At 64.7% G+C, this 224,773-nt stretch carries 222 protein-coding genes, 1 other RNA gene, 1 pseudogene and 1 riboswitch (1 of these 225 running past the window's edge); of the genes and pseudogenes, 138 read left to right on the plus strand and 86 right to left on the minus strand.

What is annotated here, in order from left to right; genetic code table 11:
* Positions 1-526: 526 nt before the first annotated feature.
* The 3 genes from SD196_RS05005 to SD196_RS05015 all read right to left on the minus strand — a co-directional run bounded on the left by SD196_RS05005 (position 527) and on the right by SD196_RS05015 (position 4,756).
* Entirely contained in the window at positions 527-2,119 is a 1,593-nt protein-coding gene (locus SD196_RS05005; RefSeq protein ID WP_370600776.1) for an ABC transporter substrate-binding protein, read from the minus strand.
* A 49-nt stretch (positions 2,120-2,168) separates the two neighbouring features.
* Positions 2,169-3,773, minus strand: coding sequence for an ABC transporter substrate-binding protein (locus SD196_RS05010; protein ID WP_331318105.1), 1,605 nt, complete (start codon positions 3,771-3,773; stop codon positions 2,169-2,171).
* A gap of 266 nt (positions 3,774-4,039) precedes the next feature.
* Positions 4,040-4,756: an SIMPL domain-containing protein gene (locus SD196_RS05015; RefSeq protein ID WP_275610322.1), complete on the minus strand. Its 717-nt coding sequence runs from the start codon at positions 4,754-4,756 to the stop codon at positions 4,040-4,042.
* Between the two features lie 221 nt (positions 4,757-4,977).
* Between SD196_RS05015 and SD196_RS05020 the strand changes: the two genes are divergently transcribed.
* The 13 genes from SD196_RS05020 (at position 4,978) to SD196_RS05080 (ending at position 22,006) form a co-directional block, all read left to right on the plus strand.
* Positions 4,978-6,234: an ATP-binding protein gene (locus tag SD196_RS05020; RefSeq protein WP_275610323.1), complete on the plus strand. Its 1,257-nt coding sequence runs from the start codon at positions 4,978-4,980 to the stop codon at positions 6,232-6,234.
* A 24-nt stretch (positions 6,235-6,258) separates the two neighbouring features.
* Complete coding sequence (locus SD196_RS05025; RefSeq protein ID WP_152220615.1) at positions 6,259-6,819, plus strand: response regulator transcription factor; 561 nt, start codon at positions 6,259-6,261, stop codon at positions 6,817-6,819.
* A gap of 67 nt (positions 6,820-6,886) precedes the next feature.
* Positions 6,887-8,620 carry an ABC transporter ATP-binding protein/permease gene (locus SD196_RS05030; protein ID WP_275610324.1) on the plus strand — a complete coding sequence of 578 codons (1,734 nt, stop codon included), beginning with the start codon at positions 6,887-6,889 and terminating at the stop codon, positions 8,618-8,620.
* A 191-nt stretch (positions 8,621-8,811) separates the two neighbouring features.
* Complete coding sequence (locus tag SD196_RS05035; RefSeq protein WP_275610325.1) at positions 8,812-9,780, plus strand: M23 family metallopeptidase; 969 nt, start codon at positions 8,812-8,814, stop codon at positions 9,778-9,780.
* A gap of 73 nt (positions 9,781-9,853) precedes the next feature.
* Positions 9,854-10,129: a hypothetical protein gene (locus SD196_RS05040; protein ID WP_343574808.1), complete on the plus strand. Its 276-nt coding sequence runs from the start codon at positions 9,854-9,856 to the stop codon at positions 10,127-10,129.
* A 17-nt stretch (positions 10,130-10,146) separates the two neighbouring features.
* On the plus strand, positions 10,147-10,581 hold the full coding sequence (locus SD196_RS05045) for a polymer-forming cytoskeletal protein (protein ID WP_343574805.1): 435 nt from the start codon (positions 10,147-10,149) through the stop codon (positions 10,579-10,581).
* A 69-nt stretch (positions 10,582-10,650) separates the two neighbouring features.
* Positions 10,651-11,592 (plus strand): AEC family transporter, encoded by a 942-nt coding sequence (locus tag SD196_RS05050; RefSeq protein WP_275610328.1) that lies wholly within the window; start codon positions 10,651-10,653, stop codon positions 11,590-11,592.
* Between the two features lie 167 nt (positions 11,593-11,759).
* Positions 11,760-12,572 (plus strand): YfaP family protein, encoded by an 813-nt coding sequence (locus tag SD196_RS05055; RefSeq protein WP_275610329.1) that lies wholly within the window; start codon positions 11,760-11,762, stop codon positions 12,570-12,572.
* A 38-nt stretch (positions 12,573-12,610) separates the two neighbouring features.
* Complete coding sequence (locus SD196_RS05060) at positions 12,611-14,362, plus strand: DUF2138 domain-containing protein (RefSeq protein WP_275610330.1); 1,752 nt, start codon at positions 12,611-12,613, stop codon at positions 14,360-14,362.
* On the plus strand, positions 14,326-14,991 hold the full coding sequence (locus tag SD196_RS05065) for a DUF1175 domain-containing protein (protein ID WP_275610331.1): 666 nt from the start codon (positions 14,326-14,328) through the stop codon (positions 14,989-14,991). The genes SD196_RS05060 and SD196_RS05065 overlap by 37 nt, the downstream gene beginning before the upstream one ends.
* Positions 14,988-19,541: an alpha-2-macroglobulin family protein gene (locus SD196_RS05070; RefSeq protein ID WP_416311110.1), complete on the plus strand. Its 4,554-nt coding sequence runs from the start codon at positions 14,988-14,990 to the stop codon at positions 19,539-19,541. The genes SD196_RS05065 and SD196_RS05070 overlap by 4 nt, the downstream gene beginning before the upstream one ends.
* Complete coding sequence (locus SD196_RS05075) at positions 19,542-21,185, plus strand: DUF2300 domain-containing protein (RefSeq protein ID WP_416311111.1); 1,644 nt, start codon at positions 19,542-19,544, stop codon at positions 21,183-21,185.
* 5 nt (positions 21,186-21,190) lie between these two features.
* Complete coding sequence (locus SD196_RS05080) at positions 21,191-22,006, plus strand: YfaP family protein (protein ID WP_331318081.1); 816 nt, start codon at positions 21,191-21,193, stop codon at positions 22,004-22,006.
* A gap of 539 nt (positions 22,007-22,545) precedes the next feature.
* Here the strand turns inward: SD196_RS05080 and SD196_RS05085 are convergent.
* From SD196_RS05085 to gatC, 5 genes are all read right to left on the minus strand, one after another.
* Complete coding sequence (locus tag SD196_RS05085) at positions 22,546-22,935, minus strand: carboxymuconolactone decarboxylase family protein (protein ID WP_370600784.1); 390 nt, start codon at positions 22,933-22,935, stop codon at positions 22,546-22,548.
* Between the two features lie 10 nt (positions 22,936-22,945).
* Positions 22,946-23,338 carry a septal ring lytic transglycosylase RlpA family protein gene (locus SD196_RS05090; protein WP_343574793.1) on the minus strand — a complete coding sequence of 131 codons (393 nt, stop codon included), beginning with the start codon at positions 23,336-23,338 and terminating at the stop codon, positions 22,946-22,948.
* Between the two features lie 155 nt (positions 23,339-23,493).
* Complete coding sequence (gene gatB / locus SD196_RS05095) at positions 23,494-24,939, minus strand: Asp-tRNA(Asn)/Glu-tRNA(Gln) amidotransferase subunit GatB (RefSeq protein ID WP_416311112.1); 1,446 nt, start codon at positions 24,937-24,939, stop codon at positions 23,494-23,496.
* A gap of 14 nt (positions 24,940-24,953) precedes the next feature.
* Positions 24,954-26,408: an Asp-tRNA(Asn)/Glu-tRNA(Gln) amidotransferase subunit GatA gene (gene gatA, locus SD196_RS05100; RefSeq protein ID WP_331318077.1), complete on the minus strand. Its 1,455-nt coding sequence runs from the start codon at positions 26,406-26,408 to the stop codon at positions 24,954-24,956.
* Between the two features lie 19 nt (positions 26,409-26,427).
* Positions 26,428-26,715 carry an Asp-tRNA(Asn)/Glu-tRNA(Gln) amidotransferase subunit GatC gene (gene gatC, locus SD196_RS05105; RefSeq protein ID WP_331318075.1) on the minus strand — a complete coding sequence of 96 codons (288 nt, stop codon included), beginning with the start codon at positions 26,713-26,715 and terminating at the stop codon, positions 26,428-26,430.
* A 239-nt stretch (positions 26,716-26,954) separates the two neighbouring features.
* On the opposite strand from gatC, the gene mreB reads away from it, so the two are divergent.
* From mreB to tldD, 8 genes are all read left to right on the plus strand, one after another.
* Positions 26,955-27,992, plus strand: coding sequence for a rod shape-determining protein MreB (mreB, locus tag SD196_RS05110; RefSeq protein WP_017518164.1), 1,038 nt, complete (start codon positions 26,955-26,957; stop codon positions 27,990-27,992).
* 131 nt (positions 27,993-28,123) lie between these two features.
* Positions 28,124-29,137, plus strand: a complete 1,014-nt coding sequence (gene mreC / locus SD196_RS05115) for a rod shape-determining protein MreC (protein WP_370600786.1) — start codon at positions 28,124-28,126, stop codon at positions 29,135-29,137.
* Positions 29,137-29,625: a rod shape-determining protein MreD gene (gene mreD / locus SD196_RS05120; protein ID WP_207883617.1), complete on the plus strand. Its 489-nt coding sequence runs from the start codon at positions 29,137-29,139 to the stop codon at positions 29,623-29,625. The genes mreC and mreD overlap by 1 nt, the downstream gene beginning before the upstream one ends.
* Positions 29,626-29,692: 67 nt before the next feature.
* Complete coding sequence (locus tag SD196_RS05125) at positions 29,693-30,277, plus strand: Maf family protein (RefSeq protein WP_416311113.1); 585 nt, start codon at positions 29,693-29,695, stop codon at positions 30,275-30,277.
* Positions 30,278-30,323: 46 nt separating this feature from the next.
* Positions 30,324-31,781, plus strand: a complete 1,458-nt coding sequence (gene rng / locus SD196_RS05130; RefSeq protein ID WP_275610342.1) for a ribonuclease G — start codon at positions 30,324-30,326, stop codon at positions 31,779-31,781.
* 149 nt (positions 31,782-31,930) lie between these two features.
* Positions 31,931-35,746, plus strand: coding sequence for a YhdP family protein (locus tag SD196_RS05135; RefSeq protein WP_416311716.1), 3,816 nt, complete (start codon positions 31,931-31,933; stop codon positions 35,744-35,746).
* 320 nt (positions 35,747-36,066) lie between these two features.
* Positions 36,067-36,915 carry a carbon-nitrogen hydrolase family protein gene (locus SD196_RS05140; protein WP_343574774.1) on the plus strand — a complete coding sequence of 283 codons (849 nt, stop codon included), beginning with the start codon at positions 36,067-36,069 and terminating at the stop codon, positions 36,913-36,915.
* 2 nt (positions 36,916-36,917) lie between these two features.
* Positions 36,918-38,360, plus strand: coding sequence for a metalloprotease TldD (tldD, locus tag SD196_RS05145; RefSeq protein WP_416311114.1), 1,443 nt, complete (start codon positions 36,918-36,920; stop codon positions 38,358-38,360).
* A gap of 40 nt (positions 38,361-38,400) precedes the next feature.
* On the opposite strand, the gene yjgA is transcribed toward tldD, so the two are convergent.
* Positions 38,401-38,925, minus strand: coding sequence for a ribosome biogenesis factor YjgA (gene yjgA / locus SD196_RS05150; RefSeq protein ID WP_275610346.1), 525 nt, complete (start codon positions 38,923-38,925; stop codon positions 38,401-38,403).
* A 121-nt stretch (positions 38,926-39,046) separates the two neighbouring features.
* On the opposite strand from yjgA, the gene pmbA reads away from it, so the two are divergent.
* Positions 39,047-40,396 (plus strand): metalloprotease PmbA, encoded by a 1,350-nt coding sequence (gene pmbA / locus SD196_RS05155; RefSeq protein WP_331318064.1) that lies wholly within the window; start codon positions 39,047-39,049, stop codon positions 40,394-40,396.
* Positions 40,397-40,464: 68 nt separating this feature from the next.
* On the opposite strand, the gene SD196_RS05160 is transcribed toward pmbA, so the two are convergent.
* The 10 genes from SD196_RS05160 to SD196_RS05205 all read right to left on the minus strand — a co-directional run bounded on the left by SD196_RS05160 (position 40,465) and on the right by SD196_RS05205 (position 47,560).
* Complete coding sequence (locus SD196_RS05160; RefSeq protein WP_275610348.1) at positions 40,465-40,737, minus strand: HPr family phosphocarrier protein; 273 nt, start codon at positions 40,735-40,737, stop codon at positions 40,465-40,467.
* A gap of 32 nt (positions 40,738-40,769) precedes the next feature.
* Positions 40,770-41,627: an RNase adapter RapZ gene (gene rapZ / locus SD196_RS05165; RefSeq protein ID WP_275610349.1), complete on the minus strand. Its 858-nt coding sequence runs from the start codon at positions 41,625-41,627 to the stop codon at positions 40,770-40,772.
* Positions 41,628-41,629: 2 nt separating this feature from the next.
* Positions 41,630-42,094 carry a PTS IIA-like nitrogen regulatory protein PtsN gene (gene ptsN, locus SD196_RS05170; protein WP_275610350.1) on the minus strand — a complete coding sequence of 155 codons (465 nt, stop codon included), beginning with the start codon at positions 42,092-42,094 and terminating at the stop codon, positions 41,630-41,632.
* A 9-nt stretch (positions 42,095-42,103) separates the two neighbouring features.
* Positions 42,104-42,412 (minus strand): ribosome hibernation-promoting factor, HPF/YfiA family, encoded by a 309-nt coding sequence (gene hpf, locus SD196_RS05175; RefSeq protein WP_017518151.1) that lies wholly within the window; start codon positions 42,410-42,412, stop codon positions 42,104-42,106.
* A 78-nt stretch (positions 42,413-42,490) separates the two neighbouring features.
* Positions 42,491-43,990 (minus strand): RNA polymerase factor sigma-54, encoded by a 1,500-nt coding sequence (locus tag SD196_RS05180; RefSeq protein WP_416311115.1) that lies wholly within the window; start codon positions 43,988-43,990, stop codon positions 42,491-42,493.
* A gap of 241 nt (positions 43,991-44,231) precedes the next feature.
* Positions 44,232-44,957 carry an LPS export ABC transporter ATP-binding protein gene (gene lptB / locus SD196_RS05185; RefSeq protein ID WP_275610352.1) on the minus strand — a complete coding sequence of 242 codons (726 nt, stop codon included), beginning with the start codon at positions 44,955-44,957 and terminating at the stop codon, positions 44,232-44,234.
* Entirely contained in the window at positions 44,957-45,493 is a 537-nt protein-coding gene (gene lptA / locus SD196_RS05190) for a lipopolysaccharide transport periplasmic protein LptA (protein WP_275610353.1), read from the minus strand. Before lptA ends, lptB begins: the two co-directional genes overlap by 1 nt.
* A complete protein-coding gene (gene lptC / locus SD196_RS05195; protein ID WP_275610354.1) occupies positions 45,480-46,052 on the minus strand; it encodes an LPS export ABC transporter periplasmic protein LptC in 573 nt (190 codons plus the stop codon). Before lptC ends, lptA begins: the two co-directional genes overlap by 14 nt.
* A gap of 8 nt (positions 46,053-46,060) precedes the next feature.
* Complete coding sequence (locus SD196_RS05200; protein WP_275610355.1) at positions 46,061-46,585, minus strand: KdsC family phosphatase; 525 nt, start codon at positions 46,583-46,585, stop codon at positions 46,061-46,063.
* On the minus strand, positions 46,586-47,560 hold the full coding sequence (locus SD196_RS05205) for a KpsF/GutQ family sugar-phosphate isomerase (RefSeq protein WP_275610356.1): 975 nt from the start codon (positions 47,558-47,560) through the stop codon (positions 46,586-46,588).
* A gap of 240 nt (positions 47,561-47,800) precedes the next feature.
* On the opposite strand from SD196_RS05205, the gene SD196_RS05210 reads away from it, so the two are divergent.
* The 10 genes from SD196_RS05210 to hisC all read left to right on the plus strand — a co-directional run bounded on the left by SD196_RS05210 (position 47,801) and on the right by hisC (position 55,637).
* Positions 47,801-48,610, plus strand: coding sequence for an ATP-binding cassette domain-containing protein (locus SD196_RS05210; RefSeq protein WP_275610357.1), 810 nt, complete (start codon positions 47,801-47,803; stop codon positions 48,608-48,610).
* Complete coding sequence (gene mlaE / locus SD196_RS05215) at positions 48,610-49,407, plus strand: lipid asymmetry maintenance ABC transporter permease subunit MlaE (RefSeq protein ID WP_275610358.1); 798 nt, start codon at positions 48,610-48,612, stop codon at positions 49,405-49,407. Before SD196_RS05210 ends, mlaE begins: the two co-directional genes overlap by 1 nt.
* Positions 49,407-49,880: an outer membrane lipid asymmetry maintenance protein MlaD gene (mlaD, locus tag SD196_RS05220; protein WP_275610359.1), complete on the plus strand. Its 474-nt coding sequence runs from the start codon at positions 49,407-49,409 to the stop codon at positions 49,878-49,880. Before mlaE ends, mlaD begins: the two co-directional genes overlap by 1 nt.
* An 11-nt stretch (positions 49,881-49,891) precedes the next feature.
* Positions 49,892-50,542, plus strand: coding sequence for an ABC transporter substrate-binding protein (locus SD196_RS05225; protein WP_275610360.1), 651 nt, complete (start codon positions 49,892-49,894; stop codon positions 50,540-50,542).
* A complete protein-coding gene (locus SD196_RS05230; RefSeq protein WP_275610361.1) occupies positions 50,539-50,847 on the plus strand; it encodes an STAS domain-containing protein in 309 nt (102 codons plus the stop codon). The genes SD196_RS05225 and SD196_RS05230 overlap by 4 nt, the downstream gene beginning before the upstream one ends.
* 111 nt (positions 50,848-50,958) lie before the next feature.
* Positions 50,959-51,198: a BolA family protein gene (locus tag SD196_RS05235; RefSeq protein WP_275610362.1), complete on the plus strand. Its 240-nt coding sequence runs from the start codon at positions 50,959-50,961 to the stop codon at positions 51,196-51,198.
* 20 nt (positions 51,199-51,218) lie between these two features.
* Positions 51,219-52,484: a UDP-N-acetylglucosamine 1-carboxyvinyltransferase gene (murA, locus tag SD196_RS05240; RefSeq protein ID WP_275610363.1), complete on the plus strand. Its 1,266-nt coding sequence runs from the start codon at positions 51,219-51,221 to the stop codon at positions 52,482-52,484.
* 14 nt (positions 52,485-52,498) lie between these two features.
* Complete coding sequence (gene hisG / locus SD196_RS05245) at positions 52,499-53,134, plus strand: ATP phosphoribosyltransferase (protein ID WP_275610364.1); 636 nt, start codon at positions 52,499-52,501, stop codon at positions 53,132-53,134.
* Between the two features lie 124 nt (positions 53,135-53,258).
* Positions 53,259-54,578 carry a histidinol dehydrogenase gene (gene hisD / locus SD196_RS05250; RefSeq protein WP_343574750.1) on the plus strand — a complete coding sequence of 440 codons (1,320 nt, stop codon included), beginning with the start codon at positions 53,259-53,261 and terminating at the stop codon, positions 54,576-54,578.
* 3 nt (positions 54,579-54,581) lie between these two features.
* Entirely contained in the window at positions 54,582-55,637 is a 1,056-nt protein-coding gene (hisC, locus tag SD196_RS05255) for a histidinol-phosphate transaminase (protein ID WP_343574746.1), read from the plus strand.
* A gap of 62 nt (positions 55,638-55,699) precedes the next feature.
* Here hisC and algW read toward each other — a convergent pair whose 3' ends face one another.
* Positions 55,700-56,848, minus strand: a complete 1,149-nt coding sequence (gene algW / locus SD196_RS05260; protein WP_275610367.1) for a Do family serine endopeptidase AlgW — start codon at positions 56,846-56,848, stop codon at positions 55,700-55,702.
* Between the two features lie 113 nt (positions 56,849-56,961).
* Between algW and SD196_RS05265 the strand changes: the two genes are divergently transcribed.
* A complete protein-coding gene (locus tag SD196_RS05265; RefSeq protein WP_331318048.1) occupies positions 56,962-57,720 on the plus strand; it encodes a Nif3-like dinuclear metal center hexameric protein in 759 nt (252 codons plus the stop codon).
* 31 nt (positions 57,721-57,751) lie between these two features.
* Here SD196_RS05265 and mltB read toward each other — a convergent pair whose 3' ends face one another.
* Positions 57,752-58,858 carry a lytic murein transglycosylase B gene (mltB, locus tag SD196_RS05270; protein WP_275610369.1) on the minus strand — a complete coding sequence of 369 codons (1,107 nt, stop codon included), beginning with the start codon at positions 58,856-58,858 and terminating at the stop codon, positions 57,752-57,754.
* A 393-nt stretch (positions 58,859-59,251) separates the two neighbouring features.
* Here mltB and cysD point away from each other — a divergent pair, with 393 nt between their 5' ends.
* A complete protein-coding gene (gene cysD / locus SD196_RS05275; RefSeq protein ID WP_275610370.1) occupies positions 59,252-60,169 on the plus strand; it encodes a sulfate adenylyltransferase subunit CysD in 918 nt (305 codons plus the stop codon).
* Between the two features lie 12 nt (positions 60,170-60,181).
* Complete coding sequence (cysN, locus tag SD196_RS05280; RefSeq protein ID WP_343574741.1) at positions 60,182-62,083, plus strand: sulfate adenylyltransferase subunit CysN; 1,902 nt, start codon at positions 60,182-60,184, stop codon at positions 62,081-62,083.
* Positions 62,084-62,254: 171 nt separating this feature from the next.
* Here cysN and SD196_RS05285 read toward each other — a convergent pair whose 3' ends face one another.
* Complete coding sequence (locus SD196_RS05285; RefSeq protein WP_207883698.1) at positions 62,255-62,695, minus strand: YhcB family protein; 441 nt, start codon at positions 62,693-62,695, stop codon at positions 62,255-62,257.
* Positions 62,696-62,834: 139 nt separating this feature from the next.
* Between SD196_RS05285 and SD196_RS05290 the strand changes: the two genes are divergently transcribed.
* The 3 genes from SD196_RS05290 to zapE all read left to right on the plus strand — a co-directional run bounded on the left by SD196_RS05290 (position 62,835) and on the right by zapE (position 66,052).
* Complete coding sequence (locus SD196_RS05290; RefSeq protein ID WP_343574738.1) at positions 62,835-63,461, plus strand: alpha/beta hydrolase; 627 nt, start codon at positions 62,835-62,837, stop codon at positions 63,459-63,461.
* A gap of 60 nt (positions 63,462-63,521) precedes the next feature.
* Positions 63,522-64,862 (plus strand): tryptophan--tRNA ligase, encoded by a 1,341-nt coding sequence (locus SD196_RS05295; RefSeq protein WP_275610373.1) that lies wholly within the window; start codon positions 63,522-63,524, stop codon positions 64,860-64,862.
* A 95-nt stretch (positions 64,863-64,957) separates the two neighbouring features.
* Positions 64,958-66,052 carry a cell division protein ZapE gene (zapE, locus tag SD196_RS05300; RefSeq protein ID WP_275610374.1) on the plus strand — a complete coding sequence of 365 codons (1,095 nt, stop codon included), beginning with the start codon at positions 64,958-64,960 and terminating at the stop codon, positions 66,050-66,052.
* 142 nt (positions 66,053-66,194) lie between these two features.
* Here zapE and SD196_RS05305 read toward each other — a convergent pair whose 3' ends face one another.
* Entirely contained in the window at positions 66,195-67,157 is a 963-nt protein-coding gene (locus SD196_RS05305) for a hypothetical protein (RefSeq protein ID WP_343574733.1), read from the minus strand.
* Between the two features lie 91 nt (positions 67,158-67,248).
* Positions 67,249-68,148 carry a GlxA family transcriptional regulator gene (locus SD196_RS05310; protein WP_343575584.1) on the minus strand — a complete coding sequence of 300 codons (900 nt, stop codon included), beginning with the start codon at positions 68,146-68,148 and terminating at the stop codon, positions 67,249-67,251.
* A 252-nt stretch (positions 68,149-68,400) separates the two neighbouring features.
* On the opposite strand from SD196_RS05310, the gene SD196_RS05315 reads away from it, so the two are divergent.
* A complete protein-coding gene (locus SD196_RS05315; protein WP_331318041.1) occupies positions 68,401-69,546 on the plus strand; it encodes an acyl-CoA dehydrogenase family protein in 1,146 nt (381 codons plus the stop codon).
* Positions 69,547-69,599: 53 nt separating this feature from the next.
* Here the strand turns inward: SD196_RS05315 and SD196_RS05320 are convergent, their stop codons facing one another.
* Positions 69,600-70,637, minus strand: coding sequence for an NADP(H)-dependent aldo-keto reductase (locus tag SD196_RS05320; RefSeq protein WP_343574729.1), 1,038 nt, complete (start codon positions 70,635-70,637; stop codon positions 69,600-69,602).
* Positions 70,638-70,882: 245 nt separating this feature from the next.
* On the opposite strand from SD196_RS05320, the gene rplM reads away from it, so the two are divergent.
* The 7 genes from rplM (at position 70,883) to SD196_RS05355 (ending at position 75,663) form a co-directional block, all read left to right on the plus strand.
* Positions 70,883-71,311 (plus strand): 50S ribosomal protein L13, encoded by a 429-nt coding sequence (gene rplM / locus SD196_RS05325; RefSeq protein WP_015475857.1) that lies wholly within the window; start codon positions 70,883-70,885, stop codon positions 71,309-71,311.
* 14 nt (positions 71,312-71,325) lie between these two features.
* Positions 71,326-71,718, plus strand: coding sequence for a 30S ribosomal protein S9 (gene rpsI / locus SD196_RS05330; protein ID WP_259759389.1), 393 nt, complete (start codon positions 71,326-71,328; stop codon positions 71,716-71,718).
* A gap of 249 nt (positions 71,719-71,967) precedes the next feature.
* Positions 71,968-72,558: a ubiquinol-cytochrome c reductase iron-sulfur subunit gene (gene petA / locus SD196_RS05335; RefSeq protein WP_275610378.1), complete on the plus strand. Its 591-nt coding sequence runs from the start codon at positions 71,968-71,970 to the stop codon at positions 72,556-72,558.
* Positions 72,558-73,769, plus strand: coding sequence for a cytochrome b (locus SD196_RS05340; protein WP_275610379.1), 1,212 nt, complete (start codon positions 72,558-72,560; stop codon positions 73,767-73,769). The genes petA and SD196_RS05340 overlap by 1 nt, the downstream gene beginning before the upstream one ends.
* Positions 73,769-74,551 (plus strand): cytochrome c1, encoded by a 783-nt coding sequence (locus SD196_RS05345; RefSeq protein ID WP_275610380.1) that lies wholly within the window; start codon positions 73,769-73,771, stop codon positions 74,549-74,551. Before SD196_RS05340 ends, SD196_RS05345 begins: the two co-directional genes overlap by 1 nt.
* 78 nt (positions 74,552-74,629) lie before the next feature.
* On the plus strand, positions 74,630-75,247 hold the full coding sequence (locus tag SD196_RS05350) for a glutathione S-transferase N-terminal domain-containing protein (protein ID WP_275610381.1): 618 nt from the start codon (positions 74,630-74,632) through the stop codon (positions 75,245-75,247).
* Positions 75,248-75,258: 11 nt separating this feature from the next.
* Positions 75,259-75,663, plus strand: a complete 405-nt coding sequence (locus SD196_RS05355) for a ClpXP protease specificity-enhancing factor (RefSeq protein WP_207883732.1) — start codon at positions 75,259-75,261, stop codon at positions 75,661-75,663.
* 53 nt (positions 75,664-75,716) lie between these two features.
* On the opposite strand, the gene SD196_RS05360 is transcribed toward SD196_RS05355, so the two are convergent.
* Genes SD196_RS05360 through SD196_RS05375 form a run of 4 tightly spaced genes read right to left on the minus strand, consistent with a single transcriptional unit; the run spans position 75,717 to position 79,102 of the window.
* Entirely contained in the window at positions 75,717-76,295 is a 579-nt protein-coding gene (locus SD196_RS05360; RefSeq protein ID WP_275610382.1) for a BON domain-containing protein, read from the minus strand.
* Positions 76,292-76,885, minus strand: coding sequence for a phosphoheptose isomerase (locus SD196_RS05365; protein WP_017518113.1), 594 nt, complete (start codon positions 76,883-76,885; stop codon positions 76,292-76,294). Before SD196_RS05365 ends, SD196_RS05360 begins: the two co-directional genes overlap by 4 nt.
* Before the next feature lie 28 nt (positions 76,886-76,913).
* The gene (locus SD196_RS05370; protein ID WP_275610383.1) at positions 76,914-77,291 is read right to left on the minus strand and encodes a YraN family protein; all 378 of its coding nucleotides are present in this window, start codon (positions 77,289-77,291) and stop codon (positions 76,914-76,916) included.
* Positions 77,288-79,102, minus strand: coding sequence for a penicillin-binding protein activator (locus SD196_RS05375; protein ID WP_275610384.1), 1,815 nt, complete (start codon positions 79,100-79,102; stop codon positions 77,288-77,290). Before SD196_RS05375 ends, SD196_RS05370 begins: the two co-directional genes overlap by 4 nt.
* 126 nt (positions 79,103-79,228) lie before the next feature.
* Between SD196_RS05375 and rsmI the strand changes: the two genes are divergently transcribed.
* The 18 genes from rsmI (at position 79,229) to lpxC (ending at position 98,540) form a co-directional block, all read left to right on the plus strand.
* Positions 79,229-80,077, plus strand: coding sequence for a 16S rRNA (cytidine(1402)-2'-O)-methyltransferase (gene rsmI, locus SD196_RS05380; protein ID WP_343574710.1), 849 nt, complete (start codon positions 79,229-79,231; stop codon positions 80,075-80,077).
* Between the two features lie 40 nt (positions 80,078-80,117).
* An RNA gene (gene rnpB, locus SD196_RS05385) (RNase P RNA component class A) lies at positions 80,118-80,474 on the plus strand.
* Between the two features lie 308 nt (positions 80,475-80,782).
* Positions 80,783-81,238 (plus strand): division/cell wall cluster transcriptional repressor MraZ, encoded by a 456-nt coding sequence (gene mraZ, locus SD196_RS05390; RefSeq protein ID WP_015475869.1) that lies wholly within the window; start codon positions 80,783-80,785, stop codon positions 81,236-81,238.
* An 8-nt stretch (positions 81,239-81,246) separates the two neighbouring features.
* Positions 81,247-82,188: a 16S rRNA (cytosine(1402)-N(4))-methyltransferase RsmH gene (rsmH, locus tag SD196_RS05395; protein ID WP_331318025.1), complete on the plus strand. Its 942-nt coding sequence runs from the start codon at positions 81,247-81,249 to the stop codon at positions 82,186-82,188.
* A complete protein-coding gene (gene ftsL, locus SD196_RS05400; protein ID WP_275610387.1) occupies positions 82,185-82,478 on the plus strand; it encodes a cell division protein FtsL in 294 nt (97 codons plus the stop codon). Before rsmH ends, ftsL begins: the two co-directional genes overlap by 4 nt.
* Positions 82,475-84,226 (plus strand): peptidoglycan D,D-transpeptidase FtsI family protein, encoded by a 1,752-nt coding sequence (locus tag SD196_RS05405; RefSeq protein ID WP_275610388.1) that lies wholly within the window; start codon positions 82,475-82,477, stop codon positions 84,224-84,226. Before ftsL ends, SD196_RS05405 begins: the two co-directional genes overlap by 4 nt.
* Positions 84,226-85,689, plus strand: coding sequence for a UDP-N-acetylmuramoyl-L-alanyl-D-glutamate--2,6-diaminopimelate ligase (locus tag SD196_RS05410; RefSeq protein ID WP_331318022.1), 1,464 nt, complete (start codon positions 84,226-84,228; stop codon positions 85,687-85,689). Before SD196_RS05405 ends, SD196_RS05410 begins: the two co-directional genes overlap by 1 nt.
* On the plus strand, positions 85,682-87,046 hold the full coding sequence (locus tag SD196_RS05415; RefSeq protein WP_343574698.1) for a UDP-N-acetylmuramoyl-tripeptide--D-alanyl-D-alanine ligase: 1,365 nt from the start codon (positions 85,682-85,684) through the stop codon (positions 87,044-87,046). The genes SD196_RS05410 and SD196_RS05415 overlap by 8 nt, the downstream gene beginning before the upstream one ends.
* Complete coding sequence (mraY, locus tag SD196_RS05420) at positions 87,047-88,129, plus strand: phospho-N-acetylmuramoyl-pentapeptide-transferase (RefSeq protein WP_275610391.1); 1,083 nt, start codon at positions 87,047-87,049, stop codon at positions 88,127-88,129.
* A 13-nt stretch (positions 88,130-88,142) separates the two neighbouring features.
* Positions 88,143-89,489, plus strand: a complete 1,347-nt coding sequence (murD, locus tag SD196_RS05425; RefSeq protein WP_275610392.1) for a UDP-N-acetylmuramoyl-L-alanine--D-glutamate ligase — start codon at positions 88,143-88,145, stop codon at positions 89,487-89,489.
* On the plus strand, positions 89,489-90,688 hold the full coding sequence (gene ftsW, locus SD196_RS05430) for a putative lipid II flippase FtsW (protein ID WP_207883773.1): 1,200 nt from the start codon (positions 89,489-89,491) through the stop codon (positions 90,686-90,688). The genes murD and ftsW overlap by 1 nt, the downstream gene beginning before the upstream one ends.
* Positions 90,678-91,751 (plus strand): undecaprenyldiphospho-muramoylpentapeptide beta-N-acetylglucosaminyltransferase, encoded by a 1,074-nt coding sequence (gene murG / locus SD196_RS05435; RefSeq protein WP_343574691.1) that lies wholly within the window; start codon positions 90,678-90,680, stop codon positions 91,749-91,751. Before ftsW ends, murG begins: the two co-directional genes overlap by 11 nt.
* The gene (murC, locus tag SD196_RS05440; protein WP_275610394.1) at positions 91,744-93,198 is read left to right on the plus strand and encodes a UDP-N-acetylmuramate--L-alanine ligase; all 1,455 of its coding nucleotides are present in this window, start codon (positions 91,744-91,746) and stop codon (positions 93,196-93,198) included. Before murG ends, murC begins: the two co-directional genes overlap by 8 nt.
* Entirely contained in the window at positions 93,195-94,142 is a 948-nt protein-coding gene (locus tag SD196_RS05445; RefSeq protein ID WP_331318011.1) for a D-alanine--D-alanine ligase, read from the plus strand. The genes murC and SD196_RS05445 overlap by 4 nt, the downstream gene beginning before the upstream one ends.
* Before the next feature lie 3 nt (positions 94,143-94,145).
* A complete protein-coding gene (locus SD196_RS05450; RefSeq protein ID WP_275610396.1) occupies positions 94,146-95,009 on the plus strand; it encodes a cell division protein FtsQ/DivIB in 864 nt (287 codons plus the stop codon).
* 21 nt (positions 95,010-95,030) lie between these two features.
* Positions 95,031-96,278 carry a cell division protein FtsA gene (ftsA, locus tag SD196_RS05455; protein ID WP_275610397.1) on the plus strand — a complete coding sequence of 416 codons (1,248 nt, stop codon included), beginning with the start codon at positions 95,031-95,033 and terminating at the stop codon, positions 96,276-96,278.
* 53 nt (positions 96,279-96,331) lie between these two features.
* Positions 96,332-97,516: a cell division protein FtsZ gene (gene ftsZ, locus SD196_RS05460; protein WP_275610398.1), complete on the plus strand. Its 1,185-nt coding sequence runs from the start codon at positions 96,332-96,334 to the stop codon at positions 97,514-97,516.
* 112 nt (positions 97,517-97,628) lie between these two features.
* Positions 97,629-98,540 carry a UDP-3-O-acyl-N-acetylglucosamine deacetylase gene (gene lpxC, locus SD196_RS05465; RefSeq protein ID WP_152220772.1) on the plus strand — a complete coding sequence of 304 codons (912 nt, stop codon included), beginning with the start codon at positions 97,629-97,631 and terminating at the stop codon, positions 98,538-98,540.
* Between the two features lie 81 nt (positions 98,541-98,621).
* Here lpxC and SD196_RS05470 read toward each other — a convergent pair whose 3' ends face one another.
* Positions 98,622-99,077 carry a DUF721 domain-containing protein gene (locus tag SD196_RS05470; RefSeq protein ID WP_343574681.1) on the minus strand — a complete coding sequence of 152 codons (456 nt, stop codon included), beginning with the start codon at positions 99,075-99,077 and terminating at the stop codon, positions 98,622-98,624.
* A gap of 302 nt (positions 99,078-99,379) precedes the next feature.
* Between SD196_RS05470 and secA the strand changes: the two genes are divergently transcribed.
* The 4 genes from secA to SD196_RS05490 all read left to right on the plus strand — a co-directional run bounded on the left by secA (position 99,380) and on the right by SD196_RS05490 (position 105,257).
* Positions 99,380-102,133: a preprotein translocase subunit SecA gene (gene secA, locus SD196_RS05475; RefSeq protein ID WP_331318001.1), complete on the plus strand. Its 2,754-nt coding sequence runs from the start codon at positions 99,380-99,382 to the stop codon at positions 102,131-102,133.
* Positions 102,134-102,239: 106 nt separating this feature from the next.
* Positions 102,240-103,457, plus strand: coding sequence for a bifunctional glutamate N-acetyltransferase/amino-acid acetyltransferase ArgJ (gene argJ / locus SD196_RS05480; protein WP_343574679.1), 1,218 nt, complete (start codon positions 102,240-102,242; stop codon positions 103,455-103,457).
* Between the two features lie 148 nt (positions 103,458-103,605).
* Positions 103,606-104,235, plus strand: coding sequence for a glutathione S-transferase family protein (locus SD196_RS05485; protein ID WP_343574676.1), 630 nt, complete (start codon positions 103,606-103,608; stop codon positions 104,233-104,235).
* A gap of 71 nt (positions 104,236-104,306) precedes the next feature.
* Entirely contained in the window at positions 104,307-105,257 is a 951-nt protein-coding gene (locus SD196_RS05490) for a Nudix family hydrolase (protein ID WP_343574674.1), read from the plus strand.
* Positions 105,258-105,365: 108 nt separating this feature from the next.
* On the opposite strand, the gene SD196_RS05495 is transcribed toward SD196_RS05490, so the two are convergent.
* Genes SD196_RS05495 through SD196_RS05510 form a run of 4 tightly spaced genes read right to left on the minus strand, consistent with a single transcriptional unit; the run spans position 105,366 to position 109,968 of the window.
* A complete protein-coding gene (locus SD196_RS05495; protein ID WP_331317996.1) occupies positions 105,366-105,938 on the minus strand; it encodes a cob(I)yrinic acid a,c-diamide adenosyltransferase in 573 nt (190 codons plus the stop codon).
* Positions 105,939-105,941: 3 nt separating this feature from the next.
* The gene (locus SD196_RS05500) at positions 105,942-107,993 is read right to left on the minus strand and encodes an ATP-binding protein (RefSeq protein ID WP_331318507.1); all 2,052 of its coding nucleotides are present in this window, start codon (positions 107,991-107,993) and stop codon (positions 105,942-105,944) included.
* A 58-nt stretch (positions 107,994-108,051) separates the two neighbouring features.
* Complete coding sequence (locus tag SD196_RS05505) at positions 108,052-108,963, minus strand: putative 2-dehydropantoate 2-reductase (protein WP_343574670.1); 912 nt, start codon at positions 108,961-108,963, stop codon at positions 108,052-108,054.
* 39 nt (positions 108,964-109,002) lie between these two features.
* On the minus strand, positions 109,003-109,968 hold the full coding sequence (locus tag SD196_RS05510; RefSeq protein WP_343574668.1) for a response regulator: 966 nt from the start codon (positions 109,966-109,968) through the stop codon (positions 109,003-109,005).
* A gap of 160 nt (positions 109,969-110,128) precedes the next feature.
* Between SD196_RS05510 and SD196_RS05515 the strand changes: the two genes are divergently transcribed.
* Positions 110,129-110,608 (plus strand): YajQ family cyclic di-GMP-binding protein, encoded by a 480-nt coding sequence (locus SD196_RS05515; RefSeq protein WP_207883810.1) that lies wholly within the window; start codon positions 110,129-110,131, stop codon positions 110,606-110,608.
* Positions 110,609-110,758: 150 nt separating this feature from the next.
* Positions 110,759-111,601 (plus strand): mechanosensitive ion channel family protein, encoded by an 843-nt coding sequence (locus tag SD196_RS05520; protein ID WP_275610407.1) that lies wholly within the window; start codon positions 110,759-110,761, stop codon positions 111,599-111,601.
* Between the two features lie 61 nt (positions 111,602-111,662).
* Here SD196_RS05520 and SD196_RS05525 read toward each other — a convergent pair whose 3' ends face one another.
* Positions 111,663-113,468: an AmpG family muropeptide MFS transporter gene (locus tag SD196_RS05525; protein ID WP_275610408.1), complete on the minus strand. Its 1,806-nt coding sequence runs from the start codon at positions 113,466-113,468 to the stop codon at positions 111,663-111,665.
* 41 nt (positions 113,469-113,509) lie between these two features.
* Positions 113,510-113,884 carry an MGMT family protein gene (locus tag SD196_RS05530; protein ID WP_207883823.1) on the minus strand — a complete coding sequence of 125 codons (375 nt, stop codon included), beginning with the start codon at positions 113,882-113,884 and terminating at the stop codon, positions 113,510-113,512.
* A gap of 194 nt (positions 113,885-114,078) precedes the next feature.
* Between SD196_RS05530 and SD196_RS05535 the strand changes: the two genes are divergently transcribed.
* A complete protein-coding gene (locus SD196_RS05535; RefSeq protein WP_331317986.1) occupies positions 114,079-115,080 on the plus strand; it encodes a DUF481 domain-containing protein in 1,002 nt (333 codons plus the stop codon).
* A 328-nt stretch (positions 115,081-115,408) separates the two neighbouring features.
* Here SD196_RS05535 and SD196_RS05540 read toward each other — a convergent pair whose 3' ends face one another.
* Entirely contained in the window at positions 115,409-116,167 is a 759-nt protein-coding gene (locus SD196_RS05540; protein ID WP_275610410.1) for an SDR family oxidoreductase, read from the minus strand.
* Positions 116,168-116,275: 108 nt separating this feature from the next.
* Here SD196_RS05540 and SD196_RS05545 point away from each other — a divergent pair, with 108 nt between their 5' ends.
* The 13 genes from SD196_RS05545 to SD196_RS05605 all read left to right on the plus strand — a co-directional run bounded on the left by SD196_RS05545 (position 116,276) and on the right by SD196_RS05605 (position 127,322).
* Complete coding sequence (locus SD196_RS05545) at positions 116,276-117,013, plus strand: HugZ family protein (RefSeq protein ID WP_275610411.1); 738 nt, start codon at positions 116,276-116,278, stop codon at positions 117,011-117,013.
* Between the two features lie 85 nt (positions 117,014-117,098).
* On the plus strand, positions 117,099-117,566 hold the full coding sequence (locus tag SD196_RS05550; RefSeq protein WP_275610412.1) for an FxsA family protein: 468 nt from the start codon (positions 117,099-117,101) through the stop codon (positions 117,564-117,566).
* Between the two features lie 236 nt (positions 117,567-117,802).
* Positions 117,803-118,096, plus strand: coding sequence for a co-chaperone GroES (locus tag SD196_RS05555; protein ID WP_009617968.1), 294 nt, complete (start codon positions 117,803-117,805; stop codon positions 118,094-118,096).
* A 49-nt stretch (positions 118,097-118,145) separates the two neighbouring features.
* Entirely contained in the window at positions 118,146-119,786 is a 1,641-nt protein-coding gene (gene groL / locus SD196_RS05560; protein WP_275610413.1) for a chaperonin GroEL, read from the plus strand.
* Positions 119,787-119,859: 73 nt separating this feature from the next.
* Positions 119,860-119,922, plus strand: a riboswitch (Fluoride riboswitch).
* A 65-nt stretch (positions 119,923-119,987) separates the two neighbouring features.
* Entirely contained in the window at positions 119,988-120,371 is a 384-nt protein-coding gene (crcB, locus tag SD196_RS05565) for a fluoride efflux transporter CrcB (protein ID WP_275610414.1), read from the plus strand.
* Between the two features lie 16 nt (positions 120,372-120,387).
* Positions 120,388-120,708, plus strand: a complete 321-nt coding sequence (locus tag SD196_RS05570) for a DUF190 domain-containing protein (RefSeq protein ID WP_275610415.1) — start codon at positions 120,388-120,390, stop codon at positions 120,706-120,708.
* A 126-nt stretch (positions 120,709-120,834) separates the two neighbouring features.
* Complete coding sequence (locus tag SD196_RS05575) at positions 120,835-121,518, plus strand: response regulator transcription factor (protein WP_275610416.1); 684 nt, start codon at positions 120,835-120,837, stop codon at positions 121,516-121,518.
* On the plus strand, positions 121,508-122,782 hold the full coding sequence (locus SD196_RS05580; RefSeq protein WP_275610417.1) for a sensor histidine kinase: 1,275 nt from the start codon (positions 121,508-121,510) through the stop codon (positions 122,780-122,782). The genes SD196_RS05575 and SD196_RS05580 overlap by 11 nt, the downstream gene beginning before the upstream one ends.
* Positions 122,783-122,864: 82 nt before the next feature.
* A complete protein-coding gene (locus SD196_RS05585; protein ID WP_275610418.1) occupies positions 122,865-123,536 on the plus strand; it encodes a class I SAM-dependent methyltransferase in 672 nt (223 codons plus the stop codon).
* A 2-nt stretch (positions 123,537-123,538) separates the two neighbouring features.
* Positions 123,539-124,243, plus strand: coding sequence for a lipopolysaccharide kinase InaA family protein (locus tag SD196_RS05590; protein WP_275610419.1), 705 nt, complete (start codon positions 123,539-123,541; stop codon positions 124,241-124,243).
* Positions 124,240-124,464, plus strand: a complete 225-nt coding sequence (locus SD196_RS05595) for a hypothetical protein (RefSeq protein WP_416311116.1) — start codon at positions 124,240-124,242, stop codon at positions 124,462-124,464. The genes SD196_RS05590 and SD196_RS05595 overlap by 4 nt, the downstream gene beginning before the upstream one ends.
* Positions 124,465-124,556: 92 nt before the next feature.
* On the plus strand, positions 124,557-125,756 hold the full coding sequence (gene pncB / locus SD196_RS05600) for a nicotinate phosphoribosyltransferase (RefSeq protein ID WP_416311117.1): 1,200 nt from the start codon (positions 124,557-124,559) through the stop codon (positions 125,754-125,756).
* Positions 125,757-125,834: 78 nt separating this feature from the next.
* On the plus strand, positions 125,835-127,322 hold the full coding sequence (locus tag SD196_RS05605) for a helicase HerA-like domain-containing protein (RefSeq protein WP_416311118.1): 1,488 nt from the start codon (positions 125,835-125,837) through the stop codon (positions 127,320-127,322).
* A 132-nt stretch (positions 127,323-127,454) separates the two neighbouring features.
* Here the strand turns inward: SD196_RS05605 and SD196_RS05610 are convergent, their stop codons facing one another.
* The 4 genes and pseudogenes from SD196_RS05610 to SD196_RS05625 form a co-directional block, all read right to left on the minus strand.
* Positions 127,455-129,344, minus strand: a complete 1,890-nt coding sequence (locus tag SD196_RS05610) for a methyl-accepting chemotaxis protein (RefSeq protein ID WP_416311119.1) — start codon at positions 129,342-129,344, stop codon at positions 127,455-127,457.
* A gap of 525 nt (positions 129,345-129,869) precedes the next feature.
* On the minus strand, positions 129,870-130,634 hold the full coding sequence (locus tag SD196_RS05615; protein ID WP_371234640.1) for a methyl-accepting chemotaxis protein: 765 nt from the start codon (positions 130,632-130,634) through the stop codon (positions 129,870-129,872).
* 138 nt (positions 130,635-130,772) lie between these two features.
* Positions 130,773-131,765, minus strand: a pseudogene (locus SD196_RS05620) (cache domain-containing protein); the annotation flags it as partial.
* A gap of 152 nt (positions 131,766-131,917) precedes the next feature.
* Positions 131,918-132,118 carry a Flp family type IVb pilin gene (locus SD196_RS05625; protein WP_207884166.1) on the minus strand — a complete coding sequence of 67 codons (201 nt, stop codon included), beginning with the start codon at positions 132,116-132,118 and terminating at the stop codon, positions 131,918-131,920.
* 374 nt (positions 132,119-132,492) lie between these two features.
* Here SD196_RS05625 and cpaB point away from each other — a divergent pair, with 374 nt between their 5' ends.
* The 9 genes from cpaB to SD196_RS05670 all read left to right on the plus strand — a co-directional run bounded on the left by cpaB (position 132,493) and on the right by SD196_RS05670 (position 141,844).
* Entirely contained in the window at positions 132,493-133,407 is a 915-nt protein-coding gene (gene cpaB, locus SD196_RS05630; protein WP_331316707.1) for a Flp pilus assembly protein CpaB, read from the plus strand.
* 15 nt (positions 133,408-133,422) lie between these two features.
* Positions 133,423-134,655 carry a type II and III secretion system protein family protein gene (locus tag SD196_RS05635; protein WP_331316706.1) on the plus strand — a complete coding sequence of 411 codons (1,233 nt, stop codon included), beginning with the start codon at positions 133,423-133,425 and terminating at the stop codon, positions 134,653-134,655.
* Between the two features lie 65 nt (positions 134,656-134,720).
* Positions 134,721-135,905: a type 4b pilus Flp biogenesis protein TadZ gene (gene tadZ / locus SD196_RS05640; RefSeq protein WP_275610428.1), complete on the plus strand. Its 1,185-nt coding sequence runs from the start codon at positions 134,721-134,723 to the stop codon at positions 135,903-135,905.
* Positions 135,902-137,149: a type 4b pilus Flp biogenesis ATPase TadA gene (gene tadA / locus SD196_RS05645; protein WP_275610429.1), complete on the plus strand. Its 1,248-nt coding sequence runs from the start codon at positions 135,902-135,904 to the stop codon at positions 137,147-137,149. Before tadZ ends, tadA begins: the two co-directional genes overlap by 4 nt.
* A complete protein-coding gene (locus SD196_RS05650) occupies positions 137,146-138,036 on the plus strand; it encodes a type II secretion system F family protein (protein ID WP_331316702.1) in 891 nt (296 codons plus the stop codon). Before tadA ends, SD196_RS05650 begins: the two co-directional genes overlap by 4 nt.
* 10 nt (positions 138,037-138,046) lie before the next feature.
* Positions 138,047-138,955, plus strand: a complete 909-nt coding sequence (locus SD196_RS05655; RefSeq protein ID WP_331316700.1) for a type II secretion system F family protein — start codon at positions 138,047-138,049, stop codon at positions 138,953-138,955.
* On the plus strand, positions 138,952-139,782 hold the full coding sequence (locus tag SD196_RS05660; protein ID WP_331316698.1) for a hypothetical protein: 831 nt from the start codon (positions 138,952-138,954) through the stop codon (positions 139,780-139,782). The genes SD196_RS05655 and SD196_RS05660 overlap by 4 nt, the downstream gene beginning before the upstream one ends.
* Before the next feature lie 20 nt (positions 139,783-139,802).
* Positions 139,803-140,084: a DUF3613 domain-containing protein gene (locus tag SD196_RS05665; protein WP_275610433.1), complete on the plus strand. Its 282-nt coding sequence runs from the start codon at positions 139,803-139,805 to the stop codon at positions 140,082-140,084.
* A gap of 17 nt (positions 140,085-140,101) precedes the next feature.
* A complete protein-coding gene (locus SD196_RS05670) occupies positions 140,102-141,844 on the plus strand; it encodes a pilus assembly protein TadG-related protein (RefSeq protein ID WP_275610434.1) in 1,743 nt (580 codons plus the stop codon).
* Positions 141,845-141,888: 44 nt separating this feature from the next.
* Here the strand turns inward: SD196_RS05670 and SD196_RS05675 are convergent, their stop codons facing one another.
* Together SD196_RS05675 and SD196_RS05680 are read right to left on the minus strand one after the other, a co-directional pair.
* Positions 141,889-142,713, minus strand: a complete 825-nt coding sequence (locus tag SD196_RS05675; RefSeq protein ID WP_275610435.1) for a response regulator transcription factor — start codon at positions 142,711-142,713, stop codon at positions 141,889-141,891.
* A 148-nt stretch (positions 142,714-142,861) separates the two neighbouring features.
* Positions 142,862-143,350 carry a prepilin peptidase gene (locus SD196_RS05680; RefSeq protein ID WP_275610436.1) on the minus strand — a complete coding sequence of 163 codons (489 nt, stop codon included), beginning with the start codon at positions 143,348-143,350 and terminating at the stop codon, positions 142,862-142,864.
* A 200-nt stretch (positions 143,351-143,550) separates the two neighbouring features.
* Here SD196_RS05680 and SD196_RS05685 point away from each other — a divergent pair, with 200 nt between their 5' ends.
* Positions 143,551-144,021: a TadE family protein gene (locus SD196_RS05685; protein WP_416311120.1), complete on the plus strand. Its 471-nt coding sequence runs from the start codon at positions 143,551-143,553 to the stop codon at positions 144,019-144,021.
* Between the two features lie 8 nt (positions 144,022-144,029).
* Positions 144,030-146,807: a PAS domain-containing sensor histidine kinase gene (locus SD196_RS05690; protein WP_275610438.1), complete on the plus strand. Its 2,778-nt coding sequence runs from the start codon at positions 144,030-144,032 to the stop codon at positions 146,805-146,807.
* A gap of 176 nt (positions 146,808-146,983) precedes the next feature.
* Here SD196_RS05690 and SD196_RS05695 read toward each other — a convergent pair whose 3' ends face one another.
* The 3 genes from SD196_RS05695 to SD196_RS05705 all read right to left on the minus strand — a co-directional run bounded on the left by SD196_RS05695 (position 146,984) and on the right by SD196_RS05705 (position 150,229).
* Positions 146,984-148,453 (minus strand): inorganic phosphate transporter, encoded by a 1,470-nt coding sequence (locus SD196_RS05695; protein ID WP_275610439.1) that lies wholly within the window; start codon positions 148,451-148,453, stop codon positions 146,984-146,986.
* A 279-nt stretch (positions 148,454-148,732) separates the two neighbouring features.
* On the minus strand, positions 148,733-148,954 hold the full coding sequence (locus tag SD196_RS05700; RefSeq protein WP_275610440.1) for a hypothetical protein: 222 nt from the start codon (positions 148,952-148,954) through the stop codon (positions 148,733-148,735).
* Positions 148,955-149,152: 198 nt separating this feature from the next.
* Positions 149,153-150,229, minus strand: coding sequence for a sigma-54 interaction domain-containing protein (locus tag SD196_RS05705; RefSeq protein ID WP_275610441.1), 1,077 nt, complete (start codon positions 150,227-150,229; stop codon positions 149,153-149,155).
* Between the two features lie 234 nt (positions 150,230-150,463).
* Between SD196_RS05705 and SD196_RS05710 the strand changes: the two genes are divergently transcribed.
* Positions 150,464-150,769 carry a PsiF family protein gene (locus tag SD196_RS05710; protein WP_275610442.1) on the plus strand — a complete coding sequence of 102 codons (306 nt, stop codon included), beginning with the start codon at positions 150,464-150,466 and terminating at the stop codon, positions 150,767-150,769.
* A 263-nt stretch (positions 150,770-151,032) separates the two neighbouring features.
* Here the strand turns inward: SD196_RS05710 and SD196_RS05715 are convergent, their stop codons facing one another.
* From SD196_RS05715 to dmeF, 3 genes are all read right to left on the minus strand, one after another.
* Complete coding sequence (locus tag SD196_RS05715) at positions 151,033-151,167, minus strand: hypothetical protein (protein ID WP_275610443.1); 135 nt, start codon at positions 151,165-151,167, stop codon at positions 151,033-151,035.
* A 78-nt stretch (positions 151,168-151,245) separates the two neighbouring features.
* The gene (locus tag SD196_RS05720; protein WP_331316681.1) at positions 151,246-152,175 is read right to left on the minus strand and encodes a pseudouridine synthase; all 930 of its coding nucleotides are present in this window, start codon (positions 152,173-152,175) and stop codon (positions 151,246-151,248) included.
* An 82-nt stretch (positions 152,176-152,257) separates the two neighbouring features.
* Entirely contained in the window at positions 152,258-153,208 is a 951-nt protein-coding gene (dmeF, locus tag SD196_RS05725; RefSeq protein ID WP_275610445.1) for a CDF family Co(II)/Ni(II) efflux transporter DmeF, read from the minus strand.
* A gap of 59 nt (positions 153,209-153,267) precedes the next feature.
* On the opposite strand from dmeF, the gene SD196_RS05730 reads away from it, so the two are divergent.
* A complete protein-coding gene (locus SD196_RS05730) occupies positions 153,268-153,543 on the plus strand; it encodes a metal/formaldehyde-sensitive transcriptional repressor (RefSeq protein ID WP_275610446.1) in 276 nt (91 codons plus the stop codon).
* Between the two features lies 1 nt (position 153,544).
* Here the strand turns inward: SD196_RS05730 and SD196_RS05735 are convergent, their stop codons facing one another.
* The gene (locus SD196_RS05735; RefSeq protein WP_331316676.1) at positions 153,545-153,775 is read right to left on the minus strand and encodes a DUF2789 domain-containing protein; all 231 of its coding nucleotides are present in this window, start codon (positions 153,773-153,775) and stop codon (positions 153,545-153,547) included.
* Between the two features lie 189 nt (positions 153,776-153,964).
* On the opposite strand from SD196_RS05735, the gene SD196_RS05740 reads away from it, so the two are divergent.
* The gene (locus SD196_RS05740; RefSeq protein WP_416311121.1) at positions 153,965-155,167 is read left to right on the plus strand and encodes an MFS transporter; all 1,203 of its coding nucleotides are present in this window, start codon (positions 153,965-153,967) and stop codon (positions 155,165-155,167) included.
* Here SD196_RS05740 and SD196_RS05745 read toward each other — a convergent pair whose 3' ends face one another.
* Together SD196_RS05745 and ppk2 are read right to left on the minus strand one after the other, a co-directional pair.
* Entirely contained in the window at positions 155,168-155,770 is a 603-nt protein-coding gene (locus SD196_RS05745; RefSeq protein WP_331316671.1) for a glutathione S-transferase family protein, read from the minus strand.
* A 174-nt stretch (positions 155,771-155,944) separates the two neighbouring features.
* Positions 155,945-156,763 (minus strand): polyphosphate kinase 2, encoded by an 819-nt coding sequence (ppk2, locus tag SD196_RS05750; RefSeq protein WP_275610450.1) that lies wholly within the window; start codon positions 156,761-156,763, stop codon positions 155,945-155,947.
* Positions 156,764-157,187: 424 nt separating this feature from the next.
* Here ppk2 and recC point away from each other — a divergent pair, with 424 nt between their 5' ends.
* The 9 genes from recC to SD196_RS05795 all read left to right on the plus strand — a co-directional run bounded on the left by recC (position 157,188) and on the right by SD196_RS05795 (position 170,630).
* A complete protein-coding gene (recC, locus tag SD196_RS05755) occupies positions 157,188-160,655 on the plus strand; it encodes an exodeoxyribonuclease V subunit gamma (protein ID WP_416311122.1) in 3,468 nt (1,155 codons plus the stop codon).
* Positions 160,652-164,353, plus strand: a complete 3,702-nt coding sequence (gene recB / locus SD196_RS05760) for an exodeoxyribonuclease V subunit beta (protein WP_416311123.1) — start codon at positions 160,652-160,654, stop codon at positions 164,351-164,353. The genes recC and recB overlap by 4 nt, the downstream gene beginning before the upstream one ends.
* Entirely contained in the window at positions 164,350-166,401 is a 2,052-nt protein-coding gene (gene recD, locus SD196_RS05765; RefSeq protein WP_416311124.1) for an exodeoxyribonuclease V subunit alpha, read from the plus strand. The genes recB and recD overlap by 4 nt, the downstream gene beginning before the upstream one ends.
* A gap of 341 nt (positions 166,402-166,742) precedes the next feature.
* Entirely contained in the window at positions 166,743-167,111 is a 369-nt protein-coding gene (locus SD196_RS05770; RefSeq protein ID WP_331316662.1) for a YciI family protein, read from the plus strand.
* Positions 167,112-167,138: 27 nt separating this feature from the next.
* Positions 167,139-167,669 carry an SRPBCC family protein gene (locus tag SD196_RS05775; RefSeq protein ID WP_275610455.1) on the plus strand — a complete coding sequence of 177 codons (531 nt, stop codon included), beginning with the start codon at positions 167,139-167,141 and terminating at the stop codon, positions 167,667-167,669.
* 35 nt (positions 167,670-167,704) lie between these two features.
* Positions 167,705-167,857, plus strand: coding sequence for a hypothetical protein (locus tag SD196_RS05780; RefSeq protein ID WP_343574568.1), 153 nt, complete (start codon positions 167,705-167,707; stop codon positions 167,855-167,857).
* On the plus strand, positions 167,854-168,636 hold the full coding sequence (locus tag SD196_RS05785; RefSeq protein WP_416311125.1) for a DUF899 domain-containing protein: 783 nt from the start codon (positions 167,854-167,856) through the stop codon (positions 168,634-168,636). The genes SD196_RS05780 and SD196_RS05785 overlap by 4 nt, the downstream gene beginning before the upstream one ends.
* A gap of 26 nt (positions 168,637-168,662) precedes the next feature.
* Positions 168,663-169,103, plus strand: a complete 441-nt coding sequence (locus SD196_RS05790; RefSeq protein ID WP_275610458.1) for a YybH family protein — start codon at positions 168,663-168,665, stop codon at positions 169,101-169,103.
* Positions 169,104-169,376: 273 nt separating this feature from the next.
* Entirely contained in the window at positions 169,377-170,630 is a 1,254-nt protein-coding gene (locus SD196_RS05795; RefSeq protein ID WP_275610459.1) for an RNA polymerase sigma factor, read from the plus strand.
* Positions 170,631-170,664: 34 nt separating this feature from the next.
* On the opposite strand, the gene SD196_RS05800 is transcribed toward SD196_RS05795, so the two are convergent.
* The 5 genes from SD196_RS05800 to SD196_RS05820 all read right to left on the minus strand — a co-directional run bounded on the left by SD196_RS05800 (position 170,665) and on the right by SD196_RS05820 (position 176,767).
* Entirely contained in the window at positions 170,665-171,438 is a 774-nt protein-coding gene (locus tag SD196_RS05800) for an SDR family NAD(P)-dependent oxidoreductase (RefSeq protein WP_416311126.1), read from the minus strand.
* Positions 171,439-171,693: 255 nt separating this feature from the next.
* Positions 171,694-172,497, minus strand: a complete 804-nt coding sequence (locus SD196_RS05805) for a gamma-glutamyl-gamma-aminobutyrate hydrolase family protein (RefSeq protein WP_275610461.1) — start codon at positions 172,495-172,497, stop codon at positions 171,694-171,696.
* Between the two features lie 373 nt (positions 172,498-172,870).
* The gene (locus SD196_RS05810; RefSeq protein ID WP_416311127.1) at positions 172,871-174,523 is read right to left on the minus strand and encodes a diguanylate cyclase; all 1,653 of its coding nucleotides are present in this window, start codon (positions 174,521-174,523) and stop codon (positions 172,871-172,873) included.
* Between the two features lie 195 nt (positions 174,524-174,718).
* Positions 174,719-175,063, minus strand: a complete 345-nt coding sequence (locus SD196_RS05815) for a hypothetical protein (protein WP_275610463.1) — start codon at positions 175,061-175,063, stop codon at positions 174,719-174,721.
* 375 nt (positions 175,064-175,438) lie between these two features.
* On the minus strand, positions 175,439-176,767 hold the full coding sequence (locus SD196_RS05820) for an OprD family porin (protein WP_275610464.1): 1,329 nt from the start codon (positions 176,765-176,767) through the stop codon (positions 175,439-175,441).
* Between the two features lie 443 nt (positions 176,768-177,210).
* Between SD196_RS05820 and SD196_RS05825 the strand changes: the two genes are divergently transcribed.
* The 5 genes from SD196_RS05825 to SD196_RS05845 all read left to right on the plus strand — a co-directional run bounded on the left by SD196_RS05825 (position 177,211) and on the right by SD196_RS05845 (position 180,771).
* Positions 177,211-177,600 carry a RidA family protein gene (locus SD196_RS05825; RefSeq protein ID WP_275610465.1) on the plus strand — a complete coding sequence of 130 codons (390 nt, stop codon included), beginning with the start codon at positions 177,211-177,213 and terminating at the stop codon, positions 177,598-177,600.
* 589 nt (positions 177,601-178,189) lie between these two features.
* Positions 178,190-178,660, plus strand: a complete 471-nt coding sequence (locus tag SD196_RS05830; protein ID WP_275610466.1) for a hypothetical protein — start codon at positions 178,190-178,192, stop codon at positions 178,658-178,660.
* A 64-nt stretch (positions 178,661-178,724) separates the two neighbouring features.
* Positions 178,725-179,570: a DUF692 domain-containing protein gene (locus SD196_RS05835; protein ID WP_331316647.1), complete on the plus strand. Its 846-nt coding sequence runs from the start codon at positions 178,725-178,727 to the stop codon at positions 179,568-179,570.
* Positions 179,563-180,336 carry a DNA-binding domain-containing protein gene (locus SD196_RS05840; protein WP_275610468.1) on the plus strand — a complete coding sequence of 258 codons (774 nt, stop codon included), beginning with the start codon at positions 179,563-179,565 and terminating at the stop codon, positions 180,334-180,336. The genes SD196_RS05835 and SD196_RS05840 overlap by 8 nt, the downstream gene beginning before the upstream one ends.
* Positions 180,337-180,348: 12 nt before the next feature.
* Positions 180,349-180,771, plus strand: a complete 423-nt coding sequence (locus SD196_RS05845) for an organic hydroperoxide resistance protein (RefSeq protein ID WP_331316643.1) — start codon at positions 180,349-180,351, stop codon at positions 180,769-180,771.
* 374 nt (positions 180,772-181,145) lie between these two features.
* Here the strand turns inward: SD196_RS05845 and SD196_RS05850 are convergent, their stop codons facing one another.
* From SD196_RS05850 to SD196_RS05870, 5 genes are all read right to left on the minus strand, one after another.
* Positions 181,146-181,484: a hypothetical protein gene (locus SD196_RS05850; protein WP_416311128.1), complete on the minus strand. Its 339-nt coding sequence runs from the start codon at positions 181,482-181,484 to the stop codon at positions 181,146-181,148.
* A gap of 137 nt (positions 181,485-181,621) precedes the next feature.
* Positions 181,622-182,137, minus strand: a complete 516-nt coding sequence (locus SD196_RS05855; RefSeq protein WP_416311129.1) for a DoxX family protein — start codon at positions 182,135-182,137, stop codon at positions 181,622-181,624.
* A gap of 76 nt (positions 182,138-182,213) precedes the next feature.
* Complete coding sequence (locus SD196_RS05860; RefSeq protein WP_275610472.1) at positions 182,214-182,861, minus strand: hypothetical protein; 648 nt, start codon at positions 182,859-182,861, stop codon at positions 182,214-182,216.
* Between the two features lie 137 nt (positions 182,862-182,998).
* Positions 182,999-184,309 (minus strand): ATP-binding protein, encoded by a 1,311-nt coding sequence (locus SD196_RS05865; RefSeq protein ID WP_275610473.1) that lies wholly within the window; start codon positions 184,307-184,309, stop codon positions 182,999-183,001.
* On the minus strand, positions 184,306-185,046 hold the full coding sequence (locus SD196_RS05870) for a response regulator (RefSeq protein WP_275610474.1): 741 nt from the start codon (positions 185,044-185,046) through the stop codon (positions 184,306-184,308). Before SD196_RS05870 ends, SD196_RS05865 begins: the two co-directional genes overlap by 4 nt.
* 224 nt (positions 185,047-185,270) lie before the next feature.
* Here SD196_RS05870 and SD196_RS05875 point away from each other — a divergent pair, with 224 nt between their 5' ends.
* Entirely contained in the window at positions 185,271-185,543 is a 273-nt protein-coding gene (locus SD196_RS05875; protein WP_416311130.1) for a DUF2790 domain-containing protein, read from the plus strand.
* Positions 185,544-185,631: 88 nt separating this feature from the next.
* Positions 185,632-186,837: a cytochrome c biogenesis protein DipZ gene (locus SD196_RS05880; protein WP_416311131.1), complete on the plus strand. Its 1,206-nt coding sequence runs from the start codon at positions 185,632-185,634 to the stop codon at positions 186,835-186,837.
* A gap of 59 nt (positions 186,838-186,896) precedes the next feature.
* Here SD196_RS05880 and SD196_RS05885 read toward each other — a convergent pair whose 3' ends face one another.
* The 4 genes from SD196_RS05885 to SD196_RS05900 form a co-directional block, all read right to left on the minus strand.
* Positions 186,897-187,298 carry a helix-turn-helix domain-containing protein gene (locus tag SD196_RS05885; RefSeq protein ID WP_275610477.1) on the minus strand — a complete coding sequence of 134 codons (402 nt, stop codon included), beginning with the start codon at positions 187,296-187,298 and terminating at the stop codon, positions 186,897-186,899.
* Between the two features lie 7 nt (positions 187,299-187,305).
* Positions 187,306-187,590: a type II toxin-antitoxin system HigB family toxin gene (locus tag SD196_RS05890; RefSeq protein ID WP_331316632.1), complete on the minus strand. Its 285-nt coding sequence runs from the start codon at positions 187,588-187,590 to the stop codon at positions 187,306-187,308.
* A gap of 157 nt (positions 187,591-187,747) precedes the next feature.
* Positions 187,748-188,389, minus strand: a complete 642-nt coding sequence (locus SD196_RS05895) for a DUF1109 domain-containing protein (RefSeq protein WP_343574539.1) — start codon at positions 188,387-188,389, stop codon at positions 187,748-187,750.
* Positions 188,376-188,963 (minus strand): sigma-70 family RNA polymerase sigma factor, encoded by a 588-nt coding sequence (locus tag SD196_RS05900; RefSeq protein ID WP_275610480.1) that lies wholly within the window; start codon positions 188,961-188,963, stop codon positions 188,376-188,378. The genes SD196_RS05895 and SD196_RS05900 overlap by 14 nt, the downstream gene beginning before the upstream one ends.
* Positions 188,964-189,195: 232 nt before the next feature.
* On the opposite strand from SD196_RS05900, the gene SD196_RS05905 reads away from it, so the two are divergent.
* The 4 genes from SD196_RS05905 to SD196_RS05920 are packed head-to-tail and all read left to right on the plus strand — an operon-like array spanning position 189,196 to position 191,558.
* Positions 189,196-189,483, plus strand: a complete 288-nt coding sequence (locus SD196_RS05905) for a DUF2282 domain-containing protein (RefSeq protein WP_275610481.1) — start codon at positions 189,196-189,198, stop codon at positions 189,481-189,483.
* A gap of 16 nt (positions 189,484-189,499) precedes the next feature.
* Positions 189,500-190,333, plus strand: coding sequence for a DUF692 domain-containing protein (locus SD196_RS05910; RefSeq protein ID WP_275610482.1), 834 nt, complete (start codon positions 189,500-189,502; stop codon positions 190,331-190,333).
* Complete coding sequence (locus SD196_RS05915; protein ID WP_343574532.1) at positions 190,330-191,085, plus strand: DNA-binding domain-containing protein; 756 nt, start codon at positions 190,330-190,332, stop codon at positions 191,083-191,085. Before SD196_RS05910 ends, SD196_RS05915 begins: the two co-directional genes overlap by 4 nt.
* Before the next feature lie 11 nt (positions 191,086-191,096).
* Positions 191,097-191,558, plus strand: coding sequence for a DoxX family protein (locus tag SD196_RS05920; protein ID WP_343574530.1), 462 nt, complete (start codon positions 191,097-191,099; stop codon positions 191,556-191,558).
* 7 nt (positions 191,559-191,565) lie between these two features.
* Here SD196_RS05920 and SD196_RS05925 read toward each other — a convergent pair whose 3' ends face one another.
* Positions 191,566-192,210, minus strand: coding sequence for a PQQ-binding-like beta-propeller repeat protein (locus SD196_RS05925; RefSeq protein WP_275610485.1), 645 nt, complete (start codon positions 192,208-192,210; stop codon positions 191,566-191,568).
* A gap of 36 nt (positions 192,211-192,246) precedes the next feature.
* Positions 192,247-193,464 (minus strand): helix-turn-helix domain-containing protein, encoded by a 1,218-nt coding sequence (locus tag SD196_RS05930; protein ID WP_343574526.1) that lies wholly within the window; start codon positions 193,462-193,464, stop codon positions 192,247-192,249.
* A gap of 123 nt (positions 193,465-193,587) precedes the next feature.
* Here SD196_RS05930 and SD196_RS05935 point away from each other — a divergent pair, with 123 nt between their 5' ends.
* Positions 193,588-194,343 (plus strand): DUF899 domain-containing protein, encoded by a 756-nt coding sequence (locus tag SD196_RS05935; protein ID WP_343574524.1) that lies wholly within the window; start codon positions 193,588-193,590, stop codon positions 194,341-194,343.
* A 119-nt stretch (positions 194,344-194,462) separates the two neighbouring features.
* On the opposite strand, the gene SD196_RS05940 is transcribed toward SD196_RS05935, so the two are convergent.
* A complete protein-coding gene (locus tag SD196_RS05940; RefSeq protein WP_416311132.1) occupies positions 194,463-194,927 on the minus strand; it encodes a nuclear transport factor 2 family protein in 465 nt (154 codons plus the stop codon).
* A 219-nt stretch (positions 194,928-195,146) separates the two neighbouring features.
* Between SD196_RS05940 and SD196_RS05945 the strand changes: the two genes are divergently transcribed.
* Positions 195,147-195,908, plus strand: a complete 762-nt coding sequence (locus SD196_RS05945; protein WP_416311133.1) for a class II aldolase and adducin N-terminal domain-containing protein — start codon at positions 195,147-195,149, stop codon at positions 195,906-195,908.
* A gap of 31 nt (positions 195,909-195,939) precedes the next feature.
* On the opposite strand, the gene SD196_RS05950 is transcribed toward SD196_RS05945, so the two are convergent.
* The 3 genes from SD196_RS05950 to SD196_RS05960 form a co-directional block, all read right to left on the minus strand.
* Positions 195,940-196,989, minus strand: a complete 1,050-nt coding sequence (locus tag SD196_RS05950) for a GlxA family transcriptional regulator (RefSeq protein ID WP_275610490.1) — start codon at positions 196,987-196,989, stop codon at positions 195,940-195,942.
* A gap of 72 nt (positions 196,990-197,061) precedes the next feature.
* The gene (locus SD196_RS05955; protein WP_343574514.1) at positions 197,062-198,723 is read right to left on the minus strand and encodes a choline dehydrogenase; all 1,662 of its coding nucleotides are present in this window, start codon (positions 198,721-198,723) and stop codon (positions 197,062-197,064) included.
* A 30-nt stretch (positions 198,724-198,753) separates the two neighbouring features.
* Positions 198,754-199,914 (minus strand): aromatic ring-hydroxylating oxygenase subunit alpha, encoded by a 1,161-nt coding sequence (locus SD196_RS05960; RefSeq protein WP_331316609.1) that lies wholly within the window; start codon positions 199,912-199,914, stop codon positions 198,754-198,756.
* 253 nt (positions 199,915-200,167) lie between these two features.
* On the opposite strand from SD196_RS05960, the gene SD196_RS05965 reads away from it, so the two are divergent.
* A complete protein-coding gene (locus SD196_RS05965) occupies positions 200,168-200,602 on the plus strand; it encodes a nuclear transport factor 2 family protein (protein WP_416311134.1) in 435 nt (144 codons plus the stop codon).
* Between the two features lie 329 nt (positions 200,603-200,931).
* On the opposite strand, the gene SD196_RS05970 is transcribed toward SD196_RS05965, so the two are convergent.
* From SD196_RS05970 to SD196_RS05980, 3 genes are all read right to left on the minus strand, one after another.
* Complete coding sequence (locus SD196_RS05970) at positions 200,932-201,861, minus strand: malate dehydrogenase (protein ID WP_275610494.1); 930 nt, start codon at positions 201,859-201,861, stop codon at positions 200,932-200,934.
* A gap of 281 nt (positions 201,862-202,142) precedes the next feature.
* Positions 202,143-203,141, minus strand: coding sequence for a nitronate monooxygenase (locus tag SD196_RS05975; RefSeq protein ID WP_343574507.1), 999 nt, complete (start codon positions 203,139-203,141; stop codon positions 202,143-202,145).
* Between the two features lie 111 nt (positions 203,142-203,252).
* Positions 203,253-203,477, minus strand: coding sequence for a hypothetical protein (locus tag SD196_RS05980; protein WP_416311135.1), 225 nt, complete (start codon positions 203,475-203,477; stop codon positions 203,253-203,255).
* A 355-nt stretch (positions 203,478-203,832) separates the two neighbouring features.
* Here SD196_RS05980 and SD196_RS05985 point away from each other — a divergent pair, with 355 nt between their 5' ends.
* Complete coding sequence (locus SD196_RS05985) at positions 203,833-205,035, plus strand: tyrosine-type recombinase/integrase (protein ID WP_416311136.1); 1,203 nt, start codon at positions 203,833-203,835, stop codon at positions 205,033-205,035.
* A 17-nt stretch (positions 205,036-205,052) separates the two neighbouring features.
* Positions 205,053-205,673, plus strand: coding sequence for a hypothetical protein (locus SD196_RS05990; protein ID WP_416311137.1), 621 nt, complete (start codon positions 205,053-205,055; stop codon positions 205,671-205,673).
* Between the two features lie 6 nt (positions 205,674-205,679).
* On the opposite strand, the gene SD196_RS05995 is transcribed toward SD196_RS05990, so the two are convergent.
* The 11 genes from SD196_RS05995 to SD196_RS06045 all read right to left on the minus strand — a co-directional run bounded on the left by SD196_RS05995 (position 205,680) and on the right by SD196_RS06045 (position 212,354).
* Complete coding sequence (locus SD196_RS05995) at positions 205,680-205,886, minus strand: helix-turn-helix transcriptional regulator (protein WP_416311138.1); 207 nt, start codon at positions 205,884-205,886, stop codon at positions 205,680-205,682.
* Positions 205,876-206,424: a hypothetical protein gene (locus tag SD196_RS06000; protein ID WP_416311139.1), complete on the minus strand. Its 549-nt coding sequence runs from the start codon at positions 206,422-206,424 to the stop codon at positions 205,876-205,878. The genes SD196_RS05995 and SD196_RS06000 overlap by 11 nt, the downstream gene beginning before the upstream one ends.
* Positions 206,421-207,695, minus strand: a complete 1,275-nt coding sequence (locus SD196_RS06005; protein ID WP_416311140.1) for a hypothetical protein — start codon at positions 207,693-207,695, stop codon at positions 206,421-206,423. Before SD196_RS06005 ends, SD196_RS06000 begins: the two co-directional genes overlap by 4 nt.
* A gap of 437 nt (positions 207,696-208,132) precedes the next feature.
* A complete protein-coding gene (locus SD196_RS06010; RefSeq protein ID WP_416311141.1) occupies positions 208,133-208,678 on the minus strand; it encodes a phosphohydrolase in 546 nt (181 codons plus the stop codon).
* Positions 208,675-209,349, minus strand: coding sequence for a hypothetical protein (locus tag SD196_RS06015; RefSeq protein WP_416311142.1), 675 nt, complete (start codon positions 209,347-209,349; stop codon positions 208,675-208,677). The genes SD196_RS06010 and SD196_RS06015 overlap by 4 nt, the downstream gene beginning before the upstream one ends.
* A 62-nt stretch (positions 209,350-209,411) precedes the next feature.
* Entirely contained in the window at positions 209,412-209,732 is a 321-nt protein-coding gene (locus SD196_RS06020; RefSeq protein WP_416311143.1) for a pyocin activator PrtN family protein, read from the minus strand.
* Positions 209,729-210,190, minus strand: coding sequence for a hypothetical protein (locus SD196_RS06025; protein WP_416311144.1), 462 nt, complete (start codon positions 210,188-210,190; stop codon positions 209,729-209,731). The genes SD196_RS06020 and SD196_RS06025 overlap by 4 nt, the downstream gene beginning before the upstream one ends.
* Before the next feature lie 3 nt (positions 210,191-210,193).
* On the minus strand, positions 210,194-210,400 hold the full coding sequence (locus SD196_RS06030) for a hypothetical protein (protein ID WP_416311145.1): 207 nt from the start codon (positions 210,398-210,400) through the stop codon (positions 210,194-210,196).
* Positions 210,390-210,683, minus strand: coding sequence for a phage antirepressor KilAC domain-containing protein (locus SD196_RS06035; RefSeq protein WP_416311146.1), 294 nt, complete (start codon positions 210,681-210,683; stop codon positions 210,390-210,392). Before SD196_RS06035 ends, SD196_RS06030 begins: the two co-directional genes overlap by 11 nt.
* Positions 210,684-210,692: 9 nt before the next feature.
* Entirely contained in the window at positions 210,693-211,295 is a 603-nt protein-coding gene (locus SD196_RS06040; RefSeq protein WP_416311147.1) for a hypothetical protein, read from the minus strand.
* A gap of 252 nt (positions 211,296-211,547) precedes the next feature.
* Positions 211,548-212,354, minus strand: a complete 807-nt coding sequence (locus SD196_RS06045) for a LexA family protein (protein WP_416311148.1) — start codon at positions 212,352-212,354, stop codon at positions 211,548-211,550.
* A 14-nt stretch (positions 212,355-212,368) separates the two neighbouring features.
* Between SD196_RS06045 and SD196_RS06050 the strand changes: the two genes are divergently transcribed.
* The 15 genes from SD196_RS06050 to SD196_RS06120 all read left to right on the plus strand — a co-directional run.
* The gene (locus SD196_RS06050) at positions 212,369-212,647 is read left to right on the plus strand and encodes a transcriptional regulator (RefSeq protein WP_416311149.1); all 279 of its coding nucleotides are present in this window, start codon (positions 212,369-212,371) and stop codon (positions 212,645-212,647) included.
* A gap of 296 nt (positions 212,648-212,943) precedes the next feature.
* Complete coding sequence (locus SD196_RS06055) at positions 212,944-213,453, plus strand: phage regulatory CII family protein (RefSeq protein WP_416311150.1); 510 nt, start codon at positions 212,944-212,946, stop codon at positions 213,451-213,453.
* The gene (locus SD196_RS06060) at positions 213,446-213,652 is read left to right on the plus strand and encodes a TraR/DksA C4-type zinc finger protein (RefSeq protein WP_416311151.1); all 207 of its coding nucleotides are present in this window, start codon (positions 213,446-213,448) and stop codon (positions 213,650-213,652) included. The genes SD196_RS06055 and SD196_RS06060 overlap by 8 nt, the downstream gene beginning before the upstream one ends.
* Positions 213,653-213,654: 2 nt before the next feature.
* Positions 213,655-215,895 carry a VapE domain-containing protein gene (locus SD196_RS06065; protein ID WP_416311152.1) on the plus strand — a complete coding sequence of 747 codons (2,241 nt, stop codon included), beginning with the start codon at positions 213,655-213,657 and terminating at the stop codon, positions 215,893-215,895.
* A complete protein-coding gene (locus tag SD196_RS06070) occupies positions 215,892-216,266 on the plus strand; it encodes a hypothetical protein (RefSeq protein WP_416311153.1) in 375 nt (124 codons plus the stop codon). The genes SD196_RS06065 and SD196_RS06070 overlap by 4 nt, the downstream gene beginning before the upstream one ends.
* A 614-nt stretch (positions 216,267-216,880) precedes the next feature.
* Positions 216,881-217,219, plus strand: a complete 339-nt coding sequence (locus SD196_RS06075) for a phage holin family protein (protein ID WP_416311154.1) — start codon at positions 216,881-216,883, stop codon at positions 217,217-217,219.
* The gene (locus SD196_RS06080; RefSeq protein ID WP_416311155.1) at positions 217,194-217,646 is read left to right on the plus strand and encodes an HNH endonuclease; all 453 of its coding nucleotides are present in this window, start codon (positions 217,194-217,196) and stop codon (positions 217,644-217,646) included. The genes SD196_RS06075 and SD196_RS06080 overlap by 26 nt, the downstream gene beginning before the upstream one ends.
* A gap of 127 nt (positions 217,647-217,773) precedes the next feature.
* Complete coding sequence (locus SD196_RS06085; protein WP_416311156.1) at positions 217,774-218,298, plus strand: P27 family phage terminase small subunit; 525 nt, start codon at positions 217,774-217,776, stop codon at positions 218,296-218,298.
* On the plus strand, positions 218,261-220,084 hold the full coding sequence (locus SD196_RS06090) for a terminase large subunit (protein ID WP_416311157.1): 1,824 nt from the start codon (positions 218,261-218,263) through the stop codon (positions 220,082-220,084). Before SD196_RS06085 ends, SD196_RS06090 begins: the two co-directional genes overlap by 38 nt.
* Positions 220,081-220,260, plus strand: coding sequence for a hypothetical protein (locus tag SD196_RS06095; RefSeq protein WP_416311158.1), 180 nt, complete (start codon positions 220,081-220,083; stop codon positions 220,258-220,260). The genes SD196_RS06090 and SD196_RS06095 overlap by 4 nt, the downstream gene beginning before the upstream one ends.
* Positions 220,261-220,262: 2 nt before the next feature.
* The gene (locus SD196_RS06100; protein ID WP_416311159.1) at positions 220,263-221,540 is read left to right on the plus strand and encodes a phage portal protein; all 1,278 of its coding nucleotides are present in this window, start codon (positions 220,263-220,265) and stop codon (positions 221,538-221,540) included.
* Positions 221,537-222,490, plus strand: a complete 954-nt coding sequence (locus SD196_RS06105) for a S49 family peptidase (protein WP_416311160.1) — start codon at positions 221,537-221,539, stop codon at positions 222,488-222,490. The genes SD196_RS06100 and SD196_RS06105 overlap by 4 nt, the downstream gene beginning before the upstream one ends.
* A gap of 61 nt (positions 222,491-222,551) precedes the next feature.
* Complete coding sequence (locus tag SD196_RS06110) at positions 222,552-223,874, plus strand: phage major capsid protein (RefSeq protein ID WP_416311161.1); 1,323 nt, start codon at positions 222,552-222,554, stop codon at positions 223,872-223,874.
* 57 nt (positions 223,875-223,931) lie between these two features.
* Complete coding sequence (locus SD196_RS06115) at positions 223,932-224,300, plus strand: hypothetical protein (protein ID WP_416311162.1); 369 nt, start codon at positions 223,932-223,934, stop codon at positions 224,298-224,300.
* Between the two features lie 2 nt (positions 224,301-224,302).
* Positions 224,303-224,773, plus strand: partial view of a hypothetical protein gene (locus SD196_RS06120; protein WP_416311163.1) — the 5' portion only. 87 nt of this gene lie beyond the right edge of the window; the window shows 471 of its 558 coding nt (coding positions 1-471); its start codon is at positions 224,303-224,305; its stop codon lies beyond the right edge, outside the window.

Below are 224,773 nucleotides of genomic sequence, written 5' to 3' on the forward strand. Positions count from 1 at the left end.
CCGTACCACTGAATTCCCCTCACCCCAGCCCTCTCCCAGAAGGAGAGGGGGCAGATTGTGCCGGCTGACGTAGTGGTTTCATCCTGCACTGAACGGTCCCCTCTCCCGCTTGAGGAGCGGGGCGCGCAGCCAGGGTTAGGGTGAGGGGCTCTTGATCTTGTAGGAGCGGGCTCTGTCCGCGAGGCTCTTCTGGGTTGGGTGTTTCAGCGCCGCTTCGGCGTGGGCTGAGAGGTTTTGTTTCGCCCCCTCGGGCGAGTTACTTCTTCCAAACGCCGAAGAAGTAACCAAGAAGGCTTGCCCCTGCATCCGGGTCCCGCTTCGCGGGACTTCCCTCGCTCCATCGGAGTTTCAGGGGCCCGCGTCGACGGGCCATCCATGGCCCAACGACGCTCTCGCGGCATCCATGCCGCTCAACCCCTGAAACTCCGACTCCACTCGGCCTCCTGAAGGGGCGCTCCGGTGTGCGCGGATATTTCTCTGGAAGCCTTCAAGAGCCAGAGCGGGAGTCCGCCCCTACAGGTAAAACTCAGGGGCTCAGTTCGACCCGCGAGAAGTTGTTTGCGCCCAGGGGGCTGAGGGTGAAGCCCTTCACCTCCGGGCGCACCACTGCGAACTGCTTGGGATAGGCCAGGGCGATCCACGGCGCCTCGCGCTGGAAGATCGCCAGCGCCTGGCGGTACAGGCCGGCGCGGACGTCCTGGTCGGTGCTGGCGCGGGCCTGACGCAGCAGTTCGTCGAACTCGGCGTTGCACCAGCCGGCCTGGTTCTCGCCGCTCCTGGCCGCCGCACAGGACAGGTTCGGCGTGAGGAAGTTGTCCGGATCGCCGTTGTCGCCGACCCAGCCCATGAAGATCAGGTCGTGCTCGCCCTGTTTGGCGCGCTTGATCAGTTCGCCCCATTCGAACACGCGGATGTCTGCGTGGATGCCAATCTTCTCCAGGTCATCCTGCAGCATCTGCGCACCGATACCGGGGTTGGGGTTGGTCGGGCCACCGCCGGGGCGGGTCCAGATCGACAGCTTCAGGCCGGGCTTGATGCCGGCTTCCTCCAGCAGCTGTTTCGCCCGTGCCGGATCGTGGGGCCAGCCCTTGAGCTGCGGGTCGGAACCCCAGAGTGTTGGCGGGTAGGGCGCGACGGCCGGGGTCGCGGCGCCTTCGCCGAACTGTGCCTTGAGGTAGGCGTCGCGGTCGAAGGCGAGGTTGATCGCCTGCCGCACGCGCACGTCGTCCAGCGGCTTGTGCCGGGTATTGAGGGCTACGTAGGCCACCAGCAGGGAATCCAGTTCCTCCACCGTCAGGTTCGGCGCCTGGCGCAGTGCGGGGATGTCCGTGGGCTTGGGGTAGACGGCGATCTGGCAGTCGCCGGCCTTGATCTTCTGGATGCGTACGTTCGGATCGGGGGTGATCGCCAGCAGCAGGCGGTCGATCTTCGGCTTGCCGCCCCAGTAGTCCGGGTTGGCGTTGAAACGGACCTGGGCATCCTTCTGGTAGCGCTGGAAGACGAACGGCCCAGTGCCGACAGGCAGGTTGTTCAACTGCTCGGCCTTTTGCGCCGCGAGCAGCAGATCGCCGTATTCGGCGGAATATATGGAGGCGAAACCCATCGCCAGGTCTGCGAGGAAGGGGGCTTCGGGGTGCCTCAGGGTGAAGCGCACATGGTGGTCGTCGAGCTTTTCCACCGCGCTGATCAGAGCAGGCAGGCCCATCGCCTCGGCGTAGGGGAAGCCGCGCGGGGCGAGCTTGTTCCAGGGGTGTTGCGGGTCTAGCTGGCGCTGGAAGCTCCAGAGCACGTCGTCGGCGTTGAACTCGCGGGTCGGCGTGAAGTAGTCGGTGTTGTGGAATTTCACACCCTGGCGCAGGGCGAAGGTGTATTGCAGGCCGTCGTCGCTGATCTCCCAGCTTTCCGCCAGCGCGGGCACCAGGCGGGTGCTGCCGGGGGCGAACTGGACCAGGCGTTCGAACACCGTCTCCGCAGACGCGTCGGCAGTGGTGGCGGCGGTGTACTGGGTGATGTCGAAGCCTTCCGGACTGGCCTCGGTACATACCACCAGGGACTGGCCGAAGGCCGGCGCGCAGCCGAGCAGGCTGACGAGGGTCAGGCGGATAAGCGCTGTGCGCACGGCGGATTGCCGGAAAAAAGGCCGCCGGAGGACCCGGCGGCCATTGGCCTTACTTGCCTACGCTGACGCCGTAGAACGAGTTCAGCGCGAACGGGCTGATCTTGAAGTCCTGTACGGTCTTGCGCATCGGCTGGTACACGGTGGAGTGGGCGATCGGGGTGATCGGCACCTGCTCCTTGAGGATGTGCTGGGCCTGCTTGTACAGCTCGGTGCGCTTGGCCTGGTCCGGGGTGCGCTTGGCAGCCTTGATCAGCTTGTCGTAGGACTGGTCGCACCATTTGGAGAAGTTGTTGCCGTCCACGGCATCGCAACCGTAGAGGGTGCCCAGCCAGTTGTCCGGGTCACCGTTGTCGCCGCTCCAGCCGATCAGCATGGCGTCGTGCTCGCCACCCTTGGCGCGCTTGATGTACTCGCCCCATTCGTAGGTGACGATCTTGGCCTTGATGCCGACCTTGGCCCAGTCGGACTGCAGCATTTCCGCCATCAGCTTGGCGTTCGGGTTGTACGGGCGCTGCACCGGCATAGCCCACAGGGTGATCTCGGTGCCTTCGGGCACGCCGGCCTTCTTCAGCAGTTCCTTGGCCTTTTCCGGGTTGTAGCCGGCATCCTTGATGCTGTCGTCGTAGGACCACTGGGTCGGCGGCATACCATTCACGGCGAGCTGGCCGGCGCCCTGGTAGACGGCGTCGATGATCGCCTTCTTGTTCACCGCCATGTCCAGCGCCTCGCGCACTTCCAGCTTGTCCAGCGGCTTGTGCAGCACGTTGTAGGCGATGTAACCGAGGTTGAAGCCCGGCTGCGACGGCATGTTCAGGTTCGCATCCTTCTTCAGCGCTTCCAGGTCGGCCGGGCGCGGGAAGAGGGTGATCTGGCACTCGTTGGCCTTGAGCTTCTGCATGCGCACCGAGGCGTCGGTGTTGATGGCGAAGATCAGGTTGTCGATCTTCACCTCACCCTTGTTCCAGTAGTCCGGGTTGGCCTTGAAGCGGATCATCGCGTCCTTCTGGTAACGGCTGAACACGAAGGGACCGGTGCCGATGGGCTTCTGGTTGATGTCGCTGGCCTTGCCCTGCTTGAGCAACTGGTCGGCGTATTCGGCGGACTGGATGGAGGCGAAGCTCATGGCCAGGTTCTGGATGAAGGCGGCGTCGACTTCGTTGAGGGTGAACTTGACGGTCTTGTCGTCGACCTTCTCCACCTTGGCGATGTTCGCGTCCATGCCCATGTCGGTGAAGTAGGGGAATTCGGTCTGGTACGCCTTACGGAACGGATGGTTCTTGTCGAGCATGCGGTTGAAGGTGAACAGCACGTCGTCGGCGTTGAATTCGCGGGTCGGCTTGAAGTAGTCGGTGGTGTGGAACTTCACGCCCGAACGCAGGTGGAAGGTGTAGGTCTTGCCGTCATCGGAGACTTCCCACTTCTCGGCCAGGCCGGGGATGACCTGGGTGCCGCCCCGCTCGAACTGGGTCAGGCGGTTGAACACGGTTTCCGCCGAGGCGTCGAAGTCGGTGCCGGTGGTGTACTGGCCGGGGTCGAAGCCCGCCGGACTGCCTTCGGAGCAGTAGACCAGGTTGTTGGCGGCGTGAGCGAACAGCGGTGCGCTGGCGATCAACCCAGCGGCAATCATGGAGCGGATGACGGCGTTCTTACGCATACGGACCTCTGGTTATTCTGGTTGTCATCGAGGAACAGCCTTGTGGGCTGCGTTGCGTGAAACTATGCACGGCACATGCCGTGCGCAAGCTGCTGGCGGGGATGAGTGTAGAAGTTGTGACGCGAGTGCAAGGGAATGTCGCAATTTCGACAATGGAAACCGCGTGGTCAGGTCGCGGCGTCCTGGTCTTCGGCGATGCCGTGCCAGGATAAGGGAGTTGCCGTTACCGCTGGGCCACGGAAGCGGCCCAGCGGTAACGATTCAGATCAGGGCATCTGCACTTCGATCGTGCCGTCGGCGCTGACCACGACCTGGCTGGTGCCGGCTTCGATTTCCTGCGCCGGGGCGCCGCCGTAGCTGTCGGCCTTCATCGCCGCCATGCGCATCACTGGCATCGGGCGCGGCGTGCCGGAGGTGTTCAGGTTCAGGCTGACCAGCTTGTAGCCCTTGCCGCCGAGCGCCTCGGTGAGTACCTGGGCGCGGGCCTTGAAGGCGCCCACGGCGTCTTTCATCAGCGCGTCTTCATTCTTCACCCGGGTGGCATCGGCGATGCTGAAGTTCATGCTGCCCATCTTCAGCTTGCCGAGCAGGTCGGCGGTGAGCTGCGAGAGGGCGGCGAAATCGGCGCTCTCCAGGCGGATTTCCGCGCGCTCGCGCCAGGCGGTGATCTTCTGGCCCTTGTCGTCATACACCGGGTAGCTGTTGCGGCTGCCCAGGCTGACGGTCACGCCCTTGACCTTGCGCGCCTGCTCCAGGGCGGCGTTCAGGGTGGTGGTGGTTTCGCCGGCCAGCTTGGCCGGATCGTTGGCCTGCCCTTCGGTGAACAGGGTCACGTGCATCAGGTCGTGGGCGACTTCCTGGCTGACCTCGGCGCGCAGCGAAACCTGGTTGTAGCGAGGTTCGTCTGCCAGGGCTCCCAGGCTGGTGGCGCACAGGGCGATGGCGGCGGCGATGGCGGTGAAGGGTTTCTTCAGTACAGACATGGATGACTCCTTGCTCCAGAAAATGTCCCGGCCACAGCGTAGTAGAGGCTGTGGCGAGGACTGTCAGACCCTTTGACGGGGATTCGTTCCCCTTCGGGTTAATGGCGGGTGTCACCAATTGTTTCCGACCGCCAGGACCCGCGCTGGAGTATGCTGTGGCGCTATGCCGCATAAGTTGGAGGGGGCTCTTGGCTATACTCGCGCAAATTCCGGAATTCACCATGCGCACACCGGTTTTCCAGCTTTCCGCCAGCCGTCAGAACCTCCTGCATCTGACGCTTATCCGTATTCTCGTGCTTGCCGCCCAGGCCGGCTCCGTCGGGCTCGCGTACAAGGCCCAACTGATCCAGCTGCCATGGCTGGCCCTGAGCGTGACCCTCGGCGTTTCCCTGGTGCTCTGCCTGGGCACCGCACTGCGCCTGCGCGGTCCGTGGCCGGTGACCGAGCTGGAATATGCCGTCCAGCTGGCCTGCGACCTGCTCATCCACAGCGTGCTGCTGTATTTTTCCGGCGGTTCCAGCAACCCCTTCGTTTCCTATTACCTGGTGCCGCTGACCATCGCCGCGGCGACCTTGCCCTGGCTCTACACCATCGTTCTCGCCGGCCTGGCGCTGGCCAGCTACACCGTGCTGCTGGTGTGGTTCCACCCGCTGGAAATGGCCGCCGGGCAGCGTGACAACCTGCTGGTCTATGGCATGTGGCTGAGCTTCGCCCTCGCCGCCGCGCTGATCACCTTCTTCGTGGCGCGCATGTCCGAATCGCTGCGCCGGCAGGAGCAATTGCAGGCCCAGCGCCGCGAGGAAGGCATGCGCGACCAGCAACTGCTCGCCGTGGCCACCCAGGCCGCCGGCGCCGCCCACGAACTGGGCACGCCGCTGGCGACCATGAGCGTACTGCTCAAGGAGTTGCGCCAGACCAATGCGGACCAGCCGCTGCTGCAGGAAGATCTCGCCCTGCTGCAGGAGCAGGTGAAGCTCTGCAAGGACACCCTGCAGCACCTGGTGCGCGCCGCCGAGGCCGATCGCCGGCAGGCGGTGGTCGAGCAGGGCGCCGACGAATGGGTGGACGCGGTTCTGCACCGCTGGCACCTGATGCGTCCGGAAGCCAGCTATCGCTACCAGACCCTCGGCAAGGGCAAGGCGCCGCGCATGGTTCCGCCCACCGACCTGAGCCAGGCGCTGCTCAACCTGCTGAACAACGCCACCGACGCCTGTCCGGACGACCTGGATGTTCGTCTGGACTGGGATGCCGGGGAAATCTGCCTGAGCATCCGCGACCAGGGGCCAGGCGTTCCACTGGCCATTGCCGAACAGCTCGGCAAGCCTTTCTTCACCACCAAGGGCAAGGGTTTCGGCCTCGGCCTGTTCCTCAGCCAGGCCAGCGTGACGCGGGCGGGCGGTACGGTGAAGTTGTACAACCATGAAGATGGCGGCACTCTGACGGAGTTGCGTCTGCCAAGAAGCTATGGCGTGGCTTGAGGGCCACGTCTGCGAGGAAGTCCCATGAGCGAAGAGATCCAGTTCGAAGGCGAAGAGCAGCCCCACCTGTTGCTGGTGGACGACGATGCCACCTTTACCCGCGTCATGGCCCGCGCCATGACCCGCCGCGGGCTGCGGGTGTCGGTCGCCAGCTCCGCCGAAGAAGGCCTGGCCCTGGCCAAGGAGGACCTGCCCGATTACGCCGTGCTCGACCTGAAGATGGACGGTGATTCCGGTCTGGTGCTGCTGCCCAAGCTGCTGGAGCTGGACCCCGAGATGCGGGTGGTGATCCTCACCGGTTACTCCAGCATCGCCACTGCAGTGGAGGCCATCAAGCGCGGCGCCACCAACTACCTGTGCAAGCCGGCCGACGCCGACGACGTGCTGACCGGGCTGCTGTCCGAGCACGCCAACCTGGATACCCTGGTGCCGGAAAACCCCATGTCGGTGGATCGCCTGCAGTGGGAACATATCCAGCGCGTACTGGCCGAGCACGATGGCAACATCTCCGCGACCGCCCGTGCCCTGGGTATGCACCGGCGAACATTGCAGCGTAAGCTGCAGAAGCGCCCGGTGAGGCGTTAAGTAATCGATAACACGAGGAGCGCCAACTGAGCGCTCCTTTTATTTTCAGCCGTGCGAGCTTGATTCCATGACCGACAGCGCCGAATACCGCGCGGCGAACGACGCCGTTCGCAGCCATTTCTTCCACCGGGTCTGGCAACTCACCGCGCCCTACTGGCGCAGCGAAGAAAAGGGCACGGCCTGGCTGCTGCTGATCGTGGTAATCGCGCTGTCGCTGGTCGGCGTGGCCCTCAGCGTCTGGCTCAACAGCTGGTATCGCGACTTCTACAACGCCCTGCAGAACAAGGACCTGAAGAGTTTCATCCACCTGATGCTGATGTTCTGCGGCATTGCGGCGGTGTTCATTCTCACGGCGGTCTACCGCCTGTACCTGACCCAGATGCTCACCATCCGCTGGCGCCGCTGGCTGACGGAGAAGCACTTCGCCGCCTGGCTGGGGGACAAGAACTACTACCGCCTGGAGCAGCGCGGTCACACCGACAACCCCGACCAGCGTCTCTCCGAAGACCTCAACAGCTTCACCGACACCACCCTGACCCTTGGCCTGGGCCTGATCCGCAACCTGGTCAGCCTGGTGTCCTTCTCGGTGATCCTCTGGGGCGTGTCCGGCAGCATCGAGCTGTTCGGCATCACCATCCCCGGCTACATGTTCTGGGCCGCGCTGCTCTACGCGGCGGTCGGCAGCTGGCTGACCCACCTGATCGCCCGTCGCCTGATCGGCCTGAACAACCGCCAGCAGCGCTTCGAGGCGGACCTGCGTTTCGGCCTGGTGCGGGTGCGCGAGAACGCCGAGAGCATCGCCCTGTACAACGGCGAGGCCAACGAGAACGAGCGGCTGATGACGCGCTTCCGCAATGTCTGGGGCAACTTCTGGGAACTGATGAAAGTACAGAAGCGCCTGACCTTCTTCAGTTCCGGCTACGCGCAGATCGCCACCGTGTTTCCCTTCATCGTTGCCGCTCCGCGCTATTTCTCCGGGCAGATCCAGCTCGGCGAACTCATGCAGATCAACTCGGCATTCGGCAACGTGCAGGACGGTCTGAGCTGGTTCATCGATGCCTATGCCAGTCTCGCCACCTGGCGCGCTACCTGTGACCGTCTGCTGAGCTTCCGTGGCGCGATGGCCGAGACGGCCAACGAATCGGCCAATATCGACGTGCGCAAGAGCGGCGACAACCTGCAATTGCAGAACCTCAGCCTGAGCCTCGGCAGCGGCCGCGAGCTGCTGGAGCCGGCCAGTCTGGTGGTGAACCCCGGTGAACACGTGCTGATCGGCGGACCCTCCGGTGGCGGCAAGAGCACCCTGCTGCGCGCGATGAGCGGTCTGTGGCGCTACGGCAGTGGTGTGGTGCAGATGCCCGAGGCGCGCTGCCTGTTCGTGCCGCAGAAGCCCTACCTGCCGATCGGCACCCTGGTGCAGGCGCTGAGCTACCCGGAACAGCCCGACCAGCACAGCGTCGAGCGACTCCAGGAAGTCCTGCGCCTGTGCCGCCTGGAGGCGCTGGTCCCGCGCCTGGACGAAGCCGATCACTGGCAGCGGGTGCTGTCCCCCGGCGAGCAGCAACGCCTGGCCATCGCCCGCGCCTTGCTCTACTCCCCAAGCTGGCTGTTCCTCGACGAGGCCACCTCGGCCCTGGACGAGGCCGACGAAGCGGCGGTTTATCAGGTGCTGTTGGAACAACTGCCGGGCGTCACCCTGATCAGCATCGGCCACCGTGGCAGCCTCAAGCGTTTCCACCCCAGGCAGTTGCGTCTGGAAGATCGCCGGCTGCGGGAAATGGAGGCGGTACTGCCGGCCTGATGGCAGTTTGATTCCCTGGCAGAGTGTGATCTGGTTAGTAAGAAACGTCTGAAAGTTATCTCAAAAGGGATTATTTCTTCTTAATTTCTTACATTTTCCAGTGTTTAGTCGCTGCGAAATTTTCAATAACAGGTACCCTGTGCGCCCCGGCCGGGCTCTGCCCGGCTTCACGGCAGTTCAACGGTACCGTCATGAAGTCCCTTTCCCCGTCACGGCAGGCCCTGACCCGCTCGGACCTGCGTCTGGTCGATCCGCGCCGGCTCCTGCTGGGGGCTGCCTGCGTGTCGCTGGTGGTGGCCGTTGCGGCTTTTGCCGGCGGTATCTGGGTGGGGCGTGCCCATGTCGAGCCCGCAGCGCAACCCGTCGTTCAGGCCGAAAGCAGTGCCGAGGAGCCGGAAGAGCGCTTTGCCGCCGAGCGTATCGGCCAACTGTCCGGGCGCCTGCAGGTGCTGGAAAAGGACGCCGCCTACCTGCTGCAGGCCGTCGACAGCCATGAAGAGATCGCCCGCAAGCTGTCGAAGCTCGATCCCGCGCTGGCTCCGCAGGCCAAGGCGCCTGCGGCCCGGCATCCGGTTGACGGCGAGGGTGGCATCCTGCTGCCGCCGCGCCCCTGCGCCGAGCCACTGCCGTCGGCCGATATCGAGCAGAACGAGCGTTCCGCCCGCTGCCTGCGTCGCGTCTTCGATCAACTGATGGACCAGGTTGCCCGGCGCAGCGCCGATTTCATGGCCATCCCGGCCCGCCGGCCGATGGAGGACGCGCGCCTGGGCTCGCCCTTCGGCAACCGTGTCGACCCCTTCAATCGCCGCCTGGCCTTCCATTCCGGCCAGGACTTCTCGGCCCCCACGGGCAGTCCGATTCACGCCGCCGCCGGCGGTCGCGTGATCGTCGCCGACCGTAATCCCTCCTATGGCAACCGTGTCGAAATCGACCATGGCAATGGCCTGGTGACTCGCTACGCCCACGCCTCGAAGCTGCTGGTGAAGGTGGGCGATGTCGTGCTGCCGGGGCAGGAGATCGCCAAGGTGGGCTCCACAGGGCGGTCCACCGGGCCGCACCTGCATTTCGAGGTGCTCTACCACGGTGAGTTCGTCGACCCGCAGAACTTCCTCTCTCTGGGCGGCATGGAGATCGACAGTGATGGCCTGGCCTCGGACTAGGAAACCTTCCACGCGGGACCTGCTGCGTGCCGAACACCAGCCCCACGTTCCACGCAGCCAGGCTCGGGTGGGGATGATTGCCCTGCTGTTCTGCGTTGCCCTGGCCGCGGCGCTGGCGGGGGCCTACCTGCTGCGTACGCACGATGATGGGCAGGCGAGCCAGCGTATCGAGGCGCTGGAAGCGGAGAACGCCAGCCTGACCGCAGCGCTGGAGGAGCGGCGCCTGCAAGGCGAAGAGGACCAGGCCAATCGCGAGCAACTGATGCGCCGGATCGACGCGATGTCCGCCGAGATCAAGAAACTGAAAACTGAGCTGGCCTTTTTCCGCCAGCAGAAACCTGGCAGGTAGTCCCTCGAGGAGGACAGATGTTCGGCAACAGCAAAAAGAAGGCGCCGCAGGTGTCGGTGGACAAGTTCTCCAGCCTGCTGTCGGGCAATGTCTCACTGGTAGGGGACTTGCAGTTCGAGGATGGCCTGAAGATCCTCGGTACCGTGAGGGGCAATGTCAGCCACAAACCGGGCGCGGCTAGCTTGCTGGCGCTGAGTGCGGAGGGGCGGATCGAGGGCAACGTGAGCAGTTACGACGCCCTGATCGACGGTACCATCATCGGCGACCTCCATGTCGAGCATCTGCTGGAGCTGCACTCCAATGCCCGTGTCGTCGGCAACATCCAGTACCGCCAGCTGAGCATGGAGAATGGCGCCACCGTGGATGGCAAGCTGACCCGCCTGGCCGATGCCGAAGCCCCCAAGCCGCTGGAGCTGCCCGCGCCGGTGCGCGAAGAGGCAGCCGAGGCCTGATTTGCCCCGGCGGGACCGGTACTTAGCTTGCTATGATTACCCTTCCCACCGTCCTGAACGTTTCGCCCCATGCTCGCTCTCCTGCTCCAGACCTTCGGCATCACCGCCCCGGTCTTCGCCATGCTGTTCCTCGGAGTGCTGCTGCGCCGCGTGGGGGCGATCAATCCGGAGTTCATCCAGACCGCCTCGGCACTGGTGTTCAATGCCACCATGCCGGCGATGCTGTTTCTCGGCATCTACCACTCCGACCTGCACAGCGCGGCGCGCCCGGCGCTCCTGCTGTACTTCTGCGTGGCGACCCTGGTGGGCTTCCTGCTCGCCTGGGGTTGGTCGATCTGGCGCGTGCCCCGCGCAGACCGCGGCGTCTACACGCAGGGCGCGTTTCGCGGCAACAACGGCATCATCGGCCTGGCGCTGGCCACCAACCTCTACGGTGACCACGGCCTGGCGTTGGGCTCCGTTCTCGCCGCCCTGGTGATCCTCTGCTACAACACGCTCTCGTCGGTGGTGCTGGCGATCTACAGCCCGAGCATGAAGTCCGACCCCTGGAGCATCTTCAAGAGCGTGCTGCGCAACCCGCTGATCCTCGGCGTGCTGGCGGCGCTGCCGTTCTCCTGGCTGCAGATTGCGCTGCCGGCCTGGTTGCTGACCTCCGCCGACTACTTTGCCCAGATGACCCTGCCGCTGGCGCTGATCTGCATCGGCGGTACCTTGTCGCTGGCGTCACTGCGGGAAAGCGGCGGCGTCGCGCTCAGTGCAAGCCTGATGAAGATGGTCTGGCTGCCGCTGGTCTGCACCGTCGGCGCCTGGTCCTATGGGTTTCGTGGTGCAGAGCTGGGCGTACTCTTCCTCTACTTCGCCAGCCCGACGGCGGCCGCCAGCTTCGTCATGGCCCGTGCGGCGAACGGCAACCATGAGCTGGCCGCCTCGATCATCGTGATCACTACCTTGGCGGCAGCGGTAACCACCAATATCGGCATCTTCCTGTTGCAGTGGGGCGGCTGGATGTAATCGCCGACGAGGCGTATTTGCGGATCGCCGAAGTGCGACAAATATGAAGAGTCTTGTAAGACTTTGCTGAAAGACAGCACTGTGCCGCCAAGACGCAGTGAAGTTCATTTATTCGTTGTACAAGAACGGTTACATTTGGCGATCTTCTGCACGATCAAGGATTGTTCATGCACCCCACACGCCGGATTCTGTGTGCCGCCTTCTGCCTGCCGGCCTGTCTGCTGGCGGCCGTGGTCGCTGCCGAGCCGGGTGCCGAGCTGAACAGCCCAACCGCCGGCTGGCGCTATTCCGGCCTGACCGATGATCCCAGCGTGCCCCGCGTGGCCTATCCCACGCCGCCCATCGACCGTGGTGGCGTGCGCGGCCGCAGCCTGATCGAAGGCCACCTGCGTGAAGTGTCTGGCGTCGACCGTGCCCAGCGCCTGGTGGTCAACGGCAATCCGCTCCCTCTGTATACCGACGCCGAAGGCAAGTTCGTCCGCCCTTACAATTTCGGCGCGGGCAGCAACAGCGTCGCGGTGAGCAGCGACCAGGGCAAATCCCTCAAGCGCCTCCAGTTCTATGAGGCCAACAACAGCCGCGTGCCGCCGCGCATCCGCCTGGCGCTGGGCTGGAACGACCCCAAGGCGGAACTCGACCTGCATATCGTTACACCCGACGGCCAGCATGCCTTCTGGGCCCATCCTCGCCTGAGCAACGGCGGTGGCCTCGACCCGGACGGCGTCGACGGCCCCGGCCCGGAAATGTTCACCATGGCCGCGCCGCTGCACGGCACCTACCTGGTCTACGTGAACTACTGGGGCAACTACAGCGCCAGCCAGGGTTACAACTTCCAGGAAGGCAACCATGAGCAGGACGTGATCACCGCCGAGATCAACCTGGTGTTCAACGAAAATACCGTCAACGAGAAGCGCGAGACCTTCGTGGTGCCCATGCGCACCATCGGTGATCTGGTGCTGGTGAAGACCTTCAACTACTGAATTCGCCCCTCGCAGGGATGACACGGGACAAGCGATCCATGAGCGAAAACACGCCCTCCAGCAGCCAAGACAGCACTCCCACGCCTCCGGCAGCCCAGGCCCCGCGCCGTGGGCCGCTGATCGCCATCGGCGTGGTCGCTGCCGTGCTGGTCGCCGGCGGCCTGGCCCTGGCCTTCGGCCTGATCCCGGCTTTCCACTCCGCGCCGGTCGGCACCCTGGAAGCGCCGGAGAGTCCGGAAGCAGCCCGCGATCTCACGCGCCCCGATGCCCTGATCGAGAGCGCCTCGCTCAGCCAGTTGCCCAAGGCGGTGCTGGAAGTGCCGCTGCTGCGCGACGTGCTCACCGAGGATTTCGTCTTCTACTACGAGAACAACGCCGATCGCCTGGGGCTGACCGGGACCCTGCGGCGCATCGTCTACGAGCACGACCTGACCTTGAAGGACAGCGTGATCGAAGAGCTGCTCGACCAGCCGGCCCAGGTCGCCCTCTGGCGCGGCGCCGATGGCCGACTGCGCGACTTCATGGTGGTACTGCGCCGTGGCGGCCTGGCCAAGCTCCTGGAGCCGCTGGCGAAGGTCGCCGCCGACGACAGCCAGCTCAAGAAAGTGTCGGAAATCCAGGTAAAAGGTGCTGCCACGCCGGTCTACAGCCTGCGCTACGGCGCTGAGAAGAGCGTGCTGTTCGTTTCCCGTGGCGACCAGATGCTGGTGTTGTCGAATCCGAAGATGCTGTTCACCGCCGCCGACGAAAGCGGCTTGGGTGAGCCGGACACCGCCATTGCCAAGGACCTGGGCACCCTGCTCGAAGGTGAGCCGCTGTTCGCCAAGGACTTCGCCCTGGAGCCGCGCGGCGAGTTGAAGCAGCGCATCACCCTGGGCGCCAGCGTGCTCGCCATGGGCTACCAGCGCTTCATCCCGACCTTCTCCGGCGTGCGTTTCGAGCAGGGCAAGGATGGCTGGCACAGCTATCTGGCGCTGAGCGAAGTCGCCCGCCAGCCGGAGCTGGATTTCACCCCGGTGTGGCAAGCCATGCCCATGGGCGCCAGCGCCTGCGTGGCGTTGCCGGTGACGCCGGGCCTGTATGACAGCATGCTGGTGAAGCTGGGCGCCGAGCAGAAGATGGCCGCGTCCTTCTCCGAGCACCTCTCCGGTGCTGCTGGCCTGTGCTGGTACCCCGATTCGCGCCTGCACTCGCCGCTGCTCGCGGTGAAGCTCGACGCCCCCGCCAGCCCCGAGCTGGACGAGGAACTGGGCAAGCTGTTCGGCAGCATGATCGGCGCCTATGAAGCCAATGTGGAGGGTGGCGCTTTCGAGGTGGAAAGCCGCGCGGAGGGTGACGGTCGTCTCTGGCAGCGCCAGGTCAGCTCGCGCTTCGGCCAGTACCCGGCCAGCGAGGCGGAGAACCCCGACCAGGTCAGCGGCAACGGATTCTTCCGTGTCAGCATGCTGCGCGATGGCAACACCCTGCTGTTCTCCATCGACGACAAGCTGCTCGACAAGGCGCGCAACACCCTGGCCAAGCGTTTCCCGCCGCTGGCCGACGTACTGCCGAAAGACGCCGTGGTGCCCGCGTACCTCGCGCCGAAGACGCTGTCCGAACTGCTCCAGCGCGAAACCCTCGACAGCCTGCCGCAGGATATCGAGCCGGTGTTCCGCAACGCCGCCGACACGCTGCTCCTGCCGCGCCTGAAGACCCTCGCCGGCAACGGCTCCTACGCCCTGACGCTGCCGGCCGGCAGCGAGCCCAGTGGCGAATGGGAGTGGCTGCCGCTGGACTGGAAGGCGCTGTGATCCGAAAGCCACTGACGCTGCTCGCAGGTCTGCTGGTCGCCACCCTGGCGCAGGCGGCTGAGCCAGCGCTGGATGCGCAGCAGACCCAGGTGTTCCGCGCCTGGTTCGTGCGCATCGCCGAGGAGCAGTTGCGCCGCGGCCCGAACCCGCGCTGGTACCAGCAGGACTGCGCGGGCCTGGTGCGCTTCGCCGCCAACGAGGCGCTGAAGGTGCACGACGCCAAGTGGCTGCGCGCCAACGGCATGTCCAACCGCTACCTGCCGCCGGAGCTGGAACTGTCCGCCGCGCAGCGCAACCTAGCGCAGAGCTGGCAGCAGGGCGGCGGCAAGACCGGCCCCTACGTCAACGCGATCAAACTCATTCAGTACAACAGCCAGTTCGTCGGCCGCGACCTCAACCAGGCGCGGCCGGGCGACCTGATGTTCTTCGACCAGGGCGATGACCAGCATCTGATGATCTGGATGGGCCGCGACATCGCTTATCACACCGGCACTCGTACGGCGACCGACAACGGCATGCGCTCGGTCAGCCTGCAACAACTCATGACATGGAAGGACACCCGATGGATACCCGACGAATCCAATCCCAACTTTATCGGCGTCTATCGCTTGTCCTTCCTGACCCGATGAACGTGCTGCGCGGCGTTGCCGCTGCCCTGGCCTGCGTCGGCCTGTTCGCCGCCGCGCCCGCACTCGTGCAGGCGGACGACGACGTCCCGGCCAGCGGCTACACGCCCATGGCCGGCGAGTCGTTCTTCCTGCTCGCTGACTCGAGCTTCGCCTCCGACGAAGTGGCCAAGGTGCGCCTGGAAGCGCCGGGCCGCGATTACCGTCGCTACCGCATGGAGCCCTACGGCGGCGCGGATATCCGCGTCTACCGCATCGACCAGCCGCTGGACTTCCTCAAGCGCCAGAAGAACCTGCACCGCGTGCTATCCGAAGGACAGTTCAAGGGCGAGGGCCTGTCCAACACCCTGGCCTACCTGTGGGACAACTGGTACCGCAAGTCGCGTCGGGTGATGCAGCGGACATTCTCCTACGAGTCGCGCCATCAGGTCACCGAAGTGGTGCCCGAGCTGAAGATGGGCAACGCCATCGCCGCGCCGACTCCCTATGACGCGCAGCCGCAGTACGCGCCGATTCCCGGCCTGCCGATGGTCAGCCAGTTCCGCTACCCGCTGTGGGACGCCAAGCCCATCCAGCCGCCGAAGGACGTGACCCTGATGGGGTCGTCCAGCGAGTTCATCAACGTCGCGCCGGGCAACGTCTACGTCCCGCTGGGCAAGCTCAAGCCCGGCCTGTACCTGGTCGAGGCGCTGGTGGGCAAGTACCGCGCGACCACCGTGGTGTTCGTCTCCAACAGCGTGGCGGTGAGCAAGATCGCCGGCAACGAGTTGCTGGTGTGGACCGCGCGCAAGCATGAAGGCACGCCGGTGGGCGGCGCCAAGGTGCTGTGGACCGACGGCCTGGGCGTGATGAGCAGCGGCAGCAGCGACGCCGACGGCCTGCTGCGCCTGCAGCACGTCAGCCCCGAGCGTTCCTTCGTGATCGGCGAGGACGAGGAGGGCGGTGTCTTCGTCTCCGAGAACTTCTATTACGACAGCGAAATCTACGACACCAAGCTCTACGCCTTTACCGACCGTCCGCTGTACCGTCCGGGCGACTGGGTGTCGCTGAAGATCGTCGGCCGCGAGTTCAAGAACTCCCGCGAATCGCAGGCGCCGCAGAGCGCGCCGCTGCGCCTGTCGGTGATCGACGCCGCCGGCACCACACTGCAGACCCTGGACCTCAAGTACGACGCCAAGAGCGGCACCAACGGCCGCTTCCAGCTGCCGGCCAACGCCGTGGCCGGAGGCTACGAGCTGCGCTTCGACTACCGCGACCAGACCTACAGCAGTGCCTTCCGCGTTGCCGAGTACATCAAGCCGCACTTCGAGATTTCCCTCGACCTCGCCAAGCCGGACTTCAAGACCGGCGAGCCGGTGAAGGGCAACCTCGTCCTGCTCTACCCGGACGGCAAGCCGGTGGCCAACGCCCGCCTGGAGCTGAGCCTGCGCGCCCAGCAGCTGTCCATGGTGGACAACGAGCTGCAGTACCTGGGCCAGTTCCCCGTGGAGCTGTCCAGCGCGCAGCTCACCACCGATGGCCAGGGCCGTGCCGCGCTGGACCTGCCGGCGGCGGAAAAACCCAGCCGCTACATGCTCACCGTGTTCGCCAGCGATGGCGCCGCCTACCGCGTGAAGACCAGCAAGGAAATCCTTATCGAACGCGGCGCCGCGCGTTATCGCGTGAGCGCACCGCAGCGCTTCAGCGCCGCCGGCGACAAGGTCGAATTCAGCTACGCCGCGGAGCAGCAGACGCAGATCCAGCCGACCGCCTACCGCTGGCTGCGCCTGGAAGACCGCAGCAGCGGCGACGGCGCGGTGGCCGACGGCAAGTTCGCCATCACCTTCGACAAGCCCGGTACCTACAGCGTCGAGCTGCGCGACAAAGCCGGCCAACTGCTCGGCGGCACCGGCCACTCGGTCAGCGGCGACGGCGTGAAGGCCGTGCCGGGCACCGTGGAAATTGTCCTCGACAAGCCTGAGTACAAGGCCGGAGAGGAAGCCTTGGCGCTGATCACCTTCCCCGAACCGGTGGACGACGCGTTGCTGTCGCTGGAGCGCGACAAGGTCGAAGCCACTGCGCTGCTGTCCAAGGGCGGCGACTGGCTGAAGCTGGAGAAGCTCAACCCGACCCAGTACCGCGCGCGCATTCCGGTGAAGCCGGACTTCTCGCCGAACCTGACCTTCTCCGTGCTCTACACCCGCAGCGGCGACTACAGCTTCCAGAACGCCGGCATCAAGGTCGCCGTGCCGCAGGTGGACATCGCCGTCAGCACCGACAAGGAGCGCTACGAGCCGGGTGAGACGGTCACCGTCAACCTTGATACCCGCTACGACGGCAAGCCAGTCTCCAGCCACCTCACCGTGAGCGTGGTGGACGAGATGATCTACGCGCTGCAGCCGGAGATCGCCCCCGGTATCGACCAGTTCTTCTATCACCCGCGCCGCAACAACGTGCGCACCAGTGCCAGTCTGTCCTTCATCAGCTACGACGTCGCACTGCCCGGTACGCCCAGCGCCCCCGGCCGCGCCAACCGCAGCGAGCGTGGGGTGAAGGTGCTGGAGCGTCCGCGCCGCGAGGAAGTGGACACTGCTGCATGGGAACCGGAGCTGGTCACCGATGCCAACGGCAAGGCCCAGTTCAAGTTCCGCATGCCCGACTCCCTGACCCGCTGGCGCATCACTGCCCGTGCCATGGATGACGAAGGGCAGGTGGGCCAGAAGAAACAGTTCATCCGTTCCGAGAAGCCGCTGTACCTGAAGTGGAGCGGGCCGAAGCGCTTCCGCAGCGGCGATGCGCCGGATCTGGGGCTGTTCGTCTTCAACCAGGGCGAGCAGGACACCAAGGCCGAACTGCTGATCCGCGCCAATGGCGCGGAGAAGACCCAGGCGCTGGCGCTCAAGCGCGGCGTCAACTACATCGCCCTGCCGCAGCAGCCGTTGAGCGATGGCGACTGGAGCGTGGAACTGCGCCAGGACGGCCAGGTGCGCGACAGCCTCGGCGTGCATTTCAGCCTGGTGGCCGACAGCTGGCAGGTGCTGCAGTCCAAGCCGCTGCAGGTGAATGCGCAGAACACCCCGCTGCAACTGCCGGCGGATGCCCGCGACGTAACCCTGCGCCTGGATGACAGCGCCCAGGCGCTGCTGCGCGGCAACCTTGATTCGCTGCTGAACTACCCCTGGGGAGGCGTCGAGCAAACCGCCAGCCAACTGCTGCCGCTGAGCATCGCCTACCCGATGCTGTCGGGCGGCGAGCCGCGCGTGCGCGACCGCCTGCGCCTGATCATGCAGACCAGCCGCCTGCGCCTGGTGCAGATGGCCGGCCCGGACGCCTACTTCACCTGGTGGGGTGGCGAAGACAACGACGCCTTCCTCACCGCCTACGCCTACTACGCCGACTGGTACGCCAGTCGCGCGCTGGAAATCCAGCTACCGCCGGATCACTGGCAGCGCGTGCTGGAACTGTATTCCGCGCGCGCCAGCGCTACGCCGCTGCTGCAGCGCGCGCTGATCCTGGCCTTCGCCCGCGATATGCAGTTGCCGGTGCAGACCCTGGTCAGCGGCCTGCTCACTGACCTTGAGAGCGCCGGCAACGGCGAGGCAGCGAAGTCCGTGAACGACTTCGACAGCGACGACAGCCTGGTCATGGGCCAGCCGGACTCCGAGCTGGGTCTGGCCGTTGCCCGTGTGCTGACGGCCAGTCTGGCCGAGCAGAGCAAGGTCGCGCCGCCGAAAGGTTTCGCCAGGCAGCTGGACTCCGCGCGCCTGAAGGTCAACACCAGCGACCAGCCCTTTGCCCGCGCCGTACAGCTGTATAGCGGCACTGTGGACGCCAACCGCGCCCGCGAGCTGCTGCTGAGCCTGGCGCCGCAGCAGTCCACCGTCGAACGCGCCCTGGCCCTGGCCTGGATGCAACGCGCCGTGGTGGCCGCGCCGGCCGCTGAGCTGCTCAAGCCGGCAGCCGACTGGAAGGAAGGCCATAGCACCACGGGCGATGCGTTCTGGAAGTGGCAGGGCAAGGACGTTCCGGCGCAGCTCGACCTGACCGCCGCGCCGTCGCGCCCGCTCAACGCCTCCGTCACCTTCCGCAGTGCCGAAGCGCCGGCTAGCCAGTTGCCGGTGACCATCAAGCGCCGCCTGCTGCGCCTGGTACCTGGTGAAGAGGCTTTCGCCTTCAACGCCGAGGAGCTGGGCGACAAGCCGCTGTCCAGCGACGAGCTGTACCTGGACGAAGTGACCCTCACCACCGACCAGGCACAGGCCCTGCGCTATGGAATGCTGGAAGTGCCGCTGCCGCCGGGTGCGGACGTCGAGCGCACCACCTGGGGCCTGCAGATCAGCGGCCTGGGCGGCGCCGAGGCGACCAGCCTGGAGCGCGCGCGCAACGAACCGGGCGACCTGTTCTACGGCGTGCCGGTGGATACCCTAGGCGGCGAGCTGCGCTTCCGTCACCTGGTCCGCTTCTCGCAGAAGGGCAACTTCGTGCTGCCGCCGGCGCGCTACCAGCGGCTCTATGCGCCGCAGGAGCAGGCGTTGGAGCAGCAACCGGCCCTGGCGAAGATCAAGGTCCAGTAAATGCGCGTGCGCATCGCCGGGCTGATCCTGTTGTTGCCGCTGTGCGTTCAGGCGGCGCCCAGCTCGCAGGAGCAGGCGCAGCTGGCCTGGCGTACCGCGCAGGGTGACGAACTGCTGCGCCTCGGGCCGCAGCAGGTGCTCGATCGTCAGCCACTGCCGGCTGACCTGCGTGCACCTTTGGGTAGCCTGTGGAAGCTGTTCGTCTACGCCTGGCTGAACGACACCGGTCAACAGGAGCCGGCCTACCGCTGCCGAGGCGAGGACAAGGAAGAGGTCTATTGCTGCACGGCAGGGCAAAGCATCGAGCGCGACGCCGCGCTGGTGAAGTCCTGTGGCCTGTACTTCCAGCCCCGGCGCCTGGGCATCGACGGTTCGGTCTGGCAGCAATACTGGCAGGCGCGCCATGCGCCGGATTGGATCACGCAGCTGGACAAGCTGACGCCGCAGACCGACGTGCCGGTCGTTGAACTGCTCGATCAGTTGCAGCACCTGCCAGCTCAGGAACAAGCGAGGAAGGTGCTGCTGGACGTCAGTCTCGCAGCCGATGACGGACGAGCACCGGCCGCGTTGGGCGGACGCCTGCGGGTAAAAACCTGGAGTTGGGACGAGAACGGCGAGCGCGAAGGTGGCTTCGCCGGCTGGTTGGTGGATGGCACGCCCCTGTGGGCGCGCGGGCCGGGCACCAGCAAGACCGTGCTGGCGACCTACGGCAATGCCATCGGCGCCGCGCTACCGGCGCCCTGGCCGCGCGATCCCGGGCGTTGCGTGGAGGTCAGCCTGTTCAGCCGTTATCCGCTGAAAGAGGTTTACGACGCGCGTAACCGGCCTGCTGCCGAAGGTCTGCTGGCAGGCCAGCAGAGCGTTCTGTTCACCAATGGTGTTCGACTTGACGTGAACAGCCAGAGCGACCTCTTCCTCGAACGTGGCGCCGAAGGCCCACGTCTGACCGCACGTCTGTCCCGCGAGGAATACGTAGCCCGTGTGCTCGATCGCGAAGCCTCCGCCACTCCGCCGGAAGCGGCCAAGGCGCTGGCGGTGACCATCCGTACCTATCTGCTGCAGAACGGCGCGCCGCGCGGCGACTGCCTGAACATTGACGACAGCAGCCAGCGCCAGCGTGTGGCACCGCGACCGGCCAGCGAGGCGGCGCGTGACATCGCTGCCTGGACCGCCGACCTAGTGCTGGCCGGCGGCACCGTCACCTATCACTCGGACGAGGCGGGGCAGTCTAAGCTGTCCTGGCGCGACGCTCAGGAGCAGGCCGCCAAGGGGCTGCGCTACGACGCCATTCTCGCCCGCGCCTTCCCGCGTACCAGCCTCAGTCGCTGGAGCAACCCCATCGCCGCCTGCCAACCGCTGCCCGAGGCCGAGCGTTGGCTACAGGCACAGCGCCGCACCTGGCGGCCGCGCCTGGAGGGCGAGCCGGGGTATGAAGAGTTGCGGTCCTTCGCCGTGTGCCGTCTGAGCAGCGGCCGGCCCTACGTCGATCGCGAACGCCAGCGTATCTACGTACGCGGCCTGTATTCCCAGCAGGACCGGCTCGACCTGGCTCATGAATACCTGCACCTGGCTTTCCAGGCGCACCCCAATGGACAAGACGAGGGCTACGTGGAAAGCCTGGCCCGTCGCCTGATACTGGAATGATCGTCATGAAACTCGCCCATGCGCTCCGCCTGTCCCTGCTCGCCAGCCTGATTCCGCTGGGCGCACAGGCCGCCGAATCGCCGATCCACATGGATACGCCGCTGGGGGGCTGGCGCGCGGGTGACGGCGATAAGGCCGACTTCCGGCAGACGGTGAACTACCCGGCATCCTCGGTGAATTCGCGCTCGGACCAGTCCGACACCGCGCGCATTCGTGGCGAAATCCGCTCGCTGCCCAAGGACAGCAGGGAGCCGGCGCGGCTGGTGGTCAACGGCGTGGCCATGCCGATGCGGGTCGAAAGCGACGGCAAGTTTGACCGGCCGTTCGCCTTCCCGGCGGGTTCCAACAGCGTCGAGGTCATCAGTCCCGACGGCCAGCAGCGCAAGCGCGTGCAGTTCTACCACGGCGGTGGTGGTGGTGAGGTGCCGGCCAAGCTGCGGGTCATGCTGTCCTGGGACTCGGATAACACCGACCTCGACCTGCACCTGGTGACGCCGGATGGCGGGCACGTCTGGTACGGCAACCGCTCGTTGCCCAATGGCGCTGCCCAGGACGTCGACGTGACCACCGGCTACGGCCCGGAAATCATCGCCAGCCCGACCCCGCTCAAGGGCCAGTACCTGGTCTACGTGAACTACTACGGCGGCGGCTGGAGCGAGGACGAGAGCTCCGGCGATGTGAATGCAGCCAAGCCTCTGACCACGGCGCAGGTGACCATCGTTACGGAGGAGGGAACGGTGAACGAGAAGCAGGAGTCCTTCCTGATCCCGATGCGGCAGCCGGGTGAGCTGACGTTGGTGAAGCGGTTCAGTTATCCATAAAGCCGAAGCGCCGGGGATTCCGGCGTTTGTAGGAGCGGGCTGCGCCCGCGAGGCTTTGGGGCTCGGCGTTTCTGCGCTGCTTTTGCGTGCGCTGATATATCTGGTTTCGCCTCTCGGCGAGTCCCTTTTGGCAAACGCCCCAAAAGGAACCAAAAGGTCTTGCCCCTCCATCCGGTTTTTCGCTTAGGCGAAAAATACCCTCGTTGAATCGGAGTTTCAGGGGCACGCCGCGAAGGGCCATCCCTGGCCCATCGCGGCTCTCGCGGCATCCATGCCGCTCAACCCCTGAAACTCCGCTTCAACGAGGCCTCCTGAAAGGGGCATCCGGAGCGTTGGGATACTTCTCTGGAAGTCTTCAAGAGCCAAGAGCCAAGAGCCAAGAGCCAAGAGCCAAGAGCCAAGAGCCAAGAGCCAAGAGCTTGAGCCGAAGCTCGATGCGCTTTTCGTAGGAGCGAGCTTGCTCGCGAACCGCTGCACTGCGAACTTCCTTGTAGAGGCGGGTCATGCCCGAAAACAGCGCCTATCGGCACTGCTGAAAGTCAGGCCTTCTGGTCCGCCTGCCAGGCGTCGATCACTTCCTGTGCCGCGCGGAAGGCGTCGATGGCCGCCGGGACGCCGGCATACACCGCGCAATGCAGCAGCGCTTCGCGAATCTCCTCCACCGTGCAGCCGTTGTTCAGCGCGCCGCGTACATGGCCTTTGAGCTCCTGCGGGCACTTGAGCGCGGTCAGTGCGGCCAGGGTGATCAGGCTGCGGGTCTTGCGCGGCAGGCCTTCGCGGTTCCACACGCCGCCCCAGGCGTGTTCGTTGACGAAGTCCTGCAGCGGCTGGGTGAACTCGGTGGCATTGCCCAGGGCGCGGTCGACGAAGGTGTCGCCCATCACTTCACGACGGACTTGCTCGCCGGCCTTGCGGTTGTCGTTACTCATTCTGACTCCTTCAGAGACTTTCCAGACGCACCGGCGCGGTGCCAGAGCGCAGCATGTTGAGTTGTTCGGCGGCGGCTTTCGACAGATCGATGATCCGCCCACGGCCGAAGGGGCCTCGGTCGTTGACCCGCACGACGACGCTACGGCCGTTGTTGAGATTGGTGACTTTCACCCGAGTGCCAAAGGGCAGGGTGCGATGCGCGGCGGTCAGGGCGTTCTGGTTGAAGCGCTCACCGCTGGCGGTGCGCTTGCCGTGGTGTGCCTTGCCGTAATAGGAGGCGGTACCCTCGGCGCGATAGCCATGGCCGGAAACACCCGAGTCGCTGTCGTACGACGGGGTGCTACAACCGGCCAGCAGGGCAAGTCCGGCGACGAAGAAGAGGGAAGGGAACGAACGCCACATAATGGAGCTTCCAGGAGACGATTTACCCGGTGCTGATGGGTTCTGCACTGACATTCCTGTCGCAGCACCGAGTTTTCCAATCCGGCCATCCCTGGCCGGTCGTTCGCCGGGCCAACGCAGGCGTTGGCACTCTTCTGGATAAAAGAAGGGGCGGATTACTCTTCGAGCTTCTTCTTCAGCAGTTCGTTCACTTGTGCCGGGTTGGCCTTGCCCTTGGCGGCCTTCATGACCTGGCCGACGAAGAAGCCGAACATCTTGCCGCGCTTGGCTTCGTCGCTGGCGCGGTACTGCTCCACCTGCTCGGCGTTGGCGGCCAGAACGTCGTCCAGCAGCTTCTCGACGGCACCCGAATCGGTGTTCTGCACCAGGTCCTTGGCCTTGATGATCTCGTCGGGCGAGCCTTCACCCTCGGCCAGGGCGGCGAATACGGTCTTGGCTGCCTTGCCGTTGATAGTGCCGTCTTTCAGACGCAGGATCATCTCGCCCAGGTGCTGCGCGGAAACCGGCGACTGCTCGATCTCCAGGCCGTCCTTGTTGAGCAGGCTGGAAAGCTCGCCCATCACCCAGTTGGCCGCGAGCTTGGCGTCGGCGCAGATGGTCTGGACCTGTTCGAAGTAGTCGGCCATCTCGCGGCTGGCGGACAGCACGCTGGCGTCATAGGCGGACAGGCCGTACTGGCTCTCGAAGCGCTCGCGCTTCTGGTCCGGCAGTTCCGGCAGGTTGGCGCGCAATTCGTCGAGGAAGCTTTGCTCGATCACCACTGGCAGCAGGTCCGGGCAGGGGAAGTAGCGATAGTCGTTGGCTTCTTCCTTGCTGCGCATGGAGCGCGTTTCGTTGGCTGCCACGTCGTACAGGACGGTTTCCTGGACGATCTTGCGGCCGGATTCCAGCTCGTCGATCTGCCAGGCGATCTCGGTGTTGATGGCACGCTCGATGAATTTGAACGAGTTGACGTTCTTGATCTCGCGGCGGGTACCGAACTCGGCCTGACCTTTCGGGCGTACCGACACGTTGCAGTCGCAACGTAGCGAACCTTCGGCCATGTTGCCATCGCAGATGCCCAGATAGCGCACCAGTGCGTGAATCGCCTTGGCGTAAGCCACTGCTTCCTTGGCGCTACGCATCTCGGGTTCCGAAACGATCTCCAGCAGCGGCGTGCCCGCGCGGTTCAGGTCGATGCCGCTCATGCCGTGGAAGTCTTCGTGCAGGCTCTTGCCGGCGTCCTCTTCCAGGTGCGCGCGGGTGATGCCGACGCGCTTGACGGTACCGTCTTCCAGGGTGATGTCGAGGAAGCCCTTGCCGACGATGGGATGGTCCATCTGGCTGGTCTGGTAGCCCTTGGGCAGGTCCGGGTAGAAGTAGTTCTTCCGGGCGAAGACGTTGCGCTCGGCGATTTCGGCGTTGATTGCCAGGCCAAACTGGCAGGCCATGCGCACGGCCTCCTGGTTCAGCACCGGCAGGGTGCCGGGCATGGCCAGGTCGATCAGGCTGGCCTGGGTGTTCGGCTCTGCACCGAAGGTGGTGGCGCTACCGGAGAAGATCTTCGATTGGGTGGAGAGCTGTGCGTGGATTTCCAGCCCGATTACTGTTTCCCATTGCATATCGTAATCCTTCCTCAGAACCCGGCCGGTGCTTGTTTATGCCAGTCGCTGACCAGTTGGTACTGGTGCGCGACATTGAGCAGGCGGCCTTCCTGGAAGTATGGCGCGAGCAGCTGGACACCTACCGGCAGGCCGTCGACGAAGCCGGCGGGCATGGACAGGCCCGGGATGCCGGCGAGGTTGGCGGTGATGGTGTAGATGTCTTCCAGGTACTGGGCGACCGGGTCGTTGTTCTTCTCGCCCAGTTTCCAGGCCGGGTTCGGCGTGGTCGGGCCGAGGATCACGTCGACTTCGGCGAAGGCGCTGACGAAATCGTTCTTGATCAGGCGACGAATCTTCTGAGCCTTCAGGTAATAGGCGTCGTAGTAACCAGCGGAAAGCGCGTAGGTGCCGACCATGATGCGGCGCTTCACTTCGGCGCCGAAGCCTTCGGCGCGGGAGCGCTTGTACAGGTCCTGCAGGTCCTTCGGATTCTCGCAGCGGTAGCCGTAGCGCACGCCGTCGAAGCGCGACAGGTTGGAGCTGGCTTCTGCGGGGGCGATCACATAATAGGCAGGGATCGCGTGCTGCATGTTCGGCAGGGAAATCTCCTTGACCACCGCGCCGAGCTGCTTGAGCTGCTCGACCACCTTCATCACCGCGTCGGCGATGCGGCTGTCGAGGCCGGCGCCGAAGTATTCCTTCGGCAGGCCGATGCGCAGGCCGGTGAGCGGCTTGGCCAGGGCGGCCAGGTAATCGTCCACCGGCTGGTCGACGCAGGTGGAATCCTTCGGATCGAAGCCGGCCATGGCGCCGAGCATCAGCGCGCAGTCCTCGGCGGTGCGGGCCAGCGGGCCACCTTGATCGAGGCTGGAGGCGTAGGCGATCATGCCCCAGCGGGACACGCGGCCGTAGGTCGGCTTGATGCCGGTGAGGTTGGTCAGCGCGGCCGGCTGGCGGATCGAGCCGCCGGTGTCGGTGCCGGTGGCGGCTGGAATCAGGCGCGCGGCCACGGCAGCGGCGGAACCGCCGGAGGAACCGCCCGGTACGCGGGAGGTGTCCCAGGGGTTCTTCACCGGGCCATAGTGGCTGGATTCGTTGGCCGAGCCCATGGCGAACTCGTCCATGTTCAGCTTGCCCAGGCTCACGGTGCCGGCGTCAGCCAGGCGCTCGACGACGGTGGCGTCGTAGGGCGAGACGAAGGCGTCGAGGATCTTCGAGCCGCAGCTGGTGCGCACGCCCTGGGTGCAGAACAGATCCTTGTGAGCGATCGGAGCGCCGAGCAGGGCGCCGGTTTCGCCTTTGGCACGCCGCTCGTCGGCCGCCTTGGCCTGGGCCAGGGCGCTTTCTTCGGTGACGGTGATGAAACTGTTCAGCTGCGGGTCGAGCTGCTTGATGCGCGCGAGCAGGGCAGTGGCCAGTTCCTGGGCGGAGAATTGCTTGTCGGCGAGTCCGCGGGCGACTTCGGCGAGGGTCAATTGATGCAGCATGTGTCCGTGTCCTTCTCGCTTACTCGATGACTTTCGGGACGAGGTAAAGCCCGTCTTCCACGGCCGGCGCGATGGCCTGGTAGGCGTCGCGGCGGTTCTCCTCGGTGACGGCGTCGGCGCGCAGGCGCTGCGTGGCTTCCAGTGGGTGGGCCAGGGGCTCCACGCCGTCGGTGTCGACGGCCTGCATGGCGTCGATCAGGCCAAGGATGTTGTTCAGGGTGTCGGTGGTACGCGAAATGTCGGCTTCCTCCAGGCCCAGGCGGGCGAGGTGGGCGATCTTTTCCACGTCGGAGCGTTCAAGCGCCATCGGGGTCTCCAGCTAGAGCGGCCCGGTTCGAACTGGACCTGGCCGGAAGGAATTTGTGGGGCAGGGAACAGAACCCGCGGCGGACGGTCGAAGGCCGCTGGGACGGGCCTGCGGGCCCGAAAAACGAGGAATCTAGCATAAATTGCCGCCTTGCCCAAAACCCCCGTCATTGTTAGAGTTTGCCGCACTTTTTTACCCGCGCATTTTTCACCCACGCTCCACCTACGGGTTTCTTTCCAATGTTCAAAAAACTGCGTGGCATGTTTTCCAGTGATCTGTCGATCGACCTGGGCACTGCCAATACCCTTATTTATGTGCGCGAGCGCGGCATCGTCCTGAACGAACCGTCCGTGGTCGCCATTCGTAGCCACGGCAGCCAGAAGAGCGTGGTAGCGGTCGGTACCGAAGCCAAGCGCATGCTGGGCCGTACCCCGGGCAACATTGCCGCCATTCGTCCGATGAAGGATGGCGTGATCGCCGACTTCAGCGTCTGCGAGAAGATGCTGCAGTACTTCATCAACAAGGTTCACGAGAACAGCTTCCTGCAGCCCAGCCCGCGCGTGCTGATCTGCGTGCCGTGCAAGTCCACCCAGGTGGAACGCCGCGCCATCCGTGAATCGGCCCTGGGCGCCGGCGCCCGTGAGGTGTACCTGATCGAAGAACCGATGGCCGCAGCCATCGGCGCCGGCCTGCCGGTGGAAGAGGCTCGTGGTTCGATGGTCGTCGACATCGGCGGCGGTACCACCGAGATCGCCCTGATCTCCCTCAACGGCGTGGTCTACGCCGAATCCGTCCGCGTCGGCGGCGACCGCTTCGACGAAGCCATCGTCACCTACGTGCGCCGCAACTACGGCAGCCTGATCGGCGAATCCACCGCCGAGCGCATCAAGCAGGAAATCGGCACCGCCTTCCCGGGCGGCGAAGTCCGCGAAGTCGACGTCCGTGGCCGCAACCTGGCCGAAGGCGTACCGCGCAGCTTCACCCTGAACTCCAACGAAGTGCTCGAAGCGCTGCAGGAATCCCTGGCGACCATCGTCCAGGCGGTCAAGAGCGCGCTGGAGCAGTCCCCGCCGGAACTGGCTTCCGACATCGCCGAGCGCGGCCTGGTGCTGACCGGTGGTGGCGCGCTGCTGCGCGACCTGGACAAGCTGCTGGCCCAGGAAACCGGCCTGCCGGTGATCGTCGCCGAAGACCCGCTGACCTGCGTGGCTCGTGGCGGCGGCAAGGCGCTGGAAATGATGGACCGTCATTCGATGGACCTGCTTTCCACCGAATAAGGTGGGGAGTCCTGTAGAGGTCGGTTGACGTTTAGCCCAGGCGGGTGAAACTTCAACCGACTTTGCACAGCTAGGAGCCGGTCATCAAACCGATATTCTCCAAAGGGCCCTCGCTGGGCGCGCGCCTGCTGGTGCTCGCCGTCCTGTCGGTCGCCTTGATGGTGGTCGACGCCCGCTTCGATTATCTGAAACCGGTACGTAGCCAGATGGGGCTCGTGCTGAGTCCGTTCTATGGCATCGCCGACTTCCCCGTTCGTGCCTGGGAAGGCGTGCGTGACCAGTTCACCAGCCGCAGCGAGCTGCTGGCCGAAAACGAGCGCCTGAAGGCTGAGCAACTGCTGATGCAGCGCCGCCTGCAGAAGCTGGCCACTCTGACCGAACAGAACGTGCGCCTGCGCGAGTTGCTCAACTCCTCCGCCCTGGTCGACGACAAGGTGCTGGTGGGCGAACTGATTGGCGTCGACCCGAACCCCTTCACCCAGCGCATCCTGATCGACAAGGGCGAGAAGGACGGCGTGTTCCAGGGGCAGCCGGTGCTCGATGCCAGCGGCCTGATGGGCCAGGTGGTCGAGGTGATGCCGTACACCGCGCGCGTGCTGCTGCTGACCGACACCACCCATAGCATTCCGGTGCAGGTGAACCGCAATGGCCTGCGCGCCATCGCCGTGGGCACCGGTAACCCGGAGCGCCTGGAACTGCGCTACGTGGCCGATACCGCCGACATCAAGGAGGGCGACCTGCTGGTCAGCTCCGGCCTGGGGCAGCGCTTCCCGGCCGGCTATCCGGTGGCCACCGTCAAGGAAGTGCTGCACGATACCGGCGGGCCGTTTGCCACTATCCGTGCCGTGCCGACCGCGAAGATGAACCGCAGCCGCTACGTGCTGCTGGTCTTCACCGACAGCCGCACCCCCGAGCAGCGCGCCACCGATGCCGCCGAGGCGCAGGCCGAGGCCGACCGCAAGGCCGCCGAATCCACGGCTCCTGCTCAACCTGGAGCAGCCGCTCCGGCGCAAGATGCCACTCACCCGGCCACTCCGGCGGCCCCGGCTGTGCAGCCGGCGCATCCAGCCGGCGCGAATGGCGCCGCGCCTGCTGCCCCGGTAGCCCCGGCTGCGGCGCAGCCCGAAGCAAGGAATCGCCACTGATGGCCACCCAAGGCTCGCGAAACGGCTGGGCGATCTGGCTCAGCCTGCTTCTGGCGCTGCTGCTCTCCGTTGCACCGATGCCCAGCTTCATGGAGATCGGCCGCCCGCTCTGGCTGGCGATGTTCCTGACTTACTGGGTGCTCTACCTGCCGCACAAGGTCGGCATGCTCAGCGCCTGGGTGCTGGGGCTCGCCGAAGACGTGCTGTACGGCACCCTGCTGGGACAGAACGCACTGATCCTCAGCCTGATCATTTTCCTGGTGCTATCGCTGCACCAGCGTTTGCGGATGTTCCCCATCTGGCAGCAATGCCTGGTGTTGCTGGTGGTGTTCGGCCTGGCGCAACTGGTCCAGCTGTGGATCAGCGCATTGACCGGCAATCGCCCCCCGACCCTGGTGTTCCTGTTGCCGGCGCTGGTCAGTGGCCTGCTCTGGCCCTGGGTCTATACGCTGCTCCGGGCCCTGCGTCTGCGCCTGAACATCAACTGAGGCCCCGCTGCGGGGCGTTTCGTCGGGCTTGGCGCCAGTCGCGCCGGGCCGGCTTCGGGAGTCTCTGATGTCCCAGTTGTACCTCGCTTCCAGCTCGCCGCGCCGCCGCGAGCTGCTGACCCAGATCGGCCTGCCGTTCCATATCGTGCCCGCCTCCGTCGACGAGACGCCGCAAGCCGGTGAATCGGCCGTCGCCTATGTCGAGCGCCTGGCGCGCGAGAAGGCCCTGGCGGGTCTGCATTTCCTGGCGCAGCGGGCGGATGTCTGCGTGCTGGGAGCCGATACCGCCGTTGTGCTCGATGGACGCATCCTCGGCAAGCCGGCCGATCGCGCCGAAGCGCTGGGCATGCTGCGTGCGCTCTCCGGCCGCGAGCACGAGGTGCTCACCGCGGTGGCCGTGGCCAATCGCGACCGCTGTGAGGCGAGAGTGGTGAGCAGTCGCGTGACCTTCCGTAGCGTTTCGATGGAAGAGGCCGAGCGCTACTGGGACACTGGCGAGCCCCACGACAAGGCCGGTGGCTATGCTATCCAGGGGCTCGCGGCGGTCTTCGTCAGCCGGGTAGAGGGTAGCTACAGCGCCGTAGTCGGCCTGCCCCTGTGCGAAACTGCGGCATTGCTGGCTGACTTCTCCATCCCTTGCTGGCAGTCTTGATCACGAAGTAGCGCTGCACGACTCCGGGCGCGATAAGGAAGGGCGCATGAGCGAAGAGATCCTGATCAATATCACGCCGATGGAATCGCGCGTGGCGGTGGTGGAGAACGGCGTCCTGCAGGAGGTCCACGTCGAGCGCACGCTGCGCCGCGGGATCGTCGGCAACATCTACAAGGGCAAGGTCGTGCGCGTGCTGCCGGGCATGCAGGCGGCCTTCGTAGACATCGGCCTCGAGCGCGCGGCCTTCATTCACGCGGCGGAGATATCCACCCGCGAAGGCAGCGCCGTGGAGAGCATCAGCGCCCTGGTGCACGAAGGCCAGAGCCTGGTGGTGCAGGTCACCAAGGACCCCATCGGCACCAAGGGCGCGCGCCTGACCACCCATCTGTCGATTCCGTCGCGCTACCTGGTCTACATGCCGCGCACCAGCCACGTCGGCATTTCCCTGAAGATCGAAGACGAAGTCGAGCGCGAGCGTCTCAAGCAGGTGGTGGCCAAGTGCGTTGCGGCCGAAGGCATCGTCGAACAGGGCGGTTTCATCCTGCGCACCGCCGCCGAGGGGGCCGGGGAGGACGAGATCCTCGCCGATATCCGCTATCTGCGCCGCCTGTGGGACCAGATTGCCGCACAGATCCAGACCGTCGGCGCGCCGACGCTGATCTACGAGGACCTGTCCCTGGCCTTGCGCACCCTGCGCGACCTGGTCAATCCGCGCATCGAGAAGATCCGCGTCGATTCCAGGGAGAACTTCCAGAAAATCACGCAGTTCGTCGAAGAATTGATGCCGGAAATCGCCGATCGCCTGGAGCATTATCCCGGCGAGCGGCCGATCTTCGACCTGTACGGGGTCGAGGATGAGGTGCAGAAGGCGCTGGAGCGCAAGGTTCTGCTCAAGTCCGGCGGCTACCTGATCATCGACCCGACCGAGGCGATGACCACCATCGACGTGAACACCGGCGCCTTCGTCGGCCATCGCAACCTCGAAGAAACCATCTTCAAGACCAACCTCGAGGCCGCCACCGCCATCGCCCGCCAGCTGCGCCTGCGCAACCTGGGCGGGATCATCATCATCGACTTCATCGACATGGAAGACGAGGAGCACCGCCGCCAGGTCCTGCGGACCCTGGAGAAGCAGCTCGAACGTGACCATGCCAAGACCAACATCATTGGCATCACCGAGCTGGGCCTGGTGCAGATGACCCGCAAGCGCACCCGCGAAAGCCTGGTGCAGGTGCTCTGCGAGCCCTGCCCGAGCTGTCAGGGGCGCGGCATGCTGAAGACCGCCGAGACCATCTGCTACGAGATCTTCCGCGAAATCCTCCGCGAGGCCCGCGCCTATCAGGCCGATTCTTACCTGGTGCTGGCTAACCAGAAGGTGGTCGATCGCCTGCTCGACGAGGAGTCGGGCAACGTTGCCGATCTGGAAGTCTTCATCGGCCGCACCATCAAGTTCCAGGTCGAGGCCATGTATTCCCAGGAACAGTACGACGTTGTCCTGCTTTGAGAGGCAGGTCCCAATGTCTTGGCTTTACATGGAATGCCGCTCTGGAACGGGCGGTTGCGGAGCTTTCTCTGACGCACACTGTCAGACGGGGTTCGCTACTGCATGGCTGGGAGCCAGCACGATGACCGTTTACCTTCTGCCACGAGCGCCTGCCTGACATGGGGCGCCTGTTCGCCGCGTCGCTGCGCGTGCTCCTGGGGCTGCTGGCCCTGGGGCTGGTGCTGCTTGCACTGTACGTCAGCCTGGGGCGCCAACTGGTGCCGCTGGTGGCCGAGTACCGTGACGAGCTGGCGCAGAAGGCCAGTGCCCAGCTCGGCCTGCCGGTGACCATCGGCGGGCTCGAAGGTCACTGGCAGGACTTCGGTCCGATCATCGTGGTCCGCGATATCCAGCTGGGCGCTGGCAACGATGCGCTGCGCCTGGAGCGCGTGCACCTGACACCGGACCTGTTCGGCAGCCTGATGGCGCGCCAGCCGCGCATCGACAGCCTGGAGCTGGAAGGCCTGCAGCTCACCCTGCGGGAAGACGAGCAGGGCCAGTGGCATGCCGACGGGCTGCCCAGCCACGGTGACAGCGATCCGCGCCAGCTGGTCGACCTCCTGCTGGCGCCGCGCCGCCTGTCGCTGATGGACAGCCAACTGACCGTGCTGCCGCAGGGCGCGGAGCCCCTCTCGCTGAGTTATGTCGGCATGACGCTTCACAGCGGCAGCCGTCAGCATCTCGATGTGCGGTTCACGTTGCCGGGCGGTGAGCCGGTCGCGGCTCGGCTGGACGCCCGCCTGAATCGCGACGACTGGCGGCAGAGCTCGGCGCAGGCCTACCTGAGCCTGCCGCAGACGGATTGGTCGAAGTGGTTGCCCGAGCGCCTGACCGGTGCCTGGAGGCTCTCCGAGCTCAAGGCTGGCGGCGAGTTCTGGGCCAGCCTCGAAAAGGGTGTACCGGTATCGGGTGTAGCGCGCCTCAACGCGCCGTCGATCAAGGCTGCGCTGGGCGAACAGAAACCGGTCAGTGTGAGCGACCTGGGCGTGAGCCTGTATTACCAGCGCAATGGCGAGGACTTCGACCTGCGCGTTGCCGACCTGGCAGCCAACCTGGGTGATACCCGCTGGGGTGAGGTGGAGCTGTCGCTGACGCGGCGGATGAAGGACGAGGAGCACTGGCAGCTACAGGCCGATCGCCTCGATCTGACCCCGCTGGGCCCGATGATCACTGCCCTGGCGCCATTACCGGACGCTGCCATCGCCTGGTTGCAGGGCCTGAAACCGCACGGCGTGCTGCACAACGTCAATTTCGACTACTGGCCGCAGCGCGCCGGCGCCGAACGCGTCGCCTACGCCGCCAACCTGGAGAAGGTCGGCGTCAGTGCCTTCCATGACGTGCCCGCAGTGGACAACGTCGACGGTACCTTCAGCGGCAACCTTGGCGGCGGCACGCTGGATGCCAATGCCCAGGACTTCATGCTGCACCTGGCGACCCTGTTCCCTGAACCCTGGCATTACCGCACCGCCCACGCGCGGCTGTTCTTCCAGTTGAACGACGAGGCTTTCACCCTCGGTAGCCACCTGATGCAGGTCGAAGGCGAGGAGGGCACTCTTGCCGGTGACATGCTGATCCGCCTGATGCGCGATCCGACACTGGAAGACTACATGGACCTGCGCGTCGGCATGAGTAACGGCGATGCGCGTTTCACCAGCAAGTACCTGCCCACCGTCATTCCGCAGATGAGCAAGGACCTTGCCGCCTGGCTCAAGGGTTCGATCAAGAGCGGGCGTATCGAGCAGGGCTACTTCCTCTGGCAGGGCTCGCTGCAGAAGGGCGCGGCGCCCGAGGCGCACGCGATGAGCCTGTATTTCAAGGTCCACGACGGCGTGCTCGACTACCAGCCGGGCTGGCCGGGGCTGAGCAAGGCCGAAGGCGAGGTGCGGGTCGAGGACAGCGGTGTGAGCATTACCGCGCGCTCCGGCCAGATACTGCAAAGTCAGGTTCGCGATGTGTCGGTGGAGATTCCCCACGTGCCGAGCGGCGAGGTTTCCCATCTGCACGTCGACGGCGATATCGACAGCAGCCTCGGAGACGGCCTGAAAATCCTCCAGGATTCGCCCATCGGTGCTCAGCACACCTTCGAGGGGTGGAGCGGCGACGGCAAGCTGGCAGGCCACCTCAAGCTGGATATCCCGCTGGCCAAGGAACAGGCCCGGCAGGCGCGGGTCATTGTCGACTTCGCCACTGACTCCGCGCGGCTGAAGATCGCCAAGCCCGAGCTCAATCTCGAGCAGCTCAAGGGCAAGTTCCGCTACGACACCGACAGCGGCCTGAGTGCGCAGAACGTCGCGGCCCAGGCCCTGGGGACCCGGATTACCGGTAGCATCCGTGCTGAAGGACGCAGTGGCGATCCGCGCACCCGGGTGTTGGTGGGTGGGCAGATGCCGATGAAGGCGCTGCTGGACTGGGGCAAGGTGCAGAAGCAGCTGCCAGTCGACGGCCGCGTGCCGTTCCAGCTCAATCTCCTGTTGGCGGGCAAGGACAGTCAACTGCAGGTCGCCTCCAACCTGCAGGGGGTGACCATCGATCTTCCGGCGCCGTTGGGCAAGACGGCCAGCGAGGCCCGTGACAGCGAATGGCGCATGACCCTCGACGGCGCCGAGCGGCGTTACTGGGCAACCTATGGCGACCGCGCCAGCCTGGCCTATGCCGCGCCGGCGGACAATCCGCTCGCAGGGCGAGGCGTATTGCGCCTGGGCGGCGATCCGGCGGTGCTGCCGAATTGGAGTGGCGTGCAAGTGCGCGGCCGCATCGATGAAGTGGATGCCGATGCCTGGCAGGCGGTCTTCAAGAAGTACGCCAACAGCGGCGTCGAAGGCGCATCCGGCTTGCTGCGCGGCGCCGATCTGCAGATCGGACGCTTCAAGGGCTTTGGCCAGAGCCTGGACAATCTTGGTGTCGACCTCGCGCGGGTCGATAGCAGCTGGCAGCTGGGCCTGGTCAGCTCGTTGGTGTCTGGCAAGATCATCTTGCCCGATGGCGGCAGCCGGCCGATCCAGGTCCAGCTCGATCGTATCGATCTGCCCAAGGGCGAAGCCATCGACTCGCCTGGCGCGGTGGAAGCGCCCGATTCCATGGCCAACATCGACCCGCGTACGCTGCCGGCGATGGATGTGTCGATCCGTCAGGTCAGCAAGGCCGGCAAGCCAGTCGGCGCCTGGAGCTTCAACCTGCGACCGACCCCCACCGGCACCAGCTTCAACAATGTGGCGCTCGACCTGCGAGGCCTGGAGCTCAAGGGCACCTTGCGCTGGGACGGCATGGCTGGTTCGTCGCGCAGCAGCTTCAACGGGCGCCTGGACGGCAAGAACCTTGCCGATGTGCTCAAGGCCTGGGATTTCGCGCCCAGCGTCACCAGCGAGCGCTTTCGCGTCGACATCAACGGCAACTGGCCGGGATCGCCGGCAGCGCTGAACTTGCGGCGCTTTGGCGGCAGTATCGATGCCAGCCTGCGCAAGGGCCAGTTCGTCGAAGTGGAAGGCGGCGCCAACGCCCTGCGCGTATTCGGCCTGCTCAACTTCAACGCCATCAACCGCCGCTTGCGCCTGGACTTCTCCGACCTGCTGGGCAAGGGGTTGAGCTATGACCGGGTGAAGGGCGTGCTCACGGCCACCGATGGCGTCTACTTCACCCGCGAGCCGCTACGCCTGGACGGTCCGTCGAGCAACCTGGAGCTGAACGGGACGCTGGACCTGGCCCATGACCAGATCGACGCCAAGCTGCTGGTGACCTTGCCGGTGACCAACAACTTGCCACTGGCGGCCCTGATCGTCGGTGCTCCCGCCGTGGGCGGCGCGCTGTTCGTGGTGGACAAGCTGCTGGGCGACAAGGTATCTCGCTTCGCCAGCGTGCAGTACAGCGTGAGAGGGCCGTGGCAGAGCCCCGCCATCACCTTCGAGAAGCCCTTCGAAAAACCCCATTGAGCAGAGTGTCCGGTGTTCGGTTAGCATGAACCCAGGACTCAGCCGGAGCCCAGGGCCTGCTCCCGTTTCGACGCGACCGCGCCGGAGCCGCATTTTGCGCAGGGCAAGGCACGAGGAGGGTGGTTTGGTGATTCCAAATGAGCGACGAGTAACGCGGCACTGCGCAAAATGCGGTCCGTCCCTTCGGGTTGCGCGGCAAATCACGCCATGCGTCGTTGCGGGACTTGAAAAGGGAATGACCATTTCCTGCGTCCCACGCCTATCCTGGCGTGATTTGACGCAGCAACGCGGTTCTCGTCGAAATGGGAGCAGGCCCTGATATGTCCATCGCAGTCATCCAGATGGTCAGCCAGGACGATGTCCTGGCCAATCTCGCCGCCGCCCGTCGCTTGCTGGAACAGGCTGCCCGTGGTGGCGCGCGCCTTGCCGTCCTGCCGGAAAACTTTGCCGCCATGGGCCGTCGCGATCTTGCTGATCTCGGCCGTGCCGAGGCGCAAGGGTACGGGCCGATCCTGCCCTGGTTGAAAAGCACCGCCCGTGACCTCAGGTTGTGGATAGTCGGCGGAACCCTGCCACTACCGCCTGCTGGCCAACCGGAGGCCAAGGCCAACGCCTGTTCGCTGCTGATCGACGATCAGGGCGAGGTGGCGGCGCGCTACGACAAGCTGCACCTGTTCGACGTGGATGTCGCCGACGCCCGTGGCCGCTATCGTGAGTCGGATGACTACGCCTTCGGCCAGCGCGTGGTGGTGGCCGACACACCGGTCGGGCGCCTGGGGCTGACGGTCTGCTACGACCTGCGCTTCCCCGAGCTCTACACCGCACTGCGCGAGGCCGGCGCGGAACTGATCAGCGCACCGGCGGCCTTCACCGCGGTGACCGGAGCAGCGCACTGGGAAGTGCTGGTCCGCGCCCGCGCCATCGAGACCCAGTGCTACCTGCTGGCGGCCGGGCAGGGTGGCACACATCCCAAAGGTCGGGAAACCTGGGGGCAATCGGCGATTGTCGATCCCTGGGGGCGTATCCTGGCTGAACAGGCCAAGGGCGAGGCCGTGCTGCTGGCCGAGCGGGACAGCGAGGAACAGGCGGCGGTCCGGCAGCGTATGCCGATTGCCCGGCACAGACGATTTTTCCCGCCGGTCGAACCGCGACCGGCGCGTACGGAGTAGATATGAGCGAACTGTTGTCATCCGTCAGCCAGCACCTGCTGGCCCCTGGTGGTCTGGACATCGAGCGGTTGTCGCCGGTGCTGCATGAACTCAGCGGCCCGGGTATCGATGCGGCCGACCTGTACTTCCAGAGCCAGGTGTCCGAGTCCTGGATGCTCGAAGACGGCATCGTCAAGGAAGGCAGTTTCCACATGGACCAGGGCGTCGGCGTGCGTGCGCAGTCCGGCGAGAAGACCGGCTTTGCCTACAGCAACGCCATCACCCATGAGGCGCTGATCCAGGCTGCCCAGGCGGCGCGCTCGATTTCCCGCGCCGGACAGAATGGCAAGGTGCAGGCGTTCAACGCCGTGGTGCCGCAACGCCTGTATGCCGGCGAGAACCCACTGGACGTGCTCAGCCGCGCTGAAAAGGTGGAGTTGTTGCAGAAGATCGATGCCACGACCCGCGCCCTCGACCCGCGCATCCAGCAGGTCACCGTGAGCCTCGCTGGTGTCTGGGATCAGGTATTGGTCGCCGCGACGGATGGCTCGCTGGCGGCGGATATCCGTCCGCTGGTGCGCTTCAACGTCAGCGTCATCGTCGAGCAGAACGGTCGCCGCGAGCGTGGCGGCCACGGTGGCGGCGGTCGTACCGACTATCGCTACTTCCTGCAGGAAGACCGCGCCATGAGCTACGCCCGCGAGGCGCTGCGCCAGGCACTGGTCAACCTGGAAGCCGTTCCCGCGCCGGCCGGCAGCCTGCCGGTGGTGATGGGCGCCGGCTGGTCCGGCGTGCTGCTGCACGAAGCGGTGGGCCACGGCCTGGAAGGCGACTTCAACCGCAAGGGCAGTTCGGCCTACAGCGGCCGCATCGGTGAGCAGGTCGCTTCCAGCCTGTGCACCATCGTCGACGATGGCACCCTGGCCGGCCGTCGTGGTTCGCTGTCGGTGGACGACGAAGGCACGCCGACGAACTGCAACGTGCTGATCGAGAACGGCATCCTCAAGGGCTACATGCAGGACAAGCTCAATGCCCGCCTGATGGGCGTGGCGCGCACCGGCAACGGTCGCCGCGAGTCCTATGCGCACCTGCCGATGCCGCGCATGACCAACACCTACATGCTGGCCGGGCAGAGCGAGCCGGAAGAGATCATCGCCAGCGTCGAGCGCGGCATCTACTGCGCCAACCTAGGTGGCGGCCAGGTGGACATCACCAGTGGCAAGTTCGTCTTCGCCACCAGCGAGGCTTACCTGATCGAGAACGGCAAGATCACCCGCCCGGTGAAGGGCGCGACCCTGATCGGCAACGGTCCGGAAGTGATGAGCCGGGTGTCCATGGTCGGCAATGACCTGGCGCTGGACAGCGGCGTGGGCACCTGCGGTAAGGACGGCCAGTCCGTGCCGGTCGGTGTCGGTCAGCCGACCCTGAAGATCGACGCCATCACCGTCGGCGGCACGGGCGCCTGAGGCCGTTGCGGGCAGGGCTGGAGACGAAGGACGCGGCCGCTCAGCGCAGGCCGCGTTTGAGTTCGTCCAGCTCGCGGATGTACTTGAAGATCTTCCGCGCCGCCGCCGGAGGCTTGTTGTGAGCGGCCTCATGCTGGGCGTGGCGGATCAGCTGCAGCAGGTGCTGCCGGTCGCTTTCCGGGTATTCGCCGAAGAACGCGGCGAGTGCGTCGTCGCCACCGCTGATGAGGCGGTCGCGCCAGCGCTCCAGGGCGTGGAAGCGTTCGTTGTACTGGCGGGTGGAGCTGTCTACCTGTTCCAGCAGGGCAACGATGGCGTCGATGTCCTGATCGCGCATCAGTTTGCCGATGAACTGCCGGTGGCGCTTCTTGGCGGCGTTGGCCTTGTGCTTGGGTGCTTCGTCCAGTGCGCGGCGCAGCGGATCGGTCAGCGGCATGCGGTCCAGCAGGTCCGGCTTGAGCGTCGTCAGGCGCTCGCCGAGGTCCTGCAGGGCGTGCAGCTCGCGTTTGACTTGCGACTTGCTCTTCTCTTCGAAGAGGGAGTCGTCATCGTGAATTTCAGCCATGGCGGGGGTCTCGTTGAAAACGCCGCCATGATAACGAGTCGAGGGCCGCTTGTCCGGCCCGAGCAGGTCGCCGAAGCCCAAGAGAGCGTAGCGGCCGGTACATGAACAGGAGAGGCACGTAATGAGCGAACACAACCCGGCGGTCAGCCCGGACGTCCTTCCCGAACTGCGCGAGCAGGTCGAGCGGATCATCGCCGAGGCTTCCCGGCAGGGCGCCAGCGCCTGCGAGGTGGCGGTTTCGGTGGAGCAGGGATTGTCCACTTCGGTACGCCAGGGCGAGGTGGAGACCGTCGAGTTCAACCGCGACCAGGGATTCGGTATCACCCTGTACGTCGGCCAGCGCAAAGGTTCGGCCAGCACCTCGGCCACCGGCGCTGACGCCATTCGCGAAACCGTGGCGGCGGCGCTGGCCATCGCCAAGCACGCTTCCGAGGACGATTGCGCCGGGCTCGCCGATCCGGCGCTGATGGCCCGGAATCTGCCGGACCTGGACCTGTACCACGCCTGGTCGATCACCCCGGATCAGGCGGTGGAGCGCGCGCTGGCCTGCGAAGCGGCGGCCTTCGCCGCGGATGCGCGGGTGACCAAGGCCGATGGCACCACGGTGAACACTCACCAGGGCTGCCGCGTTTACGGCAACAGCCACGGCTTCGTCGGCGGCTACGCCAGCACCCGGCACAGCCTGAGCTGCGTGATGATCGCCGAAGGCCAGGGGCAGATGCAGCGGGACTACTGGTATGACGTCAACCGCCGTGGTGATCTGCTGGCGAGTTCCGAGTCGATCGGTCGTCGTGCTGCGGAGCGTGCCGCCAGTCGCCTGGGCGCGCGGCCGGTGGCTACCGCCGAGGTTCCGGTGCTGTTCGCGCCGGAGGTCGCGGTGGGGCTGTTCGGTCACTTCCTGTCGGCGATTTCCGGCGGCAGCCTGTACCGCAAGTCGTCGTTCCTCGAAGGCACCCTGGGGCAGCGTCTGTTCCCCGAGTGGCTGACCCTTGATGAGCGCCCGCTGCTGGCCGGAGCGCTGGGCAGTGCATCATTCGATAACGATGGTCTGGCCACTTATGCCAAACCCTTCGTCGAAGGTGGCGATCTGGTTTCCTACATCCTCGGCACCTATTCCGGCCGCAAGCTGGGAATGCCCAGCACTGCGAACGCCGGCGGTGTGCACAACCTGTTCGTCAGCCATGGTGACGAGGACCAGGCGGCGCTGATCCGTCGCATGGGCCGCGGCCTGTTGGTGACGGAGCTGATGGGGCAGGGCGTGAACCTGGTGACCGGCGACTATTCCCGTGGTGCGGGCGGTTATTGGGTGGAGAATGGCGAAATCCAGTTCCCGGTGCAGGAAGTCACCATTGCGGCGAACCTGCGCGATCTGTTCCGCAATATCGTGGCCATTGGCAATGACGTGGAGTTCCGCGGCAACCTGCACACCGGCTCGGTGCTGGTTGAGCGCATGACCGTCGCCGGCAACTGATATTGCTGCCCATGAAAAAGCCCGCCATCTGGCGGGCTTTTTCATTCGTGTAGAGCCGCTCCTGGCGCTTACTCGCCTTCGTCGAAGTAGTTGTTGATCAACTCGGCCAGTGCGCCCAACGCCTCATTTTCCTGCTCGCCTTCCGCGGCAATGTGCAGGTTGGTGCCCTTGCCGGCGGCCAGCATCATCACTGCCATGATGCTCTTGCCGTCGACGGTGCTTTCCGGGTTGCGCCCCACGCGAATCTGGCAGGGGTATCGTCCCGCGACGCCGACGAATTTGGCCGCCGCACGGGCGTGCAGACCAAGCTTGTTGATGATGGTGATTTCAAGGGCGGGCATCGCGAGGGGCTGTCCTTTGTTGTGTGTTGCTACTAGCTCAGGTCGCGGTGGCGAATCTGCACGTTGGTGAGGGTTTCCTTGAGGGCCTTGCCAATGCGCTCGGCCAGGTAGGTCGAGCGGTGCTGGCCACCGGTACAGCCGATGGCAATGGTGACATAGGCCCGGTTACTCGCGGCGAAGCGCGGCAGCCATTTGTTCAGGTAGCCGAGGATGTCCTGATACATCTCCTCGACGTCGGGTTGCGCGGCCAGGTACTCCTGAACATCCGCATCAAGCCCGGTGTGCTCGCGCAGTTCGGGTTTCCAGTAGGGGTTGGGCAGGCAGCGCACGTCGAACACCAGGTCGGCGTCCACCGGCATGCCGCGCTTGAAGCCGAAGGATTCGACCAGGAAGGCGGTGCCCAGTTCTGGCTTGTTCAGCAGGCGCAGCTTGAGCACGTCGCGCAGCTGATAGAGGTTCAGATGTGTGGTGTTGAGCTTGAGGTCGGCCAGGTCGGCAATCGGCGCCAACAGATGGGCCTCGTCGGCGATGGCTTCGGCCAGCGAGCGGCTGTCGGTGGTCAGGGGGTGCCGGCGGCGCGTCTCGGAGAAGCGTTTGAGCAGGGTTTCATCATCGGCATCGAGGTACAGCACATCGCACTGGATGTGCTTGTCGCGAGCCTCCTGCAGCAGTTCGGGGAAGCGCTGCAGCTGGCTGGGCAGGTTGCGTGCGTCGATGGAGACGGCTACCTGCGGGTGAAGCAGTTCGGTGTGCAGCAGTGCGCGTTGTGCAAGGTCCGGGAGCAGGCTGGCGGGCAGGTTATCGATGCAGTAGAAACCGTTGTCTTCGAGCACGTTGAGCGCGGTGCTCTTACCCGAGCCGGAACGTCCGCTGATGATGATCAGGCGCATGATCAGTGGCCGTTCTGGAAGTCCACGACGATCCGGTACAGCTCCTCGCCGTTGGCGGCGTGGCGCAGGCGGTCACGGACGTCGGAACGGTCGAGCATAGAAGCGATCTGGCGGAGCAGTTCCAGGTGCTCTTCGGTGGCGGCTTCGGGCACCAGCAGGACGAACACTAGGTCGACCGGCGCGCCGTCGAGGGCATCGAAGTCAACCGGATGGTCCAGGTGCAGGATGGCGCTGATGGGGGACTTGCAGCCAGGAAGGCGGCAATGCGGAATGGCGATGCCATTGCCGAAACCAGTGGAGCCCAGGCGTTCCCGGGCCACCAGATTTTCAAAGATGTCTTGCGCGTCGAAACCTGGCAGCTCGCGAGCTACCAGGTTTGCGATTTGTTCAAGGACGCGTTTTTTGCTGCCGCCCGGCACGTTCACCAGGGAACGGCCGGGGGTCAGGATTTGCTCAAGTCGAATCATAGGGAGGGGTTAACGAACACCAACTCCCTGCTGGCGTTCGAGGTATTTTTCCTTGTGCTTGATCAGTTGGCGGTCGAGCTTGTCAGTGAGCAGGTCGATGGCCGCATACATGTCTTCATGTTCGGCACAGGCCACTACTTCGCCACCTGCGATGTGCAGGGTGGCTTCGATTTTCTGCTTTAGCTTCTCGACCTCCATGATGACCTGAACATTGGTGATCTTGTCGAAGTGGCGCTCCAGTCGTCCGAGTTTTTCGCCGACATAGTCGCGCAGGGCGTCGGTCACATCCAGTTGATGTCCACTGATGTTGACTTGCATACCGCTTTCTCCTTATTGCCCGTGTGTAAGTGGCAGGTTAGGTGGCCTGCCGCCGGAACACTTTGGCGTGGATCAACGTCATACCAGTCGCTTGCGTTCGCTGGAGGGAGCAATCCCTAAGGACTCCCGGTACTTGGCGACGGTGCGACGTGCCACTTGAATGCCCTGTGCCTCCAGTAAACCAGCGATCTTGCTGTCGCTCAATGGCTTTTTCGGACTTTCCGCCGCGACCAGTTTCTTGATGATCGCGCGGATGGCGGTGGACGAGCATTCGCCGCCCTCGGAGGTGCTGACGTGGCTGGAGAAGAAGTACTTCAGCTCGAAGATGCCACGCGGGGTGTGCATGAATTTCTGCGTGGTGACGCGCGAGATGGTCGACTCGTGCATGCCCACGGCTTCGGCGATGTCGTGCAGGACCAGCGGCTTCATCGCTTCCTCGCCGTATTCGAGGAAACCACGCTGGTGCTCGACGATCTGGGTCGCCACCTTCATCAGCGTCTCGTTGCGGCTCTGCAGGCTCTTGATGAACCAGCGCGCTTCCTGCAGCTGGTTGCGCATGAAGGTGTTGTCGGCGCTGGAGTCGGCGCGGCGCACCAGGCCTGCGTACTGCGAATTGACCCGCAGGCGCGGCACCGCTTCCTGGTTCAGTTCCACCAGCCAGCGTTCGTTATGCTTCCGGACGATGACATCCGGCACCACGTACTCGGCCTCGCCGGACTCGATCTGCGAGCCGGGACGCGGGTGCAGCGACTGGATCAGCTCGATGGTTTCGCGCAGCTCGTCTTCCTTGAGCTTCATGCGCCGCATCAGCTGGCTGTAGTCGCGGCTGCCGAGCAGGTCGAGGTGGTCGGAGACCAGCTTCTGGGCTTCGTTCAGCAGGTAGGTGTTGGCCGGCATCTGGCGCAGCTGCAGCAGCAGGCATTCGCGCAGGTTGCGCGCGCCAACGCCGGCGGGCTCCATCTGCTGCACGCGGCGCAGGACGACTTCCACTTCGTCCATCTCCACGCCCAGTTCGGGATCGATGGAGGCGAGGATGTCGTCGAGGGATTCTTCGAGGTAACCGTCGTTGTTGATGCCGTCGATGATGCTCAGGCCGATCAGGCGGTCGGTGTCGGACATCGGGGCCAGGTTGAGCTGCCAGAGCAGGTGGCTCTGCAGGCTTTCACCGGCGGAGGTGCGGGCGGTGAAGTCCCACTCCTCATCGTCGCTGGCGGGCAGGCTGCTGGCGCTGGTCTGGTAGATGTCTTCCCAGGCGGTATCGACCGGCAGCTCGCTGGGAATGCGCTCGGCCCACTGGTCCTCGTCGAGGCTGTCGGCAGTGGGCGTGGTGCTTTCCTGATAGTTGTCCTGGGTGTTGCTGCTGGCGGTGGGGGCGGACTCGGCGCCATCGGCCATGGGGTCGCTGTTGTCGTAGTCCTCGCCGTCTTCCTGGCGCTCCAGCATGGGGTTGGACTCCAGGGCTTCCTGGATTTCCTGCTGCAGGTCCAGCGTGGAGAGCTGGAGCAGTCGGATGGCCTGTTGCAGCTGCGGAGTCATCGTCAGCTGCTGGCCCATCTTGAGGACGAGCGATGGTTTCATGGCTGGAACTAGGCACCTTGTTCGCTGGCGCAGCAAGCGCCATATCCACGACTACGGACGCCGGGGCGCCGCGAGGAAGCAAATTATATGCCTGAGTCTGGACGCTTTGCCTAGGGTCTGTCGACCTTTCGTTACAACCTGATTATCGGGCGATTTCGAGGCGGCCCGACACGCGGCGCCGGATGCAGGTCCGGGCCGTTAGCGGGGGAGGCGAGGCGCCGCCTGGAGGGCGGCCGCTGGGTCAGAGGCGGAACTCGTGACCCAGATAGACTTCCTTCACCAGATCGTTGGCGAGGATGGTCTCGGCGCTGCCTTCGGCGATCAGTTGACCGTCGTTGACGATGTAGGCGGTTTCGCAGATATCCAGCGTCTCGCGGACGTTGTGGTCGGTGATCAGTACACCGATACCCTTGGCCTTGAGGTGATGGATGATCTGCTTGATGTCGCCGACGGAGATCGGGTCGACGCCGGCGAAGGGTTCATCCAGCAGGATGAACTTCGGCGAACTGGCCAGGGCGCGGGCGATTTCCACGCGACGCCGCTCGCCACCGGACAGGCTCATGCCGAGGTTGTCGCGGATGTGGTGGATGTGGAATTCCTCGAGCAGGCCCTCCAGGGCTTCCTGGCGGCCGCTGCGATCCAGGTCGCTGCGGGTTTCGAGGATCGCGCTGATGTTGTCGGCCACCGATAGCTTGCGGAAGATCGAGGCTTCCTGCGGCAGGTAGCCGATACCGGCACGGGCGCGGCCGTGCATGGGCAGGTGGGTCACGTCCTGGTTGTCGATACGGACCACACCCTGGTCGGCACGGACCAGGCCTACGATCATGTAGAAGCAGGTGGTCTTGCCCGCTCCGTTGGGGCCGAGCAGGCCGACGATCTGTCCGCTGTCGATGCTCATGCTGACATCGCGGACCACTTGCCGGCTTTTGTAGCTCTTGGCGAGGTGCTGGGCGGTGAGCGTAGCCATTACTGCGCTTGATCCTGCTTTTTCTTGGGCTGGATGACCATGTCGATACGCGGGCGTGGCGTGGTCACCTGGGCGCCAGTGGCGCGGCCTGCGTTGACGATCTGGCGCTGGGTGTCATAGACGATCTTCTCGCCTTCGAAGGTGTTGCCTTCCTGGATCACCTTGGCCTGGTCGATCAGTACGACGCGGTTCTGGGTGACGAAATACTGGATCGTCAGGCCATAGGCCTTGGTGATCTCTTTCTCCGGCGAAGGCTTCTGCTCGAAGTAGGCGGGCTTGCCCACCGAGGTCACGACCTCGATATCGCCGTTCTTGTTCTGCTTGAGCGTGACAGTGTTGCCGGTCAGCTTCATGCTGCCCTGGGTCACCACCACGTCACCGCGGTAGACGGCAACGCCTTGCTTGTCGTCCAGTTCGGCGCTGTCGGCCTGGACGCGGATGGGCTGTTCCCGGTCGGTGGGAAGGGCCCATGCGGCGGAGCTGCCGATGGCGGCGGCGAGGCTGAGGAGAAGGGGGAGGGTGTTAACGAGCCTCATGCTGACCTCTTACGTTGGACAGCAGGAGCATCCGGCTGTCTTTCAGATACGCTTTCATTCCAACAGCCGTGGTCACACCGTTGGGTTCGGTGATTTTCACGGGCTGGTCAGTCTGCGCATAGTCCTTGTCCGGGAACACCGTCATCCGGCTCGTGTTGAGCAGCAGCGTGCGCTGTTGCGCATCGGTGCGCGCCACGCGCACGTCGTCGATCAACTCGACCTGCTTGCCCTCGGGGCCGACTTCGGCGCGAACGCTCTGGACATGCCACGGCTGCGGTTCCTGTACGCGGTAGAAGTACAGGTCCGGCGTGGTGACCATGGTCACGTCGGTCGCTTTCAGGTGTTCCAATTTGTCTGCGGTCATCTCGTAGGCGAGCGTACCGTCGACGCGGTACTGCACGCTGTGGGCGTTGACCGCGTAGAAATCGATGGCGTCGTTGGTCTGCGACTTGAACTGGCGCTCGTTGAAGTCCAGGCGGACGTTCCAGTAGTAGCCGAGTGCAATCAGCAGGACGGCGATCAGGGCGAGCAACAGCTTCTGGCGGAGTGTCTTGGGCATGTTCAGCTCTAGAGGTACGCGTTCTGGGCAGCTTCGAGATTGCCCTGGGCGCGCAGGATCAGCTCGCAGAACTCGCGGGCCGCACCTTCGCCGCCACGTGCCTGGGTGACACCATCGGCGTGCTGGCGGACGAACGGGTCGGCGCTGGCCACTGCCATGCCCAGGCCGGCGCGGCGAATGGCGGGCAGGTCGGGCAGGTCGTCACCCAGGTAGGCGACTTCCTCATAGCCTAGACCGAGTTCGGCGAGCAGTTCGTCGAGGGCGACCAGCTTGTCTTCACGGCCCTGGAACAGGTGGGTGATGCCCAGGTTCTTGGCTCGGCGCTCGACCACCGGGCTCGAGCGGCCGGTGATGATCGCGGTGCGCACGCCGGAGGCCATGAGCATCTTGATGCCATGGCCGTCCAGGGTATTGAAGGTCTTGAATTCGCCGCCGTCGGGCAGGAAGTAGAGCTTGCCGTCGGTCAGCACGCCGTCGACGTCGAAGACCGCCAGGCGAACGGCCTTGGCGCGCTGCAGCAGGTCGGCGCTCATTCAGATCACTCCCGCGCGGGTCAGGTCGTGGATGTGCAGGACGCCCACCGGACGATCCTCCTCATCGACCACGACGAGGACGCTGATCTTGTGGTCATCCATGATTTTCAAGGCTTCGGCGGCCAGCATGTCGGGACGCGCGGTCTTGCCGTGGACGGTCATGACCTGGTCGATGCTCACCTGGCGCACGTCCAGACCCTTGTCCAGGGTGCGGCGCAGGTCGCCGTCGGTAAAGATGCCGGCCAGCGTGCCCGCATCGTTGAGGACGATGGTCATGCCCAGGCCCTTGCGGGTCATTTCCAGCAGCGCGCCGCTGAGCGAGGTGCCCTGCAGCACCTGGGGCAGCTCCTCGCCGACGTGCATCACGTTCTCGACCTTGAGCAGCAGGCGGCGGCCCAGCGCACCACCGGGGTGCGAGAAGGCGAAGTCCTCGGCGGTAAAGCCGCGGGCTTCCAGCAGGGCGATGGCCAGGGCGTCGCCGAGCACCAGCGACACCGTGGTCGACGAAGTGGGGGCGAGGTTCAGCGGGCAGGCTTCCTGCTCGACGCTGGCGTCCAGGTTGACCACCGCGGCCTTGGCCAGCGGCGACTCGGGGTTCCCGGTCATGCTGATCAGGGTGATGCCCAGGCGTTTGATCAGGGGCAGCAGGGTGACGATTTCAGCGGTCGAGCCGGAGTTGGACAGCGCGATGACCACGTCGTCACGGGTGATCATACCCATGTCGCCATGGCTGGCTTCAGCCGGGTGGACGAAGAATGCCGGTGTGCCGGTGCTGGCCAGGGTGGCGGCGATCTTGTTGCCGACGTGCCCGGACTTGCCCATGCCGACCACTACCACGCGACCGGTGCAGGCCAGCAGCAGCTCGCAGGCCTGGGTGAAGTTCGCGCCGATGCGCGCCAGCAGTGAGTCCACGGCGTCGCGCTCAAGACGGATAGTGCGTTGCGCCGAGTGGATGAAATCGTGTTTCTGGCTCATGTTCGAAAGGCGTGGGGCGAAATGAAGGGCGAGATTATAACGGGAAAGTGCCAAACGCTCATTACACACATTCTTAATGTGAGCGTATTTTGCTGAACATTGCCTTAACGACCCCTGTGCAGGCCTTGGGGCGCGGCTTGCCGGGGTGCTATAGTTCGCGGCCGTTCGGCCTGTCACGCCGGGCCGTGCTCTCGTCGTGGGGGTGGGCTACAGGGACAGTGCCGTGATGCAAGGAGTTCTATGAGCACGAACGACCAATACGCTGTCGAGTTGAAGGGGCTGACCTTCAGGCGCGGCCAGCGTGCGATTTTCGATAACGTGGACATCCGCATCCCGCGCGGCAAGGTCACCGGGATCATGGGGCCCTCGGGTTGCGGCAAGACCACCCTGTTGCGGCTTATTGCCGCCCAGCTGCGCCCGTCGAAGGGCGAAGTGTGGGTCAACGGGCAGAACCTCCCCACGCTGGGGCGCAGCGACCTGTTCGACATGCGCAAGCAGTTCGGCGTGCTGTTCCAGAGCGGTGCGTTGTTCACCGACCTGGATGTCTTCGAGAACGTCGCCTTCCCGCTGCGGGTGCATACCCAGCTTCCTGAAGAGATGATTCGTGACATCGTCCTGATGAAGTTGCAGGCCGTGGGTCTGCGCGGGGCGGTGGAGTTGATGCCGGACGAGCTGTCCGGCGGCATGAAGCGCCGCGTGGCGCTGGCGCGGGCGATCGCGCTGGATCCGCAGATCCTCATGTACGACGAGCCTTTCGTGGGGCAGGACCCGATCGCCATGGGCGTTCTGGTGCGCCTGATCCGCCTGCTCAACGATGCGCTGGGCATCACCAGTATCGTGGTATCCCACGACCTGGCGGAGACCGCCAGCATCGCCGACTACATCTATATTGTCGGCGACGGCCGCGTGCTGGGGCACGGGACGCCGGATCAGTTGCAGCAGCTCGACGATGCGCGCGTGCGCCAGTTCATGAAGGGCATCCCCGACGGTCCCGTGCCGTTCCATTATCCTGCCCGCGATTATCGCGTCGATCTGCTGGGAGAACGCTGATGCGCAAGATTTCACAGCTCGAGCGAATTCGTCTGCTCGGGCGCGCTGGCCTCGATGTCCTGGAGGCGCTCGGCCGTTCGACCCTGTTCCTGGTGCATGCGATCTTCGGTCGTGGCGTTCACAGCGGTGCCTTCCAGTTGCTGGTCAAGCAGCTGTACTCCGTCGGTGTGCTGTCGCTGGCGATCATCGTGGTGTCCGGGCTGTTCATCGGCATGGTGCTTGCCCTGCAGGGCTACAACATCCTGGTGAGCTATGGTTCCGAGCAGGCGGTTGGCCAGATGGTGGCCTTGACCCTGTTGCGTGAACTGGGGCCGGTGGTGACGGGTCTGTTGTTCGCGGGGCGTGCCGGTTCGGCGCTGACCGCCGAAATCGGCAACATGAAGTCCACTGAACAGCTGTCGAGCCTGGAGATGATTGGCGTCGATCCGCTCAAGTACATCATTGCGCCGCGCCTGTGGGCCGGTTTCATCTCCATGCCTCTGCTGGCGACTATCTTCAGTGTCGTCGGCATCTGGGGTGGGGCGATGGTCGCGGTGGACTGGCTGGGCGTATACGAAGGTTCCTACTGGTCGAACATGCAGAACAGCGTGCTGTTCACCAAGGACGTCCTCAATGGTGTGATCAAGAGCGTGGTGTTCGCCTTCGTGGTGACATGGATCGCCGTCTTCCAGGGCTATGACTGCGAGCCCACCTCGGAAGGTATCAGTCGCGCAACGACGCGCACCGTAGTCTATGCCTCCCTGGCCGTGCTGGGGTTGGACTTCATCCTGACCGCTTTGATGTTTGGAGACTTCTGATGCAAACCCGCACCCTGGAAATCGGTGTAGGCCTGTTCATTCTGGCCGGTCTGCTGGCCCTGCTGCTGTTGGCCCTGCGGGTCAGCGGTCTGACCATCGGCAACACGGGCGACACCTACAGGCTGTATGCCTATTTCGACAATATTTCCGGCGTTACCGTGCGTGGCAAGGTGACCATGGCTGGCGTGACCATCGGCAAGGTCACCGCGATCGACCTGGATCACGACACCTACCGCGGTCGCGTGACCATGGAAATCAACCGCCAGGTGAACAACCTGCCGGACGATTCCACCGCATCCATCCTCACCGCAGGTCTCCTGGGTGAGAAGTACATCGGTATCAGCGTCGGCGGCGACGAGGAGTTGCTCAAGGACGGCGATACCATCAAGGACACCCAGTCCGCCCTGGTGCTCGAAGACCTGATCGGCAAATTCCTGCTGAATTCGGTCAACAAAGACGACTCGAAGAAATGAGGATTGATTCCATGTTGAAAACCTTGCGTCGTGGCCTTCTGGTCGTGCTCGCCATGCTGCCGCTGTTCGCTCAGGCCGAGCAGACCGCACAGCAAGTGGTACAGCAGACCGTCGACAGCCTGCTGACTGACCTGAAAACCAACAAGGCCAACTACAAGGCCAATCCCCAGGCGTTCTACGACACCCTGAACCGCATTCTCGGCCCGGTGGTGGATTCCGAGGGCATCGCCAAGGGCGTGATGACCGTCAAGTATTCGCGCGGCGCCACTCCGGAGCAGATCAAACGCTTCGAGGAAGCCTTCAAGAGCAGCCTGTTCCAGTTCTACGGCAATGCCCTGCTGGAGTACGACAACCAGACCATTCGCGTGCTGAACACCGGCAAGCAGGACCAGGACCGCGCGTCGGTGAACATGGAAGTGGTCGGTACCAATGGTGCCGTCTATCCGGTGCAGTACACCATGGTCAACCAGGGCGGCAACTGGCGTCTGCGTAACGTGATCATCAACGGCATCAACATCGGCAAGCTGTTCCGCGACCAGTTCGCCGACTCCATGCAGAAGAACCGCAATGACCTGGAGAAGACCATCGCTGGCTGGGGCCAGGTGGTTGCCAATGCCCAGGAAGCGGCCAAGGGCCAGAAGCCGGAAGGCGGCGCCCAATGAGCCAAGGCAGCATCACGCAGCGCGCCGATGGCGAGCTCGCGCTGGCCGGTGTGCTGGATTACAGCACCGGGCCTGCGCTGCGCGAGCAGGGCGGTTGCCTGATCGCCGCGAGCAAGGCCGGCGCCCTGCGCCTGGACTGCTCGGCAGTGGAGCGTTCCAGCAGCGTCGGTTTGTCGCTGCTGCTGTCCTTCACCCGTGATGCGCGCAAGGCCGGCAAGACGCTGCAGATCGTCGGAATGCCCAACGACATGCAGGAAATCGCCAAGGTTGGCGGTCTCCTGGAGATCCTGCCGCTGCAGCACTGACGTACGAAGCAAAGCCCTCCGTCCGCGACTTCCCCTGGCGGGGTTCGCAGGCGGGGGGCTTTTTTGTATCATGGCCGACCCGCGCGCGTAGGGCGCCGAACGAGGTTGAGCATGCAGGCCGTAGAAGTCAAAAACTTCCTGGAATCGAAACTGTCAGGTACCCAGGTTGAAGTGGAAGGTGAAGGCTGCAACTTCCAGTTGAACCTGATCAGTGACGAACTGGCCGGCCTGAGCCCGGTAAAACGTCAGCAGCAGATCTATGCCCACCTGAACGAGTGGATCGCCTCCGGCGCCATCCATGCCGTCACCATGAAATTCTTCAGCCGCGCCGCCTGGGCCGAGCGTTCCTGAGCCCACGGGGAAACATTGCAATGGATAAACTGATCATTACCGGCGGCACTCGTCTCGATGGCGAGATCCGCATCTCCGGCGCCAAGAACTCCGCGCTGCCGATCCTCGCCGCGACCCTGCTGGCGGACACCCCGGTGACCGTCTGCAACCTGCCGCACCTGCACGACATCACCACCATGATCGAGCTGTTCGGCCGCATGGGCGTGCAGCCGATCATCGACGAGAAGCTCAACGTCGAAGTCGACGCCAGCACCATCAAGACCCTGGTGGCGCCCTACGAGCTGGTGAAGACCATGCGTGCGTCGATCCTGGTGCTCGGTCCGATGGTCGCCCGCTTCGGCGAGGCCGAAGTCGCGCTGCCCGGCGGTTGCGCTATTGGTTCGCGTCCGGTGGACCTGCACATCCGCGGTCTGGAAGCCATGGGTGCACAGATCACCGTCGAAGGCGGCTACATCAAGGCCAAGGCTCCGGCCGGCGGTCTGCGTGGCGCGCACTTCTTCTTCGATACCGTCAGCGTGACCGGTACCGAGAACATCATGATGGCCGCTGCGCTGGCCAATGGCCGTTCCGTGCTGGAAAACGCAGCCCGCGAGCCCGAGGTCGTCGACCTGGCCAACTGCATCAACGCCATGGGCGGTGACGTGCAGGGCGCCGGCACCGACACCATCGTGATCAACGGCGTGAAGCGCCTGGGCGGCGCCAAGTACAGCGTCATGCCCGACCGTATCGAGACCGGCACCTACCTGGTTGCCGCCGCCGCCACCGGTGGTCGCGTCAAGCTGAAAGACACCGATCCGACCATCCTCGAGGCCGTGTTGGCCAAGCTGGTTGAAGCCGGCGCGCACATCAACACCGGCAGCAACTGGATCGAGCTGGACATGAAGGGCAACCGGCCGAAGGCGGTAAACATCCGCACCGCGCCGTACCCGGCATTCCCGACCGACATGCAGGCCCAGTTCATTTCCCTGAACGCCATCGCCGAGGGCACCGGTGCGGTCATCGAGACCGTGTTCGAGAACCGCTTCATGCACGTCTATGAAATGAACCGCATGGGCGCGCAGATCCTGGTCGAAGGCAACACCGCCATCGTCACCGGCGTTCCGCAGCTCAAGGGCGCACCGGTCATGGCGACCGACCTGCGCGCGTCCGCCAGCCTGGTGATCGCTGCGCTTGTGGCCGAAGGCGACACCATGATCGACCGCATCTACCACATCGACCGTGGTTACGAGTGCATCGAAGAGAAACTGCAACTGCTCGGGGCGAAGATTCGCCGCGTGCCGGGCTAGGGCTGAGCCAGACCATGCTGACGATTGCCCTGTCCAAGGGCCGCATCCTCGACGACACCCTGCCGCTGCTCGCAGCGGCAGGCATCGTGCCGACCGAGAATCCGGACAAGAGCCGCAAGCTGATCATCCCCACCACCCTCGATGACGTGCGCCTGCTGATCGTGCGCGCCACCGACGTGCCGACCTATGTCGAGCACGGCGCCGCCGACCTCGGCGTCGCGGGCAAGGACGTGCTCATGGAGTACGGTGGCCAGGGCCTGTACGAGCCGCTGGACCTGAAGATCGCCAACTGCAAGCTGATGACCGCCGGCGCGGTCGGTGCGCTGGAGCCCAAGGGGCGTCTGCGCGTGGCCACCAAGTTCGTCAATGTCGCCAAGCGCTACTACGCCGAACAGGGCCGCCAGGTCGATGTGATCAAGCTGTATGGCTCCATGGAGCTGGCACCGCTGGTCGGCCTTGCCGACAAGATCATCGACGTGGTCGACACCGGTAATACCCTGCGTGCGAACGGCCTGGAGCCCCAGGAACTGATCGCGCACATCAGCTCGCGCCTGGTGGTGAACAAGGCCTCGATGAAGATGCAGCATGCTCGCATCCAGGCGCTGATCGACACCCTGCGTGAAGCGGTGGAGTCTCGACACCGGGCGTAATTCCTAGCGCGGCCGTCTGGCTGCGTCCGCCTATCCGTGTCATAGCCAAATTTTCTCGGGTGCCCGCACGGTAGGCTTGATAGTCTTGCGGCGCCCGAGATCATGCCAATTAAAGAGGCCAGCTATGACCGCACCCTTCGCTATCCGTCGACTCAACGCCGCCGATCCGGACTTCGCGCGTCATCTGGACCATCTGCTCTCCTGGGAAAGCGTGTCCGACGATGCGGTGAACCAGCGCGTGCTGGACATCATCGCCGACGTGCGCAACCGTGGCGACGCCGCCGTGGTGGAGTTCACCCAGCGTTTCGACGGCGTCGACGCCAAGTCCATGGCCGACCTGATCCTGCCGCGTGAGCGTCTGGAACTGGCCCTGACCCGCATCACCCCGGCTCAGCGTGAAGCGCTGGAAGTTGCCGCTGAGCGCGTGCGCAGCTACCACGAGAAGCAGAAGCAGGACTCCTGGCGTTACACCGAGGCCGACGGCACCGTGCTTGGCCAGCAGGTCACCCCGCTGGACCGTGCCGGCCTGTACGTACCGGGTGGCAAGGCGTCCTACCCGTCTTCCGTGCTGATGAACGCCATTCCGGCCAAGGTCGCCGGCGTCGCCGAAGTGGTGATGGTGGTTCCGACCCCGCGCGGCGAGATCAATGAAATTGTCCTGGCAGCCGCTTGCATCGCCGGTGTCGACCGCGTCTTCACCATTGGCGGCGCCCAGGCCGTGGCCGCGCTGGCCTACGGCACCGAGAGTGTGCCGCAGGTAGACAAGATCGTCGGTCCGGGCAACATCTACGTCGCCACTGCCAAGCGCCATGTGTTCGGCCAGGTCGGCATCGACATGATCGCCGGTCCGTCCGAGATCCTCGTGGTCTGCGACGGCGGCACCGATCCGGACTGGATCGCCATGGACCTGTTCTCCCAGGCAGAGCACGACGAAGATGCCCAGGCCATCCTGGTCAGCCCGGACGCCGAGTTCCTTGACAAGGTTGCGGCGAGCATCGAGAAGCTGCTGCCGACCATGGAGCGTGCCGAGATCATCCGCACTTCGCTGACCAACCGTGGCGCGCTGATCCTGGTCGCCGACCAGGACCGTGCTTGTGAGGTCGCCAACCGCATCGCCCCGGAACACCTGGAGCTGTCGGTGGCCGATCCGGAAAGCTGGCTGCCGAAGATCCGCCATGCCGGCGCCATCTTCATGGGCCGCTACACCGCCGAGGCGCTGGGCGACTACTGCGCCGGCCCGAACCACGTGCTGCCGACTTCCGGCACCGCGCGTTTCTCCTCGCCGCTGGGCGTGTATGACTTCCAGAAGCGTTCCTCGATCATCTTCTGCTCCGCGCCGGGGGCTTCCGAGCTGGGCAAGACCGCATCGATCCTGGCTCGTGGCGAGTCCCTGACCGCCCACGCGCGCAGCGCCGAATTCCGCATTCTGGACAAGGGGGAGTAACCGATGAGCAAATTCTGGAGTCCCTTCGTCAAGGAGCTGGTGCCCTACGTTCCGGGTGAGCAGCCGAAGCTGGCCAAGCTGGTCAAGCTGAACACCAACGAGAACCCCTACGGCCCGTCGCCGAAGGTGGTCGCCGCGATCCAGGCCGAGCTGAACGACACGCTGCGCCTGTATCCGGACCCCAACGCCGATCGCCTGAAGCAGACCATTGCCGAGTACCACGGCGTAAAGGCTTCCCAGGTGTTCGTCGGCAACGGTTCGGACGAGGTCCTGGCCCACGCCTTCCACGCGCTGTTCCAGCACGGCAAGCCGCTGCTGTTCCCCGACGTGACCTACAGCTTCTACCCGGTCTACTGCGGCCTCTACGGTATCGACTTCGAAGCGCTGCCGCTGGATGAGCAGTTCCAGATCCGAGTCGAGGATTACGCGCGTCCCAACGGGGGCATCATCTTCCCCAACCCCAACGCCCCCACCGGTTGCCTGCTGCCGCTGGAGGCCATCGAGCGTCTGCTGCAAGCCAGCCCCGACAGCGTGTTGCTGGTGGACGAGGCCTACGTCGACTTCGGCGGTGAGAGCGCGATTTCCCTGGTCAATCGCTACCCGAACCTGCTGGTTGCACAGACCCTGTCCAAATCGCGCTCCCTGGCCGGCCTGCGGGTCGGCTTCGCGGTCGGTCACGAAGACCTGGTCGAGGCGCTGGAACGGGTGAAGAACAGCTTCAACTCCTACCCGCTGGACCGCCTGGCGCTGGCCGGCGCGGTGGCGTCGTTCGAGGACCAGGCCTACTTCGAGCAGACCTGCAACGCAGTTATCCACAGCCGCGAGAAGCTGGTCGCAGAGCTCAATACCCTGGGCTTCGAGGTGCTGCCGTCGGCGGCGAACTTCATCTTCGCCCGCCACCAGCAGCGTGATGGCGCCGAACTGGCCGCGGCCCTGCGCGAGGAGGGCGTGATCGTGCGTCACTTCAAGCAGCAGCGGATCAACCAGTTCCTGCGCATCAGCATCGGCACCGAGGAGCAGAACCAGGCGCTAGTGGATGCCTTGCGCTTGAAGCTGTAATCCAGGCTGCAAAAGAAAACGGCGCCCTTGGGCGCCGTTTTTCTTTGAAGCAGCGGGCTGGATCAGCCGCCGTTTGGAGTCGGCGGCGGACGCAGGCCGACTTCGGCGTTCAGCGTTACCGGCTTGCCATTGCGCAGTACCTGGATCTGGATCTTCTCGCCCGGCTTGGTGCGCGCCACCTGGTTCATCGAACGGCGGCCATCGCTGGCGGCCTCGCCATCGATGTTCAGGATGATGTCGCCCGGCAGCAGGCCGGCCTTGGCGGCGGGGCCGTCGCGGTAGACGCCGGCGACGACGATACCAGCCTTGCCCTTGAGGTCGAAGGATTCCGCCAGTTCCGGGGTCAACGGCTGTACTTCCACGCCGAGCCAGCCGCGAATCACCTGGCCGTGCTCGATGATCGACTGCATGACTTCCAGGGCCAGTTTGGTCGGGATGGCGAAGCCGATGCCCTGGGATCCGCCGGACTTGGAGAAGATTGCGGTGTTGATGCCGATCAGGTTGCCGTTGGCGTCCACCAGCGCGCCGCCGGAGTTGCCCGGGTTGATCGCCGCGTCGGTCTGGATGAAGTCTTCGTAGGTGTTCAGGCCCAGCTGGTTGCGGCCGGTGGCGCTGATGATGCCCATGGTGACGGTCTGGCCGACGCCGAAGGGGTTGCCGATGGCCAGGCAGACGTCGCCGGTGTGGATGCCGTCGGAGCGGCCGAGCATGATCGAGGGCAGGTCCTTGAGGTCGATCTTCAGCACCGCGAGGTCGGTCTCGGGGTCGCTGCCGACCAGGTGGGCAATGGTTTCGCGGCCGTCGCGCAGCGCCACGATGATCTGGTCGGCGCCGGCGGTCACATGGTTGTTGGTCAGCAGGTAGCCTTCCGGGCTCATGATCACCGCCGAGCCCAGGCTCGACTCCATGCGCTTCTGCTGTGGCAGGTTATCGCCGAAGAAACGGCGGAACAGCGGGTCGTCGAGCATCGAGTTGCTCGGCTTGCTGACCATCTTGGTGGTGTACAGGTTGGCCACGGCGGGCGAAGAGCGGGTCACGGCGTCGGCGTAGCTGACCGGGCCCTGCTGGAGACGGCTGAGCAGAGGCGCTTGCTGCAGATGCACTTCCTGTTGCGGTAGGCCGACCCACTGGGGGTTATGCTGGATGATCAGTAGCGCCAACAGGACGCCAACCAGCACGGGCCAGCCGAGGAAACGCAGGGCCTTCAGCATCGAAGAAAATCCTTGGGGTTGCTTGGCCGGGGGATGGCCGATAGGGTGGCGGCCATTATACGGGCGGCGCGCCAAGAAAATAGACGCCTGTAGCCGTGTTTGGAGGAATTTCTATGGCTATCGCACTGAGCACTCTGGTCGAGGAAGCCGACCGCTACCTGGACGCCGCGAAGGTCCAGGATTACTGCCCCAACGGCCTGCAGGTCGAGGGCCGCCCGCAGGTGCGCCGCATCGTTTCCGGTGTGACCGCCAGCCAGGCGCTGCTGGATGCAGCCGTGGAGGCCGACGCCGATGTGGTGCTGGTGCACCACGGCTATTTCTGGAAGGGCGAGAATCCCTGTGTGGTCGGTATGAAGCAGCGGCGTCTGAAGACCCTGCTGAATCGCGACATCAGTCTGCTGGCCTATCACTTGCCGCTGGACCTGCACCCCGAGGTGGGCAACAACGTGCAGCTCGGCCGCCAGCTCGGCTTCGAGATCGAAGGGCCGTTGGAGCCGGGCAATCCGCGCTCCATCGTACTGGTCGGTTCGCTGCCCGAACCCATGCTGCCCAGCGATCTGGCGATCCATGTGCGTGACGTGCTGGGCCGTGAGCCGTTGCTGGTGGAAGGCGAGCAGCCGATCCGCCGCATCGCCTGGTGCACCGGCGGTGCCCAGGGCTATATCGACCAGGCCATTGCCGCCGGCGTCGATGCCTATCTGACCGGAGAGGTCTCCGAGCAGACCGTACACAGCGCGCGGGAAAACGGCATCAGCTTCATCGCTGCCGGCCACCACGCTACCGAGCGCTACGGGGTGCAGGCGCTGGGGGATTACCTGGCCAAGCGCTTCGCCGTCGAACATCTGTTCATCGATTGCCCGAATCCCGCCTGAGGCCGGCAGCAGCCAGCCTCGGCTGGAGCACTCAAGGGGTCGTGGCGTAGCGTTGGCGCGCCTGGCCCACAGCCTTGCCCAGCTCCCACACCGCCATGGCGTAATGCGTGCTGTGGTTGTAGCGGGTGATCACGTAGAAGTTCGGCAGGCCATACCAGTACTGGTAGTTACGCCCCATGTCCAGGCGCAACAGGCTGGCCTGCTGGTGGCCGCTGAGCGAGCCTTGCGGGCGCAGACCGACGGCGGACAGAGTGGCGACCGGGTACATGGTCTGGAAGCCATTCTCCAGCGACGGCGCCTGGCCGCTGGCGGGCACCGCCACCAGGTCGCCGCTGATCCAGCCGTGCTGCTTGAAGTAGTTGGCCACGCTCCCAATGGCATCGCGCGGGTTCCACAGGTCGATGTGGCCGTCGCCGTCGAAGTCCACCGCGTACTGGGTGAAGGACGAGGGCATGAACTGTCCGTAGCCCATGGCGCCGGCATAGGAGCCGCGCAATGCCAGCGGGTCATCGCCTTCCTTGCGCGCCTGCAGGAGGAACTGCTCCAGCTCGCCGCTGAAGAACTCGGCGCGGCGCGGGTAGGAGAAGGACAGGGTGGCCAGCGCGTCGATGATCCGCGTCTTGCCCATCACGCGGCCCCAGCGGGTTTCCACGCCAATGATGCCGACGATAATTTCCGGCGGTACGCCATAAGTACGGTAGGCGCGCATCAGGTCGCCTTCGTACTGGTTCCAGAACTGCACGCCGTTCTGCACGTTGTCCGGGGTAATGAACTTCTTGCGGTAGCGCAGCCAGGCACCGTTCGGTCCGCTGGGCGGCGTGTAGGTCGGCGCCTGGCGGTCCATCAGGCGGATTACCCAGTCCAGTTCCTGTGTCTGGGCAAACAGGTCATGCAGGTTCTGCCGGTTGAAGCCATGCTTGCTCACCATCATGTCGATGAAGCGATTGGCATTGGCATTGTTGGCGTAATCGCCGCGCAGCGGGGTGATCGGCTGTACCGAGCCGAACGCCGGGTGGGCGCTGGGGCTGATCAGGGTAGGGGCCTGCGGCTTGGTAGCCGACTGGGGAGCGGATGTGGGTTTGCTGCTGCACGCTGAAATCAGGACAAGCAAAGGCAGAGCGAGAGCGATGCGGCGCATGGGAAATCTTCTGGGACAGGAAAAGTGCTCGCTATGCTAGCGCAGAGCGCTTCCCAGGCAAGCGCAAGTCGCCAGGTACAGGCTCTCAATCTGTTGCAGGAAGCGTTTTCCGGATGATCGGCAGGGGCCTGTGCCGGGATTCGATCGTGAGGTGAACCGTTGCTTCGGTCGAGTCCCGAATCGCTGTGCCAGCGTAGTCTTTCTGTGCTTGCCGGAGCGGGGCTGGGGCACCTTGCCGGCCGGCAATCCCGCGGGCTCCAGCAGTGAGCGCGGACGGCTATATGTGTATATTTTTTCGGTATAACAGGCGCGCGGGTTAGAGCCCTGCGCTGTGTTAGAGTGCGCCCTCGTCTACGGCCCGAAGGCCGTCCATAAGCAATTCCGTGAGTAGCCATGGTCGACAAACTGACGCATCTGAAACAGCTGGAAGCGGAGAGCATCCACATCATCCGCGAGGTCGCCGCCGAGTTCGATAACCCGGTGATGCTGTACTCGATCGGCAAGGACAGCGCGGTAATGCTGCATCTCGCGCGCAAGGCCTTCTTTCCTGGCAAGCTGCCGTTCCCGGTGATGCACGTCGACACTCGCTGGAAGTTCCAGGAGATGTACCGTTTCCGCGAGAAGATGGTCAGCGAATACGGCCTGGACCTGATCACCCACATCAACCCCGATGGGGTGGCTCAGGACATCAATCCGTTCACCCACGGCAGCGCCAAGCACACCGACATCATGAAGACCGAAGGCCTCAAGCAGGCCCTCGACAAGTACGGCTTCGACGCCGCCTTCGGTGGTGCCCGCCGCGACGAGGAGAAGTCCCGCGCCAAGGAGCGCGTCTACTCCTTCCGCGACAGCAAGCACCGCTGGGACCCGAAGAACCAGCGTCCCGAGTTGTGGAACGTCTACAACGGCAAGGTGAAGAAGGGCGAGTCGATCCGCGTCTTCCCGCTGTCCAACTGGACCGAGCTGGACATCTGGCAATACATCTACCTGGAACAGATCCCGATCGTGCCGCTGTACTTCGCCGAAGAGCGCGAAGTCATCGAGATGAACGGCGCGCTGATCATGATCGACGACGAGCGCATCCTCGAGCACCTCACGCCCGAGCAGAAGGCAAGCATCCAGAAGAAGATGGTGCGTTTCCGCACCCTGGGCTGCTACCCGCTGACCGGCGCGGTGGAGTCCACCGCCACCACGCTGCCGGAAATCATCCAGGAAATGCTGCTGACGCGAACTTCCGAACGCCAGGGCCGGGTCATCGACCATGACCAGGCCGGTTCGATGGAAGAAAAGAAACGTCAGGGCTACTTCTAAGGTTCTCGCACCATGTCGCATCAATCCGATCTGATCAGCGAGGACATCCTCGCCTACCTGGCCCAGCACGAGCGCAAGGAACTGCTGCGCTTCCTCACCTGCGGTAACGTCGACGACGGCAAGAGCACCCTGATCGGGCGCCTGCTGCATGACTCCAAGATGATCTACGAGGACCACCTCGAGGCCATCACCCGCGACTCGAAGAAAGTCGGTACCACCGGCGATGACGTCGACCTGGCGTTGCTGGTGGACGGTCTGCAGGCCGAGCGCGAGCAGGGCATCACCATTGACGTGGCGTATCGCTACTTCAGCACCGCCAAGCGCAAGTTCATCATCGCCGACACCCCCGGCCATGAGCAGTACACCCGCAACATGGCCACCGGCGCGTCCACCTGCGACCTGGCCATCATCCTGATCGACGCCCGCTACGGCGTGCAGACACAAACCCGTCGGCACAGCTTCATCGCCTCGCTGCTGGGCATCAAGCACATCGTCGTCGCCGTCAACAAGATGGACCTGAAAGGCTTCGACCAGGGCGTATTCGAGCAGATCAAGGCCGACTACCTGCAGTTTGCCGACAAGATCAACCTCAAGACCAATTCCCTGCACTTCGTGCCGATGTCGGCGCTGAAGGGCGACAACGTGGTCAACAAGTCCGAGCGCTCGCCGTGGTACACCGGCCAGTCGCTGATGGAGATCCTCGAGTCCGTCGAGATCGCCGGTGACCGCAACCTCGACGACATGCGCTTCCCGGTGCAATACGTCAACCGTCCGAACCTGAACTTCCGTGGCTTCGCCGGCACCCTCGCCAGTGGCATCGTGCGCAAGGGGGACGAAGTCGTGGCCCTGCCGTCGGGCAAGGGCAGCAAGGTCAAATCCATCGTCACCTTCGAGGGCGAGCTGGAGCAGGCGGGTCCCGGCCAAGCCATTACCCTGACCCTGGAAGACGAGATCGACGTCTCCCGCGGCGACATGCTGGTGCATGCCGACAACCGTCCGCTGGTGACCGACGGCTTCGACGCCATGCTGGTGTGGATGGCCGAAGAGCCGATGCTGCCGGGCAAGAAATACGACATCAAGCGCGCTACCAGCTACGTGCCGGGCTCCATCCCGAGTATCAGCCACAAGGTGGACGTGAATACCCTGGAAGAGACCGCCGGCAGCGAACTCAAACTCAACGAGATCGCCCGCGTGAAGGTCAGTCTGGATGCGCCGATCGCGCTGGACGGCTACGGCCAGAACCGCACCACCGGTGCCTTCATCGTCATCGACCGCCTGACCAACGGCACCGTTGGCGCCGGCATGATCATCGCCGCCCCGCAGGCTGGTCACGGCACCACCACGCATCATGGCGCCAATGCCCATGTCGCCCGTGAAGAGCGCGCTGCACGCTTCGGCCAGCAGCCGGCCACCGTGCTGTTCAGCGGCCTTTCCGGCGCCGGCAAGAGCACCCTGGCCTACGCCGTCGAGCGCAAACTGTTCGACATGGGCCGTGCGGTCTATGTGCTGGACGGCCAGAACCTGCGCCACGACCTGAACAAGGGCCTGCCGCAGGATCGCGCCGGTCGCAACGAAAACTGGCTGCGCACAGCCCATGTGGCCAAGCAGTTCAACGAAGCCGGTCTCATCAGCCTGTGCGCCTTCGTTGCCCCGAGTGCTGAAGGGCGTGAACAGGCCAAGTCGCTGATCGGTGCCGAGCGTTTCATTACCGTCTACGTCCAGGCTTCTCCGCAGATCTGCCGCGAGCGTGATCCGCAGGGCTTGTACGCCGCCGGCCAGGACAACATCCCGGGTGAGTCCTTCCCCTACGACGTGCCGCTGGATGCCGATCTGGTGATCGACACCCAGACTCAGTCGGTGGAAGAGGGCGTCAAGGCGGTCCTCGACCTGCTCCGCCAGCGCGGCGCGATCTGATCACCCAGCGCTGATGAAAAAGCCCCGCATTTGCGGGGCTTTTTCTTTTCTGGTTCCCGACCACCCTGACATCCGACGCGGAAGTGCCCGCTTTCGTAGGAGAGACAGGAGCGGCTCGGTGCTCCATGAAAAAGCCCCGCGAGTGCGGGGCTTTTTCTACGTAACGGAGACTCAGTATTTGCCTTTCAGCCCATACGTCTCATCCAGCGTACCCGGCCCTTCGCTGGGCTTGGGCGCATAGTCGCGCGGCGCTTCGTTGTTTGCCGGCGGAGTCAGGCGCTCGCGGCGCTCGGGGTATTCGTCGGCGTGCAGGGCAGCCAGCAGGCGCTGTTTGGTCTGCTCGTCCAGGGCCAGGCGCTCGGCGCCCTCGGACAGGTGATCCTGAACGTCCTGATAGCTCTGGGTGAGCTTCTTCATCAGGCTGGCGGAGGTGTTGAAGTGGGTCACCACTTCGCGCTGGTAACTATCGAAGCGATCCTGCATGTCATCCACCTGGCGCTGCAGCTTGTTCGGCGCGGCGTTGGGGAGCAGGCGGGCGATCAGGAAGCCGATAGCGCCCCCGACGATCAGAGCGAGTAGCGGCAGCAACCAGGTGGTGAGGGACTGTTCCACGCGAATCCTTCCTCTATAGACGGCTTTGCTTTACGTTAGCGGCTTGCACCTGTGCTTGTATACCGTGGCGATAGCTTCGCCGCCTGCGCAGGTATTGTGCTAGACGAGACGACCCGCCACGGGGTCACGGAGCTGTTGTTTGACCACCCGCGAAATCTCCCTGTTCCTCGACGGCCCAGACGGCCAGCTGGAAGCCCTGCACCTCGCCACACCCGACGCCAAGGGCGTCGCACTGATCTGCCATCCGCATCCGCTGTTCGCCGGCACCATGCAGAACAAGGTGGTCGCCACCCTGCAGCGCGCCGCACGGGATGCAGGATACGCCACCTTGCGTTTCAATTTTCGTGGTGTGGGGCAGAGCGGCGGCGCTTATGCCGAGGGGCGCGGCGAGATCGATGATGCGCTGGCTGCCGCGCGCTGGCTGGTCGAGCAACACCCGGGCCTGCCGCTGACGCTGATGGGCTTCTCCTTCGGCTCCTGCGTGGCCGGCAACGCCGCCGAGCGCCTGGAAGAGGAGGGCGCTGCGCTGGCGCAGCTGTTCATGTTGGCCCCGCCGGTGGAACGCTTCGACGTCGACCTGCCCGAGCGCTGCCCGTTGACGGTGATCCAGCCGGAAGCCGATGAAGTGGTGACGCCCGAGCGCGTCTACGCCTGGAGCGCCGAGCTGACCAAGCCGCACGAACTGATCCGCATCCCCGAGTGCAGCCATTTCTTCCACGGCAAGCTGATCGAGCTCAAGGACCTGATTCAGGCCCGGCTCGCCTAGGGCGCCGCGCCGCGTTACCATCCGGCCCGCCATTTCATTTGTGTTGATTCCTGGATTCCCATGACGACCCGTATCCTGACCGGCATCACCACCACCGGTACTCCGCACCTGGGCAACTACGCCGGCGCCATCCGCCCGGCCATCGTTGCCAGCCGCGATCCGCAGGCAGATTCCTTCTACTTCCTGGCCGACTACCACGCGCTGATCAAGTGCGATGACCCGGCGCGCATCCAGCGTTCGCGCCTGGAAATCGCCGCCACTTGGCTGGCCTGCGGCCTGGATGCTGAAAAGGCGACCTTCTATCGCCAGTCCGATATTCCCGAAATCCCGGAACTGACCTGGCTGCTCACCTGTGTCAGCGCCAAGGGCCTGCTCAACCGCGCCCACGCCTACAAGGCCTCGGTGGACAAGAATGTCGAGGCAGGCGAAGACCCGGACGCCGGCGTCACCATGGGTCTGTACAGCTACCCGGTGCTGATGGCCGCGGACATCCTGATGTTCAACGCCCACAAGGTGCCGGTCGGCCGCGACCAGATCCAACACGTGGAAATGGCCCGCGACATCGGCCAGCGCTTCAACCACCTGTTCGGCAACGGCAAGGAACTGTTCACCCTGCCGGAAGTGGTGATCGAGGAAGACGTGGCGACCCTGCCGGGTCTGGACGGTCGCAAGATGTCCAAGAGCTACGACAACACGATCCCGCTGTTCGGCACCGCCAAGCAGCTCAAGGACGCCGTGGCGCGCATCGTCACCGACTCCCGCGCGCCGGGCGAGCCGAAGGACCCGGACAGCTCCCACCTGTTCACTCTCTACCAGGCGTTCTCCACCCATGAGCAACAGGCCGCGTTCCGCGCCGACCTGCTCGGTGGCCTGGCCTGGGGCGAAGCCAAGCAGCGGCTGTTCGAGCTGCTGGACAATGAGCTGGGCGAGGCTCGCGAGCGTTACCACGCACTGATCACCCGCCCGGCCGACCTGGAAGATATCCTTCTGGCCGGCGCCGCCAAGGCCCGCCGTATCGCCACGCCGTTCCTCGGCGAACTGCGCGAGGCGGTCGGCCTGCGTTCGTTCCGCGAGCAAGTGCAGGTGGCCACCGAAGGCAAGAAGAAGGCTGCCAAGGCCGCGCGCTTCGTCAGCTTCCGCGAGGACGACGGCTTCCGCTTCCGCCTGCTGGACGCTGCCGGCGAGCAACTGCTGCTCTCCATCGCCTTCGCCGACGGCAAGGCTGCGGGCCAGGTGACCAAGCGCCTGCAGTCCGAGGAGCTGGACCTGCGCGCCGAGCTGAATGCCTTCAGCGTGCGCCTGGATGGTGAAGCCGTGGCCTACAGCCCGGAATTCTCCACCGACGCGGAGCGCGATGCTGCAATGCAGCGTCTGCGCGAGGCTCTCGCTCCCCAGGAGTGAGGGGTTGGCAGGCCGGTCCGACTACCGGCCAATTGCCAAGCAACGGGGGCGCCGCTACAGTGTGCGCCCCCGTTTTCGTTACCTTGCTACCGATCATGACGCCTCTTCAGCGCTACCAGGAAGACCTGAAACGCCCCGATTTCTTCCACGACGCGGCGCAAGCCAATGCCGTGAAGCACCTGCAACGCCTCTATGACGACCTGGTTGCCGCTGAGAAAGGCAAGTCCGGTCTGTTCGGCAGGCTGCTGGGCAAGAAGTCCCAGGAGCCGGTGAAGGGCCTGTATTTCTGGGGTGGCGTCGGCCGTGGCAAGACCTACCTGGTGGATACCTTCTACGAAGCGCTGCCGTTCAAGCAGAAGATGCGCACGCACTTCCACCGCTTCATGAAGCGCGTCCACGAGGAAATGAAGACCCTCAAGGGCGAGAAGAACCCGCTGACCATCATCGGCAAGCGTTTTGCCGACGAGGCCCGGGTGATCTGCTTCGACGAATTCTTCGTCTCCGACATCACCGACGCGATGATCCTCGCGACCCTGCTGGAAGAGCTGTTCAAGAACGGCGTCAGCCTGGTGGCGACCTCCAACATCGTGCCGGACGGCCTCTACAAGGACGGCCTGCAGCGCGCCCGCTTCCTGCCGGCCATCGCCCTGGTCAAGCAATACACCGAAGTGGTCAACGTCGACAGCGGCGTGGACTACCGCCTGCGCGCCCTGGAACAGGCCGAGCTTTACCACTGGCCGCTTTCCGAGCAGGCCGAACAGGCCATGACCCGCGATTTCAAGGCCCTGACCCCCGAGTGCGCCGCCGCGACCCGCGACGACGTACTGACCATCGAGAACCGCGAAATCCGCGCGCGCATCACCTGCGATGACGTGGCCTGGTTCGAATTCCGCGAGCTGTGCGACGGCCCGCGCAGCCAGAACGACTACATCGAGCTGGCGAAGATCTTCCACGCGATCCTGATTTCCAACGTCGAGCAGATGAATGTGGCCAAGGACGACATGGCCCGCCGCTTCATCAACCTGGTGGACGAGTTCTACGACCGCAACGTCAAGCTGATCCTCTCCGCCGAAGTGGAGCTCAAGGATTTGTACGCCGGCGGCCGACTGGAGTTCGAATTCCAGCGTACGCTGAGCCGCCTGCTGGAAATGCAGTCCCACGAATACCTGAGCCGCCCGCACCGTCCCTGATGGTTCGGCAAACGAAAAAGGCTGCCCTAGGGCAGCCTTTTTCGTTTTGGCTTTTCGTAGGAGCGAGCTTGTTCGCGAGCACTTCACCGGTAGCTCGGATGCTGGGTGGTTCGCGAGCAAGCTCGCTCCTACAGGTGAAGACTTAGCGCTGGGCCGTTTCCTGCTGCGCCTTCTTCAGCAATTGCTGGGCGTGGGCGACTTCCAGCGCTTCCATGGCGTTGATCGGCTTGATTGCCACTGCTTTCTTCAACTGCTCCAGCGCTTTCTGCTCTTCATCTTCGCCGTAGACGTAGGCCAGCGCATTGGCGTATTCGTAGTGGCCGATCGGCAGGTCATCGGCGGCGCGGAAGGAGCGGGCGAAGTACTGCTCCATCTTGTCCGCGCTGACCCCGTAGGTCATCTTGCCCACCAGCTTGCCGACCTTGCGGATCACGCCTGCCTCGTAGCCGCCGTAGAGCGCCAGGGCGAACGGTTGATTCGGCTGCTTGGCCAGCAGGGCGTCCAGCTCCTTGGGGATGTCGCCGGTGTAACCGCGCTTGAGCACTACCGGTACCGGCAGGTCTTCAGCCAGGCGCGCCTTGGCGTAGGCGCGGCCGAACTGGGCGATGGGGTCGGCATTGAGCAGCGGGCCGGCCTGGTCGGTGTAGCTGATCACTTCTTCCAGCAGGCGCTGTTTCTCGTTCTGTTCCGGGGCGAGGAACATGGCGTAGAGCACCTGGGCGAACATGCCCGGCACCTGTCCGCCGACGCCCAGCGCCAGGCCGTCTTTCTTGGCCTGGGCGAAGTCGCCGCGAAATACCTTGCGCCATACGTCCTGCAGCTTCTGCGCATAAATCTGGGCTTCCTCCGGCTTGCCGGTGAAACCGGTACCGGCCGTCACGGTCTTCTCCAGGGCTTCGGGATGCCGGGTCGCCATGGCCACTACCCAGTCGGCGTCGGGGAAGGGGTAGTTGCCAAAGCCGCGGGTCAGCTTCGGCCAGGCGGCGCGCAGCTTGTCGCCGCTGTAGTCAAAGGCGCTCTGGTCGTAGGGGAAGGGTTTCCAGGTGTCGTCCGCCACAGCGGTCAGGCTGAAGGCGGCCAGCAGGGCAAGTAGAAAGCGGCGCATGGCGATATCCCGTTGGGTTCTTGTTGTCAGGAGCTGCCCCGATCATAGGGCGACGCCCGAGTCCGCGAACCCATCCTAGGGATGGCGTGTTTCAGCCTTCCTTCTGTTCGTACTGGCGTCGGTAATGATTCGGCGAAAGCCCGGTGTGCTGGCGGAACAGGCGGGCGAAAAAGCTGGCGTCGTCGTAGCCGACTTCGTAGCTGATGGTCTTGATGCTCTTGCGTGTGGTGGACAGCAGGTTGCGCGCGGTCTCGATGCGCAGACGCTGCAGGTAGTGCAACGGCTTGTCGCCGGTGGCGGCCTGGAAGCGCCGCATGAAGTTGCGGATGCTCATGCCGTGTTCGCGGGCCACGTCCTCGAAGCGGAACTTGTCCGAGAAGTGTTCTTCCAGCCAGTGCTGGATCTGCAGGATCGTCGGGTCGTGGTGCAGCTTCTGTCCGCCGAAGCCGAGGCGGCCGGGGGTGTAGCTGCGCTGCACCTCGTAGAGGATGTCGCGGGCCACGCCCTGGGCCACGGCGGCGCCGCAGAAGTGCTCGATCAGGTAGATGTACAGGTCGCGGACCGAGGTCAGGCCGCCGGCGCTGTAGATGTTGTCGGCGTCGGCGATGTGCTTTTCCTGATTGAGCAGCACCTTGGGGTAGCGCTCGGCGAATTCGCGGAAGAAGCGCCAGTAGGTGGTGGCTTCCTTGCCGTCGAGCAGGCCGGCCTCGGCCAGCCAGAACACGCCGGACACCTCGCCACAGAGCACGCTGCCGGCCGCGTGGCGCTCGCGCAGCCAGGGCAGTACCTCGGGGTAATGCTTCAGAAGTTCGTCGAAGTCGCCCCAGAAGGCGGGCAGGATCACCAGTTCCGGCTCGTCCAGCGGGCCCTGTACCGGCAGGGTGTCGCCGCTGAAACTGACCACCGGTTTGCCGTCCGGGCTGATGATGCGGGTCTCGAAGCTCGGGTGCAGGCCGAGCCCTTGCTGGCGGCCGTGGCGCAGGCTGGCCATATGGAAGAAGTCCTTGGCCTGCATGAGGGTGGAGCCGAAGACGCCATGGGTGGCGAGAATGCTGACGCGGCGCAGCACGCTGGAAGCTGGGGTGGGCATCGATTCTTGTACTTCTTATGGATGTCTTGGCATGACGCTAAAGTGGTCATGATGCGGCTGGATCGTCTTATTTTTTGGCGAAAGTGTCCAGTGCAGAGCGGTTCTCGCTGTCCTACAGTCGGCCTTCCAAGAATTCCTACAACCGATCTGCAGGTGCGCCGCATGATTCCAAGAACCCTGTTCAGTTCCGACCATGAGCTGTTCCGCGACAGCGTCCGCAAGTTCCTCGAACAGGAGGCAGTGCCCTTCCACGCCCAGTGGGAAAAGGACGGTCACGTCGATCGCCAGCTGTGGAGCAAGGCCGGCGAGGCGGGCATGCTCTGCTCGCACCTGCCTGAGGCCTACGGCGGCATGGCGGCGGACTTCCTTTACAGTGCCGTGGTGATCGAGGAGATCGGTCGCCTGGGGCTGACCGGTATCGGTTTCTCGCTGCACTCGGACATCGTCGCGCCCTATATCCTTCATTACGGCAGCGAGGAGCTGAAGCAGCGCTACCTGCCCAAGCTGATCTCCGGCGAGATGGTCTCGGCCATCGCCATGACCGAGCCGGGGGCCGGCTCCGACCTGCAGGGGGTGAAGACCACTGCCGTGCTGGATGGCGACGAGTACGTGATCAACGGCTCGAAGACCTTCATCACCAACGGCTGGCTGGCCGACCTGGTGATCGTGGTCGCCAAGACCGACCCCAAGGCCGGCGCCAAGGGTACCAGCCTGTTCCTGGTGGAGGCGGGCACGCCGGGCTTCTCCAAGGGCAAGCGCCTGGAGAAAGTCGGAATGAAGGCGCAGGACACTTCCGAGCTGTTCTTCCAGGACGTCCGTATTCCCAAGGAGAACCTGCTGGGCAAGGAAGGGCAGGGTTTCATCTACCTGATGCAGGAACTGCCGCAGGAGCGCCTGACGGTGGCCCTGGGCGCGCTGGCCTCCGCGGAGTCGGCGCTGAAGTGGACGCTGGAGTACACCCGCGAGCGCAAGGCGTTCGGAAAGTCCATCGCCGATTTCCAGAACACTCGATTCAAACTGGCGGAAATGGCCACCGAGATCCAGGTCGGTCGGGTCTTCGTCGACCGCTGCCTGGAGCAGCATCTGGAAGGCAAGCTGGACGTGCCTACCGCAGCGATGGCCAAGTACTGGACCACCGACCTGCAGTGCAAGGTGCTCGACGAGTGCGTGCAGCTGCACGGCGGCTACGGCTTCATGTGGGAATACCCGATCGCCCGCGCCTGGGCGGATGCACGGGTGCAGCGCATCTATGCCGGTACCAACGAGATCATGAAGGAAATCATCGCCCGCTCGCTGTAACCTGAGCGGATGAAAAAGCCCGGCATTGCCGGGCTTTTTCGTTTGCGGGGCGATCAGGGAGCCGGGTTCGGCTGGTCCTTGTGGATCGCCTCGATGCCGGCCAGCACCTCGTCGGAGAGCTTCAACTCGAAGCTGCCGAGGTTGGCTTCCAGTTGCTCGAGGTTGGTCGCGCCGATGATGTTGCTGGTCACGAACGGCCGGCTGGTGACGAAGGCCAGGGCCATCTGCGCCGGGTCCAGGCCGTGCTCGCGGGCCAGGCTCACGTAGCGGTCGCAGGCACTGGCGGTCTGCGGATTGGTGTAGCGCGTGAAGCGGCTGAACAGGGTGATGCGCGCATTGACCGGGCGCGCACCGCCGAAGTATTTGCCTGAAAGCATGCCGAAGGCCATCGGCGAGTAGGCCAGCAGACCGCATTGTTCGCGAATCGCTATTTCCGCCAGGCCTACCTCGAAGCTGCGGTTGAGCAGGTTGTAGGGATTCTGGATCGACACGGCGCGCGGCCAGCCGCGCTCCTGGGCGATCTGCAGGAAGCGCATGGTGCCCCAGGGCGTCTCGTTGGACAGGCCAATGTGACGGATCTTGCCGGCGCGAACCTGCTCGTCGAGCACTTCCAGGGTGTCTTCCAGCGGGGTGAAGTTCTCTTCCTTGTGCTGGTAGCCCAGTTGGCCGAAGAAGTTGGTGCTGCGCTCGGGCCAGTGCAGTTGGTAAAGATCGATCCAGTCAGTCTGCAGGCGCTTGAGGCTGCCGTTGAGTGCTTCGACGATATTCTTGCGATCGTGCCTGAGCTGGCCGTCGCGGATATGGCTGATGGAGTTGCCGGGGCCGGCGACCTTGCTGGCCAGCACCCAGTCGGCGCGATCCCCGCGCTGGCGGAACCAGTTGCCGATGATCTGCTCGGTGCGGGTGTAGGTTTCCGCGAGCGGTGGCACCGGGTACATCTCGGCGGTATCGATGAAATTCAGACCGGCGGCCTTGGCCCGCTCGATCTGGGCGAAGGCTTCGCCCTCGGTATTCTGCTCGCCCCAGGTCATGGTCCCCAGGCAGAGTGCGCTGACGTTGAGATCGGTGCGGCCGAGCGGGCGGTACTCCATGCAGGTCTCCTCATGAAAACAAGTGCGTGACACGGTTGAAAATTCTGCCGGAATCTGCATAATTCCGCAGCCTTTCATCGGTGGGGGATGCCAAGCCTGCCGATCGATACATCTAGTCGTTACGGACGCACACCGACCCGAGCCCCAATTCGTGTCTGTCTTCGGCTGTCCTTGACTTGTCAAGGCAACCACTGTCCAGTAAGATTCGCCGTCTTATTTTCAGGCGGCCCCTGAGGCTATAACGAATGAAAACTTATACCGCGAAACCAGAAACTGTTAAGCGCGACTGGTTCGTCGTCGACGCTGCTGGCCTGACCCTGGGTCGTCTGGCTACCGAGATTGCTACCCGCCTGCGCGGCAAGCACAAGCCGGAATACACCCCGCACGTTGACACCGGCGACTACATCGTCGTCATCAACGCCGAGCAGGTTCGTGTCACTGGCGCCAAAGCTACCGACAAGATGTACTACCATCACTCGGGCTTCCCGGGCGGTATCAAGTCGATCAACTTCGAGAAGCTGATCGCCAAGGCTCCTGAGCGTGTTATCGAGACTGCCGTCAAAGGCATGCTGCCGAAGAACCCGCTGGGCCGCGACATGTACCGCAAGCTGAAAGTGTACAAGGGTGCCAACCACCCGCACACCGCTCAGCAGCCTCAAGAACTGAAGATTTAACGGGATAGCTCATTATGTCGGCGACTCAAAATTACGGCACTGGCCGTCGTAAGACCGCTACCGCTCGCGTCTTCCTGCGTCCGGGCACTGGCAAGATCTCCATCAACAACCGCACTATCGAGCAGTTCTTCGGTCGTGAGACCGCTCGCATGGTTGTCCGTCAGCCGCTCGAGCTGACCGAGAACACCGAGAAGTTCGATATCTACGTTACCGTCGTTGGCGGTGGCGTGAGCGGTCAAGCTGGTGCGATCCGTCACGGTATCACCCGCGCTCTGATCGAATACGACGAGACCCTGCGCAGCCCGCTGCGTAAGGCCGGCTACGTAACTCGCGATGCTCGCGAAGTTGAACGTAAGAAAGTCGGTCTGCGTAAAGCGCGTAAGCGTCCGCAGTACTCCAAGCGTTAATACGACGCTTCGAAAAAAACGCCCAGATCCTTTGGACTGGGCGTTTTTTTATGTCTTCAATTTGTTCGTGCGGCAAGGTGTCGCATCCGCGCGAGCCCCGTCCGGCAAGGGTTTCGCTAACTTCGTATCTGGCTATTACCTTGTCAGCACAAGGGCTTTTCTTTACCATTTGGCGAATTTTTTGCGCGGCTCGAATTTTTACTTAAAAGCCTGAACTGAACAGGCTTGAAGCTGATGGGAGACGACTGAATGAGTAATGACGGCGTGAATGCAGGCCGGCGTCGCTTCCTTGTCGCGGCCACCTCGGTGGTTGGTGCGGCGGGAGCGGTCGGAGCTGCGGTCCCGTTCGTGGGGTCATGGTTCCCCAGTGCCAAGGCGAAGGCCGCTGGCGCGCCGGTGAAGGTCAACGTAGGGAAGATCGAGCCGGGCCAGCAGGTTATCGCTGAGTGGCGGGGCAAGCCGGTGTTCCTGGTGCATCGCACCAAGGAAATGCTGGACGCGCTGCCGACCCTCGAAGGGCAACTGGCCGACCCCGAGTCGAAGGCTTCGGATCAACCGGCCTACGTCGATCCCAAAGTGCGTTCGATCAAGCCGGAACTGGCCGTGATCGTTGGTATCTGCACCCACCTGGGCTGCTCGCCGACCTTCCGCCCTGAAGTCGCTCCCGCGGACCTCGGTCCGGATTGGAAGGGTGGCTACTTCTGCCCTTGCCACGGCTCCCATTACGACCTCGCCGGCCGCGTTTACAAGGGGCAACCCGCTCCGATGAACCTGCCGATTCCGCCTTATTCGCTTGATGGTGATGAATTGACCATCGGTGTGGACCAGGAGAAAGCCTGATGAACAAGTTCATGGCTTGGGTCGATGCCCGCTTCCCCGCGACCAAGATGTGGGAAGACCATCTGAGCAAGTATTACGCCCCGAAGAACTTCAACTTCTGGTACTTCTTCGGTTCGCTGGCGCTGCTGGTGCTGGTCAACCAGATCCTCACCGGTATCTGGCTGACCATGAGCTTCACCCCGTCGGCGGAAGAGGCTTTCGCCTCCGTCGAGTACATCATGCGAGATGTCGATTACGGGTGGATCATCCGCTACATGCACTCCACCGGCGCTTCAGCGTTCTTCGTGGTCGTCTACCTGCACATGTTCCGTGGCCTGCTCTACGGCTCCTACCAGAAGCCGCGCGAGCTGGTGTGGATCTTCGGCATGCTGATCTATCTCGCCCTGATGGCCGAGGCCTTCATGGGCTACCTGCTGCCCTGGGGCCAGATGTCCTACTGGGGTGCCCAGGTGATCATCTCGCTGTTCGGCGCCATTCCGGTCGTCGGCGAGGACCTGGCTCAGTGGATCCGTGGTGACTTCCTGATCTCCGGCATCACCCTGAACCGCTTCTTCGCCCTGCACGTGATCGCCCTGCCGATCGTCCTGCTCGGCCTGGTCGTGCTGCACATCCTGGCGCTGCACGAAGTCGGGTCGAACAACCCGGACGGCGTGGACATCAAGAAGAAGAAGGACGAGAACGGCGTACCGCTGGACGGCATTGCCTTCCACCCGTACTACACCGTCAAGGACATCGTCGGTGTCGTGGTCTTCCTGTTCGTCTTCTGCACCGTGATCTTCTTCTTCCCGGAAATGGGCGGTTTCTTCCTCGAGAAGCCCAACTTCGAGATGGCGAACCAGTTCAAGACCCCCGAGCACATCGCTCCGGTGTGGTACTTCACTCCGTTCTACGCCATCCTGCGCGCCGTTCCGGACAAGCTGATGGGTGTCATCGCCATGGGCGCCGCCATCGCCGTGCTGTTCGTGCTGCCGTGGCTGGACCGTAGCCCGGTTCGCTCGATCCGCTACAAGGGCTGGCTGAGCAAGATCTGGCTGGTGATCTTCGCGGTTTCCTTCGTGATCCTCGGCTACTACGGCTCGCAAGCGCCGTCGCCGCTGGGCACCACGCTGTCCCGCCTGTGCACCATTCTGTATTTCGCCTTCTTCATCCTGATGCCGTTCTACACCCGGATGGAGAAAACCAAACCGGTTCCGGAAAGGGTGACTGGCTGATGAAAAAGCAATTCGCTGCATTTGTTCTGGCTCTGCTGCCCGTCTTCGGCTTCGCTGCCGAAGGCCATGGCCCGGCACTCGATCATGTCGATATCGATCTGACCGACAAGGCTGCCATGCAGGATGGCGCGCGCACCTTCGCCAACTACTGCATGGGCTGCCACAGCGCCAAGTTCCAGCGTTATGAGCGTGTCGGTCGTGATCTGGGTATTCCGGAAGAGCTGATGATGAGCCACCTGGTGTTCACCGGTGCGAAGATCGGCGATCACATGGACATCGGCATGAAGCCCGCTGACGCCAAGGTATGGTTCGGTGCTGCTCCGCCGGACCTGACCCTGGTAGCTCGTGTGCGTGGTACTGACTGGCTGTACACCTACCTGCGTTCGTTCTACGAAGATCCCAAGCGTCCGTGGGGCGTGAACAACAAGGTCTTCCCGAACGTCGGCATGCCGAACGTGCTGGCCAGCGTCCAGGGGCGCCAGGTCATCGGCTGCAAGCAGGTCCAGGTCGTCGAGGATGGCAAGAAGCAGTACGATCCTCTGACTGGTACCCCGCTGACCCACGAGGCCTGCGATCAACTGACCATCGTTCCGAAGTCCGGTCAGCTGAACGAAGCCCAGTTCGACGAAAAGGTGAAGAACCTGGTGACCTTCCTGGCTTACTCGGCTGACCCGAACAAGCTGGAATCCCACCGCATCGGCACCTACGTCCTGCTGTTCCTGGCCTTCTTCTTCGTGTTCGCCTATCTGCTCAAGCGTGAATACTGGAAGGACGTGCACTAAGCACTGCCAGCTGTAACAAGCGCGCGCCCTACGGGGCGCGCGCGTCTTTCTACCTCCCACCCCGAGGAGGCGCGCGGCATGGCCGCAATCAATAAGCTTACCTGTTTCTCCGACCCTTCCTGCCATTACAGCCATCGCGTGCGCCTGGTGCTGGCCGAGAAGAGCGTCGTTGCCGATATCATCGACGTACCGGCCGGTAACATTCCGGCCAAGCTCGCCGAAGTGAACCCCTATGGCAGCCTGCCGACCCTGGTGGATCGCGATCTTTCGCTCTACGAGTCGACGGTGGTCATGGAGTACCTCGATGAACGTTATCCACACCCGCCGTTGCTGCCGGTTTACCCGGTGGCCCGTGCCAATAGCCGCTTGTTGATGCACCGCATCCAGCGGGACTGGTGCGCTCTGGTGGACCGCATTCTCGACTCGCGGCAGAAGGACGCTGAGCGTGCCTTGGCGAGAAAGGAATTGCGTGAGAGCCTGACGGGAGTATCGCCGCTGTTCGCCGACAAGCCCTTCTTCCTCAGCGAGGACCTCAGCCTGGTGGATTGCTGCTTGTTGCCGATTCTCTGGCGGCTGCCGGTCCTGGGCATCGAGTTGCCGCGCCCGGCCAAACCGTTGCTGGATTACATGGAGCGGCAGTTTGCACGAGAAACTTTCCGTGCGAGCCTGTCCTCTATCGAACGTGATATGCGCTAAGGAGCCCGATGATGAACTCCAGTCGTCCCTACCTCGTGCGAGCCCTCTATGAGTGGATCGTCGACAACGGCTGCACCCCGCATATCCTGGTGAATTCCGAGTACCCGGGCGTGCGGGTGCCGCCGGGTTATGCCAGCGACGGCCAGATCGTGCTCAACGTATCGCCGACCGCGGTGCGCCACTTGCAGATGGACAACGAAGCCGTCAGCTTCGAAGGCCGCTTCGGCGGTGTTGCTCAGAGCCTGTACATTCCGTCCCAGGCGGTAATGGCCATCTACGCTCGGGAGAATGGCCAGGGCATGGTCTTCGATCTGGAGCCGCCGGTGCCGACCGACGATGAGGACCTGCCAGACGATGGCCCGTCTGACGAGCCGCCTCGACCCAGTGGGCGACCGAGCCTCAAGGTGGTGAAGTAATAAAAAAGGCGACCCGAGGGTCGCCTTTTTCATGCCTGCAATAAATGGCCCGATCAGTCGATGTACTCGAACAGGCGGACGATCTTCTGCACGCCATCCACGCCCTGTACCACCTGGGTAGCCAGGTCGCCTTCGCGGCGGGTGACCAGGCCCAGCATGTAGACGATGCCGTTCTCGGTCAGGACCTTGATGCGGGTGGAGGGCACGTTTGCGTCGGCGAGCATCTGGCTCTTGATCTTGGTAGTCAGCCAGGTGTCGTTGCTGCGGGCGGCCAGGGAGGAGGGCTGCAGGATCTGCAGCTCGTTGTGCACGGTCTTGACCTTCTGCACTTCCTTGGCGGCCTGTTCGGCCTTGTTCTTCAGGTCGGCGCGCGGCGTCTGGCCGGCCAGCAGTACCACGCCGTTGTAGCTGATCACTACGACATGGGAATTGCGGTCGAGATCTGGATCGGCCTTGGCGATGTTCACCGCCACCTTGGTTTCGATCAACGAGTCGTCGATCTTGCTGCCAAGGGTGCGGGTGCCCTTGTCATCGTCGATCGGCTTGTCGCGGGTGGCGCTGACGAAACTGGTGCAGCCACCCAGGGCCATGGTCACGGCCAGCGCGGCCGCGATCAGAGGGGTACGGGTCATTCTTCACTCCCGAACAGTTGACGGTCGATGAGGTCGCACAGGCAATGGATGACCAGCAGGTGGACTTCCTGGATGCGTGCGGTGACCTTGGCCGGAACGCGGATTTCCACGTCTTCGGGCAGCAGCAGCGATGCCATGTTGCCGCCGTCGCGGCCGGTCAGTGCTACGACAACCATTTCGCGATCATGTGCGGCCTGGATCGCCTGAATGACGTTCGCCGAGTTGCCGCTGGTGGAAATCGCCAGCAGTACGTCGCCGGGCTGGCCCAGGGCGCGGATCTGCTTGGAGAAGACTTCGTTGTAGCTGTAGTCGTTGGCGATCGAGGTGATGGTGGAACTGTCGGTGGTCAGGGCGACCGCCGGCAGGCTCGGGCGCTCACGCTCGAAGCGGTTCAGCAGTTCGGAAGAGAAGTGCTGCGCATCGCCGGCGGAGCCGCCGTTGCCGCAGGAGAGAATCTTGCCCTCGTTCAGCAGGGCATTGACCATCACCATGCTGGCCTGCTCGATATGCGGGATGAGCACCTCGGTGGCCTGTTGCTTGGTCTCGATGCTGGCATGGAAGAGCTGGCGGATACGGGATTGCATGTCCATCAGGGATGACCTTTCGTCGGGCGTCTGATCAGGTGTCAAAGGCGTTGGGGATCCAGTTCAAGTGCCCTGCGGAGCCTGGGGTTCGATGGTCGATGGCGACGATGTCGAACCGGCAGGGGTGTCTGCTCCAGCGGGCGTTCTGTTGCAGGAAGTGTTCGGCGGCGGCGGTCAGGCGCTGACGCTTGCGCGAGTCCACACTTTCCAGCGCTCCTCCCCAGGCGTCATGCCGGCGGGAGCGAACTTCGACGAATACTACTGTATCGCCGTCCAGCATGACCAGATCGAGCTCGCCGCGGCGGCACGTCCAGTTCTGCGCCACCAGGCGCAGTCCATGCTGTTCGAGGTGGGCGCGGGCGCTGGCTTCCGCCTCGCGCCCGGCCTTCTGGGAGGGGCTGTTGCCGATCAAATACCGCTGTTCTCCAGCGGCTGCACCTGCCCATTCTTGAATTCGGCCCAGGGCAGGTGGCGCTCGACGCGCTGGCTGGCATTCACGCTTAGGGTGCCGGTCAGGCCGTCGACCTGCATGCTCGGCACGGCCTTGAGTTCCGGCAGGCGCGGGGCCAGTTGGTAGGCATCGGCACCCATGGCATACAGGCGGCCCAGGCTGCCGTTGGCTTGCGGCCATTGGGCGGAGACCTGCTGGCGCAGCGGGTTGTTCGGCTCCAGCAGCCAGGGGGTTTCGCAGAAGCGGATGCCGTTCAGGTCCTGGTCCTGCGCCGGGTTGTTCACACCGCTGTAGAGGTTGGACGTGGCGTAGACCGGCAGGTCGCCCGCGTACTGGAAGGCCAGGGTCGGCTTGATCTGGCGAGCCTGCTGCGGGGTGGCGGCAAGGAAGATGAAGTCGATGTCCTGGCGACGCGAGGGCTGGGTGTCGACGCTGCTGTCGAGCACGCCCTGCAGGCGCTTGGCGCGGCCTTCGCTCTGGCGCAGTTGCAGCAGGTCGGCGATCTGGCGGGCCAGTTCTACCGGCTGGTCGACGTGCTCGGCGGCGATCAGGGTGCCGCCGGCGGCCTGCCAGTTGCGGCTGAAGGAGGCCAGGACGCGGTCGCCCCACTCGCCGCGCGGCACCAGGGCCACGGCGCGACGCATGCCGTCGTTCCAGGCGCGGCTGGCGACTTCACGGGCTTCGTCCTCGGCGGACAGGCCGAACTGGAACAACTGGGCCGGGCCTTCCTGATTGCCGTCGCTGTAGTTCAGCGCGAGGGTGGTGATCGGCAGTTGCTGCTGGCTGCTCAGTTGCTTGACCAGGTTCTTCTCCAGCGGGCCGACGACCAGTTGCACGCCGTCGGCCTGGGCCTGGCGGTAGAACTCGTCCAGCGAGCGGACCTGGGTGCTGTCATAGAGCTTGATGGCTGGTTGGGCCTGGCCGTTTTGCTGGGCCTGGTAGTGCGCAGCCAGGAATCCATCCTGCAGTGCGCGGGACACCGAGGCCAGCTGGCCTTGTTGCGGCAGCAGCAGGGCGATGGTGTTGAGCGGCTGGGCGGCCAGGGATTTCAGCTTGGTCAGGGCGTCAGGCAGTTGCTTGGCGGCCGGGTGATCGGGGTTCTGGGCGACCCACTTGTCGATGTTGGACTGCTGTTCCTTCAGCGTCGAGGAGGTCTTGGTGATGCGTGCCAGCTCCAGCCAGCCGTTCAGGTCGCCTTCGTTGGCGCTGGGCTGCAGTTGCTCGGCCGGCAGGCTGGAGACCAGGCCCCAGATGGCTTCATGGTTGCTCTTGCTGGCTTCGGCGTTGAGCAGCGGGTCGATGAACACGCGCTCGCGGGCGGCGCTCAGGGCCTGGCCGTCGGCGGCCAGTGCCAGGGACTTGACCATGCCGGCGCGCGCTTGCAGGTCGGTCGGCATTTCGCCCAGGCGCTGGAAATTCGGATTCTCGAATGCCTTCAGGGCGGCCTTGGGCTTGTTGCGGGCCAGTTCGAGCTGGGCGCGCAGGGTGCTGGCAAAGACCTGCTGGGCCGGCTTCAGGCTATCCATCGGGGTCTGGTCGAGGATCTGGGTGGAGCGGCCGAAGTCCTTCTGCTTGTACGCAAGGTCAGCGGCGGAAAGGCGCAGCACGGCGGCTTCGTCGGGCTTGGCGGTGGAGGCCTGCTGTAGCAGCTGTTCGATGCTGGCGTCAGGGGTGCGCGGCAGTTCGCCGAGGTTGGACGACGGGGAAGAGGCGCAGGCGGCGAGCATGCCGGCAAGGAACAGAGCGGAAAGCGGACGCAGGCGAGCGATCATATCGGGCTTCTCGTGACGCATTCAAAGAACTGCCGATTGTACCCAAGCGGCGAGGGGGACGCGATGGCGGCTGCCGGAATCGGGATACAATGCGGCTTTTTCAGATACTTCCGGCGAGGTTAGCGCGTGACACTTGGCACTCTTTATGTGGTGGCTACCCCCATCGGCAACCTGGACGACATCAGCGCCCGGGCGCTCAAGGTGCTGGCCGACGTGTCGCTCATCGCCGCCGAAGACACTCGTCATTCGGTGCGCCTGCTGCAGCATTTCGGCATCGAAACTCCGCTGGCGGCGTGCCACGAGCACAACGAGCGCGAGCAGGGCGGCCGCTTTCTGGCCAAGCTGCAGGCCGGCGAGGACGTTGCGCTGATCTCCGATGCGGGCACTCCGCTGATCTCCGACCCGGGCTATCACCTGGTGCGCCAGGCGCGCGCTGCAGGCATCACGGTGGTTCCGGTGCCGGGCGCCTGCGCGTTGATCGCCGCGCTGTCCGCCGCCGGGCTGCCGTCGGACCGCTTCGTCTTCGAAGGCTTCCTTCCGGCCAAGATGGCCGGTCGTCGTGGGCGGCTGGAGGCACTGGTGGACGAGCCGCGCACTCTGATCTTCTACGAGGCGCCGCATCGCGTGCTGGAGTGCATCGAGGACATGGCGGCGATCTTCGGCGATGATCGGCCGGCATTGCTGGCACGCGAGCTGACCAAGACTTTCGAAACCCTGAAGGGGCTCCCGCTGGGCGAGTTGCGCGAGTTCGTTGCTGCAGACAGCAACCAGCAACGTGGCGAATGTGTGCTGTTGGTGGCGGGCAGGCCAGCGCCGGAAGGAGATGATGTGGTGGATGCACAGGCGTTGCGCGTGCTCGATCTTCTGCTGGCCGAATTGCCGGTGAAGCGCGCGGCGGCGCTGGCGGCGGAGATCACCGGGGCGCGCAAGAACCAGCTGTACCAGATCGCACTGGAGCGCCAAGGCAAGGCTTGAGCTTGTTCTGCGCGTCGTCAGCCGCTAACCTTACGGACTGAGAGTTGGTTGGACAGTCGCTGTTTCGTGGTGTTCCATCACGGGATGGAGGAAAGTCCGGGCTCCATAGGGCAGAGTGCCAGGTAACGCCTGGGAGGCGTGAGCCTACGGAAAGTGCCACAGAAAATAACCGCCTAAGCGCAACAGCGCCGGTAAGGGTGAAAAGGTGCGGTAAGAGCGCACCGCACGGCTGGCAACAGTTCGTGGCTAGGTAAACCCCACTCGGAGCAAGACCAAATAGGAATCCATTGGCGCGGCCCGCGTTGGATTCGGGTAGGTCGCTTGAGGCATTCAGTGATGAATGTCCCAGAGGAATGGCTGTCCTCGACAGAACCCGGCTTACAGACCGACTCTCAGCACTTTTCCCCCACTTCTTCCCACGATGACCATTTGTCGCTGATTGGAAGAAGTTACAAAGTTGAGAAATCACTTTAAGTATGAAAGCCCAGTGTTTTGAAAACACTGGGCTTTTCTCTTTCTAGGCGCGTCAAATTTCCCCCCGAAACCTTCCAAAAGCACGCTAAATCTCGGTCCTGTAAGGATTTTTCCCCTCTGGCTCGCCTTGACGGTGGGGAGCGCGGATTTCTATAGTGTGCGGAAGTGGTACGAAGTGGGTAAAAGTGGGATCAACAGGCATGGATAGCCAACCACAGGGGAAGCGCTGACGTGTTTCGCGGAGCTAACGCCATTAGTCTCGACGCCAAAGGGCGCCTCGCGATGCCGAGTCGGTATCGTGACGAGCTCGTTTCGCGTTGCAATGGCCAGCTCATCGTTACTATCGACGCTGTCGACACCTGCCTCACCGTATACCCCCTCCCTGAATGGGAACTCATCGAAGCCAAGCTGCGCGAACTGCCATCGCTGCGTGAAGAAACGCGGCGCCTGCAGCGTTTGCTGATTGGTAATGCCGTGGACCTGGAGCTCGATAGCGCCGGGCGTTTTCTCGTTCCTCCGCGCCTGCGCGAATACGCCGGCCTGGACAAGCGGGCGATGCTGGTCGGCCAGCTGAACAAGTTCCAGCTGTGGGACGAAGACAAGTGGAATGCGGTTGCCGAGGCCGACCTCGCAGCCATTAAAGAGCCCGGCGGCCTGCCGGACGAATTGCGCGACCTTATTCTGTGAGCCTGCCTGTGACCAGTACCTTCCAACACATCACCGTTCTACTCGAGGAGGCCGTCGAAGCACTGGCTCCCGTGGAGGGCGGCCGCTATGTGGACGGAACCTTCGGAAGGGGAGGGCACAGTCGCGCCTTGCTCGGCAAGCTCGGCCCGGGTGGTCAACTGCTCGGGTTCGATAAAGACCCCCAAGCGATCGCGACGGGAAAAACACTGGCGGCCGAAGACGGCCGCTTCGTCATTGTGCAAAGGTCCTTCGCCGAGATGGCGGAAGAGTTCACCGCGCGCGGCCTGCAGGGCCGCGTGAACGGCGTCCTGCTGGACCTGGGCGTGTCCTCGCCGCAACTGGATGACCCGGAGCGCGGCTTCAGCTTCCTCAATGACGGCCCGCTGGACATGCGCATGAATCCGGACCAGGGCGTCAGCGCCGCGCAGTGGATTGCCACCGCCGCTGAGGACGAGATCGCCCGCGTGTTCAAGGACTACGGCGAAGAACGTTTCGCCAAGCGCATGGCTCGCGCCATCGTGCAGCGTCGTGCGGAAAAGCCCTTCGAGCGCACCGCTGACCTGGCGGCCGTGATCACCGAGGCCAATCCGGCCTGGGAGAAGGGCAAGAACCCGGCAACTCGCGCCTTCCAGGGCCTGCGGATCTTCATCAACAACGAGCTGGGCGATCTGGAGCGTGGCCTCGACGCCGCGCTGGAAGGCCTGGCTGTCGGCGGCCGCCTGGTGGTGATCAGCTTCCACTCGCTGGAAGACCGCATCGTCAAGCAGTTCATGCGTAAGCACGCCAAGGGCGAGGCGGATAACCTGCCGCGCAATCTGCCGATCCAGGTGAAGCCTTTCGAGCCGCGTCTGAAGCTGATCGGCAAGCCGGTATACGCCTCCGAGGCCGAGCTCAAGGCCAACCCGCGTTCGCGTAGCGCCGTCATGCGCATTGCGGAGAAGCTGAGATGAGCCGCCTCTTCGCCAAGCGCCTGCCGACCGGCAGCTTCTTCATGTTGCTGCTGTTCATTGGCGTGCTGCTGTCGGCAATCTCCGTGTCCTATAGCGCGTACTGGAATCGCCAACTGCTCAATTCGCTGTACACCGAGCTCAGCGTGCGCGACAAGGCGCAGGCCGAGTACGGCCGTCTGATCCTCGAACAGAGCACCTGGACCGCGCATAGCCGCATCGAAGCACTGGCGACCGACCAGTTGAAGATGCGCGTGCCCGATCCGACCGAAGTCATCATGGTGGCGCCATGAAGCATCTGCCCGGAGCCCGCTACCCCTGGCGCTTCCGCGTCGTCGTCTGCCTGCTGCTGGCGATGGTGGCGGCCATCGCCTGGCGCATCGTCGACCTGCATGTCATCGATCATGACTTCCTCAAGGGGCAGGGCGACGCGCGCAGCGTGCGCCACATCTCCATCCCCGCGCACCGCGGCCTGATCACAGATCGCAACGGTGAGCCGCTGGCCGTCAGTACGCCGGTCGCCACGCTCTGGGCCAACCCCAAGGAATTGGTGCTCGAACGCGGCAAGTGGGGCTTCCTGGCCGATGCGCTGGGGCAGCCGCAAGCCGCTCTGGCGGAGCGCCTGGATCAGAATGCCGACAAGGAGTTCATCTACCTGGTCCGTGGCCTGACCCCGGAGCAGGGCGAAGCCGTTATGGCCCAGGTGAAGGCTCACCGTATTCCCGGCGTGTACTCGGTTGAAGAGTTCCGTCGTTTCTATCCCGCCGGTGAAGTGGCTGCCCAGGTGGTGGGCTTCACTGACGTCGACGATCGCGGTCGCGAGGGCGTGGAACTGGCCTTCGACAGCTGGCTGGCCGGCGTGCCAGGCAAGCGCCAGGTGCTCAAGGACCGCCGTGGCCACTTGATCCGGGACGTACAGGTCACCCGCAACGCCAAGGCGGGCAAGACCCTGGCCCTGTCCATCGACCTGCGCCTGCAGTACCTCGCCAACCGCGAACTGCGCAACGCGCTGGTGGAGAACGGCGCCAAGGCCGGCAGCCTGGTGATCCTCGACGTGAAGACCGGCGAAGTGCTGGCCATGGCCAACCAGCCGACCTACAACCCGAACAACCGCCGCAACCTGCAGCCGGCGATGATGCGCAACCGCGCCATGATCGACGTGTTCGAGCCGGGCTCGACCATGAAGCCGTTCTCCATGAGCGCGGCGCTGGAGACCGGTCGCTGGAAGCCCACCGACAAGGTCGAGGTCTACCCCGGTACCCTGCAGATCGGCCGCTATACCATTCGCGACGTATCCCGTACCGAAGGACCGGTGCTGGACCTGACCGGCATCCTGATCCGCTCCAGTAACGTGGGCATGAGCAAGGTCGCCTTCGATATCGGCGGCGAAGCCATTTATAGCCTGATGCAGAAGGTCGGCCTCGGCCAGGACACCGGCCTGGGCTTCCCCGGCGAGCGCGTCGGCAACCTGCCGAACTACCGCGAGTGGCGCAAGGCCGAAACCGCAACCCTGTCCTACGGCTACGGCCTGTCCGTTACCGCCATCCAGTTGGCCCATGCTTACGGGGCGCTGGCCAACAATGGCCGCAGCGTGCCGCTGACCATGGTCCGCGCCGATCGTCCGGCCGACTCGACCCAGGTCATCCCCGAGCCAGTCGCCAAGACTATGCAGGGCATGCTCCAGCAGGTCATCGAGGCGCCCAATGGCGTGTACCGTGCCCAGGTGCCGGGCTATCACGTGGCCGGCAAGTCCGGTACCGCGCGTAAGGCCCAGGTCGGCACTAAGGGCTACGCCGAGAACTCCTACCGCTCCCTGTTCGCCGGCTTCGCGCCGATGAGCAATCCGCGCTATGTCGCCGTAGTGGTCATCGATGAACCCAGCAAGGCCGGCTACTTCGGTGGCCTGGTTTCCGCGCCGGTGTTCAGCAAGGTGATGTCCGGCACGCTGCGCCTGATGAACGTGCCGCCGGACAATCTGCCGCCGGCGGCTCCACAGCAGCAAGCCGATGCTGCGCCCGCTACCAAAGGAGGGCGTGGCTGATGCCGATGAGCCTGAACCAACTGCTGCTGCAAGCTGAAAGCGGCGAGCTGATCCGCGAGCTGACCCTGGATAGCCGCACCGTGAAGCCGGGTGACCTGTTCCTGGCCGTGCCGGGTGGTCGCCAGGATGGCCGCGCGCACATTGCCGCTGCGCTCACTCAAGGTGCCGCCGCCGTCGCTTACGAAGCGGAAGGCGCCGTCGATCTGCCGCCCAGCGATGTGCCGATGATCGCCATCAAGGGTCTGGCCAAGCAGTTGTCTGCCATTGCCGGGCGCTTCTATGGCGAGCCGAGCCGTGGCGTCGACCTGGTCGGTGTGACCGGTACCAACGGCAAGACCAGCGTCAGCCAACTGGTCGCCCAGGCGCTGGACCTGCTGGGCGAGCGCTGCGGCATCGTCGGTACCCTTGGCACCGGTTTCTATGGCGCGCTGGAAAGCGGTCGCCATACCACTCCCGACCCGCTCGCCGTGCAGGCGACCCTGGCGCGCCTGAAGCAGGCCGGCGCCAAGGCGGTAGCCATGGAGGTCTCTTCCCACGGGCTGGAACAGGGTCGTGTAGCGGCGCTGGGCTTCGACGTGGCGGTGTTCACCAACCTGTCCCGCGACCATCTGGACTACCACGGTTCCATGGAAGCCTACGGCGACGCCAAGGCCAAGCTGTTCGCCTGGCCGGGCCTGCGCTGCCGGGTGATCAACCTGGACGACGATTTCGGCCGCCAGCTAGCCGCCGAGTCCCAGGAGTCGCGCCTGATGGGTTACAGCCTGATCGACCCGTCGGCCTACATCTATTGCCGCGAAGCGACGTTCAGCGACGCCGGCGTGCAGGCGCAGATCGTCACTCCGCAAGGCGAAGGCTTGCTGCGCAGCTCCCTGCTGGGCAAGTTCAACCTAAGCAACCTGCTGGCCGTGGTCGGCGCGCTGCTCGGTCTGGACTACCCGCTGGGCGAGGTGCTCGCCGTGCTGCCGCAGCTGGAAGGGCCGATCGGTCGCATGCAGCGTCTGGGTGGCGGCGACAAGCCGCTGGTGGTGGTGGATTACGCCCACACCCCGGATGCTCTGGAAAAAGTCCTGCTGGCCCTGCGCCCGCACGTGCACGGTCAACTGCTTTGCCTGTTCGGCTGCGGTGGCGACCGCGACAGCGGCAAGCGCCCGATCATGGCGCAGATTGCCGAGCAGTACGCCGACCGCGTGCTGGTCACCGACGATAACCCGCGCACCGAGAAGAGCGATGCGATCATCGCCGACATCCGTGCCGGTTTCGCCAAGCCCGATGCGGTCGAGTTCGTTCCCGGTCGTGGCGAGGCCATTGCTCGCCTGATCGCTTCGGCTGGTGTGGATGACGTCGTGCTGCTGGCCGGCAAGGGACACGAGGATTACCAGGAGATCGACGGCGTACGCCATCCGTTCTCCGATCTGGATCAAGCCGCCAAGGCGCTGGCTGCCTGGGAGGTGAAGCGTGCTTAAGCCCCTGTCGCTCAACGAAGTTGCCGGCGCACTCAATGGCCGCGTGGTTGGCGCGGACGTTACCTTCGATGCCGTGAGCACCGACAGCCGCGCCATCGTGCCGGGCCAGCTGTTCATCGCGCTGACCGGTCCGCGTTTCGACGGTCATGACTATCTGGCCGACGTCGCCGCCAAGGGCGCCGTTGCCGCGCTGGTGGAGCGCGATGTCGCTGGTGCACCGCTGCCGCAACTGGTGGTGAGCGATACTCGCGTGGCGCTGGGCCAACTGGGTGCGCTGAACCGCAATGCCTTCACCGGCCGTGTCGCCGCTGTCACCGGTTCCAGCGGCAAGACCACCGTGAAGGAAATGCTTGCCAGCATCCTGCGTACCCAGGGCGATGTCCTGGCGACCCGTGGCAACCTGAACAACGATCTGGGCGCACCGCTGACCCTGTTGCAGCTGGCGCCGGAGCACAAGAGCGCGGTCATCGAGCTGGGCGCCTCGCGGATCGGCGAGATCGCTTACACCGTCGGCCTGACCCGCCCGCACGTTGCCATCATCACCAACGCCGGTACCGCTCACGTGGGCGAGTTCGGTGGGCAGGACAAGATCGTCCTGGCCAAGGGTGAGATTCTCGAAGGCCTGGCCAGCGACGGTGTGGCCATTCTCAACCGCGACGATCCGGCGTTCGACACCTGGACGAATCGCGCCGCGGGCCGGCGCGTCTCCAGCTTCGGCCTGCACGACGAACGTGCGGACTTCCGCGCCAGCGATGTGCAGCGTGATGCCCGCGGTTGCCCCGGCTTCACCCTGCGCGGCCCGGCGGGCGAGGCGCGCATCCAGCTGAACCTGCTGGGTGAGCACAATGTTTCCAACGCCCTGGCCGCCGCCGCTGCCGCTCACGCCCTCGGCGTGCCGCTGGTCGGGATCGTTTCCGGCCTGCAGAGCCTGCAGCCGGTCAAAGGCCGCGCCGTAGCCCAACTGGCGACGAATGGCATGCGAGTGATCGACGACAGCTACAACGCCAACCCGGCTTCAATCTGCGCCGCGATTGATATACTCGCCGGCTTTTCCGGCCGGACCGTCCTCGTCCTTGGGGACATGGGCGAGCTGGGGGCCTGGGCTGAGTCTTCCCACCGTGAAGTGGGGGCTTATGCCGTGGGCAAAGTCACCGCGCTCTATGCCGTCGGACCGCTCATGAGCCACGCCGTGCAGGCGTTCGGTTCCGCGGGCCGGCATTTCGCCGATCAGGCCAGCCTGATAAGTGCCCTGGCCGACGAAGCATCGACAACCACCATTTTGATCAAGGGTTCCCGCAGCGCGGCGATGGACAAAGTCGTCGCGGCGTTGTGCGCATCCTCCGAGGAGAGTCACTAAATGCTGCTGCTGCTCGCCGAGTACCTGCAACAGTTCTACAAGGGCTTCGGCGTCTTCCAGTACCTGACCCTGCGCGGCATTCTGAGCGTACTGACCGCGCTCGTCCTGTCCCTGTGGCTGGGACCGTGGATGATTCGCACCCTGCAGATCCGCCAGATCGGCCAGGCGGTGCGCAACGACGGTCCGCAATCTCACCTGTCGAAGAAAGGCACCCCGACCATGGGTGGTGCGCTGATCCTTACCGCCATCGCCATCAGCACCCTGTTGTGGGCCGACTGGTCGAACCGCTACGTCTGGGTCGTGCTCGCCGTGACCCTGCTGTTCGGCGCCGTCGGCTGGGTGGATGACTACCGCAAGGTGATCGAGAAGAACTCCCGCGGCCTGCCGAGCCGCTGGAAGTATTTCTGGCAGTCGGTATTCGGCCTGGGCGCTGCGATCTTCCTTTATATGACCGCCGAGACCCCGATCGAAACCACCCTGATCGTGCCGATGCTGAAGAACGTCGAGATCCCGCTGGGCATCTTCTTCGTCGTGCTGACCTACTTCGTGATCGTCGGCTCCAGCAACGCGGTGAACCTGACTGACGGTCTCGATGGCCTGGCCATCATGCCCACCGTGATGGTCGGCGGCGCGCTGGGCATCTTCTGCTACCTGTCGGGCAACATCAAATTCGCCGAATACCTGCTGATCCCCAGCGTTCCGGGGGCGGGCGAACTGATCATCTTCTGCGCCGCCATCGTTGGCGCGGGGCTGGGCTTCCTCTGGTTCAACACTTACCCGGCGCAGGTCTTCATGGGCGACGTCGGCGCGCTGGCCCTCGGCGCCGCGCTGGGCACCATCGCGGTGATCGTCCGCCAGGAAATCGTGCTGTTCATCATGGGCGGGGTGTTCGTCATGGAAACCCTGTCGGTGGTGATCCAGGTCGCCTCCTTCAAGCTGACCGGCAAGCGGGTATTCCGCATGGCGCCGATTCACCATCACTTCGAACTCAAGGGCTGGCCGGAGCCGCGCGTGATCGTGCGCTTCTGGATCATCACGGTGATTCTCGTGCTGATCGGCCTGGCCACGTTGAAACTGCGTTGAGGACTGATCGAGCATGAGCCTGATCGCTTCCGACCAATTCCGCATCGTTGTCGGCCTCGGCAAGAGCGGCATGTCCCTGGTGCGCTACCTGGCGCGCCAGGGTGTGCCTTTTGCCGTGGCCGACACGCGCGAGAATCCGCCGGAGCTGGCGACCCTGCGCGAGCAGTATCCGCAGGTCGAGGTGCGCTGCGGCGACCTCGACGCCGATTTCCTCTGCCGCGCCCAGGAGCTCTACGTGAGCCCCGGTCTGTCGCTGCGCGTCCCGGCGCTGGTGGAAGCCGCCGCCCGTGGCGTGCGCATGTCCGGCGACGTCGACCTGTTCGCGCGTAACGCCAGGGCGCCGATCGTCGCCATTACCGGTTCCAACGCCAAGAGCACCGTCACCACCCTGGTGGGCGACATGGCCAAGGCGGCCGGCAAGCGTGTTGCCGTCGGCGGCAACCTCGGCACCCCGGCACTGGATTTGCTGGCCGACGACGTCGAGCTGTACGTGGTGGAGCTGTCCAGCTTCCAGCTGGAAACCTGCGAGCGCCTGAACGCCGAAGTCGCCACCTGCCTGAACGTCAGCGAAGACCACATGGACCGCTACGACGGCATGGCCGACTACCACCTGGCCAAGCACCGCATCTTCCGCGGCGCCAAGCAGGTCGTGGTGAACCGTGCTGACGCGCTGAGCCGCCCGCTGATCGCCGACAACGTGCCGTGCTGGACCTTCGGCACCAACAAGCCGGACTTCAAGGCGTTCGGCCTGATCGAAGAAGACGGCGAGAAGTGGCTGGCCTTCCAGTTCGACAAGCTGATGCCGGCCCGTGAATTGAAAATCCGTGGCGCGCACAACCAGGCCAATGCCCTGGCCGCGCTGGCCCTCGGTCATGCCATTGGCCTGCCGTTCGAGCCGATGCTGCAGACCCTGCGCGAGTTCGCCGGCCTGGCCCATCGCTGCCAGTGGGTACGTGAGCGCAACGGCGTGAACTACTACGACGATTCCAAGGCCACCAACGTCGGCGCCGCCCTGGCTGCCATCGAAGGCCTGGGGGCCGATATCGACGGCAAGCTGGTGCTGATCGCCGGTGGTGACGGCAAGGGTGCCGACTTCCAGGACCTGCGCGGCCCCGTGGCGCAGCATTGCCGCGCGGTGGTGCTGCTGGGGCGCGATGCCGAGCTGGTCGGTGCGGCCATCGGCAATGCCGTGCCCAAGGTGCGCGTGAATACCCTGGACGAAGCCGTCGAGCATGCTGCCGACCTGGCGCTGCCGGGCGATGCGGTGCTGCTGTCGCCGGCCTGCGCCAGCCTGGACATGTTCAAGAACTACGAAGAACGCGGACGCCTGTTCGCCAAGGCCGTGGAGGAGCTCGCCTGATGTTCTCCTTCCTGCGCCCCTATCCGTCCCCGCTGATCAGCCGCCATGGCATCGATATCGACTTCCCGCTGCTGGCGGGTTGCCTGGCGCTGCTCGGCCTGGGGCTGGTGATGGTCACCTCGGCGTCGTCCGAGGTGGCGGCGGCGCAGTCCGGCAACCCGCTGTACTTCTCGGTCCGTCACCTGATCTACCTGGCCATCGGCTTCGTCGCCTGCGGCCTGACCATGATGGTGCCGATGGAGACCTGGCAGCGCCTGGGCTGGAAGCTACTGGCCATCGCCTTCGGGCTGCTGGTGCTGGTGATCACTCCCGGCATCGGCCGCGAGGTGAACGGCTCGATGCGCTGGATCGGTTTCGGTCTGTTCAACATCCAGCCCTCGGAGATCGCCAAGGTCTTCGTGGTGATCTTCATGGCCGGTTATCTGGTGCGCCGCCAGGAAGAAGTGCGCGAAAGCTGGCTGGGCTTCTTCAAGCCCTTCGTGGTGTTGCTGCCGATGGCCGGCCTGCTGCTGCGCGAGCCTGACTTCGGCGCCACCGTGGTGATGATGGGCGCCGCTGCCGCCATGCTGTTCCTCGGCGGCGTCGGTCTGTTCCGCTTCGGCCTGATGGTGGCCCTGGCCATCGGTGCGGTGGTGCTGCTGATCCAGACCCAGCCCTACCGGATGGCGCGCCTGACCAACTTCACCGACCCCTGGGCCGACCAGTTCGGCGCGGGCTACCAGCTCAGCCAGGCGCTGATCGCCTTCGGCCGTGGTGGCTGGACCGGCATGGGCCTGGGCAACAGCATCCAGAAGCAGTTCTACCTGCCCGAAGCGCACACCGACTTCGTGTTTGCAGTCCTCGCGGAAGAACTGGGCATCGTCGGCGCCATGGCCACCGTCGCCCTGTTCGTCTTCGTCAGCCTGCGCGCGCTGTACATCGGCATCTGGGCCGAACAGTCGAAACAGTACTTCTCCGCCTACGTGGCCTACGGCCTGGCCTTCCTGTGGATCGGCCAGTTCCTGATCAACGTCGGTGTGAACGTCGGCCTGCTGCCGACCAAGGGCCTGACCCTGCCGTTCCTCAGCTACGGCGGCAGCTCGCTGGTGATCTGCTGCGCCCAGCTGGGAATGCTGCTGCGCATCGAATGGGAACGTCGCACCGTGATGGGTAGCGAGGAATATGAATTCAGCGAAGAGGACTTTGCCGATGAAAGGTAACGTCCTGATCATGGCCGGTGGCACCGGCGGACACGTGTTCCCGGCGCTGGCCTGCGCCCGTGAGTTCCAGGCGCGCGGCTACAGCGTGCACTGGCTCGGCACGCCGCGCGGCATCGAGAACGATCTGGTACCCAAGGCCGGCCTGCCGCTGCATCTGATCAACGTCAGCGGTCTGCGCGGCAAGGGCATCAAGTCGCTGCTGCGTGCGCCGTTCGACCTGCTCAAGTCGCTGTTCCAGGCCATCGGCGTGGTTCGCCAGCTCAAGCCGGTCTGCGTGCTCGGCTTGGGTGGTTACGTGACTGGCCCGGGTGGCCTGGCCGCCAAGCTGTCCGGCGTGCCGCTGGTGATCCATGAGCAGAACGCCGTTGCCGGCACCGCCAACCGCAGCCTCGCACCGCTGGCCAAGCGGGTCTGCGAAGCCTTCCCGGACACCTTCAACGCCAGCGCCAAGCGCCTGACCACTGGCAACCCGGTGCGCGCCGAACTGTTCCTGGAAGAGGGCGCTCGCGCGCCGCTGCCGGGTCGCCGCGTCAACCTGCTGGTGCTGGGCGGCAGCCTGGGCGCCGAGCCGTTGAACAAACTGATCCCGGAAGCGCTGGCGCAGATTCCCGCCGACGCTCGTCCGGCGATTCGCCATCAGGCCGGTCGTCAGCACGATCAGGTCACTGCGGAGCGTTATCGCGCCGCCGGTGTCGAAGCCGACGTCGCTCCGTTCATCGCCGACATGGCTGCCGCCTACGCCTGGGCGGACCTGGTGATCTGCCGCGCTGGCGCGCTGACCGTCAGCGAGCTGACCGCCGCCGGCCTGCCGTCCTTCCTGGTGCCGCTGCCCCACGCGATCGACGACCACCAGACCAAGAACGCCGAATTCCTGGTGCGGGAGGGCGCCGCCCACCTGCTGCCACAGAAATCTACCAGCGCCGCCGACCTGGCCGCGCAGTTGTCCGAGGTATTGATGCATCCCGATTCCCTGACCCGCATGGCCGACCGCGCTCGCAGTCTGGCCAAGCCCGAGGCTACCCGTACGGTGGTCGATGCCTGCCTGGAGGTGGCCCGTGGTTAAAGAACCCACCGGCGTCACCCGTACCATGCGGCGCATCCGTCGCATCCACTTCGTCGGCATCGGCGGCGTGGGCATGTGCGGTATCGCGGAAGTGTTGCTGAACCTCGGCTACGAAGTGTCCGGTTCCGACCTCAAGGCCTCGCCCGTGACCGAGCGCCTGGAGAAGTTCGGCGCAGAAATCTTCATTGGCCACCGTGCGGAGAACGCCGATGGCGCCGACGTGCTGGTGGTGTCCAGCGCGGTGAACAAGGCCAACCCGGAAGTCGCCGCGGCGCTGGATCGCCGTGTGCCGGTGGTGCCGCGTGCCGAAATGCTCGCCGAGCTGATGCGCTACCGCCACGGCATCGCCGTTGCCGGTACCCACGGCAAGACCACCACCACCAGCCTGATCGCCTCGGTATTCGCTGCCGGCGGCCTGGACCCGACCTTCGTCATCGGTGGTCGCCTGAACGCCGCCGGCACCAACGCGCAACTGGGCACCAGCCGCTATCTGGTGGCCGAGGCCGACGAGAGCGACGCCAGCTTCCTGCACCTGCAGCCGATGGTCTCGGTGGTCACCAACATCGACGCCGACCACATGAGCACCTACGGCGGCGACTTCAACAAGCTCAAGCGCACCTTCGTCGACTTCCTGCACAACCTGCCGTTCTACGGCCTGGCCGTGCTTTGCGTCGACGACCCGGTGGTCCGCGAGATCCTGCCGCAGGTCGCTCGTCCGACCGTGACCTACGGACTGAGCGACGACGCCGACGTTCGCGCGATCAACATCCGCCAGGAAGGCATGCGTACCTACTTCACCGTGCTGCGCCCCGAGCGCGAACCGCTGGACGTCTCGGTGAACATGCCTGGCCTGCACAACGTGCTGAACTCCCTGGCGACCATCGTCATCGCCACCGACGAAGGCATCTCCGACGAGGCCATCGTTCAGGGCCTGTCTGGTTTCCAGGGCGTGGGCCGGCGCTTCCAGGTCTATGGCGACCTGCAGGTGGAAGGCGGCAGCGTGATGCTGGTCGACGACTACGGCCACCACCCGCGGGAAGTCGCGGCGGTGATCAAGGCCGTGCGTGGCGGTTGGCCGGAGCGCCGTCTGGTGATGGTCTACCAGCCGCACCGCTACACCCGTACCCGCGACCTGTACGACGACTTCGTGCAGGTGCTGGGCGAGGCCAATGTGCTGATGCTGATGGAGGTCTATCCGGCCGGCGAGGAGCCGATCCCCGGCGCCGACAGCCGTCACCTGTGCCACAGCATCCGCCAGCGCGGCCAGTTGGACCCGATTTATCTGGAGCGCGGCGGCGACCTTGCCTCGCTGCTCAAGCCGCTGCTGCGTCCCGGCGACATCCTGCTCTGCCAGGGTGCCGGCGATATCGGCGGGCTGGCTCCGCAACTGATCAAGAATCCGATGTTCGGCGCCACCGAAGCTGGCGCTGAGGGGAAGAAGCCATGAGTGACGTCCTCAAATCCGCCCTCGATCCCCGCGCTTTCGGTCGCGTCGCCGTGCTCTACGGCGGCAAGAGTGCCGAGCGCGAGGTGTCGCTGAAGTCCGGCGCCATGGTCCTGCAGGCCCTGCAGGCCGCAGGTGTAGATGCCTTCGGTATCGATGTGGGCGATGACCTGCTGCAGCGCCTGATCAGCGAGAAGATCGACCGCGCCTTCATCATCCTCCACGGCCGTGGCGGTGAAGACGGCAGCATGCAGGGCCTGCTGGAGATCGCCGGCATTCCCTACACCGGTAGCGGCGTGCTCGCGTCCGCCCTGGCCATGGACAAGCTGCGCACCAAGCGCGTGTGGCTGAGCCTCGGCCTGCCGACCCCGAACTACGCCGTGCTCAGCAGCGAGGCCGATTGCCGTGCCGCTGCTGCGGAGCTGGGCTTCCCGCTGATCGTCAAGCCGGCCCATGAAGGTTCCAGCATCGGCATGGCCAAGGTGAACAGCGTGGAAGAGCTGATCACTGCCTGGCAGGGCGCCGCCCAGTACGACTCGCAAGTGCTTGTCGAACAGTGGATCAGCGGCCCCGAGTTCACCATTGCCGTCCTGCGTGGCCAGGTGCTGCCGCCCATCCGTCTGGGTACCCCGCACACCTTCTACGACTACGACGCCAAGTACCTCGCCAGCGATACCCAGTACCAGATTCCTTGCGGCCTCGATGCCGCCAAGGAAGAGGAACTCAAGGACCTGACCGCACGTGCCTGCGATGCCCTTGGCATCCAGGGCTGGGGCCGGGCTGACGTAATGCAGGACGCCGAGGGGCGTTTCTGGCTTCTGGAAGTGAACACCGCACCGGGCATGACCGACCACAGCCTGGTGCCCATGGCCGCGCGCGCGGCCGGCCTGGATTTCCAGCAACTGGTGCTGGCCATCCTCGCCGACAGCGTCGAGGCAAGGGGGTAAGTCATGAACGGCGCGCAGCTTCGCCACCAGCAACCCGGTATCGGCCGTGTGCCCGCACGCAAGCCGACGGCCCGTGGCGCCAGCCGCCTGGTGGCCAAGGAGCCGCTGAGCGCGCGCATGCCCAAGCCGAGCTTCGGCTTCCTCAAGGTGCTGGTGTGGCCGCTGGTGCTGGGTGTCCTCGGCGTTGGCACCTATTACGGCGCGCAGTACGCGCTGCCCTATGCCGATCGCCCAATCGCCAAGGTCAGTGTGGAAGGTGACCTGAGCTACATCAGCCAGCAGGCGGTGCAGCAGCGGATCAGCTCCTACGTGTCGGCGAGCTTCTTCACCATCGACCTGGCCGGGATGCGCCAGGAGCTGGAGCAGATGCCCTGGATCGCTCACGCCGAGGTGCGTCGCGTGTGGCCCGACCAGGTGGTGATCCGCCTGGACGAGCAACTGCCGATCGCCCGCTGGGGTAACGAGGCGCTGCTGAACAACCAGGGCCAGGCCTTCGCCCCGCGCGAAGTGGCCAACTACGAGCACCTGCCGCGCCTGTCCGGCCCGCAGCGCGCTCAGCAACAAGTGATGCAGCAGTACCAGATTCTCAGCCAGATGCTCCGTCCGCTGGGCTTCACCATTTCCAGCCTGGACATGAGTTCGCGCGGCGCCTGGACCCTGGGCACCGCGCAGGGCGTGGAGATCATGCTGGGCCGCGATCACGCGGTAGAACAGATTCGCCGGTTCGTGACCATCTACGACAAGGCGCTGAAAGATCAGATTTCGAAAATTGCGCGCATCGACATGCGTTACCCCAACGGCCTGGCCGTGGCGTGGCGCGATCCGGTGCCGGAAACGACGGTGGCCCAGACCACCGCCGTGCAGTGAGTTGAGGAGACTTCGATAAACATGGCAAGCGTGCAGAGCGGCAAAATGGTCGTCGGCCTGGACATCGGCACCTCCAAGGTGGTGGCGCTGGTGGGTGAGGTAGCGGCCGATGGCAAGCTGGAGATCGTCGGTATCGGGACGCACCCTTCGCGCGGCCTGAAGAAGGGCGTGGTGGTGAACATCGAGTCCACCGTCCAGTCGATCCAGCGTGCCATCGATGAGGCCCAGCAGATGGCGGGCTGCCGTATCCACTCGGCCTTCGTCGGCATCGCCGGCAACCATATCCGCAGCCTGAATTCCCACGGCATCGTGGCGATCCGCGACCGCGAAGTGAGCGGCGCGGACATCGAACGCGTGCTGGACGCGGCGCAGGCCGTGGCCATCCCGGCCGACCAGCGTGTGCTGCACACCCTGGCCCAGGACTACGTGATCGACAACCAGGAAGGCGTGCGCGAGCCGCTGGGCATGTCCGGCGTACGCCTGGAAGCCAAGGTGCACGTGGTGACCTGCGCGGTGAACGCCGCGCAGAACATCGAGAAGTGCGTGCGCCGCTGCGGCCTGGAGGTGGACGACATCATCCTCGAGCAGCTGGCTTCGGCCTACTCCGTGCTCACCGAGGACGAGAAGGAACTGGGCGTGTGCCTGGTGGACATCGGCGGCGGCACCACCGACATCGCCATCTTCACCGAAGGCGCCATCCGGCATACCGCGGTGATCCCGATCGCCGGCGATCAGGTCACCAACGACATCGCCATGGCGCTGCGCACGCCAACACAATATGCCGAAGAGATCAAGATTCGATATGCTTGTGCCCTAGCCAAATTGGCCGGTGCGGGCGAAACCATCAAGGTGCCCAGCGTAGGGGACCGGCCGCCGCGGGAACTGTCGCGCCAAGCGCTTGCCGAAGTGGTCGAGCCTCGTTACGACGAGCTGTTCACCCTGGTTCAGGCGGAATTGCGCCGCAGTGGCTACGAGGACCTGATTCCTGCCGGGATCGTCCTGACCGGTGGCACTTCCAAGATGGAAGGCGCGGTCGAGCTGGCCGAAGAGATCTTTCACATGCCGGTGCGCCTGGGCGTACCTCACAGCGTCAAAGGACTGACCGACGTCGTGCGCAATCCAATCTACTCCACGGGTGTGGGCCTGCTCATGTACGGGCTGCAGAAGCAGTCCGACGGCATCTCCATGTCCAGCGGCAGCAGCTTCAGCGACGAACCCAAGGCACCGGTACTGGAACGGCTCAAACGCTGGGTCCAGGGCAATTTCTGATTTACCACCGCGGTAAACGTAGGCGACACAACTAGAAAGGAAGGAGAGGGGAAATGTTTGAATTGGTTGATAACGTCCCAACTACAGCAGTCATCAAGGTCATCGGCGTAGGTGGTGGCGGCGGCAACGCCGTGAACCACATGGCCAAGAACAACGTTGATGGCGTCGAATTCATTTGCGCCAACACCGATGCGCAGGCGCTGAAGAACATCGCCGCGCGCACCGTGCTGCAGCTCGGCCCGGGTGTGACCAAGGGCCTGGGCGCTGGCGCCAACCCTGAAGTAGGCCGCCAGGCCGCCATCGAGGACCGCGAGCGTATCGCCGAGGTCCTGGAAGGCGCCGACATGGTCTTCATCACCACCGGCATGGGTGGCGGTACCGGTACCGGTGCTGCGCCGATCATCGCCGAAGTGGCCAAGGAAATGGGCATCCTCACCGTTGCGGTGGTGACCCGTCCGTTCCCGTTCGAGGGCCGCAAGCGCATGCAGATCGCCGACGAAGGCATCCGCTCGCTGGCTGAAAGCGTCGACTCGCTGATCACCATCCCGAACGAAAAGCTGCTGACCATCCTGGGCAAGGACGCCAGCCTGCTGGCTGCTTTCGCCAAGGCCGACGATGTGCTGGCCGGTGCCGTTCGCGGTATCTCCGACATCATCAAGCGCCCGGGCATGATCAACGTCGACTTCGCCGACGTGAAGACCGTCATGAGCGAGATGGGCATGGCCATGATGGGCACCGGCTGCGCCAGCGGTCCGAACCGCGCCCGCGAGGCCACCGAAGCCGCGATCCGCAACCCGCTGCTGGAAGACGTCAACCTGCAGGGCGCCCGCGGCATCCTGGTGAACATTACCGCCGGTCCGGATCTGTCCCTGGGCGAATACTCCGACGTGGGTAACATCATCGAGCAGTTCGCTTCCGAGCACGCCACTGTGAAAGTGGGCACCGTGATCGATCCGGACATGCGCGACGAGCTGCACGTCACCGTGGTCGCCACCGGTCTGGGCGCTCGCCTGGAGAAGCCGGTCAAGGTCGTCGACAACACCGTGCAGACCCAGACCGTCAGCACCCAGGCTCCGGTTCAGCGTGAGCAGCAGTCGGTGAACTACCGCGACCTGGACCGCCCGACCGTCATGCGCAACCAGTCCCACGGCGGCGCTGCCACCGCGGCCAAGCTGAATCCGCAGGACGATCTGGACTACCTGGACATCCCGGCCTTCCTGCGTCGTCAGGCCGATTGAGTCGATTTATCAGGAGTATCAATGTGATTGGTGTTCAGCAAAGGGCGGTTCTGCTATCATCGCCGCCCATTGTTGAAAACAGTTCGCAACTTGCGCGAAAGCGGCCAAAGCCATGATCAGACAACGCACCTTGAAGAACATCATCCGGGCGACCGGTGTCGGCCTGCACTCCGGGGAGAAGGTTTACCTGACCCTGAAGCCGGCTCCCGTCGATACTGGCATCGTGTTCTGCCGGACCGATCTCGACCCGGTAGTGGAAATCCCCGCTCGAGCTTCGAACGTGGGTGAAACCACCATGTCGACCACCCTCATCAAGGGTGACGTCAAGGTGGATACCGTGGAGCATCTGCTGTCGGCCATGGCTGGCCTGGGTATCGACAACGCCTATGTCGAGCTGTCCGCATCGGAAGTACCGATCATGGACGGTAGCGCAGGTCCCTTTGTATTCCTGATCCAGTCCGCCGGCCTGCAAGAGCAGGAGGCGGCGAAGAAGTTCATCCGTATCAAGCGCGAAGTGACCGTGGAAGAGGGCGACAAGCGCGCCACCTTCGTTCCCTTCGATGGCTTCAAGGTGAGCTTCGAGATCGACTTCGATCACCCGGTTTTCCGTGGTCGCACCCAGAAGGCCGTTGTGGACTTCTCCAGCACTTCCTTCGTCAAGGAAGTCAGCCGCGCGCGTACCTTCGGGTTCATGCGCGACATCGAGATGCTGCGTTCGCAGAACCTGGCGCTCGGTGGCAGTGTGGAGAACGCCATCGTGGTCGACGAGTATCGTGTGCTCAACGAAGATGGCCTTCGTTATGAGGACGAGTTCGTCAAGCACAAGATCCTGGACGCCATCGGAGACCTGTACCTGTTGGGTAACAGCCTCATCGGCGAGTTCATCGGCTACAAGTCCGGTCACGCCCTGAACAACCGTCTGCTGCGCACCCTCATCGCAGACAAGGACGCTTGGGAAGTGGTGACCTTCGAGGACGCCAAGACCGCGCCGATCTCCTATATGCGACCCGCTGCGGCCGTATAAGGGAACCTCCTTCCTTCAGTAATACATTCAAAGGCCACCCTCGGGTGGCCTTTTTTTATGCCTGCTGTTCAGGTCGTTGGCTTATTCAGTCGGCTTGCGGCTACGGCTGGCAAGGCGCTCCAGGGCGGCCTTCAGTTGCGGGTTGTCGATACCTTCGGCGGCTTCGTGCAGCGTTGCTGCGGCTGACTCCGTCAGCGTCACGTTGCGCACCGGCGCACTGCTCTGGCTGAGCGGTTGCACCTTGAACAGGATGCGCGCCAGCCCGGCGAACTCCGGGTAGGTGACGAGTTGGCGCAGCAGGCGGTTCTGCTGGTAGCGCAGGCGGGTAGCCCAATGACCATCGGTGACGATCAGCAGCAGGCTGCCTTCGCGCCAGGAGGCGATACGGCAGAAGGGGCGCGCGGCGGGCTGCAGTTGAGCGTCGAGCAGTTCCTGCAGGCGCGAGAGGCGCTGGGCCTCGGCGAACAGGGATTGCAGGGGCTTGGCTTCGCGCAGCAGCTTGGTCGATGCCTGGGCGGGCAGAGGGCGGAAGGCCATGATGGAAACCCCGGGGTGAATAAACAGCGATGGTAGCAGATGGGGGATTCATCCGGTTGCAGGATGCTTGCTCCAGCGCAGCCTTGAAGTTGTGCGGCCGAGTCACCATATCAACCATGCGGATTGAATGTTGTCCGTCCACGCATTGCCCGAAATGTCGTGGGGTGCGAAGCTTCCAAGGATGACTTCGGCACTTTTTTCATACACGTTTCCGGGTAGAATGCCCGCTTCGTTGCCGTTCCGCGCCGCGGCCAGCCAGTCGGGCAGCCCTCCAATTCTCCAGTTCGGATGACCCAGTCGATATGTTTGCGCCTTTGTTGAAAAAACTCTTTGGAAGCAAGAACGAGCGCGAAGTGAAGCGCATGGTCAAGCAAGTCCAGGCCATCAACGCACTCGAGCCCCAGATGGTTCCGCTTTCCGATGAGCAACTCAAGGCCAAGACCGAAGAGTTCAAGGCGCGCCTGGCCAAGGGCGAGACCCTCGACCAGATCCTCCCCGAAGCTTTCGCCGTCGCCCGTGAGGCCGGCAAGCGTGTGATGGGCATGCGTCACTTCGACGTCCAGCTGATCGGCGGCATGACCCTGCACGAGGGCAAGATCGCCGAGATGCGTACCGGTGAAGGTAAAACCCTCGTAGGTACCCTGGCCGTCTACCTGAACGCCTTGGCCGGCAAAGGCGTGCACGTGGTCACCGTGAACGACTACCTGGCCCGCCGCGACGCCAACTGGATGCGTCCGCTGTATGAATTCCTTGGCCTGACCGTCGGCATCGTCAGCCCGTTCCAGCCGCCGGAAGAGAAGCGCGCGGCCTACGCCTCCGACATCACCTACGGCACCAACAACGAATTCGGCTTCGACTACCTGCGCGACAACATGGCGTTCAGCCTGGAAGACAAGTTCCAGCGCGAGCTGAACTTCGCCGTGGTCGACGAAGTGGATTCCATCCTCATCGACGAAGCGCGGACTCCGCTGATCATCTCCGGCCAGGCCGAAGACAGCTCCGAGCTGTACATCAAGATCAACAAGCTGATCCCGCGCCTGAAGCGTCACATCGAGGAAGTCGAAGGCCAGGTGACCCAGCAGGGCCACTACAGCATCGACGAGAAGACCCGCCAGGTAGAGCTCAATGAGCAGGGCCACGCCTACGTCGAGGAACTGCTGACCCAGAACGGCCTGCTGGCCGAGGGCGAGAGCCTTTATTCGGCGCACAACCTCAGCCTGCTGACCCACGTCTACGCAGCGCTGCGCGCCCACACCCTGTTCCACCGCAACGTCGAGTACATCGTCCAGGGTGACCAGGTCCTGCTGATCGACGAGCACACCGGCCGTACCATGCCGGGCCGCCGCCTCTCCGAGGGCCTGCACCAGGCCATCGAGGCCAAGGAAAACCTGCCGATCCAGGCTGAGAGCCAGACCCTGGCCTCGACCACCTTCCAGAACTACTTCCGCCTCTACACCAAGCTGGCCGGCATGACCGGTACCGCCGACACCGAGGCCTTCGAATTCCGCCAGACCTACGGCCTGGACGTGGTGGTGATCCCGACCCACCGTCCGATCGCCCGTAAGGACTTCAACGACCTGGTCTACCTGACCCAGGACGAGAAGTACGCCGCCATCATCACCGACGTTCAGCAGTGCCAGGCGCTGGGCCGTCCGATCCTGGTGGGTACCGCTTCGGTGGAAACCTCCGAATACGTCTCGCAGCTGCTGCAGAAGGCCGGCATCGAGCACAAGGTACTGAACGCCAAGTACCACGAGAAGGAAGCCGAGATCATCGCCCAGGCCGGCCGTCCGGGCTCGGTGACCATCGCCACCAACATGGCCGGTCGTGGTACCGACATCCTGCTGGGCGGTAACTGGGAAGTGGAAGTCGCCGCGCTGGAGAATCCCACCGACGAACAGATTGCCCAGATCAAGGGTGACTGGCAGAAGCGCCACCAGCAGGTCATCGAGGCCGGTGGCCTGCACGTGATCGCCTCCGAGCGCCACGAATCCCGTCGCATCGACAACCAGCTGCGCGGCCGTGCCGGCCGTCAGGGCGACCCGGGCTCCAGCCGCTTCTACCTGTCGCTGGAAGACCACCTGATGCGCATCTTCGCCTCCGACCGGGTGAAGAACTTCATGAAGGCCCTGGGCATGCAGCCGGGCGAGGCGATCGAGCACCGCATGGTGACCAACGCCATCGAAAAGGCGCAGCGCAAGGTCGAAGGCCGCAACTTCGACATCCGCAAGCAACTGCTGGAGTTCGACGACGTCGCCAACGAGCAGCGCAAGGTGATCTACCACATGCGCAACAGCCTGCTGGCGGCCGACAATATCGGCGACACCATCGCCGAGTTCCGCGAGGAAACCCTGGCCAACACCATCAGCCAGCACATTCCGCCGCAGTCGCTGCCCGAACAATGGGACATCGCCGGCCTGGAAGCTGCGCTGTACAGCGACTTCGCCCTGAAACTGCCGGTACAGCAGTGGCTGGACGAAGACGAAAAGCTGTACGAAGAAACCCTGCGCGAGAAGATCCTCGCCGAGCTGGTGGCTGCCTACAACGAGAAGGAAGACCTCGCCGGCGCCGAAGCCCTGCGCACCTTCGAGAAGCAGATGCTGCTGCGCGTGCTGGACGACCTGTGGAAGGACCACCTGTCCACCATGGATCACCTGCGCCACGGCATCCACCTGCGCGGCTACGCGCAGAAGAACCCGAAACAGGAATACAAGCGCGAGTCCTTCAACCTGTTCCAGGAACTGCTGGACTCGGTCAAGCGCGACACCATCCGCGTGCTGTCCTTCGTTCAGGTCCGCCGCGAAGACCCGGCCGAAGAAGAAGCCCGTCTGCGCCGCGAAGCCGAGGAAATGGCTAAGCGCATGCAGTTCCAGCATGCCGCTGCGCCGTCCATGGAGCAGGCCACCGCGACTGACGAAGACGGCGAGCAGCCCGAAGGCGCCACCAACGTGGTGCCTATGGAACCGGTGCGCAACGAGCCGAAGATCGGCCGCAACGAGCCGTGCCCCTGCGGTTCGGGCAAGAAATACAAGCACTGCCACGGTCAGGTGGAATAACGCCTCCCGACCTTGATACCGACGCCGCGACCGGCCCTGCCGCTCGCGGCGTTTTTCTCACTTGAACCACTGAATCGATTTCACTGAATTGAGAGGAGCGCGTCACATGGCTGTTGGTCTCGGCCCCATGTCCACCCTGCACCCGGTCCCTGGTTTCGAACTCGGCATCGCGTCCGCCGGCATCAAACGACCCGGCCGCAAGGACATCGTGGTGATGCGATGTGCCGAAGGCTCCACCGTGGCGGGTGTGTTCACCACCAACGCCTTCTGTGCGGCGCCCGTGATCCTGGCGCGCAAACGTTTCCTCGGCCCGGTGCGCTACCTGCTGACCAACACCGGCAACGCCAATGCCGGCACTGGCGAAGCGGGCCTGGCCAACGCCACCCGCACCTGCGCCAAACTGGCTGAGCTGGCCGGAGTACCGGAAAACGCCGTGCTGCCGTACTCCACCGGCGTGATCGGCGAGCCGCTGCCGGTCGAGAAGATCGAAGCCGCACTGCCGGCCGCGCTGGCCAACCTGTCCGTGGACAACTGGGCTGACGCCGCCGCTGGCATCATGACCACCGACACCCTGCCCAAGGGCGCCAGCCGCCAGTTCCAGCACGACGGCGTGACCATCACCGTCACCGGCATCAGCAAGGGCGCCGGCATGATCAAGCCGAACATGGCCACCATGCTCGGTTACATTGCCACCGACGCCAAGGTTGCCCAGGGCGTGCTGCAGGACCTGCTGCGCGATGCGGCGAACAAGTCCTTCAACCGCATCACCATCGACGGCGATACCTCCACCAACGACTGCTGCATGCTGGTTGCCACCGGCCAGGCCGCGCTGCCGGAAATCACCGCCGCGTCCGGCGCGCTGTTCGCCGCGCTGAAGCAGGCCGTGCTGGAGGTCTCCATGGAACTGGCCCAGGCCATCGTCCGCGACGGCGAAGGCGCTACCAAGTTCGTTACCGTGCAGGTGAATGGCGGCGCGACTCACCAGGAGTGCCTGGATGTCGGCTACGCCGTCTCCCACTCGCCGCTGATCAAGACCGCGCTGTTCGCCTCCGATCCGAACTGGGGCCGCATTCTCGCCGCCGTCGGCCGTGCCGGTGTGCCGGAGCTGGACGTGAGCCTGATCGACGTGTACCTGGACGACGTCTGCATCGCCAGCCGTGGTGGCCGCGCCGCCAGCTACACCGAGGACCAGGGCGCCAAGGTCATGGCCCAGGAAGAGATCACCATCCGTATCGACCTCGGTCGCGGCACCTGCAGCGAGACCATCTGGACCACCGACCTGTCCCACGAGTACGTGAAGATCAACGCGGAATACCGCACCTGATCGCTGCGTAAGCTCCTGCGTCGGCCCCGTGCCGGCGCCTCGCTTCACTCGGATTCCCGATTTTCATCGAAGGATGAAAATCGGGAATTTGTTTTCATGGCTCCCGCGCTCTAAGGTCTTCTGACTGACCCTCAAGAGCACCGCGTCCATGTCCCTTTCCCTGGTTATCGGCAGCAAGAATTACTCCTCCTGGTCCCTGCGCGGCTGGTTGGCCATGGCGCTCACCGGCGTCGACTTCGAGGAAATCCTGATTCCCCTGGGCGGCCAGGACACCGCGCGGCGCATCCGCGAGCACTCGCCCAGCGGCAAGGTGCCGGCGCTCAAGTGCGAGCACGGGGTGATCTGGGACTCTCTGGCGATCGCCGAGTACCTCGCCGAACGCTTCCCCGAAGCCCATCTCTGGCCCCGAGGCGAAGCCGCCCGCGCCCTGGCACGCTCGGTCTGCGCCGAGATGCACAGTGGCTTCATGGCGCTGCGCTCGCACATGCCGATGGACATCCAGCGCAACCAGCCGTTGGCGGAAGTGCCGGAGGCCGTGGAGGCGGATGTCGCCCGCATCGTCGAGCTCTGGAGCCTGTGCCGCAAACAGTTTGGCCAGGACGGCCCCTTCCTGTTCGGCCATGCCAGCATTGCCGATGCCTTCTACGCCCCGGTGGCCACGCGTCTGCGTAGCTACTGCGTCACCCTGCCGATCGAGGCGCAGAACTATGTCGATGCGATCTATGCCTGGCCGACCTTCCGGCCGTGGCTGGAGGCGGCAATGGTCGAACGCGCCTGAAGCGGCGATCCAATGACGGTAGAATGCCGATCTACACGGGCCCTGCCTGAATCGGATTGAGGAGTAGCACTGTGAAACGAGTACATGTCGCCGCCGCCGTGATTCGCGGACTCGATGGCCGGGTACTGATCGCCCGCCGTCCGGACGACAAGCACCAGGGTGGTCTCTGGGAGTTTCCCGGTGGCAAGGTGGAGGAGGGCGAAGCGGTACAGGTCGCCCTGGCCCGCGAGCTGAAGGAAGAGCTGGGCATCGAGGTCGAGCAGGCGCGTCCGCTGATCCGTGTGCAGCACGACTACAGCGACAAGCACGTGCTGCTGGATGTCTGGGAGGTCTCCGCCTTCTCCGGTGCGCCCCATGGCGCCGAAGGCCAGCCGCTGGCCTGGGTCGCTCCGCGCGACCTGCCGGACTACGAGTTCCCGGCGGCCAACGAACCCATCGTGCATGCTGCGCGCCTGCCGGATCGCTATCTGATCACCCCGGATGGCCTGGAAATTCCGCAGCTGGTGCAGGGTGTGCGCGCCGCGGTGGCCGGCGGCATCCGTCTGATCCAGCTGCGCGCGCCGAACATGTACAGCCCTGAGTACCGCGACCTGGCGGTGGACATCCAGGGCCTCTGCGCCGGCAAGGCGCAATTGATGCTCAAGGGCCCGCTGGAGTGGCTGGGTGACTTCCCGGCGGCCGGCTGGCACCTGACCTCCGAACAGCTGCGCAAATACGCACCTAACGGCCGTCCATTCCCCCGCGAGCGTCTGCTGGCAGCCTCCTGCCACAGTGCCGAGGAGCTGGAGCTGGCGACCCGCATGGGCGTGGATTTCGTCACCCTGTCGCCGGTGCAGCCGACCGAGAGCCATCCGGGTGAGCCGGCGCTGGGCTGGGAGGCGGCCGCCGAACTGATCAATGGCTTCAACCAGCCGGTGTTCCTGCTAGGTGGTGTCGGTCCGCAGGATGTCGAGCGCGCCTGGGAGGCCGGGGCGCAAGGCGTCGCGGGCATTCGCGCGTTCTGGCCGAAAGCCGAGGGTTGACCCACCGCTGAGTGGGTGGCTTTTTGTAGGAGCGAGCTTGCTCGCGAACAGCTCAGGCACCGAGTTGTGCGGTTCGCGAGCAAGTTCGCTCCTACAATTGGATGGTCGTCAGGCGGGCTTTTCCGCCGCCTGCCAGAGAATCTCTTCCACGCCCTGGCGTCGGGCGATGAAGCGCGCGGCGACGAACAGCAGGTCGGAGAGCCGGTTCAGGTAACGCAGGCCGGCACCTTCCAGCGGTTCCTCGGCATTGAGCTGCTGGCAGCGCCGCTCGGCGTTGCGCGCCTGGGCGCGGCACAGGTGGGCCAGGGCCACCAGGCGTGAGCCGCCGGGCAGGATGAAGTTCTTCAGTGGTCCGAGTTCCTCGTTCCAGCGATCGATGACCTGCTCCAGGCGTTCCACTTCGGCATCGTTCAGCGCGCGGTATTCCGGCATCGCCAGTTCGCCGCCGAGGTCGAACAGACGGTGCTGGATCGGTGCCAGCACGCCGATCACTTCCTCCAGCGCACTGCTGCGCGCTTCGTTCAGCCCCGCCAGCAATAGGCCGAGGTGGCTGTTCAGCTCGTCCACCGCGCCCATGGCTTCCACCCGTGGGTGGTGCTTGGGCACCCGGCGGCCGTCGGCCAGGCCGGTTTCGCCCTTGTCGCCGGTGCGGGTATAGATCTTCGATAGCCGGTTGCCCATGACTCAGTGCTCCTTATCGCCGCCCTCCAGCAGGGGCGGGGGGGAAGTGACGTCGGCGCCCAGGGGCAGCCGCAGGGTGAAGCAGGTGCCCAGGCCCAGCTCGGACTGCACCTCCATCTGCCCCTTGTGGTTGTTGGTGATGATGAAGTACGACACCGACAGGCCCAACCCGGTGCCCTGGCCGACTTCCTTGGTGGTGAAGAACGGCTCGAAGATGCGCTTGCGCACCTTCTCCGGCATGCCGCAACCATTGTCTTCCACCTGGATTTCCGCCCACGGCGGGTTCAGCCGGGTGCGCAGGATGATGCGGCCGAGTTCGCCTTCCTCTTCGTCGTCGCGCAGGTGGATGGCCTGGGCGGCGTTCTTCAGCAGGTTGAGCAGGACCTGTTCCACCTCGTTGGCGATTACCGGGACCGGTCCCAGGCGCGGATCGAACTCGTGGACGATCTGCAGCGACTTGAAGTCGAAGCCGCCAGTGAGATCGAAGTCGTTGCCGGCGATCTCCACGGCCTGCTCCAGCAGCGCCGGCAGTTCGCAGGCGGTCATCTGGCGGTGGCTGCGGCGGCTGAAGGAGAGCATGTGGCTGACGATCTTCGCTGCGCGCGAGCCGGCGTACTGGATGCCGTCCATCAGCTTGGGAATCTCCCGAGCCTCCAGGTAGTGATTGAGGTCTTCCAGGTGTATGCCGACCTCGCCTGCGACTTCCAGGTTCTTCGGCAGGTCTGGCGACAGGCGCCGGCGGATGTTCTGCACGTTGTGCAGGATGGCCCCCAGCGGGTTGTTGATCTCGTGGGCCATGCCGGCGGCCAGGCCGCCAACGGAGAGCATCTTCTCCGACTGCACCATGAGTTCTTCCATGCCCAGGCGGTCGGTGATGTCGTCGATGCGGATCACTGCGCCGCGCCCGGTGCCGCCCATCAGTGGGTAGAAGGTCAGCGCGTAGTGGCGTGGGGCATCGGTAAGGGCCCAGGTCACCCGTTCGACGCGCTCCACCTTGTGCTGCTCCGCGGCGCGGGTGAGTTGCGGCAGGAACGGCTTGAGCGAGGGGAAGGCGAGGAACACCGGTTGGTTCACCGCATCGTCCAGGCTGGTGCCGGAGAGCCGGCTGGCCTCCTGGTTCCACTGGGTGACGTAGAGCTGCTCGTCCACCGCGATCAGCGCCGAGGGCATCGAGTCGATGATGCTGTTGAGGTAGTGCTGGAAGCCCGTGAGCTTCTTCTCGATCTTGCTGCGGACCTGGACTTCCAGCTCCAGCTTGCGGTTCGAACGGCGGGTTTCCTCGGCCAGCGATTGCGCCTGTTCCACCGCTTCCTGGGCGTCGTCGCGGGCGCGTTTGAGCTGCTGCTCGCGGGCTTCGATGCGGGTCAGCATGGTGTTGAAGGCGTCGGCCAGGCGACCGATCTCGTCGGCGTTGCCGCGCTCGGCGCGCAGGGCGTAGTTCTCCTCGCGGGTGACCTGCCGGGACAGCTCTTCCAGGCTGCGGATCGGCCGGGTGATCAGGCGGCGGATCTGCTGGGCGATGAGCAGCCAGAGCAGCACGGAGACCGCGAGGATCACCAGGCTGGCGGTAAGGGTGCCGGTATAGAACGCGCCGGGCAGCTCACTGCTGGCGACCAGCAGCAGATAGCCGCTGTTGCGCCCGGGTTGGGGCAGTTCGAACAGGGCGTTGAGGCGGTATTCGTGCTCCCGCCAGCGTTCCAGGTGGTCCAGCCGCTCGGGCAGCGCCATCGGGCCGTCGCTGGGTGACTGGGCGATGCGCTGGCCATCGCTGTCGTAGAGCGCGGCCGCGCGCAGCGGCTGATAGTCGTCGAGCTGCTGGAGCAATACCTGGGCCTGGGTCGGCGAGTTCAACGCCGGTTCGCTGAGCGCCGGGTTGGCGATCAGCCGGCCGATGGTCTGCAGGGCCTGGGGCGCCACGCTGTCCTGGGAAATCCAGTAGGCCGCGCTGATGAAGGCCAGGTTGGCCACCAGCATGACGGTGGCGAGCAGAACCAGCAGGGCGGCGAGGATCTTCTGGCCGACAGGCAGGTCTTCCAGGCGCTTGCGCAGGTTCAGGGGTGAGGGCATGGGCGGAACCGCAGGAAAACAGGGAGGCGGGCAGGGTAGCCCGCCATCAGGTGTCGGGCAATCCGCGTGCGCGCAGATACTCGCGCAACCTTTCGTGCAGCGCCCGCAGCTGCGGCAGGGCCAGTTGCAGGCGATCGCCCTCGCGGCAGGCATGGCCGAGCAGGTAGGCGATTTCACTGCGCCGGCCGTTGGTGACGTCCTGGTACATGGAGGAGAAGTTCGCTGCGGTGGCGGTGATCACGCGCTCGACGTCGCCTTGCAGTTCCCGGGCAGCGGCTTCGAAGCCAGTGGCGTGCAGCAACTGTCCCAGCTCGTCGCAGAGTCCGGCCACTTCCGCCGGATGGGCCGCCAGCTCGCCGTTGCGGCACTGGTGCAGGACGGTAAGGGGGTTGATCGCACAGTTCAGCGCCAGCTTGCGCCACAGGCGCTCGAGGATATCGCCGCTCCACTGTGCGGGAATCTGCGCGCCACGCAGCTCCGCCAACCACTCCGGCTCGGGGCCGCCGAGTTCGTCGCCGAGCCAGGTCTGCCCCTGGCCTGCGAACACCACGCGGAAATCCGCTTCGCGGAATGCGCCCTCGGTGCTGGATGCGTACAGGCAACGGGCGCGGGGCAGATGGGCGGCGACCGCCTGCTGGCTGCCCAGGCCGTTCTGCAGCAGGATCAGTTCGGCGCCCGGGGCCAGCCGGGCCGCGATGCTGGCGGCCGCAGATTCGGCGTCGTAGGCCTTGCAGGCGAGCAGCAGGCGCTGGATCGGCCCGCCCTGGGCGGCGGTTTCCGCTGGGATCGGGTAGAGGCTTTCCTGCCCGTTTTCCACCAGGGTGACGCCGCCCAGGGCACGATAGGCATTGAGGCGTTGGCGGTCACGCAGCAGCAGGCGCACGGGGAGGCCGGCGCGGGAAAGGCGAGCGGCCCACAGGCAGCCGAGACTGCCGGCGCCGAGGATGTACCAGGTCATGGGAAGGACTTCGCGAACGTCGAGGGCTTACTGCGAAGTTTAGCGCAGCCCGGTCAGGCGACTGGCGTTGATTCGTCCGCTGGCGTAGGCATCGGGCAGCAGCGTGCGGGCCTGCTGCATCAGTTGCTCGGCGTCCACCGGCAGTGCCTTGGCGTCCAGGCCCACCAGGCCGATGCCGGCCTTGAGGGTGATGAAGCCTTCGCTGGTCTTGAACGCCTTGAGGTTGAGGCCGTCATGCAGGCGGCGGAAGCTGCTCGGCGAGCACTCCTGCAGGTCTTCGAGCAGGGTGATCAGGGCGAAGTGCTGGTCGTCCAGGCGCGTCAGCACGTCGAGCGGGCGCACCAGCTGTTGCAGGCGCCGGGCGACGCCATGCAGCAGTTCGCTGTGGAAGGTCGGGCCGTGCTGGTGACCCAGGGCGGCCAATTCGGGAATGCCGATCAGCATGTAGCACACCGCGCCGCCGCGCGATTCCACCTGGCGGATGCTGTCGGCCAGCTTCTGCCGCAGGTAGCGCAGGTTGCCCAGGCCGGTGGCGCTGTCCACCAGGTTGCGTTCTTCCAGGCTGGTGATGTTCTCGGTGAGCAGGCGTTTTTCCATCAGCAGGCGCAGCAGGGTGTTGCTCAGGCGGTCGGCGGCCAGGACGCGGGGCACCAGCTGTTCGTTCATTGCCGACTTGCTGACGAAATCATCCACGCCACGGTCGAAGGCCTCGGCCAGGGCGTTGTCGCCTTCCTTGCCGGTGAGCAGGATGATGTAGGTGTAGTGGTCGCCGCTCTCGTCGAGCTGGCGCACCCGGGCGGTGAGCTCCAGGCCGTCCATCTCGGGCATCAGCCAGTCGGCGAGGAGGATGCTGACCGGCTCCTTCTCCAGCAGTTGCAGCGCTTCGCTGGCGCTGCTGGCGAAGCGCACATTCTGGTAGCCGGCCTGACTCAGCGCACGGCCGATCATGGCGCTGGAGAACTTGGCATCGTCGACCACCAGGATGCTGAGATGGTTGGTTGGCATGGAAAGGAATGTCTCGCAAACGGGTGGGAAATGCCGAGTCTCGACGTCAGAGGTCGGGCGCGGTCTTGTCTGTCAGTTATAATGACCGCGCATTTTTATCGTCAAGCCAGGTGCGATCACGTCTGTGAACCGGGTCGCGCCGTCCATCTGGAGAGATGTCATGCCTTCGTTCGACGTGGTGTCCGAACTGGACAAACACGAACTGACCAACGCCCTGGATAACGCCGCCAAGGAACTGGACCGCCGTTTCGACCTGAAGGGCAAATGCAGTTTCGAGTCCAAGGACAAGTCCGTCACCCTGACCGCCGAGGCGGAGTTCATGCTCGAGCAGATGCTCGACATCCTTCGCGCCAGCCTTATCAAGCGCAAGATCGACAGCCAGTGCATGGAGATCAAGGACGCGTTCCCGTCCGGCAAGGTGGTCAAGCAGGAAGTGAACTTCCGCGAGGGCATCGACAAGGACCTGGCGAAGAAGATCGTTGCCCTGATCAAGGACAAGAAACTCAAGGTCCAGGCCGCCATCCAGGGCGAGCAGGTGCGTGTCACCGGCAAGAAGCGCGACGACCTGCAGGAGGCCATCGCGCTGCTGCGTGGTGAGTCGCTGGGCATGCCGCTGCAGTTCAACAACTTCCGCGACTGACGCGAAGGGAACCAGACGTCGGACTGTGCCGTCTCAGGTTACGGCGCAGTACCGGTTCAAGCCGCCATGGCCCAGGCCATGGCGGTTTCGTTTCCGGTAGTGGGAAATCGGTCGGCGCCTTGCCGGCCAGCTGAAGAAGGGGATGAATCCATGGATATCAATTACGACGGGATGATGAAGACAGCCGAGGCCTGGCTGCCGGTAGTGCTCGCCTACAGCGGGCAGATCGTCCTGGCACTGCTCACGCTGCTGATCGGCTGGTGGCTGATCAATACTCTGACCTCACGGGTCGGCGGCCTGCTCGCCACCCGTCACGTCGACCGCACGCTGCGCGGTTTCGTCGGCAGTCTGGTGAACATCATCCTGAAGATCCTGCTGCTGGTCAGCGTGGCCTCGATGATCGGCATCCAGACCACCAGCTTCGTCGCCGCCATCGGCGCCGCCGGCCTGGCCATCGGCCTTGCGCTGCAGGGCAGCCTGTCGAACTTCGCCGGTGGGGTACTGATTCTGCTGTTCCGTCCGTTCAAGGTGGGCGACTGGATCGAGGCGCAGGGCGTATCGGGGACCGTCGACACCATCCTGATCTTCCATACTGTGCTGCGCACCGGCGACAACAAGCGGGTGATCGTGCCCAACGGCGCGCTGTCCAACGGCACCATCACCAACTACTCCGCCGAGCCGACCCGCAAGGTGGTGTTCGATGTCGGTATCGATTACGAGGCAGACCTCAAGCGTGCCCAGTCGGTACTCCTGGAACTGGCCAACGATCCGCGTGTGCTGCGCGATCCGGCACCGGTGGCGGTGGTGAGCACGTTGGGCGAGAGCGCCATCACCTTGTCCCTGCGTGTATGGGTGAAGAACGCCGATTACTGGGATGTGATGTTCCTGTTCAACGAAACCGCTCGCGACGCACTGGGCAAGCACGGCATCGGTATTCCCTTCCCACACCGCGTGGTGAAGGTGGTGAAGGGTGAGATGGTCGGCATTGACTGATACGTTCAGCGTTCCATGAAAAAGGCCGGCATTCGCCGGCCTTTTTCTTTTTCATTGCGCGTTAGTGACGCTCCGCGCTGGGCTGCGCCTGGCTCTCGGGCGGTTCGTCCGGCGCGCCGTTGGTCATGTCGCCACGGTTATGCAGCCAGAGCCAGCCGATCAGCAGCAGGGTCGGAACGCCGAGCAGGGCGGTGAAGAAGAAGAACCGCTCGTAGCCCATGCCTTCGACCATGGTCCCGGAGTAGCCACCGATGAAACGCGGCAGCAGCAGCATGGTGGAGCTGAGCATGGCGTACTGGGTGGCGGAGAACTTCAGGTTGGTCAGGCTCGACAGGTAGGCGACGAAGGCCGAGGTGGCCAGGCCGCCGCTGAAGTTGTCGAGCATGATGGTCACCACCAGCATGGTCACGTGCGGCTCCAGCACCTTGAGCAGTGCGAACACGTTCTGGCTCATCAGCTGCGGATCGTCGATGGCGCCCATCTGCGCCAGCATGGCGAACAGCAGGTTGGTGGCCGCCGAGGCCGCGCCGCCGATGAACAGGATCGGCAGGATGCTGAAGCGGGCGATCAGCACGCCGCCGGCCGCAGCGCCAACCAGCGTCATGACCACGCCGAACAGCTTGCTGACGGTGGCGATGGTGTCCTTGGTGAAGCCCATGTCGATGTAGAACACGCTGGCCATGGTACCCATGACGGTGTCGGACATCCGGTAGGTGGAAATCAGGCCGAGCAGCAGCAGCGCCTGCCAGCGGTAGCGGCGAACGAACTCGGTGATCGGCGTGAGCACCGGCGCCATCAGCAGGCGGCCTGGCGCGGAAATGCAGCTCAGGGCGATCAGCAGGTACAGCGAGGCCAGCCACCACTTGCCGGTACTGGCCATTCCATAGAACGCGGTGCTGGTCACCAGCAGGATGATCAATACCATCACCGACACCGCCTGGTGGACGAAGTCGAACTGCGGCAGGCCCTTGCCATGCACGGCGAGCAGCAGCGGGCGGCGCACCTTCGACAGCAGCTCGCGCACCGGGCGGATCTGCCGCCGCCCGTGCGGGGTCATGCAGATACCGATGAAGATGGCGTAGAGCGCGGCGCGTGGCCAGGCCTGGTTGGTCAGTGCGGTGAGCATCGCCGGCACCGAGATCAGCAGTACCAGCAACTGCAGTACCGAGAGCACCTGGTGGTTGAAGGCGAATGCCGAGCTGCCGGCCTGGGGCTGCACGTTCACCGGCGGCTCGCGCATCAGCAGGGTGGTGATCAGGCCGGGGAGGATGGCCAGCGAACACACCGCGTAGGTGAGCGCCCAGGCCGACTGGCTGTAATGCAGGACGCTGGAGCCGGCCCACTCGGCGAGGAACAGCACGCCCGCGGTGGCGAACAGCACGGCGACGCGGTAGCCGGTCATGTAGCAGGCGGCGAGGGCGGCCTGGCGGGTGTTCTCGGCGATCTCCAGGCGGTAGGCATCGATGGCGATGTCCTGGGTGGCGGAGCCGAACGCCACCACCATCGCCAGGCAGATCAGCCAGTTCAGGTGCGCTTGCGGGTTGCACAGGGCCATGCCGAGCAGGCCCAAGGCGATCAGACCCTGGCAGAACACCAGCCAGGAGCGGCGGCGGCCGAGTCGTCCGATGACGGGCAGGCGCCACTGGTCGAGCATCGGCGACCACACCCATTTGAAGGCGTAGACCAGCCCGATCCAGCTGGCGAAGCCGATGGTTTCCCGAGCGACACCCGCCTCACGCAACCACACCGAGAGAGTGGAGAGCACCAGCATGTACGGCAGGCCGGCGGCGAATCCCAGCAGCAAAAGCGCGAGGCTGGCGGGAGACTTGTAGGCAATCCATGCCTCTCGCCAGGAATGCTCTTTCATGGGGGTTGTATTCCAGCAGATCGAAAATTACGCGAACTCTACTAGGACTGCTCGCTGCTAGGCCAGCCGTGCCGACGTATGTCCACCCTATCGTTATGGATTCTGACACCCTCCGCACGCAATCGTGCGCGCTGCTCGTTACCCGACGGAGTACCTTGCGCAAGGCTGATGCGACCGCCCGCGGCGATCACCCGGTGCCAGGGCAGGCGGGTATCGGCCGGCAGTTGTCCGAGAATGCGTCCGACCAGGCGGGCCGCGCGCCCAAGTCCGGCCAGGCGGGCCAGTTCGCCGTAGCTGACGACGCATCCCTCGGGCACCTGGGCGAGCACCAGGAAGATGGCTTCGCGGCGCACCTGCAGGCTTTCCAGCCCGAGGTCGGCAGGGGGAGCGGGGGAGTCGGTCTTGCGCTTGGGCATGGCGTGATCACGTTTCGCGGCATACCGGGGCAGCATATCGGGATGTCGGCGATGGGCAAATCGTTGCCGGACTGAAACCCATCTGTCAGTGCGGATGAACTTCCCCGGATAGGGGCCGGTCAGTCCTTGCTCAAGCGTCGGGTGTCTGGATAATGCCCGGCTTTTTTGCCCACAGAGCCCGTTGACCCAGACTCATGCTGTCCAGAAACCTGCTGTTTGTTGCACTTGCCAGTTGTTCACTTTCCGCCGTAGCCGACACCGTCTGGCTGAAGAACGGCGACCGCCTCACCGGTACGATCAAGCTCTACGACGGCGGCAAATTGCTGCTCAGTACCCAGTACGGCGGCGACATCACCCTGAAGGGCGACCAGATCGCCACCCTCGAGACCGACCAGAACCTGTTGGTGAAATACGACGAGGAAAACGGCGAGCACTCCAAGGGGCTCAAGGCCGCGGACCCGGGCAAGGTCACCCTGGTCAATGGTTCGCCGCGCACCGTGGACGTGGCCAGCATCGAGCAGATGATGCCGCCCAAACCGATTCTCGAAGACTGGGTGTGGACCGGCAACGTCGACTTCTCCCTCGACCACAAGCAGGCCGAGAACGATGTCGAGGACTATGACATCGACTTCAAGACCAACGCCCGCCACGGCCGCTGGCGACACAACCTGCAGGGCGAGTACAACCGCGAGAAGAAGAATGACTCGGTCAGCACCAACAACTACTCGGCCGAGTACGCGCTGGACCGCTTCCTCGATGAACACTGGTTCTGGCAGGGCCAGGCGCAGTACAAGCGCGACTGGGTCGAGGACCTGGAGAAGAAGCGCACCGTCGGCACCGGTCCGGGTTACCAGTTCTGGGACAACGAGCTGGGCGCCTTCTCCCTGGCCACCCTGATCAACCGCAACGATTACGAATTCACCGATAACGAGAAGGACCACTTCTACTCCAGTAGCGTGAAGTGGGACTACAACCGCTTCCTGCTGGCCAAGCAGTTCGAGCTGTTCACCAACGGCGAGGTCAGCAAGCCGCTGGAGTCCAACGTGGACTACGAGCTCGATAGCGAGGCGGGTGTGCGCTACAAGTTGACCTCCTGGGCGTCCCTGAGCCTCAAGGCGGAATGGGACAAGCTCAGTGGTCACGATGGTGATGTGAACGAGCGTCGCTACACCCTGGGCCTGGGTGTGGGCTGGTAGTGCTTCGACGCCGGCACGCGCTGCTTTCCGTAGGAGCGGAGCTTCTCCGCGAAATCCCGGCGTTGGGACCGCTGTTGTGGCCGGCCTTGCAGCCGAATCGCGGATAAGATCCGCTCCTACAAGATCAAAGGCCCCTCACCCTAATTCTCTCCCGCAAGCGGGAGAGGGGACTGTTCGGTGCAGGTTGAAACCATAGTGTCGGCCGGCTCGGAGGGCTGGGGTGAGGGGGAAACGCAGGCAGGGATTAACCCGGTAGAAGACAGTTGCACCTACGAGAGCTCCAATAAAAAGCCCCGCACTAGGCGGGGCTTTTTATTGGCCGGGGAGATTACAGACGCAGACCGCCATCCAGCTCCAGCACGCGGCCGGTGTAGTAGTCGTTCTCGAGGATGTAGGCCACCGAGTGGGCGATTTCCATCGGCTTGCCCAGGCGCTTGAGCGGAATGCCGGAGGTCATTTTCTCCAGGGCCTCGGGCTTCATGCTGGCGACCATGTCGGTCTCGATGAAGCCCGGTGCAACGCCCGCCACGCGGATGCCGTAGCGCGCCAGTTCCTTCGCCCAGACCACGGTGTCGGCGGCGACACCGGCCTTGGCCGCGGAGTAGTTGGCCTGGCCCATGTTGCCGGCGCGGGAGATGGAGGAGATGTTGATGATCGCGCCTTCGTTCTTCAGTTCGATCATCTTCGCGGCGACTTCACGGGTGCAGAGGAACACGCCGGTCAGGTTCACGTCGATCACCGCCTGCCACTGGGCAAGGCTCATCTTGCTCATCTCGCCGTCCTTGACCTTGATGGTCAGGCCGTCACGCAGGATGCCGGCATTGTTGACCAGGCCGTTGATGGCGCCGAAGTCGCTGGCGACCTGGGCCACCATATGGGTAACCTGTTCCTCATTGGCGACGTTGCACAGATAGGCGCGAGCGTCACCGCCGGCGGCCTTGCAGGCAGCCACGGCTTCGTCCAGTTTTTCGGCGTTGAGGTCGACCAGCGCCAGGCGGGCGCCCTTGGCGGCGAGATACTCGCCCATGGCACGCCCCAGGCCCTGACAGCCCCCGGTGATGATGATGACCTTGTCTTTCAATTGCATCTGAACAACCCCACGAACAGTTTCTGGTGAGAGGCCTCGCCGGCAGCTGAGAACAGAGTCATCCTGCCCGTCCGTTTTACGACGGATTCTTTGCGAGGAGTCATAAAGGTGAGCGTGAAAGCCGCTAAGAATGCCCGAGAATTGCTGCTCAAGGAATACCGCGCAGTCCTCTCCACCCACTCGAAAAAGTGGCCGGGATTCCCCTTTGGCTCGGTGGTGCCTTACTGCCTGGACGCGGCGGGCCGGCCGCTGATCCTGATCAGCCGCATCGCCCAGCACACCCATAACCTGCTGCAGGACGGCAAGTGTTCGCTGCTGATCGGCGAACGCAGCGCTGACGACATCCAGGCCGCCGGCCGCCTGACCCTGCTGGCCGAGGCGCGGCAGATCGAGGACGTGGACGCCATCGCCGACGCCGCCGAGCGCTACTACCGTTACTTCCCCGGTTCGCAGGACTACCACATCGTCCATGACTTCGATTTCTGGGTGCTGGAGCCGGTGCAATGGCGCTACATCGGCGGTTTCGGCGACATCCACTGGCTGAGCGCCGAGAGCGTGCCGCTGGCCAATCCCTTCGTCGGTGAAGTGGAGCGCAGCATGGTCGGGCACATGAACAGCGACCATGCCAATGCCGTGGCGCACTATGTCCAACTGGCCGAACTGCCGGGCGAGGCAACGCCGGAGCTGGCGGGAATTGATACAGAAGGTTTCCACCTGCGTATCGGCCAGGTCCTGCACTGGCTGCCCTTCCCCGCGCCGTGCGGCGATCCTGGCGAGGTCCGCCAGGCGCTGGTGCAGCTGGCGCGGGCGGAGGTCTGGCCGGGCAATGAAGTGATCCAGGCTTGAGCGAGCCCTGAGCGACCCTTGAAATCAGGGCGGGGCGTCGCCACCTAGCCTTTACCCGGGCAATTGCCCCGCCAAGGATTCACTGATGCGAGTTCCCCTTTTTCTGATTCTGTTGTTCCCGCTGATCGAACTGGCCGTGATGATCAAGGTCGGTAGCGTGATCGGCGTGGGTTGGACCCTTCTGTTGATCATCGCCGGCGCCTTCATCGGCGCCGCGGTGCTGCGCGTGGCCGGCTTCGCGACCGCGATGCGCGCCCGTGAGCGCCTGAGCCGCGGCGAGTTGCCCGAGCAGGAGATGCTCGATGGCCTGGTTATCGCCGTCGGTGGCGGCCTGCTGATGCTGCCGGGTTTCATCAGCGACATCATCGGCCTGTTCTGCCTGATCCCCTTCACCCGTCACCTGATGCTCGGCCGTGTGCGCCAGCGCATACAGGAGCAGGCCATGCGCCGGCGCGCCTTCGCCGACGATCCCGCTGCCCAGCAGCGTGGTGGCCCCAATGTGATCGAAGGGGAATACCAGCGCCGCGAGGAAGACCGCGACCGTCTGCGTTGAGCGGCGAGCGGCCCTGGCTGCCCGCGGCGTCCATCCGAGTAAAAATTTTTTCTTCATACCCTTGAAATGCCTTGTAGCGACCTTATGTACCGGTCACCGCAAGGTCCCTGTCACACGGACAGGCTGCTCTTTACGCGACTCGCCAACCGGGTCGCAAACCGGCACCGCCGGATTCAACAAAACCTGCCGGGCATCGATCCGGCCGTTGGAAATCACTGTTTGGGAGAGTTACGACTATGAAGCTTCGTCCTCTGCATGACCGCGTCGTCATCCGTCGCAGCGAGGAAGAGACCAAGACCGCAGGCGGCATCGTGCTGCCGGGTTCCGCCGCCGAGAAGCCGAACCGCGGTGAAGTAGTCGCCGTCGGCGCCGGCCGCGTGCTGGACAACGGCGAAGTTCGCGCTCTGGCAGTGAAAGTGGGTGACAAGGTGGTCTTCGGCCCGTACTCGGGCAGCAACGCCATCAAGGTCGACGGTGAAGAGCTGCTGGTGATGGGCGAGTCCGAGATCCTCGCCGTCCTGGAAGACTGATCCAGTCCGTCCCCCCAACCCACTGAATTCGATTTAGAGGAAAGAGAACATGGCTGCCAAAGAAGTTAAGTTCGGCGATTCCGCTCGCAAGAAAATGCTGGTCGGCGTGAACGTCCTGGCCGACGCTGTCAAAGCCACCCTCGGCCCGAAAGGCCGTAACGTGGTACTGGACAAGTCCTTCGGCGCTCCGACCATCACCAAGGATGGCGTGTCCGTTGCCAAGGAAATCGAGCTGAAAGACAAGTTCGAGAACATGGGCGCCCAGCTGGTGAAAGACGTTGCCTCCAAGGCCAACGACGCTGCCGGTGACGGCACCACCACCGCTACCGTTCTGGCCCAGGCCATCGTCAACGAAGGCCTGAAGGCCGTTGCCGCCGGCATGAACCCGATGGACCTGAAGCGCGGCATCGACAAGGCCACCGTGGCCATCGTTGCTCAGCTGAAAGACCTGGCCAAGCCGTGCGCCGACTCCAAGGCCATTGCTCAGGTTGGCACCATCTCCGCCAACTCCGACGAATCCATCGGCGAAATCATCGCTGAAGCCATGGACAAGGTCGGCAAGGAAGGCGTGATCACCGTTGAAGAAGGCTCGGGCCTGGAAAACGAACTGTCCGTCGTAGAAGGCATGCAGTTCGACCGCGGCTACCTGTCCCCCTACTTCATCAACAAGCCGGACACCATGGCTGCCGAGCTCGACAGCCCGCTGCTGCTGCTGGTCGACAAGAAGATCTCCAACATCCGCGAAATGCTGCCGGTGCTGGAAGCTGTCGCCAAGGCCGGTCGCCCGCTGCTGATCGTTGCTGAGGACGTCGAAGGCGAAGCCCTGGCCACCCTGGTGGTCAACAACATGCGCGGCATCGTCAAGGTCGCTGCTGTCAAGGCTCCGGGCTTCGGCGATCGCCGCAAGGCCATGCTGCAGGACATCGCCATCCTGACCGGCGGTACCGTCATCTCCGAAGAAGTCGGTCTGAGCCTGGAAGGCGCCACCCTGGAGCACCTGGGTAACGCCAAGCGCGTAGTCCTGAACAAGGAAAACACCACCATCATCGACGGCGCTGGCGCCCAGGCTGACATCGAAGCCCGCGTCCTGCAGATCCGCAAGCAGATCGAAGAGACCTCTTCGGACTACGACCGCGAGAAGCTGCAAGAGCGTCTGGCCAAGCTGGCCGGCGGTGTTGCCGTGATCAAGGTTGGCGCTGCCACCGAAGTCGAGATGAAAGAGAAGAAGGCCCGCGTCGAAGACGCCCTGCACGCTACCCGTGCTGCGGTGGAAGAGGGCGTGGTTCCTGGCGGTGGCGTGGCCCTGGTGCGCGCTTTGCAAGCCATCGAAGGCCTGAAGGGCGACAACGAAGAGCAGAACGTCGGTATCGCTCTGCTGCGTCGCGCTGTCGAAGCTCCGCTGCGCCAGATCGTTGCCAACGCCGGTGACGAGCCGAGCGTGGTGGTCGACAAGGTCAAGCAGGGTTCCGGCAACTTCGGCTTCAACGCAGCTACCGGTGTCTATGGCGACATGATCGAGATGGGCATCCTGGACCCGGCCAAGGTCACCCGTTCGGCCCTGCAGGCTGCTGCTTCCATCGGCGGTCTGATGATCACCACCGAGGCCATGGTTGCCGAAGTAGTGGACGACAAGGCTGCTCCGGCCATGCCGGACATGGGCGGCATGGGTGGCATGGGCGGCATGATGTAAGCCACCCGGCATCTGCTGTAAGAAGAAGCCCCGCCTAGGCGGGGCTTTTTCATGCGTGAGGGTTATGCCAGACTGCGCAGCAGGAGATGGCATTCCTCCTTCAACCGCCCTCGTGGCTGATGATGCCTACGCATTGACCTGGAAAGGCGCGTAGGCGCTCGCCTGCAGCCTGTCCAAAACATCCCTCCCAAGGACAGGATCATGTGGAAATCCATTCTCGCCGTATCCCTTGGCGCCGCCCTCGGTGCGCTGCTGCGCTGGATGCTCGGGCTCAAGCTCAACACGCTGCTGCCTTCCCTGCCGCCGGGCACGGTGGTCGCCAACCTGGTGGGCGGCTACATCATCGGCGCGGCCATCGCCTTCTTCGCCAATACCCCCGGCCTCGCGCCAGAATGGCGGTTACTGATCATTACCGGTTTCTGTGGCGGGCTGACCACCTTTTCGACCTTTTCGGCCGAGGTCGTGGTGCTGCTGCAGCAGGGCCGTCTGGTCTGGGCGCTGGGCGCGGTCGCCACGCACCTGGTGGGTTCGCTGCTGATGACCATGCTGGGTCTGCTGTCGATCCACTGGCTGATGGGGCGATGAAAACGGGGAGGTAGAGATGAACGGTTTCCAGTTGAAGTTCTTCACCCAGCAGGACCGCAAGCATGCCGGCCTGCCGGTGGCCCAGTGGCTGCTGGAGGAGGCGCGGCGGCAAGGTGTGCGCGGCGCGACCCTGATGACTGCGAGCGAAGGATTCGGCAAGACCGGGCGGATTCACTACACGCATTTCTTCGAGCTGGCCGATCAGCCGCAGGAGGTCACCATGGCGGTGACCGCCGAGGAGTCAGAACGGATCTTCGCGGTGATCCGCCAGGCCGGGGTCAAGTTGTTCTACGTGAAGACTCCGATCGAGTTCGGGGTCGTCGGCGAGGACGAGTGAGCCACGCCCAGCGCCGGGGCGGCTCGGCGCCGTTACCGCGCTCTCATTCGAATGTGAAATTTCTGTCAAACCCGTTTAAGTTCCATTTAAGGAAGATAGGCTAGGGTGCACTTCGGAGGAGAGTTCATGCGCATTCTGTTGGTTGAAGACAATCGGGACATTCTGGCGAACATGGCCGACTACCTCGGACTCAAGGGGTATACGGTGGATTGCGCGCAGGATGGGCTTTCCGGGCTGCATCTGGCAGCGACATCCCATTACGACCTGATTGTGCTCGACGTCATGCTGCCGGGGCTGGACGGCTTTACGCTGTGCCGCCGGTTGCGTGAGGACGCCCGGCGCGACACCCCGGTGATCATGCTCACCGCCCGCGACCAACTGGACGACCGCCTGCAGGGCTTCCGTTCCGGCGCCGACGATTACCTGTTGAAGCCGTTCGCCCTGTCGGAGCTGGCGGCCCGCATCGAGGCCGTGCTGCGCCGCAGCCAGGGCGGTGGACGCCGCGAGCTGCAGGTCGGCGACCTGAGCTACAACCTCGACACGCTGGAAGTGAACCGCAACGGCAAGCCGCTCAAGCTCAACCCTATCGGCCTGAAGCTGCTGGCGGTGCTGATGCAGAAGAGTCCCCACGTGGTGCGCCGCGACGTACTGGAAGAGGCGGTCTGGGGTGATGATTGCCCAGACAGCGACAGCCTGCGCAGCCACGTCCACCAACTTCGCCAGGTGATCGACAAGCCTTTCGATTCGTCGCTGCTGCACACCGTGCATGGCGTCGGCTACCGCCTGGCGGAGGAAGCGAATGGAGTATAAGCAGAGCCTTTCCCGACGGATTGTCTTTGCCTTCGTACTCATGACCGCCGCGGTCGGCGGACTCTTTTCGGTAGGGATCGTCGGGGTGGTCCATGTCGTCGAGGAGCGACTGATTTCCCACGATCTGGGTGGCGAGCTCGATCGGATTCTCCAGGCGGACCTGGCGATCGGCCAGGCCCCCAAGCTCGATCCCGGCATGCGCTTCTTCATCAGCGATGGCCAGGGTGTGTATGCCATGCCACCGGCGCTGCGCCGCCTGGATGAAGGGTTCCACGAGGTCTTCGACGGCGAGTTGTCCTTCCATGCGCTGGTGCGTGATGAAGGGGGGCGGCGCTTCGTGCTGCTGCAGGACCAGAGCGATTTCGAGGCGCGCGAGCAGGTTCTCTACGCCTCCGTGGTTACCGGCTACGTGCTCAGCCTGACGCTGGCCGGCCTGTTGGGCTGGCTGCTGTCGCGCAAGGTCATGGAGCCGGTGGCCCGCCTGGCGCGCCAGGTACGTCACCGCGACCAGTTGCTGGAGCTGGCGCCGCCGATGGCGCCGGACTATGCCCGTGACGAGGTAGGTGAGCTGGCATCGGCCTTCGATTACGCCATGGGCCGGCTGCACGACGTGCTGACCCGGGAAAAGCTTTTCACCAGTGACGTCAGTCACGAGTTGCGCACCCCGCTGATGGTGATCGCCACCAGCTGCGAACTGCTGGCCGAGGAACCCGGATTGAGCGCCAGGGCGCGTAGCCAATTGGCGCGGATGACCAGTGCCTGCGAGGAGATGCGTGACTTGGTCCAGACCTTCCTGCTGCTGGCACGCGCGCAGCGCAAGGATATGGGAATCGTCCCCCAGGCGGGACTTCTGCAGATCGCCGAGGAACTGGTCGGACAATGGCGTGGGCCGATCGAAGCGAAAGGGTTGCGACTGGAATTCGTGGGTGCGCAAGCCATGCCCGGCCAGTTCAACGCACCGTTCCTGCGCTCGGTAATGAGCAATTTATTGCGCAACGCGATGCATTACACCGAAACAGGCAGCATCCGCTTACAACTTTCCGCAACCGGATTCTGGGTCGAAGACACCGGTGCGGGAATCCCCGAAGAGCAGCGCGAACGCGTGTTCCAGCCGTTCGTGCGGGGCGCGAACCCGCGTGGCGAGGGGCTTGGGCTGGGGTTGTCGCTGGTCAAGCGCATCTGCGCCTCGGAAGGCTGGGACGTCAGTCTGCATCCGGTTGAACCACACGGCTGTCGCTTCGAAGTTTGCCTAGCCGTTCTTTGACGAAAACTTCACAAGTGAGTGACCGGGCTGTGACAGGCTGGTCGGTATCGTTCGATCTGAGATAGGGATAGGTAGACATCCGATGAGTGACAAACCCGTCGATCTGGAGTTTTCCCAGAAATACGACCGCAAGCATGCCGAGCGCTATCTGCGTAAACACCAGGCCGGGCTGTCGCGGAAACTTTCCCACTGGCGGGATGTCCAAGTTGCCCGCCAGGCACTCAAGCTCGCCGGTCAGCCCAATCTGGTGCTTGACCTGCCGTGCGGCGCCGGGCGCTTCTGGCCGATGCTGGCTGAAAAGGAAAACCGCGTGATCATCGGGGCGGACAACTCCCCGGACATGATCGCGGTTGCTTGTGCCGGACAGCCGGAAGAGGTTGTAAAACGCGTTCGACCTTTGCAGACTTCGGCGTTTGCCATCGATCTGCCCGACAACGCCGTCGACAGCATCTTCTCGATGCGCCTGATGCACCACATCGGCGAAGTGAGCGACCGGTTGACCATGTTGCGCGAGTTCCACCGCGTCACCCGTGACTCGGTGATCCTGTCGATGTGGGTGGATGGCAACTTCAAGTCCTGGAAACGCAAGCGCGCCGAAAGCTCTCGCAAGAAGCACGCCTACCAGAACCGTTTCGTGATTCCGGCCAAGACCATCGAGGCGGAGTTCCGCCAAGCAGGTTTCAAGGTTCAGGATCACATTGATTTCGTCCCGCTCATCCATATGTGGCGGGTCTACATTCTGCGTAAGGAATAACAATGGCCGCTGATCTGGCATCTCTGCAGCAAATTTCCGGTGAAAACGCTATCGATCGCTGGTTGCAGATTCCCGGCAAATGGGTAGAGGAACCGAATCGGCGGCGCGGCGGCGAAAGCGGCGTGCAGCGCGTCCTCACTGCTGACGGGCGCCTGCTGTACCGCAAGCAGCAGATGGGGCACATCTATCGCGATCTGCTGCATCCCTTCGGTTACCCCACCGCCATTCGTGAGCGTGATGCACTCAAGGCCGCAGAGGCCCTGGGTGTGAAGGTTCCGACCCTGGTCTACGCCGGTTGCCGCAAGGTCAACGGCGAATGGCAGGCGCTACTGGTCACCGAATCCCTCGACGGATTCTCCAGCCTGGAAGACTGCTACGCCCGTGGCGACCGCGAGCGTTGGGGCGAAGCGCTGCATCAACGCATTCTGCAACAATACGGTAGTACCCTCGCCAAACTTAACGCCGGCCATTGGCAGCATGGCTGCCTGTACCTCAAGCACGTCTTCGTGCGGGTGGACGGCGACAAGATTGAAGTGGCGCTGATCGACATGGAGAAGGCCCGCCGACGTTTCAGCGCCCAGCGCGCTGCACGTCACGACCTTCGCCAGGTGAAACGCCGTTCGTCGTGGACAGAAGCGCAGTGGCAGGCCTTTGTCTATGGTTACCAAGCGGCGTTTGGCAGCGCCATCAAAGGGTTGCAGACATGAAATTAGAAGTTACGCGAAGTTTGCTCCTGGTCGGCGCGCTCGGGGTGGCAACCCTGGCGGCAGCCGCTTGGCATGAACCCTCACCCTCGGTCATTTCGAGCAGGGCGGACTCCTGTTCGATTCCGCCCAACATGCGTCACAAAGAGGCGGTCACTCCGGACCAGGACCTGCTGCTCTTCCTGTTCGGCATGTCGCAGGGTGGCGTTGCGCAATCGCACTGAGCTTCGTGTATCTGACAAGAACCCCGCTTCGGCGGGGTTTTTTGTGGGCGACGGGTTTAGACTGCCGGTTCGAAGCCTGCAACGAGACGAGCATGAGCGACAGCGTATTTTCCCGGCGGATCGTGCAGAACCTGCTGGATACCGACTTCTACAAGCTGAGCATGATGCAGGCGGTGCTGCACAACTATCCCAACGCCGAAGTGGAGTGGGAGTTTCGCTGCCGTAACGAGGAAGACCTGCGGGCTTACCTGGACCCGGTCCGCGAGCAGGTCGAGTACCTGTCGCAGCTGTCGTTCGCACCCCAGGAGCTGGCCTTCCTCGAGTGCATCCCGTTCTTCAAGCCTGACTTCATCCGCTTTCTCGGGCTGTTCCGCTTCAATCCCTGCTATGTGCAGATGGGCGTCGAGAATGGCGAGTTCTTCCTCCGCCTCAATGGCCCCTGGCTGCACGTGATCCTCTTCGAGGTGCCGCTGCTGGCGACCATCAGCGAGGTGCGCAATCGCCACCGTTATCCGGGCGCCTCGCTGACGGCGGTGCGTGATCGTCTGCAGGAGAAGTTCCACTGGCTGCGTGGCGAGGCCAGCGCCGAGGAGCTGGCCGGGTTCAAGATGGCCGACTTCGGCACCCGCCGGCGCTTCTCCTATCCGGTACAGGAGGCCGTGGTGCGGGACCTGCGCGATGGTTTCCCCGGTCACTTCGTCGGTACCAGCAATGTGCACCTGGCGCGCCAGCTGGGAGTGAAGCCCTTGGGCACCATGGCCCACGAATGGCTGATGGCGCACCAGCAGCTCGGCCCGCGGTTGATCGACAGCCAGGCCGCCGCGCTGGACTGCTGGGTTCGCGAATACCGTGGCCAGTTGGGCATCGCCTTGACCGACTGCATCACCATGGATGCCTTCCTGGCCGATTTCGACCTGTATTTCGCCAAGCTCTTCGACGGCCTGCGCCATGACTCGGGCGACCCGCTGGCGTGGGCGGAAAAGGCTATCCGTCATTACGAGCGCCTGGGTATCGATCCGCGCAGCAAGACCCTGGTGTTCTCGGACGGTCTGAACCTGCCGCGCGCCCTGGAAATCTACCGGGCGCTGCGCGGTCGTATCGACGTCAGCTTCGGCATCGGCACCCACTTCACCTGCGATGTGCCCGGTGCCACGCCGATGAACATCGTGCTGAAGATGACCGCCTGCAACGGGCACCCGGTGGCGAAGATTTCCGATACGCCGGGCAAGACCCAGTGCAGGGATGAGAACTTCCTGCACTACCTCAAGCATGTCTTCAAAGTGCCGGGCTAGTCGATTGCACAGTGCCGCGGGACGCGCCACTCTTGCTGTTGAATTCATCGCGACAGGCCCACTGAAGGGGAACAACGGATGTCATCCACGAACGAACTCATCATCGGCGCAGGTCCCGACGGCCAGCCGGTCGGCCAGGCCTGGAAGCTCGCCAACCGCCACGGCCTGATCGCCGGCGCTACCGGCACCGGCAAGACGGTCACCCTGCAGCGCCTGGCCGAGTCCTTCAGCGATGCCGGCATCGCGGTCTTCGCCGCCGACATCAAGGGCGATCTGTGCGGCATCGCCGCCGCCGGCAACCCGCAGGGCAAGGTGGCCGAGCGCATCGCCAGCATGCCCTGGCTGAACTACACCCCCAGGGCCTATCCGGTGAGCCTGTGGGATGTGGCCGGCAAGTCCGGGCATCCGCTGCGCACCACGCTGTCGGAGATGGGGCCGCTGCTGCTGGCCAACCTGCTGGAGCTGACCGAGAGCCAGCAAGCCGCACTGTTCGCTGCATTCAAGGTAGCGGATCGCGAGGGGCTGCTGCTGCTCGACCTGAAGGACCTCAAGGCGCTGCTCAACCACTTCAAGGAACACCCGGAAATCCTCGGCGAGGACCGCGCGCTGTTCACCGCCGCCTCGTCCCAGGCCTTGCTGCGCCGTCTTGCGTTGCTGGAGCAGCAGGGCGCCGAGGCGTTCTTCGGCGAGCCGGCCTTGCAACTGGAAGACCTGCTGCGCCCCGAGGCCGACGGTCGCGGTCGCATTCACCTGCTGGACGCCAGCAAGCTGGTGCATGACGCGCCCAAGGTCTACGCCACCTTCCTGCTCTGGCTGCTGGCTGAGCTGTTCGAGCAGTTGCCCGAGCGCGGCGATGCCGACAAGCCGATCCTCGCGCTGTTCTTCGACGAGGCGCACCTGCTGTTCAACGGCACGCCCAAGGCGCTGCAGGATCGCCTGGAACAGGTGGTGCGGCTGATCCGCTCCAAGGGAGTGGGCGTGTATTTCGTCACCCAGTCGCCGAGCGACCTGCCCGATGACGTGCTGGCCCAGCTTGGCCTGCGCATCCAGCATGGCCTGCGTGCCTTCACCGCCAAGGAGCAGAAATCGCTGCGCGCGGTGGCCGATGGGTTCCGTCCCAATCCGGCGTTCGACAGCCTCAAGGTGCTGACCGAGCTGGGCATTGGCGAAGCGCTGGTGGGCACGCTGGAAGAGAAAGGCACGCCGGCCATGGTTCAGCGTGTTGCCGTGGCGCCGCCGCAATCGCGCATCGGCCCGCTGACCGACGCCGAGCGTGCGGAGGTGATCCGCCGCTCGCCGCTGGCCGGCCGCTACGATCAACCGATCGATCGAGAGTCCGCGTACGAGAGGCTCACCGGGCGCGCTGACGACAAGATGGCGCCGACCGAAACCAAGCCGGAGGAGAAGGGCTTCGGTAGTGACCTGGGCGGGCTGGCCGGCGAGCTGCTTGGCACCCTGGCCAGCCAGACGGCGAAGACCGTGGTCCGGCAGGCGGCCAACCAGATTGGCCGGCAGCTGGTGCGTGGATTGATGGGCGCGCTGTTGGGTGGGAGCAAGCGGCGCTGAGGACATTGGGCGGGCCCAGGTTCGCCCATAGCGGATAAGGGCCAGGCGCCCCCAGCGCGCCTACGAGAGCGGATTCCGCTTGCTCGCGAACAAAAAAGGCGCCCGAAGGCGCCTTTTGCTTTTCCACACCGATCAGATGCGGAAGCTGTCCACCAACTGGCGCAGACGGCCGGCCTGGTTCTCCAGGTCGGCGCAGGCGCGCAGGGTGGCCTGGAGGTTTTCCACGCCTTCCTGGTTCAGGGTGTTGATCTCGGTGATGTCCATGTTCAGCGAGTCGACCACGGCGGTCTGCTCCTCGGTGGCGGTGGCCACCGACTGGTTCATCGAATCGATCTCGCCGATGCGGTGGGTGACGCTGGCCAGGCGCTCGCCGGCGCGGTTGGCGATCTCCACGCTTTCCAGGCTGTAGCGCTGGCTTTCGGTCATGGTGTCCACGGCTTCGCGGGCGCCGACCTGCAGTTCTTCGATCATCTTCTGGATCTGCTGGGCGGATTCCTGGGCGCGGTGGGCCAGGTTGCGCACCTCGTCGGCGACCACGGCGAAACCACGGCCGGCTTCCCCGGCGCGGGCCGCTTCGATGGCGGCGTTCAGCGCCAGCAGGTTGGTCTGCTCGGAGATGCCTTTGATCACTTCGAGGATCTGGCCGATGTTCACCGTGCGGCTGTTCAGCGCCTCGATGTTGGCGCAGGCGGAGCTGATCTTGTCCGACAGCTGGTTCATCGCGCTGATGGTCTGCTCGACCACCTGGCGGCCGTCGCCGGCCTGGTGCGAGGCATCGGTGGCATGGTGCGAGGCGTCGGCGGCGTTGCGGGCGATCTCCTGGGCGGCGGCACCCAGCTCGTTGATCGCGGCGGCCACGCTGTTGGTGCGGTTGGCCTGCTCGTCGGAGTTGCTCATGGACGAGTTGGAGGCGTTGACCACCAGCTGCGAAACGTCATGCAGACTACGCGCGGTGGAGGCCACTTCGCGGATGGATTCGTGGATGCGCTCGACGAAGCGGTTGAAGGCATTGGCCAGCACGCCGAACTCGTCGTTGCTGGCGACTTTCAGGCGCTGGGTGAGGTCGCCGTCGCCCTGGGCGATGTCCTGCATGGCACGGCCCATGTCGTTCAGCGGGGCCATCAGCACGCGGATCAGCATGCCCAGCAGGAGCAGGATGGCGACGATGGCGATGACCGCGGCGACGCTGGCCGAGGCGCGGAACTTGCTCAGCATGGCGTAGGCGGCGTTCTTGTCGATGGACAGGCCGATGTACCAGTTCACCGAGGGCAACCCCTTCACCTGGGTGAAGCTGAGGATGCGGGTCTGGCCGTCGAGTTCGGCCTCGCTGAAACCGCTGCCGATCGTCGGGGTGTTCTGTGGGTAGACCTCGGCCAGGGTCTTCATCACCAGGTTCTTGTCCGGGTGCACGAGGATCTTGCCGTCGCCGCTGACCAGGAAGGCGTAGCCCATGCCGCTGAAGTTCAGCGAGTTGATGATCTGTACCAGGGCCTGCAGGCCCAGGTCGCCACCAACCACGCCGACGGTCTTGCCGCCATTGCGGGCCGGTGTGGCAATGGTGATGACCAACTGCTGGGTAGCTGCGTCGATGTATGGCTCGGTCAGGGTGGTGCCGCCGGCGGCCTGGGCGTCCTTGTACCAGGGACGGGTACGTGGGTCGTAGCCGTCGGGCATGGCATCGTTCGGACGCATGGTGAAGGTGCCGTCTTCCTGGCCCAGGTAGGTGTAGTTGAACGTGCTGCGCAGGATGTTCTGTTCCAGCAGCGCAGCCAGCTTGTCCGGTGCGTTGTCGCGGGCGATGGTCTGCGCCGTGTTTTCGATCAGCAGCAATCGGCCGCTCAGCCAGTTCTGGATATTGCTCGCGGTCACCGTGCCCATTTCCCGCTGGTAGTCTTCGAGATCCTCGCGGATCGCGTTGCGCTGCAGGTAATCGTTGTAGAGGGTGAAGAGGGCGAAAGCGGAGAAAACCACAAGCGAGGCGGCCAGGAGGATCTTATGGCTGAATTTCAGGCTCTTGATCATGCTGCGTCGAGTCCGGAGGTAGTGGGATGCCAGAACGGCGTGGGTCCGGGCGACAGATCCGATGTCGCCAGGGCGCGCCCGTCCGTGTGGTGACGGAGCGGACGAAGCCGGCTCGGCGGGTAGCCGGGCGAGCGGGGCCGGCACTCCCATGTGCCAGCGGTGATATCGGGTCCGCCTGGTTTCGTTGTTCTCGCGGACCTTCATCTTTGCTGTCGGCACGCCGGGGAAAAGCTTGAGGCAGGGGGACGAACGGTCGGGCGGGCCGGGCATGCCTATCGCGAATAAGATCTCCGATCTCCTGCGTAGGGCGTACAACCGTTCGCGGTTGTACGCCGATCCCCATGATTGCCGGTTGGCGTGTTGGTCGAATGCGGGGCGCTCTGCGAGGGACGCCCGGATGGAGTCCGAGTGGGCGGGGATCAAGGTCAAACGGCGTATAACGTCGAACGTTATACGCCCTACGAGATGCGCTCCCTACCTGAAAAGCAAAAGGCGCCCGAAGGCGCCTTTTGCTTTCCACACCGATCAGATGCGGAAGCTGTCCACCAACTGGCGCAGACGGCCGGCCTGGTTCTCCAGGTCGGCGCAGGCGCGCAGGGTGGCCTGGAGGTTTTCCACGCCTTCCTGGTTCAGGGTGTTGATCTCGGTGATGTCCATGTTCAGCGAGTCGACCACGGCGGTCTGCTCCTCGGTGGCGGTGGCCACCGACTGGTTCATCGAGTCGATCTCGCCGATGCGGTGGGTGACGCTGGCCAGGCGCTCGCCGGCGCGGTTGGCGATCTCCACGCTTTCCAGGCTGTAGCGCTGGCTTTCGGTCATGGTGTCCACGGCTTCGCGGGCGCCGACCTGCAGTTCTTCGATCATCTTCTGGATCTGCTGGGCGGATTCCTGGGCACGGTGGGCCAGGTTGCGCACCTCGTCGGCGACCACGGCGAAACCACGGCCGGCTTCCCCGGCGCGGGCCGCTTCGATGGCGGCGTTCAGCGCCAGCAGGTTGGTCTGCTCGGAGATGCCTTTGATCACTTCGAGGATCTGGCCGATGTTCACCGTGCGGCTGTTCAGCGCCTCGATGTTGGCGCAGGCGGAGCTGATCTTGTCCGACAGCTGGTTCATCGCGCTGATGGTCTGCTCGACCACCTGGCGGCCATCGCCGGCCTGGTGCGAGGCATCGGTGGCATGGTGCGAGGCGTCGGCGGCGTTGCGGGCGATCTCCTGGGCGGCGGCACCCAGCTCGTTGATTGCGGCGGCCACGCTGTTGGTGCGGTTGGCCTGCTCGTCGGAGTTGCTCATGGACGAGTTGGAGGCGTTGACCACCAGCTGCGAAACGTCATGCAGGCTGCGGGCGGTGGAAGCCACTTCGCGGATGGATTCGTGGATGCGCTCGACGAAGCGGTTGAAGGCATTGGCCAGCACGCCGAACTCGTCGTTGCTGGCGACCTTAAGGCGCTGGGTGAGGTCGCCGTCGCCCTGGGCGATGTCCTGCATGGCGCGGCCCATGTCGGTCAGCGGGGCCATCAGTACGCGGATCAGCATGCCCAGCAGGAGCAGGATGGCGACGATGGCGATGACCGTGGCGATGATGGCCGAGGTGCGGAAGTCGCTGAGCATCGAATAGGCCGCGCTCTTGTCCAGCACCAGGGCGACGTACCAGGTCACGCCCGGCAGGCCTTTCACCGGGGACATGGAGACCAGTTGCTCTTCGCCATCGAGGCTGACTTCCTGCACGCCGGTCTGCACCTTCGGGGCGCCCTGCGGGTAGATGTCGGAGAGATTCTTGAAGATCTGCTGGCTGTCCGGGTGCAGCAGGATCTTGCCGGCGTCGCTGACCAGGAAGGCGTAGCCGTTACCGTCGAACTTCAGCGAGTTGATGATGGCGGTGATGGTTTCCAGCTTCATGTCACCGGCGGCGACGCCGATCAGCTGGCCGTTGCGCATCACCGGCATGGACATGGCGAGGATCTGCTCGTTGGTGCCGGCGTCGAGGAACGGCTCGGTGACGATCAGGCGGCCAGCGGCCACGGCATCCTTGTACCAGCCGCGCTGGCGCGGGTCATAGCCATCGGGCATCGGTGCATAGGGGCGCATGGTGAACACGCCGCTGGCGGCTTCGCCGAGGTAGACCGATTCGAAATTCTTCTGGAACACCGCCTGCTCCAGCACGTGCTGGATGCGCTCGGGCGTCGGTTCGCCGTCGGCCAGTTGCGCGGCTTCGCTCTCCACCAGGTGGATGCGGCCTTCCAGCCAGCTCTGGATGTTGCTGGCGGTCAGGCTGCCGACCTCGGTCAGTTTGGAGTCGGTGGCGTCGTGGATCGCCTCGCGTTGGCGGAAGTCGTTGAAGAGGATGAAGCAGGCGAAGGCGAAGATGACCACGAGGGAGGCCGCCAGAAGGATCTTCTTGGCGAAGGACAGCGAGCGAAGCATCGGTAAAGCATCCTGCAGGTGGAACGAAGGGGTAGGCAGGATGTATCGGCCGGATGGCGGAGGACTTTAATTTGAAAATGTAATGAACCCGGCCGCCATTTATGGCGGCCAGGGGAGGAGTTCTGGTGGTACTGCGGAAGCGCGATTTCCGGTTACGGTGCAGTCCCGGTCGGTAGCGAGGTGCCGATATCGGTGAACATGTTGCTGATATCAGTTCCGAGGATACGTGCCCCGGCAATGATGACCACCCCGATAAGCCCGGCGATAACCGCATATTCAATCGCAGTTGCCCCTTCCTTGTCGGCAGCGAATGCCTTGGCCTTGCAATAGAACTTCAGAGTCAGCTCTTTGATGTTCAGATTCATCGCGGTTGCTCCTGGCGGCACCTCCGGGGCGGCGCCCCGACTTCACCGTCAGGCTAGGCTCAGTATGGCGGAATGCAATTGCTCAAATAGCGCTAATACCAAAGTTATAGTCATGGAGAAGTAGAGCTAACTGAGGATTGGAATTTTCTCGTGGCCATTTGACGCTATTACCGCAGCAACTAAATTCTGCTTTGGAACAAGCAGAAACTAATTATGAGGAATGCTTCTTATCGAACTTCCTCGTCGGGCCGAAACAACAATAAGGGTCTGAAGGGCGTATACCGGCACTCCCGGTGTTGTGACTTCCGATCAGGCTGTGGACCCCTGGTTCACTCATCCCGATAACACGCAAGGATGTGGTCATGAATAGCAAGGTGCTGATGGTTTTCGCCGGGCTTTTGCTGTTGTGTGCTGGGGTTGTGGGTTATCTGGGATTGTCGGTGGGGAAGCCGGCGGCGCCAGTCGCAGGCGCCGTTCAGGAGGTCGCACCCGTTGCAATGGCGGAGGCGGACAAGCTGCAACGTACACCTGTGGTGGTGGCTCGCCGTGAACTTGCGGCACTGACAGTGATTGGCAAGGACGATCTTGCCGTTGAACTGCTGCACACGGCTCCGAAAGGGAGCTATCCCAAGCCCGAGGCGTTGATCGGGCAGCGCGTCTGGGTCACGGTACCTGCCGGCAGCATTCTTTCCGCGGCGCTGATGGAGCCGGGTGGCCCGCTGGCGCGGACCATCCGTTCGGACGAGCGGGCCATGGCCATTGCGGTGGACGAGGTGATTGGCGGCGGCGGCTTCGTGCTCCCCGGCGATTACGTTGACGTGATGCTTTTCGTGAAGGATCAGCAGGGTACTGATCGCATCGTCAGTGCCCAGGTCGTGCTGCCCGGCGTGCGCGTCCTGACCTATGGCGAGCAGATCGCCGTCGCCAATGATGGCCAGGCGCGCAATGCCGGTGACCCGAAGGACAAGACGCCGCGCCCGCCGCGCACCGCGGTGCTGGCCGTGCCGGCCGAGGCGGCCTCGCGCCTGATGCTGGCCAGCCAGGCCGGCTCGCTGCGCCTGGCGGTGCGCAGCAAGGACGAGAATCTCTACGAGAAGGAGCAGCAGGGGCGCTATATACAGGCATCGCTGAATGCGTCCGGCAGCCAGCCGATCACCCTCGAACAATTGCTCGGCAAGGCCCGCTCTGCGCCGGCCGCACGCCAGGTTTCGGCGCCGGAGGTGAGTTCGGGCATTGTGGTCTATCGCGGTACCACCGTCACCCGTGAAGCACATTGAGCAAGGAGTGCATCGATGTCCAAGCGCTTCATTCTGTCGCTGGCCGCGCTTCTGGCCTGTGCCGTCCACTCCGCAGCGCAGGCAGTGCCGAGCGCCTGTGCCGGATTCGCCGGCCAGCAACTGAATCTCGACGTTCAGCAGGGCGCCCAGCTCGATCAGCAACTGCCGGTGCCGATCAAGCGCCTGGCCATTGGCGATCCGAACATTGCCGATGTGCAGGTGGTCGACAAGCGTGACTTCCTCGTCACCGGCAAGGCCGAGGGCCTGACCAGCCTGTTGATCTGGACCCCTTGCAGCGACCAGCCGATGAGCAGCGTGGTGCGCGTCGGTTCGCGGGCTATCGCCGATGCGGGAGGGGTGCCAGGCAACCTTGCCACAGGCCTGTCCAATCAGGTGCAGACCGACATCCGTTTCGTCGAGGTCAGCCGCAGCAAACTCAAACAGGCCAGCACTTCGCTGGTGCGGCGGGGTTCCAATACCTTCGTACTGGGATCGCCGGGCAGCCTGGGGAACTTGACGGTCGATCCCATAGGCAATCTGGATGGCACCTTCGGCAATGCCAATGGCGGTTTCAACATCATCTGGGGCGGCGGCAGCAGCAAGTGGCTGGGCTTCATCAATGCCCTGGAAGGCAGCGGCTTCGCCTATACCCTGGCGCGCCCGAGCCTGGTGGCGACCAGTGGTCAGAGTGCCTCGTTCCTGGCCGGCGGTGAGTTCCCCATTCCCGTGCCCAACGGCAATAACGACACCATCACCATCCAGTACAAGGAGTTCGGCGTGCGCCTGACCCTGACGCCTACGGTGATGAGCGACAAGCGCATCGCCCTGAAGGTGGCGCCTGAGGTCAGCGAACTGGACTTCTCCAGCGGCATCCGCACCAACGACATCGCGGTGCCGGCACTGACCGTGCGACGCACCGACACCAGCGTGATGCTGGCCGATGGCGAGAGCTTCGTGATCAGCGGGCTGATCAGCAGCAGCACCATCAGCAACATCGACAAGTTTCCCTTCCTCGGCAACATCCCGGTGATCGGCGCGCTGTTCCGCTCCTCGAGCCTGGACAAGGACGACCGTGAGCTGTTGATGATCGTCACGCCGCACCTGGTCCAGCCGCTGGCGGCGACCGCGTCGTTGCCAACGCTGCCGGGGGAAGGTTTGCGCAAGTACGACCCCGGGTTCGGTGAGTTCTATTTCCTCGAAGACGGCCGCTTCGATCAGCGCAAGGCCAGCAGCGGGATGTCGCGCTGATGGATACCTATGACGCGGCATCCCGCCAGAAAACGGGCCGCAGGGAACGGGAAGGGAGCGACAGCATGAGTCAGACATTCGTCGCACTGGTACAGCATCCCGGTGAGCAGGAGTGGCTGCAGAACAGCCTGGCCAGCTGTGGACAGGTGGTGGTGGCCAACAGTGGAACCCTGGAAGAGCTGCTGGCGCTGCTCGATGTCACCGGTGCCAGCGTCCTGTTCACCAGCCTGAACAAGGCCAACCTCGTGGCGCAGAGTTCGTTGGTCGAGGGCCTGGTCTCGGCCCGGCCGCTGCTCTCGGTGGTGGCGGTGGGCGATGGCCTGGACAACCAGCTGGTGCTGGCGGCGATGCGTGCCGGCGCCCGTGACTTCGTCACTTACGGTGCCCGCGCCAGCGAGCTGAGCGGCCTGGTCCGCCGCCTCGGTGGACGCCTGCCCAGCGTGCCGGTGAGTGCCGCGCGGCAGGGTGAGCTCGTGAGCCTGGTGAGCGCACGGCCGGACGCCGATGGCGCCTTCGTGGCGCTGCACCTGGCCCTGGCGCTGCAACGCCAGGCGGATAACCGCGTGCTGCTGGTGGATATCGGCCAGCCCAGTGCAGAGGCGCTGGCGATTCTCGGTATGGAGTCGGCCTTCAGCTTCGCCGATGCCATGCGCAACCTGCGCCGTCTCGACCAGACGCTGATCGACAGCGCCTTTACCCGTCATGACTCCGGGCTGCGCATCCTCAGTTTGTCGGATGAGCCGGGCATCCTGGAGCGCGTCACTACCGCCGAGATCTATCTGCTGCTGGGCAACTTGCGCAGCGCGTTTACCCATGTGCTGATCAACCTTACCGGCGTTGCCGAGGGAGAGCTCAGCGGCCAGCTGTTGGCACAAGCCAACCGCATACTGTGGCTGGTGGATCAGAGCGTGCCCTCCTGCAAGAAGGGGCTGGAGCGCCTGCGCCGGCTGCGGGAGCGCAGTACTGCGCTCCCGCGCATCGAACTGCTGATCGAGCGCTACTGGCCGTCCGTGCCGCCGGACTCGGCGGCCCTGGGCAAGATGTTCGGCCTGGAACTGTTCGGCGTGCTGCCAGCCTCGCCGGAGGCGCGACTGCGGGCGAAGAACATCGGCCAGAGCCTGTTCGACCTGTCGCCGCGCGACCCGCTGACGGTGAAATTGCGCGACCTGGCGGACAATCTTGGCTCGACGGTTAGCGAAAGGCCAAGACGCTTCGCCTGGCTCGGTTGGCCGAAGGCGGTGCGGCCATGAGCTACGGCAGCGACGGCTTTTCCGGGCGTCATGACCAGGACCTGCAAGCGCTGAAAATGCGCCTGCACCGCTACATCATCGACGAGATCGACGAAGACGGCATGAACCTGCTGGAAGGCGCCCGCCCGGCAGTGGCCCAGTACGTCTCGGAGAAGGTCAGCGAGTACGCCGCGCGCCGCCAGCTGGCGATTTCGCGCTACGAACTCGACCGCCTCGCCGAAGAGGTGGTGGATGAGCTGACCGGTTTCGGCCCGTTGGAAATCCTGCTGCGCGATCCGAACATCTCGGAAATCCTGGTCAACGGCCCCGACCGGGTTTTCGTCGAACATGCTGGCCGGCTGTACCAGAGCGACCTCCGCTTCATCGACGATCACCATGTGCAGCGGGTGATCCAGCGCATCCTCGCGCCGCTGGGGCGGCGTCTGGACGAGTCCAGTCCGATGGTCGATGCGCGCCTGCCCGACGGTAGCCGGGTCAACGCGATCATTCCGCCGGTGGCGCTGGATGGGCCCTGCCTGTCGATCCGCAAATTCAGCAAGGAACTGCTCAAGAGCGCCGACCTGCTGGGTTACCAGAGCGTCGACGAGCCGATGCTGGCGTTCCTCCGCCAGGCGGTGGAGAGCCGCTGCAACATCCTCATCAGCGGCGGCACTGGCACCGGCAAGACCACGTTGCTCAACGTGATGAGCAGCTTCATCGACGAGCGTGAACGCATCGTCACCATCGAGGACACCGCCGAGCTGCAACTGGGCCATAACCACGTGGTGCGCCTGGAAACCCGGCCGCCGAATGCCGAGGGCTTCGGCGAGGTGACCGCCCGCGAGCTGATCCGCAACGCCCTGCGGATGCGCCCGGACCGCATCATCCTCGGTGAGATTCGTGGTGTGGAAGTGCTCGACGTGCTGCAGGCGATGAACACCGGCCACGACGGTTCGATGAGTACCGTGCACGCCAACTCCGCCATGGACTCGCTGCTGCGCCTGGAGATGCTGGTCGGCCTGACCGGCCAGCGGGTGCCGGAGCAGACACTGCGGCAGATGCTCTGCTCGGCACTGGACATCATCGTGCAGATCACCCGTCTGGCCAGCGGTCGGCGCTGCATCAGCGAGATCATTGAAGTGCTGGAAGTACGTGATGGGGTGTACGTCACCAACTCCCTGTTCAGCCTCGATCGCCGTGGCAGCGGGCAATTCGTCCGCACCGCGCAGCCGGGCGGGCTGAAGTTCCGTCAGGTGGTGGTATGAGCGGCGCCCTGTTGCTGGCCGCGGTCAGCCTGGTGCTGGCTCTCTTTGGCCTGCTGACCGGCATCATGGCCTGGCGTACCCGGCACAACGAGCAGGTGCTGCAACGCCTGAGCGGCAGCGGCGCGCTGCCGGCGGAGACGGCGCGCGGCCGCAGCAGCCACTGGCTGGCGCGGCGCATGCGCCGCGCGGGTGTTACCGACATGCGCCGCTGGCTGCTGTGTTTCGGCGTGGCGGCGCTGGTGATGGGGCTGCTCGGCGCCCGCCTGGGCGGTGCGCTTGGAGCGCTGGGCGCTGTTGTATTGGCGCTGGCCGGCGGACATGTGCTGCTCAACGTGCTGTACCAGCGCCGTCTGAAACGGATGATCCGGCAAATGCCCAACTTCCTCGACCAGGTGGTGCGCAGCCTGCACTCCGGGCGCACACTGGGAGATGCCATTGCCCAATCGGTGAACGCCTCGGATGACCCTCTGCGGGAAGTCTTCAGCCTGGCGAACAATCACGTACAGCTCGGTATCAGCCTGCCCGAGGCACTGCAGGAAGTGGCGGAGCTGTATGACGTGGAGGAGCTTCACGTGTTTTCCCTTGGGGTGGCGGTGAACCATCGCTACGGCGGCAACACCACGGACCTTCTGGAAAACATCATCAAGGTCATCCACGAGCGGGAAAAACTTAGCCGGCAGTTGCGCGCGATGACCGGCGAGACCCGTCTCAGCGCCCTGGTACTGGCGCTCCTGCCGGTGAGTCTCGGGGCCTACATCCTGCTCACCAACCCCGGCTACCTGATGAACATGTGGCTCGACAGCAGCGGGCGCTGGCTGCTGCTGACCTCCCTCGGACTGCAGGTGCTGGGGTGCTACACGCTCTGGCGCATGCTCAAGAGCGTCTAGGAGACCTGGAATGCCAATGATCTACGGTCTGCTGGTGGTGATTCTGGTGCTGGCCGCTCTGCTGCTGGGGTTGTCGCAGAGCCGCGCTGCCGGCCGTGAGCAGCGCCTGATCGAGCAACGCCTGGGCAGCGGACCCTTGCCGCGGTCCGGCGGCCGGCGTCTGGCGGGCCTGCTGGAGCGTTTGGGGGGCAGCGGGCTGGCGCAGCGCTTGCAGTTACGCGACGACGAAGTGCGCTTGCTGCTGGAGCAGGCCGGCTGGGGCGGCAACACCCCGCGCAGTATCTATTCGTTGGCGCTACTGCTGTGTCCACTTCTGTTTGCGGGACTGGCATTGGGCAGTAGCCTGGCACCTAAGCCATTGTTTGAGTCGTCGCTGCTGCCGGTGGCATTCGCCGCCGGGATCGGGTTTCTCCTGCCCAAGCGCGTATTGGCGCATTTCGCCGGCAAGCGCTGCGAGCGCCTGGCGGAGGAAGTGATCGTGTTCATCCAACTGATCCGCATCCTGTTCGACTCCGGTTTGACGGTAGAGCAGAGCCTGCGCGTGGTACGCCAGGAGGGGAAGAGCATCGTGCCGGTGCTGGCCGAGGAGCTGGAAACCGTGCTGGCGCATATCGACAGCGGCCTGGATCTGGGCGACGAACTCGATCTGCTCAACAAGCGCCTGGCCGTGAGCGAGCTCAGTGATTGCTGCAATGTGCTGCGTCAGATGGTGCGCCAGGGTGGCAGCGCGCGCAGTTCGCTGCAGACACTCAAGCAACTGTTCGAGGACCGCCGGCTGACCGCTTTGCAGGAAAAGGTCAGCAAGCTCGCGGCGAAGATGAGTCTGGTGATGATGCTGCTATTGTTCCCGGCCCTGCTGATCATCCTTGCCGGACCAGGTTTCCTCGCGATTACCAAGGCGTTGGGGGGGATGAGATGAGAAACGCAATTGCACTGGGCCTGCTGAGCCTGATGCTCGGCGGCTGCGCTAATTTCGACACCCTGAGGCTGGGTGGCAGTCCGGTCGGCCAGGCCTGCAGTGAGCACTTACCGCAAGCGCTGGAACTGCAGCTCAACCTGGCGCGGGAAATGCTCGACCAGGGCCGCGCCCACGCCGCCCTGGCCAATCTGGAAACGCTACCGCAGGACTCGCTGGACGTGCGCGAGAGCAAGGCACTGGCGCTGCGCCGTATCGGCAGTCCGTTGGCGCGGACCGAGTACCAGGCACTGCTGGGCACCTGCAAGGCTGGCGAGGCGCACCACGGCCTGGGCCTGATCGCCATGCGCAACGGCAACCGCATCGAGGCCGAGCGCGAGCTGCGTGAGGCGGCGCGGCTGCAGCCGACCGACAGCGCCTTCCGCAACGACCTGGGCGTGGTGCTGCTGGAACGCGGCGACCGCAGCGGCGCGCGTTTCGAGTTCATTACCGCGCTGGAGCTCAGCGAGGGCGGCAAGCTGCCGGCCACCAACCTGCTCAGCCTGATGTACCTGGAAGGCGAGAGCACCCAGGCCGAGGGCTTGATCCAGCGCACAGGCCTGTCCACCGACGATGTGCGCGAGGCCCACGAACGCGCCGATTCGTTGCGTTCGTCGAGCTCCTCGCCCGTGCCGGCGGAGAGCCTCAGCCGTCAACAGCCAGCGCCCGTAACCGAACCGGTCGATGCCGTTGTGCAGGTCCAGACCTCGGTCGTCGATATCGATCCCGTGACCCAGGATCACACCACTGCCGCGGCGCGGGACGCCGGGCTGCTGGTCAAGGCCCGCTGAGGCGGGCGAGGAGGACGATGATGAAGGCATGGATTTTCGCCGGCGCACTGCTGGCCACTCCCTTGCTGGCGCAGGCGGTGGAGGCTCCGGCTGCGCAACCTGGCACCGTCGAACGCGATCAACAGGAGGTGCTGACCTGGCTGGATCTGCAGCGCAGCGGGCGCGCCGCATCGCCCTACCCACAGAGCGCCACGGCGGCTGAACGTGACCGCGCCTACCAGCGCTATCTGAAGAGCTATACCCGCGAAATTCCCGAATACCTGCTCGATGACAACAACGATTTCAGCACCGGGAAGAATTGATTCTTCGGGAGCGGATCATGGGACGCGAACGGCAACGGGGCGCGATCGGCATCATGGCGGCGGGGACATTGCTGCTAGCGTTGGTCTGTCTGGCGCTGGTGGTCGACACCGGACGCTTGTATTACGAGCAGCGCAAGTTGCAGCGGGTGGCCGATATGGCGGCGCTGGAGGCGGCTGGGCAGAGTGGGATGTGCGGTTCGCAGCAGGCGACAGAGATTCAGGGGTATGTGACGGCGAGCGCGGCGAAGAATGGCTTCGTCCCGGCGACTGGTGAAGAGCTGACGGGCGTTCTGGGAAGTATCAAACTGAAGGACGACGCTGGACGTCCGCTGTTACTCCGGGGGTTCAGTCCCGGAGGCAATCTTGCGGACTCTGTGAAGGTCCGGGTCACTCATAATGTACCGTCGAGCCTGATCCTCAACGTCGCCAGTGTATTCAAGGGCGTGTCGGCGCAGACGCAACTGAGAGCTGAGGCCGTGGCAAGGCGTACAGCCCTCGGCGCGTTATCCGCCGGAAGTGGCTTGTTCGACCTGGACTCCAGCAAATCGGCGCTGCTCAACGATCTTCTGGGCGCGCTGCTGCGCATCGACCTGGATGTCGCCAGTTACAACGGCATTGCTGGCGCCAATCTATCGTTGCGTGACCTTGCGACGCAGTTGAACTTGAACGTTGGCACGGTAGAGGAACTCGTCAACACCAATGTGGGGGTTGCCGAGTTGCTCGATGCAGCGGTCAACGCGGTTAGCGCGTCCAATACCGCGGGGGTGGACACGGCCTTGCTCGGCAACGCGTTGGCGGGAGCGACGGTACCCATTACCAGGATTGACCTGGCGTCGATCCTGAGCGTTACCACGCCCAGCGAGCTGTCCGAGACAGCACTGGATTCGGAGGTGAATCTGCTGGATCTGCTGATGGCGACGGCGATGGCGGCGAACAAGGAATCGGCAGTGAGTATCCCCACGGTGAACTTGTCCGTGCCTGGCGTCACCAACCTGACAGCAACGCTCTACGTCATTCAGCCGCCGCAGATTGCTATTGGTTATCCGGGAAAGAATACCGATGGCTCCTGGCGGACCGATGCCAAGCCTGCACAAGTCAGGCTGTCGTTGGGGGCGACGGCCAATCTGTTGGGTATCGTTTCGACGGAGATCAATCTGAGTCTGCGTGCGATCAGCGGGCATGCGGCCTTGGCGAGTATTCAATGCGGGGGAGTCGCGCACTCCTCAACAGCCACGATCCAGGCGGCGGCCAGCCTTGCAACCATCGAAAACTTGAGTTTCAACACTCACGTACTTGGGGCGGCAAAGGACAGCCTGGCGTCGGTCAGCATTGCACCTAAATCCGGGAGCGTTCCGGCCATGATCGATATCGGCAGCAACTCCGACCAGCCGCTGGAGTTCGTCGTCGCCAGTCGCAATGATCTACCTAGCGAAGTCAAACGGATATCGACACCCGTGGGCAATGCCTTGGCCAATGGCCTTAGCGATATCGGCCGCAATCTCCAGATTCAAGTGACATTGGCGCCCTGCAATAACTTTCTCGGCTGTCTGGTGGGGGATGTGCTTGGGGGACTGCTAAACGGACTGTTCAAGACTGTGGCGGACTTGACCACCGGATTGACCGCTGCGCTGGCTCCAATCCTTTCCGACCTGGGGGCGAAGGTACTGGACCCTTTACTCAGCTTGCTCGGTATCCAGGTAGGCAACCTCGATGTCCGTCTTATCGATCTACAAACTCAAACCAATGAACTGCTGATCTGACCCGGTGGACGCCCAGCTCCGGACATCCACTGTTGGTCTGGAGATCAGTGCACCGCGCTGCTATGCGACGCGCTGGGGGAGAGCGCCAGGGCCAGCTGGGTGCGGTTGTGCATGTGCATCAGTCGCAGCACCTGGGATACGTAGAGTTTCACGGTGTTCTCGGTAATGCCCAGGTCGTAGGCGATCTGGTAGTTGGTCAGGCCCTTGCTGACCAGTCGCGCCACCGCTTGCTGGCGCGGCGATAGCTTGTTGAACAGCGGGTTGTTCACCACCGGCGCGATCTGTTCGGCATTGTTCACCTGGCGTTCCGGCGCTTCAGGCTGCTCCTGCTTGAGGACGCTGGACGGCTGTCCGCCGCCATGTACCTCGTACTTGATCTTGTGGATATCCCGCGAGATCGAGTTGAGCGACTCGGCCAGGTACTCCAGGCGCTGGTTCACATGGCTCAGGCTGAGCTGGCTGCGGATGCGCTCGTGCAGGCGCGCTTCCAGGCGTTCCAGCCCATTGAGCAGGTCCAGCGGCGCGACCGGCTTCTGGTAGTAGTCGGCGACGCCTACGCGCATCGCTTCTATCACTTCCTGGCTGCCCTGCTGGCCGGTGAGGATGATGGTTTCGAAGAAGCGTCCGCCGCCGGCGATCTCCTTGAGCGCCTCGACCACGCGGATGCCATTGTCCCGCCCCAGGCCCAGGTCGCAGATCACCAGCCCGATCGCGCTGTCGTCGCGAAACTTCTGCAGGGCGCTGTCCTTGCTGTCGCTGATGACGCAGCGGTAGCCGCTGTTTTCCAGAAGCTCGGAAAGTTCGGCGGTGACCTGGGGTTCATCGTCGATGACCAGCACGCTGAAGCGACGATTGGCCGGTTTGTCCATGACTGCACGCTCCTTGCAAAGGCAAAACACATTGTTCTTGTCGTCCGGCTTTTGGATTTCCGTAGCCGGCTTCTACATCAGGTGACGGATGGTATTAACCCATAGCATATAGTCGTTAAGTCTGGGGTCCGCCATGTGAAGAAATTGTTCAGTGGAAAAATGCGATATACGCCAGCAGCCCGGCAAACAGGGAAAATATAAAAGGGAAGGACTTGAGCCGCGACGGTAACAGTCTCGCTAATTTCGTTTGGAAATTAGCCTTGATCCAATCCGATCTCATCGAAAGTTTGCTGGCTAACATCAGTGCCAGGCTGATCAGGCTCGCCAGCGCCAGTACATAGAGCAACAGTTGCGGATCACTGGCCAGGGCGAGGGCGAGCAGTGCCTTGACGTCGGCGGCGCCCAGTTTGCCCAGCAGATAGCCCGGCACGCTCAGCGCCAGAGCCAGAAGAGCAGCCACCAGCGCGGCCTGCGGCGAATGACCGGTCAGCGTATGGCCTGTGGTCAGCAGGAAGGCCGCCGCGATCAGCGCGCCGCCCAGGGTCAGCAGGTTGCTCACGCGCAGGCGTGTCAGGTCCTGGTAGGCACACACCGCGAACCAGCCCAGCAGCAGGAAGTTGACCAGCATCGGGAGCATCCCTGTTCACACGAAAGAGTTAATACCTTATACCGGGAATGTCTCTTCGCCAGCAGCATCTAGTATTAATCAATCAGCGCCGGGTTCTGCCAAAAGTTTCTTCAGGATTCTTTCGCGCAGCCGATTAACTGAACGATCAATCAATTATTGAAAACCTGAGCGATCAATCAAGCATCGAAGTTATTCGAGGAGTGCCGCGGATGAAAGGAATCGGCAGTTTCCAGAGGCAACGCGGAGCGGTGGCGATCGAATTCGCTGGGGTTTTCGTGCTGTTCTTCGCAGTGCTCTACGGTTTGCTCGGTTACTGCGTGCCGTTGCTGATGTTGCAGGCATTCAACGATGCCGCTGCGTCTGGTGCGCGTATTGCCATTTCGGTTAATCCGCAGGCCCCTGGTTACAACACCTTGCTGCAAACGACAGTGACGACTGAAGTGAATAGGCGTCTGGCCTGGATGCCTGCGTCGTGGCGCAATGGCTGCTACGGTGGCTCATACTTGGAAATGCCGCCGCCCACTGAGACGATAGACACGCGCGTCTACACGCGTATCAACGTATGCGTCAGCTATCCCTACGCGACCTCGCCGATCGTGCCACTGCTGAGCTTGCCCGGGATTGGCACCATCCCTCGTCTGCCGCCCGTACTTAGCGGCAAGGCCACAGTGCTGTTCTGAGGGCCGCAATGTTCGATTTCTTCCGCTCGCTGACCGGCTCGCAGGATGACGAGCCGCCGGAGCCTGCGCCTAACCGTCCCCTGGCTGCGCGCCAGCGCCCGGCGTTGACGGCCGAGGCGGTGGAGCCGCCGACCGCCGCGGCGCACTGGGACATCTGGCTGGAGCTGGACGGCCGCGACCGGGTGGTGGCCCGTGGTGGGAGGCAGGTACATCGGCTGCTGACGCCCTCCGGTGGCGCGGAGTTGCCGGCGCTGGGCGACTACCTGGAGCGCCGCCTGCCCGGCAGCATGCCGCTGACGGGGTTGCGTGGCGGCGAGCGGGTCGATCTGGCGCTGCGCAGCACCGGTGACCTGCCGCTGGTGTGCCGCTTCCAGGCGGTATTGCAGGCCGACGAGCATTGCCTGTTGCTGGGCACCGATATCTCCGACCTGAACTGGCAGTCCGACAGCCAGCAGCACAAATTGCAATGCCTGAACCTCAGCAAGCTGCTGCTGGCACGCTTGCGGCACAGCTCGCAGCGGCGCCTGGGCGACGCGGTGGGCGAGGTGCTGGAGTCCTTCTGTGGCGCCTTCCAGATGCGCTCGATGGCGCTGCTGCTGGAGTCGGCCGATGGCGTGCTGAAAGTCTTCGCCTGCCACGTCCAGCCGGGGTTCGACAGCCTGTTGCGCGAGGGCCTGACGCTGCCCGATGGTGAACTGCGACAGGCCTCCGGCGCCTATCTGCTGGAGGCTGGCGCAGGTCATTCCGAGCTGTTGCGGATGCTCTGCTGCGACTGCCTGTACCTGGTGCCGGCGCCGGTCCGTGGCGGACGCCTGGCCGGGCTGCTGGCCGAACCGGCGGGGCCGGGCGCCGCCGCCCAGGGGCCGACGCCCAGCGACTGGCAGTACCTGGCGGAAATCCTCGCCAACCTGGTGCATGAGCGTTCCGAACTGCACAACCTGCGCGACAGCAGCCGGCGCCTGAGCCTGCTGCAGGACATGGTCGGCGGCGGTTGGTGGCGGATGCGTCTTGAAGACGAGGTGTTCGAGCTGTCGCCGGCCGTGGCGGCATGCCTCGGGCTCGGCGCCGGGCAGGGTGAACTGGCCCTGGCCGACCTGCTGGCGATGCTGCACCCGGCCGACGCCGATGAGCTTCGCCTGCGCCTGCGCAACCTGCAGCCCGGCGCACGCCTGGTGCAGGATCTGCGCCTGCGCGGCCAGGCGACCATGCAGACGCGCCGCTGGCTGCGCCTGCAAGGCCGGATGCAGGCGCGGGCCGGCGACCAGATGATGGATGGCGTGCTGCTGGATATCAGCGAGGGCAAGCTGCAGGAGGAACAGGCGTTGGCGGCCCACGCGCGGCTGCGCAACCTGATCGACAGCGCGCCGGTGGTGATCTATGTGCAGCGGGTGGAGGAAGGGCACCTGATTCCCGAGTTCTACAGCGAGAGCGCCGGCAACCTGCTGGGTCTCGACCTGCAAGGGCAGAACTGGCAGGCGCTGGCCGAACGGGTGCACCCGGAGGACCTGGAGATCTTCCTCGCCCGTGGCCGCGAGTTGTTGCGCGAGGGCAGGGTGCGTACCGAATACCGCCTGCGCGATGCCGCCGGGGAGTGGCACTGGCTGTACGACGAGGCCAAGCTGCTGCGCGATATCCAGGGCATTCCGCAGGAGGCGGTCGGCCTCTGGCTGGACGTCACCGAGCAGCATCTGGCGGCGCTGCAGATCGCCGAAAGCGAAGAGCGCTACCGGGTGCTGGTGGAAGACTCGCCGGCGCTGATCTGCCGTTACGCCCCGGACCTCACCCTGACCTTCATCAACCACACCTTCGCCCAGGTGCTGGGCGAGCCGGTGGAGGCGCTGCTCGGCCGGCGCCTGGATGAGTGGCTTTCCGCTCAGGATTGCAGCGCCCTGCGTGCCCGGCTGGTCGGAGGCGCGCAGGTGACCAGTGACGACTCTTGGGAATTGCGCTTCTCGCTGCCCGGCCAGCGCAACCTCTGGCTGGTCTGGGCGGACCGCCCCTTGCTGGATGCCGACGGGCAACTGGTGGAGGTGCAGGCGGTCGGGCGCGACAACACCGCCGTACGCCGCGCCCAGCAGCAGTTGGCGCAGGGGGCGAAGATGGCCAGCCTGGGCGAGATGGTCAGCGGCATGACCCACGAAATGAAGCAGCCCCTGCATGTGATGCGCATGGCGCTGTACAACGCGCGTCAGCGGCTGGCCGATGCCGACTACCTGAAGGACAAGATCGAGCGCGCGGACGCCCAGATCGACCGCCTGTCCCGGGTGGTCGCCCACATGGGGGTGTTCAGCCGCACCTCCGAGCTGGAGATGTCGCCCTTCGATCCCTTCGCGGCCTGCGAAGGTGCGCTGGAGCTACTGAGCGAGAGCCTGACGCAGCAGGGCATCCTGCTGGAGTGCCGGCCACCGCTGCAGCGGGTGGTGGTCCACGGCTTCGCCGATCAGCTGGAGCAGGTGCTGATCAACCTGCTGGCCAACGCGCGCGATGCGCTGCTCGGGCGGGACGGCGAGGGCGCGCGCTGGATCGGCCTGTCGCAGGAACCCTGCGCCGATGCGGGATGGGTCGAACTGCACGTGCGGGATAACGCCGGCGGCATCGATGAAGCCCTGATGGAGCGGATCTTCGAGCCGTTCTTCACCACCAAGCCGATCGGCAAGGGCACGGGCCTGGGGCTGTCGGTGAGCCATGACCTGATCCGCAACATGGGCGGCAGCCTGTCGGTGGACAACCACAAGGGCGGAGCGCGCTTCCGGGTGCGCTTGCCGCTGCGGCCGGTGGCCGACTGAGCGATCGGCACCCGTTGCGCCGGATAGGTAGGACTACCCTGTAGGAGCGAGCTTGCTCGCGAACCGTCCGAGCATCGTAACCATTGGAAAACATCGTTCGCGAGCAAGCTCGCTCCTACGAAAACGCAAAAAAAACGCCTGCGGATGCAGGCGTTCTTCTTGGGGGCGGGCCCGGCTCAGATGAGCTTCGAGGTGAGCCAGAACAGACCGGCGGCCAGACCCATCGAGGCGGGCAGGGTGAGTACCCAGGCCATGATGATGTTGCGTACCGTGCTGCCTTGCAGGCCGCTGCGGTTGGCCACCATGGTGCCGGCCACGCCTGAGGACAACACGTGGGTGGTGGAAACCGGCAGGCTGTAGATGTTGGCCAGGCCAATGGCGGCGGTGGCGGTGAGCTGGGCGCTGATGCCCTGGGCATAGGTCATGCCCTGCTTGCCGATCTTCTCGCCGACGGTGAGCACCACGCGCTTCCAGCCGACCATGGTGCCGATGCCCAGGGCCAGGGCGACGGCGATGATCACCCAGAACGGTGCGTATTCGGTGGTGCTGGTCAGGTCCTTGCGCAGCTTCTCCAGGTCCGCCTTCTCGCGGGCCGGCAGCTCGGACAGCTTGCCGACTTTCTTCGCGGTGTCGTCCAGGCACAGCAGGTAGCGGCGTACCTGTACGCGGGCGTCGTTGCTCAGATCGGTGTAGCTGGAAACGCCGCGCAGGTCGGTCAGCAGGCCATTGAGGGTGGCTTCGGTCTGCTTCGGCTCGCAGCGGTACAGGTCCGGCATGTCGGCCTCATTGGCCTTGCCCAGGGCCAGCATCTCGCCGAGGGTCTCGGAGTGGCGCTGGTAGAACTGCTGCAGGTGGGTGGCGGCGTCACGGGTACGCTCGATCTGGTAGGTGGTGCTGTTCAGGTCGAGAACGAACTGGGCCGGCACGATACCGATCAGCACCAGCATGATCAGGCCGATGCCTTTCTGGCCGTCGTTGGAGCCGTGCACGAAGCTCACGGTCATGGCCGAGATCACCAGCACCAGGCGGTTCCAGAACGGCGGATGCTTCTTCTCGTCGACGTCGCGGCGGGTTTCCGGGGTCTTGTGCATCTTCGACAGCGGATACATCCACTTCAGGCCGATCAGCAGGGCGGCGGCGACCAGGAAGCCGGCCAGCGGCGAGAAGATCAGCGACAGGCCGATGTCGATCGCCTTGCCCCAGTTGATCCCGTCGGCCAGCGGTATGTCGGTGAGCAGCGCATTGGCCAGGCCCACACCGAGGATCGAGCCGATCAGGGTGTGCGAGCTGGAGGCGGGGATGCCGAAGTACCAGGTACCGAGGTTCCAGGTGATGGCGGCGGCGAGCAGCGAGAACACCATGACCAGGCCGTGGCCGGTGTTCACGTTGATCAGCAGCTCCACTGGCAGCAGGTGGACGATCGCGTAGGCGACGCCGACGCCACCGAGCAATACGCCGAGGAAGTTGAAGATGCCGGAGAGGATCACCGCGCGGTAGGGCGACATGGCCTTGGTGTAGATGACCGTGGCCACCGCGTTGGCGGTGTCGTGGAAGCCGTTGATGAACTCGAAGGCGAGTACGAACGCCAGTGCCAGAACCAGGCTGACACCTACCCAGATATCGAGTCCGCTGAAGAGATCGAACATGAAATTTCTATGACCGGTCGGAGACGGGGCGGCGATTATGCCAGAAGCAATGAGTACCGTATTTAGCCTGAAACGGTTTCTCGAATTCGCGCGACGCCACGCCGCACGCTGCTTTCAGACAGGGTGGAAAAAACTTGCAATGCTTCCACGCCGGGGCGCCGGCCCATCTGATGAATGTTTGAGGTCAGTACCGGACTCCCCCACGGAGCCCATCCCACCCGCAAGCTGCGGCAAAAAGTCTGCCTGGCCGGCTTGGCGGAGGAACGTTCGTACCCGGACCTACGGTTTAGGGGAAGCGGCTTCCTGTTCCTTTTTCAGTCGTTGTTCTTCGATCTTTTCCAGCTCCCGGTCGAAGGCCTTGTCGAGCAGGTTGCGGCGCTTGCGCCATGGCTTTCGTTCGGGGTCTGGCTGGGCGGCATAGAGAGTGACTTCGCCGCCGTATACATCCTTGTAGCGTTGCTCCTGGCGCTCCAATTCCGCGCGCAGTTCGTCTTTGGTCACGATGTGTCCTGATGACAGAGAGAGTTCGTTGCCGGAGGACGCCCTGCCTGGACGCCGCTCCAGGCAGTGTAGACGCTGGGCGTTACATAGCCGGGAGAGCCGGAAACGGCGCGGATTATAACCTTTCGTGAGGGGGGCACGCGCCGATACTGCCGACGGACGGCGTCAGGACAGTAACGGCGCGGGTTGCGGGAAGGCTCAGGCGGTGCGGCTGAGATTCAGCTCGCCGATCTTCTCCAGCCGTGCGCGGACAATGTTGCGGCTGATGCCCAGCAGGCGGCCGGTCTGCAACTGGTTGCCATGGCAGAAGTGGTAGGCGGTGCGGAACAGCACTTCCTCGATGTGCTCGTAGAGGTCGGGCTTGTTGCTTTCGAACAGCTCCAGCAGTGCCTGCTCCAGGGTTGCCTCGACGCGTGGGGCGAGGGCGTGGGGGATGTGCTCCTGGCGCAACAGGTCGTGGCGCGGCGACGACGGCAGCTCGGCCAGTTGCAGGTCGCCCGGCTGCACCTGCTGGTTGCGGCACACCAGCAGTGCGTGGTGGATGGCGTTTTCCAGCTCGCGGATGTTGCCCGGCCAGCTGTGGCCGAGCAGCTTGCGTTCGGCATCGGGGCTGAGGGATGCGCGGTTGTAGCCCAGGCGCTGGCAGTGTTCTTCGAGGAAGAATTCGGCCAGCGGCAGGATGTCGCCGGGGCGCTCGCGCAGTGGCGGCAGACGGATGGTGGCGACGTGCAGGCGGTAGAACAGGTCCTCGCGGAAGTGCCCGGCGACCACTGCGTCGGCCAGGTTGACGTTGGTCGCGGCGACCACCCGCACGTTGATCGGCACCGGCGTGCGCGAGCCCAGGCGCACCACCTCGCGCTCCTGCAGCACGCGCAGCAGCTTGACCTGCATGTTCAGCGGCAGGTCGCCAATCTCGTCGAGGAACAGGGTGCCGCCGTTGGCGGATTCGAACCAGCCGGCCTTGCTGCTGGTGGCGCCGGTGTAGGCGCCTTTCTCATGGCCGAACAGTTCGCTCTCCACCAGCGTCTCGGAGAAGGCGCCACAGTTCACCGCGACGAAGGGCGCGGCGCTGCGCCGGCTGAGCTTGTGGATATGTCGGGCGACCAGCTCCTTGCCGGTGCCGGTTTCACCGATGATCAGGGCGTTGGCCTCGCTGGGGGCGAGGCGTTCGATCCGGTTGAGCAACTCCTGCGAGCGCGGGTCCTTGAACACCAGCACCGTGGCGCGGACCGACTTGGTTTGCTCGCGGGCATTGGGGAGGGTCAAGAGCGACATGGCAGGCTTCCTGGCGTACCGGGTGAATGGGCAACGCCATACTGCGCCATTTTTGTTATTTCAAAAAATTATTAATTAGAATTTATATATAACTTAAGCGCTCCTGCGGGCGGTAACGGCCCGTGCGCCGTTCATGCTTTTGCCCTGGGGGTCCACGTTCGCTGCGTGTCCAGGGTCGCCAATGCGAGGGCGCAGGCTACGCTGAGAAGGCAAACCATCCCAGGAGACCACTCCATGACCACCGTTCGCATTCCGCTGCTGGCACTGGCTCTGCTGTTTTCGGTGCAGGGCTTCGCCGCTACCGCCGCCCAGACCGCGCAGCAGGAAAAGATGAAGACCTGTAACGCCGATGCCACCACCAAGGCCCTCAAGGGCGACGAGCGCAAGGCTTTCATGAGCACCTGCCTGAAAGCCGGAAGCGATGCCAAGGCGATGACGCCTCAGCAGGAGAAGATGAAGACCTGCAACGCCGACGCGACCGCCAAGGCCCTCAAGGGCGACGAACGCAAGGCGTTCATGAGTACGTGTCTGAAGAAGTGAGGATGGAGCGCGGCAGGGCCGCGTGAGTTGCTGGAAGGGCAGCCTGGGGCTGCCCTTTTTCGTGTCTGACGCTTCTGCAGGTTCGCGAGCAAGCTCGCTCCTACAGGCAGATCTAACTTCGGTGTGCTTTTCGTAGGAGCGAGCTTGCTCGCGAACCCATCTGCTTGGTCAGATGCCGGAAAACACCAGCCAGGCGCTGATCAAGGCGTAGGCCACGATCGTTGCATCGACCCGCAGGCCGGGCGAAAAACGTCGGGACCGGTTCATTTCCTGGCCACCGCGGACCAGTAGCCCTGGGCATTGCGAAATGGCTGGCGAGCCATCTGCTCGGGGCGGGTGATGCCATCGGCGAGCAGGGCGTTGACGAGGGCGGAAAAGGACTTGGCGCTGTAGCTCATGTTCGGCTCCTGATGCTTTCTCTCCATTGGGTGGAGCCATGAAAACATCAGGGCCACTATCGACGGAAATGGATAGCTTTAAGGGTGACCATCGATGAAATTGATGGAAGGCCAGGACAGCTCCAGCGTGCTTTCAAAGTGACGCGGCTCGCCCGTGAGCGGATCGATGAAGTCCAGCCGGCGAGCCAGCAGCTTCAGCGGCTTCTCGTAGTCTTCCGGCGGGCGCTCGTCGCGTGGCGGCAGGGTGGGGTAGAGCGGGTCGAAGCACAGCGCCGCGCCGAGGGCCGACATGTGCACGCGCAACTGGTGGCGCTTGCCGGTCACCGGGTGCAAGCCATAGCGCCATAGCGCGCCGCGCCGCTCCAGCACCTCGATGCGCGTTTCGCTGTTGGGCGCGCCATCCACTTCCTGCATCAGGATGAACGGATCGCCATCCACCATCCGCGATTTGCGCACGTGGGGAAACGCCAGCTGCGGTAGTGCCGGGGCGATGGCCTCGTACATCTTGTCGATGCGCCGCTCGCGGAACAGCGCCTGGTAGGCGGCGCGGCTGTCGGGGTTGGCGGAGAGCAGCACCAGCCCGGCGGTAAGCCGGTCGATGCGGTGCAGCGGCACCAGCAGCGGGTTGTCCAGGCGCTTGGCCAGGCGCGCGAGCAGGGTCTGCTCGACATACTGGCCGGAGGGCGTCACCGGCAGGAAATGCGGCTTGTCTGCCACCACCAGGTGCTCGTCGGCGTACAGGACCGACTCCTGGAACGGCACCGGCGTCTCCTGCGGTACTTCTCGGAAGTAGTGAATGCGCAAGGCTTCGCGGTAGGGATGCTGCGGGCCGATGGGCTGGCCGTCGCTGTCCAGCACCTTGCCGCGCGCCATGCGGTCCAGCCAGGTATCCCGGCTGATCGCCGGAAAGCGTGCGCACAGGCAATCCAGCACGGTCGCCCAAGGGCCGGCGGGCAGGTGCAGGGTGCTGGCGCGTTGCTGGGCGGCGGAGAAGCGGGAGCTGGACATCGGATGCGGCGACCGGGGTTCGACAAGCCGTGCATTAGGCCGTAGCCGTGCGCCGGTCGTCAAAGCGGCGCGACTTCCGGCGTCAGGCCGCGACGGGGTTGATCTCCACCGTGACATGCACCAGCTCCTCGTGCACTTGCAGGCGCCGGCGCACCAGCTCGGGAGTCAGGTCTCCGGCGGTGGCCAGGCTGAGGATGCAGGCGTAGCGCGACTTGCCCACGCGCCACAGGTGCAGGTCGGTGATGCGCGCCGGCTGCGGCAGTTCGGCGACCACCTCGCGGATTTCCTCCACCACCGGATCGTTCATTTCCGCATCCAGCAGCACGCGGCTGCTCTGCTTGAGCAGGCCGACCGACCAGATCGCTACCAGCGCGGCGCCGACGATACCCATCAGCGGGTCGAGCCAGGCCGCGCCCCAGAACATGCCGCCGATCAGCGCGACGATGGCGGCTACCGAGGTGGCGGCGTCGGCGATCACGTGCAGGTAGGCAGCACGCAGGTTGAGGTCATGGTCATGATCGTGATGATGGTCATGATCATGGTGATGGTGGTCGTGACCATGGTGATGATGGTGGTGCTCACCGCGCAGCAGCCAGGCGCAGACCAGGTTCACCAGCAGGCCGAGCGCGGCGATTGCGATGGCCTGTTCGTAGTGGATCGGCGTGGGGGCGAGCAGGCGCGCCACCGACTCGAACAGCATCAGCCCGGCCACGCCCAGTAGCAGGATGGCGCTGGTGTAGCTGGCCAGCACCTCGATCTTGAAGGTGCCGAAGGCGAAGCGCGCATCGCCCTTGAAACGCCGCGCCGCCACATAGGCGAAGAAGGCCAGGCCCAGCGCCAGGGCGTGGGAGCTCATGTGCCAGCCGTCGGCGAGCAGCGCCATGGAGTTGAAGATCCAGCCGCCGGCGATCTCCACTACCATCATCACGACGGTCAGCAGCGCGGCCCGCAGGGTGTTGCGTTCGGCCAGGGGATTGCCTTCGTGGAACTGGTGATCGTGCCGGCCGTCTTGCGGCTGCGCCATGTGCTGCATGATGATGGTCCGTAATAGAAGCCTGGATACTATACCCCAGTATACTTTGGAGTGTTGACGTGGGACATACCATCAAGGACCAGAAGAAGCTGCTAACCCGGGTGCGCCGCATCAAGGGGCAGAGCGAGGCGCTGGAGCGGGCGCTGGAAGCGGGTAGCGAATGTGCGGCTATCCTGCAGCAGATCGCCGCCATCCGCGGTGCGGTGAACGGCCTGATGGCCGAGGTGTTGGAAGGTCACCTGCGCGAGCACCTGGGCGCCGAGGAGCGCACCGCAGCCGAGCGCCAGGAAGACCTGGAGCAGGTGATGGGCGTGCTGCGCTCCTATCTGAAGTGACTCAGCCGGACAGCCGCACCGCCAGTTCGTCGACTTCCTCGGCCCAGTCCGAGTCATCCTCCAGGGCTTCGCGCAGGAACTCCGCCTGGGCGGGGTTCCAGAACGGCGCGTCCGGCAATGCCTGGCCTGCGGCGAGCCGATGGCTGCCGAGAAAGGCGTCGATGTCCTGGCGGCCATTGGGCAGGCCGAGTTGCTTGAACAGTGCGCCGAGCGTGTGGGGGCTGGTATCCATGGGGACCTCCGGTGAACCCATCAGGAGAGGGGGCGCGTTCGAGGACGCGGGTGGCTGCAACAACTATAGGTGCATCTGCCCGATGACGGCGGGTGGTCGGCCCGCGCGCACGGAGAATAGATAGCCAGCTTTCAATTTCCCTGGCGCCGCGTAATGATGGGCGCAGCCCTCCCACCGCCAGGCCTGTCCATGAGCTCTCCCGAGCAGCGAACTGCCTCCGTCACCCTGCAGATACTCGCGACCGTTTCCTTCACGCTGATCCTTTACCTCAGTATCGGCCTGCTGCTGCCGGTGCTGCCGGGGTTCGTCCATGAGGGGTTGGGCTATGACACGGTCACCGCCGGCGTGGTGATCAGCCTGCAGTACCTCGCCACCCTGGTCTCGCGCCCCCTGGCCGGCTACCTGACCGACACTCATGGCGCCAAGCGCGCGGTGCTCTACGGATTGGGCGTACTCGGTGCCGGCGGGCTGCTGGTGCTGCTCTCCACCAGCCTGGAGAGCGTGCGTTGGCTGAGTCTGATACTGCTGTTGGCCAGTCGCCTGCTGTTCGGCCTGGCGCAAGGGCTGCTGGGCATCGGCACCGCCAGCTGGGGCATTGCCCTGGTCGGCACGCAGAACACTGCCAGGGTGATCTCCTGGAACGGCATCGTCAGCTACGGCGGCATCGCCATCGGCGCGCCGCTGGGCGTCACCCTGTCCGCTTCGTTGGGACTGTGGAGCCTGGGTGCGAGCATTCTGCTGTGCACCGCCCTGGGCCTGCTCGCCGCCCGTGGCCGGCAGGCCGTGCCGATCATCGCCGGTACGCGCATGGCCTTCCATGCCGTGCTCGGCCGCGTGCTGCCCTATGGGATGTGCGTGATGCTCGGTTCCATCGGCTTCGGCACCCTCGCCACTTTCATCACCCTGTATTACGGCAGCCAGGGCTGGGCCAATCCGGCCTGGTGCCTGACGGCGTTCGGCGTCTGCTTCATCGGCGCGCGGCTGTTGTTCTCGGGGACGGTCAACCGCTTCGGCGGCTTCGTGGTCGCGGTGGTCTGCCTGGCGGTGGAAGCCTGCGGCCTGCTGCTGCTCTGGCAGGCGCCAGGACCGGGCTTCGCCCTGCTGGGTGCGGCCCTCACTGGCTGCGGCCTGTCGCTGGTCTACCCGTCGCTGGGCGTGGAGGCGGTGCTGCGCATTCCGGCCAGCAGCCGCAGTGCGGGGCTGGGGGCCTATGCGTTGTTCTTCGACCTGGCGATGGGCGTGGCCGGCCCGCTGATGGGGCTGATCGCCGTCCACCACGGCTATGCGTCGACCTTCCTCGCCGCCGCCGGCCTTGCCGCCTGCGGCTTCTTCATCTGCCTCGGCCTGTTGCGCTGGACGCGGCAGCGCCATGAGGAACTGCCGCAGGACTGATCACACCGGCGGGAACGCCTTGAAGGCCTCCAGCGACTCGGCATGCAGCGCCCAGTCGTGCAGGGCGGGGTAGGTATCCGCCGGCATGTACTGGACGTGCAGCAACTGGATGAAGGTCCAGGCCACGGCGATGCTCAGGCCGGCCTGATCGAGACGCCCGTCGCGCGGCAACGGGTGCTCCGTGAGTTCGCGCTCCAGGGCGGCACAGGCAGCGTGCAACTGTTCCTCGACGCGCCCTTGCCACGGCATGTGCTGCTTGTCCTCCGGGCGTTGCTGCTCGTAGTAACGCTGCACGGCCTTTTCCATTGCCGCCAGCGCCAATCCCAGCAGGCGGGTGGCGCGCACTCGTGCGGTGGATTCGCCGGGCATCAGGCTGCGTCCGGCTTCATGCTCGATCAGGTCGATGATCAGGGTGGAATCCATCAGCACCTGGCCGTCATCGAGGATCAGCGTCGGCGCCTTCACCACCGGGTTGATCCCGCGAAACTCCTCGTAAGTGCTGAATACCGAGAGCGGGCGATGCTGGAATTCGATGTCCAGCAGACGCAGGGTGATGGCGACGCGGCGGACATAGGGGGAGTCGAGCATTCCGATCAGTTGCATGGGGGCATCCTGTTCTTGGCGTTCAGAGGGAGGCTGGCGCGTTTTCCCGCGCAATGGCCATGGGTCCGGCGGCAGTCTCCGCGCAGAAGAATCGACGGCTTCTGGCGTGCGCCTTGTCGTTCTTCACCGCGAGTCGATCCGGGACCGGCGCGGTGGGCACGCCGGTCCCAGGGATCAGTAGACTTCCTCTACGTAGCGGTACGGGTAGTCCGGGCTCTTGTAGCGGCCGATCTTGCCGCGCTTGGGCAGTTCGATCTTCTCCGCGGGCACGTCCTTGTAGGGGATGTGCTTGAGCAGATGGTCGATGATGTTCAGCCGCACGCGCTTCTTGTCCTCAGAGTGCGCAACGAACCAGGGCGCCCAGGGCGTATCGGTGCTGGCGAACATCAGGTCGCGGGCGCGGGTGTATTCGTCCCATTTGGTGAAGGACTTCACGTCCATCGGCGACAGCTTCCAGATCTTGCGGCCATCGGTGATGCGATCGCCGAGGCGGCGCGCCTGCTCCTCGGGCGTTACCTCCAGCCAGTACTTGAGCAGGATGATTCCGGACTCGGTCATCATTCGCTCGAACAGCGGGGTGACGGCGAGGAACTTGTCGGCCTGCTCCTCGGTGCAGAAGCCCATCACCCGCTCGACGCCGGCGCGGTTGTACCAGCTGCGATCGAAGATCACGACCTCGCCGGCCGCGGGCAGGTGGGAGATGTAGCGTTGCACATAGAGCTGCGACTTCTCGCGCTCGGTGGGGGCCGGCAGCGCCACGGTGCGGAACACCCGCGGGCTGACGCGTTCGGTGATGGCCTTGATGGTGCCGCCCTTGCCGGCGCCGTCACGGCCTTCGAAGACGATGCAGACCTTCAGGCCCTTGTGCACTACCCACTGCTGCAGCTTGACCAACTCGACCGTCAGCTTCTTCAGCTGTTCTTCGTATTCCTTGTTACCAAGCTTCTTCGCCGGGCCCTGCTCGGCGACCTTCGACTTGCTCTTCTTGCCCATCGTGTTCTCCATTCCTGTTGGTGCGCGACAACTCGGCGCGCGTATTGAGCATAGCGGGCAGAGGCCATCGAACCTCTGCGAAAAATAGCGTTTGGAACCGGTGGGGCGCCGGCGTGGTTCGGCAATGTCCCTCAGCCCCGGGGTGTCACAGACTAACCTCTTCACACCCGGCGACAAGTGCTTCGCCATCCCTCATATCCCGGCGATGGCGGGAGCGGGTCGCCGACGATGCTCCCTATCCTATAAGAACCCGGCGCGGTGGCGTTGCGGCATCGCCAGCATTCTCGCGGGAGGATCAGGGAGCCAGCCTGAGTCACGCACGGCCTGAGTCTTAAAAAACTCTCCACCGCCTGCGCTTTTTTGGTGAAATGCCGGTCATCCCCGGCGGGCCGCTCCTGTTGCCCGCTCCGTACCAGGAGAGACGATGAGCGAGCAGCGACTGACCCCCGGCCTGATGGTGATCCACGGCAACCATCCGGAAGCGCTGCGCGACCTGCTGGTGCAGTGGATGAGCCTGCATCCGCTGGCGCCGCTGGAGAACGAAGTCATCCTGGTGCAGAGCAATGGCATCGCCCAGTGGTTGAAGCTGGCGCTGGGACGCGACGTGGAAGAGGGCGGCTGTGGCGTGACCGCCGCGCTCGATGTGCAACTGCCCGCGCAGTTCCTCTGGCGCGCCTATCGCGCGGCTCTGGGGCGCGATGAGATCCCCGAGGTCTCGGTGCTCGACAAGGGCCCGCTGACCTGGCGCCTGATGCGCCTGCTGCCGACCCTGCTGGAGCGGGAAGAGTTCGCCACCCTGCAGCGCTTCCTCGCCGACGATGCCGACCTGCGCAAGCGCTATCAACTGGCCGAGCGCCTGGCCGACCTGTTCGACCAGTACCAGGTCTACCGCGCCGACTGGCTGGAAGACTGGAGCCGTGGCGTCGACCAGTTGCGCCTGGCCAACGGCACCGTGAAGGAGCTGGAAGCTGACAATCGCTGGCAGGCCGCGCTGTGGCGCGCGCTGCTCGATGACGTCGGCCCCGAAGGCCTGGCCACCAGCCGTGCCGGCGTGCACGGGCGCTTCATCCAGAAGCTGAAGTCCGCCGAGAATCCTTTGCCGGGCTTGCCGCGCCGCGTCGTGGTATTCGGCATCTCCGCCATGCCGGCGCAGACCGTCGAAGCCCTCGCCGTGCTGGCGCGCCACGCCCAGGTGCTGCTTTGCGTGCACAACCCCTGCCGCCACCACTGGGCCGACATCGTCGCCGACAAGGACCTGCTGCGCCACAAGTACCGCCGCCAGCGTCGCCGCGCCGGCACACCGGAGCTGCTCTCCGACGACCAGCAACACCAGTACGCCCAGCCGCTGCTGGCCGCCTGGGGCAAGCAGGGCCGCGATTACATCAACCTGCTCGACCAGTACGACGACCCGGACAGCTACCGCGCACGCCTGGGGGCGGTGAGCAACGGGCGCATCGACCTGTTCAGCGAGGACGAACCGCGCAACCTGCTCGGCCAGTTGCAGGACGACATCCTCGAACTGCGCCCGCTGGCTGAAAGCCGCGAGCACTGGCCGGCGGTCGACCCGCAGGCCGACGACTCGATCCGCTTCCACGTCGCCCACAGCGCACAGCGCGAGGTGGAAATCCTCCACGACCAGCTGCTCGCCCGCTTCGACGCCGACCCCACGCTGCGCCCGCGCGACGTGATCGTCATGGTGCCGGACATCAACCCCTACGCGCCGCACATCGAAGCCGTATTCGGCCAGCTCGCGCGCGACGACAAGCGCTTCATTCCCTACACCCTGGCCGACCAGGGCCAGCGTGGCCGCGAGCCGCTGCTGGTGGCGCTGGAGCACCTGCTGCGGCTGCCCGACAGCCGCTTTGCGGTGAGCGAAGTCCTCGACCTGCTGGACGTGGCCGCCCTGCGCGAGCGCTTCGGCCTGGCAGACGCCGACCTGCCGCTGCTGCGCCGCTGGATCGATGGCGCCGGCGTGCGCTGGGGGCTCGATGGCCAGCAGCGCGAACGCCTCGGCCTGCCCGCCGCCGCCGAAGCCAACAGCTGGCGCTTCGGCTTGCGGCGCATGCTGCTCGGCTTCGCGGTGGGCGAGGGCGAGGCCTTCCAGGGCATCCAGCCCTACGCGGAAATCGGCGGGCTGGATGCCGCCGCGCTCGGCCCGCTCGCGGGGCTGCTCGGCGCCCTGGAACAGGCCTGTTCCACTCTCGCCGAAGAGGCCGCGCCGCGGCAGTGGGTGGAGCGTCTGCGCGGGCTGCTCGACGCCTTCTTCCGGGTGACCGACGATCACGATGAACTGCTGCGCCAGCAATTGCTGGACCTGCTCGAACGCTGGCTGGAAACCTGCCAGCACGCTGGCTTCAGCGACCCATTGCCGCTCTCGGTGGTGCGCGAAGCCTGGCTCGGCGGCCTGGACGCGGGCGGCCTGAACCAGCGCTTCCTGGCCGGCGCGGTAAGCTTCTGCACGCTGATGCCGATGCGCGCGATTCCCTTCCAGTTGGTCTGCCTGTTGGGCATGAACGACGGCGACTACCCGCGCCCGCAATCGCCGCTGGACTTCGACCTGATGCGCAACGACTACCGCCCCGGCGACCGTTCGCGTCGCGAGGACGACCGCTACCTGTTGCTCGAAGCGCTGCTCTCGGCCCGTCGCCAGCTCTACGTCAGCTGGGTTGGCCGGAGCATTCGCGATAACACTGACCGCCCGCCGTCGGTGTTGATCGGCCAGTTGCGCGACCACCTCGCCGATGGCTGGCGACGCGCCGATGGCAGCGACCTGCTGCACGGCCTGACCCTGGAGCATCCGCTGCAACCCTTCAGCCGCGCCTACTTCGCCCAGGCGCCGGGCCAGGGCGTCGACGGCCTCTACACCTACGCCCGCGAATGGCGCGACGTGCACCGCGAACAGGATGCCGAGACGGATGACGCGCCGTTGCCGCCGCTGGCGCTCGATGCGCCGATCGGTCTGCGCACGCTGTCCGATTTCATTGCCAACCCGGTGGGCGCCTTCTTCGTCCAGCGCCTCAAGGTGCGCTTCGCCGAGGAGCAGCTCACCGGCCAGGACGAGGAGCCGTTCGAGCTCAACGGCCTGGACGTCTGGCAGCTGCAGTTCGAACTCTGCGAACGCCTGCGTCCCTGGGTGGAGCAGCATTGGCAGGCCGAGCAGCTGGATTCGCAGCTGACCGGGCAGGTGGAGCGCTTGCGCCGCGAAGGCCGCCTGCCGCTGGCGGCCTTCGGCGAGTTTTCCGCCCAGTCGCTGGTGGCGCCGCTGCAGGACCTGCTGGCGCGCTACCGCGAGCAGCTCGAGCACTGGTCGCAGGTGGAAGAGGAGCAGCGCGAACTCAACCATGGGCACGCCGGCATCGAGCTGGCCGACTGGCTCGGCGGCCTGCGCCGCAATGCCGATGGCCAGCTCGCCAGCCTGCAACTGGTCAGCGGCAAGCTCCACGAAGGCAAGGGCTACAAATGGCATGGCCTGGTGCGCCCGTGGGTGCGCCATCTCGCGCTGCAACTGTGCGGCGAGCCGGTCAGCAGCGTGCTGGTCGGCCTGACCGGCACCCTCGAATTCCCGCCGCTGCCCGCCGAGCAGGCGCGTGTCGAACTGAACAGCCTGATGGACGCATGGTTCCAGGGCATGAGCCGGCCGCTGCCGGTGGCCTGCAAGACCGCCTTCGCCTGGCTGGCAGCCGGCGAGGATGCCGACCGCGCCAGGCGTGAAGCCGCCAAGCGCTACGACGGCGGCTTCAATCTCGCTGGCGAGGCGGCGTCCTCGCCGGCGCTGGCGCGGGTCTACCCGGACTTCGACAGCCTCGAGGCCAGCGGGGAATTCGCCGCCTGGGCCGAGTCGCTCTACGGGCCCCTGTTCGAATTGCTGCAGCGCAAGGAGGAGGCCGCATGAGCGCCGTCGATTCAGGTTCGCAAGCGCTCGACCCGCTCAGCTTCCCGCTGCATGGCAGCCGGCTGATCGAGGCCAGCGCCGGCACCGGCAAGACCTTCACCATCGCCTTGCTCTACGTGCGCCTGGTGCTCGACCACGGCGGCGAACAGGCCTTCGGCCGGCCGCTGAGTCCGCCGGAGGTCCTCGTGGTGACCTTCACCGAAGCCGCGACCCAGGAGTTGCGCGAACGTATCCGCGCGCGCCTGGGTGAAGCCGCGCACTGCTTCGCCGAGCCCGAGGGCGAGCACGACGGCCTGCTGCGGACGCTGCGCGACAGCTATCCCGTCGAGCGCTGGCCGGGCTGCGCGCGTCTGCTGCGCCTGGCCGCCGAATGGATGGATGAGGCTGCCGTCTCCACCATCCACAGCTGGTGCTACCGCATGCTGCGCGAGCACGCCTTTGACAGCGGCAGCCTGTTCACCCAGGACCTGGCAGCCGACCAGAGCGAACTGCTCGCCGAAGCGGTGCGCGACTATTGGCGGCGCAATTTCTATCCCCTGGGCGTGGCTGCCGCCAACGCCGTGCGCCATTGCTACGCCGGCCCGGAGGCGCTGATGCGCGCCTTGCAGCCGCTGCTGGCGGCGCAGGAGGCGGGCTTCCGCTACGGCGACCAGCCGCTCGATGCGCCGACCTCGCTGGGTGAACTGCTGGAGTCCACCGGCCAGTGGTACGAGGAGCTCGAGGCCGCCCAGGCCCGCGCGCGCGAAGCCTGGACCGCGGACCGGGCGAATCTCGCCGAACTGTTGCGCAACCTGCGCGGCGACCTCAACGGCAACAGCTATCGCGGCAAGGACGACGATGCCATCTTCGGCGGCTGGATCGAGGCGTTGGACGCCTGGAGCGAAGGCGCTGACGCACCGGATAACCTGGCCAAGTTCGGCCAGTCGCGGATCAAGGTGAAGGCCAAGGCCGTGGTGCCGGAACACCCGGCATTGCAGGCCATCGACGCCTGGTGCGAGCGCGCCGAGCAGCGTCCGGAGATCGCCCCGCAGCTCCTGCTGCATGCCCTGGGCGAAGTGCGCCAGAGCCTGGAGGCGGAGAAGCAGAAGCGTGCCGAACTGGGCTTCGACGACCTGCTGGTGCGCCTCGACCGCGCGTTGGCCGGCAGCGGCGGTGAGCGCCTGGCCGAACGCATCCGCGAACAGTTCCCGGTGGCGCTGATCGACGAATTCCAGGACACCGACCCGCTGCAGTACCGCATCTTCGAGCGCGTCTACCGTATCGCGGACAACCCCAGGAACCTCGGACTGTTCATGATCGGCGACCCCAAGCAGGCGATCTACGCCTTCCGTGGCGCCGACATCCACACCTACCTGCGCGCCCGCGCCGCCACCGCCGGGCGCCACTACACCCTGGGCACTAACTTCCGCTCCACGCGCGCCATGGTGGCGGCGGCCAACCGCTGCTTCCAGTTCGCCGAGGCGCATCCGCGCGGCGCCTTCCGTTTTGCGCAGGAGGGGCAGGACAACCCCGTACCCTTCCTCGAAGTCGGCGCCCGCGGGCGTGACGAAACCCTGCTGCTGGAAGGCGGCGAAGCGCCGGCCATGACCTTCTGGCAGTTGGACAACGACGGCCAGGTCTGCGGCTCGACTGTCTACCGCCACGAGATGGCCGCACGCAGCGCCAGTGCCATCCAGCGCTGGCTGAGTTCGGCGCAGAGTGGCTTCCGCAAGGCCGATGGCCACTGGCGCGCACTGCGCCCTGCGGACATCGCCATCCTGGTGCGGGGCCGCAGCGAGGCCGAGGCGATCCGTACCGAGCTGGCTTCTCGGCGGCTGGCCAGCGTGTACCTGTCCGACCGCGACTCGGTATTCGACAGCCCCGAAGCGGTGGACCTGCTGCACTGGCTGCGCGCCTGCGCCGATCCCGGCAACGACGGCACCCTGCGCATTGCCCTGGCCACCCGCAGCCTGGCGCTGGACTGGGCAACCCTGGAGAAGTTGAACCAGGACGAGCGCTTCTGGGAAGACATGGTGCTGCGCTTCCGCGATTACCGCGTGCTCTGGCAGCAGCAGGGCGTGCTGCCGATGCTGCGCCGCCTGCTCGCCGATTTCTCCCTGCCGGCGCGCCTGCTGCGGCAGATCGACGGCGAGCGCAGCCTGACCAACCTGCTGCACCTGGCCGAGTGGCTGCAACGCGAGGCGGTGGAGCTGGACGGCGAACACGCGCTGCTGCGCGTGCTGGCCGAGCAATTGGAAAGTCCCTCCAGCGAGGAAATCCTCCGTCTGGAAAGCGACGCCGACCTGATCAAGGTGGTGACCATCCACAAGTCCAAGGGCCTGGAGTATCCGTTGGTGCTGCTGCCCTTCATCTGCAGCTGGCGCGAGCTGGATGGCAAGAGCGGCACGCCGCCGAGCTTCCAGGCAGGGGAGGCGCGGGTGGTGGAACTGTCCCGCGACAAGGAGCTGGCCAAGGCGGCTTATCAACAGGCCAACGACGAACGCCTGAGCGAGGACATGCGCCTGCTGTACGTGGCCCTGACCCGCGCGCGGCATGCCGTGTGGCTGGGCGTGGCGCCGCTGGTGATGAGCAACAGCAAAAGCCCGGAACTGCACAAGGGCGCCATCGGTTACCTGCTCGGTGGCGGCAATACGCTGGGCGTGGAAGACCTCGCCACGCGCCTGGGCGAATTGCAGGCCGGCCATGGCGAGATCGTTCTGGAAGCGGCGCCCCTTGCCGACCTGCAATTGTTCGTCGGCCCGCAGGCCGGCGAGCTGGGCGCGGCCCGCGAGCCGCGCCGGCGGGTGGCGGAGAAGTGGTGGATCGCCAGCTACTCCGCGCTGGCGAACCTGGCTGGCGACGAGGACATCGAGTCGCCCGCACCCGCGCCGGCGGCGGACGAACCCACCAGCGCAGACGAAGACCTGCTGCGTGAAAGCAGCCTGGAGGAAGCCCGCGAAGCCGATGCGGTGCCGGCGCCGTTCAGCCTGCACGCCTTCCCCCGAGGGGCCAACCCCGGCAGCTTCCTCCATGGTCTGCTGGAGTGGGCGGCCGACGAAGGCTTCGGCGCCTGCGACCCGCAGCAGCTACGCGATCAGTTGGCGCGGCGTTGCCAGGTGCGCGGCTGGGAAGCCTGGATCGAGCCCCTGCACGGCTGGCTGACGCAGTTGCTGCACACCGAGTTCCGCCTGCCCGATGCCACGCCGGTCAGCCTTGCCGGACTCTCCAGCTACCAGAAGGAAATGGAGTTCTGGTTCGCCACCCGCCAGGTGGACAGCCAGCGCCTGGACCGCATCGTCACCCGCCATACCCTCGGCGGCGCGGCGCGGCCGGCGCTGCAGGCCAACCAGCTCAACGGCATGCTCAAGGGCTTCATCGACCTGGTGTTCGAACACGAAGGCCGCTACTACGTGGCCGACTACAAATCCAACTGGCTCGGCGCCGACGACGAGGCCTACACCGAGCCGGCCCTGCGCGAGGCGCTGCTGGAGCACCGCTACGACCTGCAGTACGCGCTCTACCTGTTCGCCCTGCACCGCCTGCTGCAGGCGCGCCTGCCCGACTACGACTACGAGCGGCATGTCGGCGGGGCGATGTACCTGTTCCTGCGCGGCAGCCAGTCGGCGACCCAGGGCATGTACCTGGAGCGGCCGCCCAAGGCCCTGATGGAGGAACTGGATCGCCTGTTCCGCGCTGTCGACGAGGAGATGCCGGCATGACTGCGCCGTTGAAAACCGCCGGTGAAATGCTCGAACTGATCGGTCGCTGGGCCGAGCGCGGCTGGCTGCGCGAACTCGACCGCGCCTTCGCCACCTTCCTGGTGGAACGGGTGGCGGATGCGCATCCGCTGTTGATCCTGGCCGCTGCGCTGGCCAGCCACCAGCTCGGTCGCGGGCATGTCTGCCTGGACCTTGCGGCGACACTGGCCGACAGCCGTTTCGCGCTGTCGCTGCCACCGGAGGGGGATTCTGCGAAGGACGCGCCCGAGCTGCCCGGCGTACTGCTCGACAGTATGTCGTTGGAGGCGTGGCAGGCGGCGCTGAACGACCCGCGCCTGATTGGCGAGGGCGCCGGCGATACGCCGTTGGTGCGGGTCGGCAGGCGCCTGTACTTGCGGCGCTATTGGCAATATGAATGCGCGGTGCGCGCCGGGATCGACCAGCGCCTGCGCCAGGGCGAAGCCTTGCGTGCCGGCTTGCCCGCCGCGCCGTTGCGCCAGGCGCTGGATGCGTTGTTCCCGAAGAAGGCCGGCAATGCTCAGAAGAGTCAGGGGGCGGACTGGCAGAAATTGGCCTGTGCGCTGGTGGCGGGGAATGCCTTCGGCATCGTCACCGGCGGCCCCGGCACCGGCAAGACCACCACCGTGGTCAAGTTGCTGGCGCTGTTGCAAAGCCTGGCGCTGGGGGAGGGCGGGCGGCCATTGCGCATCCGTCTCGCGGCACCCACTGGCAAGGCGGCTGCGCGCCTGAATGAATCCATCGCCGGCGCCGTGCAGCGCCTGCAGCTCGACGGCCTGCCCAATGGCGAGGCCGCGCGCGAGGCGATTCCCACCGAAGTCACCACGCTGCACCGCCTGCTCGGCAGCCGCCCGGACAGTCGTCAGTTCCGCCATCACGCCGGCAACCCGTTGGCGTTGGAGCTGCTGGTGGTGGACGAAGCCTCGATGGTCGATCTGGAGATGATGGCCTCGCTGCTCGCCGCCCTGCCACCGCGCGCACGGCTGATCCTGCTCGGCGACAAGGACCAGTTGGCCTCGGTGGAAGCCGGCGCGGTACTCGGCGAACTGTGCAGCCGCGCCCGCGAAGGTCACTACCGCCCGGCCACTCGCGACTGGCTGGAAGCAGTGACGGGAGAGCCCATCGATGCGGCGTTGCTGGACGAGCAGGGCAGCGAACTCGACCAGGCCGTGGCCATGCTCCGCCACAGCCACCGCTTCAGCGCGGGCAGCGGCATCGGCCAGTTGGCGGAGGCCGTGAACGCCGGCGATATCCCGGCCCTGCGCGAGGTATGGAAGGCGCGCCACGAAGACCTGACCCGCATCGCCGTCGACGCCCAGGACACCCGCAGCCTGCGCGACCTGGTGGTGGACGGCGGACGTGGCGGCGATCTGTTCGGACCGGTCGGCTACCGCCATTACCTGAGCGTGCTGGCGGCCAGGCGGCCAGCCGAGAATGCTGACCAGGCGGCGCTGGACGAATGGGCCCGGCAGGTGCTGGAGGCCCATGGGCAGTTCCAGCTGCTCTGCGCCTTGCGGCGTGGTCCCTGGGGCGTCGAAGGGCTCAACACCCTGATCACTGGAATGCTGCACAGCGAAGGGCTGATCCCCTCGACGCAGGTCTGGTTCCTCGGCCGCCCGGTGCTGGTGACGCGCAACGACTACGGCCTGGGGCTGATGAACGGCGACATCGGCATCACCCTGGCGCTGCCCCAGCCGGCGGACGACGGCAGCGTGCGCTGGGCGCCGCGCGTGGCCTTCCCGGCGGGCGACGGCAGTGATGCGATTCGCTGGATCCTGCCCAGCCGCCTGCAGGCGGTGGAGACCGTATTCGCCATGACGGTGCACAAGTCGCAGGGCTCGGAATTCACCCACGCCGGGTTGCTGCTGCCCGACAGCCTCAACCCCATCCTCACCCGCGAGCTGGTCTACACCGGCATCACCCGTGCCCGCCGCTGGTTCACCCTGGCCAGCGCCGGACGCGGCTGGCAGGTGCTGGAGCAGGCGACGGAACGGCGGGTGCAGCGGGCGAGCGGGCTGCTGGATCGCTGAGGGTCGCTGGCGTGCGGCCTGGAAACTGGCGCTCTTCGTAGGATGGCGTGGAGCGCAGCGATACCCATCGCGGCGGATAACGCTTGAGGCGTTATGCGCCCTACGGGGGGCTGCTCCTACAGGTTGGCGACAAACCCAGGCGCTTCCCTGTCAGCGCGGATTCCGCCGTGATGGATTTCGCGGACAAGAGCTAGGCGCCCCCGTCGCTCCTACGACCGCCCGTGCCTGAGCTCCACCCGCCCCACATCTGAATCCCCAGAAAAAAATTTCCCCCGCCTGTCGATTTCCATTGCCGCGCTTCGACTAGAGATAGAACGCAGTCGCCATAGCGGGAGTCGAGCATGAAATACCTCTGCCTGATCTACGTGGACGACAGCCGTATCGCCCAACTGCCGGGGCCGGTGTTCCGCCAGGTGATCGACGAATGCCGCTGCAACGAGGCACGGCTGCGCGAGAACGGCCAGTTGCTGGCGGCGCAGGCGCTGGAGCCGGTGGCCAGCGCCACCACGCTGCGCCATGCCGGTGGTGACCTGGTGATCACCGATGGTCCGTTCGCCGAGACCAAGGAGCACCTGGGCGGTTTCGTGCTGCTGGAGGCGCGTGATCTCAACGAGGCGTTGCAGATTGCCGGCCGCTTGCCGTCAGGACGGCTAGGCTGCGTCGAGGTTCGACCGGTCCGCGACTGGGACCGTTACTTTGCCGGGCAATGAGCCCATCGACACCATCAGGAGGATGTCATGTTGAAGTGGATTGCAGTGGTCGTGGTTCTGGCCGTGGTCGTGGTGCTGGTCCTGGCGGCGAGCCGGCCGGACAGCTTCCGGGTGGAGCGCACGGTGCGCATCCAGGCGCCGCCGGAGAAGGTCTACGCCTACATCGAGGACTTCCACCGCTGGCCACAATGGTCGCCCTTCGAGAAGCTCGACCCGGATATGCAACGCAACTTCTCGGGTGCGGACAAGGGGCTCGGCGCGGTGTACGCCTGGGCCGGCAACAGCAAGGCCGGCGCGGGGCGCATGGAGATCATCGAGAGTACCCCGGCGACGCGGGTGAGCATCGCGCTGGAGTTCCTCAAGCCGTTCAAGGCCAGCAATACCGCCGAGTTCACCCTGCTGCCGCGTGACGGCGGCACCGACGTGACCTGGGCGATGTTCGGCCCCACGCCCTTCGTGGCGAAGATCATGCACCTGTTCTTCAGCATGGACAGCATGGTCGGCAAGGACTTCGAGGCGGGCCTGGCCAACCTCAAGCGGCTCAGCGAGCAGGGCTGAGCCTTCCAGCAGGGCAACCGTCGAGGAGGTCCGCCATGTGCCCCTTGTGCCTTACCACCCTGACGCTGGCGGTGTCCGGCGTCCTCTGTGCCGGCGGCGCCAGCGCGCTCGCCATCACCCGGCTGCGTGGCCAACGCCGCGTACGCCCCAACCCGCAACCGGGCCGGTCCCAGGAGCGTGCAGCATGAATCTCGCCAACCAGGCTTTTCCCCGTGTGGTCTCTCGTGATGAATGGCTGCAGGCGCGCAAGCGCTTGCTGGAGCAGGAGAAGGCCGCCACCCATGCCCGCGATGCGCTCAGCGCCGTGCGCCGGGCGTTGCCGGTGGTGCGCATCGACAAGGATTACCGCTTCGAAGGCCCTCGCGGTACTTTGCGGCTGGTGGACCTGTTCGAAGGGCGCCCGCAACTGATCGTCTACCACTTCATGTTCCACCGCGACAAAGCCCTGGGGTGCGAGGGCTGCTCCTTCCTGATCGACAACCTGGGACGGCTGGAACATCTGCATGCGCGCGGCACCACCCTGGCCATGGTCTCCCGTGCGCCGCTGCAGGAGATCGCGCCGTTCCGCGAGCGCATGGGCTGGACCCTGCCCTGGTATTCCTCGTTCGGCAGCGATTTCAACTATGACTTCCACGTCACCATCGACGAGCAGGTCGCGCCGGTGGAATACAACTACCGCGACAAGGCGGAGCTGGAACGCCTGGGCCAGGGCTACCACGTGCAGGGCGAGCAGCCGGGCCTGAGCGTGTTCCTGCGCGACGGCGACCAGGTGTTCCACAGCTACTCCACCTATGGACGCGGTCTTGAAGCGCCGCTGTTCACCTACCACCTGCTCGACCTCACGCCGCTGGGGCGTGGCGAGGGCTGGGGCGGCATGCCCGACTACGAAGGCAAGGGCATGAACTGGACGCGCTTCCACGACGAGTACGACGAGCCCGCCAAGCCGCACAGCTGCTGTGCGTCCTGACCCGGCCCAGCGAGGAGGACAACACCATGAGCGCTGCCGAAAACACCCAGGCCAACGCCGAGCTGCATGCGCTGCTGGCAAGCTGGCTGAGCGCCGTGCACGCATGCGATGCCCAGGCCATCGCCGGCCACTACAGCCACGACATCCTCGCCTTCGATGCGGTGAAGCAGTTGCAGTTCAGGGGCGTGGAGGCCTACACCAGGCACTGGGCCGAGTGCCTGCAGATGTGCACCGAGCACAGCTTCGACATGCACCAGCTGAGTTTCGAGGCCGCAGGTGACATCGCCTTTGGCCACTACCTTTGCTATTGCGGCGGGACCGACAAGGATGGCGTGCACAACTCCGCCTGGGCGCGCGCCACGCTCGGCCTGCGTCGAGAACAGGGGCAGTGGAAGATCGCCCATGAGCACTTCTCGATTCCGTTCGATCCGGCGACCGGGCAACTGTTGTTCGACGCCAAGCCCTGAATCCATGCACCGCGATTCCCTCACCCCAGCCCTCTCCCGAAGGAGAGGGAGCCGATCGTGCCGGCGGAGGCCTTAGTATCCGCCGGCATCCGGACAATCCTCTCTCCCTTTGAGAGAGGGCTAGGGTGAGGGCGGCAGGAGGCAGGGTTTAGCAAGGCTGATCGACACACCTCGCAATGATCTCCCGCGCACACCCGTCCGGCCGCTTCCCACACCATCGAAAACCCGTGCAGGATAGGCAGACCCTTCTTACCCCGAGGACCGCCGGCCGCCATGCATGACTACGCCCCCCAGGCCCTGCGCGATGTGGTGGACGATGTCTATCGCCGCGAATCGCGCCGCGTGCTGGCCACGCTGATCCGCCTGCTGGGGGACTTCGACCTGGCCGAGGAGGCGTTGCACGAAGCCTTCGTCGCCGCCGTGGAGCAATGGCGACGCGATGGCGTGCCGGCCAATCCGCGCGCCTGGCTGGTGTCCGCCGGACGCTTCAAGGCCATCGACGGCCTGCGCCGCCGGTCGCGCTTCGACGCCTCGCTGCTGCAGATCGCCGAGCAGTTGGAGATCGACATGCAATCGGTGGAGGAGCAGGCCGACGAGAGCGTCGAAGACGACCGCTTGCGCCTGATCTTCACCTGCTGCCACCCGGCTCTGCCGGCGGATGCCCAGGTGCCGCTGACCCTGCGCGAAGTCTGCGATCTGAAGACCGAGGAGATCGCCCGCGCCTATCTGGCCACGCCGTCCACCATCGCCCAGCGCATCGTCCGCGCCAAGGCGAAGATCCGCGATGCGCAGATTCCCTACCAGGTGCCGGAAGCCGCCGAGCTGCCCGAGCGCCTGGCCAGCGTGCTGCGGGTGATCTACCTGGTGTTCAACGAAGGCTATTCGGCCTCGGCGGGCGATTCGCTGACCCGCACCGACCTGTCGGCGGAAGCCATCCGCCTGGGCCGCCAGTTGCTCGAACTGCTACCGGAAGCGGAAGTGATGGGGCTGCTGGCGCTGATGCTGCTGCACGAATCGCGGCGCGAAGCGCGCACCGGCCCGGACGGGCAGATGGTGCTGCTCGAACAGCAGCAGCGCCGTTACTGGAACCGCGAACTGATCGACGAGGGCCGGCAACTGATCGTGGCGGCGCTGGCCACCCGCCGGGTCGGCCCCTATACCCTGCAGGCGGCGATCTCCGCCGTGCATGCGGTGGCGCCTGATTTCGCCAGCACCGACTGGGTGGAGATCGTTGGCCTGTACGACGCCCTGCTGGGCATCCAGCCGTCGCCGGTGATCGAACTCAACCGCGCGGTGGCGCTGGCCATGCGCGACGGCCCGGAAGCCGGGCTCGAACAGGTGGACGCCATTCTTGCCGGTGGCGAGCTGCAGGACTACCACTTGGCCCACGCGGCCCGCGCCGACCTGTGCCGACGCCTGGACCGCCGCGACGAGGCGCGTGAGTCCTATACCCGGGCCCTGGAGCTGGTGCGGCAGGAGCCGGAGCGGCGCTTCCTGGAGCAGCGCCTGCGCGAACTGGCCGAATAACCGCCATGGCTGCGGGATAGCGGGCAGGGGAGGGTTACAGGCTGCTCACCAGGTGCCCGCCATCCACCGCCAGCACGGCGCCGGTCATGAAGGCGCCGGCGTCGCTCGCCAGCAGCAGGAAAGGGCCTTCCAGCTCGCGGAGCTGGCCCAGGCGGCGCATCGGCACGATGTCGCGTATATAGGCCTGGCCCTTTTCGCTGTCGAAGTAGGCGTCGTTCATTTCCGTCTTGAAATAGCCCGGCGCGATGGCGTTGACCCGCACCTGGTAGCGCGCCAGCTCCAGCGCCAGGGATTTGCTCAACTGCACCACGCCGGCCTTGGCCGCGCAGTAGTGGCTGTAGCCGCCACCCACGCGCAGGCCGAGGATGGAAGCGATGTTGACGATACTGCCGCCGCGCTGGGCCTTGGCCAGGCGCTGCGCCGCGCACTGGGCCACGCGCCAGACGCCATCGAGGTTGGTGGAGAGCATGGCGCGCCAATCGTCCTCGCTGATCTCCAGCACCCGCTTGCCGTTGCCGATGCCGGCATTGTTGAGCACCACGTCGACCACGCCGAACTGCGCTTCGGCACTGTCGAAGGCCGCTTCCACGCTGATGCGGTCGGTCACGTCCAACGCTACCGGGTACGCTTCGCCGCCGTCGGCACGGATGGCTTCAGCCAGTTCTGCCAGCCGTTCGGTGCGCCGCGCTGCCAACACGACGCGGCCGCCAGCATGAGCGGCAACCCGTGCCAGGTGTGCGCCGATGCCGCTGGAGGCACCGGTGACCAGCACGGTCTTGCCGGTGAGGGAGAAGAGGTCGTTGTTCATGGGCTGCACCTTGGTTGACGGGGCGAAATCGCTGACCGCCAAGGTTAGCCCGAGGCACCCTCAAGGGCATGCAGGGGGCGCCATTCGCACCGCGAATGACGAGCCCTAGGGGCTCTTCGTAGGAGCGAGCTTGCTCGCGAACGGCCCAGCGCGGGAGCACTACTGAAATCCGTTCGCGAGCAAGCTCACCCCGACAGGGAGCAGAAAAGAAAAAGCCCGGCACAAGGCCGGGCTTTTTCATGACGCGGGAGAAGCTCAGGCGGCGAGGGCTCGGGCCTGCTTCTTCTTGACCTGCTGGCGGCATGCGTCGCCGAAGGCCTTGAAGATCTTCACCGAGTCGGGGTTCTGCGCGGCTTGCCACTCCGGGTGCCACTGCACCGCGAAGAGGAAGGGCGACAGGCTCGGGGCGTGGATCGCCTCGACCAGACCGTCTTCGGCATGGGCGATGGCTTCGATACCCTTGCCCAGGTTCTTCAGGCCCTGGCCGTGCAGCGAGTTCACGCGGATCTCGTCGCCCAGCAACTGCTGCAGCCAGCTGCCTTTCTGCAGGCGCACGCCGTGGACCTGGCTGTACTGCACGTCGACCGGGTCTTCGGGATTTTCGCGATGGTCGTTGAAGCCGGGTTCGGCATAGACCTTCTGGTAGATGTCACCACCGAGCGCGACGTTGATTTCCTGCATGCCGCGGCAGATGCCGAAGATCGGCAGGCCACGGGCGATGGCGGCCTTGATCAGCGGCATGTCGAAGTTGTCGCGGTCCTTGTCCTGGCCCTTGCCGGGAGTTTCGTTCTCCTGGCCATACAGGGTCGGATCGATGTTGCTGCCGGCGCCGGTGAGGTACACACCGTCGGCCATGTCGAGGTATTGCTCGAGGTCTTCGATGCCGCAGCAGGTCGGCACCAGTACCGGCACGCAATCGGACTGTTCGACCAGGGGCACGATGTATTTGTGGGTCATTACCTGATAGTCGTGGCCTTTGCGCTCTTGGCTGCCCATGGACATCAGGACGACGGGTTTGCGGAGGGTCTGTTTCTTGTTGCCAATGTTGCTGTTGGACATATGTCACCTTTGGACGGGCTGCAGCCCATCGTTTTTGTGCAGGCGCACCGCTCTGAGCTGGGCTACCTGAGGTTCCGAGCACTGCCGGGAACGCACAGAAGGCGAAATTTCCCGGTCGAAACCTGCCTACCAGCCTGCCAGAGCCGTTAAATATGTCAAACGATTTCGGCGGGTGGCGTCAAAAATAATGGCCGAAACATTGTCGAACAATGTTTTTAACTTTTTGTTTTTAAAGGATTTTTATAAATATCCATTCGAAGCAAAAAGTCCATTATTTAAAACGCGCGTCAATAATGGTGAAAAATTCTGAACGTTTTTTCATGGCGGCTGACAGCGCACCCCCAGCGGCGCGCTCTGCCTTGCGGCTTGCCGCTTAGTCGCACTCAATGCGGTTGCGTCCGTTCTGCTTGGCGCAATAGAGCGCGCGGTCGCTGCGCGAAAGGGCGGCCTCGGCGGACACATCGCTGCCCTGCAAGGCCGTGATGCCGATGCTGATGCTCAGCGGAATGCGCTCGCAGCCCAGCAGCACTGGCTGGTCGTCCAGTTGCTGTTGCAGGCGCTTGGCGAAGGCCACGGCGCTGCCGACATCCGCATCGCCCAGCACCACGGCGAACTCTTCGCCGCCCATGCGCCCGGCAAAGTCGATGCGGCGGATCGCACGGCCGAGGATGCGGGCGAAGTGGCGCAGCGCTTCGTCGCCCACGCCATGGCCCCAGCGATCATTGATGGATTTGAAGTGATCCAGGTCGCACATCAGGATCGCCGCGCTGCGCACGAGTCCACGTTGCACACGGCCCAGTTCGGCCTCGATCAACTGCATGAAGTGGCGCCGGTTGGGCAACTGGGTGAGGAAGTCGGTCGTTGCCAACACCTGCAATTCGGCTTCGATGCGCTTGCGCTCGGTGATGTCGGTGAACAGGCCATGCCAGATCACGCTGCCGTCGGCCAGGCGCTTGGGCTGGGCGTTGCCCTGGCGCCAGAGCATGCCTCGTCCGGGCAGCAGCACACGGAACTCGTACCGCCACGGCCGCAGCGTCGCCGCGGAGGCATCCAGGGAGGCGAGGAGGGCGGGCAGGTCGTCGGGGTGTACCAGGGTGCGCAGGATCGCTGAATTGCCGCTGACCTGCTCGGCGCTCATGCCGAAGATTTCCCTGACGCCGGCGCTGACGTAGGGGAAGGTGCCGGTGCCATCTGGCAGGTGGCGGAACTGGAAGACCATGCCGGGAATTTCGTCGGTCAGGTCGGTGAGCAGCTCGACGTTCTGCCGCAGCTGCTCCGAGACTCCCCGCAGCGCGGTGATGTCGGTGGTGGTGCCGATCATGCGCAGCGGGCGGCCGGCGTCGTCGCGCTCGACGACCTTGCCGCGGCTGCAGACCCAGATGTAGTGGCCCGCCTTGTGGCGCAGCCGGTGCTCCACTTCATAGGCCGGCGTGCGGCCTTCGAAGTGCGCATTGATGGTTGCCTGGACATAGCTGAGATCGTCGGGATGCACGCGCAGGTAAGCATCGTCGATTCGATGGCCGATTTCGTTGTCGGCATAGCCCAGCAGAGCTTTCCAGCCGGGGGAGTAATGAATCTCGCCCGTGGGAACGTGGCGGTCCCACACGCCCGTGCCGCTGCCGGCGATGGCCAGCGCCAGGCAGCTTTCGTCAGCCCGGCAGAACAGTTCCTGAGCGATGCTGGCGGCATCGTCCAGTGCGCATCGGGTGGCGGCATCCAGCGTGCGTGGCTGGTCGTCCAGCACGCACAGCCAGCCAAGGGTGGTGCCATCGGCGGCGCGCAGGACTGCGGTGCCCAGCGGGTGCAGGTCGCCCTCGCTGCTGCGCAGGGGCGCCGAGGCGGCATTGAGGCAGAGCAGGGTGGCAAAGGACTGCGCCGCTTCGTGCGTCAGGCCATCGAAGCCGAGCAGGTGGCCATGGGCGTCGGCCAGCAATGCGGCGACCGCGCCGAAGCGGTAGCGGGCAAGGCGCAGGAGACTGTCGAATCGCCCGTATTCCTGTACTTCAGGATCAGTGGAAGTCCGCATGGGATGACTGCTTCCTCACCGGAGAATGGGGGCGTTCCCGTCTGGCGGCGCGGACGATGACGTCTCGTGGCCGACAGATGGCCCTATGAAATCACGGCGCGGGTATACGCCACAATCTCCCTGTGAGGCAGGGGCGACGAGTGAACCGGCGGCCGGTGCCGGTCCGGCCGCTTGCGTACCGCCGGGTCCGGGTACTCAGCTCAGGAGTTGGTCGATCAGGACGGCATTGGTGTAGATCAGGCTGCCATCGCTGGCCCGGTGGCCCACCAGGTGGAAGTGCCCGCGCTGGTCACTGTGGCTCAGGTAGACGCGGTACTGGCAGTCGGAGAGCGGACCAAAGCCTTCGGGCATCTTCAGGTCGAGGTTGTCCAGGTCGGCATCCACCATGACGTCACGCTTGCCGCTGTTCTGCAGGTAGTCCTCGGCCTGCTCCAGGCGCAGGTGATCGGCGTCGCTGACGAAGAAATGGATGTCCTCCAGTGGAATGGGTTTCTGGTCGGCGCTGGTCTTGCACCAGCCTTCGAGAGTCATCGCGCTCATATGAGGTGGCCTCCTTCAGCAGTGCGGGCATTTGGGTTTGCCGCGACTGTCACTGCTTTTGACCGCCGGTATTGGAGTGTGATTCAACCTATATTGCGCCGGTGATGGACGGGCATAAAAAAAGCCGCTCCGGGGAGCGGCTCGAAGGACGTTGAAGGAGCAATCACAATATCAACGTCAGGAGTCATCTTTCGATAATCGACGATAGGCGATATCGAAAGCGGGAGAGATGGCAGGAATTCTAGAAAGTTCGAAGGTGTGGATAAACCACGCTTCGGGGAAGAGACTTTCTGTCTCAGTGCAATAATGCAGGATCAATAGCGGAACAACTCTCGGAAGAGTCCGAAAGTTGTTCCGTGATGGCTATCGGCCGTATTACAGGATCGACAGCGGATAATCGACGATCAGACGAAGCTCGTTGTTATCCGATTCGCCCTGGTCGGAGTTGGCGCGGTGGAATGCCTGGCGCAGGCGGAACGACATGTCCTTCACCGGGCCGGACTGCACGACGTACTTGGCTTCGAAGTCGGTCTCGTGGTGCTTGCCGTCTTCGCCGTACAGGCCCACGTACTGGCCGTTCGGGTCGGCGTGGGTGCCGTCGATGTTGCTGCCGTTGATGTAGCGGGTCATGAAGCTCAGGCCCGGCACGCCGTAGGTGTCCATCGCCAGGTCGTAACGCACCTGCCAGGAGCGCTCGCCCGGACCGTTGAAGTCGGAGAACTGCACGGAGTTGGCGAGGAAGATCGAGTCACCGCCGGCGCCCGCGCCGTTGTCGCCGAAGCCGACGTAGTCGAACGGGGTATCGCCGTTGACCTTCTGGAAGGCCAGGGTGACGGTGTGCGCCTGCAGGAAGGAGTACGCGGCGGCCAGCGACCAGGTGGTGTTGCTGATCTCGCCGGCCTTGGCCTGGCCGTAGTCGGTGGTACGGTAGATGTTGAAGTCCAGGCCCAGCGACTGGTCGTTGCCCAGCGGTTGCAGGTAGTTCACGTTGGCGTAGTACTGGCGCCAGATGTCCTCGAACTCCGAACCGTACAGCGAGGCGTTCAGGTTGTCGGTGATCGCGTACTTGCCGCCGACGTAGTCCACGCTGTCGGCTTCGACGTTCGCGTAGGTCGCGTACAGGCCGCCGTCGTGGCTGGTGGTGATCGGGCTGGTGCCGGCGGTGAAGTGCCCAGCTTCCAGGTCAAGACCTGCGATTTCGCTGCTCAGCAGGTTGAAGCCCGAGGCGGTCTGCGGAATCAGGCGGCTGCCGCCGGCGGCGAAGACCGGCGCGACCGGCTGCATGTCGCCGAATTTCAACTCGGTCTTGGAGAGTCGCACCTTCAGCGCGGCGCCCGCCTTGCCGTAGTCGTCCTCGGGGTCGCCATGGTTGTCCACCGGCAGGTTGCCGGTGCCGGTCCGGCCGCCGCCCGCATCGAGCTTGAGGCCCAGGTAGCCGAAGGCATCCACGCCGAAGCCGACGGTGCCCTGGGTGTAGCCGGAGGAGAAGTTGGCGAGGATGCCCTGGGTCCAGTCACGGTTATCGCTGAAACCATTCTTGCCGTCGTGGTCGTAGTAGTAGTTGCGCAGCAGCACGTCGAACTTGGCATCGTCGACGAAGCCCTTGGCATCGGCCTGGTCGGTGACGAAGGGTTCGGCGCCGGCGAACTGGCTGGCGGCGGCGGAAACGGCGAGCACGATAGCGCTGCGTTTGAGATGCTTCATGGATATTGCCCCTAGAGTCTTGGAGACCCGGCCCGTTGAATCGCGTGAGGGCCGGAATTTTTATAGGCAGGCACAATGAATCCGGTCATGGATCAACCACGGCGGAAGTCGCAGGAAGTTGCGTTGACATTGTTGCGATCAACTTTCTCCTGCCCGCTCCAGGCAGGAAAAAGCCAGCGTAATAATGCCGAAAGAGTGCCCGCTTTAAATAACGGAATATGAAAAGGTCTATGTCCTGAATTGTAATAATCCCTCTGTGAAGTTCGAGGGGAATATCACTCGCTCATACGATGGATGTATTGACGGATGACAAAGCGAGGGGAATGGCGATGTTGCGGGAAACATCAGTCGGCGTGGCGGTGGGAGACGGGATGAGGCTAAGCTGCGCGTCCCGGGCGGGCCGAACGGCGCCGCTCATAGCCCCTGATAGCAGAGAGTTTCCCATGGCGCAGAATGACAGCCCCTTCTTCATTCCCGACGCGGACCCCGAATCCATTTCCTCCGACGTGGCCGGTTTCGGTGGCCTGCTGGTCTCCACGCAGATCCCCACCCTGGAAGACGGCAGCCTCGAGCTGGGCGACATCAAGGCCCAGAGCGAAGCCACCCTGCGTAGCCTGAAGGTCGCGCTGGAAAAGGCCGGCAGCGGCCTGGACCACGTCCTGCACCTGACCATCTACCTGACCAGCATGGCTGACCGCGCCGCCTTCAACGAGGTGTACTGCAGCTTCTTCGGCAAGCCCTATCCGGTGCGCGCCGCCGTCGGCATCTCCGAACTGGCGGTCGAGGGCATGAAGGTCGAGGTCACCGCCATCGCTGCCAAGCGCGCAGGCTGATCCCGCCTGCATCGCTGCAAGCGTGGGCCATGCCCGCGAGAGGGCCGCTGATGCGGCCCTTTTCTTTTTCTCCGGCCAGTGTGCTGACGCGCCGGGACGATTTCGCGGACAAGGTTCGCTCCTACAAGATCAAGGGCCCCTCACCCTAACCCTCTCCCGCAAGCGGGAGAGGGGACTGTTCGGTGCAGGATGAAACCGTAGTGTCAGCCGGCACGGACGGCGCCCTCTCCCTGAGGGAGAGGGCTGGGGTGAGGGGGAAAGCCCTGGCACAGATTCAGCCGGGACAAGACAGTTGCTCCTACAGTTCCGCGTCGCGCCTCCTCTTCGCAGGGTGGGCTTGCTCGCGAACACCCTCCGTACCGAACTCCCCCCGCAAATGTATTCCTTTGTATCCGCCATCCCCTGACGGGATACAGACATACAAAAGACTCCCGCTCCAGATACGCCGGCGATACATCGCTACGGCGAAATAGCCCTACCCGAACGAACAATGCGACGGCAGGGGAAACCCTTCCAGCGCCTCGTTCCAGGGATTCGCCCTAGTGGCATTACCCGGCGCGGAACGCGCCACAGCATCTGGAGAAGCACAATGACTCGTATCTCGAAAACCCAACTTGGCCTGCTCGCTGTCGCCCTGGCCGGTGGCCTGAACCTGGCGTCCTCCGCCTTCGCTGTCGAAGCGCTGCCCCAGGGCTACCAACTCGCTTCGGCGGAAAAAGCCGGGGAGGGCAAGTGTGGCGAGGGCAAATGTGGCGCCAGCGGCGCCCAGGCCAAGGCCACCCAAACCAAGGCTACCGGCACCGAAGGCAAGTGCGGTGAAGGCAAGTGCGGCGACGCCTCCTTCGCCCGTACCGATGCCGACCACGACGGCCGCGTCTCCCGCGCCGAACTGCTGGCCGTGGCGCCCAAGGCCAACGCCGAATTCGACGCCATCGACGCCAACCACGACGGCTTCCTTTCCGAAGGCGAAACCTACCAGTTCCGCAAGAACCAGTTCGACTCCAACGGCAAGCCGTTCCCGTCCGACCTGTACAGCAAGCTGAGCCAGGCCAAGAACTGATCCGCGCCGACCACCTCCCCGCGCCGCTGGCCGGGGAGGGCACTTCCCTCCGAAGGAGACCGCCATGACTCTTCCCGTTTCCCTGCATGGTGCCGGCCTCGGTCTGCGTCGCGCGCTGCTGCCCGAACTGCTGACCATGGCCGACGGCGCGGTGGACTTCCTCGAAGTCGCCCCGGACAACTGGATCGGCGTCGGCGGCTCCTACGGTGAAGGCCTTGCCCGCCTGGCCGAACGCTTCCCGCTGTCCTGCCATGGCCTGTCGCTGTCCCTGGGCGGCCCCGAGCCGCTGGACCACGTCTTCCTGCGCCGCGTCCGCGAATTCCTCGACCAGCACCAGGTGCCGCTGTTCAGCGAACACCTGAGCTACTGCTCCGACGACGGCCACCTGTATGACCTGATTCCCATGCCCTTCACCGACGAAGCCGTGCGCCACATCGCCGGACGCATCCGTGAAGTGCAGGACGCCCTCGGCCGCCGTATCGCCGTGGAAAACATTTCGTACTACGCCGCGCCCTACCAGGCGCTGAGCGAAATCGACTTCCTCCGCGCCGTGCTCGCCGAAGCCGACTGCGACCTGCTGCTGGACGTCAACAACCTCTACGTCAACGCCCACAACCACGGCTATGACGCCGCCGGTTTCCTCGCCCACGTGCCGGCCGAGCGTGTCGTCTGCCTGCACGTGGCCGGTCACTACGACGAGGCGCCGGACCTGAAGATCGACACCCACGGCGCCGCCGTGAAGGACGACGTCTGGGGCCTGCTGGCCAGCGCCTACCAGCACTTGGGCACGGTATCGACGCTGCTGGAGCGCGACTTCAACCTGCCGCCGCTGGCCGAACTGATTGGCGAAGTGAACTGCATCCGTGAGCTGCAGATGGCCGCCCGGCCGCTGGAGGTGCGTCATGGCTGAGAGCCTGCGCGAGCAGCAGCTGCGCATGACCCGCTTCATCCGCGACCCGCAGGCCAACGAGCCACCGCCCGGCATCGAGGCACGGCGCCTGGCGGTGTACCGGCAACTGTTCTTCGGCAACCTGCAATCGCTGCTGGCCGGCAACTTCCCGGTGCTGAGTGCGAGCCTTGGCACCAAGCAATGGCAGTCGCTCACCGAAGACTTCTATGCCCGTTACCGCTGCCACACGCCGCTGTTCACCGAAGTGGCCGGCGAGTTCGTCGAGTACCTGGAAAGCCGCGCCGACCAGCCCGGCTGGGTGGCCGAACTGGCCCACTACGAATGGATCGAGACCGCGCTGCTGCTCAGCGATAAAGCCGAGCCGGCCCATGATCCGGACGGCGACCTGCTCGACGGCGTGCCGCTGCTCTCCAGTCTCGCCGTGCCGCTGGCCTATGCCTGGCCGGTCAGCCATATCGGCCCGGACAACCTCCCGCCGGCAGCGCCGGCCGAACCCGCGTTGCTGCTGGCCCGCAGAGGGGCAGACCTGAAGGTGCATTTTTCGCGCCTTGCGCCCCTGGCCCATGCCCTGCTGGTGTCGCTGCAACAGTGGCAGCTCACCGGCCGTGAACACCTCAAGGCGCTGGCGGAAATCGCCGGCATCGAACTGGCTGCCATCGAAGGGCAGGGCATTGCCCTGTTGCGCAGCCTCAAAGAGCAAGGCGTGGTGATTGGCACCCGCCCCAACTGCACCACTTCACGTCGTCTACCATTGGCTCGCCCCTGAAGGAGAAGCACCATGACCGATACCCTGGCAACCGTGATCTACACCGCCCAGACCCACACCACCGGCGGCCGCGACGGGCGCGGCCAGAGCACCGACGGCGCGCTGGACCTGCCGCTGAGCCCGCCCGGCTCCGGCCGTCCCGGCACCAACCCCGAGCAGCTGTTCGCCATCGGCTGGTCCGCCTGCTTTATCGGCGCCCTGCGTCGCTCCGGCCAGAAGCTGAATATTCGCCTGCCCGGCGACGTGGCGGTGGACGCGGAAGTCTCCCTGGGCAACACCGCCGACGGCGGCTTCGCCCTGGCCGCCCAGCTCACCGTGCACCTGCCGGGTTTGTCGGCCGAGGATAAGGAGAAGCTGGTAGCCGAGGCGCACCAGATCTGCCCGTACTCCAAGGCGACTCGCGGGAATATCGAGGTGGGGTTCGTCATTCCCTGATCGCTTTCCAATCCACAGCCCAGCCCGCGCACCCTCACCGGTGCGCGGGCTTTTTGCTTTTGTGTAGGAGCGAGCTTGCCCACCGTCAGGCGTTTGGATCGGTCTCGTAGGATGGGTGGAGCGGAGCGATACCCATCGATCCCACGCGATCACAGCATGGGTATCGCAAGCTCCACCCATCCTGCGCACTGCGCGATTGCGACCGGCCGAGCATGGGGTATGAATTCCGGATGTAGGGCGAATAACGCCCCAGGCGTTATCCGCCATGCACTCCCGTTCGTAGCGAAGAGATTGGCTGATGCATCGGTGGCGGATAACTGCGAACGGTTTTGCGCCCCTTGCTGCAGGAGCGCCGAGTGGGCCGCGGCGACGGGTCAGTTGTAGCGCTGGGCCGCCAGTGCCCGTTCCTGGCTGATGGGCTGGAGTACCGGATGTTGGCTTTCGATATGAATGTACAGGTAATACCGGCCGTCCCTGTCGGATATCACGCGATGCACTTCGAAGAGTTTGTTCATCCGGCCTTTGGCACCAGGGACCAGTTGTTGATGCAGCAGATCGTATTCGCGGATGTTGTGCTGCTTGAGTGTGTCCAGGAATGGACCTTCGGCTTGGCTTCTCAACTCGATCTTGGCGGACTTCTCGACGGCCAGTATTGCCTTGATGAGCAAGGCAAGGCCGGCCACGGCAAATAGCGCTTTTACCAACAGGCCCATGGGTAACTTCCTTGTATTCGACCGAGCTGATTGTGCCTCGGGCGGTAGTCCAAGGGGCATCATTCGACACGGACAAAGAAAAACGCCCTCTCCAATGGAGAGGGCGTTTCTGCCGAACAGCCGGGCGTGGAGATCGATCAGCTGACGCGCGAAGCCCCCAGGAATCGCCGCACCAGCCCATCCACGCTCAGCGCACCCGAGCCCTTGAGCATCAGCGGCAGCAATGCCACCAAGTAGATCAGCGGCAGTTTGTAGTTGCCAAAGCCATGGTCGGTGATCGAGTAGCCCTGGGCGAGTTCCGCGAGGCTCGACCACTGTGCCGGCCAGTGCACCGCGGCGATGGCGACGATGGTCACGACGATCAGCGAAGCCGAAGCGAAGCGCGTGGCCAGGCCCAGCAGCAACAGCACCGGCGCGATCAATTCGGCCCACATCGACACCTGCCAGTCGAAGCCGGCGGAGAAGTGGTTGAAGGGGAAGGGGAAGTTGGCGTGGATCTGTTCGAACCAGTTGTCGCCGTGCCATTTCTCCAGGCCCGACTCGAAGAACTCCCAGGCCAGGAACAGCCGCAGGGGAATGTCCCAGCCCCAGGCAGCGAGACGGTCGAGTTGGTCGAAGACGGCTTTGATCGGGGTCAGGGGCAGCAGGGTCATGGCGCACCTCATGGGCAATACAGTGGGTAAGGTTGTGTCGGCCGGGCGTCATCGCCGGTCGCGGAAGAAGGCGGATTCAGCGGGTAGCGCTCAGCGCGGCAGCGGGGCGGGTTTCACGGCGCAGGCGCATGGCCAGCTTTGCAGTGAGCTTGAGGGCGACCGCCGAACTGATCAGCGCGAAGCCCAGCGGGTACCAGGAGCCCAACGGCAGGCGCTTGTAGAACGACAGGACGAAGACGGCGGCGATGACCCAGGTGCCGGTGCTGTGCAGGATCTTCCAGGCGCGGGCGCCGAGCAGCTTCACGGCGGCGGGGAAGGAGGTGACGGTCAGCAGGATGATGAACAGGTAGCCGATGGAGCCGGGGATGTTCGCGGCGACGCTGCGGCCGTGCCAGAAGGTCTCGGGGAAGAACTTCACGTAGAGCATGATCAGCACCGCGTGCACGGCATGGGAGAAGGCGAAGGCCAGCCCCAGGAAGCGCCGCTCGCGCAGCAGGCCGCGGGTGAAGGCGCTGGGTATCAGGACCGCCAGGGACGAGGCGAGGAAGGCGGCGAGGAACAGCGCGAAGGATGTACGCGCGGTGGTGCGGATTGCGCTGCGCAGGGCGTCCACCCATTGCGGCTGGGCACACAGGGCCAGCGCGGTGACGATCAGCACCAGAGCGGACAGCAGGGAGAACAGGCGCCAGCCATGCAGGCTGGCGGATTCGGCGGGACGGGTCATGGCAGGCTCCTTGGGGAACGCGGCGTGCGGGATGCCGCCGCGATTCGTGGAGCCATGCTGCCAACGGGCTTTATCTCGGATGTGTCCGCTAAAGCCCGTCATGTATCCCTTTGTACAGTCCTTTCACGAGCAAGGTGTCAGGCGGAGGGGCGCAACTCCAACTGAGCGCACAGCCCGCCGCTGGCGCGGTTGGACAGGCTCAGGGTGCCGCCCAGCGCCTGGCTCAGCTGCTGGGCGATTGCCAGCCCCAGGCCGGTGCCGCCGGTGCTGCGGTTGCGCGAGCTTTCCACGCGGTAGAAGGGTTTCACCACTTCTTCCAGTTCCTCTTCGGGGATGCCCGGGCCTTCGTCCAGTACACGAACACACACGATGCCCTGGGCGTCGCGCTCGACTTCCACCTGGGCGGAGCCGCCAAACTTGAGCGCGTTGTCCACCAGGTTGGTGAGCACCCGGCGCAGCGCATGCGGGCGGGTTTCCAGCACGGCGTTGCTGTTTCCTTGCAGCTCCACGGCTTGGCCGCTGTCCTGATAGTCGAGGACGAGACTATCGAGGAAGGCATCGAGGTTGACCTTCACCGCCGCCTCGCTGGCGCCGTCCATGCTGCGCGCATAGGCCACGCCTTCGCGGACCAGGTGCTGCATTTCCTCCAGGTCGCTCCACAGGCGCTCGCGCTCGGGGGAGTCGTCCATCTGCTCGACGCGCAGTTTCATCCGCGTGATGGGGGTCTGCAGGTCATGGGAGATGGCGGCGAGCAGTTGCATGCGTTCCTTGAGGTACGATCCGATGCGACCCTGCAGTGCGTTGAAGGCGCGGGCGGCATAGGCGACTTCGCTGGGGCCGCGTTCATCCAGCTCCGGCGCCGGGGCGTCCGGGTCGAGGTGATCCACCGCCTGGGCCAGCCGGGTCAGCGGGCGGATGGCCAGGCGTACCGCGAGCCAGGTGCAGAACAGCAGCAGTGCCAGTTGCACGATCAGCACCCAGGGCAGCCACTGCGCCACAGGTACGCCCTTGGGCGTCACGTCGATGGTCAGCGGGCTGCCGTCCTTGAGTGTCAGGTGTACCTGGAAGTGCGGGATGGAGCCTGGGATGTTCTCGAAGCGCAGTGGGTAGCGCGGCCCGACCACTTCGGCGATGGACAGGGCGGCCATCGGCGCCTCTGCCATGTTCATCGGTTCTCCCGGCTGGCCCTCGCTCAGCAGGTAGCGGTAATTGGGCCGCTGCACCATGTGTAGCCACGCCTCGCGTTCATCCCTGGGCAGGCGGTCGAGCAGGGCGACGGCAGTGCTGACGTCGGTTTCCAGGTTGCCCAGCATCATGTTGCGGGCGCTCTGGTAGCGCTCGTAGAACTGCGAGCAGAACGACAGGCTGTAGGCGAACACCAGCCCGGCGAGGAAGATCAGCGCCAGGCGCGCGGCCAGCGTACGTGGCCAGTGCAGGACGGATTTCATGCGTTGGGCTCGAGCAGTTCGACGGCCAGGGCGAAGACGTAGCCTTCGCTGCGCACCGTCTTGATGTAGGCCGGCTCGCGGGCGTCATCCAGCAGGCGCTGGCGCAGGCGGCTCACCAGCAGGTCGATGGAGCGGTCGAAGATGTCCGCCTCGCGGCCTTGCGTCAGGTTCAGCAGTTGTTCGCGGCTGAGCACGCGTTGCGGGTGGTCGACGAACACGCGCAGCAGGCGGTACTCGGCGCCGCTCAGGGCGACCAGCGTGCCGTCCTCGTCGAGCAGATGGCGCGCGGTGGTGTCCAGCTTCCAGCGGCCGAAGCCGATCAGCCGGCTGGCCTCGCTGACCTGCAGGTTCGGCGGCAGCATGCGGGTGCGGCGCAGCACGGCGTTGATCCGCGCCAGCAGCTCGCGGGCGGAGAAGGGCTTGGTGAGGTAGTCGTCGGCGCCCATTTCCAGGCCGATGATGCGGTCGGTCTCGTCGTTGCGCGCGGTGAGCATCAGCACCGGGGTGGATTTGTGCTTGCCCACGCGCAGCTCGCGACACAGTTTCAGGCCGTCGTCGCCGGGCATCATGATGTCCAGCACGATCAGATCCACGGTGTTGCCGTCGAGGAAGGCGCGCATCTGCCGTCCGTCCGCGGCCAGGCTCACGCGCAGGCCGTTCTTCTTCAGGTAGTTGCCGACCAGCTCGCGGATCTCGCGGTCGTCATCGACGATGAGTACGTGATCGACATGGTCCATGCCGGTTCCTCGTTCGTAGTGGGTTGAGCGAAGTGTATAGCGCCGCTCCGCGCTTGCCCCGCGCGCTTTGTATTCCACTGTATCTCGCGCCGCCGTCGATACCTGGCGCGGCAATCCCGCGCCGCACGCGACACAAGCCCGATACCTCCGGTCACTGAAATGGGCGCCAACGGCAAGGCAAACCGCCTCCCGCCGGCAAACCCATCACAGGACAGGAGTTCATCATGAAAGCTCTTCACCTCGGCAGCGCCTGCCTGCTTGCCGCTATCGCCACCTTCTCCAGCCTCGGCGCCCAGGCTGCCGATTCCACGCCGGTCGAGCAGTATCACTATGGCCAGAAACTCGACGTGAAGCAGGTCATCGCCATCCACGAAGACAGTGGCTCGCCGTTCGACTGCGGCATCGTCGAGGCCCGCATGGATTACCTGGATTCCCACGGCCAGGCGCACAGCCTGGCGTACCGCAAGTTCGCCACGAACTGCAACGAAGGCGGCTGATTTCCCCTTGGCCCCGGCCATGGACGGCCGGGGCGTTTCTTCTCATGCCTGCTCGCAAACTCAGGGCCGCTGGCCCATCGAGGTGCCCATGTTGCTCATCGCCTTTCTCGGCGGGGCGCTGACGCTGCTCAGTCCCTGCATCCTTCCCGTCCTGCCGCTGCTGCTGCAACGCGCCGGCGGCCCGGCGTGGTCGCCCTGGGTCACGCTGCTCGGGCTGGCCAGCGGCTTCGCTGTGCTGGCTAGCCTGGCCACGGTGTCCAGCAACTGGGTGATCGCCGCCAGCGAATGGGGTCGCTATGTCGCCCTGGTATTGCTCGGGGTTTCCGCATTGGCGCTGCTCTGGCCGCGCTTCAGCGATGGGTTGGGCAAACCCTGGGCCTGGATCGGCGACCGCCTGCACGGCGAAGCCCGCCGCATGCCGCCGGCGGTTTCCGCATGGGTGCTGGGTTTTGCCGCCGGCCTGCTGTGGGCGCCTTGCGCGGGGCCGGTGCTCGGCCTGATCCTCTCCGGTGCCATGCTCCAGGGCCCCAGCGCGCAGACCAGTGTGTTGCTGTTCGCCTATGGCCTGGGCAGCGCCACTGTGCTCGGTATCGTCCTCTTCGCTGGCCGCCGGCTGATGCAGCACCTGCGCCCGCGCATGGCCGTCATCGAAGGCCTGCGTCGCGCCACCGGCGTGCTCGCCCTGCTGGCGGTGGTCGGCATCGCCAGCGGCGCCAGCGCGCAGCTTGCCTCCGGCAGTTCGTCCATTCTGGTGAACAGCCTGGAACACAAGGTCATCGACAGCGTGCCCGCGCTGCTCACCAGGCTCATGCCCGGCGATACCGCCCAGGGCGCCGAACGCCTGCCGGACCTCGGCGCCGCCCCGGAGCTCGCGGGCGCGGTGGAGTGGATCAACAGCCCCGAACTGAAGACGCAGGGCCTGCGCGGCAAGGTGGTATTGATCGACTTCTGGACCTACGACTGCATCAACTGCCAGCACAGCCTGCCGTACGTGAACGCCTGGGCGAAGCAGTACGCGGACCAGGGCCTGGTGGTGATCGGCGTGCACACCCCGGAATACCCCTACGAGCGCATCCCGGCCAATGTCCGCGACGCGGTGAAGCGCCACGACATCCACTACCCGGTGGCGCTGGATAACCAGTACCGCATCTGGAACGCCTTCGGTAACCAGTACTGGCCGGCGCACTACTTCATCGATGCCAAGGGGCGGATTCGCCACCTGGCGATCGGGGAGGGTGGGTATGGGGAACAGGAAGAGGTGATCAAGGCGCTGTTGAAGGAGAAAGCGAAGTAACTGCCGGCTGAGCGATGGTCAATTGAAAAGCCCCGCGTTTGCGGGGCTTTTCAACTGCTTCAGAAGAACACGTCAGTAGGTACGTTGAATCGTTCGCTGAGCGCCCGAATATGACGGACGTTGAGCTGGCGTTTGCCGTTGAGGATTTCGGATACCACGGACTGCGCACCTATCTCCGGCAGGTCATTCTGGGTCAACTGATGCTCGGTCATGAGAAAACGTAGTACTTCACGCCCTGGCACGTCTGGAATGGGATAGTGCTCGGTATCGTAGGCGGCGATCATGTCGCCGATCTGCGAGGCCAGAGAACTGAGCGGATGGTTCTCTTTGCCGCCGATTTCATCGAGCAGTTCGTCCAGCGCTTCGACCAGGGTGTCGTAGTCCGCCTCGGTGTTTGGTGGTGTGAGCAGCGGAGCGACGAAGCGCCAGTGCTCTGCGGCCTGTTTCAGTAGTGCACTCATGCGCACCTCACTTCCATTGATTGCGGTCGTACTCTTTATGATCGAGTACGGCCCGGATGAAAACCTTCTTGAAGACGTAATCCACGGTGGCGATCAGCCTCAGCTTGTTACCACCGATATCGAACACATGCTTGTCGCCCACCTTGTCCACGCTGGGAAAGATTTGCTTCATCGCGGCAAAGTCCTTCGGCTCCACCTTTTTCATCAGCCTGCACCAGGCGTCGAGTGCGGTGGAGGAGTGGGGCCAACTTTCCTGAGCTTCCCGAATACGCTTCTGGGTAATGACATGCATGCTCGATGTCCGTATCGCAAATTGCTATACGGAATCGTATTACTCCACCGGGGATATAGCAAGTTGCTATGTGATGTCTGGCTACGAAGACTGCCCAATGGCTGGATTCGCGCAGATCCGATGTGGTCGGCCTGCACGGCCAACGGAGTACCCGTCCTCACCACCGCAACAACTTCGGCCCCAGCAACGCCCCCGCCACAGTGGGCACGAGCATCCCCAGCAGGTACCAGACGCCCCAGAACGGCACGCCCATTTCCGGGCAGTGCAGGCAGTAGGCGAGGGTGGCGGTAGCCCCGGCGAGCAGGCCGCCGGCGGCGCCGGCCTGACGCAGGCGGGTAGGGGCGAGGCCGCGCAGGGCCCAGAACACGGCGGCGAACGTCGGCAGCGAAAGCAGGGTGATGTTCAGCGGGCAGGTGCGCCAGGTGCGGCCGAGGATCAGGTCGGCGCGGGCTTCCGGCGGCGCGCCGACGAGGGTGACGGCCGCGCCCAGCCAGACCAGCAGCAGGGGCAGGAGGAGCAGCGTCCAGGCAGCGCCGCCGCGCACGCCCGGCCGGGCCAGGCGCTGGTTGAGCCAGAGGGCGAGCAGGGCGAGGCTGCCGGGCAGCGCGACCTTGGCCCAGAACAGCGGGGTGCGCGCCACCTCGGCGAGGTCGGCGCGTACGCCATACAGCGCCGCCATCAGCAGCAGCGCGCCGAGGCCGCCGCCGAGCAGCGCAAGGCCCAGGCGGCGCGCCAGGGCGTGGCGCTCCACGGGGCCTTCGCCGCTGGCGAGCAGGTCGATCAGTTCATTGGTGTTCATCGTTACGCTTACCTCGAATCATGCCGGCCAGCGCCTTCAGGCCACGGTGGATGCCGACCTTGACCGCCGAACTGGACAGCCCGGTGAGACGCGCGGTCTCTTCCACCGACAGTCCCTCCAGCTTCACATGGACGATCGGCAAACGCTGGCGCTCGGGCAGGTGCTGGAGCAGCTTGCCCAGGTCACGGCTGGCCTGCGCGGTTTCCTCGTCGCCCTCGGCGAACAGGTCACTGTCGTCGTCCAGCGGGTCATGCAGCGCATCGCGCCGGGCGAAGGCGCGGAAGTGGTCGGCCAGCTTGTAGCGGGCGATGGCCTGCACCCAGGCGGTCAGCGGCTGGTCGGCGCGATAGGTGTGACGGGCGTTGTGGACCGCCAGCAGGACTTCCTGCAGCAGGTCCTCGATCTCGCTGGGGCGTCGCTCCAGGCGCCGTCGCAAAAAACCGCGCACATGGCTCGCCAGGTGCGCGAGAAATTCGCGATAGGCCGCCGCATCACCCGCCATGCCGCGCAGCAGCAGGGCCTGCAACTGCGCTTCACGCGCGCTCAATGCGTCCTCTCGGGTAGTTCGTTGCATCGGCCGCCTGGGTTACATCCGTGAGCAAATTTTCTTTTCCGGATCGCTCCGCTGTCAGTGGCGGGCAATCCCTGGGCATGAAAAACGTCAGCACTTCATAACGTTAGCGGGGGTGATGGAAAAATCTCAAAAAAAATTTCCAGGTGCCTGTAACCACCGCCGCGCAGCACACGAATTACTCCACGAGCCCGGCAGATCGCCGAGCCCTTCCAACCCTCGTGGAGACGACATCATGAAAAGCCTCACCCTCGCCACCGCCGCCCTTGCTCTCGCCTCCCTGGCTGGCGTTGCCCTCGCGGACGACACGAAGACCCCGGCCGGCAGCGGCGCGGCCATGGAGAAGTGCTACGGCGTGGCCATGGCCGGCAAGAACGACTGCAAGGCAGGCGCCGGCACCACCTGCGCGGGCAGCGCCAAGAAGGACTACGACGGCATGCACTGGAAGAACGTCCCGGCCGGCACCTGCACCACCATCAAGACGCCCCACGGCATGGGCTCGCTCACCCCGATGAAGTCCTGACAGGGAGGCGCCGACCATGTCTGTGTGCAACCGAATGGGCGCCGGTCTGGGGCTGAAGGCCGAGCATTACGGCGAAGCCTGGACGTGCGACGCCGACGGCCTGTGGTTCGAGGTCCATCCGGAGAACTACATGGTCGGCGGCCCTCGCCGCACCTGGCTTGAGCGGATGGCCGAGCGCCACCCGCTCTCGCTGCACGGCGTCTCGCTGTCGCTGGCGGCGGACGCCCCGCCGGACGCGGAGCACCTGCAACGCCTGCGTGGGCTGGTGGACCTCGTCGAGCCGGCGCTGGTCTCCGAGCACCTGGCCTGGTCCGCCTGGCAGGGCCGGTACCACCCGGACCTGCTGCCCTTCCCGCGGACTGACGAGGCCCTGGCGCGCATCGCCGACAATATCCAGCGCACCCAGGACGCCCTCGGTCGACGCATCGCCATCGAGAACCCGAGCCATTATCTGCGCCTGGACGGCCACGACTGGGACGAGATCGACTTCCTCGCCGAACTGGTGCGGCGCACGGGTTGCGCGCTGCTGCTGGACGTCAACAACGTCCATGTCAGCGCCCACAACCTCGACTACAGTGCCGCCGCTTACCTGGACCGGGTGCCCGCCGAGGCCATCGCCGAGATTCATCTTGCCGGGTACAGCCACGACGAAGGCGGCACGTTGTTGATCGACTCCCACGACGCTGCCATCGCCGAGCCGGTCTGGGCGCTCTACCAACGCCTGGTCCAGCGCATCGGGCCACGGCCGACGCTGATCGAGCGGGATGACCATATCCCCGCGTTCGGCGAACTGCTGGCCGAGCGCGAGATCGCCCAGGCCACGCTGAATCTCGCAGGAGGCTGCCCATGAAACGCTCCCTCGGCCAGTTCCAGGACGCCTTCATCGACGCCCTCTACCAGCGCCCGGCACCCGAACTGGCTGCGCTGACCTCACAGGCGGCCTTCGCCGTCTACCGCAACACCGTGCTCAAGGGCTGCGTGGACGCCCTCTGTGACAACTACCCCAGCGTCGAGCGGCTGGTCGGCACGCCATGGATGCGCGCCGCTGCCGCCGAATACGCCTGGCGCTCGCCACCGACCGATGCGCGGATGGCGCGCTACGGGGCGGCGTTCCCGGCCTTTCTCGCGGATCTGGAAAGCGCCCGCGAGTTGCCGTACCTGGCCGATGTGGCGCGGCTGGATCGCGACTGGCTGGAGGTTTTCTGCGCGCCCACCGAGCCGAGCCTGGAACTGACGTCGCTGGTGGGCATGACCGCCAGCGACCTCGGCGGGCTCTGCCTGCAACCACGCCGCGCGGTGCGCTGGCGCTGGTTCGAGACACAGCCGGTATACAGCCTCTGGCACTACAGCCGCGAAGGCCTGGACTGGCCGGAGGAACTGCCGTGGAACGGCGAGGGTGCGCTGCTGGTGGCCGGCTCCGAGGGCGTTGTCGGGCTACCGCTGGAGAAAGGCGGCTGTGCCTTCCTCGATGCCTGCGCCGCCGGCCATGTCCTCGACCAGGTCTCGACGCTGGCGCTGGAGGCTCAGCCCGATCTGGACTTCACCGACCTGCTCGGCCGCCTGCTGCGCGCCAATGTCTTCCGTCCCCTTTGCCTCGATTGAAGGAGCCCGCCATGGACATCGCCCATCCCTCTCCCGCGTCCCCCCGCCGGCTGTGGAACCAGTTGGCCGACTGCCTGCAGCGCTGCCTTGGCGAATCCTTCCTGTGCCTGGTGGCGCGGCTGGGGATCGCCTCGGTGTTCTTCATGTCCGGGCGGACCAAGGTCGAGGGCCTGCTGACCATCACCCCGAGCACCTACGACCTGTTCCAGACCGAGTACGCGCTGCCGCTGATCTCGCCGTACCTCGCGGCGCACCTGGCGACCTACGCCGAACACCTGTTCCCGATCCTGCTGGTGCTCGGCCTGTTCACCCGCCTGTCGGCGCTGGCGCTATTGGGGATGACCACGGTGATCGAAGTCTTCGTCTATCCGGACGCCTGGCCCACGCACCTGTCATGGGCCGGCCTGTTGCTGCTGCTGATCGCGCGCGGGGCGGGTGGATGGTCGCTGGATCGGCTGTTGCGGCTGCGCTGACCGTCGGTCAAGCCGTGCGCCGGGCGGGCCGGCGCACGGCGCGCAGCTTGCCGCTGCTGCCACCGCCGCAGAAGAAGCGCTCGCCGCCGTCGGACTCCAGCCCGGAGACGCCGATGCCGTCCGGCATCTCCACGCTCTCCAGCACCTCGCCGGTGCCGGGGTCGATGCGCCGGATGTCACTGTGTTCGTTCTCCCAGGTGCCGTGCCAGAGCTCACCCTCGACCCAGGAAACCCCGGTGACGAAGCGGTTGGACTCCAGCGTACGCAGCACCTTCCCGCTGTCCGGGTCGATCTGGTGGATCTTCCGCTCGCGGTACTGCCCGACCCAGAGCGTGCCCTCGGCCCAGGCCAGGCCCGAATCGGCGCCATTGCCGGGGGCGGGGATGCTGGCCAGCACTTCGCCGGTCGCCAGATCGATCTTCTGGATGCGCGCATCAGCGATCTGGTACAGGTGCCGGCCATCGAAGGCCGTCCCGGCATCGCCGGGGACGTTCAGGGTGCGGACGGTTTTGCCGTTGTCCGGGTCGAGGGCGATCAGCTTCTCACCGGCGGCGAACCACACGCGTTCGCCGTCGAAGGTGACGCCGTGGACCGCGTCTACCCCGGGGAAGGGGCCGAATTCGCCGAGGATCTCGGCAGTTGAGCGTTTCATGGGGCAGTCCTCGTCTGAAGGGATCGAGACTCCAGCCTAGTTCCCCGACCAGGGCGTGGGGAGTAACAAGGTCGTCGCGAAACCCGGCACCGTGGGGGCGGTCCAGCGCCGCGCGCGGCCCTGGCCGAAGGACTGCACCTTGCCGGCTTCCGCCAGGGCGTCGAGCGCACGCTGCACGGTGCGCTGGCTGGCGCCCAGCGCCAGGGCCAGCGCCGAACTCGACCACGCCTCGCCATCGGCCAGGCACGCCAGCACTCCCGCGTGGCGCTCCTCCAGCGGCCGGGCCAGTACCCAGACCTGCGTGGCCAGCGGCACCAGGGTGAAGCCACGCGGCGTTGCCTTCACCTCGGCCAGCGCAGCGAGCGCCTTGCGCAGGCGGCCGATCTCCACCCGCAGGCGGGCGCGGTGGGTTTCGTCCGGCGCGTGGGTGCGGAAGGTACGGGCGATCAGCGTGTTGCGCGGCATATCGGCGGGCCAGCTTTCGGCCAGCGCCTGGGCCAGGCAGAACAGCACCGGACGGCGCGCCAGCGAGATCGCCAGCTCGCCCCGGCACACCGCATAGCGGCAGGCATCCACCAGCAGCGCATCGGAGGCCCGCAGTTGCTCCACTTCATCGAGCCGCAGTGGTCGCGTGTGACTGCCATCGATCAACCGGGCCGCGGGCGCCTCGAGCAGCGCCATGGCCCGCTCGACCTCCGCCAGCAGCGCGGGAATGCCAGCGCGCTGGGCATGCAGCAGGGCCTGGGAAAGGGCCTCCCGCGCCGCCGCACTCTGCACCCGGCGCAAGGCGATGCCGGCGCTGATCAGCGCGTGAGTCGTGCCCAGGGCCGGGGGCAGGGGGGCGGGGTCGAGCTCCGCCAACTGCCGCTCGGCCTCGTCGACCCGGCCGATCAGCAGCAGGCGGCGGATTTCCAGGTAGCTGGCGTGAGAGGCATTCAGCCGGTCGCCGTGCGTCTCCAGCGTCGCCCGAGCGGCGGCCAGCGCTTTAGGCGGCCAACCGAGGTCTCGGCTGGCGAGCGCCACTTCCGCCTCGGCGACGATACAGCGGGCGCGCGACATCGCCTCCCGTGGCCCGAAGGCGCGAGCCGCCCGGCGTAGCAGCAAGCGGGCACGGTCCAGGTCGCCCAACTGCGCCATGGCGATGCCGCGCAACGCCAGCGCTGGCGGATCCTCGCGCAGGGCGATGCGGTTCAGCGCCGTCAGCGGGTCGCCCGCCGCCAGCGCCCGCGCGGCGGCCGTTACCAGGGAGTCCATCGCAGTCTTGCCACGCTTGTCATTCCCGCCACATTTGTCACTCCCGCCATGCCTGGCCCCGAGCCTAGCCTATCCCTCGCCCATCGACCGATTTGTCGCCACCGGCGACCGGAGGATTTCCCCATGGCTACGCACCCCCTCGCCACCCGCGAACAATGGCTGGCGGCCCGCCTGGAGCTGCTCGAAGCGGAAAAGGCCCTGACCCGCCAGAGCGACGAACTCGCCCGCCGGCGCCAGGCGCTGCCCTGGGTCAAGGTCGACAAGGCCTACCGCTTCGACACGGCGGATGGCCCTGCCACCCTTGCCGAACTGTTCCAGGGGCGCTCGCAACTCTTGGTCTACCACTTCATGTTCGGCCCGGACTACAGCGCCGGCTGCCCGTCCTGCTCGGCTATCGCCGACGGCTTCGACGGCATCGTCGTCCACCTGGCCAACCATGACGTGACGCTCTGCGCCGTCTCCCGCGCGCCACTGGAAAAACTGCAGGCCTACCAGCGGCGCATGGGCTGGCGCTTCCCCTGGGCCTCATCGAAGGACAGCGACTTCAACTTCGACTTCAACGTCGCCTTCACCCAGGAACAGCAGCGCGTCGGCGCGATCGACTACAACTACGGGCGAAGCGAGCCGGCTCTCGACATCTCCCGTATCCCCGAAACCATGACCCGCTTCGCCGCCGGCTGCGGCACCGACGTCCCGACTTTCGCCCGCGACCGCCCCGGCCTGAGCACCTTCATCCGCGAGGAGGGAGCCATCTACCACAGCTACTCCACCTATGCGCGCGGGCTGGATGCCCTGTGGAGCATGTACACCTGGCTGGACCGGGCGCCGCTCGGGCGCAATGAGCAGGGTTTCTGGTGGCGGCGGCATGATGAGTATTGAGTGTGAAAGCACAAAGCCCCCGAGGGCGAGGCGCGTTCGAGGGCTTTGTTTCAGGGAGTCTGGAATGCGCGGAGGAAATTTGATGTCTGCGGCAAACGCTTCAGGCTCAGCCCGCAAGTTCAGCGCGCCGAAGCACTCACCACAGCGGCGGGCCCTTCGGAGAGAAAGCACTTGTAGACCCTGGCTTTCACCCGCCAGCCTGCCGCGGTTCTTTCCAGCCGGTCTTCGTATTGCCCCCACATCGAATAGAGCGCGCCCGCGCAGTCATTGATGCCGCGATGGACGGCGTAATAGTGGACACGGGTGCTGGCGGAGTTGCCATCGATGTCGATGCTGAAGTTGCCCACGTTGTGGTGCGTCGCGCCGCAGTTGGAGCCTTCCCCCAGGTTCAGGTGCATCGAGGCGATCAGGCTCTTGAGATTGGGGCTGACCACGCCGGGGCCCAGGGCCTGGGTGTAGTCCCCGGTCGCTTCCTCCATGAAGACGTCGCCCAGTTCATCGAAGCGTTTGCTGTCGACGAGATCGCAATAGCGGACGTAGAGGCCTTCGATTTCCAGACGGTCGATCCAGTGGTTTTCAGGCATGACTCGGACTCCGATCACTGTGGCGTGAATTGATGGTCCATGGCGGTGGGTGGGTTATGGCGCCCACCCGATCCGGACTCGCTGCCACTCTAAGAGACCAGCAATGGGCGGCGCCTCGTCCATTTGCGGCACGCCAGGTCGCATCGCATCAAGTCCCCGGCGTTGCCGTCCTTAGACTCGGAGGTGACCCAGACGTACCCGCGCCTCCGAGGAGCTGCCATGCACACCGAATCCGTTGCCGTTTTCGACGCTCACGCACACGACCATGCCCAGGCTCGCGCCGAGCTGGCCTGCGCGTTCCGCTGGACCGCCCGGCTGGGGATGCACGAGGCGATCGCCAACCACTTCAGCCTGGCGGTGTCCGACGATGGCCGGCGCTTCCTGATCAACCCCTATGGCCGGCACTTCTCGCGGGTCCGCGCCAGCGATTTGTTGCTGCTCGACGCCGACGACCCTTCCGCGCTGGACCGCCCGGACGCCCCCGACATCACCGCCTGGGCCCTGCACTGCGCCTTGCACCGTCGCCACCGGCATGCGCGCTGCATCCTCCATGTGCACTCGAAGTACGCCACCGCGCTGGCCTGCCTGGCCGATTCGCGCCTGCCGCCGATCGAGCAGAACGCCATGCGCTTCTTCGAGCGCGTGGCCATCGACGAGGGTTTTGACGGCATGGGCCTGGGGGACGAGGCCGAGCGGGTCAGCCGCCAGCTCGGCGACAAGCCGATCCTGCTGATGGGCAACCACGGCGTGCTGGTGGCGGCGCCGAGCGTGGCGCAGGCCTTCGATGACCTCTACTACTTCGAGCGGGCCTGCGAGATCTATCTCACCGCGCTTTCCTGCGGCCGTCCGCTGCGCATCGCCAGCGACGAGGTGGCGCGCAAGACCTGCCGCCAGTGGCTGGACTACCCGGACTTCGCCGTCCGCCATTTCGCCGCGTTGCAGGCGATCCTCGATGAGGAAGAACCCGACTACCGCGCCTGACGGGTCGCCCGCCGACGCGTTGCAGGCGCCGCTAGTGCGGCAGCAGCGAAGGGTCGTGTGCCAACGGCTGGCGCATGACCGGCGCATTCAGGCTCTGCGAGCGGTCGTTGCTCGGCGGGCAGCCAAATTTGGCGCGATAGGCGCGGGAAAAGTGTTCGAGCGAGCCAAAGCCGGCGCTGGCGGCGACCTGGGCCACGCTCATGCGGGTCTGTTGCAGCAGGTTGTGGGCGCGCGCCAGGCGCAGGCTGAGGTAGTACTTGAGCGGGGTCAGGCCGGTGTGCTGCATGAACTGTCGCTCCAGCTGCCGGCGTGACAGCGAGACCTGCTCGGCAATGACCTCGCAGCTCAAGGGTTCCTCCAGGTGCTGCTCCATCAACTCGATGGCGCGGCTCATCTTGCCGGCCTGGGCGTGCAGGCTGCGGCGGTAGCCTTCGGCTTGCTGAACCTGCGGCTCGCGCACCTGCTCGATGAGCATGTGCATGGCCACTTCGCGCGCCAGGTTGCCGCCGGCCAGGCTGTCCAGCCAGCTGAGGAGCATGTCCAGCACTGCGGTGGCGCCTGCGCAGGTCAGGCGCGTGCGGCCCAGGTAGTAGAGCTGCGCGCAGGCCTGCACCTTCGGGTAGCTCTCCTGGAAGCCTTGCAGGTTGTCCCAGTGCACCGCGGCGGGGTGGCCGTCGAGTACACCGGCGGCGGCCAGCAGTTCGGTGCCGGTCTCGATGCCGACCAGTACCGCGCCGAAGGCCGCCTGGCGCTTGATCCAGGCCTTGAGCGCGGGGTTACGCGCGTGGCGGTGCACGTCGAAGCTGGCGATCACCACGCAGGCGTCGAATTCACCGGGTTCGCCGATGCTTGCCTGCGGGCTGGCGAGCAGGCCGTTGCTGGCGGGTACCGGCTGGCCGTCCACCGACAGCAGGGTCCACTGGAACAGGCTGCGCTGGGCCAGCCAGTTGGCAATCGACAGCGGCTCGATCAGCGCCGCCAGGCCGAAGTTGGAGAACGACGGCAGCAGCAGGATGCCGATGCGCAGAGGAGGACGGCTGGGGTCCTGCCAATCCAGGCTGAGGGGTTCGGTTCGCTTCATGGTGATACCTGGCACGGAAGTGGGCCCGCCGCGCCTATGCAAGCGGAGCGGGCCGGCTTTGGCAAGTGCGCTTCAGCGCTGGCATTCGCGCCAGCGCGGGTGAATCCATACCGGCGCATCGCTGGCTGGCAGTGGGCTGTGGCCCCGGATCAGGTCGCTGGCTTTCTCGGCGATCATCACGGTGGGCGCGTTGGTATTGCCGCTGACGATCTCCGGCATGATCGACGCATCGACCACGCGTAACCCGCGCAGGCCGTGTACGCGCAGCTGCGGGTCGACCACCGCCTCGGGGTCGGCTGCCAGGCCCATCTTGCAGGTGCCGCTGGCGTGGTAGCCCGTCTCGGTGACGCGCCGGGCCCAGGCGTCGAGCTGGGCGTCGCTTTGCTGGTCGGCGCCGGGCACCAGTTCGTCACCGGTATAGGCGGCCATGGCCGGCTGGGCGAGGATTTCGCGCACCAGGCGGGCGCCGGCGCGCATGTCGGCGCGGTCGCGCTCGGTGGTCAGGTAGTTGAAGACGATGCGCGGCGCCTGGCGCGGATCGGCGCTGGCCAGGCTGACGCTGCCCAGGCTGGTCGGGCGCATCAGGTCGATATGTACCTGGAAGGCGTGTTCCGGCACCAGGTCGACGCTGCCTGGCTGCACTGCCAGTGGCATGAAGGTCAGCTGCAGGTCGGGAAACTCGACCCCGGCCCGTGAGCGGATGAATGCGCCAGCTTCGAAGTGATTGCTTGCCGCGAGCCCATCGTGACTGGCGAACCAGCGGGCGCCGATGAGCCACTTGCCGGGGGCGCGGGTCCAGGGGTAGATGGAGACCGGGCGCTTGCAGCGGTACTGCACCACGGTGTCCGGGTGGTCGTTGAGGCGTTGGCCGACGCCCGGCAGGTCACGCACCACGGGGATGCCCAGGCGCTCCAGTTCCTTGGCCGGCCCAACGCCGGAGAGCATCAACAACTGTGGCGAGTTGATCGCACCGGCGCTGAGCAGCACTTCATTGCGTGCGCGCACCTGATGCAGTTCGCCGTCCATTTCGAACTCGACGCCATAGGCCTGGTCGCCATCGAAGAGGATGCGGCGGCTCAACGCCGAGGTTGCCACGGTGACGTTGCCGCCTTTCAGGGCCTCGGCCAGGTAGCCGCGCGCGGTACTCCAGCGCTTGCCGTCGCGGGTGGTGCGGTCCACCGGGCCGAAGCCCTCCTGGCGATAACCGTTGAGGTCGTGGCTGAAACCGTAGCCGGCCTGCTGACCGGCCTCGACGAAGGCACGGCACAGCGGCGGCGAGGTATCGCCGGGGGTGACGTGGAGCAGCCCGGCGTCGCCCCGGTAGGCGTCGGCGCCGTCGCGATGGTTCTGCGCGCGGATGAAATACGGCAGCACCTCGCGATAGCTCCAGCCCTCGCAGCCGCGCTCGGCCCAGCCGTCGTAGTCGCGGGCATGGCCACGGATGTAGACCATGCCGTTGATCGAAGAGGAACCGCCCAGCGTGCGCCCGCGCGGGGTGCCGATGCGGCGGTGGTCCAGGCCCGGTTCCGGCTCGCTGGTGTAGCTCCAGTTGAAGCGCGTGCCGCCCACCACGATGCCCACGGCGGAGGGCATGTCGATGGTCCAGCTGCGGTCCGCCGGGCCGGATTCCAGCACCAGGATGCGCAGCGCCGGGTTCTCGCCCAGGCGCTTGGCCAGCACGCAGCCGGCCGAGCCCGCGCCGATGATCACGTAGTCGTATTCATGCCCGAGCATAGGGTTCTCCTACGGCCTGAAATCGTGAGATCAGCGACCGCTGATACCGTCGAACACCAGCTTGTGGAAGTGGTGCACCAGGTGCTCGCTCTCGTTGCTGCGCTCGGCGTCGATCATGTAGCGGCCCTGGTCGTAGCCGAGGGAGCGCAGGCCCTTCTGCACGCTGATGTTGAGCTCGATGTCTTCCGGGCCGAGCTCCTCGTTCATCCACTTCATGCAGGCGTGGGAGACCTCCGGGACTTCTTCGTGCGGGCTGTAGTAGCCGAAGCGCAGCAGCGAACGCTCGGCATCCAGCGGAATCATGATGAAGGTGCCGAGGAACTCGGAGAACGGGAAGGTGTAGAAGGTGTTGTTCGGCCACAGGCCGATGTTGAAGAAGCGCTCGTCGGGGTTGCGCGGGCCGCTGAGCTTCACCCCGTAGGCGTCCTCGGCCTGCAGGTTGGCCGGGGCGATGTAGGTCCACCAGTTGTCGCGCTTGGTCAGGCGGTAGCCCTTGAAGTCGATCAGCTTGGCCAGGTCGATGTGGCAGGGGCCGGAAAGCTTGAAGTGATAGCCCTCGATGGAGTTGTCCATGATCACTTTCCAGTTGGCCGGAACGATCACGTCCTGTTCCTCGATCAGGCGCATCTTGCCCAGGTCGGGAAAGACCGCGCGCATTTCCTCGTCGGCCTCGGGGAAGAGTTCGGCCAGTGCCGGGGCCTCGGCGTCGAAGTTGAAGTAGACGAAGCCGCCGAGCTCCTCGACGCGGATTTTTGGGATGTTGAAGTCCTGCTTGTCGAAGGCGATCAGCCGCTCGCTGCGGGGCGCACTGCGCAGGCTGCCGTCCATCTCGTAGCACCAGGAGTGGTAGGCGCAGCGCAGTACCCGCGTGTTGCTGCCACGGCGGACGTCGAGCAGGCGATTGCCGCGATGCTGGCAGACGTTGTGGAAGGCGTTGATCGTGCCGTCGTTGCCGCAGGCCACCACCACGCTCTGGTCGAAAATGTCGCAAACCACGAACTGTCCGGGCTCGGCGAACTCGTTGCGATGTCCGGCGAGGTGCCAGGCGCTCATGAAGATGCGGTCGCGTTCGGCGGCGAAGATCTGCTCGTCGAAGAAGTAGCGCGAGGGCAGGGTGAAGGCCTCTTCCGGGCGCTGCTGGGCCCACTCTGCAATGGAGGTGCTGCGTTTGATCTGCTCGACGGATTGCATGGCTGGTCTCCTCCAGACTCCGCCCCCTGGGTTCGTTTCGGGGGCTTGCTCGGGGCTTAATCTAGGGGAGGGCAAGAGGCGACTCTTGATGAAAAGCGACAACTTCGCGGGCTGGAATCATCAACCGCGCATCGCTCCTGCTGGCTCTTCTGCGGGGTGCTGGAGCGGAGCGGTCTTAGTCCACCGGGACGAAGCCGTGGGGCATTCATGCCCCCTACAGTGGGCTCACCAATCCCTGTAGGAGGGCGTCTGCATGAGCAACAGCGAAACCCTGATCGCCAACTTGCTGTATCGATATGCCGAGCTGCTGGATGGTGGAAACCTGGAAGGCGTGGCCGAGCTGTTCCGGCATGCGGAAATCAAGCTGCAGAGCGGCGACGAGCGGGTCGGGGCTGACGAACTCCTGCGCATCTTCCGCCAGCAGGTAAAGATCCACCCCTGCGGCACGCCCCGCACGAAACACCTGGTCAGCAACCCGATCATCGAGGTCGACGAGGCCTCGGGCCGCGCCACGGCGAGGTCGTACTACACCGTCCTGCAGAGCACCGACAGCCTGCCGCTCCAGCCGATTGCCAGCGGTCGGTATCACGATGCCTTCGAACGCATCGACGGCGTATGGCGCTTCTCGTTCCGGGATTACACCCTGCTGGATATCGCGGGTAACCTGAGTTGCCATCTGCGCGGTTGAACGGGGCAACGATGGCATGGCTCACCGGCGGTCCAGCCGCCCCAGGCGGTGCTCGACACGCTGGCGTCCGGCATGCGCCTGAGCACCCGTCTGTGGGCGCGGGTCACCAGCGGCAAGTGACAGTTTGGGTATCGGGTGGCGAGGTTCGGGCAGGGTTGGCTGTGCCTGGAAGCTCTGGGTCGATAGCGGTCGCGGACGGCTGGCCGCTATCGACAGGCCCAAGGCAGGTGTGCAAGCGATGCGCAGTGAATCTCCGGGCGCTTCGGCTGGACCTCAGTCACGCCACTTCCGGGAAACGATCTCCCTTGCGCCCGTTCATCTATCGCCGCTTACAAGGCATTCATTTCTGCAATATCACGCACCACCTGGTCTGCAGAGTGGTCGAACATCGCCTGCTCCTGCGCATCCAGAGACAGCTCGATCACTCGCACCAGTCCCTTCTCTGACAGCACACAGGGGACGCCCATGGCGATGCCTGTTCGCCCGTACTCGCCCTCGAGAATCGCGACCGTCGGCAAAATGCTGTTTCGCCCATTGGCGATGGCATCCACCATCTGTGCAATGGCCACGCCCGGCGCATCGCAGGCGCTCCCCAGTTTCTTCAATCCCAGAATCTCGCCGCCACCCTTGCGTGTGCGCTCTACAATCCGCTCGATCTGCTCATCGGACAGGAAGTGGGACAGCGGCACCGAACCGACCGCACAGTAGCGCATCAGCGGCACCATGCTGTCGCCATGCCCGCCCAGCACCAGCGCCGTGATATCCCGAGCAGAAAACCCGGTCTCCTCGGCAATGAAACACTTCATGCGCGCGGTATCCAGCACCCCTGCCTGCCCGAATACCCTGTCGCGTCCCAGCCCACTGAGACTCCAGGCCCGATAGGTCAGCACATCGACCGGGTTCGATACCACCAGCACCGTCGCCGCCGGAGCGTGACGCTTGATGTCCAGCATGATGCTGTCGAGAATCGGCAGATTGATGCTCAAGACATCCTGACGCGACTGACCAGGCTTGCGTGGCACACCCGCCGTGATCACCACCAGCTCGGAGTCCTGCAGCAATTCGGCATTGGACCCGCCATGAACCCGGGTATCGGAACCCGACTCGACTGCCGCCTGCCAGACGTCCAGCGCCTTGCCCTGTGCCAACTCACCCTGCACATCAATCAACGTCAATTCACGGCAGAACTCTTCCCGGGCAATGATCTGAGCCGCCGCCTCGCCCACCATACCGGCACCTACAATGGATAGCTTGTTCACCTCACACCTCCCGCGGCGCGCGCCACCAGCGATACGCCACCTATACGGAGAAGTATTACCCGCCAATCCTGAAAGGCCACCCGAAGCTGACCGAAGTCGTCGTTGATGGGCAGTCCTGGCTCTGGGATATCTCCCCTGCCATCGGTTGCCGGGCAAGTCAGGGTTTGGAAATGGCCTGGCGTAGAGCCGGTCGAAAAGCGAAAAGGGGATGGATCTATTTTTCCTGCTCTAATGCCCCTTCTGGCGGAAGGCTGCCGCTGGCATTCGGCAGCTTGATCGGGCTAGGCGTTGCGGCGGAGACCTTCAAAGCGCCGCATTGCCCGTTGCGCGTCGTCGAGAACCTCGTCAAAGATGGCTTCCACGGTTTGCACAGCGTCAGCGAACACGACCGATGGGCCGTAGTCGAGCATGCCCAGGCGGCTATCGCCCGTCCTGTAGGCCTGGGTGGTCAGCGCTCCCATTACGTGGGGGCGATAGCGTTCGAATTCGCTCGCTCCCGCCGCGTCCAACGCCGCAACGGCTTTGGCGCTGTCATTGTTCAGAACCCGGTGATGCTGGCGCAGGCCGGTCTTCACGACGACGCTTTGCGTTCCATCGCTCTGAACCAGCTGTTCCTTGTAGTCGCGATGAATCCACAACTCCTCGGATACCAGCATGCGTGAGCCCATCAGGATGGCGTCCGCGCCCATCATGAGCGTCGCGGCCAACTGGCTGCCGGTTCCTATCCCGCCGCCGATGACCAGCGGTGTGGAAATCTCTCTCGGGGCGTGGGCTGCCTGAACCATGCTGCTGATGCCGTAGGTGCCTGGATGGCCGCCGCAGTCGTTACCCACGACGATCACCGCATCCACGCCAAGCCGCGCAGCGGATCGGGCGTAACGAACAGCGGGGACCTTGTGCAGGACCTTGATGCCCGCCTCCCGCAGGGGCGGAAGAACTGCTTCGGGGCTCCCGCCAGAGGTCTCGACACAGAGCACCTCTTCTTCGGCGAGAATCCTCACCTGTTCCTGCAATTGAGCCGCCGCCTTGGCCTGGCCGGAAAGATAGAGATTCACGCCAAAGCCTTTTCCGGACGTGAGCTCACGGCACTGGCGCAACTGCGCGCGAAACGCTTCCGGATCGGGGAAACCGGCCGCAACGATGAACCCCATGCCGCCAGCGTTGACGACAGCCGCCACATAGCGCGCATCCGACACGCTGGGCCCCATGCCCCCGCAAAGGATGGGATGGCGAATACCGAGCATTTCGGTGATGCGGGTTTGGAAAAGGGAATGTCGCATGGGCTCTCCGACTCGATTCATCCAGAGCGTCTGATCAGGCCGAGCATGATGACGGGCGTGGCGCACTTGGTCGTACTCAACCGAACGGTCACCTTATAGCTGAACAGTTGTTCAGTAGTAAAGGTGGAGGATGCGGCGTCGGGCTGTGGGGTGGTTGACTGCTTCCGGGCCGAAGAGGAGCTTCGTTCCGGTTCGGCAGGCGGGCGGAAAGCGGGCGTATGAGGGGAGGTTTTGCGGTGATCGTCGTGCGACTCGGCCGAGTTGCTCGGCAAGCTCGACGATGATGCCGTCGGGGCCACGGATATAGGCCAGCCGGTATGCATTCTCGTAATGCATCTGGCCAATGAGTTCCGCGCCATGTGCCTGCATCCGGGCAACGACTACATCGAGGCCATCGACGGTAAACAGGATGCGACGAAGAGGGCCTGGTGCTTGCCCTGGAGAAACAAAAGCCCCCGGCAACGAACGCTGCCGGGGGCTTTTGCATGGGATTCTGGAGCGGGCGAAGGGAATCGAACCCTCGTCATGAGCTTGGGAATCTGTACAGGCTGAAATATCAGTCTTTACCGCATGGTATCCGGTAGGGCTACAATGCCCGCCATTAAAGGGCTGCGGCGACTTTCGGGTGTATCGCCTCATATCACTCCGGAGCGCCTTAGTTCGGGACAACTGTCACCGGATACTGTCACCAATGCTCACAGATAAGCAAGTCCGCTCGCTCAAGCCAGAGCCCGGCCGGGACTACGTTAAGTCCGATGGTCGCGGCGCACGCGGGGAGGGCGTCCTGCTGCTCAAGGTCCGCGAGAACGGCACGAAGGAGTTCTACTACCAGTGGCACGTCCAGGGGAAGAAGAAACAGCGCAAGCTCGGCACCTGGCCTGCGCTCGGTCTGGCCGAGGCGCGCGAGAAAGTGCGTCAGCAGTCGCCGAGCACCGAGGGCGACGGATCATTGGCCGACCTGATCGACTCCTACCTGGGCAAGCTGGACACTGAAGGTGCTGCGTCGGCCGGCAATGTCCGGTGGGCGATGGGAAAATACGTCACCGGCCCATGGCCGCACCTGGCCAAGCGAGCGGCCTCTGAGATCGAGCCCGGCGACATCCGCGACATTCTCGCCAAGATGATCGGCGACGGGGTGACCACCTATTGCAACCGCGTGCGCTCCAGTCTGCACGCGGCCTATCAGCATGGCCTTGGTCAGGAGTTCAACCCTCGCAGCTACGGCAGCACCTCGGTGCGGTTCGGTCTCAAGTACAACCCCGTGGCCAGCATCCCTGTTCAGGAGGACTGGGAGCGCGCAGGCCAGCGCGCCCTGTCTACCGAGGAGCTGGCAACGCTCTGGAACCTTCTGCCGGAGCAGCTGAGCCTGGTCACGGCCGAGCTGATCAAGTTCCTGATTGCCTCGGGCGGTCAGCGGCCGGAGCAGTTGCTGGGGTCAGATCGCCGCATGTTCCAAAAGGACCACTACGCCATCCGGAGTTTGAAGGGCGTCGAAGGGGAGCGGCAGATCCACCTGGTGCCGTTCAACGCGCTCAGCAAGGCGTGTCTCGCTCGACTGGAGCCCATCACGGGCGAAGCTCCATATCCGTTCATGGGGCGATATGAGAATGACTCTATCAACGCGCAGTCGCTGTCGCGTGCAGTGACCAAGCTCTACAAGCGGCATGCGGATAAGTTCGACGGGCCATTCACGCTGCGAGATCTGCGGCGGACCTGCAAGACGCTGATGGGGGTGGCGGGGATCAGCAAGGAAACGCGCGACAGGATCCAGGGGCACGCGTTCAACGACGTCTCTTCGAAGCATTACGACCGCTACGACTACTTCAAGGAAAAGCGAGAAGGGCTCAGGACGTGGGCTACCTGGCTAATCAAAGTGGCAAAAATCAAGGCCTAGGGGGCTAAGAGATATCTATGTTTGAGCTGTACAGAATTGGACTCTGGGTTAGCGTTGCTCTCTTGGTTGTGATTGTCGGTTTGATGGGATTCTTCATCTCGAATCAATCCGGTGCGAAAGAGCTCTTTGATTATCTGGATCACATAGGGTCCTTCCTCAGCGGGATTAGCGGTGTCGCCACTACAGGAGTTGCATTCGCTGGTGTCGTTGCTTGGAAAAAGCAACTCATCCAAGGAAAGAAGCTCGAGGTGATATGGGAGGCCCAGGTTTCCCTGCGCGAGCTGAGCTTAGAGCTTCAGAACAGTGCAATGATTGCTGTGTTCTCGTCGCCGGGGGGGTGGGGCAGCCGCGAGGCTGAGAAGTTGAATTTTGCTAGGGAGCAGGCGCTGGAAAGGTTCAAGTCAGCTTGCACACAGCTCGAAAAGCTCGTCATTGGTGGCTTTGGGACTTGGAGAATGCAGACGTCCATTATCGTCACCGCATGGTCGGGCTATTACGCTTACGTTCAGCAGCAGGCGCTTAAGGGGGTATGTGTTACCCCGTTAAGCGGAGAAGGGGCGGAGAGGTTCACTAAAGTAATGAAAGTGGTTCACCGCCTCGAAAGGGATCTCGATGCGGTGAGTGACCGGTACTCCTGAGCCTAATCAAGCTGCCTCGGGTTTTGCGTACGCCTCGGGATCATTCATCCATTGACTAATCTCTGAGGCTTTCCAGCCGACTCGGCCAGGGGAAAGGCGGATCTGCCTGGGGAAGCGGCCCGCCTTGATTTCGCGCCACATGGTTGCGTGGGAGAGTGTTGTGCATTCCAGCACCTGCTCCTCGCGTAGGTAGCGCTCCAGCTCAACTGCCATGGGCATTACCTCCCTTCACCGGCGCGGCGGCAAGTACGGTGCCGATTTCCTCGGCCACCGCCCTGGCCTCAGCCACGTCTTCGCTGACATCGTCTTCTTCGAGGTCTTCACCAAGGTTCTCGGTGCATTCGGCCAGGTGCTCGATCTGGCACTGGGCGCGGGACAGCAGCTTATGGATCTCCTCGGGCAACTGCCCGGCCGCAGTCACCGGGGATGTTTGCGCCGGTGAGGCGAGGGCAGGTCGGAACGTATTTTCCCAGTGCAGTACGAAGCGCCACAGCCATTCGCGGTTGACCTCGTCCGTGGCATCGATCATGTATTCGCAGCATGCGTCGAATGCCTTCCGCTCCTCCTGCGCGCAATCTCTTTCGGAGGTCCGCTGAATCTCCTGCAAGTGCTTGATCGCCTTGGCTGCTACGCTCCGAGCGCTCACAGCGCAGCTGCGGGCGTCACGGATCAGCCCCGATACCTCCACGCTGCCCATGAGGCTGTCGATCTCTGCCAGCAGACGCTGCAGTTGGTTGAGTTGGGTGTTCATGATGCGACTCCATAGACATTGCTGCCGGTGCCGTGCAGGCTCTTAGCCATGCTAGAAATGGAGATGGCAGGATGCTGTGTGAGCGGATATGGAGCGGGGTTCGGAAGTACACGACCGTTCCAGGTGTGGTTGTCACTTTCGCTGCTGCGTATTGTCTCGTGCTCGCCATGGAGGCCGGAGAGGTTGGAGCAGCATGGGTGCAGGCAATAGGTAGCCTTGTCGCTCTGGGAATTGCTGTTTGGCTTCCGTGGAAAGAGAGCGAGCGACGTAAGCTCGAAGAACGTCAGAAGGACATCGGTCTCGCTCGCCGGCTGTATTACGCCTCGTTTGAGACAACCTTCACCATCGCGGATTGGTTCGAGGGCGATCATTTCTCGGGATACGAGCACGGTCCTGCGACCGAGATGATGGGGCGTATCCTCGCCCGCCTGAACACCACATTTGACGATGATCATGATCCGAGGCGCGTCTTGCTCGGGCATGAGTTGCGTCAGAACCTTCCGCCTTTGATTGCGTATCTGAATCACTATCAGGCAAAGCAGCACTTGGTGAGCGACGAACTGTTCAGGCTTTTGTCCTACTACCGAACGATGTGTGATCGATGCTGGGAGCATCTTCGGGAGGTCGAAAGTAGCCTTCCGGAAAGCGAGCAAACGCAGTGCGTTCACAAGTAGCTTTTCGATCCAGAGTATTTGCATTGTCATGATCAGACAGAGTTTTGCGGCAAAGGGATGGCCATGCTTCCAGACGAAATCACAATCAAACTGAGCCCGCGCAGCATGCTTAAGTGGGTGCTCCTGTCGCCCCTGGTGATCCCGCTTGGCTGGTGGGTATGGACCTGGCCCTGGGGTAGCAGCAACGCTCCAGCTTGGGTGCAGGCTGTTGGATCCGTCGCGGCAATAATCACGGCTTTCCTGGTGGCAAACAGAGTTCACCGGATGGAGCGAGCGGCTATTCGTCTGGAAGGCTTGGAGGCCGAGGCCCGCGCTGCTCGGCTGGCTGAAAGTGCGGTCTATGAGGCGGCAGTTGCCTTGGAGCTGGTTCTGCAGGAGTGCAGAAACTTCGGTTTCCACCAGGTTCGGCCTGCTCACCTTATTGCCCTGGAGGACTCGCGGGAGTTCATCAAGCAGCTGATGCTTCAGCCCACGGATAGCAGGATTGTGAGCAGCCTTTTTATCGTCAGGAAGGAGCTTTCCGATGCGTCCTTCTTGATTAGTGACTGGACAGATCTCGGCCCCGGTCAAGAGCACGTGGAAGCTCTGCGACGGCATGTGGGGACAATCCTCAGTTGCCGCACCTCGGTCGACTTGGCTTATCGCGATTGTGCTGCGCGCGCTGGGATTCCTCACATGCAGCGCGTCGGCGTCTAGGTGCTTATACCCCACGACAAGCTGCGCGTGCGGCGCGATTGGGGAGCGAAGCGTTGCAGCATCTTCTGCGCCTCGGCGCACGCGTGTCGTGGGGTATGCGACCCCCGCGCGGGCTTGGGCTTTGGGTAGGAATATGCCTGCTGCTGCGCAGCAGAGGCTTTTTATGGCGCCACCCTCGTGCATCGAGGGGTGGCCTGCGAGACTCAGAGTCAGCAGGGTGCGACGTGCCAGGCCACCGCCGCGCTTTCGCGCGGCCGCAGCTTGAGTGCCCGTGGTGGCGGGTGCCAGGGCGCCGCCCTGGTCTTGTGCCGCTACGCGGCGAGCCGGGTGGATGCGGGTCATGCGGCAGCCCTCGCGCGGTGGGTAGTGGCGAGCAGCTGCAGCAGGTCCTGCCAGTAGCGCAGGCGTGCCTCCTCGGATGACCAAGCCCTGATGAACTGCTGAATGGGCTGGGTGCCGGCAAGGCATTCCCACTCGTCCTGATGCTCGGGCATGAGGTCGCGGCGTTCGGTTGCGAGCGCGATCATGTCGGCGTCGTGGATGCAGGCCGGCAGCACCGGGTCGATGTCGAAGCGGGCGCAGATAGCGTGCCAGATGCGATGCTCAATCTGGCGCAGCTCGGGCACGGCCTGTTTCAAGGGGCGCACGATATCGCCTATGTAGGCCTCGGTGGCATCGTGGAGCAGGGCCGCTAGCCTGTGCTCGTCCGGCACGAGGCAGGCGACGATGATGCAGTGCTGAGCCACGCTGTAGAAGGTTCCGCAGTGGCCATTGAAGCGACACTGCATGGCCAGGCTGTGGGCAATGTCTTGCGGGTGGACCATACCGCTGTTCGGTTCGAGGATGTCGAAGCGTTGCCCGCTGTTGGTAAGGATCCAGCTCATGCCGATGCCTCCAAGGTTACCTGGTGGTTCTGCTCGATCTCGTTGCTCTGCTCCATGGCATCGCGCAGCAGGTCGCGGATGTGGTTGTAGCCTTCGGGCTTGCCGGCCAACAGGAAGCGGAGTTCGCCGTATTCGAGTTCGGTGTGGGCGGTCGCTTCTCGGTCCAGCCACTCGATCAGCTCGGTGTCCGGGTGACGGTGCTGTGTCGGTGCCGGGCGGTTCGCCAGGTCGGTTGCATAGGCGGCGAACGCTCTGGCGAGCCGCGCATGGTCATGGGCGCGCATGCCGGCGAACGTGTCGGCGGCGAGGGTGAGCTTTCCGGCGATGCCATGGAGGGTTGTCCGGTCCTCCTCGGTCAGCGGTTCGACGCTGGCCAGGCGGTCGTGCAGTTCGCGGATGACGGCGGCGTTGTCATCGGCCTCGATCCGGATGTTGGCTCGCAACGCTGTGATTTCTCGGTCGCGGCAGTCGAGCAGGCGCTGGGCTTCGGTCCGTTCAATACGCTGCTGCTGGAAGAGGGGACGCCAATGGTCGGTCGCGCTACGGCGGCCATCTACGTAGCCCTTTTCCTCGCCTGCCTGGTGTCCGGACCAGTAGGCAACGCCGGCTGCGAGGGCGACGAAGGCCAGAATCGCGCCTGCAGCGATGAGTTGCATGGTGGTGAGTTCCATGGTGGTTCTCCTCAATGGTTGCGGTGCTGTGGTGGCAGCAGTCGCAGTCAGGTGGTTTTCCGTTACTCGTCTTGCTTATTCAGGCGTTTGCCCAGGTCCTCTACGGCTTGCTGTGAGCACTGCTCGATGTGGGCGGCGAGGTGGTGGATCTCGACGTACCGCATCGCTTTCCGGCTGTCGTCCAGGGTGGTTACCGGGATCGGAAGCCGTTCAGTCCCAATGACTGACTTGAAGTTCTCGCTGTTGAGGTTGCGGAAGTAGCGCGTCCGGATCTGCTCGATGGGGATCAACACTTCCCCGAAGATCTGGTACAGCAGCGCCACCGTTGATGCCTTCGCCTGGGGGGCCAGGTGAAGCTGCAGCTGTGGCTCGGGTTGGCTCATGCGGTCTCCTTATGGCGTTTGCTGGGAAGGTGTCGGAGCGGGCTGCGGTTCGCCTCGCGGGGCTTCTTCTGCCGCTCTGCAGGCGGCTTGGCGTAGTCCTCGATCTGCTGCCGGAGCTGGCCCAGCACCCGTGCCGCGTTCGGGCCGAACCCGGTAAAGCGTGGTTGCCCACCGCCACCGGCTTCGATGGACGCGAACAGTTCAATACCGTCCAGGCCCGGCCCGATACGCAGGTTGGTGCGGTGGGTGAAGCCCTCGCCGAGTTCCTTGGTCAGCAGCGCGGCGGCGCTGGCAAGCTGCAGGTGCTCCAGTTGCAGGGTGGTTTGGCCCTTGGGCCCGAGGTTCGCGGCGGAGGCGGCGAGGGCCAGGTGGCTGGCGATGACTTCCGTCGTGCGATGCTCATCGGGCATGCGCAGAAGGGCCACCAGGGTGTCGTCGAAAAGCTTCATGTCCTTCATGGGTCAGCCTGTCGTTTGGTTGCGTTGGGGATGGTCCCAGGCGATCACCAGGTGCGTGCGGATCAGTTCGCGCCATTCGGCCGGGGTGTTGGCGAGTGCCGCGCGACGCTCCTCCAGCGCTTGGAGCCGGAGGATTGCGGCGGCGTACTCCCTCGGCCGGCGTGGACAGATGGCCTCGCCGTCGATGATCAGGAACGGCTTAAGCGACATCGCGTGGATCCGGTGTGGCCGGAGGCATGGCGCGCGGGAGCCCGAGCTGGTCGCGCAGCCAGTTAAGGGCGGCCGGGCGCACGCGAGTGCTGCGGCTGTATTGCATGCCGAGTCTCGGGTGATACCAGCTGCCGTCGTGGATCCAGAGGTAGAGCCGGTCCCGCATGGGGTGCGTCGGCAGTCGGTCGGCGTTCAGCAGGCCCTTGTCGCGCATCAGGGTGATGAGCTTCGGTCGGGTGATGCCCAACGCCTTGGCTGCTTCCTGCAGGTCCATATCGCTCATGGCGGCCTCCTATGCAGCTTTCGCCGGCTTGGGAGTGGCCAGAGTGATCAGGTGCTCGACGGACTCCTGCAGGCGCTTGGCGCAGTAACTGTCGGTCTCGTTCCTGATGGTCCAGCAGACGGTCCTGGGGCGCCGTGCACCGACACTGAGGATCGTGCAGATGCCGGGGGTGTTGAAGGTGCGATGCACCATCACCAGCACGGGGTGCTCTAGGCCGACCTTCAGCTCCAAGAAGCCGCCGCGGCGGACGAGGCCCCGGATGGATTCCTGCTGTTCCGTGTCCAGCGGGGACTCAGGCGCGATGACCTGGCGCAGGATCCTGGGTGGTGCTGGCTCGGCTGAGTCGACGCGGCTATTGGTGATCGCGTCGATGAAGTCGGCCAGTTGCTGCGCCTTTTCGCTGCTGCGGGTATTGAGAGTCAGCGAGTGGCGCTGTCCGCCGATGGTGATCACGGCCTCTGTGGTTTCCAGGCCGCGCTCGACTTCGAGAACCAGCTCGATCTGCGCCTGACCGTAAGCGGATCGGCAGGTGTGGCGGAAGCGGCCGTTCAGCTCCAGTTGGGCGGCGATCAGGGTCAGGGAGTTGTCGGAGAGGGTGAAGGGGATGCTCATGCCGCGTCACCTCCGCAGGGCGGTGGGGTGGTCGGCTTGGCTTGGAGCTTCGGGCGGGAACTACGGACAAAGCGTGCGCCAGATGCGAGTGCGGCGCGGCGCAACTCGAACACGCGGTCAGTGGAACAGAAGGGGAGTACGTGGAGTGTTGCTGTATGCATGATTGCCTCGGCTCTTGGTGGAGAGACGAGGCAAAGCTACAAGCGATCCTGTAGCTCGGTCAACAGTTTTGTTTGTAGATGGTTGTGGCTTTTACAACTTCTGGACTCGCCACACGGCCTTGCCGCAAATGTGCCACTCTTCGGTCATGCGGATATAGCGCGGTTCCCAGCTCGGGTTTAGCGCCTCTAAAAACCACTCGCCTTCCTCGCACTGCAGGCGCTTGAAAGTGACCCTGTTCGAGCCTGTCAGTTTGGCGGCGACAAAGTCACCGACCTGCGCTTCGATGGATGGATCTATTACGACTCGGTCACCACTGTCGAAGCTGACCGAGCCGTTAGGGTTTTTCATGCTGATGCCTTCGATGATGAGCACGAACGCCCCTGGGCCAACGGGCCCCGGCGAGTCAATCCATTCTTCTGCATCACCGGGCTGGAATAGGTCGATTGCTTCGACCCATGTGCCTGCTGCGATTGAGCCAACCACTGGCAACTTTCTCCCTGTCGGACCTACTACTGTGGCCTTCTCGCCGTAGGCGATCACCGTCTCCTTGACCATGTTCGGGCCTGGATATGACGGGTCCACTGCCTGGGGCGGAATGCCCAAAACGCGTGCTATTGGGGCCAGGTATTTGGAGTGCTTGGTCTTTCCCTTCTCTATCGCGGCATACGACTGCTGCGTGAAGACCTCACCGCCCAAGAGTTCGCGCACTCCCTTGGCTACCTCGGATTGAGACAGCTTCAGTTCTTCGCGTCTTCTGCGGAATAAGGTGGCGATGGCGGCTTGGCGTTCAGTTGGCGTAGTCATGTAGGCAACGCTACAAACGCTTTTGTTGGCGTTCAAACAAAAGTGATTGTTGCTTGTTAACAGTTTTGTTTGTAGATTGGGGCTCAGCTCCATTCGAGGAAACCTCCATGTCAACTCGTGAACAGATGAAAAAAGCCTTCGAGCGGGCAATCAGCGAAGCCGGCGGCCAGTCTGAGCTGTCGCGCAAGCTTGCGGTCTTTGGGGTGCATCTCTCTCAGCAGATGCTCTCCCATCACCTCCGCAGCAGCGGGCTTTGCCCGGCTGAGGTGGTGCTGAAGGTTGAGGCGCTGACGGGTGTCAGCAGGCACGACCTTCGTCCGGATGTCTTTGGCCCAAAGGTCGTTGACTCGGAGGCGTTGATGCTCGCTCAGATGCAGGCGGCTTAACGCGAGATTCCCGAGGGCACTTCACCAAGGTGCATCGGGGAGCGCAGAGGGGGCGACCAGGCTATGACCGCCCCCTCTGCGCGAACCAAGACACGGATGTCTTGGGTTGCCTGCCTCTCCACCACAGATCAGCAGGCTATTTCGGCAGGGTTCTCGCGGAGCGAGGGCCTTGCCTGGGGTGCGGCGGTCTCTCCACCAAGATCAACCGTCGCAAGTGACCACCTGACGAGTGACCACGCCGCAACTGTAACAACAGGACGCGGCGCGGTCACTGGCAGACTTTAGGAGTAATTGCCATGGGCCGAGCCCGTTTTGGACAGAACGAGCGTGCGCGCCGGACTCTGTTGACCCTCCCGCAAGCGCTGTACCACGCAACGAATGACTATCCCGGCGGAGCTACCGCCATCGCCGCCATCGACGGCACCAACGCCACCACCCTGAACCACAAACTCAGCCTCACCAACACTACTCATACCCCGAATATCCGCGACCTGGACCTGATCCTGGATGCGACCCGCGATCCGCGCATCGTGGAGGCGATCTTGCACCCCATTGGCTGGATCGGCATTGACGTGTCCGACCTGCGCGAGACGGATACGCCCAGGGCTCTGCTCGCTGGTATCAGCGAAATGCTCAGCCGTGAGGGTGAGCTGACTCAGCACCTATCGGAAAGCCTCGACGACGACGACCTGAACGACGACGAACTGGCCAAGTTCGAGGCGCTGACCGAGCGCCTGGTGCAGGCGGTGTTCAAGCTCGGCGCCGCAGTGCGCAAGAAGCATGCGGAGGATCGCGCCCATGGCTGACATCGCGGATATTGCGAACGACAACATCCTGCTGCTGAATGAAGTGCGCCTTGCCTCGCGCAAGCCTGCCGAGGTGCAGGTGGCCGAGGAGTGCGAGGACTGTGGCAGTGAGATCCCCGAAGCCCGCCGGCTTGCCCTGATCGGCCGGGACTGCATCCGTTGCATCGACTGCCAGACCATTCATGAACTGAGGGGGTGAGCATGTCGAACAAGCACGAGTTGCTTGATGACGTGCTCGCCCAACTGGTCGACGGCGGCCTGGAGCCCGAAACGCCGCTTGCCATTGGCATGCGGGTTCGTTGCCGCGCGAGCGGCGACAAGGGCAAGACCAAGACCGGTTTCTACGTCATCTACGAACACGTCAACGAGGGGCGCACCTTTTACGCGGGCGCCTTCGGATCCTGGCGTGAAGGTGAGAAGGGTTCCTTCCACAAGCTCAAGCCCGTAGGCGGACGAATGAGTGAGGATGACCGCAAGGTGATCCGCGCCCGCGTGGAGGCCGCCCAGCAGGCGGAGCAGGCCAAGCGTGTCCGCCGGCAGGCTTCGGCCGCGCGCCGCGCCCAAGGGATTTGGAAGACCCTTCCGGAAAAGGGGCGTTGCAGCTACTTGGAGCGCAAGCTGGTGGTGGCGTTGGGCCTTCGCTTCGGGCGCAAGCCCGACACCGCTTTGGTCCCGATGTACCTGGTCAACGGCAAAATGGTCGGCCTGCAGGTGCTGCTCGGTGAGCCGGATGAGGAGGGCCTGACCAAGCGCTATTGGCCGCCCGGCTTGGAGAAGCAGGGGGCTTTCCACCTGCTCGGGCCGGAGCCAGGTCCAGGCGAGACCGTGCTGGTCTGTGAGGGGTACGCCACCGGCGCAAGCCTGCACATGGCAACGGGCCTCTGCGTCGTCGTGTGCTTCGACGCCGGCAACCTGTTGCCCGTGACCGAGGCCCTGCGCGAGCGCTTCCCGGCGCGGCGCTTCGTCTTCTGCGCCGATGACGACTGGAAGACCACCAACCACAAGGGCGAGCCTTGGAATCCCGGCATTGAGAAGGCGGAGCACGCGGCTCACTTGGTGGGCGGTCGCGTGGTGTGCCCTGTCTTCTCGGGGGAGCGCGAGGAGAAGTGGACCGACTTCAACGACCTGCACGTCAGCGAGGGGCTGGATGCAGTTCGCCGCCAGGTGATGGCGCTGGTGAAGCCACCGGCCGATGCGGAGTGGATGTTTTTCCTCCAGCGCACGCCGAAAGGCGCCCTGATGTCACACGTCTACAACGTGACCTTGATCCTGCAGAACGACGAGGAGTGGGCCGGAGTGATTGGTGAGGACGTGTTTGCCGCCCGCACCATGAAGCGCAAGGCCGCGCCCTATGGTGGTGGTGTGGGGGAGTGGAGCGATCTGGACGACACCCGCACGGCTAACTGGATGGCCGAGAAATACGGCTTGCTGGTGAAGTCGGTGCAGGTGCTGGAGGCGGTCGCCGTCGTCGCCCATGACAACCCGTTCCACCCGGTGCAGGACTACCTCAAGGGGCTCAAGTGGGACGGCAAGCCGCGCCTGTGTTCCTGGCTGCGGGACTACCTCGGCGCGCAGATCCTCGCAGATAACCCGAAGTACCCCGACGTCATGGGGCTGCGCTACCTGGTGTCAGCGGTCGCGCGGGTGATGTCGCCCGGAGCGAAGGCCGACTGTGTGCTGATCCTCGAAGGCGAACAGGGTCTACGCAAATCCAGCTCGCTCGCGGTGCTGGGTGGGGACTGGTTCATGGATACGCCAATCCCGCTGGGCGACAAGGATGCCTATCAGTCGATTCAGGGTATGTGGATCGTCGAGCTAGCCGAGCTGGATGCGCTGAACAAGGTGGAGAGCACCAAGGCCAAGAGCTTCTTTGGCGCGTCGACGGACATTTTCCGCCCCAGCTATGGGCGCAGAACGATCCGCCTGCCACGCCAGTGTGTTTTCGCGGGTACGACGAACCAGGATGAGTATCTGCGCGATCCCACCGGCAACCGGCGTTACTGGCCGATCCTCTGCATGCGGGTGGATCTCGCGGGCCTGCGTGAGGTGCGCGATCAGCTGTGGGCGGAGGCCTATGCGCTGTATCGGGACGGCGAGCCTTGGTGGCCTCAGGACGATGAAAAGGCGATGTTCGAGGGTGAGCAGGACGTGCGTTTCACTGGCGATGCCTGGGAGCCGCTGATTGTGAAGTACCTGGAGACGAACATGTGCGAGAGCGTCGGGAGCGAGGTGCTGCTGGAGAAGGCCCTGAACATTGAGCCCAGCCATATGGGCAAGCCCGAACAGACCCGGCTCGGCCTGGTGATGCACCGCATCGGCTGGAAGCGTCGTCGTATGGCGCCGCAAGGTCGCTACGGTGTCCGGCCCTACGCCTACGTCAGGCCTGACAGTTGGAAAGCCAAGGGGCAGATGGCCCTGGCCGAGCGGGAGCCGGTCGTATGATCAAGTACATCGACGAAGCCCTGCAGCTGTGGGCGGCGGAGCTTCACCCGCCGGAAGGGGTTGCCGCGCTCGGGGGTGGCGGAGGAGGGAGCATGCTTGCTACCCTGATCGCCTGCCGAGGGGAGCTGATCCGCTCCACCCGTGGTAGCCGAGTTCTGCTCGACGAGTCAGCCGAGATCGAGCTGATCGTCAACAAGCTGTTGCCGGACAAGGAACGACAGGTAGTGATCGAGCGTTACACGAACTACGACAGCCTGGAGCGTCAACGCTGGGATGCCTGCGGATGCAGCAAGGACCAGTTCTACCGACGACTCCACAAGGCGCACCTCCTGATCGAGGGGCACCTGATCAACCGGAAGCGCGCCGCATGAGGCGCGCTTTTCGTTTGTGTCCCACCTGCCTCACCCCGCCAATCGAGGTGGGACTGCTGGAAGCCCCGTCCCGCCTGCCCGTGTCCCACCTCCCCACCTGTCCACGAGTGCCGCGCGCTAGGCGCGTGTGAGGCGCGCAGAGGTGCGCGCAGCGTGTGTACGCGCTCGCGCGTATGCGTATATAGAAAAGATTCACTTTAGGTGGGGTAGGTGGGACACACTTAGAGAGAGTAGGGCTTGAGGGTGACTCACCTTGAAAAACAGGTGAGTCAGGTGGGACACAGCGCCTGCGGCGCTGGAAGCCAGATTGAACTATTAGCGGCGGATTCGTAGGACATTCGCCGGACGTTCACCCCTTATTGCTGCCGTGGCAGCTCGGACGCATTGTTGCCATGCGAAAAAGGGGGTACAAAGTCGCTAATTTCGTAGAGGTCCGCGAGCAGCGAGCCTCCCTCCAAACCCGGCCACCGCGCCGGGTTTTTTGTTTCTGGCGCTTGGGTTCCCCGCCCTGGTCACCGCGCCACGCCGGCCCCGTGCCGGCACCTACCCCTGGCCCGCTGATAGCGCGCCGGTTCTGCCCCCAGGATTGGGGGCGTCTTCTTCGAGGAGTCGACATGCCGTCCGAACAGCAAGCCCTGGCTGAGATGCCACTGTGGGTTGTGATCCTGCTCGCCATCGCTGGTGGAGTCAGCGGTGAACTGTGGCGCGCCGACAAGGCAGGCCTGAGTGGTCGCGCCATCGCTCGCCGCCTGGTGCTGCGTTCCGGTGCGTCGGTGGTCTGCGGTGTCGCGGTGCTGTTCCTGGCCCTGGCGCTCGGTGCCCCGCTGATGTTGGCCTCGGCCATCGGCAGTCTGACTGCCGCTGCCGGCGCGGAAGTGGCGGTCGGGTTGTATGAGCGCTGGGCGGCCAAGCGAATCGGTGTGTGCGATGTCCCGCCCAAGCCAGAAGGCTAAGCCGCTCAGCTCGGCGGCCAAGGGCTACGGTCACCGCTGGAAGATGGCGCGCGCCGATCACCTGCGCCGCCATCCGTTGTGTGTGTTCTGCCTGCGCGAGAAGCGCAACACGCGGGCCACCGTCGTTGACCACATCGTGGCGCACCGGCTGGCCGATGCGAAGGCGAGCGGTGACCCGGATCGGATCGCTCAGGCATGGAAGCTGTTCTGGGATCGGGATAACTGGCAGTCGCTATGCAAGACCTGCCACGACTCGACCAAGCAGCGGATGGAGAAGTCCGGCCGCATCCTGGGCTGCGATGACGATGGTCGGCCGCTGGATCCTCGCCACCACTGGAACCGACCTGGTGCCGGGCCGCCTGGTGAAAAGTCGCAGGGGAAGGGGGGGGGAAAAACCTCTAGATCCACTCACCCTCGAACGACGTAGGGAACTCGGTGTGCAACGCCGGGAAAAATGGAGGGGGTGGGGGTTCAATTTTTTACACCAGAACGCCCGCCAATACTAGCCCGGAGCCCGCGCCATTCGCGGGCTTCGGCGTTTTCAGGAGGTGCCCATGGCTGGGAATGCCAACTCGGGCCGGCCAGCCCTTCCGGCAACGGTCCACATCCTGCGTGGCGACCCCAGCAAGCGGGGCATGGCTGCGCTGCAGGCGGAAGCGCAGGCGCCGGCTATCCCGGTACAGGCTCCGCCGAAGCCGGAGTTTCTGAGCGAGGAGGCGTCGGCGGAATGGGATCGCGTGGTCGAGGCGCTGCTTGCGCTGGGCTGGATCAGCACCCTCGACGGTATGGCGCTCGCCACCTACTGCGAAGCGGTAGGCGACTGGCAGCGTTTCCGCCGCAAGATTGCCGACCTGAACGAGCAGATGGACGGGGCCGGCGACGTGCAGACCTTCCAGAGCGGCGCCAAGCAGCTGTCGGTCTGGCGGCAGCTGGCCAACGATGCCGAGCAGCGAGCGAATCGCGCAGGCGCTCTGTTCGGATTCTCTCCGGTCGCGCGCCGCGCGATGAAGGCGCTGACGCCTCAAGGGGAGTTGTTCAACCATGCAGAGCGAGACGCTGCAGACAAGTATTTCAGCTGACTGCCGTGTGGCGGGCTTCGCCCGCGCCGTACTGGCTGGCGAGATAGTCGCTGGCCCGGATGTGCGTGGCGCCGCTCGCCGCCACCTGCAGGATCTGGATACCGGCCACGAGCGTGGACTGGTCTGGAATCAGGAGGCCGCCGACCGCGCCATCGGGTTCTTCGAGGACGTGCTGTGCCTCAACGGCGGCGAGTTCGAAGGCCTCCCGTTCCTGCTCGCTCCCTGGCAGGCGTTCGTCGTGGGTAGCCTGTTCGGCTGGTACAAGGACAGCGGGCACCGGCGCTTCCGGATTGCCTACATCGAGACCGGCAAGGGCTCGGGCAAGTCGCCGTTGGCCGCCGGGATCGGCCTCTACGGGTTGGTGTCGGATGGTGAGCAGCGCGCGGAGATCTACGCGGCGGCCACCAAAAAGGACCAGGCGCAGATCCTGTTCCGCGATGCGGTGAGCATGGTGAACATGTCACCGAAACTCGCCTCGCGCCTGGTGCAGTCCGGGCAGCACGAGAAGGTCTGGAACCTGTTCTACCCCAGCACCAACAGCTTTTTCCGCTCCATCGGTTCGGACGAAAACAGCCAGTCGGGGCCGCGCCCGCACATCAGCCTGCTGGACGAGGTGCACGAGCATCGCACCCCGGCAATGGTGAACATGATGCGCGCCGGCACCAAGAACCGGCGCCGCGCCATGGTGGTGATGATCACCAACTCGGGCTCGGACAAGAACAGCGTGGCCGGCCAGTACCACGAGCAGGGCAAGCGCGTGTGTGCTGGCACCGAGCAGGCCGATACGTTGTTCGTCTTCATCTGCTCGCTGGACAAGGGTGACGATCCGTTCAAGGACGAGTCGTGCTGGCCCAAGGTCAACCCCTCGCTCGACTTCATCGTCGAGGGGCAGACCGATGGGATCCCTGGCCGAGTCTACTTGCGCGAGCAGGTGGAGGAGGCGAAGGGGCTGCCCGCCAAGGAAGCGGTAGTACGCCGTCTGAACTTCTGCGAATGGACTCAGGCCGATTCGCCGTGGATCGGCTGGGACGTCTGGAGCCAGGCCGAGGAGCGGGTGCCCATGCGGGTGCTGCGCGACCGGCCGGCGGTGGCCGGGTTGGACCTGGCGAGTACCACTGACCTGACGGCATTCGTGTTGCTGTTCTACCCGGTTGAGTGGGATCCGCATTGGCGGCTGCTGCCGTACTTCTGGATCCCCGACCACAAGCTGGCCGACCGCGAGCGGCGTGACAAGGTGCCTTACCTGGCGTGGCTTGCGGCGAAGCATCTGGAAACCACGCCGGGGCGGGCCATCAGCAAGCTGCATGTGCTGCGGCGGCTGGCAACCATCTGCGCCTATTTCGACGTGCGGAAGATCGCCTACGACCGTTGGCGGGTCGAGGATCTGCGCGCGCTGATGGAAGAGCACGACATCGAGCTGCCGGAGCTGGCGGCGTTCGGTCAGGGCTTCAAGGACATGGGGCCGGCGGTTGATGAGTTCGAGCGCCGCCTGCTGGGGCTTCCGCTGAAGGGTGACGACGAACCCGACGAGGATCCGGAAGCGGATCTGCTGGCGGAGTTCGAGCCGGTGGAGACGCTACGCCACGATGGCAACCCGGTGCTCACCTGGAACGCCGGCAACGCGGTCACGGTGTCGGACCCAGCCGGCAATCGCAAAGTAGACAAGGCCCGAGCAATCGGGCGAATCGACGGCATCGTGGCCTCGATCATGGCGGCAGGCGTCAGCGGCACGGCCGCCCCTGTCGAGAGCGAATCCGTATACGACCAGGTAGGTGTCGGGATATGAAACTGCTGATTCTGGCTTGGATCGCCGGCTTGCTGGGCTTCGCCCTGCTGGTCGGGGGCGTTGCCATGATGCACCGCCCGGCGGCGCTGATCGTGGCGGGTGTTGGTCTGATGGCGTGGTCGCGCTTGGCGGATAAGGCCGCTGCTGCGCTGCACGCCAAAACCGAGGGGAGCTGAGCATGTTCTTTTCCAATGTGCTCGGCGCCGGAAAGGGCAACCTGGTCGACGTGAAGGGCGGCTTCTGGTCCAGCCTGTTCGGCTCTGGCGGCGGCAATAGCGCCGGGGTGGTGGTCACGCCCGATACAGCCCTCGGCGTGCCGATGCTACAGAACTGCGTGACGCTGCTGGCCGAGAGCGTCGCGCAGCTGCCGCTGGAGCTGTACCAGCGAAAGGAGAAGGGACAGCGCGAGGCGGCGATCAATCACCCGCTCTACGACGTTCTGCGCTGGCAGCCCAACGGCTTCCAGACGCCTTTCGAGTCGCTGGAGTGCCGGCAGATGGCGGCGGGCTTGCGCGGCAACAGCTACAGCTTCATCGACCGCCGCGACGATGGCAACGTGATCGCGATCTGGCCGCTGAGCAACGACAAGGTGCAGACGCTCAAGGGCGCCGACCTGCTGCCGTACTACCGCATCAGCGGCGCCGAGCAGCCGCTGCCGATGCGGATGATCCACCACGTCCGCTGGTCGACGAACAATCACTATGTCGGGTTGTCGCCCATCGAGCTGCACGCCGAGTCCATCGGCATGGCTCAGGCGATCCGCCAGTACACCGGCAAGTCGTTCGCCAACGGCGTGGCGGTTTCGGGTGTCATCGAGCGGCCGCATGCGTCACCCGCGATCAAGGATCAGGCCACGATTGACCGCATCACCGGTCAGTGGGGAGAGAAGTTCGGCGGCATCGACAACGCGAAGAAGGTTGCCTTCCTGCAGGAGGGTATGACCTTTAAGCCGATCTCCCTGAGTCACGTCGACGCGGAAATCGTCAACTTGATGAAGCTGGTGGGCAACGACATCGCGAGGATCTACAAGATCCCGCTGCCGATGCTCAACGACCTGGAGAAGGCCAACTACAACACCATCGAGCAACTGCTGATCCAGTTCGTGGTGTTCGCCTTGCTGCCGTGGGTGAAGCGGCACGAGCAGGCCATGATGCGCGACTTCCTGCTGCCGCAGGACCGCCGCAACTACTTCATCGAGTTCAACCTGTCGGGTCTGTTGCGTGGCGACCAGAAAAGCCGATACGAGGCCTATGCCATCGGTCGCCAGTGGGGCTGGCTGTCGGTCAACGACATCCGCCGCCTGGAGAACATGCCGCCGGTGATTGGCGGTGATGTGTACCTGCAGCCGCTGAACATGGTCGATGCCTCGAAGGGCATGCCCGACCTGAACAACCCCAATGTGCGTGCGCAGCTGGAGCTGCAGCAGCGCGAGATCGAGAGGATCCTGGCGCAATGAAACAGTACCTGCGAGCCGCCAACCTGCTTTTCAACCAGCCGCTGCTGGTAACGCCCGACATGCTGGATCTCGCCGTCCGCTGGGCCAACCAGGCGATGAACCTCAACATCATCAACATCGGCACGGCAGTCTCCGACAAGCTGTGGCACGACGATGACGATGACCATTACGCCGCCCGGATGGAACGCATGGAGGAGCAGCGCCGCGCGGCCATCGGCAAGACCGGGGTGGAGGTGATCCCGGTGCATGGCGTGCTGGTGAGCCGTGGCAGCCACCTGAACGCCTGCGAGACGATGACCAGCTACGAGGATCTGCGCGCCCAGCTCAAGCAGGCGGTGGCGGATCCTCTGGTCGAGCGCATCGTGCTGGATATCGATAGCCCCGGCGGTGCGGCCGTCGGCGCCTTCGAGCTGGCCGCCGACCTTCGCGCGATGAGCCAGATCAAGCCCACCACCGGCCTGGTCAACTTCATGGCCTACTCCGGCGGCTACCTGATCGGTAGCGCCTGCAGCGAGCTGGTGGTGAGCCAGACCAGTGGCGTTGGCTCCGTCGGCGTCATCGCCAGCCACATGGATCGCTCCGCGATGGAGGAGAAAGCGGGCGTCAAGGTGACGACTGTCTACCGGGGCGCTCACAAGAACGACCTGAGCCCGCATGAACCCCTGACGGACCAGTCCATGCAGGTGCTGGAGGCCATCGTGCAGGAGAGCTACGAGCTGTTCGTCAACGCCGTGGCCGAGTATCGCGGCCTCTCTCCGGAGCAGGTCATGGCGACCGAGGCCGGGCTGTATCGCGGTAAGCAAGCAATCGCTGCCGGTCTCGCCGACCGCCTGCAGAGCCCACAGGACGCCGTGGACGAGATCTCGCGGGCTGTCGCCATGAGCCGGGCCAGCCGGCAGGGCAGCCTCGCTGTGCGCGCCAAGGCCGCCGCCATTCAATCCAATCTCTGACCGCGTTCGCGGCAGTAACCGAGCCCGCCTAGTGCGGGCTTTTTCATGCCCAGGAGGCACTATGTCCCTTGTACTTCAAATGCGTAGCGAACGCGCCTCGCTGAACACCCAGCTGCAGGCGCTGGCCAAGATCGAGGCCGACGGTGGCACGCTGTCCGCCGAGCAGCTGACGCAGTTCGCCGAGCTGGAAAGCCAGATCACCAGCCTCTCCGAGAAAATCAGCCGCGCGGAAGCGGCCGAGCGCGCTGCGGCCTCCGCTGCGGTGCCGGTCGACGAGGGCGCCGCCGGCAATAACTCGCCGCCGGCTGGCCGGGTCGAAGGCCCCTACGGCAAGCCCGTGAAAGGCGCCAAGATGGCGCAGATGGTTCGCCTGCTGGCGTCCGCGCAGGGCAACCAGCAAACGGCCGCCCAGCTGGCCAAGGATGGAGGCTTCGGCTCCGACGTGCAGATGGCGCTGTCGGTGGTCACTCCCGGTGCTGGCGGCACCCTGGTGCCGGAGAACTTCTCCAGCGAGGTGATCGAGAGCCTGCGGCCGCAGTCGGTTGTACGCCGCATGGGGGCAAAGAGCCTGCCCCTGAACAACGGCAACCTGACCCAGCCGCGAATCACCGGCAACACCGTGGTCACCTACATCGGCAGCGACGACGACATTGCCCTGACCGGCATGACGTTCGCCGACACCAAGCTGGCCGCCAAGAAAGCCGCCGCCCTTGTGCCGATCTCCAACGACCTGCTGCGTATGGCCGGTGTGAATCCGCGCGTTGACCAGCTGGTAGCCAACGACCTGACCGTCAGCATGGGCCTGTCGCAGGATCTGCACTTCATCCGCTCCGACGGCGGCTCGGGTTTGCTCCCGAAGGGCATGCGCTACTGGGCGCTGCCGCAGAATCTGCGCCCAGCTCCGGCTTCGGCGGGTATCAACCTGCAGGGCCTGGACCTGTTCCTGGGCGGCATGATGCTGCGCGTGGAAACCGCTAACGTCGACATGAAGGAATGCGGCTGGCTGATGCCGCCGCGCGTGCTGCGCTGGCTGCAGACCCTGCGCGACGGTAACGGCAACAAGGCGTACCCGGAGATCGAGCAGGGCTTGTTCAAGGGCTACCCGGTTGGCCTGAGCAACCAGATCCCGACCAACCTCGGCGCCGACGGCGACGAGACCGAGATCTACTTCGTGAACTTCGCCGACATGATGATCGGCGAGGACATGGACCTGGTGATCGATCTCAGCAAGGAAGCGACCTACAAGGACGGCTCCGGCAACATCGTGAGCGCCTTCCAGCGCGACCAGACCCTGATCCGCGTGATCGCCAAGCACGACTTCGGCCCGCGTCACGTCGAGTCCATCGTGGTGGCTACGGGCGTCGACTGGGGCGCCGGCATGTGATCCGCAGCCCCGTCCTAGCGGCGGGGCTCAACCCTGTCTCAGATCGAAGGTGATCCAATGAGCGAAAATATCCCTGTGCGCTTCGTCAAGCCGTGGCGCTCGTTCTTCAAGGATGACGTGGCGTGCTTCCCCGATGATGTCGCGGAGGAGCTGGTCGGCGGCGGTGTCGCGGAATACCACAACGCCGGTGCAGCGTCCGAGCCAGCGGCGACTGCGCCGCGTCCCTCCCGCGCTCCGCGCGCCCGAGCGAAGGCGGCTGCAGCGCCGCAGCCTTTGGCCTCCACGGGCACCGTCACCGATCCGATCGATCCTCTGGCCGGCGGCGCCCCCGAAACTCCAGCACCTGGTGCTGAAGGTGCTGAAGGTGCTGAAGGTGCTGAAGGTGGTGAGGGTAGCAACGGCGTCGACGACGAAGAGAAGCCCTAACCATGGCCCGGCGTATCGCTTACATCGGTGATGCGCCGATCACCCTGGCGGACGTTGCGCTGCAGTGCCGGGTTGAGGTCGACGACCTACACCCCGAGCAACTGTTGATCGAGCAGGTCATTGTTCCAGGTGTGATCGCGCAGGCCGAGGCGCGCACCGGCGCGGCGATCCGCGAAGCTGAGTACGAGGAGGATTGGCCGGAGGGTTACCACTCCGGCCATGCCTTGGACGTGGGGCAGGCCTTCGAGGTGGTTTCCGTCTCGCGCGTGCTCGCGGACGGATCCACCGAAGACCTCACCGCGCCGCGCTACCTGAGCCGATCTCAGCGGGAGAGCTTCCTGCACTTCGGTGAGGGGCGCCCGCCGGGCCTGCTGCGGATCCGCTACAAGGCGGGTCTCGACCATGGGGCGTACCCCGGCCCCAGGCTCTGGCTGCTGATGAGCGCAGCCACGGCCTATGAGTTCCGGGAAACC

The organism is Pseudomonas macauensis (assembly GCF_047902425.1).
GTDB lineage: Bacteria > Pseudomonadota > Gammaproteobacteria > Pseudomonadales > Pseudomonadaceae > Pseudomonas.

Coding starts and splice junctions, on each gene's coding strand:
- SD196_RS05010 (WP_331318105.1), bottom strand. CDS start 3,773: ATGCGTAAGAACGCCGTCATCCGCTCCATGATTGCCGCTGGGTTGATC.
- SD196_RS05015 (WP_275610322.1), bottom strand. CDS start 4,756: ATGTCTGTACTGAAGAAACCCTTCACCGCCATCGCCGCCGCCATCGCC.
- SD196_RS05020 (WP_275610323.1), top strand. CDS start 4,978: ATGCGCACACCGGTTTTCCAGCTTTCCGCCAGCCGTCAGAACCTCCTG.
- SD196_RS05025 (WP_152220615.1), top strand. CDS start 6,259: ATGAGCGAAGAGATCCAGTTCGAAGGCGAAGAGCAGCCCCACCTGTTG.
- SD196_RS05030 (WP_275610324.1), top strand. CDS start 6,887: ATGACCGACAGCGCCGAATACCGCGCGGCGAACGACGCCGTTCGCAGC.
- SD196_RS05035 (WP_275610325.1), top strand. CDS start 8,812: ATGAAGTCCCTTTCCCCGTCACGGCAGGCCCTGACCCGCTCGGACCTG.
- SD196_RS05040 (WP_343574808.1), top strand. CDS start 9,854: ATGATTGCCCTGCTGTTCTGCGTTGCCCTGGCCGCGGCGCTGGCGGGG.
- SD196_RS05045 (WP_343574805.1), top strand. CDS start 10,147: ATGTTCGGCAACAGCAAAAAGAAGGCGCCGCAGGTGTCGGTGGACAAG.
- SD196_RS05050 (WP_275610328.1), top strand. CDS start 10,651: ATGCTCGCTCTCCTGCTCCAGACCTTCGGCATCACCGCCCCGGTCTTC.
- SD196_RS05055 (WP_275610329.1), top strand. CDS start 11,760: ATGCACCCCACACGCCGGATTCTGTGTGCCGCCTTCTGCCTGCCGGCC.
- SD196_RS05060 (WP_275610330.1), top strand. CDS start 12,611: ATGAGCGAAAACACGCCCTCCAGCAGCCAAGACAGCACTCCCACGCCT.
- SD196_RS05065 (WP_275610331.1), top strand. CDS start 14,326: ATGGGAGTGGCTGCCGCTGGACTGGAAGGCGCTGTGATCCGAAAGCCA.
- SD196_RS05070 (WP_416311110.1), top strand. CDS start 14,988: ATGAACGTGCTGCGCGGCGTTGCCGCTGCCCTGGCCTGCGTCGGCCTG.
- SD196_RS05075 (WP_416311111.1), top strand. CDS start 19,542: ATGCGCGTGCGCATCGCCGGGCTGATCCTGTTGTTGCCGCTGTGCGTT.
- SD196_RS05080 (WP_331318081.1), top strand. CDS start 21,191: ATGAAACTCGCCCATGCGCTCCGCCTGTCCCTGCTCGCCAGCCTGATT.
- SD196_RS05085 (WP_370600784.1), bottom strand. CDS start 22,935: ATGAGTAACGACAACCGCAAGGCCGGCGAGCAAGTCCGTCGTGAAGTG.
- SD196_RS05090 (WP_343574793.1), bottom strand. CDS start 23,338: ATGTGGCGTTCGTTCCCTTCCCTCTTCTTCGTCGCCGGACTTGCCCTG.
- gatB (WP_416311112.1), bottom strand. CDS start 24,939: ATGCAATGGGAAACAGTAATCGGGCTGGAAATCCACGCACAGCTCTCC.
- gatA (WP_331318077.1), bottom strand. CDS start 26,408: ATGCTGCATCAATTGACCCTCGCCGAAGTCGCCCGCGGACTCGCCGAC.
- gatC (WP_331318075.1), bottom strand. CDS start 26,715: ATGGCGCTTGAACGCTCCGACGTGGAAAAGATCGCCCACCTCGCCCGC.
- mreB (WP_017518164.1), top strand. CDS start 26,955: ATGTTCAAAAAACTGCGTGGCATGTTTTCCAGTGATCTGTCGATCGAC.
- mreD (WP_207883617.1), top strand. CDS start 29,137: ATGGCCACCCAAGGCTCGCGAAACGGCTGGGCGATCTGGCTCAGCCTG.
- SD196_RS05125 (WP_416311113.1), top strand. CDS start 29,693: ATGTCCCAGTTGTACCTCGCTTCCAGCTCGCCGCGCCGCCGCGAGCTG.
- rng (WP_275610342.1), top strand. CDS start 30,324: ATGAGCGAAGAGATCCTGATCAATATCACGCCGATGGAATCGCGCGTG.
- SD196_RS05140 (WP_343574774.1), top strand. CDS start 36,067: ATGTCCATCGCAGTCATCCAGATGGTCAGCCAGGACGATGTCCTGGCC.
- tldD (WP_416311114.1), top strand. CDS start 36,918: ATGAGCGAACTGTTGTCATCCGTCAGCCAGCACCTGCTGGCCCCTGGT.
- yjgA (WP_275610346.1), bottom strand. CDS start 38,925: ATGGCTGAAATTCACGATGACGACTCCCTCTTCGAAGAGAAGAGCAAG.
- pmbA (WP_331318064.1), top strand. CDS start 39,047: ATGAGCGAACACAACCCGGCGGTCAGCCCGGACGTCCTTCCCGAACTG.
- SD196_RS05160 (WP_275610348.1), bottom strand. CDS start 40,737: ATGCCCGCCCTTGAAATCACCATCATCAACAAGCTTGGTCTGCACGCC.
- rapZ (WP_275610349.1), bottom strand. CDS start 41,627: ATGCGCCTGATCATCATCAGCGGACGTTCCGGCTCGGGTAAGAGCACC.
- ptsN (WP_275610350.1), bottom strand. CDS start 42,094: ATGATTCGACTTGAGCAAATCCTGACCCCCGGCCGTTCCCTGGTGAAC.
- hpf (WP_017518151.1), bottom strand. CDS start 42,412: ATGCAAGTCAACATCAGTGGACATCAACTGGATGTGACCGACGCCCTG.
- SD196_RS05180 (WP_416311115.1), bottom strand. CDS start 43,990: ATGAAACCATCGCTCGTCCTCAAGATGGGCCAGCAGCTGACGATGACT.
- lptB (WP_275610352.1), bottom strand. CDS start 44,957: ATGGCTACGCTCACCGCCCAGCACCTCGCCAAGAGCTACAAAAGCCGG.
- lptA (WP_275610353.1), bottom strand. CDS start 45,493: ATGAGGCTCGTTAACACCCTCCCCCTTCTCCTCAGCCTCGCCGCCGCC.
- lptC (WP_275610354.1), bottom strand. CDS start 46,052: ATGCCCAAGACACTCCGCCAGAAGCTGTTGCTCGCCCTGATCGCCGTC.
- SD196_RS05200 (WP_275610355.1), bottom strand. CDS start 46,585: ATGAGCGCCGACCTGCTGCAGCGCGCCAAGGCCGTTCGCCTGGCGGTC.
- SD196_RS05205 (WP_275610356.1), bottom strand. CDS start 47,560: ATGAGCCAGAAACACGATTTCATCCACTCGGCGCAACGCACTATCCGT.
- SD196_RS05210 (WP_275610357.1), top strand. CDS start 47,801: ATGAGCACGAACGACCAATACGCTGTCGAGTTGAAGGGGCTGACCTTC.
- mlaE (WP_275610358.1), top strand. CDS start 48,610: ATGCGCAAGATTTCACAGCTCGAGCGAATTCGTCTGCTCGGGCGCGCT.
- mlaD (WP_275610359.1), top strand. CDS start 49,407: ATGCAAACCCGCACCCTGGAAATCGGTGTAGGCCTGTTCATTCTGGCC.
- SD196_RS05225 (WP_275610360.1), top strand. CDS start 49,892: ATGTTGAAAACCTTGCGTCGTGGCCTTCTGGTCGTGCTCGCCATGCTG.
- SD196_RS05230 (WP_275610361.1), top strand. CDS start 50,539: ATGAGCCAAGGCAGCATCACGCAGCGCGCCGATGGCGAGCTCGCGCTG.
- SD196_RS05235 (WP_275610362.1), top strand. CDS start 50,959: ATGCAGGCCGTAGAAGTCAAAAACTTCCTGGAATCGAAACTGTCAGGT.
- murA (WP_275610363.1), top strand. CDS start 51,219: ATGGATAAACTGATCATTACCGGCGGCACTCGTCTCGATGGCGAGATC.
- hisG (WP_275610364.1), top strand. CDS start 52,499: ATGCTGACGATTGCCCTGTCCAAGGGCCGCATCCTCGACGACACCCTG.
- hisD (WP_343574750.1), top strand. CDS start 53,259: ATGACCGCACCCTTCGCTATCCGTCGACTCAACGCCGCCGATCCGGAC.
- hisC (WP_343574746.1), top strand. CDS start 54,582: ATGAGCAAATTCTGGAGTCCCTTCGTCAAGGAGCTGGTGCCCTACGTT.
- algW (WP_275610367.1), bottom strand. CDS start 56,848: ATGCTGAAGGCCCTGCGTTTCCTCGGCTGGCCCGTGCTGGTTGGCGTC.
- SD196_RS05265 (WP_331318048.1), top strand. CDS start 56,962: ATGGCTATCGCACTGAGCACTCTGGTCGAGGAAGCCGACCGCTACCTG.
- mltB (WP_275610369.1), bottom strand. CDS start 58,858: ATGCGCCGCATCGCTCTCGCTCTGCCTTTGCTTGTCCTGATTTCAGCG.
- cysD (WP_275610370.1), top strand. CDS start 59,252: ATGGTCGACAAACTGACGCATCTGAAACAGCTGGAAGCGGAGAGCATC.
- cysN (WP_343574741.1), top strand. CDS start 60,182: ATGTCGCATCAATCCGATCTGATCAGCGAGGACATCCTCGCCTACCTG.
- SD196_RS05295 (WP_275610373.1), top strand. CDS start 63,522: ATGACGACCCGTATCCTGACCGGCATCACCACCACCGGTACTCCGCAC.
- zapE (WP_275610374.1), top strand. CDS start 64,958: ATGACGCCTCTTCAGCGCTACCAGGAAGACCTGAAACGCCCCGATTTC.
- SD196_RS05305 (WP_343574733.1), bottom strand. CDS start 67,157: ATGCGCCGCTTTCTACTTGCCCTGCTGGCCGCCTTCAGCCTGACCGCT.
- SD196_RS05310 (WP_343575584.1), bottom strand. CDS start 68,148: ATGGCCAGCCTGCGCCACGGCCGCCAGCAAGGGCTCGGCCTGCACCCG.
- SD196_RS05320 (WP_343574729.1), bottom strand. CDS start 70,637: ATGGAGTACCGCCCGCTCGGCCGCACCGATCTCAACGTCAGCGCACTC.
- rplM (WP_015475857.1), top strand. CDS start 70,883: ATGAAAACTTATACCGCGAAACCAGAAACTGTTAAGCGCGACTGGTTC.
- rpsI (WP_259759389.1), top strand. CDS start 71,326: ATGTCGGCGACTCAAAATTACGGCACTGGCCGTCGTAAGACCGCTACC.
- petA (WP_275610378.1), top strand. CDS start 71,968: ATGAGTAATGACGGCGTGAATGCAGGCCGGCGTCGCTTCCTTGTCGCG.
- SD196_RS05340 (WP_275610379.1), top strand. CDS start 72,558: ATGAACAAGTTCATGGCTTGGGTCGATGCCCGCTTCCCCGCGACCAAG.
- SD196_RS05345 (WP_275610380.1), top strand. CDS start 73,769: ATGAAAAAGCAATTCGCTGCATTTGTTCTGGCTCTGCTGCCCGTCTTC.
- SD196_RS05350 (WP_275610381.1), top strand. CDS start 74,630: ATGGCCGCAATCAATAAGCTTACCTGTTTCTCCGACCCTTCCTGCCAT.
- SD196_RS05355 (WP_207883732.1), top strand. CDS start 75,259: ATGAACTCCAGTCGTCCCTACCTCGTGCGAGCCCTCTATGAGTGGATC.
- SD196_RS05360 (WP_275610382.1), bottom strand. CDS start 76,295: ATGACCCGTACCCCTCTGATCGCGGCCGCGCTGGCCGTGACCATGGCC.
- SD196_RS05365 (WP_017518113.1), bottom strand. CDS start 76,885: ATGGACATGCAATCCCGTATCCGCCAGCTCTTCCATGCCAGCATCGAG.
- SD196_RS05375 (WP_275610384.1), bottom strand. CDS start 79,102: ATGATCGCTCGCCTGCGTCCGCTTTCCGCTCTGTTCCTTGCCGGCATG.
- ftsL (WP_275610387.1), top strand. CDS start 82,185: ATGAGCCGCCTCTTCGCCAAGCGCCTGCCGACCGGCAGCTTCTTCATG.
- SD196_RS05405 (WP_275610388.1), top strand. CDS start 82,475: ATGAAGCATCTGCCCGGAGCCCGCTACCCCTGGCGCTTCCGCGTCGTC.
- SD196_RS05410 (WP_331318022.1), top strand. CDS start 84,226: ATGCCGATGAGCCTGAACCAACTGCTGCTGCAAGCTGAAAGCGGCGAG.
- mraY (WP_275610391.1), top strand. CDS start 87,047: ATGCTGCTGCTGCTCGCCGAGTACCTGCAACAGTTCTACAAGGGCTTC.
- murD (WP_275610392.1), top strand. CDS start 88,143: ATGAGCCTGATCGCTTCCGACCAATTCCGCATCGTTGTCGGCCTCGGC.
- ftsW (WP_207883773.1), top strand. CDS start 89,489: ATGTTCTCCTTCCTGCGCCCCTATCCGTCCCCGCTGATCAGCCGCCAT.
- murG (WP_343574691.1), top strand. CDS start 90,678: ATGAAAGGTAACGTCCTGATCATGGCCGGTGGCACCGGCGGACACGTG.
- SD196_RS05445 (WP_331318011.1), top strand. CDS start 93,195: ATGAGTGACGTCCTCAAATCCGCCCTCGATCCCCGCGCTTTCGGTCGC.
- SD196_RS05450 (WP_275610396.1), top strand. CDS start 94,146: ATGAACGGCGCGCAGCTTCGCCACCAGCAACCCGGTATCGGCCGTGTG.
- ftsA (WP_275610397.1), top strand. CDS start 95,031: ATGGCAAGCGTGCAGAGCGGCAAAATGGTCGTCGGCCTGGACATCGGC.
- ftsZ (WP_275610398.1), top strand. CDS start 96,332: ATGTTTGAATTGGTTGATAACGTCCCAACTACAGCAGTCATCAAGGTC.
- lpxC (WP_152220772.1), top strand. CDS start 97,629: ATGATCAGACAACGCACCTTGAAGAACATCATCCGGGCGACCGGTGTC.
- SD196_RS05470 (WP_343574681.1), bottom strand. CDS start 99,077: ATGGCCTTCCGCCCTCTGCCCGCCCAGGCATCGACCAAGCTGCTGCGC.
- secA (WP_331318001.1), top strand. CDS start 99,380: ATGTTTGCGCCTTTGTTGAAAAAACTCTTTGGAAGCAAGAACGAGCGC.
- argJ (WP_343574679.1), top strand. CDS start 102,240: ATGGCTGTTGGTCTCGGCCCCATGTCCACCCTGCACCCGGTCCCTGGT.
- SD196_RS05485 (WP_343574676.1), top strand. CDS start 103,606: ATGTCCCTTTCCCTGGTTATCGGCAGCAAGAATTACTCCTCCTGGTCC.
- SD196_RS05495 (WP_331317996.1), bottom strand. CDS start 105,938: ATGGGCAACCGGCTATCGAAGATCTATACCCGCACCGGCGACAAGGGC.
- SD196_RS05505 (WP_343574670.1), bottom strand. CDS start 108,963: ATGACCTGGTACATCCTCGGCGCCGGCAGTCTCGGCTGCCTGTGGGCC.
- SD196_RS05510 (WP_343574668.1), bottom strand. CDS start 109,968: ATGCCAACCAACCATCTCAGCATCCTGGTGGTCGACGATGCCAAGTTC.
- SD196_RS05515 (WP_207883810.1), top strand. CDS start 110,129: ATGCCTTCGTTCGACGTGGTGTCCGAACTGGACAAACACGAACTGACC.
- SD196_RS05520 (WP_275610407.1), top strand. CDS start 110,759: ATGGATATCAATTACGACGGGATGATGAAGACAGCCGAGGCCTGGCTG.
- SD196_RS05525 (WP_275610408.1), bottom strand. CDS start 113,468: ATGAAAGAGCATTCCTGGCGAGAGGCATGGATTGCCTACAAGTCTCCC.
- SD196_RS05530 (WP_207883823.1), bottom strand. CDS start 113,884: ATGCCCAAGCGCAAGACCGACTCCCCCGCTCCCCCTGCCGACCTCGGG.
- SD196_RS05535 (WP_331317986.1), top strand. CDS start 114,079: ATGCTGTCCAGAAACCTGCTGTTTGTTGCACTTGCCAGTTGTTCACTT.
- SD196_RS05540 (WP_275610410.1), bottom strand. CDS start 116,167: ATGCAATTGAAAGACAAGGTCATCATCATCACCGGGGGCTGTCAGGGC.
- SD196_RS05550 (WP_275610412.1), top strand. CDS start 117,099: ATGCGAGTTCCCCTTTTTCTGATTCTGTTGTTCCCGCTGATCGAACTG.
- SD196_RS05555 (WP_009617968.1), top strand. CDS start 117,803: ATGAAGCTTCGTCCTCTGCATGACCGCGTCGTCATCCGTCGCAGCGAG.
- groL (WP_275610413.1), top strand. CDS start 118,146: ATGGCTGCCAAAGAAGTTAAGTTCGGCGATTCCGCTCGCAAGAAAATG.
- crcB (WP_275610414.1), top strand. CDS start 119,988: ATGTGGAAATCCATTCTCGCCGTATCCCTTGGCGCCGCCCTCGGTGCG.
- SD196_RS05570 (WP_275610415.1), top strand. CDS start 120,388: ATGAACGGTTTCCAGTTGAAGTTCTTCACCCAGCAGGACCGCAAGCAT.
- SD196_RS05575 (WP_275610416.1), top strand. CDS start 120,835: ATGCGCATTCTGTTGGTTGAAGACAATCGGGACATTCTGGCGAACATG.
- SD196_RS05580 (WP_275610417.1), top strand. CDS start 121,508: ATGGAGTATAAGCAGAGCCTTTCCCGACGGATTGTCTTTGCCTTCGTA.
- SD196_RS05585 (WP_275610418.1), top strand. CDS start 122,865: ATGAGTGACAAACCCGTCGATCTGGAGTTTTCCCAGAAATACGACCGC.
- SD196_RS05590 (WP_275610419.1), top strand. CDS start 123,539: ATGGCCGCTGATCTGGCATCTCTGCAGCAAATTTCCGGTGAAAACGCT.
- SD196_RS05595 (WP_416311116.1), top strand. CDS start 124,240: ATGAAATTAGAAGTTACGCGAAGTTTGCTCCTGGTCGGCGCGCTCGGG.
- pncB (WP_416311117.1), top strand. CDS start 124,557: ATGAGCGACAGCGTATTTTCCCGGCGGATCGTGCAGAACCTGCTGGAT.
- SD196_RS05605 (WP_416311118.1), top strand. CDS start 125,835: ATGTCATCCACGAACGAACTCATCATCGGCGCAGGTCCCGACGGCCAG.
- SD196_RS05610 (WP_416311119.1), bottom strand. CDS start 129,344: ATGATCAAGAGCCTGAAATTCAGCCATAAGATCCTCCTGGCCGCCTCG.
- SD196_RS05615 (WP_371234640.1), bottom strand. CDS start 130,634: ATGAGCAACTCCGACGAGCAGGCCAACCGCACCAACAGCGTGGCCGCC.
- cpaB (WP_331316707.1), top strand. CDS start 132,493: ATGAATAGCAAGGTGCTGATGGTTTTCGCCGGGCTTTTGCTGTTGTGT.
- SD196_RS05635 (WP_331316706.1), top strand. CDS start 133,423: ATGTCCAAGCGCTTCATTCTGTCGCTGGCCGCGCTTCTGGCCTGTGCC.
- tadZ (WP_275610428.1), top strand. CDS start 134,721: ATGAGTCAGACATTCGTCGCACTGGTACAGCATCCCGGTGAGCAGGAG.
- tadA (WP_275610429.1), top strand. CDS start 135,902: ATGAGCTACGGCAGCGACGGCTTTTCCGGGCGTCATGACCAGGACCTG.
- SD196_RS05650 (WP_331316702.1), top strand. CDS start 137,146: ATGAGCGGCGCCCTGTTGCTGGCCGCGGTCAGCCTGGTGCTGGCTCTC.
- SD196_RS05655 (WP_331316700.1), top strand. CDS start 138,047: ATGCCAATGATCTACGGTCTGCTGGTGGTGATTCTGGTGCTGGCCGCT.
- SD196_RS05660 (WP_331316698.1), top strand. CDS start 138,952: ATGAGAAACGCAATTGCACTGGGCCTGCTGAGCCTGATGCTCGGCGGC.
- SD196_RS05665 (WP_275610433.1), top strand. CDS start 139,803: ATGAAGGCATGGATTTTCGCCGGCGCACTGCTGGCCACTCCCTTGCTG.
- SD196_RS05670 (WP_275610434.1), top strand. CDS start 140,102: ATGGGACGCGAACGGCAACGGGGCGCGATCGGCATCATGGCGGCGGGG.
- SD196_RS05675 (WP_275610435.1), bottom strand. CDS start 142,713: ATGGACAAACCGGCCAATCGTCGCTTCAGCGTGCTGGTCATCGACGAT.
- SD196_RS05680 (WP_275610436.1), bottom strand. CDS start 143,350: ATGCTCCCGATGCTGGTCAACTTCCTGCTGCTGGGCTGGTTCGCGGTG.
- SD196_RS05685 (WP_416311120.1), top strand. CDS start 143,551: ATGAAAGGAATCGGCAGTTTCCAGAGGCAACGCGGAGCGGTGGCGATC.
- SD196_RS05690 (WP_275610438.1), top strand. CDS start 144,030: ATGTTCGATTTCTTCCGCTCGCTGACCGGCTCGCAGGATGACGAGCCG.
- SD196_RS05695 (WP_275610439.1), bottom strand. CDS start 148,453: ATGTTCGATCTCTTCAGCGGACTCGATATCTGGGTAGGTGTCAGCCTG.
- SD196_RS05705 (WP_275610441.1), bottom strand. CDS start 150,229: ATGTCGCTCTTGACCCTCCCCAATGCCCGCGAGCAAACCAAGTCGGTC.
- SD196_RS05710 (WP_275610442.1), top strand. CDS start 150,464: ATGACCACCGTTCGCATTCCGCTGCTGGCACTGGCTCTGCTGTTTTCG.
- SD196_RS05715 (WP_275610443.1), bottom strand. CDS start 151,167: ATGAGCTACAGCGCCAAGTCCTTTTCCGCCCTCGTCAACGCCCTGCTC.
- SD196_RS05720 (WP_331316681.1), bottom strand. CDS start 152,175: ATGTCCAGCTCCCGCTTCTCCGCCGCCCAGCAACGCGCCAGCACCCTG.
- dmeF (WP_275610445.1), bottom strand. CDS start 153,208: ATGCAGCACATGGCGCAGCCGCAAGACGGCCGGCACGATCACCAGTTC.
- SD196_RS05735 (WP_331316676.1), bottom strand. CDS start 153,775: ATGGATACCAGCCCCCACACGCTCGGCGCACTGTTCAAGCAACTCGGC.
- SD196_RS05740 (WP_416311121.1), top strand. CDS start 153,965: ATGAGCTCTCCCGAGCAGCGAACTGCCTCCGTCACCCTGCAGATACTC.
- SD196_RS05745 (WP_331316671.1), bottom strand. CDS start 155,770: ATGCAACTGATCGGAATGCTCGACTCCCCCTATGTCCGCCGCGTCGCC.
- ppk2 (WP_275610450.1), bottom strand. CDS start 156,763: ATGGGCAAGAAGAGCAAGTCGAAGGTCGCCGAGCAGGGCCCGGCGAAG.
- recC (WP_416311122.1), top strand. CDS start 157,188: ATGAGCGAGCAGCGACTGACCCCCGGCCTGATGGTGATCCACGGCAAC.
- recB (WP_416311123.1), top strand. CDS start 160,652: ATGAGCGCCGTCGATTCAGGTTCGCAAGCGCTCGACCCGCTCAGCTTC.
- recD (WP_416311124.1), top strand. CDS start 164,350: ATGACTGCGCCGTTGAAAACCGCCGGTGAAATGCTCGAACTGATCGGT.
- SD196_RS05770 (WP_331316662.1), top strand. CDS start 166,743: ATGAAATACCTCTGCCTGATCTACGTGGACGACAGCCGTATCGCCCAA.
- SD196_RS05775 (WP_275610455.1), top strand. CDS start 167,139: ATGTTGAAGTGGATTGCAGTGGTCGTGGTTCTGGCCGTGGTCGTGGTG.
- SD196_RS05780 (WP_343574568.1), top strand. CDS start 167,705: ATGTGCCCCTTGTGCCTTACCACCCTGACGCTGGCGGTGTCCGGCGTC.
- SD196_RS05785 (WP_416311125.1), top strand. CDS start 167,854: ATGAATCTCGCCAACCAGGCTTTTCCCCGTGTGGTCTCTCGTGATGAA.
- SD196_RS05790 (WP_275610458.1), top strand. CDS start 168,663: ATGAGCGCTGCCGAAAACACCCAGGCCAACGCCGAGCTGCATGCGCTG.
- SD196_RS05795 (WP_275610459.1), top strand. CDS start 169,377: ATGCATGACTACGCCCCCCAGGCCCTGCGCGATGTGGTGGACGATGTC.
- SD196_RS05800 (WP_416311126.1), bottom strand. CDS start 171,438: ATGAACAACGACCTCTTCTCCCTCACCGGCAAGACCGTGCTGGTCACC.
- SD196_RS05805 (WP_275610461.1), bottom strand. CDS start 172,497: ATGTCCAACAGCAACATTGGCAACAAGAAACAGACCCTCCGCAAACCC.
- SD196_RS05810 (WP_416311127.1), bottom strand. CDS start 174,523: ATGCGGACTTCCACTGATCCTGAAGTACAGGAATACGGGCGATTCGAC.
- SD196_RS05815 (WP_275610463.1), bottom strand. CDS start 175,063: ATGAGCGCGATGACTCTCGAAGGCTGGTGCAAGACCAGCGCCGACCAG.
- SD196_RS05820 (WP_275610464.1), bottom strand. CDS start 176,767: ATGAAGCATCTCAAACGCAGCGCTATCGTGCTCGCCGTTTCCGCCGCC.
- SD196_RS05825 (WP_275610465.1), top strand. CDS start 177,211: ATGGCGCAGAATGACAGCCCCTTCTTCATTCCCGACGCGGACCCCGAA.
- SD196_RS05830 (WP_275610466.1), top strand. CDS start 178,190: ATGACTCGTATCTCGAAAACCCAACTTGGCCTGCTCGCTGTCGCCCTG.
- SD196_RS05835 (WP_331316647.1), top strand. CDS start 178,725: ATGACTCTTCCCGTTTCCCTGCATGGTGCCGGCCTCGGTCTGCGTCGC.
- SD196_RS05840 (WP_275610468.1), top strand. CDS start 179,563: ATGGCTGAGAGCCTGCGCGAGCAGCAGCTGCGCATGACCCGCTTCATC.
- SD196_RS05845 (WP_331316643.1), top strand. CDS start 180,349: ATGACCGATACCCTGGCAACCGTGATCTACACCGCCCAGACCCACACC.
- SD196_RS05850 (WP_416311128.1), bottom strand. CDS start 181,484: ATGGGCCTGTTGGTAAAAGCGCTATTTGCCGTGGCCGGCCTTGCCTTG.
- SD196_RS05855 (WP_416311129.1), bottom strand. CDS start 182,137: ATGACCCTGCTGCCCCTGACCCCGATCAAAGCCGTCTTCGACCAACTC.
- SD196_RS05860 (WP_275610472.1), bottom strand. CDS start 182,861: ATGACCCGTCCCGCCGAATCCGCCAGCCTGCATGGCTGGCGCCTGTTC.
- SD196_RS05865 (WP_275610473.1), bottom strand. CDS start 184,309: ATGAAATCCGTCCTGCACTGGCCACGTACGCTGGCCGCGCGCCTGGCG.
- SD196_RS05870 (WP_275610474.1), bottom strand. CDS start 185,046: ATGGACCATGTCGATCACGTACTCATCGTCGATGACGACCGCGAGATC.
- SD196_RS05875 (WP_416311130.1), top strand. CDS start 185,271: ATGAAAGCTCTTCACCTCGGCAGCGCCTGCCTGCTTGCCGCTATCGCC.
- SD196_RS05880 (WP_416311131.1), top strand. CDS start 185,632: ATGTTGCTCATCGCCTTTCTCGGCGGGGCGCTGACGCTGCTCAGTCCC.
- SD196_RS05885 (WP_275610477.1), bottom strand. CDS start 187,298: ATGAGTGCACTACTGAAACAGGCCGCAGAGCACTGGCGCTTCGTCGCT.
- SD196_RS05890 (WP_331316632.1), bottom strand. CDS start 187,590: ATGCATGTCATTACCCAGAAGCGTATTCGGGAAGCTCAGGAAAGTTGG.
- SD196_RS05895 (WP_343574539.1), bottom strand. CDS start 188,389: ATGAACACCAATGAACTGATCGACCTGCTCGCCAGCGGCGAAGGCCCC.
- SD196_RS05900 (WP_275610480.1), bottom strand. CDS start 188,963: ATGCAACGAACTACCCGAGAGGACGCATTGAGCGCGCGTGAAGCGCAG.
- SD196_RS05905 (WP_275610481.1), top strand. CDS start 189,196: ATGAAAAGCCTCACCCTCGCCACCGCCGCCCTTGCTCTCGCCTCCCTG.
- SD196_RS05910 (WP_275610482.1), top strand. CDS start 189,500: ATGTCTGTGTGCAACCGAATGGGCGCCGGTCTGGGGCTGAAGGCCGAG.
- SD196_RS05915 (WP_343574532.1), top strand. CDS start 190,330: ATGAAACGCTCCCTCGGCCAGTTCCAGGACGCCTTCATCGACGCCCTC.
- SD196_RS05920 (WP_343574530.1), top strand. CDS start 191,097: ATGGACATCGCCCATCCCTCTCCCGCGTCCCCCCGCCGGCTGTGGAAC.
- SD196_RS05925 (WP_275610485.1), bottom strand. CDS start 192,210: ATGAAACGCTCAACTGCCGAGATCCTCGGCGAATTCGGCCCCTTCCCC.
- SD196_RS05930 (WP_343574526.1), bottom strand. CDS start 193,464: ATGGACTCCCTGGTAACGGCCGCCGCGCGGGCGCTGGCGGCGGGCGAC.
- SD196_RS05935 (WP_343574524.1), top strand. CDS start 193,588: ATGGCTACGCACCCCCTCGCCACCCGCGAACAATGGCTGGCGGCCCGC.
- SD196_RS05940 (WP_416311132.1), bottom strand. CDS start 194,927: ATGCCTGAAAACCACTGGATCGACCGTCTGGAAATCGAAGGCCTCTAC.
- SD196_RS05945 (WP_416311133.1), top strand. CDS start 195,147: ATGCACACCGAATCCGTTGCCGTTTTCGACGCTCACGCACACGACCAT.
- SD196_RS05950 (WP_275610490.1), bottom strand. CDS start 196,989: ATGAAGCGAACCGAACCCCTCAGCCTGGATTGGCAGGACCCCAGCCGT.
- SD196_RS05955 (WP_343574514.1), bottom strand. CDS start 198,723: ATGCTCGGGCATGAATACGACTACGTGATCATCGGCGCGGGCTCGGCC.
- SD196_RS05960 (WP_331316609.1), bottom strand. CDS start 199,914: ATGCAATCCGTCGAGCAGATCAAACGCAGCACCTCCATTGCAGAGTGG.
- SD196_RS05965 (WP_416311134.1), top strand. CDS start 200,168: ATGAGCAACAGCGAAACCCTGATCGCCAACTTGCTGTATCGATATGCC.
- SD196_RS05975 (WP_343574507.1), bottom strand. CDS start 203,141: ATGCGACATTCCCTTTTCCAAACCCGCATCACCGAAATGCTCGGTATT.
- SD196_RS05980 (WP_416311135.1), bottom strand. CDS start 203,477: ATGCATTACGAGAATGCATACCGGCTGGCCTATATCCGTGGCCCCGAC.
- SD196_RS05985 (WP_416311136.1), top strand. CDS start 203,833: ATGCTCACAGATAAGCAAGTCCGCTCGCTCAAGCCAGAGCCCGGCCGG.
- SD196_RS05990 (WP_416311137.1), top strand. CDS start 205,053: ATGTTTGAGCTGTACAGAATTGGACTCTGGGTTAGCGTTGCTCTCTTG.
- SD196_RS05995 (WP_416311138.1), bottom strand. CDS start 205,886: ATGGCAGTTGAGCTGGAGCGCTACCTACGCGAGGAGCAGGTGCTGGAA.
- SD196_RS06000 (WP_416311139.1), bottom strand. CDS start 206,424: ATGAACACCCAACTCAACCAACTGCAGCGTCTGCTGGCAGAGATCGAC.
- SD196_RS06005 (WP_416311140.1), bottom strand. CDS start 207,695: ATGCCGTCGCAGAGCTTCCACGTGCTCTTGACCGGGGCCGAGATCTGT.
- SD196_RS06010 (WP_416311141.1), bottom strand. CDS start 208,678: ATGAGCTGGATCCTTACCAACAGCGGGCAACGCTTCGACATCCTCGAA.
- SD196_RS06015 (WP_416311142.1), bottom strand. CDS start 209,349: ATGGAACTCACCACCATGCAACTCATCGCTGCAGGCGCGATTCTGGCC.
- SD196_RS06020 (WP_416311143.1), bottom strand. CDS start 209,732: ATGAGCCAACCCGAGCCACAGCTGCAGCTTCACCTGGCCCCCCAGGCG.
- SD196_RS06025 (WP_416311144.1), bottom strand. CDS start 210,190: ATGAAGGACATGAAGCTTTTCGACGACACCCTGGTGGCCCTTCTGCGC.
- SD196_RS06030 (WP_416311145.1), bottom strand. CDS start 210,400: ATGTCGCTTAAGCCGTTCCTGATCATCGACGGCGAGGCCATCTGTCCA.
- SD196_RS06035 (WP_416311146.1), bottom strand. CDS start 210,683: ATGAGCGATATGGACCTGCAGGAAGCAGCCAAGGCGTTGGGCATCACC.
- SD196_RS06040 (WP_416311147.1), bottom strand. CDS start 211,295: ATGAGCATCCCCTTCACCCTCTCCGACAACTCCCTGACCCTGATCGCC.
- SD196_RS06045 (WP_416311148.1), bottom strand. CDS start 212,354: ATGGAGCTGAGCCCCAATCTACAAACAAAACTGTTAACAAGCAACAAT.
- SD196_RS06050 (WP_416311149.1), top strand. CDS start 212,369: ATGTCAACTCGTGAACAGATGAAAAAAGCCTTCGAGCGGGCAATCAGC.
- SD196_RS06055 (WP_416311150.1), top strand. CDS start 212,944: ATGGGCCGAGCCCGTTTTGGACAGAACGAGCGTGCGCGCCGGACTCTG.
- SD196_RS06060 (WP_416311151.1), top strand. CDS start 213,446: ATGGCTGACATCGCGGATATTGCGAACGACAACATCCTGCTGCTGAAT.
- SD196_RS06065 (WP_416311152.1), top strand. CDS start 213,655: ATGTCGAACAAGCACGAGTTGCTTGATGACGTGCTCGCCCAACTGGTC.
- SD196_RS06070 (WP_416311153.1), top strand. CDS start 215,892: ATGATCAAGTACATCGACGAAGCCCTGCAGCTGTGGGCGGCGGAGCTT.
- SD196_RS06075 (WP_416311154.1), top strand. CDS start 216,881: ATGCCGTCCGAACAGCAAGCCCTGGCTGAGATGCCACTGTGGGTTGTG.
- SD196_RS06080 (WP_416311155.1), top strand. CDS start 217,194: ATGTCCCGCCCAAGCCAGAAGGCTAAGCCGCTCAGCTCGGCGGCCAAG.
- SD196_RS06085 (WP_416311156.1), top strand. CDS start 217,774: ATGGCTGGGAATGCCAACTCGGGCCGGCCAGCCCTTCCGGCAACGGTC.
- SD196_RS06090 (WP_416311157.1), top strand. CDS start 218,261: ATGCAGAGCGAGACGCTGCAGACAAGTATTTCAGCTGACTGCCGTGTG.
- SD196_RS06095 (WP_416311158.1), top strand. CDS start 220,081: ATGAAACTGCTGATTCTGGCTTGGATCGCCGGCTTGCTGGGCTTCGCC.
- SD196_RS06100 (WP_416311159.1), top strand. CDS start 220,263: ATGTTCTTTTCCAATGTGCTCGGCGCCGGAAAGGGCAACCTGGTCGAC.
- SD196_RS06105 (WP_416311160.1), top strand. CDS start 221,537: ATGAAACAGTACCTGCGAGCCGCCAACCTGCTTTTCAACCAGCCGCTG.
- SD196_RS06110 (WP_416311161.1), top strand. CDS start 222,552: ATGTCCCTTGTACTTCAAATGCGTAGCGAACGCGCCTCGCTGAACACC.
- SD196_RS06115 (WP_416311162.1), top strand. CDS start 223,932: ATGAGCGAAAATATCCCTGTGCGCTTCGTCAAGCCGTGGCGCTCGTTC.